The organism is Aminobacter sp. UC22_36 (assembly GCF_044056035.1).
Lineage (GTDB): Bacteria > Pseudomonadota > Alphaproteobacteria > Rhizobiales > Rhizobiaceae > Aminobacter.
Genome location: NZ_CP171996.1, coordinates 1,340,172 through 1,566,306 on the forward strand (window position 1 = coordinate 1,340,172; position 226,135 = coordinate 1,566,306).

Below are 226,135 nucleotides of genomic sequence, written 5' to 3' on the forward strand. Positions count from 1 at the left end.
GTATCCGCAGCGGACTTTCGGGCGAACTTGCCCAAGCCGTGCGTAGCCGGGACATTGACCTTGCGGTTGTTTCGGAGCCGCGCGTCCTTCCGGATGGACTGGCGTCCTTCCCTATCTGCCAGGAGCCCCTGAATGTCATCGTCCCGCATTCCATGGCCGAAGCTGCTGACGAAGATGTTCTGCGCGCTCATCCCTTCATCTGGTTCAACCGGCGAACCTGGGCGGGACAGCAGATCGAACAGCATCTTCTCGACCGCAAGATCCATGTTCAGCCGGTGATGGAGATCGATTCGATCGAAGCTGTGGAATCGCTTGTCGCGCACGGGCTCGGCATCTCGATCACGCCGACCCGAGCTTGCGCACCCGATAGCGGCAATCAATTGCGGCGCATCCCGTTCGGTACGCCGCAGAAGCATCGTTCCCTGCTCATGGTGATGCTTGAAAAAGGCCCACGCCAACGGTTGGCTGAAACCCTTCTGCGCGAACTTCAACAGCTCACTGACCAAGACAGTCAGTTTTCGAAGAACGTAGACGCCAGATGCAAGTAAGACATTGGAGAATCGCAACCTCTCAGTCGCGCTGGACCAGCGGCCACAATTCGGTTGAGCTTGGCGACGGGTTAGCGTTGATCGAAAGCCTTCATTTCGATGATCATCGTGTCGACGCTAGTCGCCAGTCCCCATTCGACCATCCCGGACAACAGACTGTTCCCGAACTCAGAATCCGGCCACGTTCGCGATGATCGGCCTCGACGCAATATCGTGTCCTTTCCCAGATATGCGGGCGGCCCATTGGGCGTTTACCGTCGCAGAGTTGCGGGGTGATCTCGGAGACCAGATTCGGCTTTGTCGTCGGCAACATGCGCTGGTAGCCAGACAGGTCTTGACATGAGCAAAAGTACAAGGAAACCAGCGTTGGCGGTCTCGCAGTCAATGTCGTCGAACGCTGACCGGGACGAGCCGGACGGTGCGTGAGCATAGGTTTTATGCGGCGCCGCAACTCCAGTCTACGATGTTGTTTAGCGGGACAGGGCTGAAATCAGTGCTTCAAAACTCGCGCAAGGAATGAACGTGCGCGATCGTTCTTAGGATTGTCGAAGAATTCGTCGGGCTTGCTGACCTCTAGTATGGTGCCTTGGTCGATATAGACAACGCGATCTGCGACTTCGCGAGCGAAGCCCATCTCGTGCGTTACGATCATCATTGTCATTCCATCGGCCGCTAGTTCGCGCATCACGTCGAGCACTTCACCGACCATCTCCGGATCCAAAGCCGACGTAGGCTCGTCGAACAGCATGAGATGGGGCTCCATGGCCAGCGAGCGTGCGATCGCAACCCGCTGCTGCTGTCCTCCGGAGAGCTGTGCCGGATACTTGTGGGCATGCGCGGACAGCCCAACCCGTTGCAGCAGCCTTGCCGCCGTCGCTTCGGCGTCCGCTTTGGACTTCTTACGCACTCGCATAGGCGCGATCGTGATGTTTTCCGTCACAGTCTTGTGGGGGAACAGATTGAAGCTCTGGAACACCATGCCGACGCCCTTGCGGATCGCCGCCAACTCGCGTTCGCCGCCGAGGAGGCGGTCTTCCTGAACGGGCATGTGGAAGCCATCCACCTTAAGCGAGCCCGTCTGGTACATTTCCAACCCGTTCACGCAGCGGATGAGGGTCGACTTTCCCGAACCGCTCGCGCCGATCACCACCACGACTTCTCCACGGGTGACCGACAGCTCGACGTTCTTGAGCACGTGATGGGCTCCGTAGAACTTGTTGAGGCCGGACATTTCAACGATGGCGTTCATCAAATGAATCCTTTGAATGTGGCTGTCAGCGGCTGCCGCGCGCGAGATGGGCTTCGAGTTTGCGGGCGAGGAACGTGATGACCGAACCGACCAGGAAGTAGGTCAGGAACAGGAAGGAGTAGACCTCGTAGGTCCGATCGCTGTAGGCCGGATTGGCGAGGATCATCTGTCCAGCACGGAGGAAATCCGTGAGACCGATGATGAAGACCAGCGGTGCCGCGTTGAAGATGTCCAGGACGTTGCCGACGAGCGCGGGGACGACAACCCGCAGAGCCTGCGGGAGGACGATCGAGCGATTGATGTCGAACTCGCTCATGCCGAGCGACCTAGCCGCTTCGACCTGGCCCTTCGGTACAGCCAGAAGACCGCTGCGAACGTACTCGGCCACATAAGCCGAATAGAACACGGTGAAGCCGATCATGCCGCGTGCGACGTCTGCCAGATTGAAGTCCGTGAGCACGGGCATCAGGATCCAGATCCAGTACACGACAAGAATCAGCGGTACCGATCGCATCACTTCGATGTAGCCCGTGCATATCTTCCTGACGCTCGTGAAGCGGCTCCGGCGACCGAACGCGAGCAGGATGCCGATGGGGAGGGTAACGATCGACGTGACGAGGGTGATCAGGATGCTGAGGAGGAGGCCTCCCCACAGACCGACACCTGGAGGAGCCATCACCGCGAAGATCGCGATCAGGCCGACACCCGCGGCCGGGATCACCAGCTTCCTTGCGGGCTCCAGCGCTGAGGTGACCAACCAGGCGCTGCCGAATGAAGCGACGGCTGCCGCCGAGAACGCTGACACGGCGTCAATCCCGAAGCCGACTAGGAGGAAAGCCGCCACCAACACGGCAAGGATCGCCGCGTGGTGCTTCCGAAACGAGAACACGCATCCCAGCCCCGCACCCAACAGTGCGGCTATGATCAGCGTCGCGACCCACGCGCGCCATATCTGATCAGCCGGAAATATTCCGATCATTAGTACGCGCAGGCTGACCGGGATGATGTCCCACTTGGCGGTCGTGAGGGACCAACGGACGGCGTCGAAGACGAACCAGATGACCGCTGGAATGACCGTCAACGAGAGCAGCGCGTCGAACGGCTTGCCGAACAGGTTGTGGCGAGACCACTTCAAGGAATACACGATCATCGGGATGCTCCCGCCGTGTTGATCCGACGATCCACCAGGCTGACCAACGCGCTGATTATCCAGCTCAGGATCAGATAGGTCAGCATGACGATGATGATGCCCTCGAGGCTGTGTCCCGTCTGGTTGGCGATCGTGCCGTAGATGTTGAAGAGATCAGGGTATCCGATAGCAATGCCCAAGGCGGTGTTCTTTGCGAGGCTGATGTACTGATTGCCAAAGGACGGCAGCACGACCCGGAAAACCTGCGGGAGGATGATGTCGTTCAGGGTGTTGCGGCGGCTCAGACCAAGCGCGGCGGAAGCCTCCCACTGACCTTTCGGGAGCGAATCTATCGTTCCGCGGACGATTTCGGCGATGTAGGACGCGCTGTTGAAGACGATGCCAAGCAGGAGCGCGGCCATTTCAGGACTGATGCTCGTACCGCCGCTGGCCTTAAATTTGTTCGTGACCGGGAGATCGACGGCGAGCGCTCCAGTCGCGATCAAGGCCACGGCTGCCAAAACGGCGACTCCGGCACAGATCAGCCGTGCACGACCCTGGTCGATGAACAGGCCTGCTACCGACACGACGAATGCCGTCAGCAGTATGAGTGGAAGGATGCGATCGTCGCCCTGCCAACCGAGCGTGGGCAGATACAATCCCTGCTGGCTGATGACGAAGCCATAGAATTTCACTGCACTTGCGATGGGCGGAAACTTCAGGACGACGGCGAAGTACCAGAAGACGATCTGGATGAGGAGCGGCGTGTTCCGGATGAACTCGACCACCCAGAAACAGAGGTTTCTGCACTGGGAACAGTATCCGGGCTTTTCAGAGGCGTTTCCCGAAATTGAGTGTGTTCAGACGACTTTCGAAATCGATGGCGACATCCATAGCTGTCCGGGCGGTGATGTTCCCTTCGATATGTTCCTCAGGGTAGTCGAGAGCGACCATAGTTCCTCAGTCATGAACAAGGCTGGAGATTTGGGGCTTGCAAACCGTGTGCGTGAAGCCAGTGAGCGGCAAAGGCAGCCTATATCGGTACGCCACGAGGCGCTTGCCGAGATTATCCGGAAGATGGAGGACAGCGTGGCAGAGCCCGTGACGCTCTCTACGTTGGCTGCGAGTAGCAACCTTTCTCGCCGTCAGATCGAAAGGCTGTTTCTAAAGCAACTGGGCTGTTCGCCAGCGCGCTACTACCTTGAGATGAGGCTGGAACGAGCTCACCTGCTACTCAGCAGCTCCCGGCTATCGGTGACCGAGATCGGCATAGCATGCGGCTTTGGCTCTTTATCTTACTTCTCAAAGACTTATCGTTACAGCCATGGCTGTACTCCGCAACAGGCACGTCAGGCCGCTCTTGAACGAAGAGCGCCTAAGCCGGGCAATGCTGCCGCGGGAGCGAGGCACAGCACCCTGTCGAGTGCGCATTCGCGACATGTGCATGTTGCTGAGAGTTTGTCGCAAGCTGGAGGTAGGTAGAGGCGCCTGCACCATGAGCAAGCGGATTTGTTTGATGCACTTCAATAGATAGCGGCTATGCGCCACGGCCTTCTTGCCGGCAAGATCGAGTACCCGTGTCGCCAGAAAATTTCTTCGTGGTACCGCGGATGACGGACGACACACCGACGAAGTCGCAACGTTCACCGACGCCGAGCGTTCGATCTTCCCGCCGTTGAACACAGCAATCTGGTCACAGAGAGAGAGAGAGAGAGAGAGAGAGAGAGAGAGAGAGAGAGAGAGGTCGCGCGTCATGTAGACGAACGTCGTCCCCCAGCTCACGGTGGATCTTCTTGATCTCAAGTTGGAGCCATTCGCGCAGTTTCTTGTCTGGCGCGCCCAGGGCTCGTCCATGAGGAGAAACGAGCATTGAACACAAGCGCGCGGCCAATGTCACCCGCTGCGGAATGTCCGCTTTAGCCTTGTGCTTTCCAACAGCAGATAGACAGCTTCCGGCCCCATGTCGATCGTTCCAGCGGCCGCGCCCGCGCAACGTTTTGGCTGCCGCCCGTCCGTCCCCGCATGGATGTTTTCTGGGGCTATCTCTTTCAAACTGCGATCTGAAGCAAATGTCGGAATCGGTAGTTGCGTGTCCCCGCAACCAGATAGCAAAACAGCCCGCCTCGTGCGGGCTGTTTTGCTATCTGGACGCTGGTGACGGCGCGATTTGAACCGCATCAGGGGCCCGCAAGGAGGCGACAGCCGACGAAGCGGGACAAAAAGCCAAATCCTGTCCAAAATGTCATAAGGATTTGGCTGGAGTGCGATCTCGGTGGCTTGCGATCCGAGCCTTGTCGATGGGCGCCTGGTTTGTCAATCAGGACCGGCACTGGTCCGAGGCCAATTCCACGTCCTAGCAAAGCCGGCTTGCTGACTGCTTCGCGTCGTGGTAACGTTCCCACGAAGTCGCTGAGGAGGAGCGTTTATGCAGCGGAGGCGTCCGACGATCATTGACGTCGCGGAAAAGGCGGGGGTGTCGAAGAGCACCGCCGGCCGAGCGCTTTCCGGTGCCTCCAACGTGACCGACGAGGCGCGCGAACGGGTGCTGGAGGCTGCCAAGGCGGTCGGCTACGAGCGCAATGATCTCGCCGTCGGCATGCGCTCCGGGCGGACCGGGCTGCTCGGCCTGGTCATTCCAGATATCACCAACCCGTTCTGGGCCGAGGTCGCCCGTGGCGCCCAGGACCGCGCCGCCGAAAACGGCGCGTCGCTGCTGGTCTTTTCCTCCGACTGGAACCATGACCGCGAGGCCAGCCATTTGCGCGCTTTGCGCCAGGCCCGCGTCGATGGCGCGATCATCAATCCGGTCGCCGACAATTTCGACGATCTCGACCGTTTCGGCCTGCCTTTCGTCCTGATCGGCTCGAGCGCCGAGCGGTTCCCCGCGACCGCGAGCGTCGGTTCCGACATCGCGCAGGCGGTGAGGTTGGGCATGGATCACCTGGTTTCCAAGGGCCATCATGCGCCGGCACTGATCCTCGGCCCGAAGTCGCGTATCGCCCGGGCGCGGTTCCTGCGCACCTTCCACGAACATTGCGTCGAGCGCGACGTCGACCCGGCAGCACTGCCGATGGAAGACGGGGAATACACCGTCGAGGGCGGGCGCATAGCGATGAAGCGCCTGCTTGCGCGTGACCGCGTCGGCCATCTCGCGGTGTTCGCCGCCAACGACCTGATGGCGCTGGGCGCCATGGTCGCGGTGCGCGAAGCCGGATTGCGCTGTCCCGAAGATGTTTCGATCCTTGGTTTCGACGGCGTGCCGGCGGGGGCGTTTTCCTGGCCGGGACTGACGACGGTCGCCAAGCCGGGCCGCGAGATGGGCGTGCGCTCGCTTGATTGCCTGCTTGATGAAATTGCCGGTCGTTCAGAGCACGGCCGGGTGTTCCTGCCGTGCCGGCTGATCGAGCGCGGGTCGCTTGCCGACCTGTCACGCAACCAGCCCAGGCGCGCGGTCGGGGGCGGGAGGTAAAAGATGATGGCCGATCACGATCAGGCGCTGCATGCGTCGCGAATTGGGAACGTTCCCAATTCGGCGGTTCGCGGCAGGCCGAAACGGACGACGGCATTGGCCAATGGCTGGCGCCGCTGGTGGCCGTTCTACGTCATGATGGCGCCGGGCCTGATGTTCTTTCTGGTCATGCATTACCTGCCGATCTGGGAAGCCCGCATCGCCTTCGAGCAGGTCAGGATCGTTCCGCCCAACATCTGGGTCGGGCTCAAGCATTTCTACGTGCTGTTTGCCTCGCCGGTGTTCTGGCAGGTGCTGGCCAACACGCTGATCATCTCGGCGATGAAGATGGCCTTCTTCCTGCCGGTGCCGATCCTGGTGGCGCTGCTGATCAATGAGGTGCGGGGCGGACGCCTGCGCAAGTTCATCCAGTCGGCGATCTATCTGCCGCACTTCCTGTCCTGGGTGGTCATTGCAGGCGTCTTCATCGCCGCATTGTCGCCGACCGACGGCGCGGTCAACAATCTGATGGGCATGGCCGGCATCGCGCCGCGCTCGTTCATGACCGACACCGGTGCCATCCGCTGGGTGCTGGTGTTCACCGAGATCTGGCGCTCGGCCGGCTGGGACAGCCTGCTTTATCTCGCCGCCATCATCGCCATCGACCAGCAGCTTTACGATGCCGCCGAAATCGACGGCGCCAACCGCTGGCAGAAGATCTGGCACGTCACGCTGCCCGGCATCGTGCCGACGATCGCCACGCTGTTCATCCTCAACGCCGGCATGTTCCTCAACGCCGACCTCAACCAGGTCATCAACTTCTCCAACGACGTGGTCCGTTCCAAGATCGATATCGTCGACACCTATGTCTACCGCATCGGCCTGCAAACCGGCGAATACTCGCTGGCGACCGCCGCCGGCCTGTTCAAGGCGGTGCTCGGCACGATGATGATCGTCACCGCCCATTTCGTGTCCAAGCGCCTGACCGGCAAGGGAGTCTGGTAATGGCCCTGTCGCGCAAGACGCCGCTCGAACGCATCGAATATGCCATCATCGTGTCGACGCTTCTGCTGCTCGTCGTCGTCACGGTGCAGCCGATCCTCAACCTGCTGGCGGTGTCGCTGTCCGAGCCGGGCAGGGTGCCGGGAATGAGCGGCCTGACCATTGTGCCGAGAGGCTTCTCGCTCGATGTGTGGAGCGTCCTGCTGCAACATCCCAATGTCCAGCGCGGCATCTTCAACTCGATCCTGATCACCTTTGTCAGCACGCTGATCGGCGTCATCGGCACCGCACTGATGGCCTGGGGCCTGTCGCGGCCGGGCCTGCCGGGGCGCAAGGCGCTGTTCATCCTGGTGCTTGTCACCATCGTCTTCGAGCCGGGCATCATTCCCGAATATTTCGTCAACAAAAGGCTCGGGCTGCTCGACAGCTATTGGTCGGTGATCCTCTACAAGGCGGTCAACGCCTGGTACCTGATCATCCTGATCCGCTTCTTCGAGGAAATCCCCAAGGAGCTGCTGGAGGCTTCCGAGCTCGACGGCGCCAACCCGTTCCAGGTGTTCTGGTATGTCGTGCTGCCGCTGGCCAAGCCAGCGCTGGCGACGATCTCGCTGTTTTACCTCGTCTTCCACTGGAACGAGTTCTTCCACGCGATGATCTATCTCAACGACCAGAGCAAATGGCCGCTGCAGGTGGTGCTGCGCCAGTTCGTCATCGACGGCGACAAGATCGCCATCGTCGGTGCCGATAATGCCAACAACAACACTGGCGCCAGCCAGATCGATCTCAGGTCGCTCAAGGCCGGCATGATTTTGCTGACCATCGTGCCGATCCTGGCGATCTACCCGCTGATCCTGAAATTCTTCACCAAAGGCACCATGAGCGGCGCGCTCAAGGGCTGATGGCGACGAGTGCCTAACCAAAAAGCCTATCCAAACGGAGGAGATGAAATGTTGAGACGTGTGTTCCTGATGACATCGACGGCCCTGGCGCTGAGCCTTGCCGTGGCTGTCCCTGCCATGGCCGAGCCGGTCAAGATCCGCATCGTGTCGAAGGATTTCGGGCCGACAAACCCCGACGACGTCAAGCACATCAAGCGCATCGAGGATGCGCTGCGTGCCCAGGGCACGGACCTTGCCATCGAACTCGTCGACCTGCCGTCGTCGGGTTATGCCGACAAGCTGTCGGTGATGCTGCTGTCGGGCGACATTCCCGACCTGATCTACTTCCAGGGCGGCGACGCCAAGATGGTCGAGCAGGGCGTGCTCGAAGACCTCACGCCTGCCATCGCCGAGTCCAAATATGTCAAGGACGCGCTGTGGCCGCACAATGTCGAGCGCCTGAAGAACTATCCCTATCTGCTTTACGTCTATCCGGTGCGCGGGCCGCAGCCGGTGATCCGCAAGGACTGGCTGGAAAAGACCGGCCTCAAGGCGCCTGAAACCGTCGAAGACTATGTCACGCTGTTCAAGGCGATCAAGGATGGCGATCTCGACGGCAACGGCGTTGCCGACACCTATGGCGTGACCACGGCCGACAACACCAACGAGCTCGACTCGATCTTCAACCAGGCCTTCGGCATCACCGGTTCGTGGATGAAGAATGCCGCCGGCGAATGGGTGCATGCCCGCATCACCAGCCAGGAGAAGGACAAGATCGCCTTCTACGCCTCGCTGCGCGAGCAGGGGCTCTACGATCCCGAATACATCACCACCAAGTTCGACGTGAAGGAAGACAAGTTCTACACCGGCAAGGCCGGCGTGATCTTCGGCTCGTCGGGCGAAGTCATCGACATCTATGGCGGCAAGATGCGCCAGGTCCATGCCGGCACCGAGCTGGTGCTGCTGTCGCCGCCCAAGGGCCCGGCCGGCCAGGGCCTGTCGGCTGTCGACGTGTCCAAGGAATCGCGCGGTTTTGCGATCTCGACCACGTCCAAGCACAAGGCCGAGGTGATGAAGCTGCTCGACTTCATGGCGAGCCCCGAAGGCCAGATGATGGACCGCCTCGGCTTCGAAGGCCAGGAATTCACCAAGGAAGGCGACAGCTACAAGGTCACCGACAAGATCTCGACCTGGTATGCCCGCTTCATGGTGGCGGCGAACTGGCAGCCGCCAGTCGTGTGGCAGTCGCAGGCCGCGCAGCAGTCGCTTGCGACGATCCAGAAATACTTCAAGCCGGACAATTCCTTCGTCTGGCCGGCCGACTATGCCGCCGACCTCGATGCCACCGAAAACGTCTATCGCTCGTGGGTCTACAAGTTCATCTCCGGCGAAGCCAAGATGGACCAGTGGGACCAGTATGTCGCCGAATGGGAAGCCGCCGGCGGCAAGCGTCTCAACGAACATGCAAGGACCGTTCTTGATGCTGCCAAGTGATGCACAAGGGCTCTCGCTGAAAGGCAGGGTCCGCGCGCTCATCCATGGCGTCGCCTTAGGCGACGCCATCGGAGCGCCGATCGAAAAGCTGTCGGCTGCCGAGATCGCTGCCCGTTACGGGCGGGTGACCTCGCTTGAAACGCAGTGGCACAAGATGTCGCTCGACGCGACGGCGCGCAACGGCCGTGTCCGCGGCAGCGGCATCGTCACCGACGACACGATGATGACGCTGTGCCTGATGGATATCTATGCCGAAACCGGCAGGCATCTCGACGCCTGGGACATGGCCGACGGCATGGTGCGCCAGATCGCCTGGATCCCGCGTTATGTGCCCGAACTGCAGCGCGAAGCGATGCTGATCGAGCGGCTGTTTTATCCCGAGAAGTGGATCTTCCAGCGTCACCAGCTGGCGTCCTGCGACCCGCGCCAGGGCGGCATCGGCAACATGGTCAATTGTGGTGCGGCGATGTATGTGGCGCCGATCGGCGTGGTCAACGCCTGCGATCCCAGGGCCGCTTATGACGAGGCGATCGCCTTTGCCTCGGGCCACCAGGAAAGCTACGGCCTGGAGGCCGCCGGCGTGTTCGCAGCGGCGGTGGCCGCGGCCTTCATCCCCGGCACCTCGATCGAAGCCGTGATCGACACGGTGCTGGCCCTTGCCAAGGACGGCACCAGGAATGCCATCGCCGACATTGTCGCGGTTACAGGCAAGCTGAAGGCATCCAGAGCCGACTACGCGAGGGTTGTTGCCGCGTTCCACAAGACCATGGCGCCCTATTCGCCGATGGGCGACGACGTCAACCACACACCAGGCAAGGTCGGACGGCTGACCAACGCCTACCAGCCGAGCCGCCTCGGCGCGATCGAGGAGCTGCCGCTGGCGCTGGGCTTTTGCCTGCTCAACGATGGTGATTTCCGCAAGTCGATCGAAGACGGCGTCAATTCGGGCCGCGATACCGACTCCATCGGCGTCATGGCTGGCGCGATCCTCGGCGCCATGCATGGCGAAAGCGTCATCTCCGAAACCGATCGCAAGCTGCTCGACAGCACCAACCGGCTCGACCTCAACGCCTCGGCCGACGCCTTCACCGAAACGGTGAAAGTCATCCTCGCCGCCGACCAGGCCGCGGCTGACGCGCGCGCGACGCGCCGTGCCGCCCTTACGCTCTAGACCATAACGAAAGACCGATGATGCCCAAGCTGACCAAAGAGACGATTTACGAAAAGATCTATGCCGGCTTCATCGGCAAGGCCATCGGCGTGCGGCTTGGCGCGCCGGTCGAGCCGACGATCTGGAGCTATGAGCGCATCCGCAAGACCTATGGCGAAGTGACCCAGTATCTGCGCGATTTCAAGAATTTCGCCGCTGACGACGACACCAACGGCCCGGTCTATTTCATCCGCGCGCTGCGCGACTACGGTTTGGGCGCCACCGCCGAGCATGTCGGCAAGACCTGGGTCAATTATGCCGCCGAAGAGCATGGCATGTATTGGTGGGGCGGTTTCGGCGTCTCGACCGAACACACCGCCTACCGCAATCTGCGTGCCGGCATCCCGGCGCCGCAGTCGGGCTCGATCGCCCAGAACGGCGCCAGCGTCGCCGAGCAGATCGGCGGGCAGATCTTCATCGACAGCTGGGGCTGGGTGAATCCGGGCGAGCCGCAAAAGGCCGCCGACGCCTCGGCACGGGCGGCCTCCGTCGCCCATGACGGCGAGGGCCTGAACGGCGCGCGCTTCTGTGCCGCAGCCATCGCCAAGGCCTTCGAGGCGACCTCGATCAACGAGATTGTCGAGGCAGCCCTGGCGACCATCGACGCGCGCTCGACCTACGCCCGCGTCGCCCATGCGGTGATCGCCTTCCACAAGGCCAACCCCGGCAACTGGCGCGCCTGCCGCGACATGCTGACGACCGACTGGGGTTATGACCGCTATCCCGGCGTCTGCCACATCATCCCCAATGCGGGCGTGACCGTGATGGCGATACTGTATGGCGAAGGCGACCTGCCGCGCACCGCCGAGATCGCCACCATGGCCGGCTGGGACACCGACTGCAACGCCGGCAATGCCGGGGCCATCGTCGGCACCTTCCAGGGCGTGCAGCCGGGCTGGGACAAATACCGCAAGCCGATCAACGATTTTGTCATCGCCTCTGGCGTCGTCGGTTCGCTCAACATCGTCGACATTCCCTCCTTTGCCCGCGAGCTGACGGTGCTTGCGCTGCAGCTGCGCGGCGACGAGGTGCCGGCACTTTGGCTGGAGGATTTCACCCGGCGCGGCGTGCGTTTCGACTTCGACCTGCCTGGCTCCACCCATGCTTTCCGGACCGCCGGCTTCAACCAGGTCAGCCTCAAGGCTTCGAGCGAACGGCATGTCGAAGGTTCGCGCGGCGCGCTCGAAATCCAGCTCGACCGGCTCGAGCGTGGCCAGGGCGGGCGCATCTTCTGGAAGCCGTTCTACCGCCGCGAGGATTTCGACGACGAGCGTTATCGGCCGATGTTCACCCCGCTGGTCGATGCCGGCCAGAGGGTGTCGTTCAAGCTCTGGCTCGATCCGTGGAACGGCGACGGCAATCTGCGCGTCGTCCCATACGTCCGCCGCGCCATGTCGGGCGCCATCGAAGAGATCGGCGGCTGGCATGTGCCCAATCATGAGGGTTGGCAGGACTATCAATTCACCGTGCCGGAGGGCCTCGAAGCCATCGACGAAATCGGCATCCAGGTCGAGTATTTCGGCCGGGTGAAGTTCCTCGGCCGGCTGTTCCTTGCCGACTTCAAGGTCGAAGGCGCCGGCCACTCTGTCATCGACCCACGCACCGAGGTGCAGGAATGGGGGGCGATCTCGCGCTTCACCTGGAACCGCGGCCACTGGACGCTGCAGAACGGCCGCATCCATGCGCATACCCACAGTGACGCCGACATGTGGGCGGGCCACTATTATGCCCGCGACGTCAAGGTTGTGGCCGACATCCAGCCGCTCGCCGGTGCATCGCAGCTGGTGACGGCGCGCGCGCAGGGCACCAGCCAGTTCTACGCCGCCGGTTTCGACGGCGACGAGGTGGTGATCCTCAAGGAGGATTTCGGGACGACGCTGCTGGCGCGGGCGCCGTTCAAGCGCCAGTTCGGCAACAACTATGCCTTCGCGTTTTCGGTCACCGGCGACACGCTGTCTTTTGCCATCGACGGCAAGACGCTGATCGAGGCCAAGGACGGCAAATACGCCTACGGCATGGCCGGCCTGCGCCTCGGCGCGCTCGGCCGCATGAGCGTGGGTACGGTCGAAATCATCGAAACGGCCTGAAAACAGTGGTTCCCGCTCCGGGCCTGGCGGCTGGAGCGGGGACCTGCGTGGGTGCCGAAAGGGAGGAATACCATGTCGGAAATCGAACTCAGGAATGTCGGCAAGAACTATGGCAGCGTGCCGGTGCTCGACGACATTTCGCTCGACATGGGCAGCGGCGAATTCGTCGTGCTGGTCGGCCCGTCCGGCTGCGGAAAGTCGACGCTGCTCAGGATGATCGCCGGGCTCGAAGACATCAGTTCCGGCGAGATCACCATCGGTGGCAAGATCGTCAACGATATGCCGGCCAAGGAGCGCGACCTGGCCATGGTGTTCCAGAATTATGCGCTTTATCCGCATATGAAGGTCGCCGACAATATGAGCTTCGCGCTCAAGCTCGCCGGCGTCTCCAAGGCCGAGATCCACAAGCGTGTCGCCGAGGCCGCCGAAATCCTCGGGCTCGAAAAGCTGCTCGACCGCCTGCCACGCGAACTTTCCGGCGGCCAGCGCCAGCGCGTGGCGATGGGACGCGCCATCGTGCGTGACCCCCGCGCCTTCCTGTTCGACGAGCCGCTGTCCAATCTCGACGCCAAGCTGCGCGTCAAGATGCGCGGCGAGATCAAGAAGCTGCATCAGCGCCTCGGCAAGACCACCATCTATGTGACCCACGACCAGACCGAGGCCATGACCATGGCCGACAAGATCGTGGTGCTGAATGGCGGCAAGATCGAGCAGATGGGCCCGCCGCTGGAGCTCTACAAGAACCCGCGCAATCTGTTCGTCGCCGGCTTCATCGGCTCGCCCGAGATCAATCTGCTGCATGGCGAGGTCGACGGACAGAGCCTGCGGCTTGCCGACCGCGCAACGCTGCCGCTGCCCGCCGGGGTCGATCTCGCGCCGGGCCGCAGGATCGTCTACGGCATCCGTCCGCAACATATCGGCCTTGCCGACAATGGAGTCGCTGCCGAGGGCGTCACTGCCGAGGTGGTGCTTGTCGAGCCGACCGGCGATGCGCAGGAGGTGCTGCTGCGTATCGGGTCGACGGACATCTCGATGGTGCTGAGCGAAGCGGCACCTTTGCAGCCGGGGCAGAAAGTGACGCTTGGCTTCGATCCGGCCAAGGTGCTCTTGTTCGACAAGGACAGCGGCGAGCGTATCCGATGACCGGGTTTTCGCACATGCACTGGGACCCGACCAAGGCCGGGCCGCTCGAGGGCATCAAGGTGCTCGACCTGTCGCGGCTCGTCGCCGGCAACATGCTGTCGCTGCAACTCGCCGATTTTGGCGCCGATGTCATCAAGATCGAGCCGCCGGTCGGCGATCCGTTGCGCGAGTGGAAAGAAGACGGCCTGTCGATCTTCTGGAAGACCTATGGCCGCAACAAGCGCTCGGTCGTGCTCAACCTGCGCGAGGCGGCCGACCGCGCAGCACTGTGGGCGCTGATCGACGGCGCCGACGTCTTGATCGAAAACTACCGGCCGGGCACGCTGGAGCAGATGGGCTTTGGTCCTGACATGCTGCTAAAGCGCAATCCCGATCTTGTCGTCGTGCGCATTTCCGGCTTTGGCCAGACCGGGCCTTATGCCGCATTCCCCGGCTTCGGCACCATCGTCGAGGGCATGAGCGGTTATGCCTATCGCACCGGGTTCCCCGATCGCGAACCGGTGCTGCCGCCGCTGGCGCTGGCCGACATGATCGCCGGCATCTACGGCATGTCGGCGACGATGACGGCCCTTTTCGCCCGCCAAAAGGGCAAGACGCGCGGGCAGGTCATCGACCTGTCGCTGCTCGAACCGATCTTCTCCGTGCTTGGGCCCGAGGCGGGCATCCATGCGCTGACCGGCAAGGTCAAGGAGCGTGTCGGCAGCGCCTCCAACACCGCAAGCCCGCGCAATGTCTATCGCTGCGCCGACGGCAAACATGTCGCCCTTTCCGGCTCGACGCCGGCTGTCGCGCGCCGCATCTTCGAGATCATCGGCCGGGCCGACATGAACACCGATCCACGCTTTGCCAGCAACAGCGAACGCCTCAAGCACCGCGAACTGGTCGACGCGGCGATCGGTGCCTGGTTCGCCACCCGCTCGCATGACGAAGCGCTGGCCATCATGCGCGACAGCGGTGCCACCGTCGGGCCGATCTACAGCATCGCCGACGCTGCCACCGACCCGCATTTCAGCGAGCGCGAAGTGATCGTTTCACTCGACGACGAGGACCATGGCGCGCTGCCGATGCACAACATCGTGCCGCGCCTGTCGGCGACGCCGGGCACCTTCCGTCGCCCGGCACCGGGACTGGGCGAACACACCGTCGAGGTGCTTGAACAAGCGGGCATTGCCTCAGAGGCCATTGCCGCCATCGTCGCCGGAGCCGGCAAATGAGATTGCGCTCCCTGCTTTATGTGCCGGCCCATGCCGAGCGCTTCATCGCCAAGGCGCATGAGCGGGGCGCCGACGCGATCATCCTCGATCTCGAGGATTCGGTACCTGACAACAGCAAGCTTGCCGCACGTGCCGGTCTGGCCGAGGCGGTGCGACATGTCGGGCAGGCCGGTGCCGTCGTTTTTGTGCGCATCAATTCCTGCGATCTTCAGTTCGAGGATGCGGCGGCGGCCTGCCGCGCCGGGGCCTACGGACTCATGGTGCCGAAGCTTTCGACATTGGCGCAGCTTGACCGCCTTGGCGCCCAGCTTGCGCCGATCAGGCGCGATCCGATGCCGCTGATCGGCCTCATCGAAGATCCGGGTGCCGTGCTCGACGCCCGTGTGCTGGCCGCGCATCCCTCTGTTATGGGGCTGGCGCTTGGCGGCGAGGATTTTGCCACTGCCATGGGTGCCGAAGCGACGCCAGAGGTGCTGCGCCTGCCCAAGCTGATGGTGCACATGGCGGCCAAGGCCGCGGGCAAGCTGTCCTTTGGCCTGCTGCGTGGTATCGCCGACTATGCCGACATCGATGCCATCCGGCTTGCTGCTGCCGAGGCGAAAGCCTTCGGCTTTGATGGCGCGACCTCAGTCCATCCAGCGACTGTTCCTGTCCTGAATGCCGGTTTTTCGCCAACAAAAGCCGAGCTCGATCGGGCAAGGCGCATCATTGCCGAAGCCGAAAGGGCAGCCAGCGCAGGCCGCGGCGCCTTCGTTTTCGAGGGCAAGATGGTCGACGCACCTGTCATCGCCCGCGCCCGGATCATTCTGGCCAAGGCCTAACCGGTTGGCCAAGGCCTAACCGGTTGGCCAAGGCCTGGCCGGTTGGCCAAAGGCCTAACCGCCGCGACGCTGGGTGCAGCGCTCAGTCGAAGACGTGGGCCTTGCCCAGGACGGTGATGCGCACGGTCGCACCGACTGTCGGCGTATCGACAAACGACCGGCGCAGGATGAGCGGATGGTTGCCGATGACCGCCGCGTCGGGCGGGTCGAGGCTGTTGAGCACGCGCAGCGCAATCGTGCTCACCGCGCCGGCGAACTCCGATTCAACGATCTCGCCGAACACCACATTGGGTGGCGGATTGGCCGCTTGTTGCGGCGAGGCTGGTTCGAGGAAAACCTGTTCCGGGCGCAGCATGATGCGGGCGACATCGCGTCGCTCCGACGTGTCGACGCCGATGTGGCCGATGGCGCATTCGGCGATGCCGCTTGAGATCCGCGCCGGCAGGATGATGGCGTCGCCGAGGAACTCGGCGATCATCCTGTCCTTGGGGTGCGCATAGAGGTCGCGCGGCGCGCCCAACTGCGAAAACAAGCCGTCGCGCATGACAGCGACCTGGTCGGCGAAGGACAAGGCTTCGGCCTGGTCGTGGGTAACCAGGATGGTGGCGATGCCGGCTTGCTCGAGCAGTTCGGCGACGGCCTTGCGCATCGAGGCGCGCAGGCCGGTGTCGAGTGCCGAGAACGGTTCGTCGAGCAGCATCAGGCGCGGCTTGCGCGCCATGGCGCGGGCGAGCGCGACGCGCTGCTGCTGGCCGCCGGAGAGCTGGTGCGGCCGGCGCTTGAGAATGGCCCTGTCGAGGCCGACGACATAGGCCAGTTCGGCGATATGCTCGTCGCGTCTGTCGGCGTTGCGGGCCATGCCGAAGCCGATGTTCTCGGCGATGCTGAGATGCGGAAACAGCGCCCCATCCTGTGCCACGACGCCAATGCCGCGGCGATGCGCCGGCACGACCTCGCCATTGCCGGCAAGTTCGGTGCCATCGAGCACGATGCTGCCGGCGTCAGGGGTTTCGAAGCCGGCAATGAGGCGCAGCAAGGTGGTCTTGCCGCAACCGGAAGGTCCGACGATCGCGGTGCGGCTGCCGGCCGCGACCTCGAGGTTGATGCCGCCGACGGCTGTGACATTGCCATAGGATTTGCGCAGGCCGCGCAGTTGAAGAAAGCTCATCGGCCGGCCATCCGTCGCGACTGTACATAAAGCAGCCAGGTCAAGGGCAGCGACATCGCCACCATGATCAGTGCGTAAGGGGCCGCGGCGGCATAGTCGAGCTCCGCGCTCATCGCAAAGAACGCCATCGCCAGCGTGCGCGTGCCATTGGGGGCCAGCATCTGGGTGGCGGTGAGTTCGTTGAGGATGCCGAGTGCGACCAGCGCCATGCCTGCGGCGGCGCCGGGCGCGGACAGCCGCACGGTTGTCGACCACAAGGCGCGCAGCGGGCCGCGGCCAAGGCTGCCGGCGGCCTGTTCGAGTTCGACTGGCGCCTGGGCGATGCTGGCGCGCAGCGACACCAGCGCGCGCGGCAAAAACATCAGCGCATAGGCGGCGAGGATGGTGACCACGGTCTGGTACAACGGCATGGCGATGCGGACCGTGACGGTGACCAGGGCAAGGGCGATGACGACGCCCGGCAGCGAGCCGACGATGTAGTTGCAGGCTTCGAGAAGGCGCGGCAGCGGGCCGGGGCGACGGATCGACAGCCAGGCCATCGGGATGGCGACGACGACGGTAATCAGCGCGCCGGCAAGCGCCAAAAGCAGCGTCTGCCACAGCGCCAGGCCAATGACGTCGAGGTTCCAGACGCTGGTGCCGCCAGCGACAAGCCAGCGGCCGACCGTCAGAAAGGGCACGCCGAGCGCCAGCAGCGCGGTGATGAGCGGCAAGGCGAGGCAAGGCAAGGTGGCGCGGCCGAGGCTGGCGCGCGTTGCCGTGCGGGCAGCACCTGAGCCGACGCGGGCGTACCGTTCGCCGCCGCGCACGATCACTTCGAGCGCCAGCAGGACCAGGCAGCAGGTGACCAGAACGCCGGCCAGCATGTTCGCCGCCGGGCCGTTGAAGGTCGACTGGAACTGGTCGACGATGGCGGTGGTGAAGGTGTCGAAGCGGATGAAGACATAAAGGCCGTATTCGGCGAGCAGATGCAGGCCGACCAGCAGCGAGCCGCCGCAGATGGCAAGCCTGAGCTGGGGCAGCACGACCCGACCGAAGACGCGCCACGGCGTGTGGCCAAGCGATGCGGCGGCGTCTTCAAGTGCGGGATCGAGCCGGCGCAGCGTTGCCGCCACGGGCAGGTAGACAAACGGAAAATAGGCGACGACCGAGATCAGGACACCGGCAGCAAGCCCGTGAAAGGCAGGAAACAGCGTGATCCAGGCGTAGGAGTGGACGAAGGCCGGGACGGCCAGCGGCGCCACCGACAGCCAGGCCCAGATGCGGGCGCCCGGCATGTCGCTGCGTTCGGTCAGCCAGGCCAGTGCCACCGACAACAGCACGGTGATCGGCACGACAAGGATGACGAGGGAAAGCGTGTTGACCAGCAGTTCGCCGACACGCGGCCGGAACACCAGTGCTGCGACTGTTGTCCAGCCGGTCTGGATCGCAACCCAGATGATGAAGCCCAACGGCAGCAGCGCAAACAGCGATACCAGCACCGCCGCAACCGCGATCCACGACGTCGGCAGCAAGCGCGACCTGGCCGCGGCCATGGACAAGGTCTGCGACCGCGAAAGACGATATCCGGCCGACGAAGGCGTCACTCCAGGCTCCGGTCAGGCATTTCGCCTCGCGGCGAGGAATAGGTGACCATCCGGTGAAGGAATTCCGCCGTCTTGGCAAGCCCTGGCGCGGGGAAATGCCCCCGCGACAATGTCGCGGGGCAGGCTCGGTCGCGGAGGCAGGCCTGGTCGCGGAGGCAGGCTTGGCGATGAGGCACCTAAAGCAGGCCGGCTGCCGTCATCAGTTCGGTGACCTTCTTGCTGTCGAGCTTCGAGGCCTCGACTTTCGGCGCCTGCAGCTCCTTGAGCGGGGTCAGCGCCGGATTGGAGTCGGCGCCGATGCCGACGGCATATTCAAACGAGGTGCCGGTCTTGAGGATGTCCTGGCCGCTCTTGCCGGTGATCCATTTGAGGAAGGCCTGGGCCTCCTTGGGGTGTTTGCTCGAAGCAAGGATGCCACCGCCAGAGATGCTGACGAAGGCGCCCGGATCCTGGTTCTTGAACAGGTGCAGCGCGACATTCTTGCTGTTTTCACCCGTCTTGGCCTGATCGCCGTAGTAATAATAATGGTAGATCACCGCACCTTCGACCTCGCCGGCATTGACCGCCTTCATGGCGGTGCTGTTGCCGCGATAGGCGGTGAAGTTTTCCTTCATGCCCTTCAGCCAGTCGGCGGTTGCCGCTTCGCCCTTGAGCTCGAGCAGCGCGCCGACGATGGCCTGGAAATCGGCACCCGAGGGCGATGCCGCCCAGCGGCCTTTCCAGCTCGGATCGGCCAGATCGAGCATCGACTTCGGCAGCTTGTCGGCGGTCAGCTTGGTCTTGTCATAGGCAAAGACGGTGCTGCGCGCAGCAATGCCGGTCCAGTGGCCGTTGGCCGGACGGAATTCCTCGGGCACCTGGGCCAGCGTATCGGCATCGACAGGCGCGAACAGCCCGGCATTGTCGACAAGCGCCATGGCTGGCGAGTTTTCGGTCAGGAAGACGTCGGCCGGCGACAGCTTGCCTTCGGCGACGATCTGGTTGCCGAACTCGGTGTCGCTGCCTTTGCGGACGGTGACCTTGATTCCGGTCTCCTTGGTGAAGGCTTCGGCCCACTCGTTGGTCAGGCTTTCATGCTGGGCGTTGTAGACGACGATGCCGTCGGCATCCTGCGCCAAAGCGGATGAGGCGAGCAGGGTCGAGAGGATGGCGGCGCTGGCAAATGCGAAATGGGGGGACTTCACGGGGGCACTCCTTGGAAGCTGAAGCTGCGCGCTGATGCCGGACAGCAGCGGCAGCAATACATGACCACGGTATTCAACATAGACGCGGATGTCGACGCCGCCAGAAACGCGCGGCGCCTTGACGACCTGGCACGCGACAGCGCAGGTGCCCAAGATCGCCGCGCCGCAAACCATCGTGCAAGTCTAGTGCCGGTGCGCCGTCAGGCAAACCAAGCGGTGGCCGAGTGGAGCTGAGTAGATCGTGCGCCTTGCCGACGCTTAGCTTTGCAATTAGTCGCGGCCTTTACCCAATTCCCCTTGGTAGCTTTTTGCCGTCGAGTTTGATGGGCCAAACAGTGCAGGGGACCAGCCTCGAGATTTCGGGCCTGGTCCGGGCTGTGCCGCGGCGTTACCTCAGCAGATTTTTTTAGTCCAGCTAGGCGCGGCGATCCCTGAGGATCATGTCCGCAGCCTTCTCGGCGATCATGATGACAGGCGAGTTGGTGTTGCCGGAGACAATTGTCGGCATGATCGAGGCGTCGACGACACGCAGGCCTTCGAGGCCATTCACCCGCAGCCGGTCGTCGACCACGGCCATGCTGTCCGACCCCATCTTGCAGGTGCCAACCGGGTGGAAGATCGTCGTGCCGATGTCGCCGGCCTTGCGCAGCAGGTCTTCGTCGCTGTCATATTGGGTGCCGGGCAGCATCTCCTCGGGCGCAAAACGTGCCACGGCCTTGGCCTTCATCAGGCGCCGGACATGGCGCAGCGAGGCGACGGCGGTGTCGCGGTCGCCGTCGGTGGAGAGGTAGTTGGGCTGGATCTTCGCCGCCTCGCGCGCGTCCGATGAAGCCATGTGCACGGTGCCACGGCTTTCGGGACGCAAATTGCAGACCGACACGGTGACGGCTGGATAGCGGTGCAGCGGCTCGCCGAGCCGGTCGGTGCTGAGCGGCTGGACATGATATTCGAGATCGGGCGTTGCGAGGCGCGGATCGCTCTTGGCGAAGATGCCGAGCTGGCTCGGCGCCATCGACAGCGGGCCGCTGCGCTTGAGCGCATATTCGAGGCCCATGGCGGCACGGCTGAACAGATTGTGGTAGCGCTGGTTGAGCGTCGCTGCACCCGTCACCTTGAACACGGTGCGGATCTGCAGATGGTCCTGCAAATTCTCGCCGACGCCTGCCAGGGCATGGCGGACTGCGATGCCGAGGGCTGAAAGCAGCTCCGGCCGGCCGACGCCGGAGAGTTCGAGCAGCTTCGGCGAGTTGATGGCGCCGGCGGCAAGGATGGTCTGGCCTGATCTGACCTGGTGGAGTTGCCCGTCCTTGCGGAAGACAAGCCCGGTGATACGACGGCCGTCGAAGGTCAGCTGTTCGGTCTCGGCGCCGGTTATGACGCGCAAATTGTGGCGGTCGGTGATGCCGCGCAGGAACGCCTTGGAGGTGTTCCAGCGCACGCCCTTCTTCTGGTTGACCTCGAAATAGCCGGAGCCCTCATTGGTGCCGGTGTTGAAATCATTGGTGCGCGGTATGCCGAGTTCTGCGGCGGCTTCGCGGAAGGCGTCGAGGATCGGCCAGGACAGGCGCTGCTTTTCGATGCGCCACTCGCCGCCCGCACCATGCATGGCGCTGGTGCCGCCGTGATGGTCCTCCGACTTCAGGAAGTAGGGCAACACGTCGTCCCAACCCCAGCCGACATTGCCGGCCTGGCGCCAGCCATCATAGTCGGCGGCCTGGCCGCGCATGTAGATCATGCCGTTGATCGACGAGCAGCCGCCCAGCACCTTGCCGCGGGGATAGTTGAGGCTGCGGCCGTTGAGGCCGGCTTCCGGCTCGGTCTTCATCAGCCAGTCGGTGCGCGGATTGCCCATGCAGTAGAGGTAGCCGATCGGGATGTTGACCCAGTGATAGCGGTCGGAACCACCGGCTTCGAGCAAAAGCACACGATTGCCGGGATCGGCGGACAGCCGGTTGGCGAGCACGCAGCCGGCGGAACCGGCACCGACGATGACGTAGTCGTAGTCGCCGAATGAGGAGGAAACTTCGGTCACGATTGCGCCTGCTCGCTGGCGATGCGTTGCCAAATCGGCGTCATCGCCTGGTTGATCTCGCCATACAGGCGATAGCGCCTGGAATAAACAGGAGCAATCGCGCCATTGGGCGCATAGTGCCGCGCTGCCGCCGTCATGGCGGTCGCGCCGGCGCTGTAGTCTTCAAAGATACCGACGCCGGTGCCGGCCGCAATCGCCGAACCAAGCGCACCGGTCTCGCGGCTGCGCGCCACGGTGACCGGAACGCCAAGCACGTCGGCGAAGATCTGCGGCCAGACGGCGCTGCGCGAGCCGCCGCCCGACAAGATGACCTCGTCGAAGACAGCGCCTGCCTTGCGCAAGGTCTCGACGTGGCGCTTGTGCTCGAAGGCCACGCCCTCGAACAGCGCGCGCAACATATGGGCGCGCGTGTGCCAGCCGGCGATGCCGTAGAAGCCGGCGCGGGCATGGCCGTTCTGCTGCGAGCCATAGAGGAAGGGATGGTAGATCGGGATGTCGCCACTGGGATCGACCGAAGCGACAAGCTCGCTGCACAGCTCGAACGGCGAGGCGCCTGTGTCGTGGCCGTGTTCGAGGAATTCGCGCACGATCCATTCGAGATTGGCAGCTGACGTCGCGCTCGATTCGATCGCCAGATAGCGGCTGGGGTCGAAGGTCGAGAGCATGAAGATCGAGGGATCGCGGATCGGCTCGTCCGTGATGACCTGGTTGACGCTCCAGGTGCCGGCGATGATCGAAGCCGCGCCGGTGCGGGTGACGCCCGAGCCGACGGCACTGGCGACGACGTCGAACAGGCCGGCGACGACGGGTGTGCCGGCGCGCAGTCCGGTCAGGGCCGCGACCTCCGCTGTGACGTGGCCGGCAATGTCGGCCGATTCCAGCACCGGCGGCAAAAGCGCCATGCAGTCGCCAAGCCCATAGGCGGCGAGCAGGTCTGCGTCGTAGCGCCTGTCGGGCATCTGCAGCAGGCCGCAGCCCGACATGTCTGAGGTGTCGGTCGAGCGCGCGCCGGTCAGCCTGTTGACGACAAAATCCTTGCACAGGAACACCGTACCGATGCGGCTGAACAGCTCCGGCGCATGGCGCTTGATCCAGGCGAGCAGGGTCGGCGTCTGTGCTGCCCACGGCTTTTGCAGGCAATGGACATAGGTGCGCTCGCCGACATTCTGTCGAGCCCATTCGTCGACGATGCCTATAGCGCGCGTGTCGAGCGACTGGATGCCGACAAGCGGTCCACCGTCACGGTCGAGCGCGTAAAGGCCGTTGCCATGGCCGGCGCAGCCGATGGCGACGATCTCGCCTGGGTCGATGCCGGCCTGGTCGATGCATTGGCCGATGACGGCAACGGCGTTGCGCCAGAGCTCGTTGAGGTCGCGCTCGACATGGCCAGGCCTGGGCATGGACGAGCGGCCGTCGCAAGCGGCGAGCGCGAGTTCGCGCCCTTGCGTGTCGAAGATGATCGCCTTGATGACGGTGTTGCCCGCATCGAGGCCGAGAATATACGTGCCCATCTGGCTCCTCCCGATGCCGCTGCTCAGGCCTGCTTGTACAGGTCGAAGGCCGTGGCACCATCCGCACCGTCGTGGATGATCGCCATCAGACCGCGCACGACCGCGCTCGGATTGGCATGCTGGTAGATATTGCGGCCATAGACCATCCCCATCGCACCTTGCGCCATCAGGGCCGCCGACTTGTCGAACACGGCACGCAGGTCCTCCTTGCCGCCGCCGCGCACCAGCACCGGGCAGCGCGCCGCCTCGACGACACGGTGGAAGTCGCTGGGATCGGTGGTCGGGTCGGCCTTGATGATGTCGGCGCCCATTTCGCGGGCGAGCCGCGTCAGGGTGACGATCTTTTCGGCGTCGCCGTCGACCATGTAGCCGCCGCTCTGGTCGACCGGCAGCATGGCCAGCGGCTCGATCATCAGCGGCAGGCCGTATTTCTCGCAGTCGGCGCGGACACGGGCGATGTTCTGGACGCACTGGCGAAACAGGTCGGGCTCGTCGGGCAGCATGAACAGATTGACCACGACGCAGGCCGCATCCATCTCGATGGCGCCGAGCAGCGGCTCGGCTTCGTTCTGCAGCACCGCCCACATCGCCCGGTGGCGGATCTTGTTGTAGGGGTTGCCCATGTCGATGCGCATGACCAGTGCCGGCTTGTCCTTGCCCGCCACCGCCTGCAGCAGGTCGGCCTGGCCATAGTTCATCTGGATGGCGTCGGGCCCGGCCTTGACCAGCTGGGCGACCACGCCGGCCATGTCTTCGAGCCCGTTGAGAAAGCTCGGCTCGTTGCAGACGCCGTGATCGATGGCGACGTCGAGGCAGCGGCCGCCTGTGAAGAGCCGGTTCATGCGGACTTTGTGGTTCACGCGCATAGGGCGCTCCTTGTGTCGTTCGTCTGGGAGAGATCGGAAAGGGTGATGCCGTGCTGGTGGGCGAGCAAGGCGAGGAAGGCGGTGCGCTCGGCTGCCGCCTGCGCGGGTGTCCAGCCCTTGCAATCGGCCAGGATGCCAAGCACGGCCTCGATGAGGGCAAGGCTGAGGCCGCCCGAAATGGCGATGGTGGTGCGGCGCAGGAAGATGTCGGCCAGGCATTCGACCTGCTCGCGCGCGACGATCAGCCGGATCTCGCCGGCGGAGTAGGTCGATCCTGCCAGCATCGGGTCGGAAGCGAGATCGGCTGCAAAATCCACCGCCGAAGTGCCGTAGCGCTCAAGCAGGACTTTGGCGCGTTCGACCGGCAGGCCATGCCTGGCGCCAAGGGCGATACACCACTTGTCCGGGTCGGCGGGGAAGTCGCGGCCGCCGCCAATGGCAAGGTCTTCGGTGCCTGATCTGCGCTTGAGGCCAAGCCGCTGCAGCGCCATGTCGGCGGCCATCTCGCCGAAGGAGCGGAAGGTCGTCCACTTGCCGCCAATCATGCACAGAGTTGCCGGCAGGCCGCCGCTTGGCTCGACAAACTCGCAGAAATGATCGCGCGGGATGCGCCCGGTGAAGCTGTCGTCGCTGGCCGGCAATGGCCGCACGCCGGCGAAGCGGAAGACGATCTCGTTGTCGGCAATGGCGATCGAAGGGAACACGAAGGCGAGCGACTGCAGGATGTAGCTACGCTCGTCGTCGTCGCAGCGGACCTGGTCGGGATCGTCGACGCGGATATCGGTCGAGCCGATCAGCACCTTGCCGAGATAAGGAAACAGGATGCAGATGCGGCCATCCTCGTTTTCGTAATAGACCATGTGGCCGCCAAGCGCGTCGTGCAGTTCGGCATTGTCGACGATCAGGTGCGACCCCTTGGTGCCGCCCATCATGCGCGGGGCGGCCGCGCCGATGGCCTTGTTGGTCAGGTCGATCCAGCCGCCGGTGGCGTTGATGATCAGTCTCGGGCGCAGCGGCAGCTTTTCGCCGGTCAGCCTGTCGGTGAGGGCGAGGCCGTCGTTTGATGCGGCAACCGCGGCATAGTTCAGGGCGCGCGCGGTTGGGCTCGAGGCCATGGCGTCGAACAGCATTTCCAGGCCGAGACGCTCGGGACGGCTGACCCAGGCGTCGTAATAGGTTGCGGAGCTGCGGATATCGGGATTGATGTCAGGCCACGCCTTGAGGGTTTCGGCACGGCCGCGGAAGCGGTGCTTCGGCATCAATCGCCGTGCTGCCGTGAACAGGTCGTACATGGTCAGTCCGGCCTTGATCACCAGCGCACCGCGTCGGCTGGGCTTACGCGTCAGGCCGAGGAAACGGACCGCACCATTGGCGATGCCGGAGAAGGTGTCGAAGATCGGCACCGTCGTTGGCAGCGGCGCGACATAATGCGGCGCGTTCTTCAACAGCCGGTCGCGCTCGACCAGCGATTCCCGCACCAGCTTGAACTCGCCGTTTTCGAGATAGCGAAGCCCGCCATGGACCATGCGCGACAGCGCAGCACTGGCGCCTGAGCAATAGTCGCCCTTGTCGACGAGCAAGACGTCGACGCCTTGCAGCGCGAGTTCCCGGAACACCGAGATGCCGTTGATGCCGCCGCCTATCACCAGCACGGCAATATCGGGCCGCTCTCGCAGAGCGGCGAGTGTGTCGTTGCGGTTCATGTGGGCTGTGCCTTTTCGCTCAGGCATCCATGGAGGTGAGATGCGTGGCGATTGCCGTGTCGATGATTGCCAGTTCGTCGGCGCCAAGCGTGATCTCGCCGGCCCGGGCATTGTCGAGCGCCTGCTCGGCAGTGCGCGCGCCGCACAGGCCGAAGGTGATGCCCGGCTGCGCCAGTGTCCAGGCGATGACGATCTGGGCCATCGACGCCTTGTGCTGTGCAGCGACCGGCGCGATGGCCTGCTTGAGCTTCGCCACCTTTTGCCTGTTGGCGGCGGAGAAGCGCGGATTGCCCTTGCGCTGGTCGTCGCCGCTGAATTCGCGCGACGGATCGATCATGCCGGTCAGCAGGCCGAGCGCCAGCGAGGAGTAGCTGAGCGTGGCGATGTCGTTGCGCTGGGTGATCGGCAGCAGGCTGGTCTCGATCTCGCGATCGATCATCGAATAGCGTTCCTGGATCGCGTCGATCTGGCCGGCGGCGACATAGTGCTCGAGGTCCTCGGCGCTGACATTGGAAGCGCCGATGGCGCGGATCTTGCCATCTGCCTTGAGCTTTTCGAGCGTCGCCATGGTTTCAGCGATCGGCGTCGTCGGGTCCTGCCAATGGGTGATGTAGAGATCGATGTAGTCGGTGCCGAGGCGGCGCAGGCTCTGCTCGATCTCATGGGCGATGCCGTCGGCGCCGAGATAGCGGTGCACCGGCTCGCCGTCCTGGTCGAAGAAGTGGTTGCCCTTGCCGGAATGCCAGTTGAGGCCGCATTTGGTGGCGATGACGACCTTGTCACGCTTGCCCCTGATCGCCTTGCCGACAATCTCTTCGCTGCGGCCGAGACCGTAGGCGGGGGCTGTGTCGATCAGGCTGATGCCTGATTCAATGGAGGCTTCAATGGCGCGGATCGAGGCCAACTCGTCGGTGCCGCCCCACATCCAGCCGCCTATCGCCCAGGTGCCGAGGCCTACGGCCGAGGCGGAGACGTCGGAGCGGCCGATGCGGCGCTGGATTTGTCGGGAGCTCATGCTGCCTCCTGTTCGGCAAGGTCGAGAATCTGGAGGCTTGTCGCCTCGTCGGTGACGATGGTGTCGAGATGACTGCCGCGCATGGCGCTGAGGATCGGCGCTGCCTTGCTCGGCCCGCTGGCGATGCCGATCGAACGCGGGATGGTGGCGAATTCGTCCAATGTCAGCGACACCAGCGAGCGGTTGAGCGCGTAGCTGCAGAGCTTGCCGTGGCTGTCGATCAGGTGGGCGAGCAGTTCGCCCGACGCGCCCGACTGCTCGATGGCGCGGCGGTCGGCGCTCGAGGACGGATGCAGGTCGTAATAGCTGGAATCGTCGGTCAGGATCGAGCCGATGCCGACCACCGCGACGTCGGCCTCGCGCGCCTTGCGGAAGACGTCGGCGACCGAGCGCACGCCCATCAGCATTTCGCGTTGTTCCGGCGTGTCGGCAAACAGCGGCGCATGGATCTGGTAGGCGCGGCCGCCGAGCTTGTCGGCCATCAGCGACGCGACGTGGTTGACGTCGGTGTAGTGCTTGCCCTGGACGAGGCCGGTGGCCGGGATGACCTCGACATCGTAGCGGCGGCCGGGCTTGAGCCCGGCAACAAGCGCGCTGACGCCCTTGCCGCCGGTGATCGAGATGGTGTCGCCGTCCTTGATGGTGTCGAGCAGCAGGCTGGCCGCCGCTTCGCCGACACGCTGCAAGGCGGTCTGCGGATTGTCCGAGACCGATGGCACGACCACGGCGCGTTCGATGCCGCCAAGTGCGACGAGGCGCGCCTCGATGTCGACGAGATGGTCGATCGGCGACTTGATCTTGATCTCGACGAGGCCGAGCTGGTGGCCACGCTTGATCAGCCGGTTGACGGTGGCGTGCGAGATGCCGAGCTCCCTGGCGATGTCGGCCTGGGTCTTGCCTTCGACATAGTGCAGCACAAGCGCCTGATGCATCTGGCGGACGGTCGATATGTCGTCGCGGGTGTTTGGGGGTGCCATGATCTGCCTCGTCCGGATGCTCAGGACTTCTTGCGGTGCAGGAAGTGGTCGATGGAAACGGCGGCCAGCAGGATGCAGCCCTTGATCATGTCTTGCCAGTAGACCGAGACGTCGAGCAGGATCAGCGAGCTGGTGACCACCGAAAGCAGCGCCATGCCCAAGATGGCGCCGAAGATGGTGCCCGAGCCGCCATTGAGCGAGGCGCCGCCGATGACAGCTGCGGCGATGATGTTGAGCTCCATGCCGGCGCCGAAGGTCGGCGTCGCAGCACCAAAGCGGGCCATGTAGATGACGCCGGCAAGGCCTGCGAGGGTCGAGCACAGCACCGTCACCCAGAACTTCACCTGCTTGGTCCTGATGCCGGAGAACTGCGCCGCCTTCTCGTTGGAGCCGGTGTAGAACACCTTGCGGAAGGCGGTGGCGCGGCGCAGCAGGAAGTCGAAGATCGCAACGACAACGACGAAGATGATGATGACATAGGGCAGACCGTGGAAGCTGCCCTGGCCGATGGCCTTGAAGGCGGGTGGCAAAGTGAACAGCGACAGCGGCGTGCCCTTGGTGATGACCAGGCACAGGCCGCGCACGATGACCATCGCCGCAAGCGAGGTGATGAAGTGGTTGAGCCCGACAACTGTCACGAAGAAGCCCATGGCGGCACCGATCAGGGCGCTGACGCCGATGCCGATCAGGCTGGCGGTCCACGGATCGAGCCCGGCGAGGAACAAGGCGCCCGACACCACCATCGAGAAACACACCACCGAGCCGACCGACAGGTCGATGCCGCCGACGATCAAAAGGATGGTCATGCCGACGACGACGATGCCCTCGATCGAGAAGCTCATCAGCATGGCGCGGAAATTGCCCCATGTCAGGAAGTGCGGCGAGGCAAAGCTCATGGCGATGCACAGCGCCAGGATGATGACGATTAGGCCGGCTTCGCGCATCGAGGCGAGGCGGGCGAAGTTGATGCGCCCGGTGCCACCGGGTGCCTTGATCTCGGCGTGCATCAGGTCCGTTTCCCTAGGCGACATTTTGGGCCTGCTTTTCTTGATTGGACGAATTCTGGACGCCCGAGGCGAGCATGATGATGGCTTCTTCGCCGAGTTCGTCGGCACCGAGTTCGCCGGCGATGCGGCCTTCGCGCACCACCATGACGCGGTCGCATAGGCCGATCAGCTCCGGCAGCTCCGATGAGATGACGACGATGCCGACGCCCTTGCCGGCAAGCTGGCGCAGCAGGCGATGGATCTCGACCTTGGCGCCGACATCGATGCCGCGCGTCGGCTCGTCCATGATGATGACCTTGGGGTCGATCGACAGCTGCTTGGCGATCGCCACCTTCTGCTGGTTGCCGCCGCTCAGCGTCGACACGGCTGCGTCGATGCCAGCCATGCGCACGCCGAGGCGCCTGGTCAGGTCGGTGGCCTGGCGGTCTTCGGCCTTGCGGTCGAGCAGGCCGAGCGAACCGGTCAGCTTGCCAAGGTCAAGGGCGGAGACGTTGGCCGCGATCGGCATGTCGAGGAACACGCCCGAACCCTTGCGGTCTTCCGAGAGGTAGACGAGGCCGGCCTTGACGGCGTCGCTGTAGTTGCGGATGCGAAGTGCCGTGCCGTCGAGCGCGACGGTTCCTGAAATCGCTAGCCTCAGGCCGCAGATGGTCTGGGCGATCTCGCTGCGGCCGGCACCGATCAGGCCGCCGATGCCGAGGATTTCGCCGGCGCGCAACTCCAGCTTCACATCTGCGAAGCGGTCGCCGTCGGACAGGTTTTCGACCGAAAGCAACAGGCGGCCGGGTTGCTCAGGCGCCAGCTTGTCGGGATAAAGCTGGGTGATCTCGCGGCCGACCATCTTGCGCACGACATCGTCGGGTGAGCTCGCGGCGATCGGGTCGGTGGCGACGTAATGGCCGTCGCGGAAGACGGTGACGCGGTCGCACAACGAGAAGATCTCGGCCATGCGATGGCTGATATAGACCACCGAAATGCCGCGATCCCTGAGACCGCGCACGATGGCAAACAGCCTTTGCGCTTCGCCTTCGGTCAGTGCCGCGGTGGGTTCGTCGAGCATCAGCACCTTGCAGTCGAGCGTCAGCGCCTTGGCGATCTCGACGAGCTGCTGGTTGGAAATGGAAAGGTCGGCGACCCTGGTGCGCACCGGAATGGGCGCAAGCAGGTCCATCACCTTCTGCGCGTCGGTGTAGAGCTTGTGGAAATTCATCAGCGGCGCGCGGCGGCCGTTGATCGCGGCCATGTAGATGTTTTCGGCGACCGTCGCATCCTGGCACAGCGCGATCTCCTGGTGGACGAGTGCGATGCCGAGGCGCTGGGCTGCCGCCGGCGAGGGGATCGAAACCGCCGCGCCGTCGATCAGGATCTCGCCGTGGTCGGGTTGCAGCACGCCGGCGATCATGTTCATCAGCGTCGACTTGCCGGCGCCGTTTTCGCCGCACAGCGCATGGATCTCGCCGCGCTTGAGCTCGAACCGCACGTCGCTGAGCGCCTTGACCGGCCCGAATGCCTTGGACAGGCCGCGTATTTCAAGAATGGGCGTCTCAGTCACGCCATGCTCCTGCGATGGGCGCCGCGAAGGGGAAGGGGACCAAGGCCCCCTTCCAGGGTTTTCTGCCGAGAGGCGAGGGGCCGAGCTTATTCCTCGATGCCCTTGGTGCCACGGCGCTTGAGATATTTGTCCCAATAGAAGTCGTCGGCGTTTTCGGCAGTGACGATGGAAAAGCCGTTGTCGACGAAAGGCACGCTCATGCCGTTGGCACCCGAACGCTTGGTGTCGTTCATCGGATCGATCAGGTCGGGGTGCTTGGCCAGCCACAACAGCATGAAGCCCGTATAGCCCTGCATGCCCTGGTTGGGGTTGACCGAGCCGTAGATCTCGCCGGCCTTGATCATGTCGAGGATCTTGGCGTTGACGTCGGCGAGCATGACCTTGATCTTGCCGCCGCCTTCCTTGGCCGCCTGGGCCGCACCGATGGCCGAGTTGGCTTCCGGCATGAACACCGCACCGAGGTCGGGATGCGCCTGGGCCAGGGAGAGCACGGCCTGATAGGCCTTGGTCGGATCCTGGTTCGAGGCAGCACGACCGACCAGCTTCATGTCGGGCCACTTGGCTTCCATGCGGGCGATGAAGGCCGAGACGCGCTTGTCGTGGTTGTCCTGGCCGGGGTTTTCCAGCACGGCATATTCGCCCTTGCCGTCCATCGCCTTGGCAACGGCGTCGGCGGCATAGGTGCCTTCGGCCAGATTGTCCGAGGTGATGAAGGAGACACGCTTGGAGTTGGGCGAGTCGGCGGCGAAGGTGACGACCGCGGTGCCCTGTTCGATGGCGCGGTTGATCGGCTCGATGAACGGATCGGAGTTCATCGGATGGACCAGGATGCCGGCCGGCTTCTGGGCCAGCGCCTGGTCGAAGGTGGCGATCTGCCTGTTGACGTCATATTCGGGCGTGCCGGTGTATTCGGTCTCGCAGCCGAACTGCTGGCCGGCCTGCTTGAACATCTCATAGACCGGGAACCAGTATTCGACGCCCGAGACCATGACGTTCATGACGTATTTCTCACCCGGCTCGCACTTGAACGGGTTGGCGGTTTCGGCAAGCGCCTGGGTCGAAGCCAAACAGGTCGACGCAGCCGCCGCGATTGCGAGCGTGCTCAAAAATTTGCGCAAGTTTCCTCCCTTGGCCGAAGCCATCCTCAATGACCGTCGCGGCCGCCCGAGGCGCCGCTATGTGGATTGATTGCCGCCGGACTTCCTCCCGAAAGCCGACGATGTGGAGATTACAGCGTCCCGACGATGAGTCAATAAAATTCACATATTGAAATATATTTCACATCTTTTGGCTTGTACAGCCGAATTGTCGGCGGGTCCGGGACGTGTTTGCGGGCGCTCAGCCCGGCAGGGGTTTGTTTCAGCCGACCTTCTCGACATAATAGCGCGGGATGCGCTTGCCTTCGCGGCCACGGTAGAATTCGATGCAGAATTCGACAAACGCCTTGAAGCGGCGCGAGACGTGGCGGCGGCGCGAGTAGATGAGATTGATCGCCGTTTCCGGCGACCGCCATTGCGGCAACACCGGAACAAGGATGCCATTCTCGCACTCGGTCTCGACGAAAAAGCCGGGCAGATAGGCCAGGCCCTCGCCGGCGACAGCGAAATATTTGAGCGTCCAGTAGTCGTTGGCGATGCAATTGGCGGCCGGCAGGATGTCGATCTCGCTTCGCCCGTTCTGCGCCAGGTACCAGGATTGCGGCCGCGTCGGCTGGCGGAAGATCAGCCCGCGATGCGCGCCCAGCTCGTCGGTCGTCTCAGGCGTGCCATGGCGGGCGAGATAGTCGGGGCTGGCATAAAGCCCGTAGGACGCCGTCGACAGGCGGCGGCTGATGTAGTCGACATCCAGGGGCTCACCCCAGTGGAAGATGCCGTCGAGAGCCTGTTCGGTCACGTCGGAGAAAGGCTGCCGCGACGTCAGGAAGACGACATCGAGATTGACCTGAGGATATTGCTGGCGGAAGGCATAAAGCAGTTCCGAGGTGATGGTCGTGCCGAACTCGCCGGTCGAGCCGACGCGCAGCGTGCCGGCCACCTCCTGGCGCATTTCGGCAAGTGCCGTTGCTGCGTCCTCGCAACTGGCCTGGATGCGCCTGGCGTGGCGCAACAGCTCCGAGCCGGCATCGGTGACGTGGAGATGATGGCCCTCGCGGACGAACAGCTCCATGCCGAACTCGTCCTCCAACTGCCGGATGCGATGGCTGAGCGTCGATTTGGGCAGCCGATGAAGCCGTGATGCCGCAGAGATCGAGCGCGCGTCGGCGACTTTCACGAAACAGTCGATGACCGAGAGGTCCATATTTCGTCCAATCCATTGGATGATCTGTCCAATAAATAGCCGACTTCGGCCAATTGTGTAAACGACATCGGCTCGAAATACTCCCCTCAACCAGGGAGGTTCGATTGACTGATATCAGGGAATTCATACGTGCGGCGTCGGGGCGGGAAGCCAAGGCGACATTGGCGGTTTGCGGCGGCAGGCTGGTCAACGTCGTGTCGGAGGAAATCTACCAGGCCGACATCGCCGTCTACGGCAACCGCATCGTCGCCGTTGGCGACATCTCCGATCATATCGGCCCCGACACCGAGATCGTCGACGCATCGGGCAAGTACCTGTGCCCGGGCATGATCGACGGCCATCTTCACGTCGAATGCTCGAAACTGTCGATCACCAGTTTCGCCAAGGCCGTCGTGCCGCTCGGCACGACCTCGATCGTCACCGGGCTCGACCAGATTATCGTGGTCGGTGGTCCGGCGGCAGCGCGGGAGTTCCTCGACGAAGCCAAGCAGACACCGCTGAAGGTGTTCTGGGGCGCGCCCTGCAAGACGCCCTACACCATGCCGCGCTCGACCGTCGGCCATTATTTCGGGCCGGCCGACCATGCCGCGACCCATCACTGGCCGGAATGCGTCGGCATCTGGGAGACGGTGCGCGAGTTCATCCAGGAAGAAGATCCCGACGTGATGAAGGCGCTCGAAATCGCCGAAAAGAGCCGGCTTCCGGTGCTCGGCTGCTGCCCGATGACGCGCGGCGCACGGCTCAACGGCTACCAGCAGGCCCGCGTGCGCGCCGACCATGAAAGCTACTCGCCCGAGGAGATGCTGGAGAAGCTGCGCGCCGGCATGCATGTGGTGGTGCGCGAGTCGTCGATTTCGCATTTCCTGTCCGACAATCTGCGCATCGTCACCGAGATGGGCGTCAAGGCGTTGCGCCGCATCAGCTTCTGCACCGACGACGTGGTGGCGAGCGACATCCTTGTCCGCGGCCATCTCGACAACATGGTGCGCATGGCGATTGCGATGGGCATCTCGCCGATGGCGGCGATCCAGATGGCGACGATCAACGGTGCCGACGCGCTCAGGATCGATGAGAAGGTCGGATCGATTTCGCCTGGCCGCGCAGCCGACATCTTGATCGTCAACGACCTGCGCGAGTTCCGCATCGAAGCGGTGATCGCCAACGGTGCGGTCGCGGCGCGGGACGGCAAGATGGCGGTCGAGCTGTCGCCGCCGCCGCGCAGCGAAGCGTTGCTGCGCTCGATCAAGGTCGCTCCGATCTCCGTCGACGACATTGTCGTTCCCTATCAGGGCGACGGCAATTCCGCCCGGGCCATGGCGATTGCGGTCACACCCGAAAAGGTCTTCGTCCGCACCAAGCGCGAGGTGACGCTTCCGGTTCGCAATGGCCGGGTGCTCGCCGATCTCGACCAGAACATCCAGTATGTCACCGTCGTCGAGCGTTATGGAAAGACGCAGCACCGGCCCGTCGCCTTCACCTCGGGCTTCGGCCTCAAGGCCGGCGCGATGGCCAGTTCGACGGCGCCCGACGACAACAACATCATCTGTGTCGGCACCAGCCCCGAAGACATGACGGTCGCCATCAACCATCTCATCGCCAACAATGGCGGGCAGGTGGTGGTCAAGGATGGAGAAATCCTCGAGTTCCTTCATCTTCCGATCGGCGGCATCGTCTCCGACATCGAGCCGCAGGAAATGGCCGCCATCGAGGGCAGGCTCGACGATGCGGCGCGCAGCCTCGGCTGCGATCTGCCGTGGCCGTTCATGTACATGTTCGTGCTGCAGATCACCGCGATACCCGACTACGCCATCACCGATCTGGGGGTGATCGACTGCGTCAAGCTGACGGTGACGTCGCCGATCCTCGAACCCAATCTCGAGCCCACCCTCGAACAAGGAAGGGCCGTGGCAGCGGAGTGAGGAACGCTGCCTTGGCAAATTAGCCGCGTCGGAACCAGACAATAAGGGGAGGAATACATGAACTACCAGCCGCAGATTTCGGCGAGTGCGGGCGTGCAGCCATCCTGGCTGCACGCCGTCCTCGACCGCCATTTTCAATTCACCAGGCTCGGCTCCACCATGCGGACCGAAATCCTGGCCGGCCTGACGACGTTTTTGGCCGCGTCCTACGTCATCGTCGTCAATCCATCGATCCTTGCCCATGCCGGCATCCCGTTTTCGGCTGGGGTGACAGCGACCGTGCTGGTCAGCTTCATCGGCAGCTGCGCGATGGGGCTTTATGCGCGCAGCCCGATCCTTGTCGCGCCGGGCATGGGCATCAACGCGCTGTTTGCCTACACGATGGTGATCGGCGCCAAGGTGCCGCTGGAAATCGCGCTCGGCTGCGTGTTGTGGGCCGGCGTGCTGTTCACCATCATGGCGGTGCTCAATCTCAGAAGCACGGTCATCGAAGCGATCCCGACCGACCTTCGTTATGGCATCGCCTGCGGCATCGGCCTGTTCATCGCGCTGATCGGCCTGGTCAATGCCAAGTTCATCGTCTCCAACCCCGACACCATTGTCGGCCTGACCACCTTCAACCCCGTCACCTTGACCTTCATTGCCGGGTTCATCGTGACGGTGGGGCTGGTCGTCCGGCGCGTGCCGGGTGCGATGATGGCCGGCATGATCCTGACGACGCTGATTTCGATCCCGATCGGCCGCTGGTGGGGCAATGGCAGCGCGTTTTCGCCTGAGACGCCCGACGTGACGACGCTGGTCAACTGGAGCGGCCTGTCGGCCGCGCCGGACTTCAGCTTCGTCTGGCAGGTCGACCTGCTCGGTGCACTTGAGGTCGCCTACATCCCGTTCATCTTTGTGTTCCTGTTCACCAATTTCGTCGAAGCGCTGTCGACCTTTCTCGGGCTGGCCGAAGCGGCCAACCTCAAGGACGAGGACGGCATGCCGCGCAACATCAAGGAATCGATGCATGTCGATGCCGTGGCGGCGCTGATCTCCGCGCCGCTCGGCACCAGCCCGGCGACCGTCTATCTGGAATCGGGCGCCGGCATCGCGCAGGGTGGCCGCTCGGGGCTGGTCGCGCTTGTCGCCGGCCTGCTGTTTTTGCCCTTCCTGTTCCTGTCGCCGCTGCTGTCGCTGGTGCCGGCGATTGCCACGGCCCCGGTTCTCATCCTGACCGGACTGTTCATGTCCGAGCCGATGGGCCGGATCCGCTGGTCGGATGCCGAAGAGGCCATTCCGGCCTTCCTCGCCATCGTGCTGATCCCGCTGACCTTTTCGATCACGCTTGGGCTGTCGCTGGCGATCATCGCCTATGTGCTGCTCAAGCTGGTCGTCGGCAAGGCCGGCGAGGTGAAGCCGATCATGTGGTTCGTCGCACTGCTGGCAGCCGCACTCGTCGCCCAGATCCAGTAGCGCCCCAGATCCAGTAGTGCCGAGGCGGGCGTTTCGGCGCCCGCCAGACGCTCGCTTTTAAGGACATCCTTCACATGCTTCTGCCTTGGTCTGAAACCGCCCCGCGACTTGTCGACGTGGCGATGGGGCGGACACCAGCCGATCTGGTGATCCGCAACGGCAAATGGGTCAACGTCTATTCCGGCGAGATCGTGCCGCACACCGACATCGCGATCTCGGCCGGGCGCTTCGCTTATGTCGGACCCGACGCCGGCCATACGATCGGCGACAAAACCACTGTCGTGAACGCCGAAGGCCGCTATCTCGTGCCGGGCCTGTGCGACGGCCACATGCATGTCGAAAGCGGCCTGGTGACGGTGACCGAATTCGCCCGCGCCGTCATTCCGCACGGCACGACGACGATGTTCATCGACCCGCATGAGATCGCCAATGTGCTTGGCCTGTTTGGCGTGCGGCTGATGAACGACGAAGCGCAAAGCCTGCCGATCAACGTTTTGGTGCAGGTGCCGAGCTGCGTGCCGAGCGCGCCGGGACTGGAAACGGCGGGAGCGCAGCTCAGCGCCGACGATGTCAGGGAGGCGCTGGCCTGGCCGAACATCATCGGTCTTGGCGAAATGATGAATTTTCCCGGCGTCGCGGCCAACGACCCCAAGATGGTGGCCGAGATCGCCGCAACCCAGGCGGCGCGTCTGACCGTCGGTGGTCACTATGCCTCGCCCGATCTCGGCCGTGCCTTCCACGCCTATGTCGCAGGTGGTCCCGCCGACGACCATGAGGGCACGACGGTGGAAGATGCCATTGCGCGTGTCCGCCAGGGCATGCGGGCGATGCTGCGGCTGGGCTCGGCCTGGTACGATGTCGCAGCACAGATCAAGGCGATCACCGAACGCGGCATCGACCCGCGCAATTTCATTCTCTGCACCGACGACAGCCATTCGGGCACGCTGGTCAATGACGGACACATGAACCGGGTGGTCCGCCACGCCATCGCGCAAGGGCTGAAACCAGTCACCGCGATCCAGATGGCGACGCTGAACACCGCCCAGCATTTCGGCATGGAACGCGAGCTGGGCTCGATCGCGCCGGGCCGGCGCGCCGACCTGATCATCAGTTCGGATTTGGCATCGTTGCCGGTCGAGATGGTCTTCGCGCGCGGCAAGCTGTTGGCCAGGGACGGTGCGCTGGCCACTGACATGCCTGCTTACGCCTATCCCGACAGCGCCAAGAACACGGTGAAGCTTGGCAAGACGCTTGTGGCCGAGGACTTCGACATCGCCGCTTCCAATGCGTCCGAAGTGAAGGTGCGGGTCATCGGCGTTGTCGAAAACCAGGCGCCGACCAAGGCATTGGTCCGGCAGCTCCCGGTCGAGCACGGCATCGTTGGCATGGACCGAACCAACGACGTCTGCCAGATCGCGCTCGTCGAACGCCACAAGGCGACCGGCGGGGTGGTCAATGCCTTCGTCTCGGGCTTCGGCTACAGCAAGGATTGCGCCATGGCCTCGACCGTTGCGCATGACAGCCACCACATCATCGTCGTTGGCACCAACAAGGCCGACATGGCGAAGGCCGCCAACCGGCTGCAGCAGGTCGGCGGCGGCATCGTCATGATCAGCGAGGGCGAGGAACTCGCGCTGGTCGAGCTGCCGGTTGCCGGCCTGATGTCGGACGAGCGCGCCGAAGTGGTCGCGGTGAAGGCCGGCAGGCTGGTCGAGGCGATGCGCGCATGCGGCTGTCAGCTCAACAACGCCTATATGCAGCACTCGCTGCTGGCGCTCGTCGTGATCCCGGAACTGCGCATCTCGGACAAGGGGCTGATCGACGTCACCAAGTTCGAGAAAACCGACGTCATCATCGCGGACTGATCGCCGCTGGAATGGACCGACAACTCGGCCAGCCAGGGAAATGGCTGGCCGAGTTACGCTTTGCGGGCCCGTGATTTTGCTCGCCTCCGCGGGGGCAGCGCCGGACAGGGCCCGATCGATCGATGCCGCGACTGCCGACAGTGCCCGGCCAATGCTCCGAAAACTTGCTGAGATCCTGTGCGATTGCGAACGCGAATTTTCCGCTTGCCAAGCAGATTAGAAAATATCACCTTCTCCATGTGATGCATCAGTTGCAAAATCCAGGACATCAAAGTCTGGCTGATCGCTCAATGGAGAGGGTTCTTATGGTTGCCGTCAATCGTCGCGGATTTCTTGTCTCAGCACTTGCGGCTGGCCTTATGGCCGGCGCGGCAGGCGGTGCGGTGGCTGAGGACAAGCCGAAGATCGAATTCCTCTATTCGCCCTTTGCCGACTACGCGCCGTTCTTCCTGGCTGAGGATCTCGGCTATTTCGACGAGTATGGCGTCGACGTGACGCTGTCGCCGAAGAGCGGCACTGCCGAGACGATCCAGATGCTGGCCTCGGGCAATGTCCAGGCAGGGGCTGCGACCTGGGGTGCCGGGTTGTTCAACTCGATCAATGCGGGCGCAACCGTCGCCATTGTCGCGACCTCGGCCAAGATGCCGAACACGGTGCCGTCGCCGTCGCCCTTCATGGTTTCGCAGGCCGCCTGGGATGCCGGTATCCGCACGGTGCAGGACCTGAAAGGCAAGCGCGTCGGCATTCCCGGGCCTGGCGGCTTCGGCATGTATTCGGTCGCCAAGGCGCTGGAAAAGGGCGGGCTGACCGTCGACGACGTCGAGGCGATCTACCTGCCGCCGCCCGCCACCGCCGCTGCCTTCGCCAATGGCGGCCTCGAGGCCGGCTGGAGCATCGAACCCTTCGCCCTGCAGCTCGAGCGCGAGGGCCTGGGTCGCCGCCTGGTCGAGGACCATACCTTCGGCACCGAACTGGGCTTCATTGCCTTCAACAAGGAGTTCGTGCAGCAAAATGAGGGTGCCGTCGTCAACTTCCTCGCCGCCTATCTCAAGGCGGCGCGCCTGCTCGACAATGGCGGCTGGAAGGATGACAAGGTGCTCGACATCGTCGCCCGCTACACCGGCACCGAAAAGTCGCTGCTGCAGGGCATTGCCTACACCATCCGTTCGGAAGACGGGTCGATCGACCTCAACTCGGTGCGCGAGCAGGAGGCGTTTTTCCGCAAGCGTGGCGACCTTGAATACAAGGGCGATGTCGACATCACCTCGGTCTATCGCAGCGACCTGTTGAAGCGCGCCAACGAACTCGTGGCCAAGAAGTGACGCAGGCCGCGTTGCCGCTGGGGGCGGGTATGATGAGCGAGACGGCGATCGAGGTGCGCAACCTCACCAAGGCCTTCTACGACGCCGACAGCGACCGCACCACGGTCGCTGCCTATGAGGTCGAGTTCGAGGTCAAGCGTGGCGAATTCGTCTGCATCGTCGGTCCCAGCGGCTGCGGCAAGACGACGGTGCTGCGCATCCTTGCCGGGCTTGAAACCAAGCTCGGCGGCAGCATCGACATGAAGAGCGACAGCCCGCCGGCGATGGTGTTCCAGGAAGCGTCGGTGCTGCCCTGGCTCACCGTGCGCGAAAATGTCGGCTTTCCGCTCTCCCTGAAGGGTGTCTCAGCAGCAAAGCGCCGTGCGCGGGTCGACGAACTGCTTGAACTGACGGGTTTGAGCGATTTCGCCGATGCGCTGCCGCACAGGCTGTCCGGCGGCATGAAGCAGCGTGTGTCGGTGGCGCGCGCGCTGGTCGACGACCGCGAGATCCTTTTGATGGACGAGCCGTTCGGCGCGCTCGACGAGCAGACGCGGCTGGTGCTGCAGCAGGAGTTGCTGCGCATCTGGGAGACGACGGGAAAGACCGTCGTGTTCATCACCCACAGCGTCGACGAGGCACTGACCTTGGCCGACCGGGTGCTGGTGATGTCGCCGCGCCCCGGCACCATCATCGCCGATCTTGCCGTGCCCTTCGACCGGCCGCGCGACGTCGTCGAGATGCGCCGCGACAAGCGTTTCTGGGACCTCACCTATGAGGTCTGGCGCCTGTTGGCCTCAACCTCGCCGGAGCATCAGGCATGAGCCTCGTCACTGCAAAACTGACCGAAGAGCAGATCCGCGAGCTCAAGACACCGGCCCAGCGCGAGCGGCTGTTCCGCTCCATTTCCTATTTCAGCCCGCTGCTGCTTTTGTTGCTGTGGGAGGTCGCCTCGCAGCTCAACGTCATCGACAGGCGCTTCTTTCCGCCACCCAGCGCCATTGCCGGCACCGCCTGGCAGATGATCATGAGCTTCGAAATCTTCGACCATATCGGCGCGACGCTGCGCCGTGTCTCGGTCGGCTACGTCATGGGCGCCATTCCAGGCATCCTGCTTGGCCTGTTCCTTGGCCTGTCGCAGCCGGCGCGGCGCGTGCTCGGGCCGATCTTTGCCGCACTCTATCCGGTGCCGAAGATCGCCATCCTGCCGCTGATCCTTCTGATCTTCGGCGTCGGCGACGCCTCGAAATTCGTCGTCATCGCCATCGGCGTGTTTTTCCTGCTGCTCTACAACACCATGGGCGGGGTGATGCAGACGCCGCAGATCTATCTCGACGTCGCCAAGAACGCCGGTGCGACGCGCTTGCAGACCTTCTTCCGCATCGCGCTGCCATCGGCACTGCCCAACATCTTCACCGGGCTCAGGCTTGCGGCCGGCTCGTCCTACATCATCATCGCGGCGGCCGAGTTCCTCGGCGCGCGCAGCGGCGTCGGCTTCTTCATCTGGGCGTCGTGGCAGACCTTCGCGGTGTCGCGCATGTTCGTCGGCATCGTGGTGATTTCGGCGCTCGGCTACTTCACCATCCTCGCGCTGGAGCTGATCGAGCGTAAGCTCGTGCCCTGGGCGAAGCATTGAGGCACTGAGGAGCACAGGCTGATGACCGTCGAGGCCGACCCCACCGCGAATGCCCCTGTCTCGGAGCGCATCTACCTGGCACTGCGCCAGGAGATCATGCGCTGCGAGATCGTGCCGGGGACGACGCTCGACGCAGCCTCCATTGCCAGCCATTACGAGGTCTCGAAGACGCCGGTGCGCGATGCCATGCAGAGGCTCGCCGCCGACGGGCTGGTGACGATCCTGCCGCGCAGCGGCTATCGCGTCGCCCCCATCACCTTCCAGGCGGTGCACGACATTCTCGACATGCGCGCCGCGATCGGGCCGCATGCGGCCAGGCAGGCGGCACGCTACGCCACGCCGGCCGAAATTGCCCTGCTGCGCCAGATCGTCAGGGAATACGCCGCGCCGATGGATATCGGCACCATGCAACAGGTGGCGCGGCGCTTTCACCTCGCTATTGCCCGCTGCAGCCGCAACAAGCGTGTCGTCACCCTCTCCGAGACCCTGTTCGACGAGCTCGAACGCCTGCTGCGCTTCGCCATCGATTTCACCGTCAAGGCCGGCGAGCACTCCGATGAGCACACCGCCCTCGTCGATGCGATCGCAGCCGGCGACGGCGAGCGGGCCGCGGCGATCGAGTTCGCCCATATCAAGCACTCCAGGGAATTCCTGATCGAACGCCTGATGACCCTGGGCTATTTGTCGGCAAGCGAGATCCAGCTTGGCGGCACAGCGCGGAGCCCGGGCGAATGATCGCGATCCCTGATGCGGCCGGCCGGCTGGCGGTGGCGCTGGGCGGCAGCGCGGCAGCAAAGCTCGCGGCTTCGGCGCTGGTCGAGGCCGATGCGCTCGGCCTGCCGCGCTTTGGCATCGCCATGCTCGATGAATGGACTGTTGATGCCACGCCTGCGCCGGCGCGCGCCGGCGCGCAGGCCATAGACTGGCTCGACTGCTCCTCCTGCTTTGCGCCGCTGGCGGTTGCCAGCGCCACACTCGATCTGGCCCAGGCTGCCAGGCAGTTCGGCGTCGCCGCCGTCTTCCTGCGCGGCGTCAGGGGTTTTGGCCGGCTCGCGCCGTTCGTTCGCCATCTCGCCGATGCCGGGCTGCTTGGCATCGCCGGCGCCGAGGGGCCGCCCTTCGTTGCGCCACATGGCGGCAGCCGTGCGGTGATCGGCACCAATCCGCTGGCGCTTGCCATCGGGCAGGGTGCTGACCGCGTCGTCATCGACGTCGCCACCAGCACGGCCACCATGGCCGATATCCGCAATGCCCGTGTCTCCGGCGCGCTTTTGCCTGACGGCATCGCGCTCGACGGCGAAGGACGGCCGACCAGCATCGCTACGGAGGTTGCGGCGTTGCTGCCGCGCGGCGGCCAGATCGGCTCGCTGCTCGGGCTGGTGGTCGAACTGATGGCCGGCGTCGCCGGCGGCGGCCGGGGCGATGCGAAAGGCCGCGGTGTGTTCATCCTCGCCTTCGATCCTGCGCGGGCCGGCGACGATGTCGACTGGCAAACAAGGCTTGCCGGGTTGAAGCGCGACTGGACCGACGGCGGCGGTCACTGGCCGCGCGGCGGCAGCCTGTCGCCGCAAGCCGAACTGGACGCCGATTTCGCCCAGCGCCTCGACGCCCATCTCGCCCGCATGACCGGCCCGTCAGGCCGATGATCACGCCGGCCACCTCCCTGCAGAGTTCCAGATGACGACAAAGCCCGTTTCCGCACCTGTCTTTTCCATCGATGCCGTCGACGGCCTGATCGACGAGCCGCGCCGGATCGTCGTCTCCGGCCTCGCGCCCGACGAACTGGTCGCCATCTCCGCCCGCACGACACGGGCGCGCGGCGTGACCTGGATGAGCCAGGCGACCTTCATGGCCGACGCGTTGGGCGTGGTCGACCTGAGCCGTGACGCGCCGGTCGGCGGCGACTATGCGGAAGTCTCAGGCATGGGGCTGATCTGGAGCCAGCAGCCGATCGACAGCGCGAGCGCCGAGCTCTTCCCGGACGATGTCATGCAGCCGCTGCAGACGACGCTGACGGCCGAAACCGCCGCTGGCATCAAGACCGAGGCCAGGCTCTGCCAGAGCTTTGCCGTGTCCGGGGTCGAGCGTCGGGACATTCGCGACGACGGGCTGGTCGGCACGCTGTTCACGCCGGCCGGGCCAGGGCCCCATCCTGTTGTGGTGGTGCTCAACGGCTCGGGTGGCGGCATCAACGAACCGCGCGCCGCCTTGCTTGCTTCCCGCGGCTACCGCGCTTTTGCGCTTGGCTATTTCAAGGCACCTGGCCTGTCACCTTTCATCACCGAAACACCGCTCGAATATCTCGAGACCGGCCTGCGCTGGGCGCGCCGGGAGCTGCAGCCGAAAGACGGCTTCGTTGCGGTCAGCGGCCAGTCGCGCGGCGGCGAGCTCGCGCTCTTGTTGGGCGCCACCTTCCCGGAGCTGGTCTCCGCCGTGATCGCATTCGTTCCCGGTGCCGTGGTCCATGGCGCCCAGGGTGCGGGCGATCCGGCGCGTGGCGGCTGGCAGGGCACCAGCTGGACCAGGGACGGCGTTGCGCTGCCGCATCTGTGGCAGGACAATGCCGCCGTGCACTGGCACCCCTGGGCCGGCGATGCCCCGCCAAACCGGCATCATTCGGTCTTTTTCGAGGGGCTCAAGGACACCGCACTTGTGGCGCAGGCGCGCATTCCGGTCGAGAATATCGCCGGCCCGGTGCTGCTGATCTCGGGCCGCGACGACCGCGCCTGGCCGTCCAGCCTGTATTCCCGCATGGTCGTCTCGACGCTCGACCGGCACGACCATCCGCATCTGGTCCGCCATCTCGACTTCGACGATGCCGGCCACGCCATCAACCTGCCGATCGTGCCGTCGACGCAGCTGAGCCGGCTGCACCCGGTCTCGAAGGTTCCCTACACCAATGGCGGCACGCCCTCCGGCAATTCCAGGGCCGACGACGGTTCCTGGCGCGGCATGCTCGCCTTCCTCGGCGAGGTCACCGGCTCAGCCGGTCAAGGCTGAGCCCACCTAACCCCGATGCACAAGCAGACAGCTGAATTCTTCGAAAGGGAGACGAACATGCCCACAAGAGAACATTTGGAAGGCCAGTGGCGTGAATGGCGCTACGCCCATGTCGCCAAGATGTTCCGCCCCTATGGCTGGACCTCGCTGGTGGCCCAGTACTGGCTGGAAGCAAACGACAAGGACCTGAGTTTCGATCTGCTTCCCGGCACCTGGTCGGTCGAGGACGGCAAGGTCATGTTCACCCCGCCGGCCTCGGGACCCAACCTTTCGGTCAATGGCAAATACCCGACCGGACCGGTCGAAATCGTCCCGGGCCGCAACCAGACCTATGGCCATGGCAAGAGCGAGCCGGTCTATTTCGGCGTCAACGAGGTCGAAGCGATCCTGCGCAGCAAGAGCAACGGCCAGTCCCTCTACGGTGTGCGGGTGCGTGACCCCAGGGTGGCGACGACAGTGGAAGAAGCTGGCGTCAGCGCCTTCGATTATGATCCCGCCTGGCGTATTGCAGGCACCTATACGCCGACCGCGCTTACCGAATACGAGGCCGAAACCGTGGAAGCCGGCGTGCGTGAATCGACGCCGCGCATCGGCACCTTCACCTTCGAGCACAAGGGCAAGAGCTACAGCATCGAGCTGATCGGCAAGGACACGCCAACAGGCGTGCAGCCGGTGGCCCATGTCCGCGACAAGACCAGCGGCCCCGTCACCTATGGCGCCGGCCGCGTCATCGAGCTGCAGTTCACCGACGCCAGCAACAGCCGCATCGACTGGATCGATTTCAACTATGCGGTGGCGCTGCCCTGCGCCTTCACCAACTTCGTCACCTGTCCGCTGGTGCCGCGCGAGAACCAGCTCGATTTCGAGGTGCTCGCCGGTGAAAAGCGCCCGGCGCAGGATGTGGTCAGGACCATGACCTACAAGGCCTGAACAAACGGCGCTGGCTGAACGGGCGTCACCGCGAGCGTCCGGCAATAGCTCCCGTCGTCGACGGGATTGTTGCTTTGATGAAATCTTTGTCAGCTGGCGGGCGAGCCCGCCGGCTGACAAAGCCTACGCCAGCCCGAGCCTTTGCTTGCGCTTGGTTGCCCAGGCGGTGATCAGCTGGTCGGCGGTCAGCCCCATGAAGGCGACGCAGAGGCCAAGCACAAGGCCCTTGCCGGCATCGTTGAAGGTCAGCGCCCGGAAGATCTCCTGGCCGATGTCCTTGGTGCCGATGAAGGCGGCGATGATGACCATGAACAGCGCGAACATGATCGTCTGGTTGATGCCGAGCATGATTTCGGGGAAGGCCAGTGGCATGCGGATGTTCCACAACAGCTGCCTGCGGGTACAGCCCGACGTGATGCCGGCCTCGACGATTTCCTGGGGCACGTTGCGCAGCCCGAAGATGGTGTAGCGGACGACCGGGATCATCGCATAGATGATGATCGCCGAAATCGCGGCCACGTCGCCGACCTTGAACAGCATGATGACAGGGATCAGGTAGATGAAGGACGGGAAGGTCTGGAAGGTGTCGCACACAAGCTTGGCGATGGCGGTGCGGCGCTCGCTATGCGAGGCCCAGATGCCGATCGGCAGGCCGATCATGATGCAGAGCAGCACCGCGACCGTCACCATATAGGCGGTGATCAGCGAGCGCTCCCAGTAGCCGGCGAAGGCGATGAACAGGACGAAGCCGGAGACGGTGAGCGCGAGGCGCAGGCCGCCGAGCGACCAGCCGGCTGCGGCCACCAGCGCCACCATCGCCGTCCAGGGAATGCTCTGGAACAGGTCGCGCACCGGGATCAGCACATAAAGCAGCATCGCGTTGCGCAGATATTGCAGCGGCTCGTAGAAGGTCAGCGTCACCCAGTCGACGAGCGCATCCCAGAACGGGGCGGTGCTGAGCGCGAGGTCGGATGGCCAGGTGTGGGCATAAAGTGTCGTTAGCGAAAGCACGAACGAACCGATGACGACCAATGCGGCGGCTGCCAAGAATGGAAAGCGCTGCAGCAAGGTGGCGTCAGGCGCGACATGCGCGGGTTCCTTGAAGGCGGCGGCCCGGCTCAGCTGGTCGAGCGTGATCGCCATCAGCACGATGGCGACGCCGCTTTCCAGCGCCTGGCCGATCTTCAGCGCCTGCAGCCGGAACAACAGGTCGTGGCCGAGGCCACGCGCGCCGACGAAGGACGCGATGACGACCATCGCCAGGCACTGCATGATGACCTGGTTGACGCCGACAAGCAGCGGCTGGCGGGCCGACGGGATCTCGACCATCCACAAGGTCTGGAAACGGCTGCAGCCGGCCATCTTGCCGGCCTCGCGGACCTCCTCAGTGACGCCTTTCAGGCCAAGGATGGTGAGCCGCGCCATCGGCGGAATGGCGAAGATGACGGTGGCGATGGTGCCGGCCTTGTGGCCGACGCCGATGAACACGGCGATCGGGATCAGGTAAGAAAAATGCGGCAGCGACTGCAGCACATTGAGCAGCGGCACGATGAGCGCTTCGAACCAAGGCTTCTTGACTGCGACAATGCCGATGCCGAAACCGATGAGACCGGCGATGGGGGCAGCGACAAGCACCACCGACAAGGTGATCATCGACAGTTCCCATTTGCCGAAGATCGCCATGTAGGCAACGCATCCGGCCGCCAGCAGCCCAAGCCGCCAGTCCCTGAGATACCAGCCGAGCACGCCCGACAATCCCGCGGTCATCACCCAGGGCATGGCGGCAACGCCGATCTTGGGAAAGCCGGTGACCAGCAGGCCCTCGACGAAGGCCAGTGGCCAGGTGATCAGCTCGGCAATGGCACGCGTCAGGTCGCGGAACGAAAACAGCCCGAAGATGGCGTCGTCACGCAGGTGGTCGAAAACGGTGTTGGCCCAGTCGACGAACGGAATGGTCCAGCCCTTGGGCACCTGCACCGCCCAGTCGGGCAGCACGGATGCAGCCAGCAGCAGGATGGCGAAGGGCAGTATGACCAGCAGCGGCTTGGTCATCGCGGCCAGCGGCTTCGGCGCCTCCATCTCTTGCGGCCGGGTCAGCGTCGCGGCGCTCATGGGCACTGTTCCTTGCCATAGAGCGCGTCGATCAGGCTGGCGCGGCTCAGCGTGCCGACAAGGGTGCCGCCATCGTCGACGACATCGACCGGACGTTCCGACAACAGCACCTGGCGGGCGACGCTGGCGAGCAGCGCCTGTACCTGGACGGCGGCCGCGTCGGGCGTGCGGGAGGATGCGGGCGCCATCACTGATCGCACCGACATCAGGCGATCATGCGCGACATTGCGGGTGAATTCGGCGACATAAGGCGTGGCCGGGCAGGTGACAAGTTCTTCCGCCGTGCCGAGCTGTTCGACGACGCCGTCCTTCATGATGGCGATGCGGTCGGCGACGCGGATCGCCTCGTCGAAGTCGTGGGTGATGAAGACGATCGTCTTGTTGAGCACCTGCTGCAGGCGCAGGAACTCGTCCTGCATCTCGCGGCGGATCAGCGGGTCGAGTGCTGAGAACGGTTCGTCGAGGAACCAGACGTCGGGGCCGACGGCGAGCGAACGGGCGATGCCGACGCGCTGCTGCTGGCCGCCGGAGAGTTCGCGCGGATAATAGCCTTCGCGGCCCTTCAGGCCGACGAGCTCGATCACCTCGCGGGCGCGGGCCTCGCGCTTGTGGCGATCGGTGCCGCGAACCTGGAGCGGGAAGGCGACATTGTCGAGCACGGTGCGGTGCGGCAGAAGCGCGAAGTGCTGGAACACCATGCCCATCTTGTGGCGCCGGAGCTCGATCAGTTCGCGCTCGGAGGCGGCGAGGATGTCGCGGCCCTCGAACATGACCTCGCCCGATGTCGGTTCGATCAACCGTGCCAGGCAGCGCAGCAGCGTCGACTTGCCGGAACCCGACAGCCCCATGACGACGAGGATTTCGCCCGGCATCACCTCGAAGGAGACGTCACGGACAGCCGGGATGTAGCCCTCGGCGCGGATGGTTTCGATCGACGGGGTGCCGCCCTGGCGGCGCAGGAAGCCGGCCGGGTCAGAGCCGTAGAGCTTCCAAAGATTACGGCATGCGATCTTTGCTTCGGTCATGTCGAGTTTGCCTCTCGCCAAGGTGGCCGATGGGTGTGCGCGGGCGAGGTGGCGCCTGCTCTGGGCAAGCGCCACGACACCACGACACGACTCTTCGATGCGGGAATTACCTGGTCGATTCAGGAATTACCTGGTCGATGCAGGAATTAGCTGGCCGAACCGAGCCAGGTCTTCCAGCGCCCTTCATTGTCGGCCAGCCATTTGTCGGCGGCCGCCTCGGGCTCCATGTTGTCGATGTCGGCAAGCTTGGCCTGAACCGCGATGTCCATGTTGGAGAAGTTGATCTTTTGCAGGATGGCGTAGGCCTTGGGCCACTTGGTCGGGAATTCCTTCCAGGCGGCGATCTTCAAATAGCCATCCTTGGGGTTGCCGCAGTCGTAGCTCAGCTCCTTGTTGGAACCCCAGGCCGGATCGTCCTTGCATTTCGGGTCGAAGGCCGGGAACTCGACAAACTTGCCGTCATAAAGTGCTTCGACGAAATTCGGCGTCCAGTTGAACAGGACGATCGGCTCCTTGCGCTTGACGGCGGATTCGAGCTCGGCCCACAGCGCTGCCGACGAGCCGGCATTGACGACTTCGAAGTTCATGGCGAGTGCTTCGACACGCTCGGAGTCATGCTTGAGCCAGTCGACGGGGCCGCCAAGGAACCGGCCTTTCGGCGCGGTCTCGGCCGTTGAGAACTTGTCGGCGCAGGCGTTCAGCGCTTCCCATGCCGGCAGGCCGGGGCAGACTTCCTCGACATAGGTCGGATACCACCACTCCTCGCGGGTCTTGGCGTCGTGGGTCGCCGCATCGACGACGCAGCCTTCCTTGACCACCTTCTGGAAGGCAACGCCGAAGGCGCCTTCCCAGACTTCATGCACCAGGCTGACGTCGCCTTCGCACAAAGCGGTGTAGACGACCTGGCTGTCGGCGGAGACATACTCGACCTTGGCGCCGCCCTTTTCGAGCAGCTTGCCGACGATGTGGGCGCCGACAATCTGGCTCGACCAGTTGTGGGTCGGGATCTTGATGACGTCGGTGGAATCCTCGGCGAATGCCGTGCCGGCCGCAAAAGCCATGATCGTGGCCATGCTCGCAGACTTCGTGAACTTGCTCATTGAAGCTCCCATTGTTTTGTGTTGCGATCGTTCCCCTGGAGTTGCGGATGCTGGCCTCTGCGGGCCGGTTCCAATTCCGCTCCAGGTCCGCAAACATAGCGGTGAGAAGTGAACCGGTGTCGGGCGGGGTGTAAAAGTCGTGGTCTGATTTGTGAAAAGATGTTAATGAAAGGCCAGGTCACGCGACGAAACGCGCGGGCTATTTTCCGGCCGCGGGCTGCAAGGCGAGCGCGGAAGCGCCATCATCTTCGCGCTTTTGTAGTCGAGGTTGCCGGACAGTCCCGGTCTTTACCTGCAACCAGGTCTTGGCTTGCAAGCGCCCGCTTCGATAGAAGAAGCTGGTTTCGGCCATTTGGTGGCATGTCTCCTTGGTGATCGCGCTATGAACCCCAGCATTCTCGTTGTCGATGACGACCCGGATATCCGCAACGTGATCGGCATTGCGCTGGAAAGGGCGGGAATGCATGTCCAGCAGGCGGCCAACGGGCGCCTGGCTTTGGAGCAGTTGCAGCGACACCATGCCGACCTGGTGGTGCTCGACATTGGAATGCCTGTCATGGACGGGGTCGAATGTTGCAAGACCATCCGCGCCAGCTCACATGTTCCGATCGTCTTCCTGACCGCGCATGACGACGAAGTCGACCGGATCGTGGGGTTCGAGCTTGGGGCGGACGACTATGTCAGCAAGCCGTTCTCGCCGCGCGAACTGCTGCTGCGGATCAAGGCCATACTGGCACGAGGCAAGCAGGCAGGTGGCATCATCAGGCACGGAGACCTCACTCTCGATAGCGGACGCCACGTCTGCCGCCTCGCCGGAAAGGATCTGCCGCTGACGGCGACGGAATTTTCGGTGCTGGAAATCCTGTCGGCCCGACCCGGGATCGTCGTCGGCCGTGGGGCCATGATCGACAAGGCCTATGGCGGGAACAACACCTTGTCGGGACGTACAGTGGACAGTCACGTGCGCAACATCCGCGCCAAGGCCGCGGCACTTGGCTACTCCGACGTGATCGAAACGGTGAGAGGGGTAGGGCTGCGGCTTGGCAATTGCGTCGCTGGGCCTGGCACCGCGTGAGCCAGATAGCCCGGAAATGGCGGCCGTCCATGCCACTGGTGGTGTTGCTTGTCTGCGCAAGCCTGCTTGCGGTGCCGATCGCAACGACGCTGGCCTTGCAGATCGGAACGAACCGGCTCGTCAACGAGACGGAGGCTTCGCTTATCAAGCAAGCGGCGATCTATGCCGGGGCCTATGTCGTCGCTTTCGAGGCCGAGTCGCCCGAAGCCGGAGGGCCGATAGCTGGATATTATCTGCCACCGCCCAAGCGCATATTCTGGAGCGCCGCGTCACGGACCTTTCGACCGCTCCTGAACCTTCGCCAGGATGTGGTCGAGCCTGTCCGCCCCGATCCCGTGCCCACCGCAGAACGGCTCGATCCGCGATATCTCCGGATTGCGCCGGGGCTGGGTGCCCTGGCTGACAATGCCAGCCGTACGACGCTTTCGACGGTCGTTTTCCTGGACCATCAAGGGATAGACATGCTCGCGCGCGAGCCGGCGAGTTTTGCCACGGTGGCGGAGGTGCAGCAGGCGCTGCAAGGCGATGTTGGGGCCGCACTGCGCTGGCGGAGTGACGCGGGCACGCGGTTTCGTCTGGCAGCACTTGGCGGCGGGACAGGTTTCAGGGTGCTGATTGCCTATCCTGTGATCAGCCAGAACCGGGTGATCGGCGCGGTCTACCTGTCCAGGACCGCTCCTGGGCTGACGGAGTATTTCGCCGGCGAGCGCATCGCCGTCATTGTCCTGGTCGCCGTGACGCTGTTAGGCGCTGCTGTCGTGGGAACGCTGCTGGTACGGACGATGCTCCGGCCGATCCGCGCCCTGCGCGACCAGTCGAGAATGGTCGCCAATGGCGGCCATTCCGAGCTTGCTCCGCTCGGCCACTACGGCATGCGGGAGATTGCCGAACTGGGCGAGGCCGTCATCACCATGGCCGGCACGCTGTCGCGGCGCAGCAAGGAAATCGGCATCTATACCAACCACGTTACCCACGAGCTCAAATCGCCGGTTACCTCGATCATGGGTGCCGCCGAGCTTCTCGAGGACGGCCACCTGTCCGATGATGCGCAGCACAGCCTCATAGGCACCATCAAGGCCCAGGGGGAGCGGATGGATGTGCTGCTCCACCAGCTCCGCGACATGACAAGGTCGCGCGAGGGCGTGCGCGGCGAGCCCGGTCAGATCAGGGATATGCTGCCCGAGATTGCCGACCTCGCTATCAGCCTGGCTCCTGTGGATGCCATCCTGCCGCTGTCGGTTGCGCATGGACAAACGGTACTGGCGCACATGGCGCAGAATGCACGCCACCATGGGGCGACCAGGCTCGAGCTGGTTTGGGCTGGACCGATCCTGCGGCTTTCAGACAACGGTACCGGGTTTGCCGACATCGACCTTGGCCGCTTGGCCGAACCGTTCTTCACCACGCGCCGGGACGAGGGCGGAACAGGCCTCGGCCTGGCCATCGTGGTTGCCATCCTCGAGCTTTATGGAGCGCGCCTGACGCCGGTCGCGAACATGGGCGGCGCCATTTTCGAGATCGAGTTCGACTAGCGCCTGTCTTGACCCTGCACCGAATCTGCACGCGCGTTGCACCACTTCGAGGTCGAAAGCGCGTCGTGCGCAAACTAGACGATTGAGGGCAAACGGGCCGGCCGGCCTCGATCCACTCAAGGGTAGACCTATGAAGTTGAAACGTCCTCTTGGCCTCGCCATTGCGCTTGGCGCCGCGATTGCCACCACCTCCGCCATGGCGTGGGATAATCCAGCCAATCGATATGCCAATGCCTACAAGCAGTACACCGGCGCAGCATGTCCGCTGGCGGCGGACAAGATCGAACATTTCGTCTATTTCAGCCGGGATCGCGATGCGATCCGCGACCATGCGTTCTTGACCAGCGATCGCTTTGTCGGTGCGCAGATCATGTATGCGTGGCGCCAGCTCGAGCCGACCGAAGGACACTACGATTTCTCGCTGATCCAGTCCGACGTCGACTATCTCGCCAAACATGGCAAGCGGCTCTTCATTCAGTTGCAGGAAGCGTCCTTCTCTCCCGAATACAAGCCGGTGCCCGACTATCTTTTGAAGGGCGACTATGACGGGGGCGTCACCGCGCAATATACCGACGGCGGCGTCGTCGAAGGCTGGGTCGCCAAGCGCTGGAACGCCAAGGTCCAGCTGCGTTTCGCGGCACTGCTTGCCGCGCTTGGCAAGCAGTTCGACGGCGTGATCGAAGGCATCAACCTGCAGGAAACGGCCATCGGCGTTTCGACGGATACGGATTCGTCCTTTACCCCGGACAAATATGTGGCAGCGCTCAAGACCAATATGCGTGCCATGAAAATGGCGTTCCCGACCTCGACCACCATGCTCTACGCGAACTTCATGCCCGGCGAATGGCTGCCTTGGGAGGACAAGGGATATCTGCGCGGGATCTATGAGTTTGGCGACAAGATCGGCGTCGGCATGGGGGCTCCCGATCTCATGTACATGAAAAAGGGTCAGCTCAACCATGCCCTGGCGATGATGCATGAAGGCAAGTTCACGGTGCCGCTTGGCATTGCGGTGCAGGACGGCAACTATGTCGGCGAGACTGGCTCGACGAATGTCGTGGCGAACCGCACCAACCTGGTGCCGGTCCTTCATGCCTTTGCGCAGGATTTCCTCAAGGTCGGCTACATGTTCTGGGTCAATCAGGAGCCATATTTCGAGGAGGACGTGCTGCCTTGCTTCTCGGCAAAGAAAGGCTGACGTGGCAGATCCCAAGCCGTGATGGCAGAGGCCGGCGTCGCCATGACAGGTGCGGTGCCGGCTTGTTTCATCAGTCAGGCAGTGCAGCACTCGCGACGTTGCTGCTTTGCCTCGGGCATGCGAGCACTGCATCCTCGTTGCCGGTGCGGGCCGACTTGTGAAATGATGTCAACAAAGTCGGGAGGACAAGATGGCATGCGGGTTCAACATCACATCGTGATCGTCGAGGACGATCCGGTCACGCGGGCCAAGCTGGCCGGCTATTTCCTGGCCGAAGGCTACAAGGTCAGCGAGGCCGGCGACGGCGAGCAGATGCGCGCCATCATGAGCCGGCACCCGGCCGACCTGCTGATGATCGACATCAACCTGCCCGGCGAAGACGGCCTCAAGCTGACCCGCGAGCAGCGTGAGCGCTCCGATGTCGGCATCATCCTGGTCACCGGCAGGACCGACACAGTCGACCGCATCGTCGGTCTCGAAATCGGCGCCGACGACTATGTCACCAAGCCGGTCGAGCACCGCGAACTGCTGGCCCGGGTCAAGGGCCTGCTGCGCCGCGTCGGCAAGGGCCGGCAGCCTGCCGTCGCCGCAGGCACGCGGCAGTTCCATGGCTGGGCGCTCGAGGTGTCGCGCCGCACATTGCAGGCAGCCGACGGCAGCTTCGTCGAGCTGACCGGCGCCGAATTCAAGCTGTTGTCGGTGCTGACGGCCAATCCCGGCCAGGTGCTGTCGCGCGAGCGTCTGCTGCACGAGATTTCGCGGCGCGAATGGGACGCCAGCGACCGCACCGTCGATGTGCTGGTCAGGCGCCTCAGGCAGAAGCTGAACGACAATCCGCGCACGCCGCGCATCATCGTCACCGCCCATGGCGAAGGCTATTTCTTCGCGCCGGACGCGCTTCAGCCGGCGCGCGCCTCGGGCTTCTGAGGGCAGTGCCTAGGCCGAATGGGCCGGATCGGCTGTGCCTTCCAGCGTCTTTTGCCCTAGCATCTCTTGCCCCAGTATCTCGAGCCATTGTCGCGAGCCTTCGGCGAAGGCCTGTTCACAGGCGTCGACGATGCGGCGCAATGCGCTTGAAGGCGCTTGTGCCGCCGCCGCTTCGAGCGCTTCCGCTGCCTTCAGCAGGCGCGGAAAGCCGAGCGAGCCGGCGGTGCTGCGGGTGGCGTGGGCGAGATCGCGCAGGGCCTCGCGATCGCCTGATTTCAGGGCGTCGCGCATCGACTGGAAGCGGCGGGGCAGGCTGTCATGGGCGATGCGGTGCAGCCGCCGCACGGTCTCCGAGCCAAGGGCATCGACGTCGGCCTGGCAGGCGGCCAGGTCAAAAGCCGCCTCGGCATGATCGGCGGAGCGGATTGGCCGGCCGCCAAGCGAGGCAACCGCATCGAGCAGTTGCGCGTGGACGATCGGCTTGGCCACGAAGGCATCGACGCCGGCATCGAGGTAACGCTCGATGTCGGTCTTGAACACATGCGCCGACATCGCCACCACAGGCAGGTCGGGCGCCGAAAGCGCTTGCCTGATGCGGTTCATCGTCTCGATGCCGTCGATGCCGGGCAGGCTGACATCCATGACGACGAGATCGGGCCTGAAATCGCCGATCGCTTCGAGCGCGAGATAGCCTGAACTCACCGCCTTCACGTGATGGCCGGCATTGGACAGGATGGTGGTCGAGACCAGCCGCGTGGCATCGTCGTCCTCGACCACCAGGATGTTGCAGGCCGACGGCATGGTCTTGCGCGCACGATGCTGCTTGTCGGCCGACAGGCCGGCGGCCTTCGCCTTGCGCAGCGGCATGTCGAGCGCGAACATGCTGCCGGCGCCCGGTTGCGAGGCGACGCTCAGTTCAGCATCCATCAGGCGGGCAAACTCGCGGCTGATGGCAAGGCCCAGCCCCGTGCCGCCGAAGCGGCGGGTGATCGAGGCGTCCATCTGGGTGAAGGGCTGGAAGACGTCCTGCTGCCGCTCCGGCGAAATGCCGATGCCGGTGTCCGACACGGCGAGGCGCAATGTCTGCATGCCCTTGCGGTTGGCCGCGACCTTGACGTCGACAAGCACGTGGCCGTGCTCGGTGAACTTGATCGCGTTGCTGACCAGATTGAACAGGATCTGGCGGATCTTGCCGGCATCCGCGTTGAAAGCAGGCGACAGCCTGGGATCGATCTCCAAGCTGAGTTCGAGCCCCTTTTCGCTCGCCATCGGCCGCATGAAGGCGACCACGCCGCTGACCAGTTTGCCCAGATCGAAGTCGACCTTGTCGATGGCGACATTGCCTGTTTCGACCTTGGAGTAGTCGAGGATGGCGTTCAAGATGCCGAGCAGGGCTTCGCCGGAACTCGCCGCGACCGACAGATGCTCGCGCTGCGTCGGGCCGAGCCTGGTCTCGGCGAGCAGGCGCATCATGCCGAGCATGCCGGTCATCGGCGTGCGGATCTCGTGGCTCATGGTGGCGAGGAAGGCCGACTTGGCGCTGTTTGCCTGTTCGGCGCGGGCCCGGGCCTCGTCGTGGTCGATCGCCTCCTGGCGCAGGCGCTTGTTGACCAGCCTGATCTGCTCGGTCTGTTCCTCGACCAGTTGCTGCAGCTCTTCGCGGTGCCGCCTGAGCTCGTCGGTGATGCGTTCGCGCTCCTGCTCCAGCTCCAGGCGCCGGCGCGAACTCGTCGCGGAACTGGTTGACCGCCACCGCCATGGTGCGCAGCTCGTCGTCGCCGGTGTCGGTCACGGTGACGTCGAGATCGCCCGCCGTCAGGCGCTGCATGGCCCGCGACAGGCCGCTGAGGCGCCGTACCAGATTGCGCTCGACATAGAACCAGACGATGGCGCCCGAGACGAGGATGGCGCCGAACAAGGTGACGACGAGCACGATGACGCCGATGCGCACGGCATTGTCGGCACGTTCGGCGGTCGTCCTGGCGAACTCGTCGGAGCGGTCGAGAATGTTCCTGGCGACCTGGTTCTGCGTCACCGCGAGGTCGCGGTTGGCCTGGGCCATGGCGTCGAGGCTGCCGGCAAGGTCGACGACATGCTGGCGGCGGCCGAAGATCGATCCCGACACCGGCGCCTCGCCCGCCGCCGCTTCGATGGCGCCGAAGAACTCCATGCCCTGCTTGCGCCGCACCGGGTCGTCGATGCTGAGGATACGCCGCCTGATGACCTTCACATGGTCCTGGAAAATGCCGCTGATCTCGTTGATTTCGGCTTTCGATTCGGCGCGGCCCAGCCGGTTGATCAGCAGGCTGACCTGGGCGCTGCGGTGACGCAGCTCGTACATCCGCTCCATCAGATAGATGTCGTGTTCGATCAGCCGGTCAAGCGCGACATAGGCGTCTTCCCGGCGCGCCGGATCGCCGATCAGGCCGTAGAGGCTTGCCGTCACCGCCGAGGCGCCGGCGGAGGCATTGGAGATCAGCGTTTCCGACAAAAGCAGGATCGATTGCGCCGCAACCGTGGCCGCTTCCGCGCCGTCGCGATAGGCCTTGTCCTCGTCCAGCCGCTGCCGCACCAGCTCGTTGTTCTGCTTGAGATTGGCCAGCATCTTTTCGACCGAGCCGGCAAACGCATCGACGAGTTCGGGGTCGATCGACAGAAGCTGGACCTCGGCCAGCGACTTGACGATCTCCTGCGACAGGCTGGTGAGTTTCGTCTGCTCGGCCTGCAATTCGGCGCGCGAGGTGACGGCGGCAAGCGCGGGTGCCGTGGCGATCAGCTTGGCGCTGAGCTCGGCGGTGCGCTGGGTGGCCGCCACCGCCGGCAGCGCCTGGGCGTTCACCACCGCTTGCGCATCGGCGATGTTGCGCAGGATCAGCCAGCTGACGATGCCGGATGTCAGCGACAGAGCCGTGATGCACAAGAAGGCGAGGAACAGCCTCCCGCCGATGCCGAACCTATGAAGCATGGCTCATATAACCATGGTTTGCGCTGCCAGCGTAAGCGCTCAACAACACTGCGCGTCCAATTGGATGGACAAAGGACGCCGTGGCATTTTGATTGCACATGATCGCCAGTGAAAATCGATTTTGATTTGAGGGGGCATGCACTAGCCTAGGGCGATGAAATCCCGCATCCGCCGCCAATGTCTGGGCCTGCTTGCCGCCGCGTTTCTGGCGCTCAATGCCGGCCATTCCGCCATGGCCGGCGAGGCGGCGACGAGCTGGAAACTCAACGCCTGGGACCCGCCTTTCGACTATTCCAGGCAGCCCACCGAGATCGACTACCAGCCCGTCGCCAGGGCTGCCAAGCCGTGGCGCATCTGCGCGTCCTACCCGCATCTCAAGGATTCCTACTGGGTCAGCGTCAACTACGGCATGGTCGAGCAGGCGCGTTCGGCCGGCGTCAAGCTGACCGTCGTCGAGGCCGGCGGCTACCCCAATCTCGACCGCCAGATCGAGCAGATCCGCACCTGCAGCGCCAATGCCGATGCGCTCATCGTCGGCACCGTGTCTTATGAGGGGCTGACGCCGACGATCAGGGAAATCGCCAGGCGCATCCCCGTCATCGCGGCGGTCAACGACATCGACGACGCCGGCATCGCGGCGAAATCAGGGGTTTCGTGGGAGGAGATGGGCCAGTCGATCGGCGCTTATCTCGCCCGCCTGCACCCGACAGGCTCGATGCCGGTCTCCGTCGCCTGGTTCCCCGGCCCCAAGGGTGCCGGCTGGGTCAAATTCGTCGAGGCAGGTTTCCGCGGCGCGCTGAAACAGAGCTCGGCAAACATCGACGCCGTCAAATGGGGCGACACCGGCGTCGAGATCCAGCTGCTGCTGATCGAGGAACTGCTCGAGGCCCAGCCCGACATCGACTACATCGTCGGCAGCGCGCCGACCGCCGACGCTGCCGTCAGCATCCTGAGGGCACAGGGGCGGGCCAACCACGTCCAGGTGCTGGCCGACTACTTCACCCACGGCACGTTCCGCGAGATCAACCGGGGCAAGGTGGTGGCGGCGCCGACTGATTCACCGCCGCTGCAAGGCCGCATCGCCATCGACCAGGCGATCCGGGCGATCGAAGGCACGCTGCACTATCGCCATGTCGGGCCGCCGGTCCAGGTGATCGACCGGACCAATGTGCAGTCGCTCGACCTCGAGCGCTCCCTGGCGCCGGCCTGGTTCAAGCCGACCTTCGAGGTCCAGTAAGACCGGCACCGTCACACTGCCAGCCCGCGTCGCCCTTCGCCCACGACGATCCGACGACGAAACGACCAAGGTCGTAACGGCTGACTTCGGCTGTGGGGTGACAGACGATCCGGCATTTGCCATCACTGAGCTTTCGGCAAGGAGGCTCAGGCGATGATGATGACGGGATCGATGTGCAGGGCGGCACGCGCCCTGGTGGAGATCAGCCGGCAAAGGCTCGCCGCAGCCTCCCAAATCGCAGAGCCTGATATCGAGGCCTTCGAACGCAAGATCAGCATCCCCAACGATGCGGCGGTCAGCGCCTTGCAAGCGGCACTGGAACATTATGGTGCCGTCTTCATCCCCGAAGACGGTGGCAATGGTGCCGGTGTCCGCCTGAAGTTCAGCCGCTCGGTGACCAGGAGGCTGTCGACGCTGGAGGGCGAGGGTGGCCCCGCGGCCAGCGACGACGTTCCCTGACAAGGTGCCGTGCGCGGCTGCGGTGGGCTTGAGGCCATCCGCCGATGTGGACTAGCTTGCGCCATGCGGTTGTTGCTGGCCCTGATGCTGTCTGTGCTCTCGTCGGCTGCGCTGGCGCGCGACTGCGTCGTGCTGCTGCACGGGCTCGCGCGCACCGACACATCCTTCCTGCTGATGGAGCAAACGCTCGGCAGGGTCGACTACGCCGTCGTCAATGATACCTACCCTTCGGTCGATGCGCCGATCGAAAGGCTGATCGCGCATGTCGATGCGTCGGTGGCCGGTTGCGGCAGCGCTGCCAGGGTCAATTTCGTCACCCATTCGATGGGCGGCATCCTGCTCAGGGCCTGGCTGATCGGCAACCGGCCGGCAAATCTCGGCCGGGTGGTCATGCTTGCGCCGCCCAACCATGGCTCCGAGGTCGTCGACACGCTCGGTGATCTCAGGCTGTTCGAGATGATCAATGGCCCAGCCGGCATGCAACTCGGCACCGGCCCCGACAGCGTTCCGAACCGCTTGGGCGCAGCCGACTTCGAACTCGGCATCATCGCCGGCGACCGCACGTTCAACCCGATCCTGTCGACCATGTTCAACGGTCCCAATGACGGCAAGGTTTCGGTGGAAAGCACGAAACTTGCAGGCATGGCCGACCACATCGTATTGCCGACGACGCACACCTTCATGATGAACAATCCGCTGGTCATCGCCCAGACGATCAACTTCCTGCGCACTGGGCGGTTCGATCATCAGCTGACGCTCGGCGACCTTGTCCGGCGCGGCCTCGGCAATTGAGCCGTCGAGCGGCGCCCGGCAAACCGGGCGAATTCCGGGCCGGGCGCATTCCAGGCCTGCCGGTTGTCGACGACAACTGGCGCCACCATGGACCTGTGACAGATCGGCCTGGCCGTCCGTTGCCACAGCCACGCATTTCCAAGAGTTCAACTGGCCCAAGAGTTCAACTGGTCCAAGAATTCAACTGGCTTCCGCGCGGAGTTGAACTCCAGCTTTCCGCCTTGAACATCGGATCTTCAAAAAATGCTGCCAAGGCAGCAAATGCCGCTCCTGTATAGTCCCGCATGGCAACTTGACTTTACCTTGGCTGCCGCTAGGTTGCCGCCGTCATGGTCTTCCGTCTTCTCGGCGGAAGCTAAGAGGGAATCCGGTGTGAAACCGGAGCTGACCCGCAACTGTAAGCGGTGAGCCGATCGTCCATATGTCACTGGCAGTCATTGCCGGGAAGACGGGCGACAAAGGCTGCGATCCGTGAGCCAGGAGACCTGCCTGACAGAGTGAGATTCCGTGGTCGGGGTGTGCCACAGGAGTGACGGTTCCAGCTCGGAAGTCCGCATGCGGCTTTCGTTTGGCCCGCATTTCCGCAGCCCCGCCATGGCAGGCAGAGGTTGGCGCGGCGATGTCGGGAAGTTCCCCGGGAATTCGAGAGTTTCAGCAGGCGCGTCTCACGTCGCCGGCTGTCATTGCCATGCTGCGCCTCGTCTCCCCGGTGTTGGCCGGGCACGGACGCGCTGACGTTCTCGAACGTTGCGCCCCCATTTCAAGCAAGGAGAGATCATGAAAATCAGTCATTGGGCCCTGTGGCTCGGCCTCGCCGTGGCGTCGGCCATCGGCCTGGCGCCGGCTGCCGCGGAAACCTTCACCGACGATGCCGGCCGCAAGGTCGAGCTGGAATTGCCGATCAAACGCGCCGTCATCTTCAACCGCTACGCGGTCGAGTTCGCCCGCGCCATCGGCGCCATCGACAAGGTCGTCGGCGTCGACGCGAGCACGATGCGCGACCCGGCCTACTGGCCGCAGTTCAAGGAAACCGACATCGTCGGCCAGGGCCAGACCCAGCCCAATTACGAGGCGATCGTGGCGCTCAAGCCCGACGTGGTGATCATTCCGCGTAATGGCGTCTACGAGGAAGCGGCGCGACAGCTCGAGGCGTTCGGCATTCCGGTGCTGGTCGTCACCGCCTGGGACACGCTGCAGCATGTCGAGAACGTGACGCTGTTCGGCAAGCTGTTCGGGCAGAAGGCAAAGGCCGACGCACTCAACGCCTATTACACCAGCTACATGGATCTGCTGGCCGAGCGCCTGAAGGGCGTCGAGCGCAGACGCGTCTATCTCGAGGAGGTCCGCGACCTGGTGACGGTGACGCCCGGCTCGGGCTGGCACGACATGATCGAGGCCGGTGGCGGCATCAACGTCTTCGGCGACATCGACGTCAAGAAGGAGCCATCCTCGCGCGGCAACGAAAACAGCTTCACCGTCGATCCTGAGGAGATCATCGCGCGCAAGCCCGATCTGGTGATCAAGCTGCAGCCGGGGTCTTACAAGACGATCCCGCAAGCGAAGTTCGTCGAAAGCTGGAAGGCCATCGTCGCCCGCGAGGAGATTTCGGGCACACCGGCTGGACAGGCAGGCAATGTGCGGCTGATCAACTACTATTTGGCCGGCGGCTCGTCCAAGGTGACGGGCGCGCTGCAGGTCGCCAAATGGCTCTATCCCGAAAAATTCGCCGACGTCGATCCTGAAGCGGCGATGAAGGAATGGATCGAGATCTATCAGGGGCTGCCGTTCCAGGGCGGCATGACCTACCAGGGCACCGCGTCCAACTGACGACCTGCACGCCGCCGCCCGAGCGGTCGCGGCGTGCGCTTCCCAACCCGGAGCCCACTGACCATGGACATCGCAACCACCACCAGCCTGGATCGCGGCTATTCCCACGGCATTTCCAGTCGCTACCGGCAGGCTGGCCACCGCAGGCTGGCGGTCATCCTGTGTTCGTTTCTTGCGCTTCTGGTGGTGGCGGGATCCGTCGCCATCGTCGGCATCGCCGAAACCGGGCTTTCGACCCTGCTTGCGATCGTTCTGCAGAAGATCACCTTCGGCCATTTCGTCGCCGAGGTCGACCCGCAGCAGGCGCGGGTTCTTGTCCATCTTCGCCTGCCGCGTGTCGTCATGGCGATGGTGGCCGGCGGTTCGCTGGCATTCGCCGGCGTGCTGATGCAGGCGATCACCCGCAACCCGCTGGTCAGCCCCTATACGATCGGCGTGTCCTCGGCGGCCGCCTTCGGCGCTTCCATCGCCATCATGTTCGGTGTCGGCTTCAGCGCCGCCGGGCTCTATTTCGTGCCGCTGACGGCCTTCCTGTTTGCACTGGGCTGCGCCGTGCTGGTGTTTTCGATGGCCTGGCTGCGCGGCATGGGCGCCCAGACCATGGTGCTGACCGGCATCGCGCTGATGTATCTGTTCTCCGCCATGACCGCGGCGGTGCAGTTCGTCGCCACCCAGGAGCAACTGGCCCGGGTCGTGCACTGGACCTTCGGCAGCCTCAACGGCATCGGCTGGGATGCTGTCGCTGTGGCCGGACTGGCCTTGCTGGTCGCCTTGCCGCTCGCCCAGTCGAAGGCATGGCAGTTCAACGCGCTGACCAGCGCCGGCGACGATGTCTCGCGCTCGCTTGGCATCAACGTCGCCTTGCTGCGCGGTCTCGCCGTCGTCCTGTCGGTGGTGGTGTCGGCGGTGGTCATCAGCTTCACCGGGGTGATCGGCTTCGTCGGGCTGATCGGGCCGCATGTCGCCCGCCTGATGATCGGCAGCGACCATCGCTACCTCATCCCCTTCTCGGCAATCTGCGGCGCCATGCTGCTGCTTCTGGCCGACGCTGTCGGGCGCATGGCGTTCAGCCCGACGGTCATCCCGGTGGGCATCGTCGTCGCCTTTGTCGGCGTGCCGCTGTTCCTTCATTTGATCCTGTCGCGACGCTCGGAGTATTTTTCATGAGCGCCTATCTTGCCATCGACAAGGTCAGCTTCGGTTATGGCAGCCGGACGGTGTTGCGCGAGGTCTCGGTCGGACTGGCAAAGGGCGACATCCTCGGCCTCATCGGGCCCAACGGTGCCGGCAAGTCGACACTGGCGCGGGCCGTCCTTGGCCTCGCCACTGTGTCTTCGGGCCGCATCGTGCTGGATGGCGTGGACATCCGCGGCATGTCGCCGAAGGCGCGTGCGCAACGGATCGCCTATGTGCCGCAATCCTCGCCCCTCAGCTTCCCGGCCACCGTCTTCGAGACCTGCCTGCTCGGCCGGACGCCGCATATGGGCGCCAGGCCCGGTGCGAACGACCTGAGGGTGGTCGAAGACCTGCTGAGGCGGCTCAGGCTGGAGAGCTTCGCCTTTCGTCCGATGTCCGAGCTGAGCGGCGGCGAGCGCCAGCGGGTGATGCTGGCCCGGGCGCTGGCACAGCAAACCGACATTCTCGTGCTCGACGAGCCGACGAGCGCGCTCGACATCGGCAACCAGCTCTTCACCTTGCGTGTCGTGGCGGAGATCGCGCGCGAAAGAGGGGTGACGGCGCTGGTGGCGATACACGACCTTTCGCTTGCCGCGCGGTTTTCCGACAGCCTGCTTTTGCTCGACAAGGGTGTGGTGGTCGGCCATGGCGACTGGCAGAGCACGCTCACCGAAAAGATCGTGCGCGACGTCTATGGCGTCGATGTCGAGATCGGCCTGCTGAGGGGCGTGCCGGTGTTTGCCCCGCACGAGCCGGCGTGATGCGGCTGGATGTTGCGGGCTTTGCCCGAGGCGGCCGAACCGAAAGCCATGAGCGGGTGCTTCACCTGTGCGAACAGGTCGAGCGCATTGGCTTCGACGGCATCTGGTTCAACGAGTTCCATTTCCAGTACCCGCCGCAAGCCTATCCGTCGACAATGATGCTGGCCTCGGCCATCCTTGCCCGGACACAGCGCCTGCGCGTCGGAACCTCCATCGTGGTGACGCCGCTCTATCACCCGTTGCTGCTGGCCGAGGACGTGGCCCAGCTTCACTGGCAAAGCGGCGGCCGCTTCGACCTCGGCATCGGCCGTGGCACGCATCCGGCGACGCTCATGGCTCTGGGCATTGCGGCAGAAAGCACGCGAGATCGTTTCGAGCAGTCCTATGGGATCATGCGTGATGCCTGGGCGACGGGTGCCAGGATCGAGGAAGGTTCGTGCTGGCCGGCGTCGGACGTTTCGGTCGGGCCGCTTTTGGCCGGCGAGACGGTGCCTGTTTATGTCGCGGGAACGTCAAGGGATACGCTTGGCTTTGCTGCCAGCGAGGGATTGCCGCTGCTGCTCAGCCTCGATCCGCCGGAAGGCGCGCAACTGGCCACCTATCATACGATCCTTGCCGAAGAGGGCCACGCCTGCCGTTTGCAGGCCTCGTCGCTGTCGCGCTACGTCTGCATTGCCGCAACGACAGCGCAGGCGATGGCCAAGCTCGACGCGTTCATCCCGCGCCTCTACGAGCGCCGCATTGCCTCGGCGCGGGCCGCCGGACGGCCCGCCGATCAGATCGTCATGCCCGACCGGCAGACGGCCATGGCCCGCCAGATCATCGCCGGCTCGCCCGACGATTGCGTGGCGCAGCTCACGACCTTGCAATCCGGCACCGGTATCAATGCTGCCCGGCTGGTGTTCAACGGCAATGGCATCGTCGACATGTCGGCGGCGATCGCCGACATGGAGCTTTTCGGACGCGCGGTGCTGCCGGCGCTGCGGGGCTGAACCGGACCCGGCTGCGCGCGCCTTACGCCGTCTCTTGCGCCGCGTCGGCGCGGTCGGCCTTGCGCGCCACCACCCAGCCGAGCAGTGCGGCGCCAAGCAGGACGACTGCCGCGAGGTAGAAGGCGAGGCCGGGGTAGGGCATCGACGTGCCGTCGCGTACGGTCCAGGCATAGACGGCGCCGAAAAACAGCGGCGAAGCGACGCCGGCGATGCTGGCCACGCTCATATTGGCGCCCTGCAGCTGGCCTTGCTCGAATTCGGAAACGCGCTGGGTCATCAGCGACTGCGTCGTTGGCATGGCAAGGCCCCAAAGCGCGTTGGGGATGATCGCCAGCGCGAACCAGAAGCCGGTGGGCGCAAGGCCCATGCAGGCGATGCCCAAGGCGCCGGCAAACAGGCCGAAGACCATGGTGGCGCGGTCGCCGAAGCGCTTGACGACGGGGCCGACGATCAGGCCCTGGACGATCATGTCGAGCACGCCGACCATCGCCAGCAACGTGCCGACCTCCCAGGCATGCCAGTTGTAGCGGTAGGCGGCGTAGAGCACGAACACCGCCGAAAAGACGTGGTGGGAGAAGTGCAGCAGGAAGGTCACCGCGGCGAGGCCGGTCAGCTCAGGGTGCGAGCGCAACAGCATCATCGCGCCGAACGGATTGGCCCGGCGCCAGGAAAACGACATGCGCTTTTCCAACGGCAGCGATTCCGGCAGGACAAAAGCGCCGTAGAGGAAGGCGAGCCCGCTCATCGCCGCCGCTACCCAGAACGGGGCGCGCGGTGAGATCTCGCCGAGGAAGCCGCCCATCAGCGGGCCAGCGACGAATCCGGCGCTGAAGGCGGCACCGATCAGGCCATAGGCGCGGGCGCGGCCCTCGGGCGGGGTGATGTCGGCCATATAGGCAAAGACGGTGGTGAAGCTCGACGAGGTGACACCGGCGACGATGCGGCCGAGCGCCAGCCACCACAGGTTGGGCGCCACAGCCATCAGCACATAGTCGGCGGCAAGGCCCGCGGTCGACAACAGGATGACGGGGCGGCGGCCGTAGCGGTCCGAAAGCGAGCCGATGATCGGCGAGCAGACGAACTGCATGAAGGCCCACAGCGCAATGAAGACGCCGTTGATCCAGCCGGCGTCGGCGTTGGAGCCGGCAAACTCCTCGATCAGCGACGGCAGCACCGGGATGATGATGCCCATGGCGATGATGTCGAGAACGGCGGTGACGAAGATGAAGGCGATCGCCGCCTGGCGACGCGAACCTGATATGGACATTGTGGTGGCCTCGATGGAGGAGCCTTATAAAAACAACCAGTCGCGCGATCCAGCCGTGGCGGGGAATATTATCCAAACCTACTGACATTGGGGCACGGGCGGCCAAGCGCTGACCCAAGCCTTCCCGCACCAAGGTTGCCGGCCTACAAATGCCGTCGGATTCAAGATACGGGCGCGCCGCGCGCCGTTCTACAACTCCGCCAACACGACAGCGCCGCGCGTCCCATGGGAGGCGCAAAGGATGCTGTAGAATTTTGAAACTGATCCTTTCCGAAAATCGATTGCGATTTTCGGGGCCATGCACCAGGGAGCCTGCCATGCTGCGCAAGACGGATTTCTTCATCGACGGAAAGTGGGTCGCGCCAACGGTCGCGAAAGAGCTCGACGTCATCAACCCGGCCGACGAGCAGCCCTTCGCGGTGATCTCGCTGGGCTCGTCCGCCGATGTCGACAAGGCGGTGGCCGCAGCGCAACGCGCCTTCCCGGCGTGGAGTGCGACCAGCCGCGAACAGCGCCTGGCGCTGCTTGAAAAGCTGCTCGCCGCCTACAACAGGCGCGTGCGCGACATGGCCCAGGCGATTTCCTGGGAGATGGGCGCGCCGATCAAGCTGGCGCTGGAATCGCAGGCAGCCAGCGGCTCGGGCCACATCGAGAGCTTCATCGAAGTGCTGAAAAATTTCGAGTTCGAGGAACCGCTCGATGCGAAGAACCCGCAGGAGCGCATCGTGCGCGAGCCGATCGGCGTATGCGGGCTGATCACGCCGTGGAACTGGCCGATGAACCAGGTGGCGCTGAAGGTCGTGCCGGCACTTGCCGCCGGCTGCACGGTGGTGCTGAAGCCGTCGGAAATCGCGCCGATGTCGTCGATCGTGTTCGCCGAGATGATGGAGGAAGCCGGCTTCCCGGCCGGCGTGTTCAACATGGTCAATGGCGACGGGCCGACCGTCGGCGAGGCGATGTCGCGCCACCCCGGCATCGACATGATGTCGTTCACCGGCTCGACGCGCGCCGGCGTCGCCGTGACCAAGGCGGCATCCGAGACGGTCAAGCGCGTCGCGCTGGAGCTGGGCGGCAAGTCGCCCAACATCGTTTTCGCCGACGCCGACCTGACCGACGCGGTGACGCGCGGGCTGGCGCATTGCTTTGAAAACACCGGCCAGTCCTGCAACGCGCCGACGCGCATGCTGGTGCAGCGTCCGGTCTACGACAAGGCCGTCGACATCGCGGCGAAATATGCCGCCACCGTCAAGGTCGGTAATCCGGCCGAGGATGGCGACCATATCGGCCCGCTGTCGTCCGACGTCCAGTTCGACAAGGTGCAAGGCATGATCGACGCCGGCATCAAGGAAGGCGCGCGCGTCGTTGCCGGCGGGCTCGGCCGGCCCGAAGGCTTCAACCGCGGCTATTATGTACGCCCGACGGTGTTTGCCGACGCCAACAACGACATGCGCATCGCCCGCGAGGAGATCTTTGGGCCGGTGGTGGCGATGATCCCGTTCGAAACGGAAGAAGAAGCGATCGCCATTGCCAACGACACGCCCTATGGCTTGTCGGCCTATGTCCAGACCGGCGACAGGGCGCGCGCCCAGCGCGTGGCGCGCAAGCTGCGCGCCGGCATGGTGCAGATCAACGGCACCGACCGGCCCTATGGCAGCCCCTTCGGCGGCTACAAGCAGTCGGGCCTCGGCCGCGAGGGCGGCAAATGGGGGCTGGAGGATTTCCTCGAGGTCAAGGCGATCAGTGGCTTCGAGGAAGGGCTGGGCTGATCCCGGCGTTTAGCCGCAAGAGCAGCGCAAGAGGCTCCCCCAGCGCAAGAGGCTCCCCCTCGGCGAAGCCGTGACGGAGAGGGGGGGCTTGCGGTGAGGGATCAGACTTGGCTCGCGCCTAGCCCTCGTTCCGTCTCAGATAGTCCCCGGCAATCTCGCGCATCCTCGTGCCGTCGATGCTGTCGGCGTGGCCGCCATGGGCGACGCGCACCGGCAGGGTCATGAGCCGGCGCATGGTGGCGCAATAGGCGGTGCGGTCGGAATCCGGCATGTCGTCGACCAGCAGCCCGCCATGGATGGCGTCGCCTGAAAACAGCGTGCCGTCCTGCTCGTCGAACAGGCCGATCGATCCCGGCGAATGGCCGGGCAGGTGCAGGACGCAAAAGCGCCTGTCGCCAAGCTCGACCACGTCGCCTTCATCCAAAAGGCGATGCAATGGCGCGGGCCTGATGGCGTAGTCGGCGGAGCTCCAGCCGGCATAAGGCAGTTCGGACACCGCGCCGGGAAAATTGCGGAACATGTGGGCGTAGGTGGCAGCGTCCGGCATGGTTTCGAAGAACGCGGCTTCGATGCGCGGCCCGGCGCGCCAGGAAAATTCGTGCAGCGAACCGACATGGTCGAGATGGACATGGGTAGCGACGACGAGAAGCGGCTTGCCCGGGTTCGTCTCGATCTCAGGCGCTAGTGGGCAGATGCCCATGCCGGTGTCGACCAGCATGTCGAGGTCGCGGCCGCGGACCAGCCAGATGTTGGCGCGGCAATAGTCTGTGACGAATGGCTCGGTCAGCATCGTCGTGGTGTCGTCGACGAGGCTTTTCGAAAACCAGCCGGGATGGGTCGTCACACGAACGGCCTGCCGATCTTGAAGCGGCCGGGTACCAGCCGCCTGAAATAGTCCATGCCCTTTTCGGACAGATGATTGACGTCAGGCAGCATGTAGTCGTCGGGCATGTGCCTGGTCTTGCCGGCGACATTGGCCAGCGGCACCAGCTTGAGCACGGTCTTGCCGCCCTCATATTTCAGTGCCACCGAACCGCCGCCCTTGTCGGCCGCATCAATGGCGAAGACGCCGGCGTCGAAGGCCTCCTGCGCGTCGACGGCATTGACCGCGCCGATATAACCGCGCGGCATGTAGCCGAGCGCATCGACACGGGCGCGCTTGCCGGGCAGGCCTTCGGCGAGCGCGTTTTCGAAGGCCCGGCTCAGATCGCTGCCCGACAGCTTGATGTTGCCATGGGCGTCGCGTTCGAGCTTGTCGGCAGGCACGATGCTCTCGACCAGCGCCTTGCCGTCGGCGGTGCTCACACCTTCGGAAACCGCAACGACGCAGCGACGATGGCGGCCGAGCGTCTCCTTCACCTCTTCGATGAAGCGCGGCACCGAAAAGGCGCGCTCCGGCACATAGATGAGGTGCGGGCCGTCGGTGTCTTCGTCGCGCCATGCGGCGGCTGCGGCGGTCAGGAAGCCGGCGTGGCGGCCCATGACGATGCCGACATAGATGCCGGGCAGGGCGCGGAAATCGAGATCGACGCTGAGGAAGGCACCGGCGACGAACTCCGCCGCCGAGATGAAGCCCGGAGTGTGGTCGTTTTCCTCGAGGTCGTTGTCGATGGTCTTGGGTGCATGCACGAAGGCGATGCTGCCCTTGGCCGCTTCGGTCAGGATCTGCTGGGTGCCGGCGGTGTCGTTGCCGCCGATATAGATGAAGGCCTGCGCGTCGGCCTTCTTCAGGCCTTCAAGCACCAGGTCGCAATAGGCGGCATCGGGCTTGTCGCGCGTGCTGCCAAGCGCTGCACCGGGGGTCGCGGCAATGCGCAGCAGCTGTTCCTCTGCGATGTCGGTCAGGTCGACATAGTCGCCGTCGCGGATGCCGCGCACGCCGTGGCGTGAACCGAGCACGCGTGCCTTGGGATGGCGCCGGCGGATTTCGAGCACCGCGCCGGCCATCGTCTGGTTGATCACCGCGGTCGGTCCGCCGCCTTGTGCAATCACGAATGTCGAGGGCATGGTCGTCCTCCCCAGGGGTGCCAAAATGGCCGCCAGCACGGCGCTGTTTTCCGGCACATTCGCCCTTCTGGCGAATGGACGCAATGGGAGAGTCAATCGGTTTGGAAGGTTTCGAAAGTCGGGACCGGAGCCGCAGCCCCGGCCACTTGCCGGTTAGCCGACGACGATCGGGGTCTTGCCGTTGACGCGGCTGTAGAGGTCGATGACGTCCTGGTTGATCATGCGCACGCAGCCTGACGACATCGCCTGGCCGATGGTCCACCATTCGGGCGAGCCATGGACGCGGTAGCCGGTGTCCTGGCCGTCCTTGTAGATGTAGAGCGCACGGGCGCCGAGCGGATTTTCGAGGCCGCCGGGCTGGCCACCAGCCCACTTCACCAGTTCCGGCTTGCGCGCGATCATCTCGCGCGGCGGCGTCCAGGTCGGCCATTTCTTGCCGTACTGGATGTTGGCGCGGCCGTTCCACAAGAAGCCGTCGCGGCCGATGCCGACACCGTAGCGGATGGCTTCTCCGCCGGGCTGGACCAGATAGAGGAAGCGTTCCTGCAGCTTGACCACGATGGTGCCGGGCGCTTCGCCGGTCGGATCGACGACGATCTGGCGGCGGAATTTCGGGTCGACCTTGGCGAACGGGATTTCCGGCAGCTGATACCCTTCGTCGGTGAAGGACGCGTACATCACATTGGGGCTGGTGACCTGCTTGTCGACGCTGATCTGCGGGCGGATCGAGCCGGTGGCCATGTTATCGAGGCCCATCGCCGGCATTTCGAAATCCATGCTGCGGCTGCAGCCGGCGACAAGGCCGGCTGCACCAAGGCCGAACAGCACGTTGCGGCGCGATGCAAGTTTCGGGAGGTCGGACTTCGGAGCAGGCGATTTCGACACGGCACAATTCCACTCAATACGCGGGGGCGGCCAGGCACCGGAGCGAACCCCGGCTGTGGATGAAATGCATTTTCACCATTCATGGTTGAAAAAGCGTGAACGCCACATGGCTTGCGTTAAGGGCTTTACATCGGCACGGCTGCGGAGCTTGATCCCTGATACAATGAGGGAGAATTGCCATGTCGTTTGAAAGCTGGGCCGCCTTTGCCGCCGCGTCCGCGGTGCTTCTGGTCATTCCGGGCCCAACCATCCTGCTTGTCGTGTCCTATGCGCTCGGCCAGGGCTGGCGTACCGCGCTGCCGATGGCCGTCGGCGTCGCATTGGGCGACTTCACCGCGATGACGCTGTCGATGCTCGGCATCGGCGCGCTGCTGGCCGCTTCGGCCACCGTCTTCACCATCCTCAAATGGATCGGTGCTGCCTATCTGATCTATCTCGGCATCAAGCTGTTCCGCGCCGGTGGTTCGCTCGACGCCAAGCCGCGCACCGATGCCGCATCGGCCGCCAAGATGATGGCGCATGCCTGGATCGTGACGGCGCTGAACCCCAAGAGCATCACCTTCTTCGTCGCCTTCCTGCCGCAGTTCCTCGACCGCAACGGCGACTTCTGGACCCAGATGCTGGTGTTCGAACTGACCTTCCTGACGCTCGCCTTCGCCAATGCCTTTGGCTACGCGCTGGTGGCGTCGCGGGCTCGCAGTGTCGTGTCCAATCCGCGCGCCATCCGCATCTTCAACCGCACCGGCGGCACGCTGCTGGTTGGCGCTGGCGTTGCCGTGGCAGTGCGCGCGGGCGCCTGAGGCGTGTCATGGTGAAGGATCGGCTCGGGCTCGCACTTTCAGGCGCCGACGAGGCAGCGGCCACGCACTACGAATGTGGCGTGAGCGAACTCCAGCGCTTCGTCGGTGATCCGGTCGGCTCGGCCGATCAGGCGATTGCCGCTGCACCCGACTTCGTCATGGCGCATGTGCTGAAGGGCTGGCTCTATGGGCTTTCAACCGACCGTGAGGCGATGGCGGTGGTGCGCGATTGCCATGCGGTCGCCGTGGGGCTTGCTGCAACGGGCCGCGAGAAAGCGCATGTCGCAGCCCTTGGCCGTCTCGTCGAGGGCCATTGGCACGCGGCCGGGCACATCCTTGAAGAGCTGAGCTCGGAGCATCCGACCGATGCGCTGGCGCTGCAGGCCGGACACCAGATCGACTTCTTCACCGGCAATGCACCGATGTTGCGCGATCGCATCGCGCGGGCGCTGCCGGCATGGAGCAAGTCGATGCCCGGCTATCATGCCATCCTTGGCATGCAGGCTTTCGGCTTCGAGGAGATGGGCGACTACATCAGGGCCGAGACGCTCGGCCGCGAGGCCGTGGCGCTCGAGCCGCGCGACGGCTGGGCCCAACATGCGGTGGCGCATGTGATGGAAATGCAGAGCCGCCAGCGCGACGGCATCGCCTGGATGCGCGGCAACACCGATGCCTGGACGAAAGAGAGTTTTCTCCAGGTCCACAACTGGTGGCACCTGGCGCTGTTCCACTACGATCTTGGCGAGACCGACGCGGTGCTCGCGCTTTATGACGGGCCGATCTACGGCGCGCAATCGACGCTGGCGCTCAACATGGTCGATGCCTCGGCAATCCTGTGGCGGCTGCATCTTGGCGGCGTCGATGTCGGCGCGCGCTGGGCCAGGCTTGCGGCGAACTGGACGCCGAAGGCTGCCGCCGGCAACTACGCCTTCAACGATGCGCATGCGATGATGGCCTTTGTCGGCGCCGGGCTCGATGCGCCGGCCAGGACGATGCTCGATGCGCAGCGCGAGGCGATCGCCCGCGACGACGACAATGCCACCTTCACCAGGGATGTCGGCCACCCTGTGACGCTGGCGATCAAGGCCTTTGGCGAGGGGCGCTATGGCGAGACCGTGCGGTTGCTCGAACCTGTCACGGCCATCGCCCACCGCTTCGGCGGCAGCCACGCCCAGCGCGACGTGATCGAGCTGACGTTGATCGAGGCGGCCTTGCGCGACGGCAATGACGCCCTGGCAGTACGGCTCGCAGCGACACGCCATCATGCGCGGCCGGCCAGTCCGCTGTCGGGCCTGTTCATCCAGCGCGCAGCCCTTCTGGCGCATGGCTGAGCCGCTCGCTCGGTTGTTGCAAGGCGTTCGATATATTTTTTGCGAGTTCCGAAATAAATGTCGACCCGACCCCGGAATGTTTGCTAATAAGCACCGTCCGTCGGAGGAACGGGCGATGGCCCTGGCCGTTTCTGCCGTTTGGCAACGAAGGCTGGCCAATGACGTGAGAGGATCGGCGCAGCCAGCGTCCGCATCGCTCATTCGGGAGGAATGGCATGTATCTCGGGCTCGATCTCGGCACGTCAGGCGTCAAGGCGCTGTTGATGGACGCCGACCAGAAGATATCAGGTTCCGGCCATGGTTCGCTCGACGTCTCCCGGCCGCATCATGGCTGGTCCGAGCAAGATCCCGCCGACTGGATTCGCGCCACCGAGGAGGCGATCGCCGAGCTCAGGGCGGCGCATCCGAGCGAACTTTCCGCCGTGCGCGGCATCGGCCTGTCGGGCCAGATGCATGGCGCGACACTGCTCGATGCCGCAGGCAAGGTGCTGCGGCCCTGCATCCTGTGGAACGACACGCGCAGCTTCGCCGAGGCCGCCAGCCTCGATGCCGACCCGCGCTTCCGCAAGATCACCGGCAACATCGTTTTCCCCGGCTTCACCGCGCCCAAGCTCGCCTGGGTGAAGGCCAATGAGCCGGATGTTTTCGCCAAGGTGGCGAAGGTGCTGTTGCCCAAGGACTATCTCCGGCTGTGGCTGGCAGGCGAATATATTTCCGAAATGTCCGACGCCGCCGGCACCGCCTGGCTCGACGTCGCGGCGCGGCGCTGGTCGCCCGAGCTTCTGGCCGCCACCGGTCTCGGCACCGAGCATATGCCGTCGCTGGTCGAAGGCACCGACCGGGCCGGGATGCTGCGCGGCGAGCTGGCCTCGCGCTGGGGCATGGCGCAAAGCGTGGTGATATCAGGCGGCGCCGGCGACAACGCCGCTTCCGCCTGTGGCATGGGCACGGTCACGCCAGGTGCTGCCTTCGTGTCGCTCGGCACTTCGGGCGTTTTGTTTGCCGCCAATGGCGCCTACCTGCCCAACCCTGAAAGTGCGGTCCACACCTTCTGCCATGCGCTGCCCAATGCCTGGCACCAGATGGGCGTGATCCTGTCGGCGACGGATTCGCTGAACTGGCTGAGCAACATCACGGGCAAGGATGCGGCGGAACTCACCGGCGAACTGGGCGACGAATTGCGCGCCCCTTCCGGCGTGACCTTCCTGCCTTATCTCTCGGGCGAACGCACCCCGCACAATGACGCGGCGATCCGCGGCTCGTTCACTGGCCTTGCCCATGAGATCGACCGGGCCGGGATGACGCAAGCGGTGCTCGAGGGCGTGGCCTTTGCCTTCCGCGACAGCCTGGAAGCGCTGGCCACGGCCGGGACCTCGCTGACGCGCGTGACCGCCATAGGGGGTGGCTCGCGCTCGCGCTACTGGCTGAAGTCGATCGCGACAGCACTTGGGCTGCCGGTCGACATTCCCGCCGACGGCGATTTTGGTGCTGCCTTCGGCGCCGCGCGGCTCGGCCTCATCGCCGCCGAAGGTGCCGACCCGCATCAGGTCTGCACGCCGCCTGATACGGCTGAAACCATCGAGCCGGTGGCAGCGCTGGCAAGCGCCTATGCCGAGGCCTACCAGCGCTATCGCAAGCTCTATCCGGCGATCCGGGGGACGATGTGAACGCCGAGCGTGCCAGATCAGCCCGGTACCTTGTCGAGGAAGCCGGTGACGGTGCTCAGGCGCCCGTCCTTGATCGTGGCGAAATCGGAACCTTCGATCACGGCCTCCGCGCCATCGGGGCCAAGGTCCCAGGAAAAGCGGATGTGGTCGCCGAAGCCGTCGGCCTTGCCCTTGAGCTTGAAGCGGAAGCCGGGGAACTGGCCGTGCACGCCTGCGATCAGCGCGTCGATGCCGTCATGGCCGTCGCCCTGCATGATCGGGTCGCGATAGGACACGCCGGAGGTGAAGGCCGCCTCGACCAGCGCCTTGCGGGCGGCCGCCTCGGTCTCGTTCCAGGCAGCGAAGTAGGCCTCGGCGATGGCGTTGTAGTCGGTCATTTCTGCTCTCCGTCAGTTGCGTCTTGGTTGACGCGACCCTTGTCGCAGCAGTGCCGACTGGAACCAATTACGCCTGAGGTAATCGAAATCGGAATTTCGACGGCCGCACTGTCCGCGGCGGTTAAGCGTACTCACTGAAAGGAGTTCTCCCATGAGCACCGGCTATTTCGGCGACATCAAGCCCGTCCGTTATGAAGGCCCCGACAGCACCAACCCGCTGGCCTATCGTCACTACAATGCCGACGAGGTGGTGCTGGGCAAGCGGCTGGAAGACCATCTGCGTTTTGCCGTCGCCTACTGGCACAGCTTTGCCTGGCCGGGCGGCGACCCGTTCGGCGGCCAGACCTTCGAGCGGCCCTGGTTTGCAAAGACGGGGTTCGGCGAAACGATGGACAATGCCAGGCTGAAGGCCGACGTCGCCTTCGAGCTGTTTTCGCTGCTTGGGGTTCCCTATTATTGCTTCCACGACGCCGACGTGCGGCCCGAAGGTGCAAACTTCGCCGAGAGCGCCAAGCGCCTCGACGAGATCGCCGACCATTTCGAAGCCAAGATGGCCAAGACCGGCGTCAAGCTTTTGTGGGGCACGGCGAACCTGTTTTCCAACCGCCGCTTCATGTCGGGGGCTGCGACCAATCCCGATCCCGACGTCTTTGCCTATGCGGCAGCGACGGTGAAGCATTGCATGGACGTCACCAGGCGGCTCAAGGGCGAGAACTATGTGCTGTGGGGCGGCCGCGAGGGCTATGAGACGCTGCTCAACACCGACATGGGCCGCGAGCTCGACCAGCTCGGTCGCTTCCTCAACCTCGTCGTCGACTACAAGCACAGAAGCGGCTTCACCGGCACGATCCTGATCGAGCCGAAGCCGCAGGAGCCGACCAAGCACCAGTATGATTACGATGTCGCCACCGTCTATGGCTTCCTCAGGAAGTACGGGCTGGAGAACGAGGTGAAGGTCAATATCGAGCAGGGCCATGCGATCCTGGCGGGCCATTCCTTCGAGCACGAGCTGGCAACCGCCAACGCGCTCGGCATCTTCGGCTCCATCGACATGAACCGCAACGACTACCAGTCGGGCTGGGACACCGACCAGTTCCCCAACAACGTGCCCGAGATGGCGCTGGCCTACTACCAGGTGCTGCTGGGCGGCGGCTTCAAATCAGGCGGCACCAATTTCGACGCCAAGCTGCGCCGCCAGTCGCTCGACCCGGAAGACCTGCTGGTCGCCCATATCGGCGGCATGGATGCCTGCGCGCGTGGCCTCAAGGCGGCGGCGAAGATGATCGAGGACAAGGCGCTGTCGGGTCCGCTCGAGGCACGCTACGCCGGCTGGAACGCGACTGAAGCCAAGGCGATGCTGGCGGGCGAGCGCACGCTCGAGCAGATCGCCGCGCGTGTGGTCACTGGCGGCATCGAGCCGCAGCCCAGGTCGGGGCGGCAGGAATATCTGGAAAACGTCGTCAACCGCTACGTCTGACGGCTTTCGCACCGCAATGAGACATGGCGCTGGCCTCCGGGCTGGCGCCATTTTTTGTCCACGCTGTCCGATGCCGGGATGCGGGGTTGCTGCTAGAGCGGCGCTTCAAGAGCAGGAGCGACAGATGGACAAGCGCAACATTTCGGTGCGACCGGCCCGGCCCGAGGATCTTGTCGCGGTCAAGGATGTGCTCGCCGATACCTTCGAGAGCACCTGGCGGCCGGAGATCACCGAAGCGGCTGGCGAACGCTATCTCTCGTCGGATGTCGGTGGCCGTTATGTCGATGAAAACGGCCTCGCCTTCTGGGTGGCCGAAGTCGACGGGCAGGTCGCTGGCATGGTCCACTGGAGCGGCGACTTCATCGAGGCGCTGCACGTCTCCGGCAGGTTCCAGCGCCTCGGCCTCGGCAGGCTGCTGCTGGCGCGGGCCGAACAGGAGATCGGCAAGGCCGGCCTGCCGAAGGTGCGGCTCGAAACCGATACGTTCAACCAGCAGAGCCAGGCCTTCTATCGTGCCATGGGCTATATCGAGACGGCGCGCTATCCCGACGAGGAGTGGGACAGCGGGCTGACCACGGTGCTGTTCGAAAAGCCGCTCGGCCTAGGGCTGAGGTGAAGGCGGGACTCGGCCTGATTGAGCCCGGCGGCGGCGCACACGCCTGCCCCCGAATTGCCTCTTTCTCGCCCTCAAGACGCCCGTCGAATCAGGGACTTAGCGCGCCATGAGACGGGAACAAAAGACTTTCAGCAGAGATACCCACGATCCGGCAATCGAAGCCTTGCTCGGCAAGGCCGGCGACGTTTCGTTCGTCGATCGCCTGATGGCGCTACCGCCTCCGCCGCTGGTGCCCGAATTGTCCGACGAGTGGAGCCGGGCAGTCGCCTCGCGCCTTGAAGCCGTGCTCGCCCAGAACATGCGCGCGCATATCGATGTCGATGGCCGCGCCGCGGCCTGATCCCGACAGCGTGGTTTGACGAACCAAGGGCGCTCCGCCATCCTCCTTGCATGATACGCGCGGTGCTGCTCGATCTCTCGGGCGTCGTCTATGATGGCGACACGCCGATACCAGGCGCGGTCGCAGCCATCGGGCGGCTGCGCGCCGAGGGCCTGCCGATCCGCTTCGTCTCCAACACGACACGCTCGCCGCACCGGGCGATCGTGTCGCAACTGGCGAGCCTCGGCGTTGCCGTCGGCGACGAAGAACTGTTCACGCCGGCGCGCGCGGCTGTCGACTGGCTCGCCCGCCAAGGCTGCGTGCCGCAGCTTCTGGTCCATCCCGACCTCATGCCCGAATTCGCCGGCAACAGCTTCGGCGACCGAAAGGCCGTGGTGGTCGGCGATGCCGCCGACGCCTTCACCTATGCGGCGATGAACGTCGCCTTCCGCCAGCTCATCGACGGTGCCGAGTTTGTCGCGCTTGCGGTCAACCGCACCTTGAGGGATGCCGATGGCGGGCTCAGCCTCGATGCCGGCGCCTTCGTCGCAGCGCTTGAATTCGCCGCTGGCAAGCAGGCGACGGTGCTGGGCAAGCCCGCGCGGGAATTCTTCCACGCCGCCCTTGCCGGGCTGGACTGTCCGCCAGGGCAGGCGGTGATGGTCGGCGACGACGCCGAAAGCGATGTCGCCGGCGCCTTGCGGGCAGGACTTGGGGGCGGGCTGCTGGTGCGGACGGGAAAATATCGCGCCGGTGACGAGAGCCGCCACGCGCCGCATCCGAGCGCTGTTGTCGATGATCTCGCGGCAGCGGTCGACTGGATCCTGGCTCATCGCCGCTGAGGCCGCTTGCTTTGATCGCATCGAGGATCACCCCCACCCCTTACCCCTCCCCACAAGGGGGAGGGGATCGGAACGCTCAGCGCCAAGCGATTTCGTCGATCGCTTGGCGCGGCGCAAAGCTTCCCTCCCCCTTGTGGGGAGGGATCGAAGGTGGGGGTATTTCTGCGTTGAGCTGAATGCGCGATCTAGCCCTTGCGCAGCCTCACCGGCGGCGTGCCGAAGGCATGCGAAAAACTGCGCGAGAAGGCTGCGGCGGAGGAAAAGCCGGTGCGCTCGGCGACTTCGGCCATGCTGACGCGCGTATCGACCACCAGCCGGCGCGCGGCGTTCAATCTGAGCCTGAGATAATAGGCACCTGGTGTTTCGCCGATTGAGGCACGGAAGATGCTTTCCAGCGTGCGTGCGGTGACCCCGGCACGTTTGGCGATCGCTGCTATGGTCAGCGGCTGGTCGACATGCGCTTCCATCAGCCGGATCGCCTGGGCGAGACGCGGGTCGTAGCCGTCGAGCCGGCCGAGCGAGACCAAAGGCTGCGCGTCGGTCGCCGCACGCGACTGGTCGTAGATGAAGACGCTGGCGACATCGAGGGCGGTGGCCATGCCAAGGCGCGAGCGCACCAGATGCAGCATCAGGTCGAAGGTGGGGGCGGCACCGCCCGAGGTGAACACCGGCCCGTCGATGATGTAGCGGTCGGGCCGGACCTCGACTTCGGGGAAGGCGGCGGCGAAATCCTCCATGTCCTCCCAATGCGTGGTGGCGGCGCGGCCTTCCAAAAGCCCGGCGCGGGCGACCAGCCAGGTGCCGGCCTCGATGCCGCCGGCGGCACGGGCCTGGCGGGCGCAGCGCCTGATGCCGCCGAGCAGCTTCGATGTCGTGTAGCCCTGGGTGCCGAAGCCGGCGATGACCATCAGCACGTCGCATGGTGCATCGGGGTCGAAGGCACCCGACACTGCCACCGGCAGGCCGCAAGTGGTGATCGCCGGTTCGCCGGTCGCGGATACCAGCCGGAAGTCGAAATGCGTCTCGCCTGAAATGCGGTTGGCGGCGCGCAGCGGGTCGATGGCCGAGGCGACGCACATGATCGATGCGCCGGAGAACACCAGCATCGTCACCTTGAGCGGCGAGCGCTCCTCGCGAAAGATTGTCGGCTTTTCGCTTTTTGCCATTTGTATTTCGTAAAACGTAAAACAAGTCGAGGCAAGCGGCGCGATGATCCCCGGAGTTGCTTACTGGGAGGAATGTGATGCCGCTTGAGATGAACCGCGAGGTTTTCATTACCTGTGCCGTGACCGGGTCCGGCGGCACGCAGGATCGCAGCCGCCTGGTGCCGCGTTCGCCCAAGGAGATCGCCGACTCGGCCATCGATGCGGCCAAGGCGGGAGCGGCCATCGTCCACTGCCATGTCCGCGACCCCGAGACGGGCAAGCCGCGCCGCGACATTCATCTCTACCGCGAGGTGACCGAGCGCATTCGCGCGGCCAATGTCGACGTGGTGCTGAACCTGACCGCCGGCATGGGCGGCGACATGGTGTTCGGCGGCGTCGAGACCCCTTTGCCGCTCAAGGAAGTTGGTACCGACATGGGCGGCGCCACCAACCGCGTCGAGCATGTGCGCCAGTGCCTGCCGGAGATTTGCACGCTTGACTGTGGCACGATGAACTTCGCCGAGGCCGACTATGTCATGACCAACACGCCGGGCATGCTGCGGGCGATGGGCGGCATGATGACTGATATGGGCGTGAAGCCCGAGATCGAGGCCTTCGACACCGGCCATCTGTGGTTTGCCAAGCAGCTGGTGGAGGAGGGCGTGCTGGCACCCGACGCGCTGGTGCAGCTGTGCATGGGCGTGCCGTGGGGCGCGCCCGACGACCTCAACACCTTCATGGCAATGGTCAACAACGTGCCGAAGAGCTGGACCTTCTCGGCCTTCTCGCTCGGCCGCAACCAGATGGCCTATGCCGCAGCCGCGGTGCTGGCCGGCGGCAATGTGCGCGTCGGCCTCGAGGACAATCTCTGGCTCGACAAGGGCGTGCTCGCCACCAATGCGCAGCTGGTCGAAAAGGCCGTGACCGTCGTCGAGACCCTGGGCGCGCGGGTGATCGGACCGGAAGAGGTGCGCAAGAAGCTCAACCTCGTCAAGCGCGCGCCGCTCGCGGCCTAGCAAGATCGCAAACATGGCATTCCTTGGCGCCCCCCTCTGTCCTGCCGACCCCCTCAAGGGGGGAGGTCGGCTGGCCGCGATGGGTTCGCCTACTGCCAGCGCCGCAAGCACAGCACGGAAATCGAAGCTGCCAATCTCCCCCCTTGTGGGGGAGATGTCCGGCAGGACAGAGGGGGGCAACGTAGAGTGCTACGCCCTCCGTGAGAGGGAGTTCACACAATGACGATTTCAAAGGCGGCCGCCATTGGCGGCGGGGTCATCGGCGCCGGCTGGGTGGCGCGGCTGCTGCTCAACGGCATCGACGTTGCGATCTTCGATCCCGATCCGGAGGCGTCGCGCAAGGTCGGCGAAGTGATGAAGGGCGCGCGCCGCGCCTACAAGCAGATGCTGCCAGGCGGCCTGCCCAAGGAGGGCAAGCTGACCTTTGCCAAGACCATCGCCGAGGCGGTGGCCGATGCCGATTTCATCCAGGAGAGCGTGCCTGAGAGACTCGACCTCAAGCACAAGGTGCTGGCCGAGATCGATTTGCATGCGCCGGCCAATGCGATCATCGGTTCGTCCACCTCGGGCATCAAGCCGTCTGACATGCAGGTGGCGATGAAGAAGCACCCTGAAAGACTGGTTGTCGGTCATCCGTTCAACCCGGTCTATCTGCTGCCCATCGTCGAGATCGTCGGTGGTATCAAGACCTTCCCTGAAGCGATCGAAGTCGCCAAGGAAATCTACGCCTCGATCGGCATGAAGCCTGTCGTCATCCGCAAGGAGATCGAGGCTTTTGTCGGCGACCGCCTGCTGGAGGCGGCATGGCGCGAGGCGCTGTGGCTGATCAAGGACGGCATCTGCTCGGTCGAGGAACTCGACGACATCATGCGCTACGGCTTCGGCCTGCGTTGGGCCCAGATGGGCATGTTCCAGGTCTATCGCGTCGCCGGCGGCGAGGCCGGCATGCGCCACTTCATGGCGCAGTTCGGGCCGTGCCTGAAATGGCCGTGGACCAAGCTGATGGATGTGCCGGAGTTCAATGACGAGCTTGTCGATCTCATCGCCACGCAGTCGGACGAGCAGTCCGACAAGTGGTCGATCCGTGAGCTCGAAAAGATCCGCGACGATAATCTCGTCGCGATCATGGATGCACTGTCGAAACAGAACAAGGGCAAGGGCTGGGGCGCCGGCGCGCTCTACAAGGACTACACGAAACAACTCGCCGCCCAGGCCAAGCCAAAGGTCTCGAAGGCCGCCGAAAAGGCCAAGGCGAGCAAGCCGGTGAAGAAGGCGGCGAAAAAGGCAGAGGCGACGAAGAAGACTGGGGCCAAGAAGAAGGGCTAGCGACATGCATTTCGGTCTGTCCGAGGAACAGCAGCTCATCGTCGAAACGACGCGCGCCTTCGTCGAAAACGAGCTTTATCCGCATGAGCTGGAGGTCGAGCGCACCGGCCATCTGCGGGGTGAGCTGATCGAGGAGATCAAGGCAAAGGCGATCGCCGCCGGGCTCTATGCCGCCAACATGCCGGCCGATGTCGGCGGCGCCGGGCTCGATACGCTGACCTGGCTGCTCTACGAAAAGGAGCTCGGCCGCGCCAACTATGCGCTGCACTGGACCTGTGTGGCGCGCCCATCGAACATCCTGCTCGCCGGGACGCCGGAGCAGCGCGAGAAGTATCTTTTCCCTTGCATCCGCGGCGAGAAGTCGGACTGCCTCGCCATGACCGAGCCGGGTGCGGGTTCCGACCTGCGCGGCATGAAGGCGTCTGCCGTCCAGGACGGCAGCGACTGGGTGCTCAACGGCACCAAGCATTTCATCTCCCATGCCGATATCGCCGATTTCGCCATCGTCTTCATGGCCTCCGGCGAGGAAGATTCACCGCGCGGCAAGCGCAAGAAGATCACCGCGTTTTTCGTCGACAAGGGCACGCCTGGATTCACCGTGCGCGACGGCTACCGCAACGTCTCGCATCGCGGCTACACCAATTCGGTGCTGGAGTTCGACGACTGCCGCCTGCCGGCAAGCCAGGTTCTTGGCGAGGTGCACAAGGGCTTCGAGGTTGCCAATAGCTGGCTCGGCGCCACCCGCCTGCAGGTCGGCGCGACCTGCCTCGGCCGCGCCGAACGCGCGCTTGGCCATGCCATCGACTATGCCGCGCAGCGTCAGCAGTTCGGCCAGCAGATCGGCAAGTTCCAGGGTGTGTCGTTCAAGCTCGCCGACATGGCGACCGAACTCAAGGCGGCCGAGCTGATGGTGATGGAGGCCGGCTGGAAATACGATCAGGGCACCGTCACCGACCAGGACATGGCGATGGCCAAGCTCAAGGCCACCGAGATGCTGGCCTTCGTCGCCGACGAGGCGATCCAGATCCATGGCGGCATGGGCCTGATGGACGACCTGCCGCTGGAACGCATCTGGCGCGACGCCCGTGTCGAACGCATCTGGGAAGGCACGTCGGAAATCCAGCGCCACATCATTTCGCGCGCGCTGCTAAGGGCGGTGGGCGGATGAGTTTGGCGCTGCGCAGGCGGCAATCCGGTTTGACCTTGCTCCTCGGGGCAAGGTGGCCCGCAGGGCCGGGTGGGGGTGGAAATGAGTAGCTCGACTTTGACCACCTCCACCCCGAAGCCTGGCGGCCGCCTCGAACGCCTGCTGCGCCCCAAATCCATTGCCGTATTCGGCGGCGCGCAGGCGGCGGCCGTGGTCAGGCAATGCCTGAAGATGGGCTTTGCCGGCGACATCTGGCCGGTGCATCCGACCAAGGACGAGGTCGAGGGCATAAGAACCTTCCGCTCGGTGGCGGAACTGCCGGCAGCCCCCGATGCCGCCTTTGTCGGCGTCAACCGCTTCCTGACCATCGAGGTGATCGCAGCGCTCGCCGAGCGTGGGGCGGGCGGGGCGATCTGCTTTGCCTCGGGTTTCCTCGAGGCCGGCAATGACGATGCCGATGGCGAACGCCTACAGGCCGAACTGGTGGCCGCTGCCGGGGCCATGCCTGTCATCGGGCCCAATTGTTATGGCCTGATCAACTATGCCGACGGTGCGCTTTTGTGGCCCGACCAGCATGGCGGCCAGCGGCTGGCGCAAGGCACGCGCGGCGTTGCCATCATCACCCAGTCGTCCAACATCGCCTGCAACCTGACCATGCAGAGGCGCGGCCTGCCGGTGGCGTTCCTGATGACCGCCGGCAACCAGGCGCAGACCGGCCTTTCCGAGATGGCGCTGGGCCTGATCGAGGACGAGCGCGTGTCCTGCCTTGGCCTGCATATCGAAGGTTTTGACACCGTCGACGGTTTCGAGAAACTGGCGGCGCGGGCACGCGAGCTCGGCAAGCCGATCGTCGCCATGAAGGTTGGCCGTTCCGAGCAGGCGCGCAAGGCGACGATCTCGCACACGGCGTCGCTGGCCGGCTCGGATGCCGCCTCCGATGCCTTCCTCAAACGCCTCGGCATTGCCCGTGTCGACACCATCCCCTCACTGCTCGAGACGCTGAAGCTGCTGCACGCCGTCGGTCCGCTGCCGGGCTTCACGCTGTCGTCGATGAGCTGCTCGGGCGGCGAGGCCTCTGTCATGGCCGACAGTGCCGAAGGCCGGCGGCTGCGTTTCCCGGCGCTTACGCCTGAGCACTATGCGCGGATAAAATCGACGCTTGGCGCCTTCGTGGCGGTCGCCAATCCGCTCGACTACCACACCTTCATCTGGAACGACGAACCGGCGATGACCGCCACCTTCTCGGCCATGGCATCAGGCGGTTTCGACCTCAACATGCTGGTGCTCGACTTCCCGCGCAACGACCGCTGCTCGGATGCCGATTGGTGGCCGACGGTGCGCGCCTTCGAGGCAGCACTCAAGGCCCATGGCGCGTCTGGTGCGGTGGTGGCGTCGATGTCGGAGAATTTGACCGAGGCGCACGCCGCCGATCTCTTCGCGCGCGGCATCGTGCCGTTGCAGGGCATTGCGGAAGCGATGGATGCGGCGGAGGCTGCGGCGTTCATCGGCGAGGCGTGGGGCAAACCTTTCACCTCCCCCTTGTGGGGAGGTCGCGCCGAAGGCGCGGGCGGGGGTGACGCCGTCAATTCCCCCCACCCCGGCGCTGCGCGCCGACCAGCCTGGGCGAGCCGCCGGTCTCGCCCGCCCTTCGGACCCCCACAGGGAGGGAGGAACCCTCGACGAAGCCGCCGCCAAATCCCTGCTGCGCGACGCCGGCCTCGCCGTGCCGGCCGGCCGCCGCGCGGCAAGCGTTGCGGAGGCCATCGCGGCGGCGGAGGCGCTGGGCTATCCCGTCGCGCTCAAGGCGCTCGGCGTCGCCCACAAGAGCGAACTCGGTGCCGTCAGGCTCAACCTGCGGACCGGCGAGGAGGTCGGCACAGCCGCTTCAGCCCTTCTGCCGCTCGGCTGTGGCCTCTATGTCGAAAGGATGGTCTTGGGCGGCGTGGCCGAACTGATCGTCGGTGTCACCAGCGATCCGCTGTTCGGGCCTGTCATGACCATCGGCACCGGCGGTGTGCTGGTCGAACTGCTGAAGGACAGTGCCACGCTGCTGCTGCCCGCCTCGCGCGGCGACATCGCGGCGGCATTGCGCGGCCTGACGATGTATCCGCTGCTCGATGGCTATCGTGGTCGCGCCAAGGCGGATGTCAGTGCCGCCATCGATGCGATCATCGCCATATCGGGCTTCGTGTCACGTCATGCCAACGCAATCGAGGAACTCGATATCAATCCGCTGATCGTCTGTGGTGAAGGGCAGGGCGCCTGGATTGCGGATGCGCTTTTGGTTACCTCTTCCACCCTCCCCCTTGTGGGGAGGGTCCGACCGCAGGTCGGGGGTGGGGGTGCCGAGGTGCCGCTTTGAGAATTACCCCGACCCCGCCCGGCTTCGCCGGTCGACCCTCCCCACAAGGGGGGAGGGTGGGCGCAATCGCCGAAGGAGAGACAAAATGTCCGATGTCGTGAAAACCCGTCGCGAGGGTGCGATCCTCGAAGTGACGCTCGACCGGCCCAAGGCCAATGCCATCGACCTCGCCACATCGAGGCTTTTGGGGCGAGACTTTCAAGGCCTTTCGCGACGATGACAGCCTGCGCGTCGCCATCGTCAAGACGGCGGGGGAGAAGTTCTTCTCGGCCGGCTGGGACCTCAAGGCGGCCGCCAGTGGCGATGCGGTCGATGGCGATTACGGCGTCGGCGGCTTCGGCGGGCTGCAGGAACTGCGCGACCTCAACAAGCCCGTCATCGCCTGCGTCAACGGCATGGCAGTCGGCGGCGGCTTCGAACTGGCGCTGTCCTGCGACCTGATCTACGCCTCCGAGCATTCGAGCTTCGCGCTGCCGGAGATCAGGGCCGGCACGCTGGCCGATGCTGCGACCATCAAGCTGCCCAAGCGCATTCCCTACCATGTGGCGATGGACCTTCTGCTCACCGGGCGCTGGATGGACGTGGCCGAGGCGCATCGCTGGGGCCTGGTCAACGAGGTGCTGCCGGCCGACAGGCTCGAGGACCGTGTCTGGGAGATCGCGCGCCTGCTCGCCGGCGGTCCGCCGCTGGTCTTCGCCGCCATCAAGGAAGTGGCGCGCGCCGCCGAAGTGATGGGTTTCCAGGAGACGATGAACCGCATCACCAAGCGGCAATTCCCAACGGTGGACGAACTCTACGCCTCGGAGGACAATCTCGAGGGCTTCAAGGCGTTCGCCGAAAAGCGTGATCCGGTGTGGAAGGGGAAGTAGGCTCGTTCGGCGGGTGCCTACCCTCCCCCTTGTGGGGAGGGTCCGACCGCAGGTCGGGGGTGGGGGGTGCCTGGGCGCGACGTAAGGACCCCCACCCCGCTCCGCTGCGCGGATCGACCCTCCCCACAAGGGGGAGGGTAAGGGAGAGCCAATGACCGACTACACAAAACTCATCGACGCCGAGACCTGGGCCTTCATCAAGCGGACCAACTCCTACTATCCGCCCGATACCATCGACTACACGATTGCCCAGCAGCGCGAGATCTACGACCGCATGTGCCGCGAGTTTTTCGCCGGCTACCCCAAGGGTGTGATGGCCGAGACGACTGCCATTGTCGCGCCCAGGGCTGCATCCGGGCGCGACGTGCCGATCCGCGTCTACCGCCTGGCTGGCGAGACACCGGAGGCCGTGGTGCTTTATTTCCACGGCGGCGGCTTCATCCTCGGCGGGCTCGACAGCCACGATGACGTCTGTGCCGAGCTGTGCGGGCGCACCGGCTACGAGGTGGTGTCGGTCGATTACAGGCTGGCGCCCGAGCACAGGCATCCGGCCGCCTTCGACGATGCCATGGCCGCCTTCGAATGGGCGATGGCGATGTACAGCCAGCCCATCGTGCTCGCCGGCGACAGCGCCGGCGGCAACATCGCGGCTGCCGTCAGCCACGCGACGCGCGGGCACGTCAGGCATCCGGTCGGCCAATTGCTGATCTATCCCGGCCTTGGCGGCGACCGCAGCCGCGGCTCCTATGTCAGCCACGCCGAGGCGCCGATGCTGACCATGCGCGACCTCGAATTCTACAAGGACATCCGCAGCGGCGGCGAGGACCGCACCGGCGACATCACGCTGTCGCCGCTTGCCGACGCCGACTTTGCCAACCTGCCGCCGACCGTCGTCATCACGGCCGAATGCGATCCGCTGTCGTCCGACGGCGAGGCCTATGGCGAACGCATCGTCGCCGCTGGCGGCAAAGCGTTCTGGCACGAAGAGCCGGGCCTGGTGCACGGCTACCTGCGCGCCCGCCACACCGTCACCCGCGCCCGCCAAAGCTTCACCCGCATCGTCGATGCGGCGACGGCACTGGGGCGAGGCGAGTGGGTGTGGTGAGCTACGTCGCGAGGCGTGCGCCGAGATCCATGCGCTGATGAAGAATGCGGATCACGTCGATGGTTTCGCCCACGATGCGATAGACGATGAAATGTGAGCCGATGCCCAATTTGTGGTAGCCGGCCCTGATTTCCGCGAGCGAGCGGCCCTTGCGTCGACCCGCTGCGAGATCGGTGCATGAGCCGTGAAGCCGCAGGACATACTGATCGGCTTGATCTACGGTCCATTTTTCGGCGGTGTAGCGCCAAATCTGCTCGAGGTCGGCTTCGGCTGCCGGAGAGAAGATCAGCCGCTTAGCGGCCATGGCCGGCGCGCATCCGGCCAAGGAAGTTCTCGATGTTTAGGGGCGCGGACGGTCCGCTCTCCTCGCCTTCAATGATGGCTGCACGCAGTTGTGCCACCTGCAGTTCATGCTCTTCGAGCAACCGCAGCCCGGCGCGGATGACCTCGCTGGCCGAGCTGTAACGGCCGTCATCAACCTGCCTGTCGACGAACTCTGAGAAATGCTGGCCGAGCGAGATGGAGGTGTTCTTGTTCATGCGGCAAGGATACCAAAAATTGGTACCCTTGCCAAATCACTCAATTCCCCGCGCTCGCCATCCGGCGGCCGCCGATCGCCTTTTCCAGCCAGCCGATCTCCATTTCCGGCACCGACGACAGCAACAGGTCGGTGTAATCGTCGAAGGGCGGCTTCAGCACCTGCGACTTCGGCCCGTAGCGCACGACTTCGCCGCGATACATGACGGCGATGGAATCGGCGATCGACTTCACCGTGGCGAGGTCGTGGGTGATGAACAGATAGGCGACGCCTTCTTCCGCCTGCAGGCCGAGCAGCAGCTTGAGGATGCCGTTGGCGACCAGCGGGTCGAGCGCGCTGGTCACCTCGTCGCAGATGATCAGTCTGGGTTTTGCGGCCAGTGCGCGGGCGATGCAGACACGCTGTTTCTGCCCGCCTGACAGCTCGGCCGGATAGCGGTCGACAAAACCGCGCCCCATTTCGATCTTGTCGAGCAGTTCGGCGACGCGTGCGTCGCGCTCACGCCCGCCCATGCCGAAATAGAACTCCAGCGGCCGGCCGATGATCGTGCCCACCGTCTGGCGCGGGTTCATCGCGACATCGGCCATCTGGTAGATCATCTGCAATTCGCGCAGGTCGTCGCGGCTGCGGTCGGCAAGGCGGTTGGCGAGCGTGCGCCCGGCAAAGGTGATGCTGCCCTGCGCGGGCGGCAACAGGCCGGTGATGGCGCGGGCCAGCGTCGACTTGCCGGAGCCGGATTCGCCGACCACGGCCAGCGTCTGCCCGGGCAGGATGTCGACCGAGACGTTGTTGAGCACCTTGACCTTGCCGCCGCCATAGGCTGCGGTGATGTTCCTGACCGACAGGAAAGGGCTGGCGCCCGGCTTCTTTTCCTCATGCGCGATCTCGTGCACCGAGACCAGTGCCGAGGTGTATTCCTGGCGGGGTTCCTTGATGATCTGGCGCGTGCCGCCCCATTCGACCAGCTTGCCGTGCCTGAGCACCATGATCTCGTCGGAGACCTGGGCGACCACGGCAAGGTCGTGGCTGATGTAGAGCGCCGCCACGCCTGTGTCGCGGATCGCCTCCTTGATGGCGGCGAGCACGTCGATCTGGGTGGTGACGTCAAGCGCTGTCGTCGGCTCGTCGAAGACGATCAGGTCGGGCTCGGAGCACAACGCCATCGCCGTCATGACGCGCTGCAGCTGGCCGCCCGAAACCTGGTGCGGAAAGCGCTGGCCGATGTTTTCGGGGTCAGGGAGGCTGAGTTTCCTGAACAGCGCCACGGCCCGCTTTTCCGCCTCGGCACGGCTCGCCACGCCGTGCAGGATCGAGGCCTCGACGACCTGGTCCATCAGCCGATGCGCCGGGTTGAAGGCGGCGGCGGCCGACTGCGCGACGTAGCAGACCTCGCGCCCGCGCAGCGCGCGGATGCCTTGGGTGCCGCCCTTGCGGATGTCGCGGCCGTTGAGGATGATCTCGCCGCCTGAAATCTTCACCCCGCCGCGGCCATAGGCCATCGACGACAGGCCGATCGTCGACTTGCCGGCCCCCGGATTCGCCGATCAGGCCGAGCACGTTGCCTTTCTGCAGCGTCAGCGAAACGTCGTGCACCAGCGTGATGGTGCGCGGCGCTTCGCCGGGCGGATAGACCTTGGCCTCGATCCTGAGGTTGCGGATGTCGAGCAGCGGGCCACTGCCATCAGCCGGTGCCTTAGCCATTGCCACGCCCTCCCTTGAGATCGGTGGTGCGGTTGAGCACCCAGTCGGCGACGAGGTTGACCGAAATCGCCAGTGCGGCGATCGCCGCCGCCGGGATCAGTGCGGCCGGAATGCCGAAGACGATGCCGTCCTTGTTTTCCTTGACCATGCCGCCCCAGTCAGCCTCCGGCGGTTGCACGCCGAGCCCGAGGAAGGACAGGGCGGAGAGGAACAGCACGGCATAGATGAAGCGCAGGCCAAGCTCCGAGATCAGCGGCGACAGCGCATTGGGCAATATCTCGCGGAAGATGATCCAGCCCATGCCCTCGCCGCGCAGCTTGGCGGCCTCGACGAAGTCCATGACGTTGATGTCGACAGCCACCGCCCGCGACAGGCGGTAGACGCGGGTGGCGTCGAGAATGCCCATGACCAGGATCAGCGTCACCAGGGTCGACGGCAGCACCGACAGGACCACCAGCGCGAAGATCAGCGTCGGGATCGCCATCAGCAGGTCGACGAAGCGCGACATGCAGGTGTCGAACCAGCCGCCGACCACGGCCGCGGTGAAGCCGAGGATCGCGCCGAGCGAGAACGACAATGCCGTCGCCATCACGGCGATGAAGATCGTCGTGCGGGCGCCGTAGATCATGCGCGAGAGCAGGTCGCGGCCGAGATTGTCGGTGCCGAGCAGGAATTGCGACGACATCGGCGCCCAGACGTCGCCGACGATCTCGCCGAGGCCGTAGGGCGCAATCAGCGGCGCGAAGATCGCCGTGATCAGGAAAAGCGTCGTCAGGATCAGGCCGATCGCTGCGCCAAGGGGAATATTTTTCAGATCAAGCATGGCGCGCCCCTCACTTCGGATGCCTGAGGCGCGGATTGGCGACGATGGCGGCAATGTCGGCGATGATGTTGAGGCCGATATAGACGGCAGCGAAGATCAGTCCGACCGCCTGCACCACCGGCACGTCGCGCTTGGCGACATGGTCGACGAGATATTGCCCCATGCCGGGATAGACGAAGATCACCTCGATGACGACGACGCCGACGATGAGGAAGGCGAGGTTGAGCATGACGACGTTGATCACAGGCGCGATCGCGTTGGGAAAGGCGTGCTTGCGGATCATCTCGAAGGGCGACAGGCCCTTGAGCTCGGCGGTCTCGATATAGGCCGACTGCATGACGTTGAGGATCGCCGCCCGGGTCATGCGCATCATGTGGGCGAGCACCACCAGTGTCAGTGCGGTTGCCGGCAGGGCGATCGCCCGCATCCGTTCGAGGAACGGCATGCCGTCATAGACGGTGGAGATGCCCGGGAAGATCTGCCATTTCACCGCGAAGAAATAGACGAGCAGGTAGCCGACGAAGAACTCCGGCAGCGAGGTCGAGGCCAGCGCCAGGCCGGAGATGGTCTTGTCGATCCAGCCATTGCGGTAACGCACGGCGAGCAGGCCGAGGATGATGGCCAGCGGGATCGACACGATGGCTGCCCAGAAGGCGAGGAACAGCGTGTTCCACAGCCGCCCGCCAATGGCATGGGCAATGTCCTGCCGGCTCGACAAGGCGGTGCCGAGGTCGCCGGTCAGGACGCCGCCGAGCCAGCGGAAGTACCTGACATAGGCAGGGGCATCGAGACCGAGTTCCTCACGCAGATTGGCCAGCGCCTGCGGCGTGGCCGACTGGCCGAGAATGGATTGGGCGACGTCGCCGGGCAGGATCTGGGTGCCGGCGAAGATCAGGACCGAAACGGCCAGGAGCAGCAGAAGGCCCAGCGCAATGCGCTGGGCTATCAGTTTCAGGATCGGATTGGACATGCGCTCGATGCCTTTGTCAGGCGTTGAGCCAGCACTTGGACAGTGCGTAGCCGCCCATCATCTCCTGGTTGCCGTCATCGACCCAGCCGCCGACCTTGGCGCTGGTGGCATCGATGAAGTCGTTGAACATCGGCGTGATGACGCCACCTTCGTCGCGGACGATCTGGCCCATGTCGGCGTAGATCTTCTTGCGCTTCTCCGGATCGAGTTCCGAACGGGCGGCAAACAGCATCTTGTCGAAGTCCTCGCGCTGGAAGCGCGTGTCGTTCCACTCGGCCTTCGAATAATAGGCGGTCGAGTACATCTGGTCCTGGGTCGGGCGTCCGCCCCCAGTAGGAGGCCGAGAAGGGCTGTTTGTTCCAGACTTCCGACCAGTAGCCGTCGCCGGGCTCGCGCTTGACCTCGAGCGTGATGCCGGCCTTGGCTGCACTTTGCTGGTAGAGCTGGGCGGCGTCGACGGCACCGGGGAAGGCAACGTCCGAGGTGCGCAGCAACACCGAGCCGGAATGGCCCGACTTCTTGTAGTGGAAGGCGGCCTTTTCCGGATCGAACTTGCGCTGTTCCATCTCGGTGAACAGCGGATAGGCCTTGTTGATCGGCGTGTCGTTGCCGACCGAGCCATAGCCCATCAGGATCTTCTGCAGCATCTCCTCGCGGTCGAGCGCATATTTCAGCGCCAGCCTGAGATCGTTGTTGTCGAAGGGGGCGGTGTTGCAATGGGCGATGAAGACGTAGTGGCCGCGGCCGGCGACGTTGCGGATGACCACGCCGGGCACACGCTTGATCAATTCGACGATCTTTGGCTCGACGCGGTTGATGATGTCGACCTGGCCGCCCTGCAATGCGGAGGTGCGGGCCGTGGCGTCGTTGATGACGATGATCTCGATCTGGTCGGCGAAGCCGCGGTCGTCGCGCCAGTAATTGGCGAACTTCTCGGCGCCGAGCCGCACGCCGGCCTCGTTGACGGTGACCTTGTAGGGGCCGGTGCCGATGCCGGCGTCGGGCTTGTCCTTGCCGCCATTGGGCTGGATCATCAGATGGTAGTCGTCGAGCAGGAACGGCAGGTCGGCGTTGGCGTCCTTGAGTTCGAAGACGACGTTCTGGCCGTCGGCCTTGACCGAGGCGATGCCGCCCATCAGGCCGAGCGCGCCGGATTTCGCCTTCTCGTCGGAATGGCGCTCGATGGTCGCCACCACGTCGGCCGGGGTCATCTCCTTGCCGTCGTGGAACTGCACGCCCTTGCGGATCTTGAAGGTCCAGGTCTTGGCATCGTCGGATGCGCCCCACTCCTCGGCGAGCGCCGGCTTGGGCTCACCTTCGGGCGAAATCTGCACCAGCTGCTCGCCCCATTGACGGCCGAAGAAATAGGGCACCTGGCTCGACCAGGACGCCGGGTCGAGGCTGTCGGTGGCAGCGCCACCTTGCATGCCGGCGCGCAAGATGCCGCCTTTGACGGGGCCTTCCGCCTTGGCGGCGCTGGCCAGCAAGGAGTTGGCAACGGTTGCCGCGACGCCCAGGGCCGCGGCGCGGCCAAGGAAATCGCGGCGGTTCAACTTGCCCGCGGCAACCCGGCGGCTCAGATATTCCAGTTCATTGGACATGGGAAAGCTCCTCACTCTGGCGGTCGTTATTGCTCGACTTCTGGTAGCAATATTGACCGTAACGTAAGGGCAGCGGCAAGGCCGAATGCGACATCATGTGGCGCAATCTCCACGTCGCATTTGGACCAAGGCGTCTCCGTGTCAGATGTGTCCGCGGGCGATGATTTCGTTGAAATCGCGTTCGAAAATCAGCTTCTCGCCGTCATAGGCCTCGATCCGGCCGGTGAGGTGGAAGTTTTGGCCGTCAGAACGCATTGTCGTGAAAGTTTCGGTCCGGATGGCCCAGTCGTTTCTCGACAAAGTCTGTGTCCAGTGGGTCTCGCCATGGGCAGATAACGGGTCGGACGGGTCGATTGTCCAGTGCTCGCGCGCGACATCGCCAATGACCAGGCCGTGGTCGGCATCGCGGATTTCGCCGAAGTCGTCGACGATGCTCAATGTCACCTTGCCGTCGGTGCGTTCGACCGTGCGGCTGTTGGAGGCGTCACGCAGCGTTTCGGTCTGCCAGGGTGTTGCAGCTTCCGGTTCGGCAAACGACCATTCGTTGCCTTCACCTGAGGGGCGCACCGGCAGCTCGATCGCGCCGTCATGGAGCGTCAGCGTCACCTCTTGCGGCGACGGCCAGACCAGCGGCCAGTAGGTCGAGGAGATGGCGACGCGCAGCCGGTTGCCCGGCAAGACGCGATAGGCGATGTCATCGAGCTTGAGCGTGATCTCGATGGTCTCGCCGGGAACGACATCTTCGGGAGAACTCGTGGCTGTTGCGATGGCACAGGTTGAGCACGCCATAGGTGATGCGCGTCGAGGCACCATCAGGCTGGACGTCGCAGAGCCGCACCGCGACCATGCCGTGCCGGCGATCGGCGGCAAGCTTCAGGCGGATGATGGGCGCGCCGACGATGTCGAGTGGGGCGTCGAGCACGGCACCGTCGAAACAGGCGGATTTTGCGTCGTCGACACGCTGGTCGCCAGGCAGTTCCGGCCCGAGCCAGATGGCGCAATATTCGCCGCCATCCATGCCGCAGTCCTGCGGCGAGTTGATCGCAAGCGGGGCTGCAAACGCTGCCGTCTCAGCCAACTCACCCGACGAACCGAGCGCCAGGCGCTTCGTTGCGATATCAGGCGAGGGCCATTGCTGCTCCGCGATCCAGCGGCCTGGACGCTCGAGATACCAGTCGCGCGGCGGCTCGGAGTCCATGACGTAGAGCCGCATCGCCGGGTCGTCCTCGACGCCGGTGTCGATGCCCTTGAGCCAGCGGTCCCACCAGCGCAAAGCTTCCTGGAGGAAGCCGATGGCCGGCTTGGGCACGGCGAAATGCGGATATTTGTGGATCCAGGGGCCGACGATGCCCTTGACCGGCGCCTGCACGCCCTGGACCAGACGAGACACCGCATTCTTGTAAGCGTCGCCCCAGCCGCCGATGGCCAGAACCGCCGCCTTGATCGCGGAGAAATCCTCGTTGACCGAGCCGCGTTTCCAGTAGGCGTCGCGGGTCTGGTGCCTGAGCCACACCGCCGGCAGGAACGGCTCGTGTTCCAGCCGGTCGAGCCACATGTCACGCCAGGCGTCGCCGACGAGTGCCGGGTCTGGCGGCCTGGAGGAGTAGGACAGCATGGTCGCGCCCCAACCCATGTTCTCGTTGAGCAAAAGGCCGCCCTTGTAATGGATGTCGTCGGCGTAGCGGTCGTCGGTCGAGCACAAGGTGATGACCGCTTTCAGCGCCTTGGGTTGTTTCGCTGCCACCTGCAGGCCGTTGAAGCCGCCCCAGGAGATGCCCATCATGCCGACCTTGCCGTTGCACCATGGCTGGGCCGCTGCCCATGCAATGACGTCGCAAGCGTCCTGCCATTCCTGCTCGGTGTATTCGTCCTCCATCAGCCCTTCGGAATCGCCATTGCCGCGCATGTCGATGCGGATGCAGGCATAGCCGTGGCCGGCGAAATAGGGATGGGTCAGGCAGTCACGCGTCGTCGTGCCGTCGCGCTTGCGGTAGGGCAGGTGCTCGAGGATAACAGGCACCGGGTCCTGGTCGGCATCGGCCGGCATCCACACCCGCGCCGACAGCCGCGTGCCGTCGGGCATGACGATGCCCATGTCGGGGAATTCGACGATGTCACGCGGAAATTCGGTGATGGTCTTCATGCTTGGTTCCCTGCGCCATCACTACAGCGCCGCGCGTCCTGAGGACGCGCAAAGGACGCTGTAGCGCTTAAGTCTGTGCATGATCCTTGGCCGAAAATCGACTTCGATTTTCGGGTTCATGCACTCGGCGACAGGTTGCCAAACGCAAAGTCCGTTGCATGAGCCAGGGAGCGGATTTCTCTGGCCTGTTCGCGTCAGTTCAGCGGGATGTCGTTGTCGGACTTGCTGGCCTGGTAGGTCTCCGACATCTCGTCGTAGCGCTTGGAGATCTTTGCCACGCGCTGCTCCAGCCGCTTGCGGTCGGCCTCGGGCAGTTCGCGCACCAGCTTGCGCAGCGAATAGCTCTTCCAGTAGGCGTTCTCGGCGTTGTAGCCGCCGGGCTCGAGCGTAAAGACCTCTTTCAGGATCTTGAGGTCATGCGGGATGGCGAAGCTGTCGCGCGAATCCTCGTGGCTGAACAGATAGTAGAAATTGTCGAAGCCGGCCCAGGTGATCGCCGACAGGCACAGCGAGCAGGGCTCGTGCGTCGATACGAAGATGAGGTCCCTGGTCTCGGGCCGATCCGCCTTGGGCATTTCGTAGAAGCGCTTCAGGCAGTGCATCTCGCCGTGCCAGAGCGGGTTTTCGAGCTCGTTGTTGGTCTCGGCTAGCACCAGCGAGCGGTCGTCCTTGGCTAGCAGGGCCGCACCGAACAGCTTGTTGCCCTTCGTCACGCCCTCGGCGGTCTTGGGCACGATGTCGTGTTCGATGACGTCGAACAGGCGTTCGATGAGCGAGAGTTCGGCCATGTGTCAGAAGCCTTCCGGAAGCACGATTTCATAAGGGTGCGAGAAGTGGAACTCTTCGAGATTGGGACCGGTGCCGCCGCGGTCGACGACGACGAAATCCTGGTTCTCGCCGATCGGGGTCAGCACGCCGTGCCAGAGGTTGCGCGGGTAGTTCACGCCCTGTCCGGGGGAGGTGATGAAAGCATGCGGCTCGCCCGGGCCGTCGCCGATGTCGTGGCAGACGACGACAAGATAGGGCCGCGGCGTGAGCGGAATGAAGGCCTGGCTGCCGAAGGGGTGGCGTTCGACCATCGCAAGCTTCAGCGGAAACGGGTAGGGCGTGCCCTTGAAGATGTTGATGATGACATGGCCGTCGGGGCCGGCGGCTTCGGCACGGGCGAGCGCATGGTAGCGCTCGCATTTGCCTGCATTGATCGGGTAGTGGCTGTCGCAGTTGGTGTCGATCACCTCGCCGAACTCGGCGAAGTTCTCCCGCGTCAGGGGCTTGGCCACGATCCGCTTCATCTCACCGGTCATGGCTGAGCCTCAGCGGCGCGAGGCGAACGGTGCGCCGAGCTTCATGTGGCGGTTGACGTCCTTGTAGAGCAGGTAACGGAACTTGCCCGGGCCGCCGGCATAGCAGGCCTGCGGGCAGAAGGCGCGCAGCCACATGAAATCGCCTGCTTCAACCTCGACCCAGTCATTGTTGAGCCGATAGACCGCCTTGCCTTCGAGCACGTAAAGGCCGTGCTCCATGACGTGGGTTTCGGGGAACGGGATGATGCCACCGGGCTCGAAGGTCACCACAGTGACATGCATGTCGTGGCGCAAATCATTGGGATCGACAAAGCGGGTCGTTGCCCATCTGCCGTCCGTATCCGGCATGGCGTTGGGCTCGATGTCGTTGTCGTTGAGGAACAGCGGTTCGGGCGCGTCGAGGCCGTCGACATATTCATAGGCCTTGCGGATCCAGTGGAAGCGCGTGGTCTCGGTGCCGGCATTGCGCACGGTCCAGCCGCTCGCCGGCGGCAGATAGGCGTAGCCGCCCGGCGTCAGCACATGGCTCTTGCCTGATATGGTCACCGTCACTTCGCCTTCGACGACGAAGAACACGCCTTCCGCGCCGGCATCCGGTTCCGGCCGCACGCTGCCACCGCCGGGCTGCACTTCCATGATGTATTGCGAGAAGGTCTCGGCAAAGCCCGAAAGCGGGCGCGCGATGACCCACAGCCGTGTTGCGTCCCAATGCGGCAGGAAGCTGGTGACGATGTCCGAAAACTCGCGCTTCGGGATCACCGCATAGGCTTCGGTGAAGACGGCGCGGTCGGTGATCAGGTCGGTCTGGGGCGGCAAGCCGCCTTTCGGAGCGTAGTAGGAGCGGTTTGCCATGGTCTCTTAGCTTGGAAGGAGGTCGTGGAGTCGGTACCAGGCGATGCGTTCCACCTGCTTGCAGGCGGTGGCGAATTCCTGGTCGCGGTTGTTGGCGATGCGGGTCTCGAACGCCTTGAGGATGCTCGCCTTGTCATTGTCGCGCACGGCGATGATGAAGGGGAAGCCGAATTTCTCGACATAGGTGGCGTTGAGTTCGGTGAAGCGGGTGCGCTCGGCATCGGTCAGCGCGTCGAGGCCGGCGGAAGCCTGCTCCTTGGTCGACTCGTCCGTCAGGCGCTTCGCCTGGGCCAGCTTGCCGGCGAGGTCGGGGTGGGCGGTCAGCACGCCGAGGCGCTCTGCCTCGCTCGCCGAGCGGAAGGGACGGCAAAGCGCGTTGTACAGGCCGCCGGCACTGTCATGGGCCGGGCCGAGCTCCAGCTCGAAGGCGCGTTCGGCGATCCATGGCGAGTGCTCGAAGATCGAGCCGAAGTGTTGCACGAACTCGTCGCGCGCCATGCGCGAAGGACGCAGCGCCTGCGGCTGGTAGGGATGGTGCTGCTGCCAGTGCTGGGCGATGTCCTGGCGGCGGGCCAGCCAGACCCTGTCGTGACCCTGCACATATTCGATGAAGCGGCGCAGCGCTTCGGCGCGGCCGGGGCGGCCGACAAGGCGGCAATGCAGGCCGATGCTCATCATGCGCGGACGGCCCTTCTGGCCCTCGGCATAAAGCGTGTCGAAGCTGTCCTTGAGGTAAGCGTAGAACTGGTCACCCGAATTGAAGCCTTGCGGGGTGGCAAAACGCATGTCGTTGGCGTCGAGCGTGTAGGGAATGACCAGCTGCGGGGGAATGGCGTTGCCGTGGCCGTCATGGTCGAGCCAATAGGGCAGCTCGTCGTCATAGGTATCGGAAATCCACTCGAAGCCGCCTTCGGCGGCGGCGAGACGGACCGAGTAGACCGAGGTGCGGCCGAGATAAAGACCCTTGGGGCGTTCGCCGACGACTTCGGTGTGCAGGCGAATCGCTTCGATCAGGTCGGCGCGTTCCGCAGCTTCGTCGTGATCGCGGTAGTCGATCCAGCGCAGGCCGTGCGATGCGATCTCCCAGTCGGCGTCCTGCATCGCCGCGACATGGTCGGGCGAGCGGGCAAGGGCAGTCGCCACGCCATAAACTGTTACCGGCACATTGGCCTCGGTGAACATGCGGTGCAGCCGCCAGAAGCCGGCGCGGGCGCCGTATTCGTAGATCGATTCCATGTTCCAGTGGCGCTTGCCGGGCCACTGGGCCGCACCGACGACCTCCGACAGGAACGCTTCCGAAGCGGCGTCGCCATGCAGGATGTTGTTTTCGCCGCCCTCTTCGTAGTTGACCACGAACTGCACGCAAACATTCGCGTTGCCTGGCCATTGCGGGTGGGGTGGGTTGGCGCCGTAGCCGCGCATATCTCTTACGTAACGCATGTTCCCTCAAAACCGGATTCTTGCCGGGCACTTGAGCAGAATAGCGAAAGGTGCGGCAGACATTCCCTCGAAAAATTTTGAAAGTCTTTTTGTAGTGCTCTGCTCGACCACACCTTATGCAATGGCCTTAAATGGCGCAAAATCTATGACGATGGCGTTCAGCGCCAATAGGGAGAGCGAATGACGAAGGCCGAAGGCGGACGCCTCACCACCCATGTCCTTGATACTGCTACCGGCAAGCCTGCAGAAGGCCTGGCGATTTCGCTGTTCCGCATCGAAGGCGACGTGCGTACGCTGCTGAAGAAGGTCGCCACCAATTCCGACGGCCGCTGCGATGCGCCGCTGCTCGCCGGCGACGAGTTCCTGACCGGCGAATACGAGCTGATCTTCGCGGCCGGCGATTATCTCCGCAGCCTGGGCACGGATCTGCCGAAGCCGGCATTCCTCGACATCGTGCCAATCCGCTTCGGCATGGCCGAGCGAACACATTATCATGTGCCGCTGTTGATCTCGCCCTTCGGCTATTCCACCTATAGGGGGAGCTGAGCCATGGCGACGGTCAAGACACGCAATCATATCCGCTTCATCCTCAATGGCGAGGATGTGACGCTGGGCAATGTCGCGCCCGACGCCACGCTGCTCGATTATCTCCGGCTCCAGCGCACGCTGCGCGGCACCAAGGAAGGCTGTGCCGAAGGCGACTGCGGCGCCTGCACGGTGCTGGTCGGCCGGCTCTCCGGCGGCAAGCTGGTCTATGAAAGCGTCAACGCCTGTATCCGCTTCATGGGTTCGCTCGACGGCTGCCATGTCGTGACGGTCGAGCATCTCGGCACCGGCAATGGCCAGTTGCACCCGGTGCAGCAGGCGATGGTCGATTTCCACGGCTCGCAATGCGGCTTCTGCACGCCGGGTTTCGTCATGTCGCTCTACGGCCTGTGGATGGAATCGCCTGAACCGTCCGATGCGCTGATCGAGAAGGCGCTGCAGGGCAATCTCTGCCGCTGCACCGGCTACGAAGCGATCATGCGTGCGGCGCGCGCCATCTCCGACTACGGCAAGGTCGCCAGGGATCCACTTCTCGTCGAACGCAAGGCGATCACCACCCGGCTCGAAGCCTTCAAGGATGGCACCCGCGTCGAAGTCGGCGCGGGCAAGCACCGCTTCGTCATCCCGGCCAGCGTCGACGATCTCGCCGATGTGCTGGAGGCCGAGCCGACTGCGACCGTCGTCGCCGGCTCGACCGATGTCGGCCTGTGGGTCACCAAGCACATGCGCGCCATTTCGCCCGCTGTCTTCATCGCCAATATCGATGGCCTGCACCAGCTTGAAGAGAACAAGGGCGTGATCTCGATCGGCGCCGGCGTCACCTACACCGAGGCCTTCGAGACGCTGTCGAAGCGCATTCCAGCACTTGGGCCACTGATCGACCGCATCGGCGGCGAGCAGGTGCGCAACATGGGCACCATTGGCGGCAACATCGCCAACGGCTCGCCGATCGGCGACACGCCGCCGCCGCTGATCGCGCTCGGCGCGACACTGACGCTGCGCAAGGGCAAGGTGCGCAGGACGATTTCGCTGCAGGACTTCTTCATCGCTTATGGCAAGCAGGACCGCGCGCCAGGCGAGTTCGTCGAGGCCGTGCATGTGCCGGTGCCAAACAAGGGCGAGCATTTTGCCGTGCACAAGATCACCAAGCGCCGCGACGAGGACATCACCGCCACGCTTGGCGCCTTCTGGCTGAAGCTTGCCAAGGACGGCACCGTCGACCAGGTCCGCATCGCCTATGGCGGCATGGCGGCGACGCCGAAGCGCGCCTCAATGGTCGAGGCAGCGCTCGTCGGCCAGCCATGGACCGAAGCAACGGTCGAGGCGGCGATGGCGAAATACGCCGAAGACTTCACGCCGCTGACCGACATGCGCGCCACCGCAGAATATCGCGCGCTGGCGGCAAAGAACCTGCTGTTGCGTTTCTACATGGAAACGACCGGCACCAAGGCACCGCTGCAGGTGTCGAGATACGAGGCCGCGTGAGATGACCCAGCACACTCCGAACCTCAAGGCCCAAAAGATTTCGGGCGGCGTCCACACCGACCAGCGCCATGATTCCGCGCACAAGCACGTCGCCGGCGAGGCGGTCTACATCGACGACATGCCCGAGCCCGCGGGCACGCTGCATGTCGGGCTCGGCCTGTCGAATATCGCGCATGGCACGCTGAAGACCGTCGACCTTTCGGCGGTGCGCGCAGCGCCCGGCGTCGTCGACGTCTTGACCTATGCCGATGTTCCCGGCGAAAACGACATCTCGCCGAGCGGCATGCATGACGACCCGGTCCTCGCCCAAGGCAAGGTGCAGTTCCACGGCCAGCCGATCTTCGCTGTCGTTGCCGAAACGCGCGAGCAGGCGCGCCGGGCTGCACGCCTGGCCAAAGTCGAGTATGACGAGCTGCCGGCCGTCATCAGCATCTGGGATCTCGATACCGAGAAGGACAAGCAGGTGACGACGCCGCTGACCCTCAAGCGCGGTGATGCGGCGGCAGCGATTGCCGCGGCTCCGCGCCGGATCAAGGGGCGGATGAAGCTCGGCGGCCAGGACCATTTCTACCTCGAAGGCCAGATTTCGCTGGCCGTGCCGGGCGAAGACGACGAGGTCATTGTCTATTGCTCGACGCAAGGGCCAAGCGAGACCCAGCACCTCGTCTCGCATGTGCTCGGCGTGCCGAGCCACGCGGTAACGGTGGAGGTGCGCCGCATGGGCGGCGGCTTCGGCGGCAAGGAAACCCAGGCCAACCAGTGCGCGGCGATTGCCGCCATCGCCGCCAAGAAGCACAAGCGCGCCGTCAAGGTCAGGCTCGACCGCGACGAGGACATGACCGCCACCGGCAAACGCCACGACTTCGCCATCGACTACGAGGTCGGCTTCGACGACGAGGGCAACATCCTCGGCGTCGACTACATGTTCGCGCTCAATGCCGGCTTTTCGGCCGACCTGTCGGGACCGGTCGGCGACCGGGCGCTGTTTCACTGCGACAACGCCTATTTCTATCCCAACGTGCACGCCAAGTCGGCACCGCTCTACACCAACACCGTGTCCAATACGGCGTTTCGTGGCTTCGGTGGACCGCAAGGCATGGTTGGCGCCGAGCGGGTCATCGACGAAGTCGCCTTCGCCGTCGGCAAGGACTCGCTCGAAATCCGCAAGCTGAATTTCTACGACCAGATGGGTTCTGTCGGCGAGCGCAACCTCACGCCCTATCACCAGAAGGTCGAGGACTGCATCATCCAGCGCATCGTCGCCGAGCTCGAAGAAAGCGCGCAATACGCACGGCGCCGGCGCGAGATCGCGGCCTTCAACGCCAACAGCCGCTTCATCAAGCGTGGGCTGGCGCTGACGCCGGTCAAGTTCGGCATCTCGTTTACCAAGACCGAGTCCAACCAGGCCGGCGCGCTGGTGCATGTCTATGCCGATGGTTCGGTGCACATGAACCATGGCGGTACCGAGATGGGCCAGGGCCTGCACCTCAAGGTGGCGCAGGTGGTGGCGGAAGAGTTCCAGATCGACCTTGAGCGGGTCAAGATCACCGCAACCACCACCGCCAAGGTGCCCAATACCGCGCCGACGGCGGCATCGTCGGGTGCCGACCTCAACGGCATGGCGGCGCTGGATGCGGCGCGCCAGATCCGCAAGCGGCTGACCGACTTCGCCGCCGAGAAATATCAGGTTCCGGTCGACCAGGTGGTGTTCCTGCCCAACCGCGTGCGCGTCGGCAACCAGGAGATTTCCTTCAACGACCTGGTCAAGCAGGCCTATCTCAACCGCATCCAGCTTTCGGCGGCCGGCCACTACAAGACGCCGAAGATCCATTGGGACCGTGCCAAGGGCAGGGGCCACGCCTTCTACTACTACGCCTATGGCGCGGCCTGCGCCGAGGTCTCGGTCGACGTTTTGACCGGCGAATATGTCGTCGAGCGCGCCGACATCCTGCACGACACCGGCCGCTCGCTGAACCGGGCGATCGATATCGGCCAGGTCGAGGGCGGCTTCATCCAGGGCATGGGCTGGCTGACCACCGAAGAGCTGTGGTGGGACGACAAGGGCCGGCTGCGCACGCACGCGCCGTCGACCTACAAGATCCCGCTGGCATCCGACCGGCCCAAGATCTTCAACGTCGCGCTGACCGACTGGTCGGAGGCCTATGAGCCGACGATCCACCGTTCGAAGGCTGTGGGCGAGCCGCCGCTGCCGCATGGCATGGCGGTGCTGCACGCGCTATCGGATGCGGTGGCAAGTGTCGCCGAGCACAAGATCTGCCCGCGTCTCGACGCCCCGGCAACGCCGGAGCGGGTGCTGATGGCGATCGAACGCCTGCGGGCCGAGGCGGCCCAGGCAAAGTGAGCACGACGGCCAAGAGCCTCAGGGCCTTCCTCGACGCAGCACCCGCGGTGGCGCTGGTCGAGGTGGCCGAGGCCAAGGGCTCGACGCCACGCGAAAAGGGTGCCTGGATGCTGGTGTCGCCGCAGCGCATCTTCGGCACCATCGGCGGCGGCCAGCTCGAATTCATGGCGATCGACACGGCGCGGGCGATGCTGGGCGCCGACGCCCCACCCTCCCCCTTGTGGGGAGGGTCGATCCGCGAAGCCGAGCGGGGTGGGGGTGAGGTCGCCTCCGAACATGCAGTGATTACCCCAGCCCCGGCGCCGCGCGCCGACCCTCCCCACAATCCCCACAAGGGGGAGGGTAAAGAAATCACCCTCGACATTCCGCTCGGGCCGGAGATCGGCCAGTGCTGCGGCGGTCGGGTCGAGGTCGCCATCAGCAATGTCGACGGGGCGATGCGCGCCGAGCTGCTGGCCAGTGCCGAAGCGTCCGATGCGGCGCGTCCGCATGTCCATGTCTTTGGCGGCGGCCATGTCGGCCATGCGCTGGCATCGGCCTTTGCGCTGTTGCCGCTCAATGTCGTCGTCGTCGAAACCCGCGCTGACGCGCTCGAAGGCATGCCCGACAATGTCGTCACGCGGCTGACGCCGATGCCCGAGGAGATGGTGCGCGAGGCACCCGCTGGCACGGCCTTCGTCGTGCTGACCCACGACCACGCGCTCGATTTCCTGATCGTCGCCGAGGCGCTCAAGCGCGACGACGCAGCCTATGTCGGCATGATCGGCTCCAAGACCAAGAAGGCGACGTTCAGGAGCTGGTTCCTCAAGACCGCAGGCGGCAGCGAGGCGCAGTATGCGCGGCTCGTCTGCCCGATCGGCGGCGACGGGGTCAAGGACAAGCGCCCCGCCGTCATCGCCGCGCTCGCCGCAGCCGAGATCATGACCGCGCTGGTTCTCAGGGCCAAGTGACCGGCGCGGCCTAGCTCCGGCTGGCGGCTATTCGCTTTCCTGGATGTGGGCTTCGAGGAACCACAGCGACTTGTCGAGCGCACGCGAATAGGCGGTGAAGATGTCAGCCGTATCGGCGTCTCCTGCCTCTCCCGCCTCGTCGATGGCCGCGCGCACGCTTTTGGCGGCGTCGGCATAGCGGTCGATCAGTGCCGCGATGTGATCCCTGGTCTTGGAGATATCGGTCGGGTAGGGCCTCAGCTTGCTGGCTTCGACGACGACCTGCGAGGTGCCGAGGGCAGCCCCGCCGAGCTGGGCGGCGCGTTCGGCGATGGTGTCGACGTGCTCGTCCAGGTCCTTGCGAAAACCGTCGAGCATCTCGTGGATGGCGATGAAATGCGGCCCCTTGACGTTCCAGTGCGCCTGCTTGGTGATCAGCGCCAGGTCGATCGCATCGGCAAGCCGTGCGTTGAGCAGTTCGATCGAAACCTTCTTGGCGTTGGAGTTGAGATCATTGCGCGTCGGATGCGAAATCATGGCCTGCTCCTTGATGGCTGGTCGCGTCACCCGATGGTTTCCAGGCGACGCACGCAGGCTACAACAGCCCCATGACAGTTCGGTTCCGGGCCGGCCCAGAGCGCTTGCGCTTTCTTCGAAGCGCGGAAACGCTCTATCTTCTTGTTTTTGCGCAATTCCGGACGGAAAACCGCTGCACAGTTTTCCTGGAATTGCGCGAGTCGAAAATCAGCCTGATGCGGCGTTGCGGGCGACCACTTCGAGATAGGCCGCCTGCAGTTCCTGGCGCACCGGAAGCCGGCGCTGCGCCGCCTCCGATAACGGCTCGCCGAGATGGTCGGTGCGCAGTTCTTCCATGAAACGCTGCCACATTTCGGGCCCGCCCTTTTCCAGCAACTCGGCGCGGATGCTGAGCTCCTCGCTGACCGGCAGCCATTTGCGGCCCCAGGCGGCGATCTGCGCGAAAACCGGCAACAGCTCGATTGCCATTTCGGTCAGCGAGTAGATCGCCTTCTGCTTGTGGCTGGGGTCGTCAGCCTTGCTGATCAGCCCGTCCTCGAGCAGCCGCCGCAGCCGGTCGGCCAGGATGTTGGAGGCGATGCCTTCCTCGGACTGGGTCAGCAATTCGCGGAAATGCCTGCGATTGCCGAACATCATGTCGCGCAGGACGATGAGGCTCCATTTGTCGCCGACCACCTCGAGGGTCAGGTTGATCGGGCAGCCCGACCGGTGATGCACGTTCATGCAATGCGTCTCCAAAAAACCAGTTGCAATATAAAATCAGTTTACCTATCTTACAACCAGTTAGTAATTGCAACCGGTTGCAAAAAAGGCCATTTGGCGAGCAGCCTTTTGATGGAGAGAACAATGACCGCAACTGCAACAGTTCAGGCCAGCTTCAGCATCGACCGTTTCTATGCGGCATCGCCCGCCGAGGTGTTCGCCGCCTTCTCCAATGCCGAGCGCAAGCGGCGCTGGTTCGCCGAGGGCGACGGCTGGGAGGTCGACGAATTCTCGGCCGATTTCCGCGTCGGCGGTTCGGAGCGCAGCCGTTTCCGCTTCCAGGGCGGCCCCGAGATTTCCAATGACACCACCTATCTCGACATCGTCACCGACCAGCGCATCGTCATCGCCTATGTCATGGCGCTTGCCGGCACCCCCTTTTCCGCTTCGCTCGCCACCATCGAGTTCAAGCCCGAGGGAGATGGCACCAGGCTGACCTATGTCGAACAGGATTCGTTCCTCGACGGACAGGACGGCTCCGCAGACCGTGAGGCCGGCTGCAGGGGCCTGCTCGAAATCCTGGCTGGCGAAGTCGAGAAGGTGGCGGTTGCCGCGTAGGGCGGCAGCGCCTGGAATTGGCGAGATGCCAGACAAGGAGGCTAACATGAGTATGTCTTCGGGGTTGGATCGTCGTACCCTGATGAAGGGATTTGCGCTGTCGGCGGCTCTTGCTGCGCCGACGGCGACCGGTGCCGAGGAGGCGCCGGCAAAGATGGCTTCGGCCACTACAGCTGCAACAGGGAGCACGGCCATGAGCGCGGGAAATTTTGCACCGGACCGGCTCGAACGGATGCGCAAGGTCATGGCCGGCCATGTCGAGCGCGGCGACGTGCCGGGTCTGGTCTGGGCGGTCAGCCGCGGCGGCGAAACCCATGTCGAGGCTGCCGGCACGCTTGCGCTCAACGGTTCGGCACCGATGCGGCGCGACAGCATCTTCCGCATCGCTTCGCTGACCAAGCCGGTCACCGCGGCCGCGGCGATGATCCTGGTCGAGGAAAGCCGTCTCAGGCTCGACGATCCTGTCGACACATGGTTGCCCGAGCTTGCCGACCGCAAGGTGCTCAGAAGCGTCGACGCCCAGCTCACCGATACGGTTTTGGCCAACCGGCCTGTCACGCTGCGCGACCTGCTCACCCTGCGTTTCGGCGTCGGCGCAATCATGGTCTACCCGTTCGCTTATCCGGTGCAGCATGCGATGACCAAGGCCGGCATCGCGCCCAGTGCCGACCTGTTCCGCGGCTCGCCCGACGCCTTCATGAAGGCCGTCGGCTCCCTGCCGCTTGCGCATCAGCCGGGCGAGGGCTGGCTCTACCACACCGGTCTCGACGTCGCCGGTGTACTGGTCGCACGCGCTGCCGGCCAGCCGCTGTCCGCCTTCATGCAGGAGCGGATCTTTGCGCCGCTCGGTATGAAGGATACCGGTTTCCACGTGCCGGCGGAGAAGGTCGACCGGCTAGCCACCGCCTATTCCCGGGATTTCCAGACCGGAAAGCTCGGCGTCTATGATGAGGCCAAAGGCGGCTTGTTTGCCAAGCCTGCCAGCTTCGAATCCGGTGGCGGCGGACTGGTCTCGACAGTCGACGACTACCTCGCTTTCCAGAAGATGCTGCTTGGCAAGGGCAAGCTCGGTGGCGAGCGCATCCTGTCGCGCGCCTCGGTCGAGCTGATGACCACCGATCAGCTCAGCGATGAACAAAAAGCGAGTGCGCAGATGTTCTTCAACGGCAATTCGGGTTGGGGCCTTGGCATGGCGGTGGCGCTCAAGCGCGACAATCTCTTTACGACACCGGGGCGCTTCGGCTGGGACGGCGGCTACGGCACATCAGCCTATGCCGATCCCGAAAACGACCTTGCCGGCGTCCTGTTGTCCCAGCGCCTGATGGATTCGCCTGAGGCGCCCAAGCACTATGTCGACTTCTGGACCTCGGCCTACCAGGCGATCGAGGGGTGAGGCGTTAGCCTCACGTCCCCGCCCGCCTCACTTGCCGGCCAATATGTCCTTGATCAGCTTGTGGCAACGGTCGGCCATGAAGTCGAGCAGCAGCCGGACCTTCGGGTCCTGCAGCTTCTTGTGCGGATAGACGGCGGCGAACTGCACTGGCGTCGGCGGCGTCTCTTTCAAGATCACCTTCAGCCGCTGATCGCGGATGAAGGGCTCGACCTCGAAGCGCGGCTTGTTGATGATGCCGCGTCCGGCCAGGGCCCAGCCGGTCAGCACGTCGCCGTCGTCCGAATCGAACGGGCCATGGACTTCGAACTTTGTCGGCCCGCCTGGCGTTTCCAGGGTCCAGAAATATTCGCGCGAGCCGGGATAACGCAACATCAGGCAATCGTGCTTCCTGCCGATCAGCTCGTTGGGGCTTTCCGGTTCGCCGCGCTTTTCAAGATATTTGGGTGCTGCGACCAGCACGCGCTCGCATTCCATGATGCCGCGCATCCTGAGGCTCGAATCCTCGATCAGCCCGAGCCGGAAGGCGACGTCGATGCCTTCCTTGAGGATGTCGACATTGTGGTCGGACAGCCGGAGCCGGACCTCGATGTCGGGGTACTTGTCATGGAATTCGGGAATGCCCGAAGCGACAAGGCGCCGCCCAAGGCCGAGCGGGGCGGTGACGCGGATGGTGCCGCGGGGCTGGCCGGAAAGCGCTGAAACGGCGGCTTCGGCCTCGGTAATCGCCTCCAGCACCTGCTTGGCGCCGGAATAAAACACGTTGCCATGTTCGGTCGGCATCAGCTGCCGGGTGGTGCGGTTGAACAGCCTGACGCCGAGGTGCTTTTCCAGCTCCTTGATGCGATTGGAGGCGACAGCCGGCGAAATGCGCATGTCGCGTCCCGCGGCGGAAAGATTGCCGAGTTCGACGACGCGTACGAAGACGGCGATGTTGTCGAGATATGCCATGCGATGCAGGGTTCCATAGCCGGCTTGTGCCGTGCCGCGCTACGCTAGTATTTTCCAGATTTTTTTGAAAGTCATCGCGAATCCTTTCACTTCCCCAATGCATCGGGCATCGTAAGATCGGCACGCTGCGAAAAAGGGACGGCGGATGTACGACTTGGCGTTTTTCATGGAGTGGGCGAGCTTCGCCGTGCGGTGGCTGCATGTCATCACCGCGATGGCCTGGATCGGCTCGTCCTTCTACTTCATCGCGCTTGACCTCGGTCTGAGGAAGCACCCCGGCCTGCCCGTCGGCGCCCATGGCGAAGAGTGGCAGGTCCATGGTGGCGGTTTCTATCACATCCAGAAATATCTGGTGGCGCCGGCGCAGATGCCGGAGCACCTGACCTGGTTCAAGTGGGAAATCCTACGCCACCTGGCTGTCGGGCTTCGCGCTTTTGTGCCTCGTCTATTATGGCGGCGCCGAACTGTTCCTGATCGACCGCAACGTGCTTGACGTGTCGGCGCCGGTGGCGATCGGCATTTCGCTCGCCTCGATCGGCATCGGCTGGCTGATCTACGACCAGCTCTGCAAGTCGAAGCTCGGCGACCACGACACGCTGCTGATGATCATCCTCTACGCCGTCGTGGTGTTCATGAGCTGGGGCTACACCCAGCTGTTCACCGGCCGCGCCGCCTTCCTGCATCTCGGCGCCTTCACGGCGACGATCATGTCGGCCAATGTCTTCATGACTATCATTCCGAACCAGAAGATCGTCGTCGCCGACCTCATCGCCGGCCGCAAGCCCGACCCGAAATACGGCAAGATCGCCAAGACGCGCTCGACCCACAACAATTACCTGACCCTGCCGGTCGTGTTCCTGATGTTGTCGAACCACTATCCGCTGGCATTCGGCACCGCATTCAACTGGGTCATCGCCTCGCTGATCTTCATCATCGGCGTGCTGATCCGCCACTACTTCAACACGCTGCACAAGCGCGAGGGCAACCCGCACTGGACATGGCTCGCCGCCGGCATCGTGTTCATCATCATCATGTGGCTGTCGACGGTGCCGAAGGTTTTGACCGGCGAAGACAAGAACGCCTCGGTGACGACAGCCCCCTTCGTCGCCTCGGCACAGTTCCCCAAGGTTCGCGACACGGTTCTCGGCCGCTGCGCCATGTGCCACGCCAACGAGCCGTCCTATGAGGGCGTCTACCATGCGCCCAAGGGCGTGGTGCTGGAGACCGACAACGCGATCGCCGAGCATGCCCGCGAGATCTACCTGCAGGCCGGCCGCAGCCATGCCATGCCGCCCGCCAACGTCACCCAGATCACGCCCGAGGAGCGGGCACTGCTGGTTGCCTGGTACGAGCAGGCGCGGAAGTAGCACACGCGCCGACACAGCAGTTTGAAAGCTCGGGGCGCGCTCGTCGCGCCCCATTCGACGCGCGGCGACAGCCGCGGTTTCGCCACGCCAGAAAGCTTGTAGAGTTCGATCATGACCACCACACTTCTTCGCGGCCGTACCTTGTCTTTCCTGCGCTGGCCCGACAGCGCCGACGACCATGCGTCCTATGCCTATGAGGAAGACGGTGCGGTGCTGATGCGCGACGGCAGGATCGCCGCGGTGGGCGCCTACGCCCAGGTCGCGGCCCAGGCCGGCGGCGCCAAGGTCATCGACCATCGCCCGCATCTGATCCTGCCCGGCTTCATCGACGCCCATGTCCACATCCCGCAGATGCAGATCATCGCCGCCTATGGCGCCGAGTTGCTGGAATGGCTGAACAAATACACCTTCCCCGAGGAAACGCGCTTCATCGACGCCCAGCATGGCCGTCGCATTGCGCGCTTGTTCCTCGACGAGATGGTGCGCCATGGCACCACGACAGTTGCCGCCTATTGTTCGGTGCACAAGCAGTCGGCCGAGGCGTTCTTTGCCGAATCGCACGACCGCAACATGCTCAACATCGCCGGCAAGGTGATGATGGACCGCAACGCCCCTGACGGTGTGCTCGACACGCCGCAGGCGAGCTACGACGACACCAAGGCGCTGATAGCGGACTGGCACGGCAAGGGCCGCCAGCATTATGCCATCACCCCGCGCTTCGCCATCACCTCCTCGCCCGAGCAGATGGAGATGGCCGGCCAGCTGGCGCGCGAGCATCCCGACCTGCACATCCAGACGCACCTGTCGGAAAACCACGCCGAGATCGCCTTCACCCAGGAGCTCTACCCCTGGTCGCGCGACTATACCGATGTCTACGAGCACTACGGCCTGCTCGGCAAACGCACGCTGCTCGGCCACTGCATCCATCTCGGCGAGCGTGAGTCCGACGCGATCTCCGACCACGGCTCGATCGCCGTGTTCTGCCCGACCTCCAACCTGTTCCTCGGCTCGGGCCTGTTCGACTACCAGCGCTACCGCCAGCGCGACAAGCCGCTGCGCATCGCCACCGCCACCGACGTCGGCGGCGGCACCAACTATTCGATGCTGCGCACCATGGACGAGGCCTACAAGGTCATCGCGCTGAATGGCGAGAAGCTCAATCCGCTGGCCTCCTACTGGCAGCTGACGCGCGGCAATGCCGAGGCGCTGTCGATCGCAGACAAGGTGGGCACGCTCGAAATCGGCACCGACGCCGATATCGTGGTGCTCGACGCCCGCGCCACGCCGGGCATGCGGCTCAGGATGGAGCGCACCGGCACGCTGGCCGAGGAGTTGTTCCTGCTGCAGACACTCGGCGACGACCGCGCCGTGGTCGAGGTTTATGTCGCCGGCAAGGCCGCCAAGTCGACCATGGACCAGGCTGCCTGACCTTGCGTCATTGGCTCGCGTCTGCCATGTGACCTCTGGCCTGGAGGAGGAGCGGACGATGGCAGCAGCCGAGGATGTGAAAAAGATCGCCGAGCAGGAAGCCCGGCTGGTCTTCGAGGGTTTCGACGAGGCGACGGCCTTCGAGATCGGCGCGGCCATCCGCGCCCGCGGGCTGGCCGAGAACTTTCCCATCATCGTCGACATCCGCCTGTGGGATCGGGCACTGTTTTACTGCGCGCTGCCAGGCTCGACCGTCCACAACGCCGACTGGGCGCGGCGCAAGATCAACGTCGTCAGGACCTTCCACCGCAGCAGCTACCGCATGGTGCTGCACAAGGCGCGGACCGACCGCACATTTGCGGTCGGCGATGCCTTGCCGATCGACGACTATGTGCTGGCCGGCGGCGGCTTCCCGATCCGCGTCAAGGGCGTCGGCGTCGTCGGCGCCATTGCTGTTTCAGGCCTGCCGGAGCGGCAGGATCATGAGGTGGTGGTCGCGGCGATCTGCGCTCACCTCGGCATTCCCAGCCAGGAACTTGCGCTCGGGCCGGCATGATTTGAACGCCGCGCCGCCCCCGGCAGGGGGATGAGGGGCGGCGCGACATGAACAAGCAAAGCGTATAGCGAGAGTCCGGATGACCACTTTTGAGCCCAGACACTTCCTCACCAAGGTCTTCGAGGCCGCTGTCGCGGCTGCCGACCCCGAGCTCACCATCCGCCGCCATCTGCCGGAAATGCCCAAGGGCCGCACCATCGTCATCGGCGCCGGCAAGGGCTCGGCGCAGATGGCGGCTGCGTTCGAAAAAGCCTGGGACGGTCCGCTGGAGGGCGTCGTCGTCACCCGCTACGGCTTTGCCGCCCCTTGCGAGCGCATCAAAATCGTCGAGGCGTCGCATCCGGTGCCCGACGCCAACGGCCTCGAGGCGGCGAAGCTTCTGCTTGAGACGGTTTCGGGCCTGAGCGCGGACGACCTTGTCGTTGCGCTGGTCTCGGGTGGCGGCTCGGCGTTGCTGCCGTCGCCGGCCGGCACACTCACCCTTGCCGACGAGATCGCCGTCAACGAGGCGCTGCTCGCTTCGGGCGCGCCGATCTCGGCGATGAACACCATCCGCAAGCACATCTCAGGCATCAAGGGCGGCAGGCTTGCCGCCGCAGCCTGGCCGGCACGTGTTGTTTCGCTTGTCGTCTCCGACATCCCTGGCGACAATCCGGCGCTGGTCGCCTCGGGTCCGACGGTGCCCGACGAGGCCTCGCGTGCCGACGCGCTCAGGCTGATCGAGACCTACCGCATCGCGCTGCCGGCCAACGTCATGGCGCATATCAACTCGGCTGCCGCCGATGCCCCTGCACCGTCCGACCCGCGCTTCGCCCGCAACGAGGTCCATGTCATCGCTTCGGCAGGGGTTTCACTCGATGCAGCCGCCGAGGCGGCGCGTGAGCTTGGCGTCGAAACGGTCATCCTGTCCGACGCCATCGAGGGCGAGGCACGCGAGGTCGGCGGCGTGCACGCCGCCATCGCCCGCGAGGTCGCGACCCGCAACCGGCCGTTCAACAAGCCGGTGCTGATCCTGTCCGGCGGCGAAACCACCGTCACCTTGCGCGCAAAAGGCAAAGGCGGGCGCAACAGCGAGTTCCTGCTCGCCTTTGCCATCGGCATCGACGGCCTCCAGGGCATCGACGCGCTGGCCGCCGACACCGACGGCATCGACGGCTCCGAGGACAATGCCGGCGCCTTCGCCGACGGCTCGACGGTTGCACGGATGCGTGCCGAAAGCGTCGATGCCAAGGCGATGCTCGCCGGTAACAACGCCTGGACGGCGTTCAATTCGGTGGGCGACCTGTTCGTGCCCGGGCCGACCGGCACCAACGTCAACGACCTGCGCGCGATCCTGGTCCGCTAGGCAGCCATCATCGCGCGCACGGCCCTGATATCCTCGGCGAAGCGGGAACGCTCGGCCGCGGCTTCCTGCGGGTCGCGGAGGCGCAGGATGTAGGATGGGTGGATCGTCGGGAACACGGCGAGGCCGTCGTTGCGCATGATGGTCTGGCCGCGCTGCCTGGTGATTGCCGCCGGCGCGTCGAGCAGCGACTGGGCGGCGGTCGCGCCGAGCGCCACCACCAGCCTCGGCTTCAGCAGCTTCAACTCCTGCGCCAGCCACCAGCGGCAGGCCTGCACCTCGCCGGCATTCGGCTTGCTGTGGATGCGGCGCTTGCCGCGCGGCTCGAACTTGAAGTGCTTGACGGCATTGGTGACGTAGACCGCCGTGCGGTCGATGCCCGCTTCGCCGAGCACCGCCTCGAAGATCTTGCCGGCAGGGCCGACGAATGGCCTGCCTTGCAGATCCTCGTGGTCGCCCGGCTGCTCGCCGACGAACACCAGTTCGGCATTGTCGGGGCCGTCGCCGAACACCGTCTGCGTCGCCTCGCTCCATAGCGGGCAGCGCCGGCACTGGCTCGCCTGCTGGCGCAGGGCGTCGATGGAGCGCGCCTCAGCCTCGACTTGATCTTTTGCCGTCGGCCAGTGCCTGGCCTGGATCGCCTGGTGATGCGGTGCGGGCATGGTCGGCATCCTTGCGATCATCTCCCTTGCAGCCCGGTCGGCGCCAGCTATCAGGCCCGGAATGAGCGAGGCCTCGGGAAGGTTCCGCCAGTACTTCTTGGGCATCTCCGATTGCATCGCCTTCACCTTGAGCCGGGCGGGATTGAAGATGCTGGCGAAATAGGTCCGCCACATCTCCTCCGACTGGTCGGCGGCAGGCGCGTCGTCCTTCGAGGCGCCGGGTCCGAGAACCAGCCTTTCGCGGTCCCATTCGGCCGAGCCATGCGGCGTCAGGATCGCCCAATGCATGCCGGTGAAGCGGCGCACGAAGAACGGCGCGGCCAGTTCGAGGATGAAGTGCTCGGGCTCGAACCAGGCGACGAAGCGCTCGTCGTTGCCGTCGCCGATCTTCCTGAAGCGGACGAAGGCATGCATCTTGTGCTCGTCGCGCCGGACCGACTTCTCCATCGCCTCGAAACGCCTGACGTCGGGGTCAGAGGCGATCCGGAGCAGATGAGGTTCGCTGCGCTGCCGCCACAACAGCCGGTAGAGCAGGGCGAAACGTTCGTTGTCAAAATGACAGGCGATGATGGCCGCGCGGTCGATGAAGTCTTTCGAGACCCTGAGTTCGACACCTGGGGTCGGCGCTGGCAGCTCGGTCGCTTCGCCGCCGACGTGCCACTCGATGTCCTCGGGCTTGACCTCGTTGAAGGCCAGCCTTCGCGCGGCATCGCGCCAGCCGTCGAAGTCGGTCGGGCCGGCGAGGTGCACGGTGTAGGCGGCCAGGGAGAAGGCGGGCTGGCTGGCCATCAGAACAGCTCGAGTTGCCGTGGCTTCGGCGCGATCGTCTCGCGCAGCCGTGCCGCATCGGTGGCAGCGCCCGGCGACCAGCCGTCGGCAACGATGAACGGGCGCACCTTGGCGATGGATTGGCATAGCCTGCCGACGTCTTCGAGTCGCAACCGCTTGAAGCGACGGGTCTCGATGACGCGTTCGACGGCGCGCGTGCCGAAGCCCGGGATGCGCAGCAGCATCTCCTTGTCGGCGCGGTTGACGTCGAGGGGAAACGAGGCGCGGTTGCGCAGCGCCCAGGCGAGCTTGGGATCGATCTCGAGATCGAGCATGCCGTCAGGCTGACCGTCGAGGATCTCGCTTTGGTCGAAGCCGTAGAAGCGCATCAGCCAGTCGGCCTGGTAGAGCCGGTGCTCGCGCATCAGCGGCGGCTTCTTCAGGGGCAAGGCGGAGGAGGCGTCGGGGATCGGGCTGAAGGCCGAGTAGTAAACGCGGCGCAGCTGGTAGCTGCCATAGAGCCGGGCGCTGGTCTTGAGGATGCCGGCATCCGGCGTGGCGTCGGCGCCGACGATCATCTGCGTCGACTGCCCACCCGGCGCGAAGCGCTCGCGCGTCTTGGTCCGCAGCGTTGGCTCGGCTTTCTCCTCGATCTTCGAGCGCAGCCTGGCCATCGAAATACGGATCGTCTCGGGGCGTTTTTCCGGCGCCAGCCGTTTCACGCCCTCGTCGGTCGGCAACTCGACATTGATCGACAACCGGTCGGCATAGAGGCCGGCCTTTTCGACCAGTTCAGCAGAGGCTTCCGGAATCGTCTTGAGGTGGATGTAACCTGCGAATTTCTCGTCGAGCCTGAGCCGCCTGGCCACCTCGACCATCTCTGTCATGGTCTCGTCGGGCGAGCGGATGACGCCTGACGACAGGAACAACCCCTCGATGTAGTTGCGCTTGTAGAAATCCATGGTCAGTCGCACCACCTCGTCGACAGTGAAGCGGGCGCGGCGGACGTTGGAGGACGAGCGGTTGATGCAGTAGCTGCAGTCGTAGATGCAGAAATTGGTCAGCAGGATCTTGAGCAGCGAGATGCAGCGGCCGTCGGGCGCGTAGGAGTGGCAGATGCCCATGCCCTCGGTCGAGCCGATGCCGCCCGACTTAAGCGAGTCGCGCCCGCCGGCACCCGACGAGGCGCAGGAAGCGTCATATTTCGCGGCGTCGGAAAGGATTGCGAGTTTGTCGCGGGTCGAAAGAACTGCCATGTGTTCATGATATGTTCTTTGAGTCGACAAGGCCAGCGACTTCGCCGCGACGTGGCGAAATGTGATCGCCTCGAAGGCGACTAGGGATCACACCTCGTGCAGATAGAGGTGGTAGTCCAGCTCGCTCACCGTGCGGGCGACGCGCAGATACTCGGCTTCCTTGATCGCCGTGAAGGTGCGGTGCAGATCGTGCCCGAGCGCCTCGCGCAGGAACTCCGAGCCCTTGGCCGCCTCGATCGCCGTGCGCCAGTCCGCGGGCATCAGGCTTTCGCTGCCCTCGGCCTGCTCATAGCCGTTGCCTGAGGTCTCCGGGCCGGGATCGAGCTGTTCATCCAGCCCCTTGGAGATGCCGGCAAGAATGGTCGCGGCCACCAGATAAGGATTGGCATCGACGCCCGAGGGGCGGTGCTCGATGCGGCGGTTCCTGGCATCGCCGGCCGGCACGCGCAGCGCCACCGAGCGGTTGTTGACGCCCCAGGTCGGCGCCACCGGTGCGTAGGACTGCGACACGAAGCGGCGCCAGGAGTTGGCGTGCGGGGCAAACACCAGCATCGATTCCGCCATGGTCGCGGCGAGACCGCCGATCGCATTGAGCAGCTTCGGCTGCCACTCGCCTTCCTTGGCCTCGGTGAAGACATTGGTGCCGTCGGCGTCGAGCAGCGAGGCATGGAAATGCATGCCCGAGCCGGCATATTTTTCGATCGGCTTGGCCATGAAGCACGCGGTCACGCCATGCCGGCGCGCCTGGATGCGGACGATGCGCTTGAGCATGATCAGATCGTCGGCCGCCTGCATCACGTCCTTGCGGTAACGCAAGGTGAGCTCGTACTGGCCCGGCGCGTATTCCGAGATGACGGTTTCGGCCGGAATGCCCTGCAGCTTGGCTGCGGCATAGATGTCGGAGAACAGCGGCTCCATGCCGTGCAGATGGTCGACCGAATAGACCTCTGTCTTGCCGGAGGCGCGGCCGTCGAGCACGGCGCGGGCCGGCTGCACCTTGCCGTCGCCGTCGCGTTCGTTGGACAGCAGGAAGAATTCAAGCTCGAAGGCGCCGGCCGGATGCAGGCCCTTGGCCGCCAGCTTGTCGACCTGGCGCTGCAGCGCCAGCCTCGGGTCCGAGGTCATCGGCGCGCCGTCGAGATGGTACATCGACATCAGCAGCTGGCCGCGGGCCGGGCTGGTGGCATGCATCGGCTTCAGCGTGCCCGGGATCGGCCAGGCCCTGAGGTCGCCGTCGCCGGAGTCCCAGATCAGGCCGGTCTCGTGCACGTCCTCGCCTGTGATGTCGAGGCCGAGGATGGAGATCGGCAAATGCCGGCCGCCTTCATACAGCCCCATCAGTTCGTGGCGGCGGATGATCTTGCCGCGGCCGACGCCATTGGCGTCCGTCAGCACGATGTCGAAGGCTTCGATGTCGGGGTTTGCGTCGAGGAAGGCTCTGGCCTCGTCGATGGTCGAGCCGGAAGGAGATGTCATGATCTTACTCAATTGTCCTGAAGCCTTGTCTCATGCGGCAAGCTTGGCGGCAATATCGCCGAAAGCCGCAACCAGCCTGTCGACCTGCCGTGTCGTGGTGACGGGCGAGACCAGCATCATATTGTGAAACGGCGCGATCAGCACGCCACGATTGACCAGCGCGACATGCACGGCTGCCTCCAGTTTTGAGGCATGCGCATGCTCGGCCTCGCCGCCGTTGCGCAGCGGTCCGGGCGCGCAGATGAATTCGACGCGGGCACCGACCCGCATCACGTGCCAGGGCAGTTTGCGTTTTCGAATGGCCTTGTCGAGCCCGGTCGCCAGCCGTTGTGCCAGCGTCTCCATGTGGGCGTAGTTCTTTTCGGTCATCACCTCTTCGAGTGTTGCCCGCATCGCCGCGAACTGCAGGGGATTGGCCGACAAGGTCGTGCCCATGCCGGAATAGCCGGGTTGCTTGGTCCTGTTGTAGTCGGCGTAGCGCGCGGCGACCTCCTCGCTCATGCCCCAGACGCTGGCCGGCACGCCACCGGCGACGGGTTTGCCGAGGACGAACAAATCGGGGTCGAGACTGTGCTTGCTGGTGTAGCCGCCCGGGCCGGTCGAGATGGTGTGGGTCTCGTCGATCAAAAGCAGCGTGCCGGCTTGCCGCGTCAGTTTGCGCACGCCTTCGAGGAAACCGGGTTCGGGCAGCACCATGCAGGAATTGGTCAGCACCGGCTCTGATATGACGCAGGCGACATCGCCATGGCTGAGCGCCTTTTCCAGTGCCGGCAGGTCGTTGAATTCGACGATGCGGGTGCGGGCGGTCAGGTCGCGAAACTCACCTGCCAGCCCGGGACGGTTGATCGGTTTGCCATCATCCAGCCGCACCATCGTCTCGTCGACGGCGCCGTGATAGCAGCCGTTGAACACCAGGATCTTGTCGCGGCCGGTAACGGCGCGGGCGACGCGCAGGGCAAAACGATTGGCGTCGGTGGCGGTGGTGGCGATCTGCCAGTGCGGCAGGCCGAAGCGCTTGGTGAGCAATAGCCCAAGCGTCAGCGAATCCTCCGACGGCAGCATGTAGGTCAGGCCGCGGCTCGCCTGCCTGCGGATGGCGCGGGCGACGGGGGCAGGTCGAGTGGCCGAACATCGAGCCGGTGTCGCCCAAGCAGAAATCGGCAAGCTTGATACCGTCGACATCGGTGATGACAGCACCGCTCGCCTTGTCGACCAGGATCGGGAAGGGCGTCGGCCAGTCGTTCATCCAGTGCATCGGGACGCCGCCGAAGAAGCCGGCCACGCCATTGCCGAGTGCGGCCTCGGATTTGGGCCGGGCGCGGCGGAAGATTTCCGCCTCCGTTGCTGCAAGCTCCGCAATGCGCGACAGCGGCACGCCGCCTTCGGTGGCATCAGGTCGTTCGATGCGGTTCATCATGGCTCCCATTGGACAGATGCGCGCCACTCTAGCCAGAGCCGATGCGAAACGGCAATTGGCCGTGCGCAAGGCGTCGATTGGCGCAGCCAGGCAGGCTCTTGACCGTGCCGGAACATCGGCGATCATGACACTGTGCTTTGGGGGTGAATACCGATGCGTGTTATGATGACGGTCATGTCGATCCTGCTGGCGGCGGGTCCGGCCGGTGCCTCTGGCGGGCTCTCATGCGGTGCCAAGGATGAGGCAGTGAAACTGACCATCGAGAGTGGCATCACCCGTGGCATGGGCAGTCCGGTGTTCAATTTTCGCGGCGACATCGAGCTAGCCGAAAAGGCGATTTCACAAGATCTGCGCAAGATGAGCTTCGAGCGCGAGCACCTCGCGCAATACTGGCTCGACGGCGAAGAGCTGCGCATGGTCGTTTATCGCGAGCGCGACAGCGACAAGCCGCACGGCTATGTCGAGGTCACGGTCAGGACCAAGTCAGGCGACGAGGGCGACTATATCGGCCAGTATTCGGTTACTATCTTCGACATGACCGACGCCAGCGGCGGCGACGGCAAGACCTACAATTTCACCGGCCGCGCCACCTGCCTGGTCGAGTAGTTCCAGCCAGCTCGTCGGCATTGGTTGCGCCGGCGACGCAGCTTACGGTCAATCGCCATGCATGGCTGATATGGCACGTCGCATCAGTGCCAGGAACGTCTGCCGTTCCTCGTCGGTGAATTCGGCCAGTGCGGCTTCGTTCTGGGCGCGGGCGGCCGCGGTTGCAGGGTCGCGCAGTGCCTTCGCCCGTGCCGTCAGGTGGATGGCCTGCGAGCGGCCATCGTCGGGATTGGCCCGCCGTTCGATCAGCCCGTCGCGTTCCATCCTGGTCAGCGTATTGGCCATCGTCGCCTGTTCGACATCGAGCCGCCGCACCAGTTCGCTCTGGGCCAGGCCATCCTCGTCCCACAAGGCCAGCAGGGTCATGAACTGCGCCGGCGCCAGCCCGAGCGGGCGGATACGCTCGTGCAGGCCCTTGGCGAAGAGGCGTGCCATCTGATTGGCGAGGAAACCGGCGGAGCGTTCTTTGTGGAAAGCCATAACCGAGAGATAGTTGTTGAATAGCATGCTATGCAATGATATATAGCTTGCTATATAAATTGGAGGTTCGACAATGAAAGCGAAACTTCATGCCGCAGCCGGTGGCGTCGCCTTGCTCACGGTCGCCTGTTTCTGGATTTCCACTGTGGCTGCCGAACTCACCGGCAACGCCGAAACCATCGCCGCGGCCAAGGCCGCGATCCTGGCCGGCATGGTGGTGCTCATCCCGGCGATGATGATTGCCGCTGCGTCGGGCTTTTCGCTCGGCAAGGGCTGGAAGAGCCCTGTCGTCCAGCACAAGAAACGCCGCATGCGCATCATTGCCGCCAACGGCCTTCTGGTGCTGCTGCCTTCGGCCTATGTGCTTGCCGGCTGGGCCGAAGCCGGCCGCTTCGACACGGCCTTCGTCGTCGTGCAGGCGCTGGAACTTGTGGCCGGTGCCATCAACATCGCGCTGCTGTCGCTCAACATGCGCGACGGCCTGGCGCTTCGGCGCAGATCAACCAGGGTTCTGCGCGCGGGCTGATGTCTTGCCGTGCGCAATTGCTGATGGAAGCGCTTCACAGTTTTCCTGGAATTGCTGACTTCTTGATGTGCGCAATTCCGGACGGAAAACCGTTTCACAGTTTTCCTGGAATTGCGCTAGCCCGCAATGTCGATGACGCCGCAGTCGCCCGCGGCACTGCCGAAGGCGATGCGGCGTTCTTCCTTGTCCCAGGCCATCGAGGTGATGGCGCCCTTGCCAGGGCGGCGCAGCAGCACTTCCTTGGCATCGGCAAAACGCACCGCCAGCACCATGCCGTCGTCATAGCCGACAGCGACGATGTCCTCGCTGGGGTGGCAGGCAACCGAAGTCACCATGGTGTTGCCGCGCGTGCCGAGTTCCAGCGGCGCCTTGCCCATCGGGCCGTCCTTGCCGCTGAAGGGCCAGACGATCGCCGCCGGCGCGCCGGAGCTTGCCAGCCACTTGCCCTTGGCGCTCCACGACAGGCTCTTCACCTTGGCGGGATAGCCGGTCATGCGCATGTGCTTGGCATCGACAAGCTTCCAGCCATGCAGGGCGTTTTCCTGCATGGTGGTGACGAGGAAGGAGCCATCCGGCGAGAACGTGACGCCGGTATGGGCACCGTCCCATTGCAGTTCGGTCGGCGTGCCGTCGGCGGCGGGGAAATGCAACGTCGCGCCATTGTAGCGGGCGACGCCGATGCGCATGCCCTTGGGCGAAAACGCGATGCCCTCGACCGAGCGCGGGTGGTTAAGTTCCTTGGTCTTGCCGTCTGCGAAGCGTACCCAGGCATTGCGGCCGCTGGCATAGGCGAGGGCACCCTGCGGTCCCGAGGCAACCGAGGTCACCCACTTCTTGCCGATGCTGGCCAGCTCCTCGGCCACGCCCGCCGAGGTCAACGACATCACCTTGCCGTCCTCGCCGCCCGAAATCATCAGGTCGTTCTTGGCGGTGGTGGTTGCCGACAGCAGCCCGTCGTGCAGCTTCAGCGACTTCTGGCCATGGTCGAGCCAGTGCACCATGCCGTCGGCAAGCGCAAAGAACGGGATGTCGTCGAGGAAGCTTGCTGTGACGCAATGTCCGTCGAGATCAAGCGGGGCGACTGTCGGCATAAGAGACTATTCCATTCGAGATTCATGCTGCCCCTCACCCTTACCCTCTCCCCGTAAACGGGGCGAGGGGGGGCGTCAGCGTTACCGCTTGTCCCTTCTCCCGTTGTCGCGGGGTCCTAAGGACGGGGCGAGACCAGTGGCTCGCCCCCGCAGTGCCGGCAGGCGGATGAAGGGCAGGGTATCCAGTAATGCTGGCGCGGTTAGGCCGCCTGGCAAGCCTCGAAGCTGCGCTTGAGACGCTCGGCGTCAAGCTCGCGGCCGATGAACACCAGCCGGCTTTCATGCTTCTCGTCGTCCTTCCAGGCGCGCTGGTGGTCGCCCTCGATGATCATGTGCACGCCCTGGATGACATAGCGGTCCGGGTCGTCCTTGATGGCGATGATGCCCTTGAGGCGCAGGATGTTGGGGCCTTCCATCTGGGTGATCTTCTCGATCCAGGGGAAGAATTTCTTGGAATCCATCTCGCCGCCGCGCAGCGAAACCGACTGCACCGTCACGTCATGGATCGGCGATACCGCGCCGTGCTCGTGATGGTCGTGATCATGATGGGCATGGTCGTGATCATGATCGTGATGATGATGGTCGTGGTCGCAGTTCGGGCCGCATTCATGATCGTGGTCATGATCATGCGCGTCGAGGAAATGCGGGTCGTCGGCCAAAACGCGCTTCAGGTCGAAGGCGCCGCGGTCGAGCACCTGGTCGAGCGCCACGCCGGCGCGGGTGGTGCGGTGGATCTTCGCCGACGGGTTGATGGCGCGGATGGCGGCTTCGACGTCGCGCAGCTCGTCAGCGGTCACCAGGTCGGTCTTGTTCGAGCACGACGACGTCGGCAAAGGCGATCTGGTCCTCGGCCTCGCGGGAATCCTTGAGGCGCAACGGCAGGTGCTTGGCGTCGACGAGGGCGACGACGGCGTCGAGCTTGGTCTTGGAGCGCACGTCATCGTCCATGAAGAAGGTCTGGGCCACCGGCACCGGGTCGGCCAAGCCGGTCGTCTCGACGACGATGGCATCGAAGCGGCCGGGACGGCGCATCAGGCCCTCGACGACGCGGATCAGGTCGCCGCGCACCGTGCAGCAGACGCAGCCATTGTTCATCTCGTAGATTTCCTCGTCGGATTCCACGATCAGGTCGTTGTCGATGCCGATCTCGCCGAATTCATTGACGATCACCGCATAACGCTTGCCGTGGTTTTCCGACAGGATGCGGTTGAGCAGCGTCGTCTTGCCGGAACCGAGATAGCCGGTCAGCACGGTCACGGGGATTTGGGTCTGGGCTTCGGTCATGGAGCGTCCTCGGGATCGGATAGAGGCTCCATATAGGATGCCAAAGAGGCTTTTGCACGTCTCAAACGTCATCACGGCCGCGCGTTGCGAACATTACGGAAGTTTCATTGGGACAGCAGACGGGGCGCACCTAGATTGATGGGTGGGCAAGGGGCTTGCCGACCCATTTCGCGGAGACAGCCAGCGATGCAGAAAGCGTCTTTTCCCAGCAGACTGAGCCGCCGCCGGGCACTTGGCCTGATCGCGGTGACGGCGGGCGGCACAGCGCTCGTGCCGGTGCAGCTGTTTGCCCAGCAGGCTTCGCCGGCATCTGATGCCGCGTTGCTGATGCCCGGCGCCGGTGTCTGCGCGATCACGCCCGAGACGACGGAAGGTCCCTATTATTTCGACCCGGCGCTGGAGCGCAGCGAGATCACCGAAGGGCGCGAGGGCGTCAAGCTTACCGTGCGCCTGCAAGTCGTCGACGAGGCCTGCATTCCGATCGAAGGCGCGCGGGTCGACATCTGGCACTGTGACGCAACGGGCCACTATTCCGGCTATCCCGGCCAGGGCGACAATCGCGACGTCGATACGTCAGGCCAGAAGTTCCTGCGCGGGTGGCAGCGCACCGACAAGGCCGGCATCGTCGCGTTCCAGACCATCTATCCCGGCTGGTATCGCGGCCGCACCACGCATATTCATTTCAAGGCTTTCCCGCGCGAGGGCTCTGAAATGACCGGGCAGATGTTCTTTCCCGACGATTTGAGCGAGCATGTCTTCTCGACCAAGGCGCCCTACAACCAGCGTGGCGGGCAACGCGACACGATGAACGCCGACGACGGCATCCTGCGCCGTGCCGGCTCCGGCGTGCAAAGTGCGGTGCGCGAAGCGGCTTCGGCCTATGAAGCCTTGATGATCATTGCCGTGAAACGGGCGGGATGACGCCACGTCGCTAAAAGATTTGCCGGCGAAGGGTCTCTGTCATCGAACTGTAACATGCGTCTGGCAATAGCGCTCCTGCGGATGGTCGGTTGCCGGCAAAGTGAGACGGCAACAATCTCCCGCGGTCGATTGCCAAGGGCCACGCAGCAACTATTCTCGGCCATTACGGCGCGGGGGCGTGGCGCAGGAGAGGCGGATGTCCAAGTCCAACAAAGGCGCGGCGATGAGCCGGCTTCATCAGGTGGCCCGGTTGGCGCGCACTTCGCTTGCCGCACGGCTTCTGGCGCACGGCTTCTATGCCGGCCAGGACCAGATCATGCTGTCACTGCACGACGACGACGGCCAGACTCCCGGCCAGCTCGCCTCGCGGCTCGGCGTACGTCCGCCGACGATCACCAAGACCATCAACCGGCTCCAGGCCCAGGGCTTCCTCGAGAAGCGTGCGTCCGAAACCGATGCCCGCCAGGCCCATATCTTCCTGACCGAAACCGGCCAGGATGCCATCCGCGCCGTCGAGAAATCGGTCAAGAAGACCGAGAAGCAGGCGCTCAAGGGGTTTGACAAGAAGGATGTGAAGCAGCTTTCCAAGCTTCTGCTGCGCATCGAGGCCAATCTGTCCGACCTGACCCTGATCGACGACGAGGCTGCGGCCGACGTCGAGGGCGGCGCCGAAGTCGAGCCGGAAGTGGAAGCCGAAGCGGCGGAATGACAGCTGCGGTCGCGACGCTCTATCCCTGTTACAGGGATAGAAAAGAGCCTGGTCCACCTCTTTTGCCTTGCCGGGCGGCGGCGATAGGCGCAATAGCCAGATATCCCAGTCATTTGCCCGGCCTGCCAGCGTGTCTCCTCCAAAACCAGCAGAATCCGCAACGCCCGCATCGGCGATCCTGCTGATATTCGCCTGCGGTCTGGTGTTTTCCTTCCTCGACACCAGCGCCAAGCATCTCGTCACATCAGGCATGGCCGCACCCTTCGTCACCTGGGTGCGCTTTGCCGTGCACGCGCTCATTGTCATCGTTTTGTTCAAGGCCTGGCAGCGCCCGGAGCGCCTGGTACCGCAGAGCCTGAAGCTGCAGATCCTGCGCGCCGTGTTCATGTTCGGCTCGACGATCTTCAATTTCCTGGCGCTGCAGACCCTGCAGCTCGCCGAAACGGTGTCGATCAACTTCGCCAGTCCAATGGTCATCACCGCACTTGCCGGACCGATGCTCGGCGAATGGGCCGGCTGGCGGCGCTGGCTCGCCGTTCTCGTCGGCTTTCTCGGCGTGCTCGTCATCACCCGGCCGGGCTTCGGCGGCTTCGACATGGGGCATGTCTTTTCGCTCTGCGCCATGCTGAGCTCGTCGCTCTACACCATCATGACCCGGCAGATGGGCAACCGCGAAACCGCCGAGAGCCTGATCCTTTATTCGGCGGTCGTGCCGGCGATCTTCATGCTGCCGGCCGTTCCGCTCGCCGGCTCGCTGCCGGTCCATCTCTATGACTGGCTGGTGCTGTTCGGGCTTGGCGTCTTTGGCGGTTTCGGTCACTGGCTGCTGATCAAGGCCTATCAGCGCGCCTCCGCCACCGCACTTGCGCCGTACCCCTATCTGCAGATGGTGTGGATGATCATTCTGGGCTGGCTGGTGTTCGACCAGCTGCCCGACCGCTGGACCCTTGCGGGTGCTGCGATCATCGTTGCCAGCGGCCTCTACATCATCCATCGCGAGCATACGCTGAGGGTCCAGAACCGTGCCGCGCCGAACGCCGAAACCGAAGAGCTGGCAAAAAAGCTTTGATTTGCCGTTGAACAATGGCATACGGCTTTAAACGGTTTAAAAGACCGTCCGTTCACGCTTGCGGATGGAGGGCCCGCTGGCTCAGAAGATCAAGCTTTCGACGATTGCCGACGCGCTTGGGGTTTCGACCGCAACCGTGTCGCTTGCGTTGCGTGACAGCCCGCTTGTTGCCGATGTCACCCGCGACCGCATCAAGCAGCATGCCCGCGAGATCGGCTACATCTACAACCGCCGTGCCGCCAGCCTGCGCACCTCGCGCTCCGGCATCGTCGGGGTCGTCGTCCACGACATCATGAACCCGTTCTACGCCGAGATTTTGCGCTCCATCGAGAGCGAACTCGACCGCAGCCGGCAGACCTTCATCCTGTCCAACCATTATGACGACCTTGAAAAGCAGCGCACCTTCGTCGACACGCTGCTGCAGCTCGGCGCCGACGGGGTGATCATGTCGCCAGCCATCGGCACGCCGGCCGAAGATATCGTCATGGCCGAGGAAAACGGCCTTCCCGCTGTGCTCATCGCCCGTTCGGTGGAAGGGGCGGAGGTTCCGGTCTTCCGCGGCGACGACGCCTATGGCACGGCACTCGCCACCAATCACCTGATCTCGCTCGGCCATAAGCGCATCGCCATGATCGGCGGCACCGACCAGACCTCGACCGGCCGCCACCGCTACCAGGGTTATCTCAACGCCATGGAAGCGGCAGGGCTCGAGGTGCTGCCGAGCTGGCGCATTGCCGGTCCGCGCACCAAGCAGGGCGGTTTCGAGGCGGCGGCGCAGTTCCTGGCGCTGAAGGACAAGCCGACCGCTGCCTGCTGCTGGAACGACCTCGTCGCCATCGGCCTGATGAACGGCATCGCGCGTGCCGGCCTCGTGCCCGGCCTCGACGTTTCGGTCACCGGTTATGACGACCTCGAGGAAGCGCAGATCGCGACACCGGCGCTGACCACGGTGTGGAACGGCCAGCGCGAGGTCGGCCGCCGCGCCGCGAGCGCGCTTCTCGACAAGCTCAACGGCCAGTCGGTGCGGCCGTCGCAGGAACTGATCAAGCCTGAGCTGCATGTCAGGCAGTCCACCGGAAAACCCAAAGAACGCACATGACCGTACCCAACATCGAAGCGCCGGTGATCCTGATCCCCGGCCAGCTGCACCCGCACGTCGCGGAGAGGCTCAAATCGGCATTTCCGCTTGTCCATCTCACTGAAAGCGATCCCGCATTGCTGACCGAAGAGATGAAGGCAAAGGTGCGCGGCATCGCCTCGATGGGCCGCGTCGATGCCGCCTTCATCGATGCCTTGCCCAATCTCGAGATCATCGCCAATTTTGGCGTCGGTTACGATGCCGTTGACGCCCGCCATGCCGGGGCGCGTGGCGTCATGGTCACCAACACGCCTGACGTTCTGACCGAGGAGGTTGCGGACACCGCTGTCGGCCTGCTCATCAACGCCGTGCGTGAGCTGCCGCGGGCCGAAGCCTGGCTGCGCGACGGCCGCTGGCAAAGCGACGGCGGCTATCGCCTGACGCCGGGCACGCTGCGTGGCCGCCGCGTCGGCATTTTCGGCATGGGCCGCATCGGCCTTGCCATTGCGCGCCGGCTTGAAGCCTTTGGGTTGCCGATCGCCTATCACAATCGCCGTCCCGTCGACGGCCTTGCTTACGACTACCATCCGACGCTGAAGGAACTGGCATCCGCCGTCGACACGCTGGTGTCGGTGGCGCCGGCCACGCCGCAGACCGAAAAGATCGTCAATGCCGAGATTTTTGCAGCCCTTGGCGCCAACGGCGTCTTCGTCAATGTCGGGCGTGGCGCCACTGTCGATGAGGCAGCGCTTGTCGAGGCACTGTCGAACGGCACGATCCTGGCCGCCGGCCTCGATGTCTTCGCCGATGAGCCGAACGTGCCGCAGGCACTGATCGACTTGGCCAACGCTTCGCTGCTGCCGCATGTCGCGTCGGCGACCGTCCATACCCGGCAGGCGATGGCCGACCTCGCTGCCGACAACATCTTCTCGTGGTTTTCCGATCAGCGCCGGGCACTGACGCCGGTGCCCGAGACCGCACATGTGAAAAGCGGGACTATGTGATAAACACGTATCTTCTGATGTTCAGCGGCATCTATCTGCTGTGCGTGTTCCTCGCGGTCGGGGCCTCGCTTGTGCTGAACTTCGAGCTGCCGTCGGCGATGGGAATCATCATCGTGATCGCTGCCATGGCGCCTGTCGTGCAGAAGTTCGTCGGCGATCACCGGCGCGTTCCGACCCTCGGTGAGCGGACGACGCTTTCGAGCGGCATCGGTGTCGCCGTCATCATCCTCAACCTTGGCCTGGCCGCGGTCTTTTTCTACGTCGCGAAGGTGTTTTTCGGCGGCGCCAACCCGTTCGCGTATTTTCAGGAGCTGCTTGATATGGCGGCCCGAGACGGGTTTTCGGCGCCCGTCGTGCTTGCCGGCCTGGCGGCGATTTCCTTCCTCAGTTGGCTCGCCGCCTTCTTCTACGTTCCGTTCGGCGCGCGCGCCGCGTTGAAGCGGCTCTCGGCTTCTTGAGCTGCGGTCCGAGGAGCACTGCCCCCCGGTAAGGGCCCCCTCGGTAAGGTTGAGCTTATTCCGCCGCCGTCCGTGCCGCCTGGCGTGCAACCGCATGGGCGCGTACGGCATCGCCGAAGGCCTTGAAGATACGCTGCGAGACGTCGTCCGACTTGACCCAATATTCCGGGTGCCACTGCACGCCGACGGCGAAGGCGCTGGAATTGCGCACCGACACCGCTTCGACAGTGCCGTCCGGCGCCACCGCCTCGACCTGCAGCTTCGGTCCGAGCCGCTCGATCGCCTGGCGGTGGACCGAGTTGACCAGGATGTTGCCGGCGCCGAACACGCCGGCAAGGCAGCTACCCGGCTTGATGGTTGCCACCTGGTGGATGGCGAAGCGTTCGTCCTGGTTGTCGCTGACGGGTGCGCGGTGATCGGCGATGCCTTCACGCTCCTGGATCTCGGTGGCGAGCGAACCGCCGAGCGCAACATTGAGCTCCTGGATGCCGCGGCAGATGGCGAGCAACGGCACACCGCGCTCGATCGCCTTGCGGATCAGCGGCATGGTCGTGGAGTCGCGGGCGAAGTCGTAAGGCCCATTCGGCTTCCGTCGCTTCCTCGCCATAGAGGCGCGGGTCGACGTTGGACTTCGAGCCGGTCAGCATCACGCCGTCGACCGAGGACAAGAGCTCGTCGAGGTCGAGCCGGTCGCCGAAATTAGGCACCAGCACCGGCAGCACGCCGGCGCCCGAGATCGCCGCCTCGAGATATTGCTGGGGTGCTGCATGCCAGGTGTAGTTCTCGAACTGCTTGACGTCTGACGACACGGCAACGAGCGGCTGGTGCATGATCGGGTTCGAATCCTTTGGAAAGCAGGCTGTTTCCTTGCCTACAAAATAGGCGATCCCGTGGCGCTTTTCCAACACAAGTTTGCATATCTCGTATGTGCCAGACGAACGGGATTAGACTATAGTTTTAGGTGCTTGGGCTGCCGCAGTGTTTTGCGCGGTCAAACTTTCGCCGGCCCATCGGGTGCGCTTTACTCATCCCCTTCGCCGTGTATTGTCGCGGTCGGCGTTAGTGGTGGGAGGCCAAATATTTCCCCAGCGTCGTATGTCTTTCGGTCCACTATGGGAGGATTTTGATGGATCGCCGTTCATTTATCAGGAAGGCCGGAACCACCGGCGTAGGTGCGGCCGCTGCCGCAGCGACGCTTGCGGCACCGGCAATTGCCCAGTCCAATCCCAAGATCACATGGCGGCTCGCGTCGTCTTTCCCGAAGTCGCTCGACACCATCTTTGGTGGCGCTGAAGTCCTGTCGAAGCACCTGTCGGAAGCCACCGACGGCAACTTCACCATCCAGGTGTTTGCAGCCGGTGAAATCGTTCCCGGCCTGCAGGCAGCCGACGCCACGACTGCCGGTACGGTCGAAGCCTGCCACACGGTGGCATATTATTACTGGGGCAAGGATCCCACGTGGGCGCTCGGTGCGGCCGTTCCGTTCGCGCTCAATGCACGCGGCATGAACGCTTGGCACTACCATGGCGGCGGCATCGACCTGTTCAACGAATTCCTGGCGACGCAGGGCCTCTACGGTCTGCCCGGCGGCAACACCGGCGTCCAGATGGGCGGCTGGTTCCGCAAGGAGATCAACACGGTTGCCGATCTGCAGGGCCTGAAGATGCGCATCGGCGGCTTCGCCGGCAAGGTCGTCGAGCGGCTCGGCGTCGTGCCGCAGCAGATCGCCGGCGGCGACATCTATCCGGCGCTGGAAAAGGGCACCATCGACGCTGCCGAATGGGTCGGCCCTTATGACGACGAGAAGCTCGGCTTCCAGAAGGTCGCGCCCTACTACTACTATCCCGGCTGGTGGGAAGGTGGCCCGACGGTCCACTTCATGTTCAACAAGGCCAAGGTCGAAGAACTGCCGGCAGCCTACAAGGCGCTGCTGCGTACGGCGGCCCAGGCGGCCGATGCGAACATGCTGCAGAAGTACGACTTCCTCAACCCGACGGCGGTCAAGAGCCTGGTTGCCAACGGCGCGCAGCTGCGTCCGTTCAGCCCGGAAATCCTCTCGGCCTGCTTCGACAAGGCCAACGAGGTCTATGCCGAGATGGAAGCCAGCAATCCCGGCTTCAAGAAGATCTGGGATTCGATCAAGGGGTTCCGCAAGGAGCACTATCTCTGGGCCCAGATCGCCGAATACAACTACGACACCTTCATGATGATCCAGCAGCGCAACGGCAAGCTCTAAGCTTCCGCCCTGCGACGTGTCAGAGGCCCGGGGCGCACATGCGCTCCGGGCCTTTTCGTTTGCAAGCTCAGGAGCAGGCGACCTCGACGAGAACGCCGCCAGGGGCATTGCAGTAGAAGGTCGTCGTCCTGGTGCCACCGCGTGTCAGCTCCTGGACGTCGCCCGTGTCGAAACCGGCCTCGACCAGTTCGACCTGTTTCGTGCGGACCGTCTCGGGGCTTTCGACGAAGAAGCCGACATGGAAGCCCGACGGGTAGGGGCCGTCGTCCCTGGACGGCTTCATCAGGTTGAGCACGAAGCCGTCAGTGCCGCGCAAAACGGCAAAGGCCTCCTTGCCGCGCATGTCGAGCTGTTCGAAGCCGAAGTGGCTGACGAAGAAACCCGACAGAGCGGCAACGTCGGTGGTGGTCAGATTGGCGTGATTGAGTTTCATGTCCGTTTTCCTGTCCTTGATGGGTTGCGGACAGGATTTGACTTGTCGAGACCGGAAAGACCGTGCGCTGAAGCTCAGCGTGTTGCCACAGACCCGCCGGCCGCGCGGCAAGTGCCATCGCAGTCCGGCCGTGGGTCCTCCCGCATAACGGTGGACAGGCTTCCCAAGGGGGAAGTGACCGGACTTACCGAACCGGTCAGGTCTTTTTCGGCGATCGCCAGATACCAGCATTGTGACGATCTGGCAAAGGCAATGTCGTCTTGATGAGTCCTGCTGTTCTTGTCTTCGCCCCATCTCTAATGAAGTTATCGCTTAACAATAGATCAAAAAATCGTTCCATCGACCTGCCTTGACCGGACCGCCGAAGGATTTGCGCTTGTCGCGAAATTATTTGGATGAATTTCGGGAATATCCCGAAGGCATGTCGAAATCCGGCAATGGCTTCCGTTCTTGGAGCATAGGCAACAACTCAACCGGTGATTTCGACATGATGTTGACGACGACGACTCTCTACGCCCTTATCCTCATCGCAATCTGGTTTGTTCTGTGGACCAGGGTCACCTCGGCCAGATCGGCGCTGAATTGTTCGATTGGCGATCGTGGCGACCTTGCGCTGCTGCAAAAGATCCGCCGGCACGGCAACTTCATCGAATGGGTGCCGTTGGTGCTGGTCCTGATGGTGCTGGCGGAGGCCCAGGGTGCCGATGCGCTGTGGCTGCATGCCGCAGGCATTCTGCTGGTTGTGGGGCGGCTTGCCCATCCGTTTGGCTTGCAGATCGACAATGCCGGCCACCCGCTGCGTTATGTCGGCAACGGCACCAACATCCTGGCGGTCCTCGTGCTCGCCATTGCCCTGGTGCGGATTGTCACCGGCCTCTGATCCCCGGCAATTTCAAAACCACGGAGCCCTTCATGATCCTGAATGTTCGGGACCTGTCAGTTCGCTTGCGCCAGCTCTGCACGCTGTTGCTGGCGGCCCTGGCTGTTACGATCGCAGCGACGTTGCCGCTGCAGGCACAAACCGCCATAACCGCAACGGAAGGAAAAAAGCCCATGCAATACATGCTGTTGATCTACGGTGACCCCAAGCTGGAACCCGCCTACGGCACGCCGGAGTTCGAAACCATGATGGGCGGTTTCTTTGCCCTCAACGAGCGGATGAAGGCGGACCAGGTGCTGATCTCAGGCGAAGGCCTGCAAGGCGTCGAGACGGCAACGTCGGTGAAGCTGCGCGGCGGCAAGGTCGAGACGATGGACGGGCCGTTTGCCGAGACGCGTGAACATCTCGGCGGCTACTATGTCATCGATGTGCCCGATCTCGACAGCGCGCTGCGCTATGCGGCGATGGTTCCCTCGGCTGCCTGGGGCACCGTCGAAGTGCGCCCGCTGATGAACTACAACCCGACAGAACAGTAACATGTCATCTGCCGCCTCCAGTGCCGTTGCCATGACCAGGGCTCTCGACAGCCTGGTCCGCAACGACCGGGGGCGGCTCATGTCCGCCCTGATCGCCCGTCTCGGCAGTTTCCAGCTCGCCGAGGACGCCTTGCAGGATGCGATGGTGTCAGCGGTTTCTCACTGGAGCCGCAATGGCGTGCCGCATTCGCCGCAGGGCTGGCTGCTGCAGACTGCCTATCGCAAGGCGGTCGACCGCATCCGGCAGAACAAATCCGAAGCGCGCAAGGTCGATGGCTTGCGGCCGCTGTTGCCGGACGAGGCCGCTGATGATCCCGACGAGATTCCGGACGAACGCCTGCGCCTGATCTTTACCTGCTGCCATCCCGCGCTCGAAACCAAGTCCCAGGTCGCCCTGACCTTGCGGACCATCGCCGGCCTGTCGACGATTGAGATCGCGCGCGCCTTTCTCGACGCCGAGACGACAATGGGGCAGCGGCTGTCGCGGGCCAAAGCCAAGATTGCCGCCGCGCGCATCCCCTATGCGGTGCCTGAGCCGGAGGAATGGGCGACGCGGCTGCAGTCGGTGCTCGCCGTCATCTACCTCATCTTCACATCAGGCTATGCCGCGGGCCCGGGCTACGGCCGCGACCTCGCCGAAGAAGCGCTGTTTTTGTGCCGGCTGCTGAACCGGCTTCACCCTGATGATCCCGAGATCGAAGGCTGCCTCGCCTTGCTGCTCATCACCCATGCGCGCTGCCCGGCACGTGTCGATGCGGATGGCGTGACGGTCGCGCTAGCCAAGCAGGACCGGACCAAATGGGACCGGGCGCAGATCGATGAAGGCCTTGGGTTGATCGACGTGGCGATGCAGCGCCGCGCACCGGGTCCTTACCAGATCAAGGCCGCCATTGCCGCCTGCCATGTCCAGGGCGATGCGTCCGACTGGCCCCAGATCGTCCTGCTTTATGACAGCCTGTTGCGCCTCGAGCCGACCGCCGTCGTGCGCCTCAACCGGGCTGTCGCGCTGTCGGAGGCAGGGTGGCTCGAGGCCGCGTCGCGCTCGCTTGACGCACTGGCGTCCGCGCTCAAGGATTATCAGCCCTATCATGCGGCGCGCGCCGAGCTGCTGTCGCGCATGGGGAATTTCAGCGAAGCGGCCGCCGCCTATGCGATTGCCATCGACCTGGCCAGCTCGGTGTCAGACGCGGCCTTCCTGCGGCGACGGGCTCAGCATTTGGCCAGACAGGCGGGATCGGCCTAGGTCAGCGGCTTGCCGGAAGCAGGTCATGTCGGGACAAAGAAAAAGGCGCCTTTCGGCGCCTTTTTTGTTCAGTTGAAGCTCGGCGGTTTCGACAGGTCGTTGGCAGGTGCCGCTGGTGCTGTGCCGGGCGCTGGTGCCGTGCCGCCGGGAGCCGGTGCTCCAAGCGGCGGCAGGCCGATTCCGCCGCCCAGTCCGGGCATGTCGGGCATCTTGATCTCGATGGTGCTCGGATCGACCGGCGTGCCCTTGTAGTGCATCACCATCTGCGGGAAGGCGATGGTAAGCCCGATCATGATGATCTGGATGCAGACGAAGGGAACAGCACCCCAGTAGATCTGCCCCGTCGTCACCGGCTCGATGTTCTTGCCGGTGACGCGGTCGAGATAGGGCACGCGGGCCGCGACCGAACGCAGGTAAAACAGCGCGAAGCCGAATGGCGGATGCATGAAGCTGGTCTGCATGTTGACGCCCAAAAGCACGCCGAACCAGATCAGGTCGATGCCGAGCTTGTCGGCGGCCGGCGCCAAAAGCGGCACGATGATGAAGGCCAGTTCGAAGAAGTCGAGGAAGAAGGCCAGCAGGAAGACCAGGATGTTGACGGCGATCAGGAAGCCGACCTCACCGCCGGGCAGCGAGACCAGCAGATGCTCGACCCAGAGATGGCCGTTGACGCCGTAGAAGGTCAGCGAAAACACCCGCGCGCCGATCAGGATGAACAGCACGAAGGACGACAGCCTCGTCGTCGAAGCCAGCGCCTGGCGGATGACGTCGAGCGAAAGCCGTCCCTTGATCGCCGCCATGATCAGCGCACCCACCGCGCCCATCGCGCCGCCTTCGGTCGGCGTGGCGATGCCGAGGAAGATGGTGCCGAGCACGAGGAAGATCAGCGCCAGCGGCGGGATCAGCACGATGATGACCTGCTGCGCCAGCCGCGACATCATGTTGAACTTGAGGCCGCGGTCGAGGATGGCCGCGATGTAGATGACGACGACACCGACACAGGCGCCGAGAATGTCGGCATTGGCGCCATGGGTTGGCGACAGATAGACATGCGCGGCATAAGCGATCACCACAGCCAGCAGCAATGCCGCAAACAGTGAGGTCACGCCGTGGCCGAGCGTACGCGCTTCGAGCGGCAGCGCCGGCATCGACTTCGGCCGAATGATCGACATCAGCAGGATGTAGGCCATGTATAGCCCGGTCAGCACCAGGCCGGGGATCAGCGCGCCCTTGTACATGTCGCCAACCGAGCGGCCGAGCTGGTCGGCGAGCACGATGAGCACGAGCGAGGGTGGGATGATCTGGGCCAGCGTTCCCGACGCGGCGATGACGCCTGAGGCAAGGCTCCGGTCATAGCCATAACGCAGCATGATCGGCAGCGAGATCAGGCCCATGGCGATGACCGAGGCGGCAACGACGCCGGTGGTTGCGGCGAGCAGCGCGCCAACGAAGATGACCGCATAAGCCAGGCCGCCGCGGATCGGTCCGAACAGCTGGCCGATGGTGTCGAGCAGGTCTTCGGCCATGCCGGAACGTTCGAGCACGATGCCCATGAAGGTGAAGAACGGGATCGCCAGCAGCGTCTCGTTCGACATCACCCCCCAGAAGCGTTCGGGCAATGCATAGAGCAGCGGCCATGACAGGTTGATGGAGTTGTTGGAGTAAGGCGCGAGTTCGACGCCGATGAAGAAGAACAGCAGGCCGTTGGCGGCGAGCGAAAAGGCGACCGGGTAGCCAAGCAGCATGAACACGATGAGCGAGAAGAACATGATCGGCGCCATGTTCTGGGCGATGAACTCGATCATGGACGCACCTCGTCGGCCAGCGCCTTGCCTTCAAGTTCGGCTTGCTCGTGAGCCGAGATGAACGGGGTCGGATCGTCCATGTCGCCGCGCATGATGGCGATCTTCTTGATGATCTCCGAAATGCCCTGGAAGCCGAGCTGTACAAAACCGCACAGCAGCAGCGCCTTGGCTGGCCACAGGATCAGGCCGCCGGAGCTGGACGACATTTCACCCGAGCGGAACGACAGGCCGACATAAGGGACGAAGTAGACGATCATCAGGATGACGAAGGGCATCAAAAACAGCAGGTGGCCGAGCAGGTCGATCCAGTGCTGCACCCGGCGCGAGAACATGCCGTAGATGATGTCGATGCGGATATGCTCGTTCTGCTTCAGCGTATAGGCGGCGGCCAGCATGAAGGCGGCGCCGAACAGGTACCACTGCAGCTCCAGCCAGGCGTTGGACGACATGTTGAATGTCTTGCGGATGACCGCGTTGCCCGCGCTGACGAGGATGGCGAGCAGGATCGCCCAGGATATGGTCTTGCCGATTGCCTCGTTGATGCGGTCAATCAATCTGGATAGAGCGAGAAGCCCTGCCATGCATTCCTCCCTGATGTGGTGGGGCAGCTGTTGTTCCCCGACGTTCTTTTTCCAGCATTCCCCGATGTTCATGGGTATGCCGGTCAAGGGTGTCGCGTCAACACGACAGCCTGACCGCGTCAACCGCTGCGAAGGTCGCAAATCTAGGGAAAAAGCTGCTGTGACGCTGCGGCATACAACCAAAGTCGCACATGGAAAGCGCCGCTTCAGACCGCGCTGGGTGCGTCCTTGCGGTCACCGGCCAAGACCAGCATCGCCGCGAGCAGGCCATACATCCAGGCGTCGCGCCATTCGATCGGAAAATAGCCGGCCCACAATGACTCGGCGATGCCAAAGGCGGCGGCACCAAGGGCGGCGCGAGCGGGGGCGTAATAACCGCCGACCGCGGTGATGAACAGGATCTTCAGGCCATAGACGAGGCCGGCGCCGAAACCGAGATTGCCATAATAAAGTGCCGCCAGCACGCCGGCCAAACCGGCGCACAGACCGCCCAGCAGCAGGGCGCGATGGAATACGTGTGTCGTGTCGATGCCGCAGAGTTTTGCGGCGAACGGATCGTCGGCGACGGCCCGCCAGTGCTGGCCGAAGTTTGACCGTGCCAGCAAGATCGCACCCCAGACGATGACGACTGCCGCCACAGCCGTGTTGATCAACTGGATCACCGTCAACGTCGCGACGAAAGTGCTGCCCGAGGCAAAGACGACAGGCGTCGAAAGCATCGGCGGCAGCCAGTAGTCATGGGTGTCGGCGGCGATCCGGCTCAGTTCCATCAGCACCAGCATGACACCGAGCGTCGCGGCAACGATCGCGTTGGGCGAACGGCTGACGAGCGGGGCGAAGACCCACTGCGACAAGACCCGGCTGAGGAAGGCGGCATAAGCGAGTGCGACGACGATACCGAAGGCGATGGTCACGGGCAGCGTCAGCCACAGCGCCTGCCAGCCATAGACGGCGGCCAGGATCATGGTCTGGCCGCAAAAGGCGAAGATGCCGCCATAAGCGAGGTTGGTGCGCTTGAGCAGGCCGTTGCCGAGCGCGTAGCCAAAAGCCAGCAGGCCGTAGATCGCCGCCGAATGCACGCCGTTGAGAAGCTGTTGCAGGAAATAGAGCATGCACGACCCGGCACGGCGGGCACATCCCGCTGCGTGCCGAAATTGCGCTTTGGAATCTAACTTGTCAAATTACGTTTACCAGTTAGATTTGAGGCATGGCAGTTTCCTGGATCCAGCATCGCTTTTCCGGCGGCGCACTCGCGCTCGACACCACCAACACGGTTGTGCTTCGAGGTGATGCGGAACGCAGCTTTGACCGCTTCGATGATCCGGTGGAGATCGGTCGCTTCGCCGAGGCCGCCAGCGGCTTTCGCGCCGACGAGCTCAAGGGCCGGACCCTTGCCGCGCCCGACCCGCATGCGATCGCTGGCAAGGTGATCGCGATCCGGGAAGCCACCGATCGGCTGATGCGGCGCTCCGTTGTCGATGGCGTGCTGGCAGCAGCCGACATGCCAGGCCTTCTCAACGCCTGTGCCGACGGGCTTGCCGGTTCACGCGAAAGCCTGAGTGCCGCCGCACCCTTCGGTGCCGCGCCGGAACCGTTGGCGTTCGAGGCCGCACTCGCCGTTTCAGCGCTATCGCTGTTGTCTGCCGACACCATGTCGCGGCTGCGGATCTGCCCGAACTGCAACTGGCTGTTCGTCGACCGCAGCCGCAATGGCAGCCGGCTGTGGTGCGACATGGCCGTCTGCGGCAATCGCCAGAAGGCGAGGCGCCACTACAGCAGGCGCAAGCAGGAGGTGGCGAATGCCTGAGCGGAGATTTTTGCGCGCGGCCTTTGCCCTTTCGGTGCTTGCTTTGCTGGCATTGGCCGGCTGCCGTGAAAGCAGCGGCGGGGGCGACTATTTCGAGCTGTCCGGCCGGCTGTTCGTCTTCAACTACCGGGTTGCAACAGTGCAATATCTGGTGACACTCAGACCGCTGAAACCGGTCGGCCAGGGCGAGGTTGCAATCGCGACGTTCGAGAACCCTGCCGGTGGCGAGGCGCTTGTCGTGCGCCAGAAGATATGGCCGCTCAACGACAAGGTGACGATCCACAGCCCGCCGCTCGAATGCGTGGTCAAGGACAGGGCCTACAAGGTGTCGATCCGCATCGAGGATGCCAAGGGCGCCGTAATGCAGGCGCTGGAGACGACGATGACTTCGTCGCAGGATCAGTCGGTGCTGCCCGACAAGCCGCTTGTCGTCGGCCCGCTCTACGACCCGAACCCTGAGCTGAAGGGTCATCCCGACGGGCATCTGCCCGGCGGCCGCGGCGTGCCCTGTCCACCTGCTGCCTGAGCTTTCCGGCTAACGGAAATTTTCATGCGCGTCGACGTCATTTGCTTGTGCATTCGTGCGTGGCCGGCGGCCATACATGCGTTCGATTGCTCATTTCCCCCTGCAAAGAAATTCGTTTGACGCGACAGCCGCGCCCGGAAAAGCTATCGCTAGGCTACCCAAGGTCAGTCGCCCGAATCGAGGGCGGTTGGGGCACAGGAAATGCTGATGACGCTTCACGACGTCGCTCTCGATGACAAGTTCGATCTGGGCAAGGAGCGGATCTTCCTCTCCGGCGCCCAGGCCGTCATCCGCATGCTGTTGATGCAGCGCGAGCGCGACCGGCTTGCCGGCCTGAATACGGCGGGCTTCGTCTCTGGCTATCGCGGCTCGCCGCTCGGCGGTCTCGACCTGCAGCTGTGGAAAGCCAAGACGCAGCTGGCGCAATCCAGCATCGTCTTCCAGCCCGGCCTCAACGAGGAGCTGGCCGCCACCGCCTGCTGGGGTTCGCAACAGGCCGAGCTGATGGGCGAAGGCAAGCACGACGGCGTGTTTTCGGTCTGGTACGGCAAGGGCCCCGGCGTCGATCGCTCCGGCGATGTCTTCCGCCATGCCAACCTTGCCGGCTCGTCGAAGAAGGGTGGCGTGCTGGCGCTGATGGGCGACGACCATACCGCTGAATCCTCGACCAATGCGCATGCCACCGAGTTCCTGTTCGTCGACACGATGATCCCGATCCTCAATCCGGGCGGGGTGCAGGAACTGATCGACTACGGCCTGTACGGTTTTGCCCTGTCGCGCTTCGCCGGCACTTGGGCGGCGATCAAATGCGTCAAGGACAACATCGAATCGACAGCGTCCGTCGACGCCTCGCTCGGCCGGCTCAACATCGTCATCCCCGAATTCGACATGCCACCAGGCGGGCTCAACATCCGCCACGAACTCGATCAGCTCGGCCAGGAAGCGCGGCTGCATGAATACAAGCGCGCCGCTGCTTCTGCCTTCATCCGCGCCAACAACATCAACCGCATCGTCTATTCCGGCGGCCGCAAGCCAAAGATCGGCATCATCACCGTCGGCAAGAGTTTCCTCGACGTGCGCCAGGCGCTCGACGATCTCGGCATCGACGAACAACGCGCCAACCAGCTCGGCATCCGCCTGTTCAAGGTCGGCTGCCCGTGGCCGCTCGACATCGAGCACATCAGGGACTTTGCCCGCGACCTCGAGATGATCGTCGTTGTCGAAGAAAAGCGCTCGCTGCTCGAGGTGCAGGTGCGCGAGGAGCTTTACGGAACAGCGATGCAGCCGAAGGTCGTCGGCAAGAAGGACGAGCGCGGCGACTGGCTGTTCCCGGCCAAGGGCGCGCTCGACCCCAACGACATCGCCATCGCCATCGGCGAGCGCGTGCTCAAGGTCATCGGCCCGTCGGAGGAGATCGCCGCCCGTGTCAGCCGGTTGCGCCAATATCAGGCGATGCTGGCCGATACCAAGGACGTGGCCTCGCGCACGCCGTTCTTCTGCTCCGGCTGCCCGCACAATTCCTCGACCAAGGTGCCGGAGGGCTCGATCGCCGGTGCCGGCATCGGCTGCCACTTCATGTCCTTGTGGATGGACCGCAGCACCGTTGGCTTCACCGCCATGGGCGGCGAGGGCGCCCAATGGGTCGGACAGGCGCCGTTCACCACGCGCGAGCACATCTTCCAGAATCTCGGCGACGGCACCTACAACCACTCAGGCACGCTGGCGCTGCGCTTCGCGCTCGCCTCCGACGCCAACATTACCTACAAGATTCTCTACAACGACGCGGTTGCGATGACCGGCGGCCAGCCGCACGAGGGCAGCCTGACCGTCGACATGATCGCCCGCCAGGTCCGGGCGGAAGGTGTCGAGCGCATTGCCGTCGTCACCGACGAGCCGGACAAATATGGCAGTCGTACGCAGTTTCCCTTGGGCACGACGTTCCATCACCGCGACGATCTCGACCTCGTCCAGCGCGAGCTGCGCGACATCAAGGGCGTCACCGTCCTGCTCTACGACCAGACCTGTGCTGCCGAAAAACGCCGCCGTCGCAAGCGTGGCACCTTCCCCGATCCCGACAAGCGCGTCTTCATCAACGAGCTCGTCTGCGAGGGCTGCGGCGACTGTGGCGTCAAATCGAACTGCGTTTCGATCCAGCCGGTCGAAACCGAATTTGGCCGCAAGCGCAAGATCGACCAGTCGAGCTGCAACAAGGACTTTTCCTGCGTCAACGGCTTCTGCCCGTCCTTCGTGACGGTGCATGGCGCCAAGATCCGCAAGGCCGAGGGCATTGCCGGCACCAGCGACGCGTTGCAGGGCGTGCCGGAGCCAAGGCAATTCCCGCTCGACCACGATGGCTGGGCCGCGATCATCGATGGCGTTGGCGGCACCGGTGTCGTCACCGTCGGTGCGGTGCTCGGCATGGCCGCCCATCTCGAAGGCAAGGGCTGCGGCATGATCGACATGGCCGGCCTCGCCCAGAAGGGCGGCTCGGTGTTCACCCATGTCCGCATCGCCCGTTCGCCTGACGACATCAACGCCATCCGCGTCTCGGCGGGAAAGGCCGACCTGATCCTTGGCTGCGACCTTGTCGTGTCGGGCGCCAAGAAGGTGCTGGCGGCGGTGCGCGAGAACCACACCATCTTCGTTGCCAACACCGCCGAGATCATGCCTGGCGAGTTCACCCGTTCGGCGGATTTTTCGCTGCCGACTGAGCGGCTGAAAAAGACCATCCGCGAGGCGGCGGGCGAGGCGAACGCGCATTTCTTCGATGCGACCCGCACAGCGTCAGCCTTGTTTGGCAATTCGCTCGGCGCCAACATGTTCATGCTCGGTTTTGCCTTCCAGCATGGCGGCCTGCCACTGTCGGCCGAGGCGGTCGAAAAAGCGATTGCGCTCAATGGCGAGGCTGTGGCGATGAATATCGCTGCCTTCCGCTGGGGCCGCCGGGCTGCGCATGAGCCGGATTTCGTCCGTGTCATGATTGGTCGGACCAGCCGCGGCGACGAGCCTGCTCTGGCTGAGACGCTGGACGAGATGATCGCCCGCCGCGCCGCGTTTCTGAAAGCCTACCAGAACGCCGCCTATGCCGAGCGTTACATCGGCCGCATCGCCTCGATCCGGGCCGCTGAGCAAAAGGCGAAGCCGGGCTCGACTGACGTCACCGAAGCCTCAGCGCGCTCTTTGTTCAAGCTGATGGCGATCAAGGACGAATATGAGGTCGCACGGCTTTACACCGACGGCTCGTTCCAGCGCGAACTTGAAAAGCAGTTCCAAGGCTACGACCGGCTGGAGTTTCATCTCGCGCCGCCGATCCTCGGTCGCAAGGGTGGGGATGGTACGCCGCGCAAGTCGAGCTTCGGCCCTTGGATGATGAAGGGCTTCAAGCTGCTTGCGGCGATGAAGGGCCTGCGCGGCGGGGCCCTCGACGTCTTCGGCTACACCGCCGAGCGCCGCATGGAGCGCCAGTTGCTCGACCGCTACGAGGCCGATCTCGAGCTGATCCGTGGCGCATTGACGAGCGACAACATCGAAGCGGCGGCAGCGCTGGCATCGGTGCCTCAGCTGATCCGCGGCTATGGTCACGTCAAGCACGCGAGCGTCGACAAGGCTTCGGGGGAACGGCAGCGCCTGGTAAAGAGAATGAACATCGTGCCTGCCGGTCAAGCACTCCAGGCTGCCGAATAGCTGATACGACTTGTTTACCTGAACCTAAATTAGAAGTTGTGGCGGGCGATTGTGTCGCCTGCTGTCAACATAAGAGCGCGCTTTCTAAGCCTTTCTTAAGGTGGATGTGGCAGTCCTTGGCCTCCTAGGCAGGCCTCGGATGCGCAGAAGAAACAACGAGATACCGGTCGACGTCTATATTCCCTTCGTGGAAACGCTTTTCCGCGATGGCTCGACGTTGGCTGTCGGCATCATCGCGCAGACGTTTCTGATCGGCGTTGTCTGGTGGAAGACCGCCCATCCGCTCTATCTGGTCGTTGCGATCTGCATGCTGCTGGTTGGCACGCTGCGCATGCGAAATTTCAGCAAATACAATAACATGCCGTCGGCCTCGACGTGGGAGGAAGCGCACCAGCGCGAGAACGACTACATCCTCTATGGCACGTTGCATGGCGCCGCCTTGGGTGCGTTCTGCCTCGCCGGCATCTACTTCGCACATGATCCGTTCGCCGAGATCGCGGCGGTTTGCGTCACATTGGCATCGGCAACGTCGATTGCCGGGCGCAACTATGGGTCGCCGCGCATGGTGATGATCTTCATCATCACCACAACATGGCCGATTTCCCTCGGCTTCCTGCTGCGCGGCGATTTCTATCATGTCTTTCTCGGCCTGTTGTCGGCGCCATTCCTGTTTGCGATCCGCAAATTCGCCGACACAGTGCGCGATGTTCTGTTCACTGCGGTGTCGGAAGAAAAGAAGGCCAACCGTCTCGCCCAGCGCTTCAATCGCGCGCTCAACACCATGTCGCATGGTCTGGTCATGCTCGGGCCTGACGGGCGCGTAGCGGTCGCCAATGCGGAAGCCGCGCATCTGATGTCGGTCAAGTCACCCGAAGCACTGCTCGGCCGCTCGATCCACGGCCTGTTGATGCGTGGTGTCGCCGGCGGCCAGCTGGCGCTCAAGGACTGCCGCTACATCGAGGCACAACTGACCCGCGCGCTGCGCGAGGGCAGGGACCGCAAGGTCCTGGTTTCGCTTGCCAACGGTCAGTGCCTGGAGTTTTCGGCACGTGAAGGCAGCCAGGAGCTTGGCGTCATCACCTTCGAGGACGTCACGGCCCGTGTCGCGGCCGAGGAAAAGATCCGCTTCATGGCACGCTATGACAGCCTGACCGGGCTGCCCAATCGCGCCTATTTCCATGAAACGGTTGCCGAGTGCATCCATTCGGGTGAACGCGACCGGCTTTGCGCACTTGCCGTGCTCGATCTCGACGACTTCAAGAGCGTCAATGACACGCTCGGCCACCCGGTCGGCGACGGGCTCATCTATGCGGTCGCCGAACGTCTGGCGGTGTTTGCCAGTGACACGGTCAAGATCAGTCGCTTTGGCGGCGATGAGTTCATGATCTATTTCGACAATGTCGACGACGAGAGCCACCTCAGGGTGATGCTTGAGCGCATCTTCGCCGACATGCAAGGCGATGTCGACGTCGCCGGCCATGTGCTGCGTATCCAGGCAAGCGGCGGCGCGGTGCTGGGGCGAGCCCGTGAATCCGATGTCGACACGATGATCGTCAAGGCCGACCTGGCGCTCTACAAGGCCAAGGAGTCGGGCAAGAACAGCTGGCATCTGTTCGAGGCGGTGATGGATGCTGCCTTCCGCAATCGCCAGCTGATGAAGGCCGATCTGCGCAATGCGGTGGAGGCGCGTGCCTTGCGCGTCGTCTACCAGCCGATCGTTTCGATGAGCACGATGCGCATTGCCAGCTGCGAGGCGCTGTGCCGCTGGGACCATCCCGAACTTGGCCCGGTCTCGCCTGCGACCTTCATCCCGCTCGCCGAAGAGATGGGCATCATTTCCGACATCAGCACCTTCGTGCTGCAGGCCGCTTGTGCCGAATGCGCCAAATGGCCGGCGCAGATCTGCGTGTCGGTCAATCTTTCGGCCAAGGACTTCCGCAATCGTGATGTCATCGACAAGGTCAGGGATGCACTTGCGGCATCGGGCCTTGCGCCGCATCGCCTCGAGATCGAGGTCACCGAAACAGCGCTGCTTGACGACAAGTCGCTGACGCGCAGCTACATCGAGGAACTCAAGTCGATCGGCGTGCACATCGCGCTCGACGATTTCGGCACCGGTTATTCGAGCTTGAGCTATCTGCACAAGCTGCCGCTCGACAAGGTCAAGATCGACCGCAGCTTCCTCGCCGACGTGGCGCAGAACCCGCGCTCGCTGCAACTGCTCAAGGGTATCGTCGACCTGTCGCGCCCGCTTGGGCTGACAGTGACGGTGGAGGGCGTCGAGACCTTCGAACAGCTCAAGATCCTGGCCGTCGAGGTTCATCCCGATCTGGTCCAGGGCTTCCTGTTTGGTTCGGCGCTGTCGTCTTCGGGCATCGAAACCATGTCGAATACCGTGTGGCCGTTTGTCGAAGATATCCGCTCTGCCAGGTTGGCCGTTCGCCGCTAGCAGGTATCAGCAAATGCTGTTTGGATGTTTCGGCGCCACTTCAAGTCATTAACCTTAACAATAGGTAAACGCTAAGTTTCGCATTTTTAGGTTTTGAAGTTGTCCATGCTGCCGTAGTGTCTCCGATCAGGCGGGCTACGGGGAATATGATGGACCTTCGCGTAAATGCGTATCGTGAACAGTCGAGTGACCAGGGAAGTGCGCCGACAGAGGAAATGTCGAGCTTCGCCCGCCACGTCTATGCGCTGTTGGAACGAACTGAGTACCGGCGATGTGAGTCGGGCGAAGACTTCGAAAACATCTACAGGCTTCGCTACAACTCATACCGGATGAATTCGCTGGTGCCTGAAAGTGCATCCCGGATGGTGCATGATCACTTCGACGAGCTTCCCAACTGTCATACCTTCGGCATCTATGTCGACGACAGGCTGGTCAGTACGCTTCGTCTGCATAATGTCTCGGCCGAGATGCCGATGTCGCCCGCACTCAGCGTCTATCAGGATTTGCTGACGCCGCGTTTGGCCGCTGGCGAAGTCTTCATCGATCCCAGCCGATTTGCTGTCGATGTCGAATGGTCGCGCGTCTACCCGCCGATCCCCTACATCACCCTGCGCCTGGCTGGCATGGCGTGTTTTCACTTCAACGCGCCTTTCTGCATATCGATGATCCGCGAGGATCATGCGGCGTTCTACAAGCGCATCTATCGTGCCCGAGCGATTGGAGACGCCCGGCCTTATGGCGGCGTCATCAACTGTTTTGCATTGCTCTACCAGGCAGATGTGCTTGCGATCAAAAACGAGACATATGCGCGCTTCCCGTTCTTCAAGTCGACGCCGATGGAGCAGCGGCTGATGTTCGGCAAGCCGCCGAAGGGCGAGCTCGCACCGCTGACGATCCTGCCAACGGCAAAATACTATCGCGAAGCCGCCTGAGCTTCGCGTAAGGTCGGCGGCGCTGTAATCCGGACCCTGCGGAAACAATGACGACGCCTGTGACCAAGTACCTTTTGCGGGCAGCATTGCTGCTCGGGCTGATCTTGCCCGCGCCCGCGCGCGCCGAAGACACCATCGCCATCGCCAACATGACGTTCCGCACCGGCCCGTTCGCTGCTGCCGGCACGCCGCTGATGGATGGCCAGCGCGACTACATGCTGATGCTCAACGAGCGCGACGGCGGCATCAACGGCATCAGGCTGAACTACGACGAGTGCGAGACCGGCTTCAGCGTCGACAAGGCTGTCGAATGCTACGACAGGGCCAGGGCATCGAGCCTCGTCACCCAGCCCTGGTCGCCCGCCATCACCCTTGAACTGCTACCGAAGGCCGGTGTCGACAAGGTCCCGATCCTGGCGTCGGGCTACGGCTTTTCGGCGATGGCCGACGGCAAGCGCTTCCCATGGGCCTTCAACCCGCCCGTCACCTATTGGGACGGCGCCTCGATGATGCTCAAGAGCATATCAGGCGGTGACCTCGACAGCCTGAGGGGCAAGAAGATCGTGCTCCTGCATCTCGACGGGGCTTATGGCGAGGAGCCGATCCCGCTGCTCCAGGCCTATGCCGACAGCTTCGACTTCACGCTTGTGCCCGTGCCGGTCGCGGCAAAGGAGATGCAGAACCAGTCGGCGCAGTGGGCGAAGATCAGAAACGAGCGCCCGGACTTCGTGCTGCTGTGGGGCTGGGGGGCGATGAACGCCGGTGCTCTCGCCGAGGCGGTGAAATCAGGCTTTGCGATGGACCGGCTCGTCGGCATCTGGTGGTCGGCCCTCGACGACGATCTCAAGCTGGCCGGCGAAGCCGCCAAGGGCTATCGCGCCCTGTCATGGAACTTGCCCGAACCGAATGCCGAGGCGATGCAGGACATCCGCAAATATGTGGTCGACGCCGGCAAGTCGCAGACGCCGGCGGAAGTGCTCGACCAGCTGTTTTACCAGCGCGGCGTACTGATCTCGATGTTCACGGCGGAGGCGATCAAGGCAGCGCAGGCGCATTTCGACACCAGGCTGATCAATGGCGAGCAGATGCGCTGGGGGCTGGAGAACCTCAAGCTCGACGACGCCAGGCTGGCATCGCTTGGCATGACCGGCATGATCGCCCCGTTCTCGACCTCCTGCGCCAGCCATGCCGGCCATGGCGGCGCCTGGATGCTGGAATGGGACGGCGCCAAGTTCGTCAAGGCATCCGGGCTATTGAGCGCCGATGCCGAGATGATCACGCCGCTGGTCGAGCTGGAGGCCGGCAAATTCGCCGAGGCGCACGCGCCTTGGCCGCTCAACGAAACATGCAAGAACTAGCGCCTTCGTCGTTGGGCGTCGTCCAGTCCTGACCTCTGTGTTGCCTTGTCAACCATTGCCCGCGATATCAGCCATCGCAATTGGCACAAACAGTTGCCATTTGATCAAATGAGCATTCACTTCCCCGTTGGGGATTGATAATCTTGTCGCAGCCACAGGGGCAATCTTTCCATTGCCCTGCGGCGCGCATTTAGGTATGTGCCCTTGAACTCGTTTTCCGGAGGGGACTCTCATGGCTGACAAAACGCCGACCGGCCCGATCGAACTTGGCGCGCAGATGGACTACGCCGAGCACGAGAAAACCTATTCGATGTTCATTATGCTGTCCAAATACGGCACGCTTGGCTGCGTAGCGCTGATGATCGCCATGGCCTTCGGGTTCTTCACCCCCGCCGGGTTCTTCTCCAGCGTCGTGCTGTTCCTGGTCCTCTGCGGCGTTGGCGGCTATCTGCTGCGCGACGTGCCGACTCATATTCGCTGACAAATTTCTGCGCGGCCGCGGGTTTCCGCGCCGGTTCGTGTTGCGGCCAATTTCCGGCCGAAGCTGAACGGGCAATCTTCGTTCGAAGAGCGTGACCAAAAGCGGCTGCAAGCAATAACCTTGCCGGCGAAGCGCCCGGCAAGGCGTGGTCCTGATAAGATTTTGGTGCGGGTGCGTCGGCGGTTTCTTCGTCACTACCCATTTTAGATTTCGTTGGTAAGGCGCCGACGCGTCTGTGTGCGTCCGGCACTTTACGTTTGGTAAGGTTCCAACCGAAAGGACGTGACGGTGGGCCAGACGATATTCATACCCAGAGAGCTTGATGCGATTGAGACCCGTGTTGGGGCTTCGCCGGACACGGTGAAACGCCTTGTCGGGCTTGGTTTCGAGGTGGTTGTCGAGACCGGGGCAGGGACCTTGTCGCGCATTCCCGACGCCGATTTTGCGGCGGTCGGTGGCCGGATCGGCAAGGCGTCGGATGCGGCCAAGGCCGATGTCGTGCTGAAAGTGCGCCGTCCCTCGGAGGCCGAGGTCAAGGGCTACAAGCCAGGTGCTGCGGTGCTCGCCACCATGGACCCTTATGGCAACGACGCTGCGGTCGCAGCGATGGCCAAGGCGGGTGTGACGGCGTTTGCCATGGAGTTCATGCCGCGCATCACCCGGGCCCAGGTGATGGACGTGTTGTCGTCGCAGGCCAATTTGGCCGGCTACCAGGCGGTCATCGACGGTGCCGCCGAATATGACCGCGCCTTGCCGATGATGATGACCGCGGCCGGCACGGTGCCGGCAGCCAAGGTGTTCATCATGGGTGTCGGCGTTGCCGGCCTGCAGGCGATCGCCACGGCACGCCGCATGGGTGCGATCGTCACCGCCACCGACGTGCGTCCGGCGGTCAAGGAACAGGTCGCCTCGCTTGGCGCCAAATTCCTCGCCGTCGAGGACGAGGAGTTCAAGGCCGCCGAAACCGCCGGCGGCTACGCCAAGGAGATGTCCAGGGAATACCAGGCCAAGCAGGCGGCATTGACCGCCGAGCACATCGCCAAGCAAGACATCGTCATCACCACCGCTTTGATCCCGGGCCGTCCGGCGCCGAAGCTGGTGTCGGCCCAGATGGTCGCTTCGATGAAGCCGGGTTCGGTGCTTGTCGATCTCGCCGTCGAGCGCGGCGGCAATGTCGAGGGCGCGCAAGCCGGCAAGGTGGTGACCACCGCCAACGGGGTCAAGATCGTCGGCCATCTCAACGTGCCGGGCCGGGTCGCGGCGTCGGCCTCGCTGCTTTATGCCAGGAACCTGTTCGCCTTCCTCGAGACCATGGTCGACAAGGCCTCCAAGCAGATCGCCATCAACCGCGACGACGAGCTGGTCAAGGCAACGATGCTGACCGACGCTGGCCGCGTGGTGCACCCCAACTTCGCCAATGCGGCTGCAGCGGCTGCCGTGGAAAAGCCCAAGCCGATCGTTGCGGGCCACAACCGCGGCGACGACCCGGCAAGCGACGGTGCCGCCAAGGCCGCGCCGAAGAAGGCCGCCAAGGCTGACAAACCGGCGGCTGCCAAATCGGAAAAACCAGCCGCTGCCAAGAAGCCGGCCGCCCAGCCGAAGAAGTCATCTCAGGGAGACGCGTGATGGAAGGTCTTCAAAAAGCCCTCGACCAGCTCGACCAGGCGGTCGCCGCCGTCCGGCTCGGCGTCCAGGATCTCGCCACCAGCCAGGGTGCTGCGGAAGCCGCCGGCAATGCCGCGCATGCGGTTACGGGTGGAGCGATCGACCCGTTCGTGTTCCGCTTCGCCATCTTCGTTCTGGCGATCTTCGTCGGTTATTACGTCGTGTGGTCGGTGACTCCGGCCCTGCACACGCCGTTGATGGCGGTGACCAACGCGATCTCTTCGGTGATCGTTGTCGGTGCGCTGCTGGCCGTCGGCATCGCCGCTTCCGGGCTTGCCACCGGCTTCGGCTTCGTTGCCCTGGTGCTCGCCTCGGTCAACATCTTCGGCGGCTTCCTCGTCACCCAGCGCATGCTGGCGATGTACAAGAAGAAGGACAAGTGACGTGACCATTAACCTCGCTTCCTTCCTCTACCTGGTCTCCGGCATCCTGTTCATCCTGGCGCTGCGCGGCCTGTCGCATCCGACCACGTCCCGCAAGGGCAATACCTACGGCATGATCGGCATGGGCATTGCCATTGTCACCACGCTGGCGCTGGCCAAGCCGTCGGTGACGGGCCTCGGCCTGATCGTGCTTGGCCTGGCCATTGGCGGTGGTGTCGGTGCGGTCACCGCACGGCGCATCGCCATGACCTCGATGCCGCAGCTGGTCGCTGCCTTCCACAGTCTCGTCGGCATGGCCGCGGTGATGGTCGCAGCAGCCGCCGTCTATGCGCCGGAAAGTTTTGGCATCGGCACCGTCGGTGCCATCCACGGCCAGGCGCTTGTCGAGATGAGCCTGGGTGTTGCCATCGGCGCCATCACCTTCACCGGCTCGGTCATCGCCTTCCTCAAGCTCGACGGCCGCATGTCGGGCAAGCCGATCATGCTGCCCGGCCGCCACGTCATCAACGCGGCCCTTGGCATCGCCCTTGTCGTGCTCATCGTCATGCTGGTGACGACCCAGTCGACGACGGTGTTCTGGCTGATCGTGGCGGTGTCCTTGGTGCTCGGCGTGCTGCTGATCGTGCCGATCGGCGGCGCCGACATGCCGGTGGTGGTGTCGATGCTCAACTCCTATTCGGGTTGGGCGGCAGCGGCTCTCGGCTTCACGCTCGGCAACCTGGCGCTGATCATCACCGGCGCTTTGGTCGGCTCCTCGGGTGCGATCTTGTCTTACATCATGTGCAAGGGCATGAACCGTTCGTTCATCTCGGTCATCCTCGGCGGCTTCGGCGGCGAGACGACTGCCGCGGTCGACGACGGCATCCAGCGCACGGTCAAGACAGGCGCCGCCGACGACGCCGCCTATCTGATGATGAACGCCCAGAAGGTCATCATCGTGCCGGGCTACGGCATGGCGGTGGCGCAGGCCCAGCATGCGCTGCGCGAGATGGTCGACAAGCTCAAGGCCAATGGCGTCGAGGTCAAATACGCCATCCATCCGGTCGCCGGCCGCATGCCCGGCCACATGAACGTGCTGCTCGCCGAGGCCAACGTGCCTTATGACGAGGTGTTCGAGCTCGAAGACATCAACTCCGAGTTCGCCCAGGCCGACGTCGCTTACGTCATCGGCGCCAACGACGTCACCAACCCGTCGGCGCGCGACGACAAGAACAGCCCGATCTACGGCATGCCGATCCTCGACGTCGACAAGGCGCGCACCTGCCTGTTCGTCAAGCGCTCGCTCGGATCGGGTTATGCCGGCATCGACAACACGCTGTTTTACAAGGACGGCACCATGATGCTGCTCGGCGATGCCAAGAAGATGACCGAAGAGATCGTCAAGGCCATGGATCACTGAGCCAAGGAGCTCAGCCAACCACCACCACGACAAACAAAAGCCCGGTGCAAACCGGGCTTTTTTGTTGCCGTGAACTGGCATACCTTGCCGTCGCTTGCTGAATAGTCTTCGCTCTTGTCAGGGGGATTTGCGAATGAACGTCAGCCCTGCGCCAAGTCGGCCATCGGCGAAAGATAATCCGCGCCAGGCCGTCGTCATCGTCCATGGCATGGGCGAGCAGCGTCCGATGGACACCATCCGTGGCTTCGTCGCCGCTGTCTGGAGTTCCGATCTCAGCCGGACCGAGGGCAGGTTTTGGGCGCGCAAGCCGAACCCTGACGGCGAGGGCGTGATCAACAAGAGCTGGGTTCACCCCGACCGGCGCGCGCGCTCATATGAGCTGCGCCGCATCACAACGCCCGACGACGTCAACAGCCGACGAACCGAATTCTACGAGCTCTACTGGTCCGACATCACCCAGGGCACCACCGTCCAGCGCCTTGTGGCTTGGGTGAAGGGCCTGCTGTTTCGGAAATGGTCGGACGTTCCCAGCGATGCGCGACGGCTCTACATCGCCGCCTGGGTGGTGACAGTGGTGATTGCTGCACTGCTGGTCGTGCCCAACCTGATCGAGTGGTTCGGGCTCGGCACATGGCTCGCGCCGGGCTGGGTCTGGAGCCTTGCCGCCGTCGTCGTCGGCTGGCTGGTAAGCCAGTTTCTGCTGCCCTATTTCGGCGACGTCGCCATCTATGTCAGGGCCGAGCCCGACACCATCGCCAAACGCACCGAAGTCAGGGAGCGGGGGCTTGCACTGTTGCGCGGGCTGAATGACGACCCCGCCTATGACCGTATCGTGGTGGTCGCCCACAGCCTCGGCACCATCGTTGCCTATGACATCCTGCAACTGCTGTGGGCCGAACGCGCGCCAAGCGGCCGCAACAACCGCACCGAGCCGGAATTGCTCAAGGCATTCCGCGCCGTCGGCAAGAAGGCGCTGCCGATCGACAGGGTGGAGCGGGCAACGGTCACGATGGACGCGGCCCAGCTGGCTGAATTTCGTGGGCTGCAGTGGCAGCTTTACCGGCAGCTGCGCAGCGCACCGTCTGATAAGCTCGACAGCTGGAAGGTCAGCGACTTCGTCACCTTTGGCAGCCCGCTCACCCATGCCGAGTTCCTGGTCACGCACAATGCCGCCGACTTCGCCAAGGCGGTCGACGAGCGCCTGCTGTCGACCTGCCCGCCGGTGGCCGAAACCGGGAAGTCAGGTATCCTCTATCCGCTGAGGTCGCCTAGATATCCGCACCATGCCGCGGTCTTCGCGGCGACGCGCTGGACCAACATCCACGACAAGGGCAATGGTTGGCTGACCGGCGACCCGATCTCCGGACCGTTGAGCGAAAATTTCGGTCCCGGCGTGCTCAACATCCAGGTCAGCCTGAACTGGGCGCTTGGCCGCATCTTCACCCATACCAACTATTGGTCGAGTGCCGCCCAAGGCTGGGAGGTTTTGCCATCGGGCGAGCGCGGCCCGCGCAGCCATCTCGATGTCCTGCGCGACGCCGTCGACCTCGGTCGCAAGGCCGACCCGCTGCCGCCAGCGCCAAGGCTTGCCGTGCGCCGGCGCAGGCCTGCCGGACCAACTGCCTAGCGCTGCGCCTCGGTTGCCATCTTCACGGCCAGCCCGGCCAGCACGGTGCCCATCAGCCAACGCTGCATCGTCACCCAGCCGGGGTTGCTGGCGAGGAAGGCCGAGATCGAGCCAGCGGAGATGGCGATGATGGCATTGACGGTGATGCTGATCGAAATCTGGATCGAGCCGAGCACGAGCAGCTGCATAAGCACGCTGCCGTCGGTCGGGTCGATGAATTGCGGCAGCAGTGAGAGGTAGAGGACCGCCACCTTGGGGTTCAAAAGATTGGTGAGAAAGCCCATGGCGAACAGCTTGCGCGGCGTGTCCGTTGGCAGCTGCCGCACCTGGAAGGGTGAGCGTCCACCCGGGCGCAGGGCCTGCCAGGCGAGCCACAGCAGATACGCGGCACCGGCGAAACGTATGGCGTCATAGGCGTAGGGCACGGCGAGCACGAGTGCCGTGATGCCGAAGGCCGCGCAAAGCATGTAGACGACGAAGCCGAGAGCCACCCCGCCGAGCGAGATCAGGCCGGCCTTGGGACCCTGGCTGAGCGAACGCGACACCAGGTAAATCATGTTGGGACCGGGCGTCAGCACCATGCCGAGCGCGATCGCCGCGAAGGCAATGAGATTTGCTGTCTCGGGCATGCTGTTCCCCTCGCCGTGCGATGATATCGAGGGGAACTTCTATCGCCTCCGTGGAGGCTGTGACAGGGGCAGGTCGGAGCAAGCCATTGCGGCAGCCCCGACCGCCAGCATGTTTACTTGAGTGGCGCCGTCAACTGCAGCGCGCCGATCGCTACAGCGGCGTTGAGGCCGGTCTGGTTGGTCAAACTGACAGGTTGCAGGGCGATCGAGCGGCTTGATCCGCCAACCAGCACGTTGGCGCCAAGGCCGACGGCGACCGTCGCTTCAGCCGTTGCGCCGAGATAGTTGCCGGCGAGCCCGCCCGGATCATAGACGTCGCGGCTCGGCGCCAGCACCAGCCATTCCAGCGCGCCGCCGGTCGTGGTGCCGATGTCGACGCCATATTTGTTGATGCGGCCGGAGTAGATCTCCTGGGCGCGGTTGCCGAAGGCCGGCGTGAAGGTGCACTGCATGTCCTTGCTCGAGCCGATGACGAAGCCGGTGCCGCCGTTGACGATGCAGCTGAGCATGCCGAGCTTGGCGCCGAACTGCGCGTGGGCAGGTGCCGCAAACGGCACGAGGGCAAGGGCGAGGATGGCAAGCTTTTTCATAGGAGAATCCTTTCAGGCATGAAGCGATATCAACCGCATAGCCGCTGAAAGGTTCCCGTTGGGAGCGGGTGCGGCTAGGCGATCTCACGCAATTGCCGGCGAATCGCGTCGGCAAAACGCATGACGCGCTCGGGCTGAGGCTTTTCTGCGGCGTAAAAGGACAGCATGGCAAAGCTGGCCTTCGGCGCGCAGGCCTTGAACAAACCCCACTTCAGGATACGGCGCACAGGCCGGCGCATGACCAGCCGGTCGACCCACCACGGGCTGCCGAGCGTGGTGATTGCCACGGCATGGCGGAGCTTGCCAAGCAGGGGCCTGATCGGGCCGAAGTCGCTGCCGTGGTCGAAGGCGATGCCGGGGGCGAAGACCCGGTCGACCCAGCCCTTCAGCATTGCCGGCAGGCCGAACCACCAGGTCGGAAATACCAGCACCAGCATTTCGGCGTCGCGCAACGCCTGGGCGTGCGCTTCAAGGGCGCTGTCGTCGAAGCGCTCGCCATAATAGGAGCCGCGCTCGGCGGGGGTGAGGCGCGGGTCGAAGCCGCTGGCATGGAGGTCAAGCAGCGTGACGGTGTGGCCGGCGCCGGTGAGTGCGGCGACTGCCGTGTCGGCGAAATGCCGGTTCAGGCTTTCGGGCAGCGGATGCGACAGGACGACGAGGCAGTTCACGGCAATGCCTCGCCGGGAAAGATCAGGCGCCGCGCGTGCGGGCGAGGCCGTCGACCGCCGGCTTGTAGTTGGGGTCGAGCCGGACCGCCTCGGAATAAGCCTTGGCGGCCTTGGCCTTGTCGCCACGGCGCTCATAGATCAGCGCCTGGTTGGCCCAGCTCTCGGCGATCTTGCCGTCGAGCTTGATTGCCATGTTGAAGTCGGCGAAGGCGTTTTCCTCGTCATTGGTGGCGAGGTAGGACAGGCCACGGCCGTTATAGGGCTCGGCGGCATCGGGAGAGAGCGAAATCGCCTTGGAGAAATCCTCGATGGCAAAGGCGTGCTGGCCCTGGCTCTGATAGATCAGGCCGCGATTGTGGTAGGCGCGCGGGTCGGTGGTGTCGAGCTCGATCGCCTTCTGGAAGTCGGCGAAGGCGTCCTGGGTACGGCCCGCCTTGCGGTAGAGATTGCCGCGGCCGATATAGGCGGCGTCGTAGGACGCATTGAGCTGGATGGCCTTGTTGTAGTCGGCCAGGGCTGCCGCCTGATCGCCCATGAAGCGGTGGATCAGCGCCCGGTTCGAATAAGCCTGGTGGAAATTCGGGTTGAGCTGCAGCGCCCGGTCGAAGTCCTGCAGGGCCTCGCGATATTTGCCACCGCGGCCATAGGCCGAGCCGCGGACATTGTAGGCTTCGGGATCGTTGGGATTGCTCGCGATGACGGCGCTTAGCGACGAGATGTTCTCGCTCGAGCCTTGCATGGTGTCGATGCGCGTCAGCTCGCCCGCCGGGCCGCCAGACTGGCAGCCGGCAACGGCCATGGCGACCAGCACGAGAGCTGTCATGGCGCCGCCGCGCAGCAGGGAGTTGCGGTTGCTCATGACTGCATTCATCGCTGCGTGTCCCTCGCTTGCGCCTCTATGAATTGAGCGCCGCGTCCGGAGCAATCCGGACAAAACAAAAAGGTGGCGGCGATTTTTGGTCGCCCCACCTTGTCGTTATCCTTCGAAAAGGACCAAAGATTGGCAGATCAACGTGCCGGACGTGCGCCAGCACCTGCACCAGCAGCAGCTGCCGGGCGCGGCGTGCTGGGCAGCAGGCCTTCGCGCTGAGCGCGCTTGCGGGCCAGCTTGCGGGCGCGGCGAACGGCTTCAGCCTTTTCGCGAGCACGCTTTTCCGAAGGCTTCTCGTAGTGACCGCGCATCTTCATTTCACGGAAGATGCCTTCGCGCTGCATTTTCTTCTTCAGCGCGCGAAGCGCCTGGTCAACATTGTTATCGCGGACGAGTACCTGCACGTGTGATCCTGTCTTTCGGGTTCGAAATCCTAAGGCTAGCGGCAATAGCCACGATGCCTCCGCGATGGGTTGCACCGCGAATTGTGGGCGGCTGATAGCAGAATCAGGTCCGCTTGTCCACCACAAAGGCCGCATTTCCTGCGCTCTGTGCGAAAGGCGATCGCGGGCCGTGCCCACTTCCACCGCAATCCAAGCTGACCAAGCCTCTCCCACTTTCGAATCCCATATGCAAGGTTTTCATGCGTTCACTGGTTTTCGCCCTGGCGCTCGCCGCAGCCATCCCGCAGGCCCATGCCGCCGATCTCATCGGCTTCTGGGACAAGCCGCAGCATGGCGGCAACAGCTTCAACCCGCTGCCGCCAGACCAGGCCTATTTCGACGCCCTGCGTGGCTATGGTGAGCCGATCGCCAAGCGCCTGTCGGCTGGCAAGTAAGCGTCTTTTGGCGCAATTCCCAAGGGAAAACCGCGGCACAGTTTTCCTGGAATGGCGCTAGGCCAGGAACCTCAGCCCGTTGACGACCTTGTCAATGAGCTTGCGTTCGCCATGCAGACCGAGCCCGACAATGTCGAGCTCGGCGGCTGGCGTCGCCGCCACCGAGGCGCGGTTGTCGGCGTCGTTGCTGGTCGCAAACAGCGGCCGCGTGTAGATCGAAAACGCCATCCCACGCGAGCGCGCTCGCTCATAGGTGCGCCTGATTGTCAGGGCATCGGCGCCATAGACGAATACCGGCTCGCGGATCATCGCGAGATAAAAGTTGTCGTCATTGTCGCGATAGGGCTCGCCGGCCATATCAGGATAGCCGTGCATCAGCCCGCCGGTCAGGAAGGCCGATATGTTGACCTTCAGCCAGGCGGCGAGATCGTCGATGAGGATGAGGGCGGTCTTTGTCGGGTACATCATGCCGCGAGGCTAGCCCCCGCTTCCGACAGGGTCTTGAACGTTTGTGCAAGGGCCCCGACATTGCAGCCCTAGGCACCGCGGACCTGCTTGATGACTGAAGACTTCATCGCCACCGACGAACCGGCCCAGGGTCTGCAGCGCCTCGTCGCGCGCTTCGGCGGCCATGCCTACGACCCGCACCGGCACGAAACCTACGCCGTCGGCCACACGCTGTCGGGGGCGCAGGCCTTCCGCTATCGCGGCAGCGACAGGGTCAGCATTCAGGACGAATGCATGGTGCTGCATCCCGACGAGGTCCATGACGGCCATGCCGGCGCGCCCGAAGGCTTCACCTACCGCATGCTCTACATCGAGCCGTGGCTGATCTGCCGTGCGCTCGGCCGCGACCGCCTGCTGCCCTTCGTGCCGGGCGTCGTCGAGCGTGATGCCGAACTGGCCGCGCTGATCGACGAGGCCTTCGCCGATTTCCCCAATGCCATGGAGCCGCTGCAGGTCGACGCATTACTCTCGGGCGTCGCCGAGCATCTCGCCCGGCGCAGCGACGATGTGAAGCCGCAGCGCGCGGCACCGCTTGCTCTGGACAAGGTGGCAGCAGCGCGCTCGTTCCTGGTCGAAGAGTTCGACCGGCCGATCGTGTCAGGCGACCTCGAACGCGTTACGGGACTCGACCGCTTCGAGCTGGCACGGGCCTTCCGCCGTCTTGTTGGCACCTCGCCGCACCGTTATCTTCTGGGTCGCAGGCTTGCCGCCGCCCGCGCCCGCATGGCTGCGGGCGAGGGGCTGGCCGAGGCTGCGGCTGCCTCGGGTTTCGCCGACCAGAGCCACATGACGCGTCATTTCCGCGCCCGCTACGGCATCACGCCGGGGCGCTTCGCGGCCTTGGCGGGTGCCATCAGGGACTGACAACTGGACCGTACAGTACCGCAGCGTGCACCATGAAAGCCGCGGCCTCCGGGTCTATGTCAGCCTGTCCCTTGAAATGCGCCCGGAGTTTTTGCCGTGACCGATACCGCCATACCCGCCCGATCGTCGTCCGCCGATGGCACGGTGCTGGCAATTCTTCTCGCGGTCAGCTTCAGCCATTTCCTCAACGACGTCATGCAGTCGCTGATCTCGTCGCTCTACCCGATGCTGAAGAACGACTACAAGCTCGACTTCTGGCAGATCGGCTTGCTGACCACGACCTTCCAGGTAACCGCGTCGCTGCTGCAGCCGGTCATCGGCATGTACACCGACAAGAAGCCGCTGCCGTTCTCGCTGCCGGTCGGCATGTGCCTGACGCTGATTGGCCTTTTGACGCTGGCCTTCGCCCACAGCTACGAAATGCTGCTCGTAGGCTCGGCCTTTGTCGGCCTCGGCTCGGCGATCTTCCATCCCGAATCCTCGCGCGTCGCGCGCCTCGCTTCCGGCGGCCGTTTCGGTCTTGCCCAGTCGCTTTTCCAGGTCGGCGGCAATTTCGGTTCAGCACTCGGCCCGCTGCTTGCCGCCTTCATCGTCGTGCCATTGGGGCAGGGCGGCATCGCCTGGTTCTCGATCGCCGCCATGGTCGGCATCGTCGTTCTGATCCGCGTCAGCGTCTGGTACAGTCGCCACATCGTCAGCGCCGCCAAGCGCGCGACACCAACGCTGTTCAACCCGCTGCCGCGCAACAAGGTCATCTCGGCGCTGGTCGTGCTCGCCATCCTGGTCTGCTCCAAGCAGGCCTATACGGCCAGCCTGTCGAGCTACTACACCTTCTATGTCATCGAGCGCTTCGGCGTGTCGGTGCAGGAATCGCAGTATCTGCTGTTCCTGTTCCTCGGCGCGGCAGCACTCGGCACCTTCCTCGGCGGCCCGATCGGCGACCGCTTCGGCGCCAAGACGGTGATCTGGTTCTCGATCCTCGGCGTGCTGCCGTTCACCATCATGCTGCCTTATGCCGACCTGTTCTGGACCAAGGTGCTGACCGTGCTCATCGGCCTGATCCTGGCCTCGGCCTTCTCGGCCATCGTCGTCTTCGCGCAGGAATTGGTGCCGGGCCGCGTCGGCCTCATCGCCGGCATCTTTTTCGGCTTCGCCTTCGGCATTGGCGGCATTGCTGCCGCCGTGCTCGGCGTGGTGGCCGATGCGCGCGGCATCGAATATGTCTTCAAGCTCTGCTCGTTCCTGCCGATGCTCGGCCTTTTGACGGTCTTCCTGCCCAACATGAAGGCCGCGCGTCTCGGCGCGGCCTGACACCGATCGCGTCAGGAGCATGATCCCGAGCCGGCGGCCCGCGCAGCGGGGACCGGCCTTCGCTCATGCTCCGGCGGCTGTTCCCCGGCGACCGACCTCCAGCACGTTGCGCAGCTTGTCGGGATTGCGCGTCACATAGATCGCGACAACCTTTCCTTGCTCGACATTCAAGGCTGTCGTCTGGACCGTCGTTTCCTCTTCGATGGTGATGAAACCCGGCAAGCCGTCGATCATCGCATAGCGGATCAGCTGCGAGGGACGCACGGCAAACAGACGCGCCAGGCCGGCATGGCGCGTCATGACGGCTTCGATCCCGACCCATGGCTGGGACGGCGCCGGAACCTGGCCGCCGCCATCGGCATAGGTGACGACATCCTCGGCGAGCATCGTGCGCAACGCCGCGAGATCGCCGGTTCTCGATGCACTGAAGAAAGCGGCGGCGAAGCGCAGACCTTCTTCTTTCGGCACAGCGAAGCGCTGCCTGGCGTCGTGGATATGCGTGCGTGCCCGGCTGGCGAGCTTGCGGCAGGTGGCGGCCTCGCGCCCGATCGCCTCGGCCACCGCCTCGAATTTCAACCCGAACACGTCGTGCAACAGGAACGCCGCACGCTCCAAGGGCGACAGGCGCTCCAGCGCGATCATCAAGGGAAGCGTGATGTCATCTGCCGCGTCCTCGTCTTCGGGGTCAAAAATCGGGTCCGGCAGCCAGGGGCCGATATAGGTCTCGCGCAGTCGTCGCGTCGACTTCAGTTCGTTGAGGCACAGGCGGGTGACGATCGTGCGCAGATAGGCGACCGGCTCGTCCACCATGCTGCGATCGGCGGCGAGCCAGCGCAGCCAGGCGTCATGAACGACATCCTCCGCATCGGCGATTGATCCCAACATCCGATAGGCGAGCCGGACAAGGCCCGGACGCTGATCGGAGAAGGCTGTGGTCAACGGAATCTCGGTCATCTGCGCTCCAGACTAAGCTGATGCCGAAACGACGTCACGCCCACGCGCAAACTGCAGTGCGGCATGGGCGACCCGCTTTCCCAGGTGGCGGGCGGTGGCGAGATCGGATTCGGGCGGTGCCGTTTCAGGGCCTTCGTCGGTGTTGGACTGCGCACCGGCGCCCAGCCAGAAACCCAGCCTGTTCAGGTCGGCTTCCGAACCTGACGAAGAGCTGTTTGACGGAGGCAGGTCGAGATTGATCCAGTGCATGCCGTGCTGTGCCGCAAACAGCGCGAACTGGATCAATGTGGCGAGCTTGTCGCCGGAGCGCGCGCCCGAATTGGTAAAGCCTGCCGCGAGCTTGTCTTTCCACAGATAGCCCTTGGCCATCACCGTCCTGGAGGTCGCTTCGGAGAAAGTTTTGAATGGCGCGGAAGCAGCGCCCATATAGGTCGGGGCGCCAAAGATGATGGCTTGCGCGCTATTGAGGTCGTCCCAATGCCGGTCGACGATCTCGACCGGCAGCAGAAATGCCTCGACCCCGGCGACGTCATGGATGCCGGCTTCGACGGCCTCTGCCTGACGCCGCGTGTGGCCGTAGCCGCTATGAAAGACGATCGCGATGCGCGTCGCGCCGCGGGCGGCCGCAATGTTGTCCATGGTCATGTCCTGTGCTGATGCAGTTACAGAAGTCATGACAAGCCAGCATCGCAAAATGTGACATGCGCGGTTGACTCTCCTAAGGCCACGCCTGCCGGCGCGGCCTTAGGAGCGGTTGCTCAGAGCCGGTTGATCGAGACGCCGCCATCGGCAAGCAAGGCCGTACCGGTGGTGAAGCTCGAGGCTTCCGAGGCGAGATAGAGCGCCGAACGCGCGATCTCCTCGGGCCGGGCAATACGCTTGAGCGCGTGCAGCCCCTCGACGAAGGCGCGCTCGTCGGCGGTCTTGAACGTCGCCATCGGCGTGTTGGTGCCGCCCGGCAGCAGCGCGTTGACGCGAATGCCCTGTGGCCCGTACTCGGCGGCGAGCACCTGCGTCAGGCCGATCAGCCCGGCTTTGCCGGAGGCATAGGCGGCCATACCCGGCATGCCGACGGTATGGCCGACAAAGGTCGAGGTGAAGATCAGCGAACCAGCCCCGCGCTTCAGCATCGCCGGGATCTGGTACTTGGCGCCGAGAAAGGCGCTGGTCAGGTTGGTCTCCAGCGCATCGGTCCAGTTCTCCAGCGAAATCCCGGTGATCGGCCCCATCTCGCCGACCATGCCGACATTGTTGAAAGCGATGTCGAGGCCGCCAAATGCGTCGACCGCCAGTTCGACCAGCGAACGGGCGAAAGCTTCGTCCTTGACGTCGCCGGCCAGCGTCCGTACCTCGCCGCCCGCGGCGGCAATCTCGCTCGCGGCAAGGTCCAGTTCCGCTGGCCGGCGCGCGGCGAGCACGACGCTTGCGCCTTGTGCGGCGAACAGCCTGGCCGTCGCCTTGCCAATGCCCGAGCTCGCTCCGGTGACGATCGCGACCTTTCCGTTCAAATCAAACATCGTTCATGCTCCTGTATGAGTGCGGCTGGCTGTTGCCGGTCGCGTTCGTACAGGTCGCAATTCGCGCGGCGCCCGGCCACCCGATACACGCGGCACAAACGGGCGGCGCAAAACGGCAGGCGCCGTCGCAAACAGTGCAAGGCTGGTCGTGAGATTTCGCTAGTGCTACACCTCGCGCTCTTAAGCTTCCGGCATCTGCGAGGCCCTGAAAAAATGCGGAAATATTCGGTTTTTGCCATAGCCCGTGAGGCGATGCGCGGCCACAAGGGCTGGGAGGAACAGTGGTCCTCGCCCGAGCCGAAGAGCGAATACGACGTCATCATCGTCGGCGCTGGCGGCCACGGCCTCGCCACCGCCTACTATCTCGCCAAGGAGCACGGCATCACCAATGTCGCGGTGCTGGAAAAGGGCTGGCTCGGTGGCGGCAACACCGGCCGCAACACCACCATCATCCGCTCCAATTATCTCTATGACGAATCGGCCGGCATCTACGACCACGCCCTGAAGCTGTGGGACGGTCTCAGCCAGGACCTCAATTACAACGTCATGTATTCGGCGCGCGGCGTCATGATGCTGGCGCACAACGTCCACGACGTGCAGGTGCTGAAGCGCCATGTTCATGCCAATCGTCTCAACGGCATCGACAATGAGTGGCTGACGCCGGAACAGGCCAGGGAGTTCTGCCCGCCGCTCAACATCTCGGCCTCGGCGCGCTACCCGGTCGTCGGCGCTTCGCTGCAGCGTCGCGGCGGCACCGCCCGCCACGATGCGGTTGCCTGGGGTTATGCCCGTGGCGCCTCCGATCGCGGCGTCCACATCATCCAGAATTGCGAAGTCACAGGCGTGCGGCGCACGCCGGACGGCCGCGTCTCGGGCGTCGAAACCTCGAAGGGTTTCATCGGTGCCAAGAAGGTCGGCGTCGTTGCCGCCGGCCACACCTCGGTCATCATGAACATGGCCGGCGTGCGCATGCCGCTCGAAAGCTATCCGCTGCAGGCGCTGGTGTCGGAGCCGGTCAAGCCGGTCTTCCCCTGCGTGGTGATGTCCAACACCGTGCACGCCTACATCTCGCAATCCGACAAGGGCGAGCTGGTCATTGGTGCCGGCACCGACCAGTACATCTCTTATTCGCAGACCGGCGGCCTGCACATCATCAATCACACGCTCGACGCCATCTGCGAGATGTTCCCGATGTTCACGCGCATGAAGATGCTGCGGTCGTGGGGCGGCATCGTCGACGTCACGCCTGATCGCTCGCCGATCCTGGCCAAGACGCCGGTGCCGGGGCTCTACGTCAATTGCGGCTGGGGCACGGGCGGCTTCAAGGCGACACCGGGTTCGGGCAACGTCTTTGCCCACACCATTGCCCGCGACGAACCGCATCCGATCAACGCGCCCTTCACCATCGAGCGCTTCCGCACCGGCCGCCTCATCGACGAGGCGGCAGCCGCGGCCGTGGCGCACTGAACCATGACCCGCCGAGCAAATCGTTTCTTTGTGATCATGGGGGTTGCGGGTTTCGGCACGTTGGTGGGCCTAATAGTGTTGTCTAATTATGGTTACAAGGAAGAAGTAATCAGACCATTCTTGCTCGATCATGTGGGGTACTTGTTGTTCCCATCTTTCTTTTCCCTTCTCTGGTTTGGGCTGATGCCGAGAGCAGGGACATGGATGTATCTGCAGGGTGGCTTTGACCATCCGCGTCGTAACTACATGTTCGAATTGGCGCTGTATCGTTTCCTTTTCCTAATCACTGATGATCCACGGGTTGTAGCAAGAAGGCGAGGTCAAAATTGACGTTGCCAATCTTCCATGCCCCTGGGCCTGCAAATAGAAGCTACCGTACCGGCTGCACAGCCGAAGAAGCGGCTTTCGTGGTGGAGGTGCGCCTATGACAACGCTCGCCGCCACCATAGCGGCAGTGGCCGCGCCGTTCGTCCTGGCCGACGAGAAGGGCATGTTCCATTTGCCCGACGCCAGCGAGGTCCGGCTGCAGGCGATCAGCCGCAACGGCAACGAGGCCGAGTGGCCGTTCTCGGTCGCTTCGGGCCTGCTCGCCTGCGTCTGGAGCGGCGGGCGCAGGGTCGTCTCCTTCATCGAGCAGCCCGAAGACCCCGATGACGAGCATGACGCCCCGCCCGGGCGCCACGTCATCGTCTCGGCCAATCCGTTCGAACTGAGCTTCCTCAACATCTCAAGCCGTGACCTCTTCTTGCCGGCGGACAACGTGGAAACGCTGATCAGGCGTGTCGCCCCGTTCGAGGCATTGGGGCAAAGGCTCTGCGACCAGCCGCAAGGCACCACAATCGGCCCCGGCGAACTCTAGGGATCATCCAGATGCTTCTCATTCACTGCCCCTATTGCGAGGAAGAGCGCCCCGAGCTCGAGTTCCGCAACGCCGGCGAGGCGCATATCGCGCGCTCGACCAACATCGCGGCCGAAAGCGACGAGGATTTCGAGAAGTTCTTCTTCATCCGCTCGAATCCCAAGGGCGTCATCTTTGAACGCTGGCGCCACATCCATGGCTGCGCGCGCTTCTTCAACGCCGCGCGCGACACCATCACCGACCGCTTCCTTTTGACCTACAAGGCGGGTGAGCCCAAGCCCGACCTGGCGAAACTTGCCATCGATGGCGGTCCCGCCGCCTGGGCCAACCGTCCGCCGGACCAGCTCAACGAAAAGCCCAAGGCAAAACGCTCGACCAAGGGAGAGGCATGATGGCCGGTACGTACCGCATTTCCGGCCAGGGCCGCCTGACGCCGGCCAAGACCGCACGCTTCACCTTCGACGGCAAGCCGATGACCGGCCTCGCCGGCGACACCGTTGCCTCGGCGCTGCTCGCCAATGGCGTGCATCTTGTCGGCCGCTCGTTCAAGTATCATCGCCCGCGCGGCATCCTGTCGGCCGGCGCCGAGGAGCCCAATGCGCTGGTGACGGTCGAGCGCGATGCCGCCCGCAAGACGCCCAACGTGCGGGCCACCGTGCAGGAGCTCTATGACGGTCTGACCGTCAACTCGCAGAACCGCTGGCCCTCGCTGTCCTTCGACGTAGGTGCCGTCAACGATCTGGCGTCGCCGATGTTTTCGGCCGGCTTCTATTACAAGACCTTCATGTGGCCGAAGGCTGCCTGGCACAAATTCTACGAACCCAACATCCGCGCGGCCGCCGGCTTGGGCATAGCACCCGACCAGCCCGATCCCGACCATTACTCGGCCCGCTACGCCCATTGCGAAGTGCTGGTGCTCGGCGGCGGTGCTGCCGGCCTTGCTGCGGCACTGGCCGCAGCGGAGACCGGCGTGCGCGTCATCCTCTGTGACGAGCAGGCCGATTTCGGTGGCGCGCTGCGCTACGAAAAGGGCGCTGTCATCGACGGCCAGGACGGCTGGAGCTGGGCCCAGGCGACGGTGGCGAAACTCGCCGCCATGGACAATGTGACGGTGCTGTCGCGCACCACGGCCTTCGGCTATTACGCGCAGAACTTTGTCGGCCTCGTCGAGCGGGTCACCGACCATCTCTCGCGTCCAGGCCGCGACGAGCCGCGCGAGCGGCTGTGGCAGGTCCGCGCCAGGCGCGTCGTCATCGCCACCGGTGCCATCGAGCGCCACATGGTGTTCGCCAATAATGACCGCCCCGGCGTCATGCTGGCCTCGGCCGCGCGCACCTTCCTCAACCATTACGGCGTCGTCGTCGGCAAAAATGTCGGCGTCTACACCGCCAATGACAGCGCCTATGCCGCCGCGATCGATCTCAAGAAGGCCGGCGTCGGCATCGCTGCCATCGTCGACCTGCGCGACAACCCGACCGGCCCGCTGGTCGACGAGGCGCGCGCGCTCGGCATCGAGGTCAACCACGGCCGCGCCGTCACCAGCGCCAATGGCAGCCAGCGCATCAAGTCGATGACCGTGCAGGCCAAGGCCGGCGGCGCCGAGCGTACCATCGCTGTCGACGCGCTTTTGATGTCGGCGGGCTGGACGCCGTCGGTGCACATGTTCTCGCAGTCGCGCGGCAAGGTCGCCTTCGACGATGCCACCAAGCGCTTCCTGCCCGGCACCTACGCCCAGGATTGCGTTTCGGTCGGCGCCTGCAACGGTTCCGACTCGCTGGAGGATACCGTCGCGCAGGCGCTCGCCGCCGGCGCCGATGCCGCCAGGTCTGCTGGCGCCAAGGCGTCCAGGGGAACGGCGCTCAAGGTCGAGGCGTCCGAGGGCTGGACCGGCGGCATGCTGGGTTCCGGTCCAGGTGCCGGTGCCGGTACCACCGTCAAGGCCTTCGTCGATTTCCAGAACGACGTCACCGCCAAGGACATCCGCCAGGCGGTGCATGAAGGCATGCGCTCGATCGAGCACGTCAAGCGCTTCACCACCAACGGCATGGCCACCGACCAGGGCAAGACGTCCAACATGCACGGCCTCGCCATCGCCGCCGAAGCACTCGGCAAGGACATCCCGCAGGTCGGCCTCACCACCTTCCGCGCGCCCTACACGCCGGTGACCTTTGGTGCCATCGTCAACCATGCCCGCCACGGCCTGTTCGACCCGACGCGCAAGACCGCGACCCACAGCTGGGCCGAAAGCCATGGTGCGGTGTTCGAGGATGTCGGCCAGTGGAAACGCGCCTGGTATTTTCCGCGCGCCGGCGAAGACATGCACGCCGCCGTCGACCGCGAATGCGTCACGGTGCGAAAAGCCGCCGGCCTGTTCGACGCCTCGACCCTCGGCAAGATCGAGGTCGTTGGCCCGGACGCGGCGAAATTCATGGAACTGCTCTACACCAACCCGTGGGAGAAGCTCGAAGTCGGCCGCTGCCGCTATGGCATCATGCTGCGCGAGGACGGCTTCATCTATGACGACGGTGTCGTCGGCCGCCTTGCCACCGACCGCTTCCATGTCACCACGACGACCGGTGGTGCGGCGCGCGTCATGAACCACATGGAGGACTACCTCCAGACCGAGTTCCCCAATCTCGACGTCTGGCTGACGTCGATCTCCGAGCAATGGGCGGTCATCGCCGTCCAGGGCCCCAACTCGCGCGACATCATCGCGCCGCTGGTCGAGGGCATCGACATATCAGACGAGGCCATGCCGCACATGTCGGTGCGCGAGGGCAAAATCTGTGGCGTGCCGACAAGGCTGTTCCGCATGTCGTTCACCGGCGATCGCGGCTTCGAGGTCAACGTGCCGGCCGACTATGGCCGCGCCGTCTGGGAAGCGCTGTGGGCCGAAGGCCAAAAGCATGGCGCGGCCGCCTACGGCACCGAGGCGATGCACGTGCTGCGCGCCGAGAAGGGCTACATCATCGTCGGCCAGGACACCGACGGCACCGTCACCCCCAACGACGCTGGCCTCGATTGGGCCGTCGGCAAGAAGAAGACCGACTTCGTCGGTATTCGCGGCCTGACGCGCCCCGACCTTCTGGCCAAGGGCCGCAAGCAGCTTGTCGGCCTCAGGACCAAGGATCCGCGCACGGTGCTCGAAGAGGGCGCGCAGATCGTCGAGAACCCCAAGCAGGCGATCCCGATGAAGATGATCGGCCATGTCACGTCGAGCTACTGGTCGGCCAATTGCGACCGCTCGATCGCCATGGGCCTTGTGCTGGGCGGGCGCGACCGCATCGGCGAGACGCTCTACGTGCCGATGCCCGACGGCGTCATCGAGGTGGAAGTCACCGGAACCGTGTTCTTCGACGAGAAGGGAGACCGCCTCAATGGCTAAGCTCGCAACCGCCACCCGCAACCCCGCTTTGTCAGGCCACAGTGTTGGCGGCCATGGCGTTTCGCTCAAGGTCCTGGCGCCGGCCAGCCGCATGTCGTTGCGGGCGCGCCCGGCTGCCGTTGCCGCTTTGTCGAAGGCGCTCGGCTTGAGCCTGCCCGACAAGGCCAAGACCTCGGCCGCCAAAGGTGGCCGCACCGTGCTCTGGCTCGGCCCCGACGAATGGCTTGTCATCGACGAGGCCGGCGGCGACCCCATCGCCGATTGTGCCCAGGTCAAGGGCCTGCACTCGGCGGTCGACGTCTCGCACCGCAACGTCGCCATCGCCGTCACTGGCCCCAATGCGGCTGCCACCATCAATGCCGGCTGCCCACAGGACCTGTCGCTTCAGGCTTTCCCGGTCGGTGCTGCCTCGCGCACCGTGCTCGGCAAGGTCGAGATGGTTCTGTTGCGCACCGGCGAGGACGCCTTCCGTCTGGAATGCTGGCGCTCGTTCTCCGACTATGTCTACGGCTTCCTGTCGGAGGCCGCGCGCGACGGCTAGTCCAGGCGCGGAGTTTCAGGCCAGGCAGAAGATGCGCCATGCCACGGAACCTCGGGGCAGGGCAGGCGTTTTCATCCCCGACATTTGCGCGGTGGATAAACGCGATGCCCTTCAGTTCCGAATCCGGCCTTAGGTTCATGCTTCCAAAGCGCGAGAGACGTGCCCGGCGCAGCGACGATCGGCCGAAGGACCAGCAGGTGCTGCAAGAGGAGCTCGACGAGGGTCTGGAAGACAGTTTCCCGGCCAGCGACCCCGTGTCGGTGACCTCGACGACCATCTCAGGCGCGCCAACCGGCGATGCCAAGGGCAGGAAGCACTAGGCCATCCCGCGAGCAGTCCGGGACAGCTTGACCCGGGATCCATGCCGTGACGTTCGAACTGTGGCGCCGGTCCAAGCAGAGCCTGTAACCCTCAGCGACGACCCGGATGACGCCTGCTGCGTGCCGGACAAGCACAGCCGCCGAGAAACGAAAAAGCCGCCCTGGGATGGGCGGCTTTTCTGGAGGTACTGAGAGAACACTCAGTTGAAGCTCGGCACGATCCACGGGTTGATGTCGATGCCGACGCGCGGCTTTTCCGCGCCGATCGAGTTGGTCGTCTGCGGGCCCTTGTCAGCCTTGATGGAGCCGGTCGAACCACAGTCGAGCTTCTTGCCGGATACGGTTTGGCTGCACAGGGTGGGCTCGTGCGTCGTCTTGTGGGTGTCGTTTGCCATTGCAAAGCCGCTCGTCGCGGCGAGAGCCGCGAGCGCCAGAATAGTCCGTCGCATTGTCATCTCCGTAAATTTTTGCCGTACGTGTACGGTACAACTTACAGATACGGCCGCACCTTGCGTTTTGCAAGGGGTAAGCCGTACGCGTACGAATTTATTTTGGATGCACTGACTGCACTGCTACCCAGGACACATGCCGGGTTCGTCGGTGAGCGGCGGCGTCTCGCTTGCGGCAAGGCCTGCCATGGCGAGGTCGCCCATCCGCATCACATAGGTCTTCGGATCGCCGAAGGGGTAAAAAGGGAAGGTGATCAGCAGCGAAACCGAGCCGTGCGCGACCGTCCACAGCGCGGTTGCGATGGCGCGGGCATCACCCTTCAGCACACCGGCGGCGAGGCACGCCTGCACCCGCTCGATGATGATCTGGAAAGCCGGGTTCTCGCGCTCCATCTGCGCGAACGTCTCTTCGGGCGGGTGCTTCTGCTTCTCGGTCATGAACACGGTGCGGTATTCGTTCGGATTGCCGAGCCCGAATTCGGCATATTCGGTGAGTGCCGCGCGCATCGCCGCGATAGGGTCTTCCGGCTGGTTTTGCCGCATCCGCCGCGCCAGGTCGGCAAAGGCATCCTCGGCCAGCGCCATCAGGATTTCCTGCTTGTCGGCAAAATAGGAATAGACCGACATCGGCGCATAGCCGACCCTTGTCGCCAGCTTGCGGATGGTCAGGCCGTCATAACCTTCCTCCCGTACAAGCGCGTGGGCCGCCGCAACCAGCTCGGCCCTCAGTTCGGCCTTCTGGAGTTCGCGTCGTTGTGCTGCACTGCTGGACAAGAAACCGCCCTACTGCTTTGCCTTGATCGGATCAAGCGAGTCTATACACCGAGCCGTGACGCGGCAAGGCGAGCGACGACGTAGCTCATCGGGACTAGCGCAATTCCAGGAAAACTGTGCAGCGGTTTTCCGTCCCGAATTGCGCAGCAACACGAAGACGGGGGGGTCAGGCGGTTTCGCGCTTGGGCTCGACGAAAGTCATGGTCAGCCAGCGCGCGGTGAGCGCCGGCTTCTTCTGATCCTCGATCTCGATCGTCACGTCGTGGGTGGCCTGGATCCAGCCGGACGGGCGGATCTTCAGCCCGGAGAGCACGAAGCGGGTGCGGATGCGTGAGCCGGTCTTGACCGGAGCGACGAATTTCAGTTCCTCGAAGCCCTGGTTGATGCCCATGCTGCCGCCTTCGACCGAAGGCAGCGTGTCGAAGGTCATCGCCGAAAGCAGCGACAGTGTCAGGAAGCCATGCGCGATGGTGCCGCCAAAAGGCGTCTCGGCTGCGGCGCGGTCGGGATCGCAATGGATGAACTGGTGGTCGTCGGTGGCGTCGGCAAACTGGTCGATCATCAGCTGGGTGACGGTGCGCCACGGCGACACGCCAACCTCCTTGCCGAGGTTGGCCTGAAGTTCGTCGAGAGTGATCGATTTCAGGCTCATTGCATCCTGTCCTGCATAAGAAAAAGTCATGCGGCGCTGTAACTGCGAGGACTGATACAGAATCAGACACGCCATGTCATCGCTTGCGGCGGCAAATCGGTCGCAGATTGGCCAGTATCGGCAGATGATGTTGCTATTCCGCCGGTTCGACGCCGGTATAGGCGGCTTCCTCGAGTTCGCGCTTGAGGCGGCTCTCCTCGGCGACCTTGGGCGTGATGAAGCGGCCGAGCAGCAGATAGGCAACCGGGGTCAGGAACAGCGTCGAGATCGTGGCCAGGCCGAGGCCGCCGACGATCACCCAGCCAAGCGCGATGCGGGCCTCCGCACCGGCACCTTGCGCCAGCACCAAGGGCAGGCCGCCGAGCACGGTACAGATCATCGTCATCATCACCGGGCGCAGGCGGATCGTTGCGGCTTCCTCGATCGCCTGGCGCACGCCCATGCCGCGGTCGCGCAGCTGGTTGGCGAACTCGACCACCAGGATGCCGTTCTTGGCCATCACGCCGACAAGCAGCACCAGCCCGATCTGGCTGTAGGCATTGAGCGAGGTTCCGGTCAAAATCAGCGCGAAGACGGCGCAGGCGAGGCCGAGCGGCACGGTCGCCATGATGATGATTGCCGAAACGAAGCTTTCGAACTGTGCCGCCAGCACCAGCAGGATGATGACGATGGCGAAGCCGAAGATCGTCAGCATGGAGCCGCTGGTCTCGTTCAGCGTCGCTGCCTCGGCAAGCGGCAACAGGCGGCTGCCTGCCGGCAGCACGGGGGCTGCGATCTGCTCGACTTCCTTCAGTGCATCGCCAAGCGCGAAGTCGTCGGCGAGGCCGGCGGTGATCGCCACCGAGCGTTGCTGCTGTTCGCGCGACAGCGACGGCGGCACGGCGCGTTCGGAAAGTGTGGCGATGGTCGACACCGGCACGAAGCGGCCGTCTGTCGTCCTGATGAAGATGTTTTCGAGGTCGGTCGAATCGTTGATCGGATTGGTGGTCGAGACCAGCTTCACGTCGTAGCTGCGGTCCTCGATGAACACGCTGGTGATCTTGCGGCCGTCGAGCATCGCCTGCAGCGCCGGCGACAGCCCCTTGATGTCGATGCCAAGGTCGGAGGCGCGCTCGCGGTCGACGGTGACGAACAGCTGCGGCTGGTTGGCGTCGGTGCTCAGGCGCGGCTGGCGAAAGCGCGGATCCTTCTCCATTTCGGCCAGCACCTTGGTGGCGGCAGTGCCGAGGTCGGCGTAGCTGTTGCCGATCAGCGCGAATTGCAGGCCGTTGCCGGCGCCACGAATGCCGAGGCTGTTGGGCTGGCCGACGGTGGTGCGCACGCCCGGCACCTGGCTGGTGCGGGACAGGATGTCGGCGGCGATCTCCTGCTGGGTGCGGCTGCGCTCGCTCCACGGCGCCAGTGACAGCACCATGAAGCCGCTATTGTTGTTGTTGCCCATGCCGGCGCTGACGAAGGTGCTTTCGATCTCGCCCGATTTGCGCAGCGGCTCGATCAGCCCCTCGATGCGGCGCAGCTGCGAGGCAGTGTAGTCGAGGCTGACGCCTTGCGGGGCGGAGACACGCAGCATCACCAGCGAACGGTCCTCGGTCGGCGTCAGTTCCTGGCGCACGCTGCCGAAGGCGATGTAGGCAGCGCCGGCAAACAGCAGCGACACCAGGATGACGATGGCGGGCGCATTGAGGCAGGCATGCAGGCAACGCCTGTACAGTGCTGCGAGCTTGGTGCCGAGCTTGCCGAGCGCGCCGCCATGGCTGTGCTCGATGCTTTTTTCGGTCAGCATGCGCGAGGCCAGCATCGGGCACAGCGACAGCGCCACGATCGACGACAGCAGCACCGAGATCGCCAGCACGAAACCGAATTCGCGGAACAGGCCGCCGGTCTGGCCGGGCAGGAACGAGATCGGGATGAACACCGCGGCAAGCGTTGCGGTCGTTGCCACCACGGCGAAAAACACCTCCTGGGTGCCGAGCACGGCGGCGGCGCGCGGGCCCATGCCTTCGTTGCGACGGCGCACGATGTTTTCGAGCACGACGATGGCGTCGTCGACGACGAGACCCGTCGCCAGCACCAGCGCCAGAAGCGTCAGGATGTTGACCGAGAAGCCGGCGAGATAGATGCCGGCGATGGTGCCGATCATTGCCACCGGCATGGCGAAGCCGGGGATCAGCGTCGCGCGCCAGTCCTGCAGGAAGGCGTAGATGACGATCAAGACGATCGTCACCGACAGGATCAGCGCGATCTCGACCTCGTGGATGGCGCCCTGGACGAAGGTCGCGTCATCGGATGTGACGCGAATGGTCATGCCGGCGGGCAAGGTGGTCTGGATCTTTTCGGCTGCCGCGCGCACGCCCTTGGAAATGTCGAGCGTGCTCGACTGGGCCTGGCGCACGATGCCGATGCCGATGCCGGTCTTGCCGTCGGAGCGCAGCGAGGTCGAGCCGGGGTCACCGCCGAGCGTGACGGTGGCGACGTCGCCGAGCTTGGTCCTGCCGTTGATGATGATGCTTTCAAAGGCCTCGGGCGTCGTCACGGCGGCACTGGCGCGGACGATCAGGTCCTGGTTGCCGACGGTCAGCGAACCGGCCGGCGCGTCGAAGGAGACGCTCGCCAGCGCGTTGGAGATGTCGGCCAGCGTCAGGCCGAGGCTCGCCACCTTGGCCTGGTCGATGTCGACCCGGAACACCTTGGCGCGGTCGCCATAGGTCTGCACGTCGGCGACGCCGTCGACGGCGGCCAGCGTGTCGACGATCTGGTCCTCGACGAGGATCGTCATGTCCTCGACCGGCATGGTGTCGGAAGTGACTGCCAGGCGCATCACCGCGTCGGCATTGGCGTCGGCCTTGACGATGCGCGGTGCGTCGGCGTCGTCGGGCAGCGAATTGGTCACCCGGCCGACGGCGTCGCGCATGTCGGAGGCAGCGACATTGAGGTCGACGCCGTCATTAAATTCCACCGTCACCCGGCTGTTGCCGTAGGACGAACTCGACGAGATCGACTTGACGCCGGTGACACGCGCCACCGCACCTTCGACCACCGCCGTCACCTCGCGGTCGACGATCTCGGCCGCGGCATCGGAATAGCTCGTCGACACGGTGATGACCGGTCGATCGACATCGGGCAATTCGCGCACCTCGACGCCGTAGAAGGCGGCGAGGCCGGCAACGACAATCAGCGTATTGATGACGAAGGCCAGCACCGGCCGGCGCACGAAAAGTGCCGTGATGCCTTTTTCGGCGTTGTCGTTTTGCATGGTGCTCATGTCAGCGCTCCCGCTCAGGAGCCGCTGCCGGCGGGCTCGCGGCCGGCAATCAAAAGCTCAGCCCCTTCGCGCACCGTGTGGATGCCTTCGGTCACGACCTTGTCGCCTGCGGTCAGTGCCGCCTGGACCAGCACGCTGTCGGTGTTGCGCTGGATGATGCGCACCGGCACGCGCTTGGCCTTGCCGTTGTCGAGCGCCCAGACGAAGGCACCGTCGCCGCCCCACTGGATCGCCAGGGGATCGACCGACGGATAGGTATCGCCGGGGAAGTGCATGGCAACCTGGAACGACATGCCGGCGCGCAACGCGTCGTCGTCATTGTCGAGGCGGGCCTGGATGCGCAGCGTGCGGCTCTGCTCGTCGAGCCGGTTGTCGACAGCACTGACCTCGCCTTCGAACACCTGGCCGGGACGGGCGACCGAACTTGCCGTCAGCGGTGCGCCGACTGAAATCAGCCCGGTGAAACGCTCGGGCACCCAGATGTCGACGATGATCCTGGAACGGTCATCGATGGTGGCGATGGTGGTCTGGCTGGTGACGTAGTTGCCGGCTTCGACGGGCAGGATGCCAACGATGCCGGCGATCGGTGCCGTGATGGTGCGGCGGTTAAGCGCCAGTGCGGCATCGCGCACGCCAAGGCGCGCATTGTCGAGGGCGAGCTCGGCTTCCCTGAGCTGCACAGCGCTTGCGGTATTGGTGGCGCGCAGCGCCTTGATGCGCTCCAGCGCCGCCTCGGCATCGCCCTGGGCGATGCGGGCGCGTTCGAGCGCGATCTCTTCCGAATCCGAATCGAGTTTGGCTATGACGGTGCCGGCTTCGATCTTTTCGCCGGCGCTGACCGTAATTTCGGTAAGCCGCCCGGAGGCATAGGGGTTGATGACGACCGAGTTCCGCGCCCGGCCGGTGCCGATCGCCGACAGCCGGTCGTTGATCGTGCCCGTTGCCACCGCCTGGGTGACGACCGGCGTCTGCGGCTGGCCGCCGCGATTGCCGCCCTGGCGGTTGCCGCCGCCGCGCGCCGTCTGCGGCTGTTCGGTCTTGGCCTGGGCCCAGTCGATGCCCCAGCTGGCGAGAACCGTGCGCGAGCTCGGCACCAGCAGCACCCATCCGGCGGCTGCCGCAAGTACAATGGCAATTGCCAAGACAATCTGCTTCCAGGCGGCCATGCGTACTCCGGTCTGCTGCGTTTTCGTTCCGCTCGGGAACACGTGGCTTCTCATCGCTGGCAAGGCACTGCGCCGTCGCCGCACCTTGCCAAGGGATCGTTCGTCGGCAACCGGACGCAAGCCCGCACGGGCGCGCCAGTATAGCCTAGTTCGTCAGCGGAGGATTAGGGCAATTCTCGGCGCGTAGCACATTAAATCTGCGTAATATTTGCAGGATTGGCTTTGCGTTCAGCGCAGATCCTCGATCGCACGGATGCGCTTTGCGCCCTCGCTTTCGAGCTGGCGCGTCAACGCGCCGATCACCGCTTCGGCGGCGACGAACAGCGCGGCCGAGGAGTCCCAGGCCGAAGGCACGGCGGTGCGCCCGGCGATGACGTGGCGGGCGAAACGCGCGATCGGCGACAGCCACTGGTCGGTGAACAGGATGATCGTCGCGCCCCTGTTATGCGCCTTTTCGGCGAAGCGGATCAGGCTGCCCTGGTAGCGGCGGATGTCGAAGATCAGCAGCGTGTCGCGCTTGCCCATGTCGATCAGCCGGTCGCGCCACAGGCTTTCCTGGCCGACGAGATGGGTGACGTTGGGCCGGATCAGGTTGAGATGGGCTGCCATGTAGCGTGCCAGCGGATCGGTGAAGCGGCCGCCGACGAGATAGACATGGGCCTTCGGGCTGGCGAGCTGGGTTACGATATCGGCGAGCTGACGCTCGGAAATATGCCTAAACGTCTCGCGGATGTTTTCGAGCACCGCTTCCAGGATCGGCGCCGTCGACGCGGGCAGGAGCGATGGCGTGGTGTTGGTGCGCGATGCTGGCGACTGCAGCTGTGCTGCCAGCTCGTCCTGCAGCGCCGACTGGAACTCGGGATAGTTCTGGAAGCCGAGCCTGGCGACGAAACGCAGGATGGTGGGCGAGGAAACGCCGGCCTGCTGCGAGAATTCGGCCACCGTCTTCAGGCCGATCAGCGGGTAGGAGGCGATCAGCGTCTGCGCTGCCCGGCGTTCGCCGGCAGGCATGGTGTCGATCTTTTCGGTGATCAGTTCGGCAACGCTCGAAACCATCTATATCCCCTGCCTTATCGGTTGCCGCCCTGGCCCAGCGCTCAGTCTGGTTTAGGCCTGAAATGACATTTGACAAACTCGTCCAAAGTGTATGAAATCATCCATAGGGGCGCAATGAACAAAAATACGTAACATACGATACGGCCCCGGGGATGACTGAATGGGATCGGGCCAGGCCGCTGCGCGTGCAATGTCGAATGCCGTCCGGGTGACAAACCGGGCCGGGCGCAGCCCCTTTGTCATCCTGTGCGATCACGCCTCCAATCATCTGCCAGCAAGCTACGGCACCCTTGGCCTCGACGCCGCCGAGATGTTGCGCCACATCGCCTGGGATCCCGGCGCCTTGCCAGTTGCCCAGCGCCTGGCCGAGGGCCTCGACGCGACGCTTGTCGAATCCTGCGTGTCGCGTCTCGCCATCGACTGCAACCGTCCGCTCGGCGCCCACGACCTGATCCCGGAGATCAGCGAGACCACCGCCATCCCTGGAAACGCGGCACTCTCGGCCACTCAGCGCGAGGCGCGAATCGCGCTATCATGGCGCCCGTTCCACGAGGCGATCGACGAGGTCGTTGCGGAACGGCTCCGCGAAGGGCGGGAGACGAGACTGGTGTCTGTCCATTCCTTCACTCCTGTCTACAAGGGCGTTTTCGCGCCCCTGGCACATTGGCATCATCCATGACGAGGATGCCCGGCTTGCCGCACCGCTGATCGCAGCACTGCAGGGGCTCGACGGCATTACCGTCGGCGTCAACGAGCCATATGCGCCGGCCGACCGCGTCTACTTCACCTTGGAACACCACGGCAGGTCGCGCGGCCTGCCGTGCGCGATGATCGAAATCCGCAACGACGAAATCTCGGCGCAGACCGGGCAGCGGAAATGGGCGGATCTGCTCACGGGCATCTTTGCAGAGCTCGAACCGGAAGCGGGCGAGGCAGCCCCATTCCAGACGGGCAACGGACGCGCAGCTCAATCGAAGGCATAACAATAAGGGGACACTGAAATGACAGCGCCTGGTTATTCCGACAAAGACAAGAGTGAGGACGTCCAGGTCCTCCACAGTATGGGCTACGCCCAGGAACTCGAACGGCGAATGAGCCAGTTCTCGAATTTCGCGGTTTCGTTCTCCATCATCTGCATCCTGTCAGGCGGCATCAATTCGCTGGCGCAGGCAACGTCGGGCGCAGGCGGTGCCGCCATCGGCATCGGCTGGCCGCTCGGCTGCTTCGTGTCGCTGGTGTTCGCCGTGGCCATGGCGCAGATCAGCTCGGCCTATCCGACGGCCGGCGGCCTCTATCACTGGGGTTCGATCCTCGGCAACCGCTTCACCGGCTGGCTGACCGCCTGGTTCAACCTGCTCGGCCTCGTCACCGTGCTCGGCGCCATCAATGTCGGCACCTACTACTTCTTCATGGGCGCCTTCGGCACGAGCTATCTCGGGCTCGAAGACACCACCACCACCCGCATCGTCTTCCTGGCCGTCATCACCGGGTTGCAGGCGCTGGTGAACCACATGGGCATCGGCCTCACCGCCAAGCTCACCGACTTCTCCGGCTATCTCATCTTCGCAACGGCAATTGCCCTGGCGGTCGTCTGCCTGGCAGCTGCCGACAGCTACGAGATCTCCAGGCTGTTCACCTTCTCGAATTACTCGGGTGAGGCTGGCGGCAACGTGTGGCCGGCCAACTCGTCGATGTGGGTGTTCCTGCTCGGCCTGTTGCTGCCGATCTACACCATCACCGGCTACGACGCCTCGGCGCATACCTCGGAAGAAACGCTGAAGGCGGCGCATTCGGTGCCGCGCGCCATGATCGGTTCGGTGCTGTGGTCGGCCCTGTTCGGCTACATCATGCTGTGCGCTTTCGTGCTCATGCTGCCGAGCATGGACGAAGCCGCCAAGCAGGGCTGGAACGTGTTCTTCTGGGGCATGGAGCAGCAGGTCAATCCTGTCGTGAAGGACATCCTCTACCTCGCCATCTTCGTCGCCCAGTGGCTCTGCGGCCTGGCGACCGTGACGTCGGTCTCGCGCATGATCTTCGCCTTCTCGCGTGACGGCGGCCTGCCGGGCTCCAAGGCACTCGCCAAGGTCAGCCCGACCTATCGTACCCCTGTGGCTGCGATCTGGACCGGTTCGATCCTGGCTGTCCTGTTCGTCTGGGGTTCGTCGCTGGTCTCCATCGGCGAGACGCCTGTCTACACCATCGTCGTCGCCTGCACGGTCATCTTCCTGTTCTTCTCCTTCACCATTCCGATCGCGCTTGGCCTGATGGCCTGGGGCACCTCGAAGTGGGACAAGATGGGTCCGTTCAATCTCGGCGAAGGTGTGTTCAAGCTGTTTGCGGTGCTGTCGATCATCGCCATGATCCTGATCTTCGTGATCGGCATCCAGCCGCCGAACGACTGGGCGCTCTACATCACCGTCGGCTTCCTGATCGTCACCGGCATCGTCTGGTTCGGCTTCGAAGCCAGGCGCTTCCAGGGTCCGCCGATCGGCGACCAGGTGGCCAAGCGTGCCGCCGAGATCGCAGCGGCTGAACGTGCCGTCGGCGAAACCGGACACTGACAGTTCTCTAAATGGCCGTGGCCGGCCAGGTGCCGGCCACGTCTTGTTTCAACCCTCAGAACGATCTTCCAAAACCTGAAAGTGGCATTGCCCGGAGCGGAACAAAAATGGCTGGAAATCTCTCATTCGATCAGTTGAAGAAGGCAGTCGCCTCAGGCGAGATCGACACGGTCCTCGCCTGTGCCGTCGACATGCAGGGCCGTCTGGTCGGCAAGCGGTTTTTGGCCAAGTACTTCGTTGAGTCCGCCTACGATGAGACCCATGGCTGCAACTATTTGCTGGCCAACGACATCGATATGGAGCCGGTGCCCGGCTACAAGGCGGCAAGCTGGTCGAAAGGCTATGGCGACTTCGTCATGAAGCCCGACCTTGACACCATCCGAAACGTACCCTGGCTCGAAAAGACGGCGCTGCTGCTCTGCGACCTCAAGGATCATCACACGCATGAGGATCTGGCGCATTCGCCGCGCGGCATCCTGCGCAAGCAGGCCAAGCGGCTGCAGGATCGCGGCTATCTCGCCTATTTCGCCTCCGAGCTCGAATTCTACCTGTTCTCCGAAACCTACGATTCAGCACGCGCCAAGCACTGGCAGAACCTCGACACCGCATCGCCCTATATCGGCGACTATTTGATCGGCATTACCACCAAGGAAGAAGGCGTCATGCGCCGGCTTCGCAACGAGATGGAAGCCGCCGGCATTCCGATCGAAAACTCCAAGGGCGAGTGGGGCCCGGGCCAGGAAGAGATCAACGTCCGCTACGCCGAAGTGCTTGAAATGGCTGATCGCCATGTCATCCTGAAGAACGGCGCCAAGGAGATCGCAGCCAGCGAAGGCAAGGCGATCTCGTTCATGTCCAAGTACAATTACGGCCTCGCCGGCAACTCCAGCCACATCCACAATTCGCTGTGGAGCGCCGACGGCAAGACGCCGCTGTTTTATGACAAGGGTGCCGAGTGGACCCTGTCCAAGCTCGGCCAGCAATGGTCGGCCGGTCAGCTCAAATACGCCAAGGAGTTCACCTGGTTCCTGGCGCCCTACATCAACTCCTACAAGCGCTTCCAGTCCGGCACGTTTGCGCCGACCAAGATCATGTGGAGCGAAGACAACCGCACCGCCGGCTTCCGCCTTTGCGGCGAGGGCACCAAGGGCATCCGCATGGAGTGCCGCATCGGCGGCGCCGACCTCAATCCGTATCTCGCCTTTGCCGCGCTGATCGCCGCCGGCCTCGCCGGCATCGACGAGAAGCTCGAGCTGCAGAAGCCGTTCGTCGGCGACGCCTACCAGGCGGCCAGCCTGCCCGAAATTCCGAAGACTCTGCGCGATGCCACCGAGACCCTGGCATCGTCGAAGATGCTGAGGGAAGCGCTCGGCGAGGAGGTCGTCGACCACTACGTCCACACCGCGCGCTGGGAGCAGTTCGAATACGACCGCCGCATCACCGACTGGGAGCTGCACAGAGGCTTCGAGCGGTACTAAAGTCACCATCATTGCGTGACCCTCCTTTGGCCTGCCGGCCAGGGGAGGGTGTTGAACTTGGAAGGACAATAGACATGACCGAGACGGTCAAACTCAAATCCCCCATCGATGGCTCGATCTTTGTCGAGCGGCCGGTCGCTTCCGACCAGGCGGTCAATGCCGCGGTCGAACGCGCGCGCACCGCGCAGGCCGACTGGGCCAGGGTGCCGATCGCCGAGCGTGCCAACTACATGCTCAAGATGCTCGAGGCACTGGTTGCCATGAGCGACGAGATCGTGCCAGAGCTGGCCTGGCAGATGGGCCGGCCGACCCGCTATGGCGGTGAGTTCGGCGGCGTCAAGGAACGCACCAACTACATGGTCGAGATCGCCGAGCGCGCGCTCGCGCCCGTGCTCGCCTCCAATCCCAAGGACGGTTTCGTCCGCTACGTGAAGAAGGATCCGCTCGGCGTGGTGATGGTCATCGCGCCGTGGAACTATCCTTATCTCACCGCCGTCAATACCATCGTTCCAGCACTGATCGCCGGCTCGACCGTCATCCTCAAGCATGCCGCCCAGACGCTGCTCGTCGGTGAACGCTTCGCCAAGGCCTTCGAGGTCGCCGGCCTGCCGAAATACGTCTTCCAGAACCTGGTGCTCAACCACGCCCAGACCGAGAAGCTGCTCGCCTCGGGCAAGATCGACCATGTCAATTTCACCGGCTCGGTCGCCGGCGGCCGCGCCATCGAGAAGGCGGCTGCAGGCACCTTCATGACGCTCGGCCTCGAGCTCGGCGGCAAGGACCCGGCCTATGTGCTGCCTGACGCCAAGCTCGACCATGCGGTTGCCAATCTGGTCGAGGGCGCGTTTTTCAATTCGGGCCAATGCTGCTGCGGTATCGAGCGCGTCTATGTCCACGAGAAGATCTACGACCAGTTCGTCGAGGGCTTCATCGCCGAGACCAAGAGCTACGTGCTCGGCAACCCGCTCGAGCAGGCAACGACGATGGGGCCGATGGCCCAGGCGCGCTTCGCCGATTTCATCCGCGAGCAGAAGGCCGAAGCCCTGCGCAAGGGTGCCGTTGCGCACATGAACACCAAGGACGACCAGGACAAGGCCGGCTCGCCTTACCTGCCGGCCGAGGTGCTGACCAGCGTCGACCACCAGATGTCGGTGATGCGCGACGAAAGCTTTGGCCCCATCGTCGGCATCATGAAGGTGCGCAACGACGACGAGGCGATCGCGCTGATGAACGACAGCCCCTACGGCCTGACCGCCTCGATCTGGACCGCTGATACCGAGCACGCCATTTCGGTCGGCGACCGCGTCGAGACCGGCACCGTGTTCATGAACCGCTGCGACTATCTCGATCCGGCACTGGTGTGGACCGGCGTCAAGGACACCGGCAAGGGGGCTGCGCTGTCGCAGATCGGCTACGACAATCTGACCCGGCCGAAGTCGTATCACCTGCGTGAGAAGATCTAGGGAGCACAGCTGACAACAGGATGACCATCGCCCAGCCCCCCGCAGCCGAAGACGAACCCAAAGGTCTGGGGGGCTGGCTGATTCTCGTTATCGCCATTCTGGTGATCTCACCGGCTTTTGGCTTGCTGGAGCTGAGCAAGTACGAATTCGTGGTGCGGAACTTCGCATACTTGAGCGGTCAGCAGATGGTTCTGGTGGCAGTGGAGCTTGCAGACTTGCTGCTTCTGGATGTGCTGGCAGCGCCAATCATTCTCTATCTGATGGTGAAGCGACTGGATTTGTTTCCAGGGGTTTTCATCATCTGGCTCGTCGCATCTGTAGCGGTCATCTTCATCTACATTGTGTTCAGCTATCTCCTGTTCAGCGACAGTCTGGTGGCGCAAGGCCTGGAGTTTTTAGCCCCGCCTTCAGGCGGAGAGCTTTCACGGCGGTCGCCTATGCGCTGATCTGGATTCCCTACATGTATAACTCGAACCGGGTTCTAAACACCTTCGTCAACAAGCAGCCGGTCTGACGGCATAGAGAGTAGAATAGATGTCCAAACTCGTTTCCAAGTGGAATTACCCGACCACAGTTCGTTTCGGCGCCGGCCGCATCTCCGAGCTGCCCGACGTGCTCGCCGCCACCGGCATCAAGAAGCCGCTGTTCGTCACCGATCCGGGCCTGGCCAAGCTGCCGGTCGTCGCCTCGACGCTGAAGATCCTCGGCGACGCCAAGGTGCCTTACGGCGTCTTCTCCGACGTCAAGCCGAACCCGGTTGAATCGAACCTCACGGCCGGCATCGCCGTGTTCAAGAAGGGCAAGCATGACGGCGTCATCGCCTTCGGCGGCGGTTCGGCGCTCGACCTTGGCAAGCTGATCGCCTTCCAGGCCGGCCAGACCTTGCCGGTGTGGGACTTCGAGGATGTCGGCGACTGGTGGACCCGTGCCAATTCCGACGCCATCGCCCCGATCATCGCCGTGCCGACCACCGCCGGTACCGGCTCCGAAGTCGGTCGCGCCGGTGTCATCACCAATGAAGAGACCCACACCAAGAAAGTCATCTTCCATCCCAAGCTTTTGCCGGCGATCGTCATCGCCGATCCGGAGCTTTCGGTCGGCATGCCGTCCTTCATCACCGCCGGCACCGGCATGGACGCCTTCGCCCATTGCCTCGAAGCCTATTGCGCGCCGGGCTACCACCCGATGGCCGACGGCATCGCGGTCGAAGGCATCCGTCTGGTGTTCGAAAACCTGCCCAAGGCCTATGCCAATGGCAAGGACCTGACCGCCCGCGCCCACATGATGAGTGCTGCCGCCATGGGTGCCGCCGCCTTCCAGAAGGGCCTCGGCGCGATCCACTCACTGTCGCATCCGATCGGCGCGCTCTACGACACCCATCATGGCATGACCAACGCCGTGTTCATGCCCTATGTGCTCGCCTTCAACCGTGACGCCATCGAGGAGCGCATCGCGCGCCTGTCCGCTTATTGCGGCATCAAGGGCGGCTTCGACGGTTTTGCCAAGGCGGTCATCAAGCTGCGCAAGGAGCTCAAGGTGCCACATGCGCTGCCCGGCCTGATCAAGGGCCTCGACATGGACAAGAAGCGCAAAGCGCTGATCGCCGACATGGCGGTCGTCGATCCGACCGCCGGCGGCAACCCGGTCAAGCTCACCAAGAAGGCGGCACTCGGCTTGCTTGAAAACGCCATCGAAGGGACGGTTTGAGACCAGTGCGGGAAGGCAAAGCCGACTTGTATAGTCGGCAAAACAAAGGGGAGGGGCTTGGGAGGTATCCGGAATTTAATTAGCCGGTAAACAACGGCGACGATTGCGACAACCGATTAAAAGTAGTTAACTTTTTTCCACTGCGGGCGCCGGCTTCATGGAACTTTCATGTGACTGTCACATGAAGTCGATACCGCATCGCAGGCGTCTCATGGCGTCAGTTCAACGGAGAGAACAACATGTTCAAGTTTGCAGGGAAAGTGCTTTCCCTAAGCGCGGCGTCACTGATGGTGACGACGGCTTTTGTGTCGGCTCAGGATATGGCCGCGCTCGAAGCCGCCGCGAAGGCGGAGGGCCAGCTGACCACGATCGCGCTGCCGCATGACTGGTGCGGTTATGGCGCCGTCATCGAAGGCTTCAAGAAGAAGTACCCCGAGATCACCGTCAACGAACTGAACCCCGACGCGGGCTCCAGCGACGAGATCGAGGCCATCAAGGCCAACAAGGACAACAAGGGCCCGCAGGCGCCTGACGTCATCGACGTCGGTCTCTCCTATGGTCCGCAGGCCAAGGCCGACGGCCTGATCCAGCCCTACAAGGTCGCGACCTGGGACTCGATCCCCGACACCGCCAAGGACGCTGACGGCTTCTGGTACGGCGACTATTACGGCGTGCTGTCCTTCGAAGTGAACAAGGACCTCGTCAAGAACGCACCGGCCGACTGGGCCGACCTGCTCAAGGACGAATACAAGAACTCGGTTGCGCTCGCCGGCGATCCGCGCGCGTCCAACCAGGCGATCCAGGGCGTTTATGCCGCCGGTCTCGGCTCGGGTGCCACCGATGCCGCTTCGGCTGCCGAAAAGGGCCTCGCCTTCTTCAAGGAGCTGAACGCCAAGGGCAACTTCGTGCCGGTCATCGGCAAGTCGGCCACCCTTGCACAGGGCCAGACCCCGATCCTGATCACCTGGGACTACAACGCCCTTGCTGGTCGCGACACGCTGAACGGCAACCCGCCCGTCGACGTCGTCGTCCCGGCCACCGGCGTCGTTGCCGGCGTCTATGTCCAGGCGATCAGCGCCTATGCGCCGCACCCGAACGCTGCCAAGCTGTGGATGGAGTATCTCTATTCCGACGAAGGTCAGCTCGGCTGGCTCAAGGGCTACTGCCACCCGATCCGCTTCAACGATCTCGCCAAGAACGGCAAGATCCCGCAGGACATGCTCGACAAGCTGCCGCCGGCCGCTGCCTATGAAAAGGCCGTGTTCCCGACGCTTGACGACCAGGCCAAGGGCAAGGAAGCGATCACCAAGCAGTGGGATGCCGTTGTCGGCGCCAACGTTCAGTAACTGAGCATCTGCTATCGCGGGCGGCTTCGCAGCCGCCCGCATTTTCTCTCAAGACGGCGCCCCGATGACCCAAGCCAGCATATCCGACCCGGCCATCGCCACACGCTCCGCCCCGCCGGACGCGCGCAGCGGTTTCCGCTTGCCGACCCATTGGCTCGGCGTCGCGCCGTTCTTCATCTTCGCCCTGATGTTCTTGATCCTGCCGACGCTCTATCTCGTCATCGGCGCGTTCCAGAACGACCAGGGCCAGTACACGCTCGACAACATCCGCCAGCTCTTCATCGACAAATCGATCCGCGACGCCTACTGGGTGTCGATAAAGATCAGCTTCTGGTCGGCCACCATCGGCGCCTTCATCGGCCTTGCCATGGCGATCGCCATCGTGCGCGGCGGCCTGCCGGCCTGGGTGCGCTCGTCGACGATGACCTTTTCGGGCGTCGCCTCCAATTTCGCCGGCGTGCCGCTGGCCTTTGCCTTTCTCGCCACGCTTGGCCGTCTCGGCCTGGTCACCGTGCTGCTGCGCAATCTCGGCATCGATATCTACGCGATGGGCTTCAACGTCTTGACGTCGTTCGGGCTGATCATCGTCTATCTGTTCTTCCAGATCCCGCTGATGATCGTCATCATCACGCCGGCGATCGACGGCCTCAAGCGCGAGTGGGGCGAGGCGGCTGCCACCCTTGGCGCCACCACCTGGCAGTACTGGCGCATGGTCGTCATTCCGGTGCTGTGGCCAAGCTTCCTCGGCACTGTCATCTTGCTGTTTGCCAATTCCTTCGGCGCCATCGCCACGGCCTACGCCTTCACCGGCTCGTCGCTGAACATCGTGCCGATCAAGCTCTATGCCCAGATCCGCGGCGACGTGCTGCACAACCCGCATCTCGGCTATGCGCTGGCCTTCGGCATGATCGTCGTCACCGGCCTCGCCAACATCTTCTACATCTGGTTCCGCACTCGCAGCGAGAGGTGGCTCAAATGAAGACCAGTCGCTTCTGGGCCTGGCTCGTCTTTATCGTCGGCGCCGCCTATTTCTTCATCCCGCTGATCGCCACCTTCGAATTTTCGCTGCGCATGCGGCGCGGCGCCTACTCCTTCGACGCCTACCGCGTCGTGCTCGGCGATGCACGTTTCCAGGAAACATTCGCCTATTCGGTGACGGTGGCCGTGTTCACCATCCTGCTCGGCGTGTTCCTCGTCGTGCCGACCGCCTACTGGATCAGGCTGCGCATGCCGCAGCTGAGGCCGGTCGTCGAGTTCATCACGCTTTTGCCGCTGGTCATCCCGGCGATCGTCATCGTCTTCGGCTATATCAGGATGTACGGCTCGAACTCGCCGCTGCCCTTCCTCGGTTCGGCGCGCGGCACAGACGCGCTTTTGGTCATCGGTTATGCCACGCTGGCGCTGCCTTACATGTACCGCGCCGTCGACACCGGCCTGCGCACCATCGACGTGCGCACACTGACCGAAGCAGCACAGATTCTCGGCGCCGGCTGGACCACCATCATCGCCCGCGTCATCCTGCCCAATGTGCTGATCGCGGTGCTGTCGGGCGCCTTCCTGACCTTCGCCATCGTCATCGGCGAGTTCACGCTGGCGAGCCTGCTCAACCGTCCGGCCTTCGGGCCTTACCTGCAGAACATCGGCGCTAACCGCGCCTATGAGCCGGCGGCACTGGCGGTCATCGCCTTCGCCATCACCTGGGGCTGCATGTCGGTGATCCAGATCCTTGCACGTTTCGCGCCGAAGTCGGCAAACCGCCCGAACTGAACAAGAAGAGCACAAGCCAATGGCCGATCCCTTCCTTTCCATCCAGAGCGTCAAGAAGTCCTTTGGCAACGTCGCCGTGGTCAAGGACTTCAACCTCGACGTCGGCGCCGGCGAGTTCGTCTCCTTCCTCGGACCATCGGGCTGCGGCAAGACCACCATGCTGCGCATCGTTGCTGGCTTCGAGGAGCCCTCGGCCGGCAAGGTGCTGATCGGCGGCAAGGACGTCACCGGCCTCAAGCCGAACCAGCGCAACATCGGCATGGTGTTCCAGGCCTATGCGCTGTTTCCCAATCTGACGGTGGCGCAGAACATCGGCTTCGGCCTCAAGGTCGCCGGCATGCCGAAAGCCGAGGCTCAAGCGCGCATCGACGAGATGCTCAGCATCATCAAGCTGCCCGACTTCGGCGACCGCTACCCCTACCAGCTCTCCGGTGGCCAGCAGCAGCGCATCGCGCTGGCGCGTGCCCTTGCGCCCAAGCCCAAGCTGTTGCTGCTCGACGAGCCGCTCTCGGCGCTCGACGCCAAGGTGCGCATCTCGCTGCGCGAGGAAATCCGCTCGATCCAGAAGAAGCTCGGCATCACCACCATCTTCGTCACCCACGACCAGGAAGAGGCGCTGTCGATGTCCGACCGCATCGTGGTCATGAACGAAGGCCGCGCCGACCAGACCGGCACGCCGTTCGAGATCTACAACCGCCCGTCGACCAAGTTCGTTGCCAATTTCGTCGGCACGCTCAACGTGCTCGAAGGCACGATCAGCGACGCCGCGTCCGGCACGGTCAAGATCAATGCCGAAGAGATCGGCCTCAAGGGCAAGCTCAACGGCTCCAAGTCGGGCGACACGCTGTCGCTGGCGCTCAGGCCGGAAGCGATCTCGCTTGGCCGCAAGGCCGGCAACGACTCCAACCTGACCGGCCAGATCGCCGACGTGCATTTCTTGGGTTCGGTCATCCGCGTCCGTGTCGGCGTCGGCCAGAACGTCGTGTCGCTCGACACCTTCAACAGCCCGAGCAGCCCGCCGCCGGTCGTCGGCCAGAAGACCGAAATCAGCTTCTCCTCCGGCGACGTGCTGGTGCTGCACTAGCGGGCTTTGTATCGAACAAATCCTAAGCAAAGCGGGGAAGGCTTTCCCCGCTTTTTGCTTTTTTGGCAGGCGCTGCCTTGGGCTTTCGCCGCGGCCCGGCAGTTTCGGCGCAGATCGCCATGCGCCTCGTTCCTTCGCACCCCCCTCTGGCCTGCCGGCCATCTCGATTAGTCTCGTCGCTGGCGGCGCTCATCCTGGAACATCGTAGGGATTAGCCTAGCGATGTTGGCGATTGGCCGAGAGGTTGATGACGGCGTGATCTCCCTCCTTGTGGGGGAGATGGCCGGCAGGCCAGAGGGGGGCGAAGGATCGCAACGCGGAAGATTTGCCTCGTAAGGCATAAGCGCCTGTTACCACCTGTCACCAACCAGCGTGGATAGCCACGCCCGTTTCTCCGCGCCCTCCGAAACCTCCCGTATCATTCCCTCGCGATCTCCCACTGGACCTCGGTGCGCACCAGCGGGGGACGCCGGGCCGGCAGGGGGTCGGTTCTCCTGCTGGGTGATGAGCCCCCAAGTCCGGGTCTCGCTTGCCTCGCCCCCGATGACGGCTACGCGGTGTCCGGCCCCGAGCATCCACCCCCTTCCCAAATCCCCCACCGCCCTGTTTAGTCCAGCCATGGCCTTCACGCTTCGCCAGCTCCAGTTCTTCGTCGCCGTCGCCGAGCAGGGCACGATTTCGCGCGCGGCGCAGAACCTGTCGATCTCGCAATCATCGGTCACCGAGGCGATCAAGGAACTGGAGGGCGACCTTGGCGTCGAGCTGTTCGAGCGCCATCCGCGCGGCCTCAACATCACCCACAAGGGCCACCAGTTCCTGCGCCATGCGACCAAGATCCTCGCCGACGTGTCGGACGCGCGGCGCACCTTCTTCGGCGGCCAGGCCACCGCCACCGGCCAACTCAAGCTCGGCGTCACCTCGCTGGTCGCCGGCTATGTGCTCTCCGATCTTCTGGCGCGTTACCGCCGCGCCCATCCGGCGGTCGAGATATCGGCGATCGAGGACAATGGCGACTATCTCGAACACCTGCTTGTCGGCGGCAAGCTCGACCTCGCCGTCATGGTCACCTCCAATTTGCGCGACCGTATGGCGCTGCAATCGGAGATCCTCGAGGTCTCGGCCTACCGGCTGTGGCTGCCGCTCGGCCATCCGCTCGCCTCGGCCGAGATCATCAGCGTCGACGACATCGCGTCGGAGCCGCTGATCATGTTGTCGGTCGACGAGATCGAGGAGAACACCGGCAAGCTGCTCGCAGCCATCGGCGCCAAGCCGCATGTTGCCTTTCGCACGCGTTCGGTGGAAGCCGTGCGCTCGCTGGTGGCGACCGGGGCAGGGGTGGCACTGCTGCCCGACCTCGTCTACCGGCCGTGGTCGCTTGAAGGTGACCGCATCGAGTCGCGCGACGTCTCCGGTTCGCTGCCTGTGGTGCAGGTCGGCATGGTGTGGCGGCGCGGTTCGTCGCTGCCGGCGGCGGCGCGCGATTTCATCGGCATCGCCCAGGCGCAACGCACCGTCCGCCAGAAGCTTTGACATAGCCGGCCTGAAAATCGGTGTCGGAAAGCACGATGCGCAGCTTCAAAATGCCAAAGCGTCCTTGGCGCGTCCGACCGGACGCGCGGCGCTCTGGGTATCGGAAAAACCGATATCACCCTTCTTTCGAATGAATTTGCGAAACCTGCGCTTTCACAGCACCTTTCGTTTCAGGGCAATGCCGCCGATCGAGAGCGGCTCCTGCAAATGGGAGGATCGAGATGAAGGCATTTCTGAAGTCCTGCACGGCAATCGCCTTGGCTTGCAGCTTTTCCGGCCAGGCGGTGGCGCAGGTCAAGGAAATCGGCGCCGGCGAAGGCCAGGTCAACATCATCGCCTGGCCGGGCTATATCGAGCGCGGCGAGACCGACAAGAATTACGACTGGGTGACGGAGTTCGAAAAGGCGTCGGGCTGCAAGGTCAACGTCAAGACCGCCGCCACCTCTGATGAAATGGTGGCGCTGATGAACGAGGGTGGCTTCGACCTCGTCACCGCCTCGGGCGATGCCTCGCTGCGCCTCGTCGCCGGCAAGCGCGTCCAGCCGATCAATACGGATCTCGTCAAGAGCTGGTCGACCGTCGACGAGCGCCTCAAGGATGCGCCGTGGTTCACCGTCGATGGCCAGCATTACGGCGTGCCCTATCAGTGGGGCCCGAACGTGCTGATGTACAACACCAGCGTCTTCAAGGAAGCCCCAAAGAGCTGGAACGTCGTATTCGAGCCGATGGACCTGCCCGACGGCAAGCCCAACAAGGGCCGCGTCCAGGCCTATGATGGCGCGATCCATATTGCTGATGCCGCCAACTATCTGATGGCGCACAAGGCCGAACTCGGCATCAAGGACCCCTACGAGCTCAACGAGGATCAGTACAAGGCAGCGCTCGATCTGCTGCGCGTCCAGCGCACGCTTGTCGGCCGCTACTGGCACGACGCCATGATCCAGGTCGACGACTTCAAGAACGAAGGTGTCGTCGCCTCCGGCTCGTGGCCGTTCCAGGTCAATCTGCTCGGCTCCGAAAAGCAGCCGGTCGCTTCGACCATCCCGGAAGAAGGCGCCACGGGCTGGGCCGACACGACGATGATGCATGTCGATGCTGCCAATCCGAACTGCGCCTATATGTGGCTCGAGCACTCGCTGAACCCCAAGCTGCAGGGCGATCTTGCCGCCTGGTTCGGCTCGAACCCCGTCGTGCCAGCTGCTTGCAAGGGCAACGAACTGCTCACCGACGCAGGCTGCAAGGCCAACGGCTTCGAGGACTTCGCCAAGATCAAGTTCTGGAAGACGCCAGTGTCGAAATGCGCCAGCCAGAACGACCAGTGCGTGCCCTATTATCGCTGGGTGTCGGACTATATCGGTGTGATCGGCGGCCGCTGAACTCGGCAACGATGCCCCCCTCGCCAGACCGCGTTGCGGTCGCCCTCTCCCTCAGGGGAGAGGGGGCGGAGGGCATCAACCGACCCTTTGAGACGACCGCCTGACAGTGCGGCATGAAGGCATCGGCGGCCGCGGCTCGGCCGGATGCGCAGCCATGGTCCAGACAGATGGACCAGACATCGGAAGCTTGAGCGATGACCCCTGCAGTCGCCTTTCAAAAGACCTCCCGCCACTTCGGCGCGGTGCGCGCGGTCGATGCCGTCGACCTCGAGATCAAGCCGGGCGAGTTCTTCGCCATGCTGGGCCCATCGGGCTCGGGCAAGACCACCTGCCTCAGGCTGATCGCCGGCTTCGAGCAGCCGACCTCGGGCAGCATCTCGATCTTCGGTGAACGCGCCGAGGGCGTGCCGCCTTACCGGCGCAACGTCAACACCGTGTTCCAGGACTACGCGCTGTTTCCGCATCTCAACGTGCTCGACAACGTCGCTTACGGTCTGATGGTCAAGGGCGTGAGCAAGGACGAACGCCATCGCGCAGCCGAGGATGCGCTCAAGCTGGTGCAACTGCCTGGTTATGGCAGCCGCAAACCGGGCCAGTTGTCCGGCGGCCAGAGGCAGCGCGTGGCGCTGGCGCGTGCGCTGGTCAACAAACCCAAAGTGCTGCTGCTTGACGAGCCGCTCGGCGCGCTCGACCTCAAGCTGCGCGAAAGCATGCAGGAAGAGCTCAAGCAGTTGCAGAAGGCGCTCGGCATCACCTTCGTCTTCGTCACCCATGACCAGGGCGAGGCGCTGTCGATGGCGGACCGGGTTGCGGTGTTCAACGACGGCCGCATCATGCAGGTCGGCGCGCCGGAGGATATCTACCAGCGCCCGGCATCGCGCTTCGTCGCCGATTTCGTCGGCTCGTCCAACGTGCTGCCGCCTGACTTCGTCCAGCGCTATGCCGGCGAGCGACGCTGGGGCAGCCTCAGGCCGGAGCAGATCCGCGTTCGCCGTGACACCTCAGGCGACGGCGTCGCCGCGCGCGTCGTTTCGCGCCACTATCTGGGGGCAGCGACCAAGCTGTCGCTCGACGCCGACGGCCTCAGGCTGCATGCGACGGTGCCGTCGGGCGCTGCCGTCCCCGAAGATGGCGCCCATGTCATGTTGACCTTCAACCGCGACCAGCTCCATTTGATGGAGGAGCAGGCATGAGCGTTCAGGCTGTGTCAGGCGCGTCCGACGTGGCCGCCGCGATCCTGCCCAGGCGTGGCGGCTTCGCCGGTTCGCTGTCGGACCTGTTGTGGCGCAAGCCGGGGCTGCTGCTGTTCCTGATGCTGGCGCCGCCGCTGCTGTGGCTCGGCGTCGTCTATATCGGCTCGCTGATTGCGCTCTTGGCGCAGAGTTTCTTTTCGATCGACGAGTTCTCCGGTCTGATCAGCCGCGAGCTGACGCTCAAAACCTATGGCGACCTGTTCCAGCCGGCCAATCTCGACATCATCGTGCGTACCGTGACGATGGCCGCACTGGTGACGCTCGCCTCGGCGGTCGTCGCCTTTCCCATCGCCTACTACGCGGCGCGTTATGCCCGCGGCACATGGAAGGCGCTGTTTTACCTCGGCGTCATGCTGCCGCTGTGGTCGAGCTACCTCGTCAAGATCTATGCCTGGAAGCTGATCCTCGCCAAGGAAGGCATCCTGACCTGGCTGTTTGCCAAGCTGCATCTGTCGTGGCTGCTCGACAGCTGGCTGTCTTTGCCCGTCGTCGGCGGCAACTCGCTGTCGGTCTCGTTCACCGGCACCTTCATCGTCTTCGTCTATGTCTGGCTGCCGTTCATGATCCTGCCGATCCAGGCGGCACTCGAGCGTGTGCCCGGCAATCTGGTCGAGGCCTCATCCGACCTCGGCGCATCGCCGGGCCAGACCTTCCGCAACGTGCTGTTCCCGCTGGCGTTGCCGGGCATTGTCGCCGGCTCGATCTTCACTTTTTCGCTGACGCTCGGCGACTACATCATCCCGCAGATCATCGGCACGTCCAGGCTGTTCATCGGACAGGCCGTCTATGCCCAGCAGGGCACCGCCGGCAACATCCCGCTCGCCGCCGCCTTCACCGTGGTGCCGGTCGTCATCATGGGCTTCTATCTCTGGGGTGCCAAACGCATGGGAGCCTTCGATGCGCTCTGACCGCTCGCAATCAGCGCCCCTCGGCATCAAGGTCGCGGCTGCCGTGGGCCTGGCCTTCCTGCACCTGCCGATCCTGTTGATCTTCGTCTACGCCTTCACGACGGAAGAGAAGAGCTACCAGTGGCCGCCACCCGGCCTGACGACGCAGTGGTTCGCCGCCACCTGGGCGCGGCCCGATGTCTGGCAGGCGCTTGGTCTTTCGGTACAGGTCGCGGCGATTTCGACGGCGATTGCACTGGTACTCGGCACACTTTGTGCCGCCGCCGTCAGCCAGACCCGGTTCTTCGGTCGCGAGGCGATTTCGCTTCTGGTCATCCTGCCGATCGCATTGCCCGGTATCATCACCGGCATAGCCCTGCGCTCGGCCTTCAGCCTGGCCGAGATCCCGTTTTCGTTCTGGACGATCGTGCTCGGCCACGCGACCTTCTGCGTCGTGGTCGTCTACAACAATGCGGTGGCGCGGTTCCGCCGTACCTCGGGCTCGCTGATCGAGGCGTCGATGGACCTTGGTGCCGACGGCTTCCAGACGTTCAGGCATGTGATCCTGCCCAATATCGGAACGGCGCTCCTGGCTGGCGGCATGCTGGCGTTTGCGCTGTCGTTCGACGAGGTCATCGTCACCACCTTCACCGCCGGACAGCAGCAGACGCTGCCGATCTGGATGCTCGAGGAGCTGGTGCGGCCGCGCCAGCGCCCGGTCACCAATGTCGTCGCCATGGTCGTGGTTCTCGCGACCCTGCTGCCCATCCTCGCCGCCTATTACCTGACCCGCGAAGGCGACCAGATCGCCGGCGCCGGCAAATAAGACTTCGAAAGGGAGAAGTCATGGACACCCAGATGCTGATCGGCTCGACGTTCGAAAAAGGAACCGAGACGGAGGAGGCGATCCTCAACCCGCGCACCGGCGAGACGATCATCAGCCTGCCCGAGGCATCGCAGGCGCAGATCGAGGCAGCGGTAGCTGCTGCCGAAAGGGCCTTCGTGACCTGGTCCAAGACCACGCCGGCGCAGCGTTCGGGCTATTTGCTCAAGATCGCCGACCGCATCGAGGCCGAGGCGGAAGGCTTCGCCAGGCTTGAGGCGCTCAACTGCGGCAAGCCGATCAATGCCGTGCTCAATGACGAGATCCCGGCCATCGTCGACTGCTACCGCTTCTTTGCCGGTGCGGTACGTTCGATGCCGGGGCTGGTGGCGGGCGAATACCTGCCCGGACATACCTCGATGATCAGGCGCGACCCGATCGGCATCGTCGCCTCGATCGCGCCGTGGAACTATCCGCTGATGATGATGGCGTGGAAGCTGGCCCCTGCTGTCGCCGGTGGCAATACGGTGGTTTTCAAGCCCTCCGAGCAGACGCCGCTGACAGCACTCAAGCTGGCAAGGATCCTTGCCGACGTGCTGCCGGAAGGCGTGGTCAATGTCGTGCTCGGCCGCGGCGAAAGCGTGGGCAACACGCTGATCAACCATGCCAAGGTCAACATGATCTCGATCACCGGCGACGTCGCCACCGGCAAGAAGGTGCTGCAAGCGGCAGCCAAGTCGGTCAAGCGCACGCATCTGGAACTCGGCGGCAAGGCGCCGGTCATCGTCTTCGACGATGCCGACATCGATGCCGTGGTCAGCGGTTTGCGCGCCTTCGGCTACTACAATGCCGGCCAGGATTGCACAGCGGCCTGCCGCATCTATGCCGGCAAGAAGGTTTACGACAAGCTTGTCGCCGACCTGTCCTCGGCGGTGTCGACCATTCGTTTCGGCCAGGCCGACGACACCGAAAACGAGATCGGGCCACTCATCTCCAGGCGCCAGCGCGACCGCGTCGCCTCGTTCGTCGAGCGCGCTTCGGAGCTCAAGCACATCGAGATCACCACCGGCGGCAAGCCGGGCGAGGGCGGCGGTTTCTATTACCAGCCGACAGTTGTCGCCGGGGCGTTGCAGGAAGACGAGATCGTGCGCCGCGAGGTGTTCGGCCCGGTGGTTTCGGTGACGCGCTTCTCCGACGTCGACGAGGCCGTCAACTGGGCCAATGACAGCGACTACGGCCTGGCGTCGTCGGTGTGGACCAAGGACATCTCGCGCGGCATGTCGACGGCTGCGCGGCTGCAGTATGGCTGCACCTGGATCAACACGCACTTCATGCTGACCAACGAGATGCCGCATGGCGGCCTCAAGCAGTCCGGCTATGGCAAGGACATGTCGGTCTATGCGCTGGAGGACTACACCGCCGTGCGCCACGTCATGATCGCGCATGGGTGAGCGGCCGGTTTCGCACGTTGCGCGAAAGCCATGATGCCGGTGGCATCATGGCAAGCCAGCGAACGCCGGGACGCTGCCGCAGGCAGCGGGGACCCGGCGGGACGGGCAGGCAGAATAGGGGCTGAGCCAGACTCGCAGACTGTAACGCTGCCCCTCATCCGTCACTTCGTGACACCTTCTCCCCGTGAACGGGGGGAAGGAAAAAAGGGAGGAACAGACATGCATCGCCGCCAGTTTCTCACATCCGCAGCCGTTGCTGCATTGCTCGCCACGATCCCGGCCATCGGCCCGGCTTTGGCGCAGGACACGCCGCAGGCTGTCGTCGAGGCCTATCTCGCCGCCTGGAATGCCCATGACTCGGCCAAGGCGGCCGAGCACTTCGCCGACAACGTCGTCTACTACGACGCTTCGGTCGGCAAACCGGTCGAAGGCAAGGAGGCCGCCAAGACCGGCGTCATCGACAATTTCCTCAAGGCCGTGCCCGACGCCGTCTGGACGATGAAGGGCAAGCCGGTGACCCAGGACGACCGCGTGTCGTTCGAGTGGGAGTTCTCCGGCACCAACAGCGGAGACTGGGCCGACGGCACCAAGGCGACCGGCAAGAAGTTCGCTTTCACTGGCGCTTCGATGTTCTCGATCAAGGACGGCAAGATCGCCAGCCAGAGCGACTATTATGACGCGCTCGGCTTCTACAAGCAGCTTGGGCTGATGTAGCCGTTCAGCCGATGCCGTATTGCGTCATCAATGCCGTCATGCGCTCGGTGGCAAGGTCCGGCTTGTCCAGCACATTGGCCTTGTCGGCGAGGCGGAAGACGTCAGCGTAGTGCACTGCACCGCGCGCGGACTGCATGCCGGCAGGCATGGTGAAATGGCTTTGGTGGCCGTTGAGCCAGGCGAGGAAGACGACACCGGCCTTGTAGAACTGCGTCGGCGCCTCGAAGATCTTGCGCGACAGCGGCACCGTCGGCTCGATGGTGCCGCGGAAGGTGGCGAGGTCGCCTTTCGCCAATGCCGCCAGCGCCTTTGATGCCTGCGGCGCAACCGCATCGAAGATGCCGAGCAGCGCATGGCTGTGGTGCGTGCCGTCACCCTCGATCAGGGCGGCGTAGTTGAAGTCGTCGCCGGTGAAGCAGATCACGCCGTCGGGCAGGCGTCGGCGCAACTCGATTTCATAGGCCTGGTCGAGCAGCGAGATCTTGATGCCTTCGACCTTGTCCCGGTGGTCGGCGATGATGGCGAGCACCGTTTCCAGCGTATCCTCGAAGCGCTCGCTGCCCCAATAGCCCCTGAGTTCGGGATCGAACATGTCGCCGAGCCAGTGCAGCACCACCTTGTCCCTGGCCTGGCCGAGGATGCGGCCATAGACCTTGCGGTAATCGTCGGGGGATTTCGCGACATGGGCAAGCGCGCGGCTCGCCATCATGATGGCGCGGCCACCGTGCTTCTCGATGAAGCTGAACTGTTCCTCGTAAGCCGTGATCACGTCGTCGAGCGCGTGTGCATCACGCTTGTCCAGCTGGTCAGTCCCTGCTCCGCAGGCAAGGTCGGCGCCGGGAACCGAGCGCGCTTCGGCGAGCGAGCGGCGGATCAGCTGCTGCGCGCCGCCCCAGTCGAGCCCCATGCCGCGCTGCGAGGTATCCATTGCCTCGGCGATCCTGAAGCCGAGCGACCAGAGATGATGGCGGAAGGCCATGGTCGCATCCCAGTCGATGGCCGGGTTGTTCCAAGGAGTCGCGTCGGCCCACGGATCGGACACGACATGGGCGGCGGCATAGGCGATGCGGTTGAAAACGGGGGCAGTTGAGAGGCGTTCGGTGGGCGTCCCGACCAGCGCGTAGGTCTCAACGCTGCGGTCCGCCCGCGGAAGTTTTACTGCCTTGGCCATGGGTTCCTCCCCTGATCGGCTGAATCTCGTAATTTAGATCGTTCCAAATTTCAAGTTGGAATTTCGCGTCATCATACGATGGCACCGTTGGGCTTTCCGGCGACAGGTGGTGTGGGCGCTTAGGGCGCTGCGAAGTGTCGTAAACCGTTTGAAATGCCGTGTTGTGTACAATTATAGCATTTCCGATGCCGTACATCCCTGGGTGCATCCGTCGTGAAATCCGTGATGTCCGAGTTCTTCCTTGCTTGACAGTTTGGAACGATCCAATTATTTGACTCGGAAAAGGGAGCCAAAGACGCTTCCTCGGGAGGATCGTTTTGAAGCAGCCGAAGGTGACAGTTGTCGATGTTGCGCGCGCCGCCGGCGTGTCGAAGTCGACTGTCTCGCTGGTGCTCCAGGGCAGCTCGCTGGTGAACGAGGCGACACGGGCCAAGGTTGGTGTCGTCATTCGCGAGCTTGGCTATGTCTACAACAGGGGGGCCGCCAATCTCCGGCAGTCGAAATCGAAGATCGTCGGCATCGTTGTCAACGACCTGACCAACAGCTTCTTTGCCGAACTCGCTGTCGGCATGGACATGGTGGTGCAGTCGGCCGGCTACATCCAGTTCATGGCCAACACCTCGGAGAATGCCGACCGCCAGGGCGAGGTGATCGCCTCGATGCGCGAACACGGCATGGCCGGGCTGATCCTGTCGCCGGCGCGCGGCACGACAGCCGCCGACCTTCGGCCGCTTGTCGATAGCGGCATCCCCGTCGTGCTGGTGGCGCGCAACGTGCCGGGGCTCAAGGTTTCATCAGTCGTATCCGATGGGCATGCAGGTGCTGCCGCTGCCGTGCGCCACCTCATCGATCTCGGCCATCGCCGCATCGCCTTCCTTGGCGGCTTCAACGACACGGCTGTCTTCGACGAGCGCATGCGTGGCTTTCGCGATGCGCTGCTCGAGGCCGGTCTCGACGCCTCGGATGAGCTGGTGATCAGTTCGGCGCCATCCCGCGCCGGCGGTGTGGCGGCGGTCGAGCGCATGCTGGCCATGCGCGATCGCCCGACTGCTGCTTTGTGCTTCAACGACGCGGTTGCCTTCGGCGCCTGCGACGGCTTGCGCAGCGCCCGCATCGAGCCAGGTATCGATTTTGGCGTCATCGGCTTCGACGACGTGATCGAGGCCAAGACCGCAGTGCCGGCGTTGACCACTGTCTCGGTCGATCCGCAGGGTATGGGCCGGCGGGCGGCGCAATTGCTGCTCAAGCAGATCAATGCCGGCGATTTTGACGCCGAGGCGATGGTGGCCACGGTTCGGCTGGTGGTGCGCGAAAGCTGCGGTGCGCCGCAACGGGTCAAGGAGCTTACGGCATGACGCGCTGGGGTTTGATCGGGGCGAGCACAATCGCCAGAGAATGGGTGATCGGCGCGATCCGGGCAACCGGCGGCGAGACCGTTTCGGTGATGAGCAGCAATGCCGAGCGCGGCCGTGCCTATGCCGAGGCGAACGGCATTGCGACCTCGGTGACGTCGCTCGAGGACATCACAGGCGATGCCGGCATCGACGCTGTCTACATCTCGACCACAAACGAGCTGCACCTTGAGCAGGCGATTGCTGCGGCAAAGGCCGGCAAGCACGTGCTGTGCGAGAAGCCACTGGCGCTGGCGCTCGACGATGGGCTGGCCATGGTCAAGGCAGCGCGCGAGGCCGGCGTCGTGCTTGCGACGAACCATCATCTGCGCAATGCAGCAAGCCACCGGGCGATGCGCCAGGCGATTGCGGCAGGCAAGATCGGCAAGCCGCTGGCGGCGCGCGTATTCCACGCTGTCTATCTGCCGCCGCATCTGCAGGGCTGGCGGCTCGACAAGCCACAGGCCGGCGGTGGCGTCATCCTCGACATCACCGTGCACGACGCCGATACACTGCGCTTCGTGCTCAACGACGACCCGGTCGAAGCCATGGCCTTCAGCCAGAGCGGAGGCATGGGCATGCGCGGGCTGGAAGACGGCGTGATGGGTGTGCTGCGCTTCAAGTCGGGCGTCATCGCCCAGTTCCACGATGCCTTCACCACCAAATACGCCGAGACCGGTTTCGAGGTGCACGGCACCGAGGGCTCGCTGATCGCGCGCAATGTGATGACGCAGAAACCGGTCGGCTCGGTCGTGTTGCGCAATGCCGACGGCGAGCAAGCGCTCGAGCTTGGCCAGCACAATCTCTACGAGGCGGCGCTCCAGGCGTTTCATGACGCTGTTGCCGGCAAGGGTTCCCCTTCGGCCACTGGCGAGGACGGCGTGTGGTCGCTGGCCACGGGCCTGGCCGTCGCCAGGTCGGCCGCCACGGGGGCTGCCGTTGCAATCGAGCCGGGGCTCTAGGCCATGGGCAAGCACATTACCCCCGATCAGGCGGCAGCGCTCATTGCCGATGGTGCTGTCGTTTCGGTGTCGTCGTCGAGCGGCCTCGGCTGCCCTGACCTGATGCTGAAGGCGATCGGCGAGCGCTTCGAGGCATCAGGTCATCCGCGCGAGCTGACGACTTTGCACCCGATCGCTGCCGGTGACATGAGCGGCATCAAGGGTGTCGACCACATCGCCAAAAAGGGCCTGCTCAAGAAGATCATCGGCGGCTCCTATCCCTCGGGTCCGTCAAGTGCCGAGCCGCCGCTGATCTGGCAGATGATCGGCAATGAGGAGGTCGCCGCCTACAACGTGCCGTCGGGCATCATGTTCGACATGCACCGCGAAGCGGCGGCCAAGCGGCCGGGCGTGCTGACCAAGGTCGGGCTCGACACCTTTGTCGACCCAACGCGCCAGGGCTGCGCCATGAACGCCCGCGCTGCCGCCGAGCCGCTGGTCAAGAAGGTCAGCTTCGAGGGCGAGGACTGGCTGTTTTTCCCCGCGATCAAGCCTGATGTGGCGATCATCCGGGCGACGACATCAGACGAACGTGGCAACCTGACCTACGAGCATGAGGGTGCTTATCTCGGTGGGCTCGACCAGGCGCTGGCCGCGCGCAACAATGGCGGCATCGTCATCGCCCAGGTCAAGCGCATCACCAAGGACGGCTCGCTCAGGCCGCATGACGTGCGCGTGCCTGGCATGCTGGTCGACTACATCGTCGTCGACCCCGAGCAGAAGCAGACGACGCAGACGGCCTACGACCCGGCGATATCGGGCGAGATCATGCGCCCGCTCGACAGCTTCCGCGTGCCTGAGTTCAACATCCAGAAGGTGATTGCGCGCCGCGTGGCGCAGGAGCTTGAGGCGGGCAGCGCGGTCAATCTCGGCTTCGGCATCTCCGCCAACGTGCCGCGCATCCTGTTGGAGGAAGGCCTTCATGGCGAGGTCACCTGGGTGATCGAGCAAGGTGCCGTTGGCGGCGTGCCGCTGCTCGACTTTGCCTTCGGCTGTGCGTCGAACGCGGACGCCTTCATGCCGTCGCCCTACCAGTTCACCTATTTCCAGGGCGCGGGTTTCGACGCCTCGCTGCTGTCGTTCCTCGAGATCGACCGCAGCGGCTCGGTCAATGTCTCCAAGCTCAGCTTCCGGCCGCATGTGACGGCGGGTGCCGGCGGCTTCGTCGACATCACGGCGCGGGCCAGGAAGATCGTATTCTCCGGTATGTTCAACGCCGGTGCCAAGCTCGACATATCAGGTGGCAAGCTGGTCATCGACAAAGAGGGCAAGCTCAAGAAGCTGGTCAACGAGGTCGAGCATGTCACCTTCTCGGGCCGACGCGGCGTCGAGCAGGGCCAGGACATCACCTATGTCACCGAGCGCTGCGTGATGAAGCTTATGCCTCAAGGCATCGTTGTGACCGAGATCGCGCCTGGCGTCGAATTGCAGGCGCATATCCTCGACCAGTCGGAATTCCCGCTGATCGTTTCCGACAAGCTCAAGCAGATGGATGCTGCCCTGTTTGCCGCAGCACCCATCGGCCTCAAGCTGCCGCGCAAGCTGGTGCGAAAGCTGGAGGGCGCCCATGGCTGACCAGCGCATCAAGGTCGAATTCTCAGGCCAGATCGCCGTCATCACGGCGGCCCGGCCCGACAAGCTCAACGCCTTCGACATCGACATGCTGAAGGCGTTGTCGGCGGCCTGTGACGAGGTCGAGGCCAATGCCGAGGTTCGCGCAGCCATCCTGACCGGCGAGGGCAAGGCGTTTTCGGCCGGCGGCGACATCAAGGCCTGGGGCGGCATGACGCCGAATGAGTTCGGCCACGCCTGGGTGCGTTTCGGCCACCGTGTGTTCGAGCGGCTGGCGACACTGCGCGTGCCGCTGATCGCAGCGATCAACGGCCACGCGCTGGGCGGCGGTCTGGAGCTGGCGATTGCCGCCGATATTCGCATCGCCGAACGCCATGTGAAGATCGGCCTGCCGGAAACCGGGCTCGGCATGGTGCCGGGCTGGTCGGGCACGCAGCGGCTGGTGCGGCGTGCCGGTGCGCAGGTGGTGCGGCGCATGGCGCTGGGCGGCGAGGTCTTTTCCGCCGACGAAGCAGCTGTGCTCGGGCTGGTCGACAAGGTTGTTGAAACCGGCGAGGCGGTCACCGCGGCGCGCGACTATGCCGCCCGGATCGCGGCGCGCGGCCCGGCGGCAGTCGAGGTCGCAAAACTGATGATCGCGACCGCGAGCGGCGAAGACAATGGCACCGCCGTCGAGGCGCTGGGCTCGATTCTCGTCGCCAAGACCGGGGACCTCAAGGAGGGGCTTGCGGCCTTCAGCGAGAAGCGGGCCGCCAAATTTGCAGGAGAATGGTGATGACGGTCCTGATGCGCCCCAAGCCGCTCGACGGCTTCAAGGTCCGCGAGTTCAAGATGCTGATCGACGGCAAATGGACCGCCGGCGCCGAAGGCAAGACGATCGAGCGGACAAGCCCCGGCCATGGTGCGGTGGTCAGCCGCTATCAGGCAGCGACCGCGGTTGACGCCGAGCGTGCCATTGCATCGGCGCGCAAGGCCTTCGACGACGGCCGCTGGCCGCGGATGACCGGTGCCGAGCGCTCGCTGATCCTGTTGCGTTGTGCCGACATGATCGCCGCAAGGGCCGACGAACTCGCCTTCCTCGACTGCATCGAGTCAGGCAAGCCGATCTCGCAGGCCAAGGGCGAACTGGCTGGCGCTGCCGACATCTGGCGGTATGCGGCGGCGTTGGCGCGCGACCTGCATGGCGAGAGCTACAACACGCTGGGCGACGGCACGCTGGGGGTGGTGCTGCGCGAGGCGGTGGGTGTCGTTTCGATCATCACGCCGTGGAACTTCCCGTTCCTGATCGTCAGCCAGAAGCTGCCCTTCGCGCTCGCCGCCGGCTGCACGGCCGTGGTCAAGCCGTCGGAGCTGACCTCTGGCTCGACGCTAGTGCTGGGTGAAATCCTGGAGGCCGCCGGCGTACCTCAAGGCGTGGTCAACATCATCGTCGGCACCGGTCCGGAAGCCGGCGCGCCGCTGACCAGCCACCCCGATATCGACATGGTGTCGTTCACCGGTTCGACCGGCATCGGCCGGCTGACCATGGCGAATGCCGCGCAGACACTGAAGAAGGTGTCGCTCGAACTCGGCGGCAAGAATCCGCAGATCGTCTTCCCCGACGCCAATCTCGACGACTTCATCGATGCGGCGGTGTTCGGCGCCTATTTCAACGCCGGTGAATGCTGCAATGCCGGCTCACGCCTGATCGTGCATCGCGACATTCTGGACGAGGTGACGGCCCGCGTCGCGGCACTTGCGGCCAAGGTCAAGGTTGGCGATCCGCTCGACCCCTCGACGCAGGTTGGTGCTATCATCACGCCGCAGCATCTTGCGAAGATCGTCACTTACGTGAAAGGTGCGAGCGACAGCGGCGCGAGTGTCGCCATCGGTGGATCTGCCGCCGATCTCGGCCTCGGCCAGTTCATGGAACCGACGATCCTGTCGTCGGTCGCCCCCGACATGGCGGTGGCGCGCGAGGAGGTGTTCGGACCGGTGCTTTCGGTGCTTGCCTTCGAGACCACTGACGAGGCGATCCGCATCGCCAATTCGATCGACTATGGCCTGTCGGCAGGTGTGTGGAGCCGCGACTTCGACACCTGCCTGACGGTGGGCCGCCGCGTCCGCGCCGGCACCATCTGGATGAACACCTTCATGGACGGTGCTTCGGAACTGCCGTTCGGCGGCTACCGCCAGTCGGGCATCGGCCGCGAGCTCGGCCGCCATGCGGTGGAGGACTACACCGAAACCAAGACGCTCAACATGCATATCGGACCGCGCACCGGCCACTGGATGCCGAAGGAGGCGCGGGCCTGAGGAGGAATTCCCCGAGGCGGGGCCAAGGGGAACTTATGTCACGCAATGATGCGTGAGGAACTTGCAACCCGGGAGGAACTGGAATGCGTAAGTTTTTGATGAGTACGGCAGCTGTGGCGGCACTGTTTGCCGCGCCGATGCCGCTGGCACATGCCGAAGACAGCGTCGAAGTGCTGCACTGGTGGACGTCGGGCGGTGAAGCAGCCGCACTCGACGTGCTGAAGAAGAACCTGGAAGGCCAGGGCGTGACCTGGAAAGACATGCCGGTTGCCGGCGGCGGCGGCGAAGCGGCGATGACCGCGCTGCGCGCCCGCGTCACCGCAGGCGATCCGCCCACCGCCGTGCAGGCGCTCGGCTTCGACATCACCGACTGGGCCAACCAGGGCGTCGTCGGCGATCTCGGCGAAGTCGCCGACAAGGAAGGCTGGGACAAGGTCATTCCAGCAGCACTGCAGGGCTTTGCCAAGCATGACGGCAAGTGGATCGCCGCACCTGTCAACGTGCACTCGACCAACTGGGTCTGGATCTCCAAGAAGGCGCTCGATGCTGCTGGCGGCAAGGCACCGGAGACCTGGGACGAACTGGTCGCGGTTCTCGACAAGATGCAGGCCAACGGCATCACCCCGCTCGGCCATGGCGGCCAGGCCTGGCAGGACGCGACCATCTTCGACGCAGTCGTGCTTTCGCTCGGCACCGACTTCTACAAGTCGTCGATGATCGATCTCGACCCGGCAGCACTGGGCGGCGACAAGATGGTCGAAGCCTTCGACCGCATGGCCAAGCTCAAGACCTATGTCGACAAGGACTTCTCCGGCCGCGACTGGAACCTTGCTTCGGCGATGGTCATCGAGGGCAAGGCCGGCATGCAGATGATGGGCGACTGGGCCAAGGGCGAGTTCCTCAAGGCCGGCCAGAAGCCGGGCACCGACTTCGTGTGCATCCGCTTCCCCGGCACGCAGGGTGCGGTGACCTTCAACTCCGACATGTTCATGATGTTCAAGGTCGGCGACGACAAGAAGAAGGCCCAGATGCAGATGGCCACCGATATCGAGGATCCGGCGTTCCAGTCCTCGTTCAACGTGGTCAAGGGTTCGGTCCCGGCGCGCACCGACGTGCCTGATACCGCCTTCGACGATTGCGGCAAAAAGGGCATCAAGGACCTGGCGGAAGCCAGCACCAGCGGCAAGCTGTTCGGTTCGATGGCCCATGGCTATGCCGCGCCGGCGGCCGTGAAGAACGCGCTCTATGACGTGGTGACACGTCACTTCAACGGCGAGATCGACTCCAAGGCCGCCGCCAAGGCGCTGGTCGAGGCAGTCGCTGCCGCCAAGGGGTGAGACGCCGGTTTGCGCAGCAAATCCATCGTGCCGGTGGCACGATGGAAGGCGGCGAACGCCGGGGAGCTGCATAGCAGGGGGGCCACGGCAGGCCCTTCACTGAACATCGTGCCCCGGCTCCGGCCGGGGCACCCCGTTACCTGACAACCCCAGAGGCTGAACACATGGCCGACCTCACGACGACCGCACCCCGCGCGGTAACGAACCCGCGCGCGACGCTGCAGGACCTTCTGCCGAAGCTCGTGCTGGCGCCGAGCTTCGCGGTGATCCTCATCTTCGTTTACGGCTTCATCATCTTCACGGCCTTCCTGTCGTTTTCCGGCTCGAAGCTGTTGCCCGATTTTTCGACCTGGGTCGGCTTCGGCAACTATGTCAGGCTGTTCAATCATCCCAACTGGATCACCGCGCTGAAGAACCTCGCGATCTTCTCGGTGCTCTACATCGTCATCTGCAGTTTCATCGGCCTGGCGCTGGCGATCTTCCTCGACCAGAAGATCCGCGGCGAGGGCGTGCTGCGGCCGATCTATCTCTACCCGATGGCGCTGTCCTTCATCGTCACCGGCGTCGCCTGGAAATGGTTCCTCGATCCCGGCATCGGCCTCGAGCATGTGATGCAGTCCTGGGGATGGGGGAGCTTCTCGTTCCGCTGGATCAAGGAAGGCCAGATGGCGATCTACACCATCGTGATTGCCGCGGTCTGGCAGTCGTCGGGCTTCGTCATGGCGATGTTTCTCGCCGGCCTGCGCGGCGTCGACAACGAGATCATCAAGGCGGCCCAGATCGACGGCGCCTCGACGCTGACGATCTATCGCCGGATCATCATCCCGCTGATGCGCCCGGTGTTCCTGTCGGCCTTCGTCGTGCTCGCCCACCTTGCCATCAAGTCCTACGACCTTGTCGTGGCGATGACCGACGGCGGGCCTGGCACCGCGACCTGGACGCCGGCGCTGTTCATGCAGAAATTCACCTTCGGCCGCAACGAAATGGGCATGGGCGCCGCCTCGGCGATCATCATGATGATGATGATCTTCACCATCATCGTGCCTTATCTCTACTCCGAGCTCGGGGGGAAGAAGAAATGAGCTCCCAGGACGTCGCCACCCGCAACAGCATCTTCACCCGCGCCATCATCTATGTCGTGCTGATCCTGTTTGCGATCTACTACCTGCTGCCGCTCTACGTCATGGTGGTCAATTCGCTGAAGCCGCTCGACGAGATCCGCCAAGGCAACATGCTGGCGCTGCCGCAGCAATGGACGATAGCGCCATGGCTGTCGGCCTGGTCGACGGCGCAGATCGGCGTGCAGCCGGTTGGGCTGAAGCCCTACTTCATCAATTCGATGATGATGGTGGTGCCCGCGGTCGCCATTTCGACCATGCTCGGCGCGCTCAACGGCTATGTGCTGACCAAGTGGCGCTTCAAGGGCGACAGCATCGTCTTCGGCCTGATGCTGCTGGCCTGCTTCATCCCGTTCCAGATCGTGCTGATCCCATCGGCGCGCATCCTCGGCATGACCGGACTTGCCGGAACCATCACCGGCCTGGTGCTGATCCACGCCATCTATGGCCTTGGCTTCACCACGCTGTTCTTCCGCAACTATTACGAGGCGTTCCCGACCGAACTGATCCGGGCAGCGCAGATCGACGGCGCCAGCTTCTTCCAGATCTTCCGGCGTATCCTGTTGCCGTCGTCGGGGCCGATCATCGTCGTCACCGTCATCTGGCAGTTCACCAATATCTGGAACGACTTCCTGTTCGGCTCGTCGTTTTCGGGCTTCAATTCGATCCCGCTGACGGTGGCGCTGAACAACCTCGTCAACTCGTCGACCGGCGTGAAGGAATACAACGTGCATTTCGCCGGCGCGATCCTCGCCGCGCTGCCCACCCTCATCGTCTACATCGTCTCCGGACGCTATTTCGTGCGCGGCCTGATGGCCGGCGCGGTCAAGGGGTAAGCCCATGTCGTTTCTCAAGATCAGCAATCTCTACAAGAACTACGGCCAGGTGGAGATCCTCAAGGACATCAACATCGAGATCGACAAGGGCGGTTTCCTGGTGCTCGTCGGCCCGTCGGGCTGTGGCAAGTCCACGCTGCTCAACACCATAGCCGGGCTTGAGCCGATCACCTCGGGCGAGATCTCCATCAACGGCAATTCGGTGGCCGGGCTGCATCCGTCCAAGCGCGACATCGCCATGGTGTTCCAGTCCTACGCGCTGTACCCGAATATGACGGTGGCCGGGAACATTGCGTTTGGCATGGAAATCCGCGGCGTGCCCAAGGACGAGCGCGAAAAGGCGATCAAGCAGGTGTCCGACATCCTGCAGATCGGCCACCTGCTCGACCGCAAGCCGAGCCAGCTATCCGGCGGCCAGCGCCAGCGTGTTGCCATGGGCCGGGCGCTGGTGCGCAATCCGCAGGTCTTCTTGTTCGACGAGCCGCTGTCCAACCTCGACGCCAAGCTGCGCGTCGACATGCGCACCGAGATCAAGCGCCTGCACCAGCGCATGAAGACGACCATCGTCTATGTCACCCACGACCAGATCGAAGCGATGACGCTGGCCTCCAAGATCGCCGTGCTCAAGGATGGCATCCTGCAGCAGTTCGGCACGCCGGCCGAGATCTACAACAGCCCGGCCAACATGTTCGTCGCCGACTTCATGGGCTCGCCGGCGATGAACCTGTTGACCGCGCGTCTCGAAAGCGGCGAAGGCGGGCTCAACGTCGTGCTCGAAAGGCCGGGCGAGAAGCCGCTGGCGCTGCCGATCAAGAATGCCAACGGTGCACTCGGTGTCTATTCGGGCAAGGAGATCATCTTCGGTGTCCGTCCCGAAGCACTGACCGACCCGGATGGTGCCGACCGCAACGCCAAGTCGATCGCCGAGGGCGAATGCCTGATCGAGGTGGTCGAGCCGGCGGGGTCCGACACCTTCGCGGTGACCAAGCTCGGCGGCAAGGAAGTGGTGGCGCGGCTGCGGGCCGACGCGGCCATCCATGCCGGACAGAAGACGAAGCTTGCCTTCAATCTCGACAAGGCGGTGTTCTTCGATCCCAAGAGCCAGCTGCGTATCGCCTGACATGCCCGAACAGCCTGACATCGTCATCATCGGTTCGGGTGTCGGCGGCGCGACCGTCGCTGCCGGCCTAGCTGCGACCGGTGCTGAAATCCTGATCCTGGAGACAGGCGGCCATATCGAGGACCGACCTGAAAATCGCGACCAGCGCGCCATCTTCCAGCGCGGCCATTTCCGGCCTGACGAGACCTGGTACGAGGCCGACGGCACCGGCTTCAACCCGGGCAATTATTACAATGTCGGCGGCAACTCCAAATTCTATGGCGCGGTGCTGACGCGCTATCGCCGCGAGGATTTTGCCGAGATGCAGCATCTCGACGGCGTGTCGCCGGCATGGCCGATTGCCTATGACGAACTGGAGCCGTGGTACGGGCTTGCCGAGGAGCTCTACCAGGTGCGTGGCGCGCTGGGCGAAGACCCGACCGAGCCGGCGCATTCGAAGCCTTATGGCTTGAAGCCGGTGGCCGATGAGCCGGCGATCGCGAAAGTGCGGATGCGGCTCAAGGCCAAGGGCGTGCATCCTTTTTCGCTGCCGCTGGGGGTCGACATCGAGCGCTGGCTGGCCAAGGGCAAGACGCCGTGGGATGCGCACCCCAACAGCTTCGACGGCAAGATGGACGCCGAGACGGCAGCACTTGCGGCGGCGCTCAGGCATGGCAACGTCAAGCTGCAGACCGGTTCGCGCGTGACGCGGCTGGAGACCGGCGCGGACGGCCGCACCATCGTTGCGGTACACTATGTCAGCAACGGCGAGGCTGCAGTGCTGAAGCCGAAGCTGGTGATCCTGTCGGCGGGCGCGGTGCAGTCGGCGGTGCTTCTGCTGCGCTCGGCCAATGACAGCAATCCCAACGGCCTCGCCAACAGCTCCGACCAGGTCGGCCGCAACTTCATGAACCACAACTCGACGGCGGTCATCGCCATGAGCCCATGGTTCCGCAACGACTCGGTCTACCAGAAGACATTCGGCTTCAACGATTTCTACCTTGACGATGGTGAAGGTGGCCCGCCGCTCGGCAACGTGCAACTGCTCGGGCGCATCTCGGGAACCATCCTGAAGGGTGCTATGCCTTCGGTGCCGGAATGGCTGCTCAACCTGACGACGGCGCATTCGATCGATTTCTATGCGATGAGCGAAGACCTGCCGTCGCCGGAAAGCCGCGTCATGGTCGACGGCGAGCGCATCGTGCTGAAGTGGGTGCGCAGCAACTGGCAGGCGCATCAGCGGCTGGTGGCCAAGCTCAAGCAGGTGCTGCGCAGCGCTGGGTTTCCGCTGGTGGTGTCGCGCGCGTTCGACAAGCGCACGCCCTCGCACCAGTGCGGCACGGTGCGGATGGGCAACGACCCCAAGGAGGCGCCGCTCGACCTCTGGTGCCGGGCCTTCGATCATCCCAACCTGTTCGTCGTCGACGCCTCCTTCCTGCCGACCTCGGCTGCGGTCAACCCGGCGCTGACCATCGCGGCGCAGGCGCTGCGGGTCGCTCACCACATCGCGAACAAGGATCTGGCGGCATGAACGGGCAGGCGAAACCCGTGGCGCTGGTAACCGGCGCGCGCCGCGGCATCGGCCTTGCGGTGGCCGAGGCGCTGGCCAGGGCTGGCTTCGACCTTGCGATCACAGACCGGGAAGCAGACGCGTCCTCGGATGAAGCGGTCTCGGGCCTGGAAAAACATGGCGCGCGCGTGCTGTTCGTTGCCGCCGACCTTGCCGATCTCGACGGCCACGCCGCAACGGTCGAGACGATCGTCGGGCACTTCGGGCGGATCGACTGCTTGGTCAACAATGCCGGCATCGCTTCCAAGGTGCGTGGCGACTTCCTCGAGCTCACGCCCGAGAATTTCAATGCCATCATGGCGGTCAATCTGCGCGGCACCGTGTTCTTCACTCAGGCTGTCTTGCGCGCCATGCTGGTCATGAAGCCGACGTTGCATCCGCGCTCGGTGATCAACATTACCTCGATCTCGGCCGAGATGAGCTCGCCCGACCGGCTCGACTACTGCATGTCAAAAGCGGGGCTTGCCGCCTTTACGCAAGGGCTGACGCTACGACTCGCCGGCACCGGCATCGACGTGTTCGAGATCCGGCCCGGCATCATCCGTTCCGACATGACAGCGAAAGTTTCGGAAAAATACGACCGGCTGATCGCCGAGGGGCTTGTGCCGGTCAGGCGCTGGGGCGAGCCCGACGACATCGGCCGCATCGCAGCGGCACTTGCCGGCGGCAGCTTCGGCTTTGCCACCGGTTCCATCATCAGGGCTGACGGCGCGCTGTCGGTCGCGCGACTTTGAGATCAGAGATGACCTACGACTACATCATCACAGGTGCGGGGCCGGCCGGTTGCGTGCTCGCCAACCGGCTGAGCGAGGATTCGGATGTCCGCGTGCTTTTGCTCGAAGCCGGCGGCGGCGACTGGAACCCGCTGTTCCACATGCCGGCCGGCTTTGCCAAGATGACCAAGGGCGTGGCGAGCTGGGGCTGGGAAACCGTGCCGCAGAAGCACATGAAGAACCGGGTGCTGCGCTACACCCAGGCCAAGGTGATCGGCGGCGGCTCGAGCATCAATGCCCAGCTCTACACGCGCGGCAATGCCGCCGACTACGACCTGTGGGCGAGCGAAGACGGCTGCACTGGCTGGGACTACCGTTCGGTGCTGCCCTATTTCAAGCGCTCGGAGGATAACCAGCGTTTCGCCGATGACTACCACGGTTATGGCGGGCCGCTGGGTGTCTCCATGCCATCGGCGGCGTTGCCGATCTGCGACGCCTATATCCGTGCCGGCCAGGAACTGGGCATTCCCTACAACCACGACTTCAACGGCAAGCAGCAGGCCGGCGTCGGCTTCTACCAGCTGACCCAGCGCAACAAGCGCCGCTCGTCGGCCTCGATGGCCTATCTCGCGCCAATCAGGGACCGGCGCAACCTGACCGTCCGCCTGGGCGCGCGGGTGACCCGCATCGTCGTCGAAAAGGGCAGGGCGGTCGGTGTCGAGATCGCCAGCGGCAATGGCACCGAGATGATCCGCGCCGAGCGCGAAGTGCTTGTCACCTCGGGCGCGATCGGTTCGCCCAAGCTGCTGCTGCAGTCGGGCATCGGCGCGGCCGACCATCTGAAGAGCGTCGGCGTGCCTGTCGTCCACGACCTCAAGGGCGTCGGAGAAAACATGCAGGATCATCTCGACCTGTTCGTGATTTCCGAATGCACCGGCGATCACACCTACGACAATGTCGCCAAGCTGCACCGGACCCTGTGGGCTGGCCTGCAATATGTGCTGTTCCGCACCGGGCCGGTGACGTCGAGCCTCTTTGAGACAGGCGGCTTCTGGTATGCCGATCCAGATGCGCGCTCGCCCGACATCCAGTTCCATCTCGGGCTCGGCTCCGGCATCGAGGCTGGGGTCGCCAGGTTGAAGAATGCCGGCGTGACGCTGAATTCAGCCTATCTGCATCCACGCTCGCGCGGCACGGTGCGGCTCGCCTCCAGCGATCCGGCGGCGGCACCGCTGATCGACCCGAACTACTGGGCCGATCCGCACGACCGCAAGATGTCGATCGAAGGCCTGAGGATCGCGCGCGAGATCATGCAGCAGGCAGCGCTCAAGCCCTTCGTGCTGGCCGAGCGCTTGCCGGGCCCAAGCAAGATCTCGGACGACGACCTGTTCGACTATGGCTGCGCCAACGCCAAGACCGACCATCACCCTGTCGGCACCTGCAAGATGGGCAGCGACGAGATGGCGGTGGTCGGGCTCGACCTCAAGGTGCACGGCATCGAGCGCCTGCGTGTCTGCGACAGTTCGGTGATGCCGCGCGTGCCTTCCTGCAATACCAACGGTCCGACGATCATGATGGGCGAAAAGGGCGCCGACATCATCCGCAACCGCGAGCCGCTGCCGCCCGCGATCTTCACCCACGAGCGCAACGATATCAGGCCAAGGGCGCGCGCCGAGGTGAGTTAGCCGGGCAAACGAAAGGCCACGGGCGCATGGCGCGCCCGTGGCCTGAACTATTTTGAGAGGCAATCCGTTATGGATTGACGAGGACGCTCGACACCTTGGTGCTGTCGCTCTTGTCCATCTCAATCGTAACCTTGGCGCCAGGCTTCACCTCAGGCGGAACCGCGAGATCGGTGGGAATGGTGAAGCTGGTGCCATCTTCAAGCATGAGGACATGCGTTTCCGCGTTGTATTCCTTGACGACGCCTTCGGCAGCGAAGGCGGGGAACAGCATGAAGCTTGCGGCGGCTACGGCGAGAATGAATCTTTTCATCAAAGTGCTCCTTGGCGTTTGGCAAAATGCCCAGTTTCTGCAGGGATTTGCTCCACCCCAGGGTAGCTAAACCCCCGGCGCGAGGATCGGTTCCGGTAACAGCTGCGAATTCATCGTGCCTGCGATTGATCGGGTCACCGTTGCCTTAGACCGCGAAAGTCGTTGTCGAATGTTCACAGAGCCTTTGACGCCTGCCCGGCGCCACTGCCGAAGTGTGTTGAAACATATGATGCTCTCCAGGCAGGCGTGCTCGTCAGTCCGCCGCCGCGTGACAAGCGACGTTGGCACCGCTGGCCGAACGCTTCAGTTCCGGCCGCACCTTGGAGCAGATGTCCATCGCCAGCGGGCAGCGCGGATGGAAGGTGCAGCCGCTCGGCGGATTGAGCGGGCTCGGAATGTCGCCGCCCAGAGGTGCGCGGTCGCGCTTCGGCGCTTCGAGGTCGGGCACGGTTTCGAGCAGCAGCCTGGTGTAGGGATGCTGCGGGTTTTCGAGGATGACCTCGCCTGGTCCTTCCTCGACGAGGCGGCCGAGATACATCACGCCGATGCGGTCGGTGAGGAAACGCACCACCGACAGATTGTGGCTGATGAACAGGTAGGTCAGACCCAGCTTCTGCTGCAGGTCCTTGAGCAGGTTGAGCACCTGCGCCTGCACCGACACGTCGAGTGCCGAGGTCGGTTCGTCGAGCAGCAGCAATTCGGCTTCGGCGGCAAGCGCGCGGGCAATGGAAATACGCTGCCTTTGGCCGCCTGAGAATTCGTGCGGATATTTGTCGGCGTCGACGGGCGATAGCCCGACAGTGACCAGCAACTCGGCGATGCGCTTGCGCCGCTCGGCACGGGTGAGCTTCTGCGCCATCGGCTCGGCGATGCTCTGGCCGATGCGCCAACGCGGGTTGAGACTACCGACCGGGTCCTGGAACACCATCTGCAGCCGGACACGCTTGCCATCCGGCTTGCGGATCTCGACCGACCCGCCGGTGGGTTTTTCCAGCCCGGCAACAAGGCGCGCCACCGTCGACTTGCCGCAGCCGGATTCGCCGACCAGCGAGAAGGTGGTGCCGGGGCGGATGGCGAAACTGACCCCGTCGACCGCCTTGACACTGCGGCGCGGTGCCCCGGTCACCAGCCGCTGCAGGAACGGTGCGGAGACGTCGAAGGTGCGGCCGAGATTGGCAACCTTGAGCAGGGGCAGTTCGGCAACGATTGCGTTCATGCTTCGCCACCGTCGATCCACGTCCCGTCACTCGCAACGATCCGGCCGCGCTTGACGACAAGTGCGCGCTTGGGCCGGTCGACGACGATCTGCGCCAGGTTCTCGCCTTCGATCAGCACCAGGCTGCCGTCGCAGCCGACGTCCAGACCATGGCCGTCGAGGTCAAGCAGGTCGGCGCCGCGCCTGGTGCCCATGTCGAGGGCAGCGGTCAGCTCGGCGTCGGTGCGGCAGTTGCTGCGCCACGACAAAAGCCAGCAGCGTTCGAGCATGTCGCCATTGCCGTGCGGGTTCCAGGTGTCGCGCAGCGAGTCGGAGGCGACCGCGCAGCGGACGCCATGTTCGGCGAGCTCGAACATCGGCGGGAAGGGGATGTCGCCCGGAACCGCCGAGATGATGCCGATGCCGGCTTCGGCGAGCAGGTCCATCATGCGGGCGAGCTCGTCGCGCGACGCCGTGCCGAGGCAGAAGGCGTGGCTGACGATGACCTTGTCCTGCATGCCAAGCGCCTTGGCGCGTTCGGCGATCAGGCCGAGCTCGTAAAGGCCGAGTTCGCCACGCTCATGCAGATGGATGTCGATCTTGGCCTGCTTGCGGTGGGCAATGTCGAAGATGGTGTCGAGATGACCCTTGGCATCGCCGTCGACACTGGCGGGATCGATGCCGCCGATAACAGAGGCACCTTCGTCGAGGGCGGCTTCCATCAGCTCGGCCGTGCCCGGCTCGATCAGCATCCCGAGCTGCGGGAAGGCGACGATCTCGAGGTCGACGGCGTGTTTGGTCTTTTCCCAGGCCGCCAGCACGCCATGCAGATTGTCGAGCTTGTATTCGGGCGAAATGTCGACATGGCTGCGGATATGGGTCGAGCCGTTGGCGACGCATTGGCGCATCAGGTTGCCGGCGCGCTCGGTGACCGACCAGGGCAAGCTGCGGCGGATCTCGACCTCGTTGTCGATCATCGCACGCAGCGAGTCGGGCACGTTGATGCCGTGCCAGGGCAGGCCCCACAGGATCTTGTCGAGGTGGACATGCGCTTCGACAAACGGTGCAATGGCGATCGCGCCCTTGCCGTCGACGACCTTGATGCCGTCGCGGGCGACGACATCGCTGCCGATGGCCGCGATGCGGCCATTCTCGATCAGGATGTTGCCGGCAGCCCCGGCGTCGGGGCGGACATTGGTGAGCAGAAGATCGGTCATGATGCGGTTCCGTGGTCTTAGCGGAGGCGAGGATTGAGGACGTCGCGAAGCCAGTCGCCGACGATGTTGACGGCCAGCACCAGAAGCACCAGTGCGGCACCGGGGAACAGCGAGATCCACCATTCGCCCGACAAGAGCAGGTCGTTGCCGGCGCGGATCAGGGTTCCGAGCGACGGCTGCGATGGCGGCATGCCGAGACCGAGGAAGGACAGGATCGCTTCGGTGAGAATGGCGACGCCGAGGCCAAGGGTGGCCAGCACCAGCACCGGGCCGATGGTGTTGGGCAGGATATGGGTGAGCAGGATGCGGACGCCGCCGACCTCGCTGATGCGGGCGGCCGCGACATAGTCCTTGCGGCGCTCGATCATGGTGGCGGCGCGCACGGTGCGGGCGAACTGCACCCAGTCGGCGACGCCGATGGCGAGGATGACGACGTAAAAGCGCATCTCCTCGCGCATGCCGATCGGCATGACGATCTTGGCGACGCCGTCGATGAAGAAGGCGATCATGATGGTCGGGAAGCTGAGCTGGATGTCGCCGAGCCGCATGATGACGGTGTCGACCCAGCCGCCGAGATAGCCGGCGATCAGGCCGAGTGCTACGCCGATGGTCATCGAGAAGGCGACGGCGGCGATGCCGACAAGGATCGACACCCGCATGCCGTAGAAGATGGTGGAGAGGATGTCGCGGCCCTGCTCGTCGGTGCCGAGCAGATAGGTCGAGGTGCCACCGTCGATCCACACCGGCGGCAGGCGGGCATCCATGATGTTGAGCGTTGCCGGGTCGAACGGATTGTGCGGGGCGATCAGGCTGGCGGCCGCGGCGCAGAACACCAGCACGACCAGCACGATCGCGGCGAAGATGACCGGCGGCGAGTTCCTGAATCGCCAGGCCAGCTCGCTGTTGCCGAAGGCTTTGAGTCTGAGGACAAGCTGGCTCATTTTGCACGCAACCTTGGATCAACCGCGAGATAGATCAAGTCGACGATCAGGTTGATCGTGACGAAGCTGAAGCCGACGAAGGCGAGATAGGCCGCCATGACAGGGAAGTCGGCGAATTCGATGGCTTGCAGGATCAGCATGCCCATGCCGGGCCACTGGAACACCGCCTCGACGACGATGGCGAAGGCGATCAGCGAGCCGATCTGCAGGCCGGTGATGGTGATGACCGGCAGCAGGCTGTTGCGCAGCGCGTGCGTCAGGTAGACGGCGCGGTCAGAGAGGCCGCGGGCGCGGGCGAACTTGACGAAATCGGTGCGCACCACCTCGAGCATCTCGCCGCGCACCAGCCGCATGATCATCGACACCTGGAACACGGCGAGCGTGATCGTCGGCATGATCAGCGCCTTGATGCCGGTTGCCGTGAGCAGGCCGGTCGTCCACCAGCCCAGGGTGACGACGTCGCCGCGGCCGAAGGCGGAGAGCCAGCGCAGTTCGACGGAAAAAACCAGGATCAGCAGCATGCCGATCAGGAACTGCGGCATCGAGATGCCGAGCAGCGACCCGAACTGCAGGCTGCGGCTAACAAGGCCGCGCGGCTTGAGCGCGGTGTAGACGCCCATCGGGATACCGACGGCAAGGGCGATGATGGTGGCGCAAAAGACCAGCTCCAGAGTCGCCGGCAGGCGGGCGAGGATCAGGTCGACGACAGGCTGGCGGTTGCGGTAGGAGACGCCGAAATCGCCGACCACGGCGCGTTCGACGAAGCGCCAGAACTGAACGAATGTCGACTGGTCGAGACCCAGTGCGACCCGCAGCTCCTCACGCTGGGCAAGCGTGGCGTTGACGCCGAGAATATTGTTCACCGGGTCGCCGAGGAAGTTGAAGATCGAAAACGAAAGGGCCGACACCACCAGCATCACGAGGATGACGCTGGTCAGTCGCGTGGCGAGCAAGGAAATCATCTCAGCCTCTGAAATGGAGAAGAGGCCGGGCGCTGATGCGCCCAGCCTCCGATCAATCGTCAGTCCATCGTGTAGTACCAGAACCGCGTATATTCGTCGGCCGGTACGATGGCGTGGACCTTGTCGCTCATGCCCCAGGTCAGGAACTGCTGGTGCAGCATGATCTTGCCGACCTCGTCGCGATGCAGCTTCATCACCTCCGAGATCATCTCCTGGCGCTTTTCCGCATCGTATTCGGTGCCGATCTGCGGGATCAGCTCATCGACCCGGGCGTTGGAATAACCCTTCGGGTTCCAGGCGCCGAGGTCGCCGGTTGGCGTATGGAAGGTCGCCGAGATGATGTTGTAGGCGTCGAGTGTCGGCAGGCCGGCCCAGCCGAGCATGTAGAAGGAATATTTGCCGGCCGGCAGTTCGGTGTCGAACTGCACGGGTGGGTGCATCGTCAGCTGCGCCTTGATGCCAACCTTGGCCAGCATGCCGACCGTTGCCTGGCAGATCTGCTCGTCATTGATGAACGAACCGGCCGGGCAATCCATCGGCAAGGTGAAGCCGTCGGCGTAGCCCGCTTCCTTGAGCAGCGCCTTTGACGCCTCGATATCAAAGGGGAAGCGAACGTCGAGGCTGGCGTCGTAGAATGGCAGCTGCGGCGCCATCATGATCGCCGACGGGCGGCTGTTGTCGCGCATGATCGAGCGCTTGATGCCGTCGATGTCGATGGCCTGGTAGATCGCCTTGCGCACGCGGACGTCGGCGAGCGGGTTGGAATCAAGGCCAGGCAAGGTCTTGGACTGCTGGTCCATGCCGTAGAAAATGTTGCGCAGATGCGGGGCGCGCATGATCTGCATGCCAGGCGTCGCTTCGATGCGCGCGACGTCCTGGGGCGGTGCGTTGCGGATGAAGTCGACTTCGCCGGAGAGCAGGGCTGCGACGCGCGTCGCATTGTTGGCGATCGGCGTGTAGACGATCTCGTCGATATTGTGCTCACGCTTGTCCCACCATTTGTCGTTGGCGACAAAGACGGTCTTCACGTCGGGCTCGCGGCTGGCGACCTTGAACGGCCCGGTGCCGATCCCTTGCGTGATCATGGCGCCGCCGGTGTTGGTCGACAGATCGAGCGGCTTTTGGGCACCGATCGATTCCTGGAACTCCTTGTCGAGGATGTACCAGCCGGCGAAATCATTGAGCAGCAGCGCGTATTTGCGCTTGAGCGTGATGTCGATGGTGTGGTCGTCGACCTTGGCGATCTCGGCGATCGGCTCGAGCAGGCCGGCGAAGGGCGAGCCAGGCGAGCCGGCGCGTTCGTAGGAGAATATCACATCGTCGGCGGTGAACGGGTTGCCGTTGTGGAACTCGACGCCCTTGCGCAGGTGGAAGCGCCATTTTGTGTCGGACAGCGTTTCCCAGCTTTCGGCCAATGCCGGCTCGATCTTGAGCTCCTTGTTCCAGCGGACAAGGCCTTCATAGACGTTGCCGATCAGGCTGAGCGTGAAGTCCTCGCGCGCCGCGTGAGGGTCCATCGAACTGATTTCCTGCGATTCAGCGAACCGCAGCGTCTTGGCTTCAGCCGTGCTGACGGCGAGGCCGGCGCACGAGGCGAGGAGAAGTAGTTTCAGATAACGGTTCATCGGCTGTTCCCACACAGTTCTTGATTGTTGGACGTTCGTTGTCTCGTTCAGGCGTCGGCAAGCCGATGGCCAGGGCGTCGGGCTTGCCGAAAGGCGCCGCGTCCATCGGGGTCGTGTGCTGGTTCAACAGGGCTGCGTGGCCGGCGTGCCAATTTCGAAACCGCGATCCTCTCATCCCCCGAGGTTCGGGGAATGCCCATTTCGATCCGTTCTGATCTCGAGCGTTTGTCACTGGAACCCAGCCTGTTGAGAGCCGACAGGAGGGATGATTTCACATCGAATACGCTTCGTCTACAGCGTTGTATGCGTAATATGGCATCAATTGTATACATAATGTGCCTGCAAAATGGGCAGTCACGCCAGGCCGGGTCGGGAGCATGGACAAGGCAGGACGAACGGCATTCGCCGCTGGCGAAGCCGGTTCGGGGGATCGCCGGCAAGGCGTCCACGCCCCACTGCGTAACGACAGCAACCACGTCGCCGCCGTGGCGGCTAAATCGCCGTGCCGCCCTGGTGGATGAAGCAGGCGGCGGATGTGCCGCCCGCATCGGCAAGCCTTGGCAGTTCGCTGCGGCAGCGATCACCGGCCCTGGGGCAGCGCGGATTGAAGGCGCAGCCATCCGGCCAGCTGCCGAGGCGCGGCATCGAACCGTCGATCTGGGCGAGGCGATCCGCCTTGCGGTTGAGCGAGGGGATCGAGGCCATCAGTCCCGCTGTATAGGGATGGCGCGGACGGTGGATGACCTCGTCGACCGGGCCGATTTCGACGACACGGCCGGCATACATCACTGCCACCCGGTCGGCGGTCTCGGCGATGACACCCATGTCGTGGGTGACAAGCATGATCGCCGTGCCGCGTGTTGCGGCAAGCCGTTTCAAAAGCCCGATGATCTGGGCCTGAACCGAGACGTCGAGTGCCGTTGTCGGCTCATCGGCGATGATCAGCTCAGGCTCGCCGGCGAGCGCCAGCGCGATGACGATGCGCTGGCGCATGCCACCCGAGAACTGGTGCGGATACTGGCCGAAACGGTTCTCCGGATCGGCGATGCCGACTTCGCGCAGCAGCTGCAGCGCTTTTGCGCGTGCCGTTTCGGCATTGCCGGGATGATGCGCGCGGATGGTTTCGGTGAGCTGGCGCCCGACGGTGAACAGCGGGTCGAGGCTGGTCAGCGGGTCCTGGAAGATCGCGCCGATATGGCGGCCGCGCAGCTTGCGCTGCTCGGACTGCGGCAGGTCGTCGATGCGCTGGCCGGAGAGATGGACAGTGCCAGCTGATATCCGGCCCGGCGGCTGCAAAAGCCCGATCAGGGCGCTGCCGGTCAGCGACTTGCCGGCGCCGGATTCGCCGACGACGCCGAGGATTTCGCCCTGGCCGATGCTGAAGGAGACATCGTCGACCGCGACAAGCGAACGGTGGCGCAGCGGAAACTCGATGCGCAGATTGTGTACATCCAGAACGGCTCCTGATAGCGCCGTCGGCCTGGGTTCACGAGCCAGTCCAGTCATTGCAACGCCGCCGTTCGTTCAAGGGTTGTGCCAAAGGAAAAGGCATGTTCCAAGCGGGAACCGTAGAGGATAGAATACATACCAAGTCCTCCCTATGCCCAATTCACCAGGATCGTGACATGCTACGCGAGCCCCGCGCTTCGAAGACCGCCGTTTCGCCGAGCCAGAGCGCCAAGACCAAGAAGCGCGGCGGCCCGACCGACGAGCATATTCACGGCGAAATCTATTCGGCGATCATCAATCACCAGATCCGGCCGGCAACGCCTTTGCAGGAGGACGCGCTGGCGACCGCCTTTGGCGTCAGCCGCACCATCATCCGCAAGGTGCTGCAGCGGCTGTCGCACGAGAAGCTGGTCGACCTGATCCCCAACAAGGGCGCCTTCGTCGCCAAGCCCTCGATCGAGGAGGCGCGGCAGGTGTTCGAGGCGCGGCGCGGGGTGGAATGTATCCTCGCGGAAAAGCTCGCCTCGACGATCACCAGGGAAGACGTCGATCGGCTGACGGCCATGGTGAGCGCCGAGGCGGAGGCAGTCGAGCAAGACAGCAAACAAAGGCGGCTGCAGCTCTCCGGGGATTTTCATCGTCAACTCGCCTCGCTTGCCGGAAACGAGGTGCTGCGCGACTTCGTCCACGAGCTGGTGTCGCGCACGTCTTTGATCATCGCGCTGTACTGAGTCGCCAGGTGCGGTGCCGTGCTCGTACAGCGAGCACAAGGAGATCGTGGACGCCCTGAAGCGGCGGGACGGCAAGAAAGCTGCGCAGTACATGGACCACCATCTCCGTCATATAGAGGCTCAGATCGACCTGTCCGACCACCCCGTGCGCGTCGACTTCAAGACGCTGTTCAAACCCTTGGGCTAACTGACCTTTCTCGTCATTTCGTCGCTTGCGAGACGCGTATCGGGCGCATAGCCGGCGAGCTTGCCGCGATAGGTCTTGGGCAGCGGATAGGCGAGGTCGCCGCGCTTGGACGTCTTCAGGCCCATGCCGACGATGGCCTCGGCAAATTTGACGCCGGCCACGACGCCGTCGATGACAGGCACCTGCAGCCGGTCTTCCAGATAATGCGCGAGATCAGCCATGCCGGCGCAGCCGAGCACGATGGCCTCCGAACGGTCTTCGGACAGCGCCCGTTCACACTCGGCCAGGATGATTGCGCGCGCATTCGATTCCGGCTTTTCAAGCTCGAGCACCGGCACATCGGTGGCGCGCACACGGCGGCAATGGTGCTGCATGCCGTAGTTGCGGACGAGCTGCTCGGCGATGATGCGGGTGCGTTCGAGCGTCGTCACCACCGAAAAGCCGGTGGCAACGAAGCTTGCCGCGTGCATCGCCGCCTCGGCAATGCCGAACACCGGCGCAGCGGTGATCTCGCGCGCCGCAAGCAGGCCGGGATCGCCAAAGCAGGCGATGATGTAGGCGTCGGCCGCCGGACCGTCCATGATCTCGTCGACCAGGCCGATGATGCTCATCGCCTCGTCGTAATGGCCTTCGATCGAGGCGGCCCCCGAGCGCGAGGTCACGGCCAGGATCTCGGTTCCCGGTGCTGCAACTGCCCGCGCCGCGTTGCCGATGAGGTCGGTCATCGACTGCGTGGTGTTGGGATTGATGAGCTTAATTCTCATGCGATCCTCTGAAGCCGGTGGCTCACCGTAGCGTGGGTAATCCCTAGCCTTAAATTGTATACTATCATATATTCGTATTGGATGTAATTCGCTGTTGTCAACACGGCATTCTGCGATTTTGCGGGACAGGCGATATCGAGCGCCGGCTATGGACTGACCCGATGGCGGCAGTTTGTGCGCCGATCAGCAAAATGCCGCGGTCGATGGGACAAGCATTTGAAGGATTTGGGATTTGCTGCGCTGCAGCGGGCTGCGGCCCAAGCCCAAGCAATGCACGGCTTTTCGGGGCAGCTAGCGCATCAAGAAGTCACGATAATTGTATACAGGTCTGGTTTCCCAGCTTCTGCCGAGAATAGGCTCAGAAACCACAGGCCAGGCATTCGAGGCCGTTCCTGTAGCGATATTCGGCTTTCCAGTAGTGCGGGTCGTTGACCGCAGCGTATTCGACCTCGGCCACTACAGCGTATTTCTTCTTGAACGGGCGCGCCAGCATGACGAACAGGCGGCAGTGCGGCGGCCAGTCGCCGACGGAGAGAATGCTGTTTCCCCTTGATAGCTCCGACATCAGGATTGCTTGCAATGGCGGCGCCATCTTGGGCAATTCGGGCATCATTGCGCTCCTGAGATGCGAGAGGAGGATGGCGGATATGTGCAATGCCCGACCGTAGAGGCCATTCGGAGGGCGGCCAAGCGCTTGATGCAGAGCATGACGGGCTTCAAGCTACTGCCGCGCAATCCATTGCCGCCCAATCTACTGCCGAAGCGCGCGGCCTCTCCTCGTCTCGCGGGGGAGTTCACCGAATTCATGCCGATACTCGGCGGCGAAGCGGCCGAAATGGCTAAAGCCCCATTTCAGCGCGACATCGGTGACGCTGGCTTCACTTGCCAGCAGATCGAAGCGGGCACGGCGCATGCGCTCGCGTGTCAGCGCGCGGATGGGCGAGATGCCGAAGGCGTTCCTGTAGGCCAGTTGCAGCGTCCTGGGGGCGACGCCGGCGGCTTCCGCGATCTCATGCAACCCGATGGGGGCCGCGACATTGGCGCGGATGAACTCCTCGGCGCGTTTCAGGTGACGCGGGGCTGCACCCGGCCTCTGCTCGTTGAAGAACAGGCTCATATTGTTGGGCTGGTAACGCAGGAACAGCTCCAGCAGGTGCTGCTCGTGCAGCACATTGTGCAAGCCCGAACCGGGCAAGGGCGTCCTGATTTCGGCGGCCCGGAACAGCGAGTTGGCCAGGCGGCGCCACGCCAACATCTCGGGCCTGGAAAAATCGATCAGCGGGTCGAAGATCAGCGGCCCCGATATGTCGCGGTCGAGCAGGCGCATGGCGAAGGCATGCAGCGGCGCCTTGCGGACCTGGACGAGCAGCTGGGCGCAGCCCTGCCACCATTTCATCCTTGTCGCCAGATCGGCATTGAGGACGGAGGCGATGCTGCGGTCGGTCAGGAATTCGTGCGTGCCGTTGCGGATGGTGGCCGCGCCCGAGATCGGCATCTGGATCAGGTAGAAGTCGCCAAGTTCGCCCGGATCGATCAGCACATCGGCGCCATAGCTGATGTAGTTCAGCGAGATCATCTCGCCGGGCACATGATTGTGCGTGACGCGAAAAGGTTTCCGATCACCGATGATATCAAGTCGGTGATTGCAAAACTTCTGGGCGACCCGCTCCCTGGCGCAGTCGAGATCGTTCGACTGAAACAAGACATGGTCTGAAAGCGGGACCCTTCGAACGGACGCCTCTTCCATCAGCATCCTGGCAGACTAGCATCGATCTACCTGCTGCCAATGAAAATGAGCGGCAGTACCTCTTGTCTGCAGCATTTTTGCGCTTTCTGGATAGTCATCGCGCATTCCGGCTAGTGCTTTGGCAATGTCCGCAGCAGTCTTTGCGGTGGAACAAATGAAAGGGTCGCCTCCGGCAGGCCCTTCGAAACAAAGGGAGCATCACATGAGCAATGAACTCGCCAAGGGCATCACGCGCCAAGGCACCGGCTATGCCGGCAAGACGTGGAACATCCTTGGGCAGGTCTATTTCCCGAAGGCGGTGTGCGATGCCACCTTCGCCTTCGAGACCAACAGCGAGCCGGGCCAGTTCGTGCCCGTGCACATCCATCCCAACCAGGAAGAGTTCATCCTGGTGCAGGAAGGCGAACTCGACCTCAAGCTCGACGGCGAATGGGTCAAGGCCAAGGCAGGCGACCTGGTGCGCATGCCCAGAGGCATTCCGCATGGCTACTTCAACAAGTCGGACAAGCCGACCAAGGCGCTGTTCTGGGTGTCGCCGGCAGGCATGCTCGAAGAGCTGTTCAACAAGCTCGACAACCTCGCCGATCCGGCTGAGGTGGTGAAGGTCTCGGCCCAGCACGAGGTCAACTTCCTGCCGCCGGAAGCCAACGACTAGCCTGCCAGCTACCACGTCGGAATCCACCTGACGCACGCGACATCGGTCGCGTGCGAAGGAAGGCCCGCGTCCTGGCAAACCAAGCCTATGTCCTGGCAAACAAGGAACAGCACAATGGTCGACAAGAAGAAAGTCTGCGTCATTGGCGCCGGCGTGAGCGGGCTTGCCGCAGCGCATGCCTTCAGGCAGCGCGGCCACGAGGTGGAAATCGTCGAACGCAGCAGCGATCTGGGCGGGGTCTGGGAACCAGCCCGTTCCTATCCCGATGTGCAGACGCAAAGCCCGAAGGATCTCTATCGCTACACTTCGATGGCTATGCCGGACGACTATCCGGAATGGCCGAAAAGGCACGCAGGTCCATGCCTATCTCAGGGCCTATGCCGAGCGGAACGGGCTTGCGCCGCTCATCCGCTACGGCACCAAGGTTGTTGCCATGCGGAGACGAGAGGGGGCGAAGGGGTGGAGCGTCGAGCTTGCCGATGGTGCGGGAAATACCGTCAGCCAGGACTTTGATTTCGTTGCCGTCTGCACCGGCAACTTCAGCGAAAAACGCGAACTCGTGCATCCGGGCCAGGATGATTTCACCGCCACCGGTGGCCAGGTGCTCCACTCGTCGGAATACACCGATCCCGCGACCGTGCGCGGCAAGCGCGTCGTCGTGCTCGGCTTTTCGAAGTCGGCGACCGACATCGCGGTCAACGCCGTCAATTCGGGCGCGGCCGCCGTCACCATCGTCTATCTCGAGCCGGTCTGGCGCATTCCCTATTTCATCGGCGGCCTGATCAATTTCAAGCGCATCCTCTATGTCCGCGCCCAGGAGGTGATGTTCCCGAACTGGGACCAGCCAGTGCTGGTGCGGCTCGGCCATGCGCTGGCCAAGCCGTTCGTCTGGGCCAACTGGCGGGCGCTGGAAAGCCTGCTGTCGCTCCAGCTCAAGCTCAAGAAGACCGGGCTGAGGCCAAAGGTGCCGATCGAGACCAGCATCAATTGCTCGGTGCCGATCGTCACGCCGGGGTTCTTCGACATGGTCGCCGACGGGCGCATCAAGGCGATCCAGGGCACCATCGCCGCCTACGAGCAGGGCACGGTGATCCTGTCGGGCGGCGAGCGGGTGGCGGCCGACATGGCCATTCTCGCGGTTGGCTGGAAGTCCGGCGTGCCGTTCCTGCCGCAGGAATACCAGCGCAAGCTTGTCGAGCCCGACGGGCAGTACCGGCTCTATCGCGTCATCGCCAATCCTGATTTGCCCGACATGGGTTTCGTCGGCTTCAACTCGTCATTCTGCACGGTGCTGAGTGCCGAGCTCGCCGCCAACTGGCTGGTGCGTTATGCCGACGGCAAGCTGGGGCGCCAGCCGACGCGCCAGGAGATGACTGACAACATCGAGATGATGCTGCGCTGGAAGCGCACCGAGCGCCCCGCCGCCGGCGTCTATGGCGGGCTGTGCGTCGCGCCCTATCATTTCAAGCATTTCGACGAGCTTTTGGCCGACATCGGGGCAACGAAACGGCGACGCAATCCCTTAGCCGAGAATTTCGCGCCGCCAAATGCCGATGCCTATGCGGGCTATCTCAACAGCGCGCCTGACTATCGCGCGGCGTGAGGCCAGGCGGCGACAAGAACCACGACGTGCCCGGTGTTCGTTGGGCGCCGACGGATTTTGTCTTGCGATATCAGGGAGTTCGGATGGTGGGCGTGACAGGGATTGAACCTGTGACCCCTGCAATGTCAATGCAGTGCTCTCCCGCTGAGCTACACGCCCATCCGATGGGGGCGGATACACCATTTTTGATCCGGCGCGTCAATAGCGTGTTTGGCGGAAAAATGCGCCGGATCATCAATTCCCTTGGCGGCGCCATGAATTCCCTTGGCGACGCTAGGTAACGCCTATGCGGCGTGGAGCATCTTCTCGACCTCATTGACGAGATCGCGCAGATGGAAGGGTTTCGACAGCACTTTCGCGTCGCGTGGTGCCTTCGAATCAGGGTTCAGCGCCACCGCCGCAAAGCCGGTGATGAACATCACCTTGAGATCGGGGTCGATCTCGGTGGCGCGGCGCGCCAGCTCGATGCCGTCCATCTCCGGCATGACGATGTCGGTCAGGAGCAGCGAAAAAGGTTCCTCGCGCAGACGCTCGTAAGCGCTTGCGCCATTGTCGAAGTCGCTTACCTGGTACCCGGCGCGTTCCAGCGCCTTGACCAGGAAGCGGCGCATATCGTCGTCGTCTTCTGCCAGAAGAATGCGTGCCATCAGTATCCCGTCCGAATCAGCGGTCGAAGCCGCCCCCCAGCAGGGGCTTCGTTAACCATCTTGTATATGAGTCCGCGACGGTAAACATCAAGTGAATGCCGGACCCGCCACGTGAGGCAAAGGCACGGCAATGGCCGATTTTCCACAGTGCGAACTGCTGGACAGCGGCGGCGGCAGGTGGCACTTATCTGCTGATGAGTGAGTGCATTTCGCAGGTCCATCAGCAAAGATGACGCCAGCCGAAGATTTCTCGGAGCTGCCGCCGTTCGAAGTCCGAACGAGTGCCGAGCAGCGTGTGCCGTTCGTGTTCAATTCACCGCATAGCGGACGCCGCTACCCTGACCGCTTCCTGGCCATGTCCAGGCTCGATGCCACGGCCATCAGGCGTTCCGAGGACTGCTACGTCGACGAGTTGTTCGGTGCGGCGGTGGCCCTTGGCGCGCCGATGCTGGCGGCAAATTTTCCGCGCGCCTATCTCGACGTCAACCGCGAACCATGGGAGCTCGATCCCCGGATGTTCGCCGAGCCGGTGCCGCCTTTCGCCAATGTGCGCTCGGCGCGGGTGGCCGGTGGGCTCGGCACAGTGCCCAAGCTGGTGGGCGAGGGCCTCGACATCTATCCCGGCCGGCTACCGCTGTCGGAGGCGATCGGGCGTATCGAATGTGTCTACAAGCCTTATCACGAAACGCTGAAGCGGCTGATCACGCGCACCCATGCGCGTTTCGGTTATGCCGTGCTTGTCGACTGCCATTCGATGCCGGCGTCGGTCCGCCTCGGCGACAACGGGGTGCGGCCCGATTTCATCGTCGGCGATCGCTTCGGTACCTCTGCTGCATCTGCTCTGTCCGACCGGGCGATCGGGCTGCTGGCAGCCATGGGTTATACCGTGGCGCACAATAAACCCTACGCCGGGGGCTTCATCACCGAGCATTACGGCCGGCCGACACGCAAGCTGCATGCGCTGCAGATCGAGATCAATCGCGGGCTCTACATGGACGAACGCACGTTCAAGAAATCGGCGGGCTTTTATGCACTTGCGGACGATCTGGCCCGGTTTTCCGCGGATTTGATGGCGATTCCGGACTATCATTTCCTCGACCTGCCTTTGGCTGCGGAGTAGTCGCGGGCAACAAGCAGCCAAAAAAAGACCGCTCCGGAGAGCGGTCCAAGTCTAGGGAGGAAACGCCCAAGGAGGGCATGGACAGGAGAACCTGTCCGAAGTCGAGATTATTGTGCGCTGCACAAAAGTCAAGGCGCTTTGGGATTTCTTAAATCAATGTGATGTGGTTATTGCCGACAAGGGCCGCGGCGTGTCATCCACGCAACAGTCGGAGATGGGGTGAATGATGGTCAATGCCGAATTCATGCGACGGATCGCAAGCGCAGCCGCAGCCGAGACCCTGCCGCGCTTTCGCCGCCAAGGCGCGGTGGCAAACAAGCTGGCCGGCGGCTTTGACCCGGTCACCGAGGCCGACCAGGAGGCCGAGCGGGCCATTCGCGCACTGATCAATGCCGAATTCCCCGATCACGGCATTCTCGGCGAGGAGCATGGCAGCGAAAACACCTCCAACAGCCATGTCTGGGTGATCGATCCGATCGACGGCACCCGCGCCTTCATCTCGGGCCTGCCGGTCTGGGGCACGCTGGTCGGGCTCACCGTCCATGGCGACGCTGTGGCCGGGCTGATGTCGCAACCCTTCACCGGCGAGTTGTTCTACGCTGACGGCCATGGCTCGCATTACGAAGGACCGGGCGGGCCGCGCAAGCTTGCCGTGCGCAAGACGACGGCGCTTGCCGATGCGACGATGTTCACGACCACGCCGGCGCTGTTCAAGGGCGAGATGCGCAAGCGCTACGACCATCTCGAGACGCAGGTCCAGCTCGCGCGTTACGGCACCGACTGTTATGCCTTCGCCATGGTTGCGGCGGGGCAGGTCGACATCGTCGTCGACCCGGGGCTCAAGCCCTACGACATCGTGGCGCTGATCCCAATCATCGAGCAGGCCGGCGGCATCGTCACCACCTTCGAAGGCGGTCCGGCGGAAAATGGCGGCGACATCATCGCTGCGGCAACGCCCGAGCTGCATGCCGCGGCTTTGAAGGTGCTGATGGGCTGAGCCTATTCCACCGTCGCTGGCGTGCCCGGCACGAAGGCGCTGAAGGCAGCCAGCAGCTGCTCGCGGTAGATGTCGACTTCCTGCAGGATCTCGTGGCGGGCGCCGTCGATGGTCAGCTGCGAGGCGACGCGGCAGCGGTGGACATATTGCTCGACGTCGCGGGTCGACACCACCTGGTCGGCGCCGGCGGTGACGACCAGCATCGGCACCTTGAGCGACGCCATGAAGGCGGGGTCGCGTACGGCTTCCGATGCCGTGGCCGCTGCCCGCAGCCAGGCGATCGTCGGCCCGCCGACAGACAGTTCGGGATAGGTCTCGTAGAGCAGGATGTTGCGGCGATAGCGGCGTTCGTCGCTGGTCAGCTTGTTGACGGCGAAGGGCGTGCCTTCGCGCGGTCGTGGGCCCCAGGCGGCATAGAGCCCGCCGAGGCCGAGCCAGCACATCACGGTTGTGATGCGCCTGATCGCCTTCATCGACAGCGGAACGCCGATGACCGACATGAACGGCGCCACCAGCACCATGCGCTGGACGCGATTGATCATAGCGGGGGCGGCAAGGAGCGCGATCAGCGCACCGCTCGAATGGGCAAGGATGAAGAAGGGGCCGCGGCAGTCGGGCAAAACGATCTGCTCGAAGAAGGCTTCGAGATCCTTGACGTAGTGGTCGAAACTCTTGACGTAGCCGCGATGGCGGTCGCGCAGCAGGCGCTCGGAAGCGCCCTGGCCGCGCCAGTCGAAGGTGGCAACCGCATGGCCGCGCACCGACAGATCGCGAATGGTCTCGAAATACTTCTCGATGCACTCGTTGCGGCCCGGCAGCAGGATCACCGTGCCCTTGAACGGATGCGAGGTCGCGGGAAACAGCCCATAGCGCAGCCGCTTGCCGTCATGCGCGGTGAAGCTGCCGGCGGTTGCCCGCTCCGGAACCGGATT

Annotated in this window: 196 protein-coding genes, 1 tRNA gene, 12 pseudogenes and 1 riboswitch (2 of these 210 only partly in view); of the genes and pseudogenes, 126 read left to right on the forward strand and 83 right to left on the reverse strand. The window is 64.0% G+C overall.

Features of this window, described 5'->3' with window-relative positions; translation table 11 throughout:
* Positions 1 to 548: the 3' portion of a LysR family transcriptional regulator gene (locus ACHMW7_RS09805; protein WP_395450063.1), read on the forward strand. 361 nt of this gene lie to the left of the window's left edge; only the last 548 of its 909 coding nucleotides appear in the window; the start codon falls outside the window, past its left edge; it ends in the stop codon at positions 546 to 548.
* A gap of 490 nt (positions 549 to 1,038) precedes the next feature.
* On the opposite strand, the gene ACHMW7_RS09810 is transcribed toward ACHMW7_RS09805, so the two are convergent.
* Genes ACHMW7_RS09810 through ACHMW7_RS09820 form a run of 3 tightly spaced genes read right to left on the reverse strand, consistent with a single transcriptional unit; the run spans position 1,039 to position 3,714 of the window.
* The gene (locus ACHMW7_RS09810; protein ID WP_395450064.1) at positions 1,039 to 1,797 is read right to left on the reverse strand and encodes an amino acid ABC transporter ATP-binding protein; all 759 of its coding nucleotides are present in this window, start codon (positions 1,795 to 1,797) and stop codon (positions 1,039 to 1,041) included.
* Positions 1,798 to 1,822: 25 nt separating this feature from the next.
* Positions 1,823 to 2,947 (reverse strand): amino acid ABC transporter permease, encoded by a 1,125-nt coding sequence (locus ACHMW7_RS09815; RefSeq protein WP_395450065.1) that lies wholly within the window; start codon positions 2,945 to 2,947, stop codon positions 1,823 to 1,825.
* Positions 2,944 to 3,714 (reverse strand): ABC transporter permease subunit, encoded by a 771-nt coding sequence (locus ACHMW7_RS09820; protein ID WP_395450066.1) that lies wholly within the window; start codon positions 3,712 to 3,714, stop codon positions 2,944 to 2,946. The genes ACHMW7_RS09815 and ACHMW7_RS09820 overlap by 4 nt, the downstream gene beginning before the upstream one ends.
* Here ACHMW7_RS09820 and ACHMW7_RS09825 point away from each other — a divergent pair.
* From ACHMW7_RS09825 to ACHMW7_RS09870, 10 genes are all read left to right on the forward strand, one after another.
* Complete coding sequence (locus tag ACHMW7_RS09825; RefSeq protein ID WP_395450067.1) at positions 3,701 to 4,408, forward strand: GlxA family transcriptional regulator; 708 nt, start codon at positions 3,701 to 3,703, stop codon at positions 4,406 to 4,408. The genes ACHMW7_RS09820 and ACHMW7_RS09825 overlap by 14 nt on opposite strands.
* 943 nt (positions 4,409 to 5,351) lie before the next feature.
* Entirely contained in the window at positions 5,352 to 6,395 is a 1,044-nt protein-coding gene (locus tag ACHMW7_RS09830; protein WP_395450068.1) for a LacI family DNA-binding transcriptional regulator, read from the forward strand.
* Between the two features lie 3 nt (positions 6,396 to 6,398).
* Complete coding sequence (locus ACHMW7_RS09835) at positions 6,399 to 7,379, forward strand: ABC transporter permease (protein WP_395450069.1); 981 nt, start codon at positions 6,399 to 6,401, stop codon at positions 7,377 to 7,379.
* On the forward strand, positions 7,379 to 8,275 hold the full coding sequence (locus ACHMW7_RS09840) for a carbohydrate ABC transporter permease (protein WP_395450070.1): 897 nt from the start codon (positions 7,379 to 7,381) through the stop codon (positions 8,273 to 8,275). Before ACHMW7_RS09835 ends, ACHMW7_RS09840 begins: the two co-directional genes overlap by 1 nt.
* A gap of 48 nt (positions 8,276 to 8,323) precedes the next feature.
* Complete coding sequence (locus ACHMW7_RS09845; protein ID WP_395450071.1) at positions 8,324 to 9,748, forward strand: extracellular solute-binding protein; 1,425 nt, start codon at positions 8,324 to 8,326, stop codon at positions 9,746 to 9,748.
* Positions 9,735 to 10,919: an ADP-ribosylglycohydrolase family protein gene (locus tag ACHMW7_RS09850; protein ID WP_395450072.1), complete on the forward strand. Its 1,185-nt coding sequence runs from the start codon at positions 9,735 to 9,737 to the stop codon at positions 10,917 to 10,919. Before ACHMW7_RS09845 ends, ACHMW7_RS09850 begins: the two co-directional genes overlap by 14 nt.
* A 17-nt stretch (positions 10,920 to 10,936) precedes the next feature.
* Entirely contained in the window at positions 10,937 to 13,045 is a 2,109-nt protein-coding gene (locus ACHMW7_RS09855; protein WP_395450073.1) for an ADP-ribosylglycohydrolase family protein, read from the forward strand.
* Positions 13,046 to 13,117: 72 nt separating this feature from the next.
* Positions 13,118 to 14,188: an ABC transporter ATP-binding protein gene (locus tag ACHMW7_RS09860; protein WP_395450074.1), complete on the forward strand. Its 1,071-nt coding sequence runs from the start codon at positions 13,118 to 13,120 to the stop codon at positions 14,186 to 14,188.
* Positions 14,185 to 15,402, forward strand: a complete 1,218-nt coding sequence (locus ACHMW7_RS09865; protein WP_395450075.1) for a CaiB/BaiF CoA transferase family protein — start codon at positions 14,185 to 14,187, stop codon at positions 15,400 to 15,402. The genes ACHMW7_RS09860 and ACHMW7_RS09865 overlap by 4 nt, the downstream gene beginning before the upstream one ends.
* The gene (locus ACHMW7_RS09870) at positions 15,399 to 16,223 is read left to right on the forward strand and encodes an HpcH/HpaI aldolase/citrate lyase family protein (protein ID WP_395450076.1); all 825 of its coding nucleotides are present in this window, start codon (positions 15,399 to 15,401) and stop codon (positions 16,221 to 16,223) included. Before ACHMW7_RS09865 ends, ACHMW7_RS09870 begins: the two co-directional genes overlap by 4 nt.
* Before the next feature lie 82 nt (positions 16,224 to 16,305).
* Here ACHMW7_RS09870 and ACHMW7_RS09875 read toward each other — a convergent pair whose 3' ends face one another.
* The 3 genes from ACHMW7_RS09875 to ACHMW7_RS09885 form a co-directional block, all read right to left on the reverse strand.
* Positions 16,306 to 17,391: an ABC transporter ATP-binding protein gene (locus ACHMW7_RS09875; RefSeq protein WP_395450077.1), complete on the reverse strand. Its 1,086-nt coding sequence runs from the start codon at positions 17,389 to 17,391 to the stop codon at positions 16,306 to 16,308.
* Positions 17,388 to 18,926, reverse strand: coding sequence for an ABC transporter permease (locus ACHMW7_RS09880; protein ID WP_395450078.1), 1,539 nt, complete (start codon positions 18,924 to 18,926; stop codon positions 17,388 to 17,390). The genes ACHMW7_RS09875 and ACHMW7_RS09880 overlap by 4 nt, the downstream gene beginning before the upstream one ends.
* A 227-nt stretch (positions 18,927 to 19,153) precedes the next feature.
* Complete coding sequence (locus tag ACHMW7_RS09885) at positions 19,154 to 20,161, reverse strand: iron ABC transporter substrate-binding protein (RefSeq protein ID WP_395450079.1); 1,008 nt, start codon at positions 20,159 to 20,161, stop codon at positions 19,154 to 19,156.
* A 60-nt stretch (positions 20,162 to 20,221) separates the two neighbouring features.
* On the opposite strand from ACHMW7_RS09885, the gene ACHMW7_RS09890 reads away from it, so the two are divergent.
* Entirely contained in the window at positions 20,222 to 20,395 is a 174-nt protein-coding gene (locus ACHMW7_RS09890; RefSeq protein ID WP_395450080.1) for a hypothetical protein, read from the forward strand.
* Between the two features lie 181 nt (positions 20,396 to 20,576).
* Here the strand turns inward: ACHMW7_RS09890 and ACHMW7_RS09895 are convergent, their stop codons facing one another.
* The 10 genes from ACHMW7_RS09895 to ACHMW7_RS09940 all read right to left on the reverse strand — a co-directional run bounded on the left by ACHMW7_RS09895 (position 20,577) and on the right by ACHMW7_RS09940 (position 33,122).
* On the reverse strand, positions 20,577 to 22,193 hold the full coding sequence (locus tag ACHMW7_RS09895) for a GMC family oxidoreductase (protein WP_395450081.1): 1,617 nt from the start codon (positions 22,191 to 22,193) through the stop codon (positions 20,577 to 20,579).
* A complete protein-coding gene (locus tag ACHMW7_RS09900; RefSeq protein WP_395450082.1) occupies positions 22,190 to 23,704 on the reverse strand; it encodes an FGGY-family carbohydrate kinase in 1,515 nt (504 codons plus the stop codon). The genes ACHMW7_RS09895 and ACHMW7_RS09900 overlap by 4 nt, the downstream gene beginning before the upstream one ends.
* Before the next feature lie 23 nt (positions 23,705 to 23,727).
* Complete coding sequence (locus ACHMW7_RS09905) at positions 23,728 to 24,546, reverse strand: class I fructose-bisphosphate aldolase (RefSeq protein ID WP_395451303.1); 819 nt, start codon at positions 24,544 to 24,546, stop codon at positions 23,728 to 23,730.
* Positions 24,547 to 24,560: 14 nt separating this feature from the next.
* Positions 24,561 to 26,273 (reverse strand): glycerol-3-phosphate dehydrogenase/oxidase, encoded by a 1,713-nt coding sequence (locus ACHMW7_RS09910; protein ID WP_395450083.1) that lies wholly within the window; start codon positions 26,271 to 26,273, stop codon positions 24,561 to 24,563.
* A gap of 19 nt (positions 26,274 to 26,292) precedes the next feature.
* On the reverse strand, positions 26,293 to 27,288 hold the full coding sequence (locus ACHMW7_RS09915; protein WP_395450084.1) for an aldo/keto reductase: 996 nt from the start codon (positions 27,286 to 27,288) through the stop codon (positions 26,293 to 26,295).
* Entirely contained in the window at positions 27,285 to 28,265 is a 981-nt protein-coding gene (locus ACHMW7_RS09920) for a sugar-binding transcriptional regulator (protein WP_395450085.1), read from the reverse strand. Before ACHMW7_RS09920 ends, ACHMW7_RS09915 begins: the two co-directional genes overlap by 4 nt.
* 20 nt (positions 28,266 to 28,285) lie before the next feature.
* Complete coding sequence (locus ACHMW7_RS09925; protein WP_395451304.1) at positions 28,286 to 29,272, reverse strand: ABC transporter permease; 987 nt, start codon at positions 29,270 to 29,272, stop codon at positions 28,286 to 28,288.
* Positions 29,273 to 29,285: 13 nt separating this feature from the next.
* Positions 29,286 to 30,824 (reverse strand): sugar ABC transporter ATP-binding protein, encoded by a 1,539-nt coding sequence (locus ACHMW7_RS09930; RefSeq protein WP_395450086.1) that lies wholly within the window; start codon positions 30,822 to 30,824, stop codon positions 29,286 to 29,288.
* Positions 30,825 to 30,910: 86 nt separating this feature from the next.
* Positions 30,911 to 31,942 carry a substrate-binding domain-containing protein gene (locus tag ACHMW7_RS09935; RefSeq protein ID WP_395450087.1) on the reverse strand — a complete coding sequence of 344 codons (1,032 nt, stop codon included), beginning with the start codon at positions 31,940 to 31,942 and terminating at the stop codon, positions 30,911 to 30,913.
* A gap of 241 nt (positions 31,943 to 32,183) precedes the next feature.
* Positions 32,184 to 33,122 (reverse strand): LysR substrate-binding domain-containing protein, encoded by a 939-nt coding sequence (locus tag ACHMW7_RS09940; protein WP_395450088.1) that lies wholly within the window; start codon positions 33,120 to 33,122, stop codon positions 32,184 to 32,186.
* Positions 33,123 to 33,226: 104 nt separating this feature from the next.
* Between ACHMW7_RS09940 and ACHMW7_RS09945 the strand changes: the two genes are divergently transcribed.
* The 10 genes from ACHMW7_RS09945 to ACHMW7_RS09990 all read left to right on the forward strand — a co-directional run bounded on the left by ACHMW7_RS09945 (position 33,227) and on the right by ACHMW7_RS09990 (position 45,228).
* Positions 33,227 to 35,041: an adenine deaminase gene (locus tag ACHMW7_RS09945; protein ID WP_395450089.1), complete on the forward strand. Its 1,815-nt coding sequence runs from the start codon at positions 33,227 to 33,229 to the stop codon at positions 35,039 to 35,041.
* A gap of 57 nt (positions 35,042 to 35,098) precedes the next feature.
* Positions 35,099 to 36,496: an NCS2 family permease gene (locus tag ACHMW7_RS09950; protein WP_395450090.1), complete on the forward strand. Its 1,398-nt coding sequence runs from the start codon at positions 35,099 to 35,101 to the stop codon at positions 36,494 to 36,496.
* Between the two features lie 74 nt (positions 36,497 to 36,570).
* A complete protein-coding gene (gene ade, locus ACHMW7_RS09955; RefSeq protein ID WP_395450091.1) occupies positions 36,571 to 38,361 on the forward strand; it encodes an adenine deaminase in 1,791 nt (596 codons plus the stop codon).
* Between the two features lie 305 nt (positions 38,362 to 38,666).
* Complete coding sequence (locus ACHMW7_RS09960) at positions 38,667 to 39,683, forward strand: ABC transporter substrate-binding protein (RefSeq protein WP_395450092.1); 1,017 nt, start codon at positions 38,667 to 38,669, stop codon at positions 39,681 to 39,683.
* 32 nt (positions 39,684 to 39,715) lie between these two features.
* On the forward strand, positions 39,716 to 40,486 hold the full coding sequence (locus ACHMW7_RS09965) for an ABC transporter ATP-binding protein (protein WP_395450093.1): 771 nt from the start codon (positions 39,716 to 39,718) through the stop codon (positions 40,484 to 40,486).
* The gene (locus ACHMW7_RS09970; protein ID WP_395450094.1) at positions 40,483 to 41,298 is read left to right on the forward strand and encodes an ABC transporter permease; all 816 of its coding nucleotides are present in this window, start codon (positions 40,483 to 40,485) and stop codon (positions 41,296 to 41,298) included. Before ACHMW7_RS09965 ends, ACHMW7_RS09970 begins: the two co-directional genes overlap by 4 nt.
* A 21-nt stretch (positions 41,299 to 41,319) precedes the next feature.
* Complete coding sequence (locus ACHMW7_RS09975; RefSeq protein WP_395450095.1) at positions 41,320 to 42,033, forward strand: GntR family transcriptional regulator; 714 nt, start codon at positions 41,320 to 41,322, stop codon at positions 42,031 to 42,033.
* A complete protein-coding gene (locus ACHMW7_RS09980; protein ID WP_395450096.1) occupies positions 42,030 to 42,944 on the forward strand; it encodes an Ldh family oxidoreductase in 915 nt (304 codons plus the stop codon). The genes ACHMW7_RS09975 and ACHMW7_RS09980 overlap by 4 nt, the downstream gene beginning before the upstream one ends.
* 31 nt (positions 42,945 to 42,975) lie before the next feature.
* Entirely contained in the window at positions 42,976 to 44,298 is a 1,323-nt protein-coding gene (locus tag ACHMW7_RS09985) for an acyl-CoA thioesterase/BAAT N-terminal domain-containing protein (protein WP_395450097.1), read from the forward strand.
* Between the two features lie 57 nt (positions 44,299 to 44,355).
* Positions 44,356 to 45,228: a DUF1684 domain-containing protein gene (locus tag ACHMW7_RS09990; RefSeq protein ID WP_395450098.1), complete on the forward strand. Its 873-nt coding sequence runs from the start codon at positions 44,356 to 44,358 to the stop codon at positions 45,226 to 45,228.
* A gap of 123 nt (positions 45,229 to 45,351) precedes the next feature.
* On the opposite strand, the gene ACHMW7_RS09995 is transcribed toward ACHMW7_RS09990, so the two are convergent.
* From ACHMW7_RS09995 to ACHMW7_RS10010, 4 genes are all read right to left on the reverse strand, one after another.
* Entirely contained in the window at positions 45,352 to 47,340 is a 1,989-nt protein-coding gene (locus ACHMW7_RS09995; protein WP_395450099.1) for an ABC transporter permease, read from the reverse strand.
* Positions 47,337 to 48,365, reverse strand: coding sequence for a glycine betaine/L-proline ABC transporter ATP-binding protein (locus tag ACHMW7_RS10000; RefSeq protein ID WP_395450100.1), 1,029 nt, complete (start codon positions 48,363 to 48,365; stop codon positions 47,337 to 47,339). The genes ACHMW7_RS09995 and ACHMW7_RS10000 overlap by 4 nt, the downstream gene beginning before the upstream one ends.
* A gap of 146 nt (positions 48,366 to 48,511) precedes the next feature.
* A complete protein-coding gene (locus ACHMW7_RS10005) occupies positions 48,512 to 49,465 on the reverse strand; it encodes an ABC transporter substrate-binding protein (protein WP_395450101.1) in 954 nt (317 codons plus the stop codon).
* 199 nt (positions 49,466 to 49,664) lie between these two features.
* Complete coding sequence (locus tag ACHMW7_RS10010; protein ID WP_395450102.1) at positions 49,665 to 49,817, reverse strand: hypothetical protein; 153 nt, start codon at positions 49,815 to 49,817, stop codon at positions 49,665 to 49,667.
* 30 nt (positions 49,818 to 49,847) lie between these two features.
* On the opposite strand from ACHMW7_RS10010, the gene ACHMW7_RS10015 reads away from it, so the two are divergent.
* From ACHMW7_RS10015 to torR, 4 genes are all read left to right on the forward strand, one after another.
* The gene (locus ACHMW7_RS10015; protein ID WP_395450103.1) at positions 49,848 to 50,540 is read left to right on the forward strand and encodes a response regulator transcription factor; all 693 of its coding nucleotides are present in this window, start codon (positions 49,848 to 49,850) and stop codon (positions 50,538 to 50,540) included.
* Positions 50,541 to 50,569: 29 nt separating this feature from the next.
* Positions 50,570 to 52,072, forward strand: coding sequence for a histidine kinase dimerization/phospho-acceptor domain-containing protein (locus ACHMW7_RS10020; protein WP_395450104.1), 1,503 nt, complete (start codon positions 50,570 to 50,572; stop codon positions 52,070 to 52,072).
* Positions 52,073 to 52,202: 130 nt separating this feature from the next.
* On the forward strand, positions 52,203 to 53,270 hold the full coding sequence (locus tag ACHMW7_RS10025) for a hypothetical protein (RefSeq protein WP_395450105.1): 1,068 nt from the start codon (positions 52,203 to 52,205) through the stop codon (positions 53,268 to 53,270).
* 195 nt (positions 53,271 to 53,465) lie between these two features.
* The gene (gene torR / locus ACHMW7_RS10030; RefSeq protein ID WP_395450106.1) at positions 53,466 to 54,197 is read left to right on the forward strand and encodes a two-component system response regulator TorR; all 732 of its coding nucleotides are present in this window, start codon (positions 53,466 to 53,468) and stop codon (positions 54,195 to 54,197) included.
* Between the two features lie 9 nt (positions 54,198 to 54,206).
* Here the strand turns inward: torR and ACHMW7_RS10035 are convergent, their stop codons facing one another.
* Together ACHMW7_RS10035 and ACHMW7_RS10040 are read right to left on the reverse strand one after the other, a co-directional pair.
* Positions 54,207 to 55,712: an ATP-binding protein gene (locus ACHMW7_RS10035; RefSeq protein WP_395450107.1), complete on the reverse strand. Its 1,506-nt coding sequence runs from the start codon at positions 55,710 to 55,712 to the stop codon at positions 54,207 to 54,209.
* Between the two features lie 271 nt (positions 55,713 to 55,983).
* Positions 55,984 to 57,162, reverse strand: a pseudogene (locus tag ACHMW7_RS10040) (hypothetical protein); the annotation flags it as partial.
* Positions 57,163 to 57,316: 154 nt separating this feature from the next.
* Between ACHMW7_RS10040 and torT the strand changes: the two are divergent.
* The 7 genes from torT (at position 57,317) to ACHMW7_RS10075 (ending at position 64,406) form a co-directional block, all read left to right on the forward strand.
* Positions 57,317 to 58,399 (forward strand): TMAO reductase system periplasmic protein TorT, encoded by a 1,083-nt coding sequence (gene torT, locus ACHMW7_RS10045; RefSeq protein WP_395450108.1) that lies wholly within the window; start codon positions 57,317 to 57,319, stop codon positions 58,397 to 58,399.
* Between the two features lie 153 nt (positions 58,400 to 58,552).
* Positions 58,553 to 58,858 carry an XRE family transcriptional regulator gene (locus ACHMW7_RS10050; protein ID WP_395450109.1) on the forward strand — a complete coding sequence of 102 codons (306 nt, stop codon included), beginning with the start codon at positions 58,553 to 58,555 and terminating at the stop codon, positions 58,856 to 58,858.
* A gap of 63 nt (positions 58,859 to 58,921) precedes the next feature.
* Positions 58,922 to 59,650 (forward strand): esterase/lipase family protein, encoded by a 729-nt coding sequence (locus ACHMW7_RS10055; protein ID WP_395450110.1) that lies wholly within the window; start codon positions 58,922 to 58,924, stop codon positions 59,648 to 59,650.
* A 313-nt stretch (positions 59,651 to 59,963) separates the two neighbouring features.
* Positions 59,964 to 60,158: riboswitch (cobalamin riboswitch) on the forward strand.
* A gap of 269 nt (positions 60,159 to 60,427) precedes the next feature.
* Positions 60,428 to 61,477, forward strand: a complete 1,050-nt coding sequence (locus tag ACHMW7_RS10060) for an ABC transporter substrate-binding protein (RefSeq protein WP_395450111.1) — start codon at positions 60,428 to 60,430, stop codon at positions 61,475 to 61,477.
* 63 nt (positions 61,478 to 61,540) lie between these two features.
* Entirely contained in the window at positions 61,541 to 62,644 is a 1,104-nt protein-coding gene (locus tag ACHMW7_RS10065; RefSeq protein ID WP_395450112.1) for a FecCD family ABC transporter permease, read from the forward strand.
* Complete coding sequence (locus ACHMW7_RS10070) at positions 62,641 to 63,414, forward strand: ABC transporter ATP-binding protein (RefSeq protein ID WP_395450113.1); 774 nt, start codon at positions 62,641 to 62,643, stop codon at positions 63,412 to 63,414. The genes ACHMW7_RS10065 and ACHMW7_RS10070 overlap by 4 nt, the downstream gene beginning before the upstream one ends.
* Positions 63,414 to 64,406, forward strand: coding sequence for an LLM class flavin-dependent oxidoreductase (locus ACHMW7_RS10075; RefSeq protein WP_395450114.1), 993 nt, complete (start codon positions 63,414 to 63,416; stop codon positions 64,404 to 64,406). Before ACHMW7_RS10070 ends, ACHMW7_RS10075 begins: the two co-directional genes overlap by 1 nt.
* Positions 64,407 to 64,428: 22 nt before the next feature.
* Here the strand turns inward: ACHMW7_RS10075 and ACHMW7_RS10080 are convergent, their stop codons facing one another.
* Positions 64,429 to 65,673, reverse strand: coding sequence for a TCR/Tet family MFS transporter (locus ACHMW7_RS10080; protein ID WP_395450115.1), 1,245 nt, complete (start codon positions 65,671 to 65,673; stop codon positions 64,429 to 64,431).
* Positions 65,674 to 65,990: 317 nt separating this feature from the next.
* Between ACHMW7_RS10080 and ACHMW7_RS10085 the strand changes: the two genes are divergently transcribed.
* Positions 65,991 to 67,439 carry an aldehyde dehydrogenase family protein gene (locus ACHMW7_RS10085; RefSeq protein ID WP_395450116.1) on the forward strand — a complete coding sequence of 483 codons (1,449 nt, stop codon included), beginning with the start codon at positions 65,991 to 65,993 and terminating at the stop codon, positions 67,437 to 67,439.
* Between the two features lie 118 nt (positions 67,440 to 67,557).
* On the opposite strand, the gene ACHMW7_RS10090 is transcribed toward ACHMW7_RS10085, so the two are convergent.
* The 3 genes from ACHMW7_RS10090 to ACHMW7_RS10100 all read right to left on the reverse strand — a co-directional run bounded on the left by ACHMW7_RS10090 (position 67,558) and on the right by ACHMW7_RS10100 (position 70,331).
* Positions 67,558 to 68,229, reverse strand: a complete 672-nt coding sequence (locus ACHMW7_RS10090) for an MBL fold metallo-hydrolase (protein ID WP_395451305.1) — start codon at positions 68,227 to 68,229, stop codon at positions 67,558 to 67,560.
* Positions 68,230 to 68,279: 50 nt separating this feature from the next.
* A complete protein-coding gene (locus ACHMW7_RS10095) occupies positions 68,280 to 69,446 on the reverse strand; it encodes a diphosphate--fructose-6-phosphate 1-phosphotransferase (protein WP_395450117.1) in 1,167 nt (388 codons plus the stop codon).
* A gap of 153 nt (positions 69,447 to 69,599) precedes the next feature.
* Positions 69,600 to 70,331: a L,D-transpeptidase gene (locus ACHMW7_RS10100; protein WP_395450118.1), complete on the reverse strand. Its 732-nt coding sequence runs from the start codon at positions 70,329 to 70,331 to the stop codon at positions 69,600 to 69,602.
* A gap of 179 nt (positions 70,332 to 70,510) precedes the next feature.
* On the opposite strand from ACHMW7_RS10100, the gene ACHMW7_RS10105 reads away from it, so the two are divergent.
* The 3 genes from ACHMW7_RS10105 (at position 70,511) to xylB (ending at position 74,129) form a co-directional block, all read left to right on the forward strand.
* Positions 70,511 to 71,131 (forward strand): LysE family translocator, encoded by a 621-nt coding sequence (locus ACHMW7_RS10105; protein WP_395450119.1) that lies wholly within the window; start codon positions 70,511 to 70,513, stop codon positions 71,129 to 71,131.
* A gap of 8 nt (positions 71,132 to 71,139) precedes the next feature.
* Positions 71,140 to 72,462: a tetratricopeptide repeat protein gene (locus ACHMW7_RS10110; protein WP_395450120.1), complete on the forward strand. Its 1,323-nt coding sequence runs from the start codon at positions 71,140 to 71,142 to the stop codon at positions 72,460 to 72,462.
* A 215-nt stretch (positions 72,463 to 72,677) separates the two neighbouring features.
* Positions 72,678 to 74,129, forward strand: a complete 1,452-nt coding sequence (xylB, locus tag ACHMW7_RS10115; protein ID WP_395450121.1) for a xylulokinase — start codon at positions 72,678 to 72,680, stop codon at positions 74,127 to 74,129.
* A 17-nt stretch (positions 74,130 to 74,146) separates the two neighbouring features.
* Here xylB and ACHMW7_RS10120 read toward each other — a convergent pair whose 3' ends face one another.
* Positions 74,147 to 74,506: a nuclear transport factor 2 family protein gene (locus tag ACHMW7_RS10120; RefSeq protein ID WP_395450122.1), complete on the reverse strand. Its 360-nt coding sequence runs from the start codon at positions 74,504 to 74,506 to the stop codon at positions 74,147 to 74,149.
* 151 nt (positions 74,507 to 74,657) lie between these two features.
* Here ACHMW7_RS10120 and xylA point away from each other — a divergent pair, with 151 nt between their 5' ends.
* From xylA to ACHMW7_RS10140, 4 genes are all read left to right on the forward strand, one after another.
* Positions 74,658 to 75,983, forward strand: a complete 1,326-nt coding sequence (gene xylA, locus ACHMW7_RS10125) for a xylose isomerase (RefSeq protein ID WP_395450123.1) — start codon at positions 74,658 to 74,660, stop codon at positions 75,981 to 75,983.
* A 124-nt stretch (positions 75,984 to 76,107) separates the two neighbouring features.
* Positions 76,108 to 76,599 carry a GNAT family N-acetyltransferase gene (locus ACHMW7_RS10130; protein WP_395450124.1) on the forward strand — a complete coding sequence of 164 codons (492 nt, stop codon included), beginning with the start codon at positions 76,108 to 76,110 and terminating at the stop codon, positions 76,597 to 76,599.
* A gap of 106 nt (positions 76,600 to 76,705) precedes the next feature.
* Complete coding sequence (locus tag ACHMW7_RS10135) at positions 76,706 to 76,939, forward strand: hypothetical protein (protein ID WP_395450125.1); 234 nt, start codon at positions 76,706 to 76,708, stop codon at positions 76,937 to 76,939.
* A 62-nt stretch (positions 76,940 to 77,001) separates the two neighbouring features.
* The gene (locus tag ACHMW7_RS10140; protein ID WP_395450126.1) at positions 77,002 to 77,760 is read left to right on the forward strand and encodes a TIGR01458 family HAD-type hydrolase; all 759 of its coding nucleotides are present in this window, start codon (positions 77,002 to 77,004) and stop codon (positions 77,758 to 77,760) included.
* A 185-nt stretch (positions 77,761 to 77,945) separates the two neighbouring features.
* Here ACHMW7_RS10140 and ACHMW7_RS10145 read toward each other — a convergent pair whose 3' ends face one another.
* Complete coding sequence (locus ACHMW7_RS10145; RefSeq protein ID WP_395450127.1) at positions 77,946 to 78,926, reverse strand: GlxA family transcriptional regulator; 981 nt, start codon at positions 78,924 to 78,926, stop codon at positions 77,946 to 77,948.
* A 77-nt stretch (positions 78,927 to 79,003) separates the two neighbouring features.
* Between ACHMW7_RS10145 and ACHMW7_RS10150 the strand changes: the two genes are divergently transcribed.
* The 6 genes and pseudogenes from ACHMW7_RS10150 (at position 79,004) to ACHMW7_RS10175 (ending at position 86,730) form a co-directional block, all read left to right on the forward strand.
* A complete protein-coding gene (locus tag ACHMW7_RS10150) occupies positions 79,004 to 79,921 on the forward strand; it encodes a 3-keto-5-aminohexanoate cleavage protein (RefSeq protein ID WP_395450128.1) in 918 nt (305 codons plus the stop codon).
* Positions 79,922 to 80,140: 219 nt separating this feature from the next.
* Entirely contained in the window at positions 80,141 to 81,247 is a 1,107-nt protein-coding gene (locus tag ACHMW7_RS10155; RefSeq protein ID WP_395450129.1) for a carnitine 3-dehydrogenase, read from the forward strand.
* Positions 81,248 to 81,251: 4 nt separating this feature from the next.
* Positions 81,252 to 82,415: an acyl-CoA dehydrogenase family protein gene (locus ACHMW7_RS10160; RefSeq protein ID WP_395450130.1), complete on the forward strand. Its 1,164-nt coding sequence runs from the start codon at positions 81,252 to 81,254 to the stop codon at positions 82,413 to 82,415.
* An 81-nt stretch (positions 82,416 to 82,496) separates the two neighbouring features.
* A pseudogene (locus ACHMW7_RS10165) lies at positions 82,497 to 84,756 on the forward strand (acetate--CoA ligase family protein).
* 85 nt (positions 84,757 to 84,841) lie between these two features.
* Positions 84,842 to 85,625: pseudogene (locus tag ACHMW7_RS10170) on the forward strand (carnitinyl-CoA dehydratase).
* 151 nt (positions 85,626 to 85,776) lie between these two features.
* Positions 85,777 to 86,730, forward strand: a complete 954-nt coding sequence (locus ACHMW7_RS10175; protein WP_395450131.1) for an alpha/beta hydrolase — start codon at positions 85,777 to 85,779, stop codon at positions 86,728 to 86,730.
* A 1-nt stretch (position 86,731) separates the two neighbouring features.
* Here ACHMW7_RS10175 and ACHMW7_RS10180 read toward each other — a convergent pair whose 3' ends face one another.
* From ACHMW7_RS10180 to puuE, 11 genes and pseudogenes are all read right to left on the reverse strand, one after another.
* A complete protein-coding gene (locus ACHMW7_RS10180) occupies positions 86,732 to 87,034 on the reverse strand; it encodes a type II toxin-antitoxin system RelE/ParE family toxin (protein ID WP_395450132.1) in 303 nt (100 codons plus the stop codon).
* Entirely contained in the window at positions 87,024 to 87,269 is a 246-nt protein-coding gene (locus tag ACHMW7_RS10185; RefSeq protein ID WP_395450133.1) for a type II toxin-antitoxin system ParD family antitoxin, read from the reverse strand. Before ACHMW7_RS10185 ends, ACHMW7_RS10180 begins: the two co-directional genes overlap by 11 nt.
* Before the next feature lie 40 nt (positions 87,270 to 87,309).
* Positions 87,310 to 88,969 (reverse strand): annotated as a pseudogene (locus ACHMW7_RS10190) (ABC transporter ATP-binding protein).
* A complete protein-coding gene (locus ACHMW7_RS10195) occupies positions 88,962 to 89,792 on the reverse strand; it encodes an ABC transporter permease (RefSeq protein ID WP_395450134.1) in 831 nt (276 codons plus the stop codon). The pseudogene ACHMW7_RS10190 and the gene ACHMW7_RS10195 overlap by 8 nt, the downstream one beginning before the upstream one ends.
* 10 nt (positions 89,793 to 89,802) lie before the next feature.
* A complete protein-coding gene (locus ACHMW7_RS10200) occupies positions 89,803 to 90,762 on the reverse strand; it encodes an ABC transporter permease (RefSeq protein WP_395450135.1) in 960 nt (319 codons plus the stop codon).
* Positions 90,763 to 90,778: 16 nt separating this feature from the next.
* Positions 90,779 to 92,363, reverse strand: a pseudogene (locus ACHMW7_RS10205) (ABC transporter substrate-binding protein).
* Positions 92,364 to 92,504: 141 nt separating this feature from the next.
* Positions 92,505 to 94,506, reverse strand: a pseudogene (locus tag ACHMW7_RS10210) (CocE/NonD family hydrolase).
* Positions 94,507 to 94,700: 194 nt separating this feature from the next.
* Positions 94,701 to 95,294, reverse strand: a complete 594-nt coding sequence (locus tag ACHMW7_RS10215) for a nucleoside deaminase (protein WP_395450136.1) — start codon at positions 95,292 to 95,294, stop codon at positions 94,701 to 94,703.
* Positions 95,295 to 95,297: 3 nt separating this feature from the next.
* On the reverse strand, positions 95,298 to 95,798 hold the full coding sequence (locus ACHMW7_RS10220; protein WP_395451306.1) for an ureidoglycolate lyase: 501 nt from the start codon (positions 95,796 to 95,798) through the stop codon (positions 95,298 to 95,300).
* Positions 95,799 to 95,819: 21 nt separating this feature from the next.
* Complete coding sequence (locus ACHMW7_RS10225) at positions 95,820 to 96,662, reverse strand: bifunctional allantoicase/(S)-ureidoglycine aminohydrolase (RefSeq protein ID WP_395450137.1); 843 nt, start codon at positions 96,660 to 96,662, stop codon at positions 95,820 to 95,822.
* A gap of 6 nt (positions 96,663 to 96,668) precedes the next feature.
* Entirely contained in the window at positions 96,669 to 98,102 is a 1,434-nt protein-coding gene (gene puuE / locus ACHMW7_RS10230) for an allantoinase PuuE (RefSeq protein WP_395450138.1), read from the reverse strand.
* Positions 98,103 to 98,282: 180 nt separating this feature from the next.
* On the opposite strand from puuE, the gene uraH reads away from it, so the two are divergent.
* From uraH to xdhC, 4 genes are read left to right on the forward strand one after another with little or no spacing between them, the layout of a single operon-like run.
* Positions 98,283 to 98,648, forward strand: coding sequence for a hydroxyisourate hydrolase (gene uraH / locus ACHMW7_RS10235; RefSeq protein ID WP_395450139.1), 366 nt, complete (start codon positions 98,283 to 98,285; stop codon positions 98,646 to 98,648).
* 3 nt (positions 98,649 to 98,651) lie between these two features.
* Entirely contained in the window at positions 98,652 to 100,133 is a 1,482-nt protein-coding gene (xdhA, locus tag ACHMW7_RS10240; RefSeq protein ID WP_395450140.1) for a xanthine dehydrogenase small subunit, read from the forward strand.
* A 1-nt stretch (position 100,134) separates the two neighbouring features.
* Positions 100,135 to 102,495: a xanthine dehydrogenase molybdopterin binding subunit gene (gene xdhB / locus ACHMW7_RS10245; protein WP_395450141.1), complete on the forward strand. Its 2,361-nt coding sequence runs from the start codon at positions 100,135 to 100,137 to the stop codon at positions 102,493 to 102,495.
* Positions 102,492 to 103,445: a xanthine dehydrogenase accessory protein XdhC gene (gene xdhC / locus ACHMW7_RS10250; RefSeq protein ID WP_395450142.1), complete on the forward strand. Its 954-nt coding sequence runs from the start codon at positions 102,492 to 102,494 to the stop codon at positions 103,443 to 103,445. The genes xdhB and xdhC overlap by 4 nt, the downstream gene beginning before the upstream one ends.
* Before the next feature lie 27 nt (positions 103,446 to 103,472).
* Here the strand turns inward: xdhC and dps are convergent, their stop codons facing one another.
* Entirely contained in the window at positions 103,473 to 103,961 is a 489-nt protein-coding gene (gene dps / locus ACHMW7_RS10255) for a DNA starvation/stationary phase protection protein Dps (RefSeq protein ID WP_395450143.1), read from the reverse strand.
* A gap of 207 nt (positions 103,962 to 104,168) precedes the next feature.
* Positions 104,169 to 104,684 carry a winged helix-turn-helix transcriptional regulator gene (locus ACHMW7_RS10260; protein ID WP_395450144.1) on the reverse strand — a complete coding sequence of 172 codons (516 nt, stop codon included), beginning with the start codon at positions 104,682 to 104,684 and terminating at the stop codon, positions 104,169 to 104,171.
* A 123-nt stretch (positions 104,685 to 104,807) separates the two neighbouring features.
* Here ACHMW7_RS10260 and ACHMW7_RS10265 point away from each other — a divergent pair, with 123 nt between their 5' ends.
* Positions 104,808 to 105,281 carry an SRPBCC family protein gene (locus ACHMW7_RS10265; RefSeq protein ID WP_395450145.1) on the forward strand — a complete coding sequence of 158 codons (474 nt, stop codon included), beginning with the start codon at positions 104,808 to 104,810 and terminating at the stop codon, positions 105,279 to 105,281.
* 46 nt (positions 105,282 to 105,327) lie between these two features.
* A complete protein-coding gene (locus ACHMW7_RS10270) occupies positions 105,328 to 106,674 on the forward strand; it encodes a serine hydrolase domain-containing protein (RefSeq protein ID WP_395450146.1) in 1,347 nt (448 codons plus the stop codon).
* Between the two features lie 27 nt (positions 106,675 to 106,701).
* On the opposite strand, the gene ACHMW7_RS10275 is transcribed toward ACHMW7_RS10270, so the two are convergent.
* Positions 106,702 to 107,622, reverse strand: coding sequence for a LysR family transcriptional regulator (locus tag ACHMW7_RS10275; protein ID WP_395450147.1), 921 nt, complete (start codon positions 107,620 to 107,622; stop codon positions 106,702 to 106,704).
* Between the two features lie 145 nt (positions 107,623 to 107,767).
* Here ACHMW7_RS10275 and ACHMW7_RS10280 point away from each other — a divergent pair.
* From ACHMW7_RS10280 to ACHMW7_RS10295, 4 genes and pseudogenes are all read left to right on the forward strand, one after another.
* Positions 107,768 to 108,989, forward strand: a pseudogene (locus tag ACHMW7_RS10280) (urate hydroxylase PuuD).
* Positions 108,990 to 109,100: 111 nt separating this feature from the next.
* Entirely contained in the window at positions 109,101 to 110,417 is a 1,317-nt protein-coding gene (guaD, locus tag ACHMW7_RS10285; RefSeq protein WP_395450148.1) for a guanine deaminase, read from the forward strand.
* Positions 110,418 to 110,475: 58 nt separating this feature from the next.
* Entirely contained in the window at positions 110,476 to 110,973 is a 498-nt protein-coding gene (locus ACHMW7_RS10290) for a heme-degrading domain-containing protein (protein WP_395450149.1), read from the forward strand.
* Between the two features lie 79 nt (positions 110,974 to 111,052).
* Entirely contained in the window at positions 111,053 to 112,318 is a 1,266-nt protein-coding gene (locus ACHMW7_RS10295; RefSeq protein ID WP_395450150.1) for a glycerate kinase, read from the forward strand.
* Here ACHMW7_RS10295 and ACHMW7_RS10300 read toward each other — a convergent pair.
* From ACHMW7_RS10300 to ACHMW7_RS10315, 4 genes and pseudogenes are all read right to left on the reverse strand, one after another.
* Positions 112,315 to 113,766, reverse strand: a complete 1,452-nt coding sequence (locus ACHMW7_RS10300; protein ID WP_395450151.1) for a UdgX family uracil-DNA binding protein — start codon at positions 113,764 to 113,766, stop codon at positions 112,315 to 112,317. The two genes, ACHMW7_RS10295 and ACHMW7_RS10300, sit on opposite strands and share 4 nt — an antisense overlap.
* Positions 113,766 to 115,001 carry a putative DNA modification/repair radical SAM protein gene (locus ACHMW7_RS10305; protein ID WP_395450152.1) on the reverse strand — a complete coding sequence of 412 codons (1,236 nt, stop codon included), beginning with the start codon at positions 114,999 to 115,001 and terminating at the stop codon, positions 113,766 to 113,768. The genes ACHMW7_RS10300 and ACHMW7_RS10305 overlap by 1 nt, the downstream gene beginning before the upstream one ends.
* An 87-nt stretch (positions 115,002 to 115,088) precedes the next feature.
* Positions 115,089 to 116,477 carry a glutamine synthetase family protein gene (locus tag ACHMW7_RS10310; RefSeq protein WP_395450153.1) on the reverse strand — a complete coding sequence of 463 codons (1,389 nt, stop codon included), beginning with the start codon at positions 116,475 to 116,477 and terminating at the stop codon, positions 115,089 to 115,091.
* A 30-nt stretch (positions 116,478 to 116,507) separates the two neighbouring features.
* A pseudogene (locus ACHMW7_RS10315) lies at positions 116,508 to 117,894 on the reverse strand (aspartate aminotransferase family protein).
* 153 nt (positions 117,895 to 118,047) lie between these two features.
* On the opposite strand from ACHMW7_RS10315, the gene ACHMW7_RS10320 reads away from it, so the two are divergent.
* The gene (locus tag ACHMW7_RS10320; RefSeq protein WP_395450154.1) at positions 118,048 to 118,500 is read left to right on the forward strand and encodes a hypothetical protein; all 453 of its coding nucleotides are present in this window, start codon (positions 118,048 to 118,050) and stop codon (positions 118,498 to 118,500) included.
* A gap of 48 nt (positions 118,501 to 118,548) precedes the next feature.
* Here the strand turns inward: ACHMW7_RS10320 and ACHMW7_RS10325 are convergent, their stop codons facing one another.
* Positions 118,549 to 118,980, reverse strand: a complete 432-nt coding sequence (locus ACHMW7_RS10325; protein WP_395451307.1) for a MarR family winged helix-turn-helix transcriptional regulator — start codon at positions 118,978 to 118,980, stop codon at positions 118,549 to 118,551.
* A gap of 73 nt (positions 118,981 to 119,053) precedes the next feature.
* Here ACHMW7_RS10325 and ACHMW7_RS10330 point away from each other — a divergent pair, with 73 nt between their 5' ends.
* Entirely contained in the window at positions 119,054 to 119,506 is a 453-nt protein-coding gene (locus ACHMW7_RS10330) for a hypothetical protein (RefSeq protein WP_395450155.1), read from the forward strand.
* Between the two features lie 116 nt (positions 119,507 to 119,622).
* On the opposite strand, the gene ACHMW7_RS10335 is transcribed toward ACHMW7_RS10330, so the two are convergent.
* The gene (locus ACHMW7_RS10335) at positions 119,623 to 120,597 is read right to left on the reverse strand and encodes a WD40 repeat domain-containing protein (protein WP_395450156.1); all 975 of its coding nucleotides are present in this window, start codon (positions 120,595 to 120,597) and stop codon (positions 119,623 to 119,625) included.
* Positions 120,598 to 120,797: 200 nt separating this feature from the next.
* Positions 120,798 to 121,881 (reverse strand): annotated as a pseudogene (locus ACHMW7_RS10340) (CobW family GTP-binding protein).
* Between the two features lie 186 nt (positions 121,882 to 122,067).
* On the opposite strand from ACHMW7_RS10340, the gene ACHMW7_RS10345 reads away from it, so the two are divergent.
* The 6 genes from ACHMW7_RS10345 (at position 122,068) to ACHMW7_RS10370 (ending at position 127,120) form a co-directional block, all read left to right on the forward strand.
* Positions 122,068 to 122,802, forward strand: coding sequence for an intradiol ring-cleavage dioxygenase (locus ACHMW7_RS10345; RefSeq protein ID WP_395450157.1), 735 nt, complete (start codon positions 122,068 to 122,070; stop codon positions 122,800 to 122,802).
* 196 nt (positions 122,803 to 122,998) lie between these two features.
* Entirely contained in the window at positions 122,999 to 123,511 is a 513-nt protein-coding gene (locus tag ACHMW7_RS10350) for a MarR family winged helix-turn-helix transcriptional regulator (protein ID WP_395450158.1), read from the forward strand.
* 130 nt (positions 123,512 to 123,641) lie between these two features.
* The gene (locus ACHMW7_RS10355; RefSeq protein WP_395450159.1) at positions 123,642 to 124,580 is read left to right on the forward strand and encodes a DMT family transporter; all 939 of its coding nucleotides are present in this window, start codon (positions 123,642 to 123,644) and stop codon (positions 124,578 to 124,580) included.
* A gap of 64 nt (positions 124,581 to 124,644) precedes the next feature.
* Positions 124,645 to 125,679: a LacI family DNA-binding transcriptional regulator gene (locus ACHMW7_RS10360; protein WP_395450160.1), complete on the forward strand. Its 1,035-nt coding sequence runs from the start codon at positions 124,645 to 124,647 to the stop codon at positions 125,677 to 125,679.
* Complete coding sequence (locus tag ACHMW7_RS10365) at positions 125,676 to 126,662, forward strand: 2-hydroxyacid dehydrogenase (protein ID WP_395450161.1); 987 nt, start codon at positions 125,676 to 125,678, stop codon at positions 126,660 to 126,662. The genes ACHMW7_RS10360 and ACHMW7_RS10365 overlap by 4 nt, the downstream gene beginning before the upstream one ends.
* 17 nt (positions 126,663 to 126,679) lie before the next feature.
* Positions 126,680 to 127,120 carry an ABZJ_00895 family protein gene (locus ACHMW7_RS10370; RefSeq protein WP_395450162.1) on the forward strand — a complete coding sequence of 147 codons (441 nt, stop codon included), beginning with the start codon at positions 126,680 to 126,682 and terminating at the stop codon, positions 127,118 to 127,120.
* Between the two features lie 55 nt (positions 127,121 to 127,175).
* On the opposite strand, the pseudogene ACHMW7_RS10375 reads toward ACHMW7_RS10370, so the two are convergent.
* Positions 127,176 to 127,950: pseudogene (locus tag ACHMW7_RS10375) on the reverse strand (gamma-glutamyl-gamma-aminobutyrate hydrolase family protein).
* Positions 127,951 to 128,246: 296 nt separating this feature from the next.
* On the opposite strand from ACHMW7_RS10375, the gene ACHMW7_RS10380 reads away from it, so the two are divergent.
* Positions 128,247 to 129,356, forward strand: a complete 1,110-nt coding sequence (locus ACHMW7_RS10380) for a TRAP transporter substrate-binding protein (RefSeq protein ID WP_395450163.1) — start codon at positions 128,247 to 128,249, stop codon at positions 129,354 to 129,356.
* 67 nt (positions 129,357 to 129,423) lie between these two features.
* On the opposite strand, the gene ACHMW7_RS10385 is transcribed toward ACHMW7_RS10380, so the two are convergent.
* Positions 129,424 to 129,789, reverse strand: coding sequence for a VOC family protein (locus tag ACHMW7_RS10385; protein WP_395450164.1), 366 nt, complete (start codon positions 129,787 to 129,789; stop codon positions 129,424 to 129,426).
* Between the two features lie 349 nt (positions 129,790 to 130,138).
* On the opposite strand from ACHMW7_RS10385, the gene ACHMW7_RS10390 reads away from it, so the two are divergent.
* The 3 genes from ACHMW7_RS10390 to ACHMW7_RS10400 are packed head-to-tail and all read left to right on the forward strand — an operon-like array spanning position 130,139 to position 132,448.
* Positions 130,139 to 130,669 carry an MAPEG family protein gene (locus ACHMW7_RS10390; RefSeq protein WP_395450165.1) on the forward strand — a complete coding sequence of 177 codons (531 nt, stop codon included), beginning with the start codon at positions 130,139 to 130,141 and terminating at the stop codon, positions 130,667 to 130,669.
* A gap of 32 nt (positions 130,670 to 130,701) precedes the next feature.
* Entirely contained in the window at positions 130,702 to 131,205 is a 504-nt protein-coding gene (locus ACHMW7_RS10395; RefSeq protein ID WP_395450166.1) for a YciI family protein, read from the forward strand.
* 1 nt (position 131,206) lies between these two features.
* Positions 131,207 to 132,448 (forward strand): RNA polymerase sigma factor, encoded by a 1,242-nt coding sequence (locus ACHMW7_RS10400; protein WP_395450167.1) that lies wholly within the window; start codon positions 131,207 to 131,209, stop codon positions 132,446 to 132,448.
* Positions 132,449 to 132,516: 68 nt separating this feature from the next.
* Here the strand turns inward: ACHMW7_RS10400 and ACHMW7_RS10405 are convergent, their stop codons facing one another.
* From ACHMW7_RS10405 to ACHMW7_RS10415, 3 genes are all read right to left on the reverse strand, one after another.
* Entirely contained in the window at positions 132,517 to 134,253 is a 1,737-nt protein-coding gene (locus ACHMW7_RS10405; protein ID WP_395450168.1) for a TRAP transporter large permease subunit, read from the reverse strand.
* Positions 134,250 to 134,834, reverse strand: a complete 585-nt coding sequence (locus ACHMW7_RS10410; protein WP_395450169.1) for a TRAP transporter small permease subunit — start codon at positions 134,832 to 134,834, stop codon at positions 134,250 to 134,252. Before ACHMW7_RS10410 ends, ACHMW7_RS10405 begins: the two co-directional genes overlap by 4 nt.
* Before the next feature lie 206 nt (positions 134,835 to 135,040).
* On the reverse strand, positions 135,041 to 135,946 hold the full coding sequence (locus tag ACHMW7_RS10415; RefSeq protein WP_395450170.1) for a branched-chain amino acid ABC transporter permease: 906 nt from the start codon (positions 135,944 to 135,946) through the stop codon (positions 135,041 to 135,043).
* Between the two features lie 95 nt (positions 135,947 to 136,041).
* On the opposite strand from ACHMW7_RS10415, the gene ACHMW7_RS10420 reads away from it, so the two are divergent.
* From ACHMW7_RS10420 to ACHMW7_RS10470, 11 genes are all read left to right on the forward strand, one after another.
* Positions 136,042 to 136,641, forward strand: coding sequence for a CGNR zinc finger domain-containing protein (locus ACHMW7_RS10420; protein ID WP_395450171.1), 600 nt, complete (start codon positions 136,042 to 136,044; stop codon positions 136,639 to 136,641).
* Positions 136,634 to 137,167: a hypothetical protein gene (locus tag ACHMW7_RS10425; RefSeq protein ID WP_395450172.1), complete on the forward strand. Its 534-nt coding sequence runs from the start codon at positions 136,634 to 136,636 to the stop codon at positions 137,165 to 137,167. The genes ACHMW7_RS10420 and ACHMW7_RS10425 overlap by 8 nt, the downstream gene beginning before the upstream one ends.
* Positions 137,168 to 137,374: 207 nt before the next feature.
* The gene (locus ACHMW7_RS10430; RefSeq protein WP_395450173.1) at positions 137,375 to 140,851 is read left to right on the forward strand and encodes an indolepyruvate ferredoxin oxidoreductase family protein; all 3,477 of its coding nucleotides are present in this window, start codon (positions 137,375 to 137,377) and stop codon (positions 140,849 to 140,851) included.
* Positions 140,852 to 140,990: 139 nt separating this feature from the next.
* On the forward strand, positions 140,991 to 143,300 hold the full coding sequence (locus ACHMW7_RS10435) for a putative bifunctional diguanylate cyclase/phosphodiesterase (protein ID WP_395450174.1): 2,310 nt from the start codon (positions 140,991 to 140,993) through the stop codon (positions 143,298 to 143,300).
* 149 nt (positions 143,301 to 143,449) lie between these two features.
* Positions 143,450 to 144,232 (forward strand): N-acyl amino acid synthase FeeM domain-containing protein, encoded by a 783-nt coding sequence (locus ACHMW7_RS10440; protein ID WP_395450175.1) that lies wholly within the window; start codon positions 143,450 to 143,452, stop codon positions 144,230 to 144,232.
* A gap of 47 nt (positions 144,233 to 144,279) precedes the next feature.
* A complete protein-coding gene (locus tag ACHMW7_RS10445; protein WP_395450176.1) occupies positions 144,280 to 145,590 on the forward strand; it encodes an ABC transporter substrate-binding protein in 1,311 nt (436 codons plus the stop codon).
* Positions 145,591 to 145,822: 232 nt separating this feature from the next.
* Complete coding sequence (locus tag ACHMW7_RS10450) at positions 145,823 to 146,071, forward strand: aa3-type cytochrome c oxidase subunit IV (protein WP_395450177.1); 249 nt, start codon at positions 145,823 to 145,825, stop codon at positions 146,069 to 146,071.
* Between the two features lie 288 nt (positions 146,072 to 146,359).
* Positions 146,360 to 147,697: a Re/Si-specific NAD(P)(+) transhydrogenase subunit alpha gene (locus ACHMW7_RS10455; RefSeq protein WP_395450178.1), complete on the forward strand. Its 1,338-nt coding sequence runs from the start codon at positions 146,360 to 146,362 to the stop codon at positions 147,695 to 147,697.
* Positions 147,697 to 148,119, forward strand: a complete 423-nt coding sequence (locus tag ACHMW7_RS10460; protein WP_395446645.1) for an NAD(P) transhydrogenase subunit alpha — start codon at positions 147,697 to 147,699, stop codon at positions 148,117 to 148,119. Before ACHMW7_RS10455 ends, ACHMW7_RS10460 begins: the two co-directional genes overlap by 1 nt.
* Position 148,120: 1 nt before the next feature.
* A complete protein-coding gene (locus ACHMW7_RS10465) occupies positions 148,121 to 149,518 on the forward strand; it encodes an NAD(P)(+) transhydrogenase (Re/Si-specific) subunit beta (RefSeq protein ID WP_395446644.1) in 1,398 nt (465 codons plus the stop codon).
* A gap of 133 nt (positions 149,519 to 149,651) precedes the next feature.
* On the forward strand, positions 149,652 to 151,145 hold the full coding sequence (locus tag ACHMW7_RS10470) for a hypothetical protein (RefSeq protein ID WP_395450179.1): 1,494 nt from the start codon (positions 149,652 to 149,654) through the stop codon (positions 151,143 to 151,145).
* Here the strand turns inward: ACHMW7_RS10470 and ACHMW7_RS10475 are convergent.
* From ACHMW7_RS10475 to rpsU, 5 genes are all read right to left on the reverse strand, one after another.
* Positions 151,142 to 151,774 carry a LysE family translocator gene (locus tag ACHMW7_RS10475; protein ID WP_395450180.1) on the reverse strand — a complete coding sequence of 211 codons (633 nt, stop codon included), beginning with the start codon at positions 151,772 to 151,774 and terminating at the stop codon, positions 151,142 to 151,144. The genes ACHMW7_RS10470 and ACHMW7_RS10475 overlap by 4 nt on opposite strands.
* A 113-nt stretch (positions 151,775 to 151,887) precedes the next feature.
* Positions 151,888 to 152,364 carry a DUF992 domain-containing protein gene (locus ACHMW7_RS10480; protein WP_395450181.1) on the reverse strand — a complete coding sequence of 159 codons (477 nt, stop codon included), beginning with the start codon at positions 152,362 to 152,364 and terminating at the stop codon, positions 151,888 to 151,890.
* Positions 152,365 to 152,438: 74 nt separating this feature from the next.
* Positions 152,439 to 153,032 (reverse strand): NAD(P)H-dependent oxidoreductase, encoded by a 594-nt coding sequence (locus ACHMW7_RS10485; protein WP_395450182.1) that lies wholly within the window; start codon positions 153,030 to 153,032, stop codon positions 152,439 to 152,441.
* A gap of 22 nt (positions 153,033 to 153,054) precedes the next feature.
* The gene (locus ACHMW7_RS10490; protein ID WP_395450183.1) at positions 153,055 to 153,891 is read right to left on the reverse strand and encodes a tetratricopeptide repeat protein; all 837 of its coding nucleotides are present in this window, start codon (positions 153,889 to 153,891) and stop codon (positions 153,055 to 153,057) included.
* A 149-nt stretch (positions 153,892 to 154,040) separates the two neighbouring features.
* Positions 154,041 to 154,307: a 30S ribosomal protein S21 gene (gene rpsU, locus ACHMW7_RS10495; protein ID WP_067958156.1), complete on the reverse strand. Its 267-nt coding sequence runs from the start codon at positions 154,305 to 154,307 to the stop codon at positions 154,041 to 154,043.
* Between the two features lie 239 nt (positions 154,308 to 154,546).
* On the opposite strand from rpsU, the gene ACHMW7_RS10500 reads away from it, so the two are divergent.
* Entirely contained in the window at positions 154,547 to 154,741 is a 195-nt protein-coding gene (locus ACHMW7_RS10500) for a hypothetical protein (RefSeq protein WP_395450184.1), read from the forward strand.
* 57 nt (positions 154,742 to 154,798) lie between these two features.
* Here ACHMW7_RS10500 and ACHMW7_RS10505 read toward each other — a convergent pair whose 3' ends face one another.
* A complete protein-coding gene (locus ACHMW7_RS10505) occupies positions 154,799 to 155,209 on the reverse strand; it encodes a DUF2000 family protein (RefSeq protein ID WP_395450185.1) in 411 nt (136 codons plus the stop codon).
* Positions 155,210 to 155,299: 90 nt separating this feature from the next.
* On the opposite strand from ACHMW7_RS10505, the gene ACHMW7_RS10510 reads away from it, so the two are divergent.
* Both ACHMW7_RS10510 and ACHMW7_RS10515 read left to right on the forward strand, forming a co-directional pair.
* The gene (locus ACHMW7_RS10510; protein WP_395450186.1) at positions 155,300 to 156,112 is read left to right on the forward strand and encodes an AraC family transcriptional regulator; all 813 of its coding nucleotides are present in this window, start codon (positions 155,300 to 155,302) and stop codon (positions 156,110 to 156,112) included.
* 96 nt (positions 156,113 to 156,208) lie between these two features.
* Positions 156,209 to 157,423, forward strand: coding sequence for an MFS transporter (locus ACHMW7_RS10515; protein WP_395450187.1), 1,215 nt, complete (start codon positions 156,209 to 156,211; stop codon positions 157,421 to 157,423).
* 63 nt (positions 157,424 to 157,486) lie between these two features.
* Here ACHMW7_RS10515 and ACHMW7_RS10520 read toward each other — a convergent pair whose 3' ends face one another.
* The 3 genes from ACHMW7_RS10520 to ACHMW7_RS10530 form a co-directional block, all read right to left on the reverse strand.
* Positions 157,487 to 158,377: a sigma-70 family RNA polymerase sigma factor gene (locus ACHMW7_RS10520; RefSeq protein WP_395450188.1), complete on the reverse strand. Its 891-nt coding sequence runs from the start codon at positions 158,375 to 158,377 to the stop codon at positions 157,487 to 157,489.
* 12 nt (positions 158,378 to 158,389) lie between these two features.
* Positions 158,390 to 159,016, reverse strand: coding sequence for a flavodoxin family protein (locus ACHMW7_RS10525; protein ID WP_395450189.1), 627 nt, complete (start codon positions 159,014 to 159,016; stop codon positions 158,390 to 158,392).
* Positions 159,017 to 159,135: 119 nt separating this feature from the next.
* Positions 159,136 to 159,894 carry an SDR family oxidoreductase gene (locus ACHMW7_RS10530; protein ID WP_395450190.1) on the reverse strand — a complete coding sequence of 253 codons (759 nt, stop codon included), beginning with the start codon at positions 159,892 to 159,894 and terminating at the stop codon, positions 159,136 to 159,138.
* A 213-nt stretch (positions 159,895 to 160,107) separates the two neighbouring features.
* On the opposite strand from ACHMW7_RS10530, the gene ACHMW7_RS10535 reads away from it, so the two are divergent.
* The 7 genes from ACHMW7_RS10535 to ACHMW7_RS10565 all read left to right on the forward strand — a co-directional run bounded on the left by ACHMW7_RS10535 (position 160,108) and on the right by ACHMW7_RS10565 (position 166,466).
* Positions 160,108 to 161,361, forward strand: a complete 1,254-nt coding sequence (locus ACHMW7_RS10535) for a sarcosine oxidase subunit beta (protein WP_055979858.1) — start codon at positions 160,108 to 160,110, stop codon at positions 161,359 to 161,361.
* Positions 161,362 to 161,364: 3 nt separating this feature from the next.
* Positions 161,365 to 161,691 carry a hypothetical protein gene (locus ACHMW7_RS10540; RefSeq protein WP_395450191.1) on the forward strand — a complete coding sequence of 109 codons (327 nt, stop codon included), beginning with the start codon at positions 161,365 to 161,367 and terminating at the stop codon, positions 161,689 to 161,691.
* A 94-nt stretch (positions 161,692 to 161,785) separates the two neighbouring features.
* On the forward strand, positions 161,786 to 162,220 hold the full coding sequence (locus ACHMW7_RS10545; RefSeq protein ID WP_395450192.1) for a hypothetical protein: 435 nt from the start codon (positions 161,786 to 161,788) through the stop codon (positions 162,218 to 162,220).
* Between the two features lie 11 nt (positions 162,221 to 162,231).
* Complete coding sequence (locus ACHMW7_RS10550; protein ID WP_395450193.1) at positions 162,232 to 162,612, forward strand: sarcosine oxidase subunit delta; 381 nt, start codon at positions 162,232 to 162,234, stop codon at positions 162,610 to 162,612.
* Positions 162,612 to 165,605, forward strand: coding sequence for a sarcosine oxidase subunit alpha (locus ACHMW7_RS10555; protein WP_395451308.1), 2,994 nt, complete (start codon positions 162,612 to 162,614; stop codon positions 165,603 to 165,605). The genes ACHMW7_RS10550 and ACHMW7_RS10555 overlap by 1 nt, the downstream gene beginning before the upstream one ends.
* A complete protein-coding gene (locus tag ACHMW7_RS10560) occupies positions 165,598 to 166,146 on the forward strand; it encodes a sarcosine oxidase subunit gamma (RefSeq protein WP_395450194.1) in 549 nt (182 codons plus the stop codon). Before ACHMW7_RS10555 ends, ACHMW7_RS10560 begins: the two co-directional genes overlap by 8 nt.
* Before the next feature lie 104 nt (positions 166,147 to 166,250).
* A complete protein-coding gene (locus tag ACHMW7_RS10565; RefSeq protein WP_395450195.1) occupies positions 166,251 to 166,466 on the forward strand; it encodes a hypothetical protein in 216 nt (71 codons plus the stop codon).
* Between the two features lie 200 nt (positions 166,467 to 166,666).
* Here ACHMW7_RS10565 and ACHMW7_RS10570 read toward each other — a convergent pair whose 3' ends face one another.
* The 6 genes from ACHMW7_RS10570 to ACHMW7_RS10595 form a co-directional block, all read right to left on the reverse strand.
* Entirely contained in the window at positions 166,667 to 166,915 is a 249-nt protein-coding gene (locus ACHMW7_RS10570; RefSeq protein WP_395450196.1) for a DUF680 domain-containing protein, read from the reverse strand.
* A 123-nt stretch (positions 166,916 to 167,038) separates the two neighbouring features.
* Positions 167,039 to 167,689, reverse strand: coding sequence for a TetR/AcrR family transcriptional regulator (locus ACHMW7_RS10575; protein ID WP_395450197.1), 651 nt, complete (start codon positions 167,687 to 167,689; stop codon positions 167,039 to 167,041).
* 166 nt (positions 167,690 to 167,855) lie between these two features.
* A complete protein-coding gene (locus ACHMW7_RS10580; RefSeq protein ID WP_275945181.1) occupies positions 167,856 to 168,341 on the reverse strand; it encodes a MaoC family dehydratase in 486 nt (161 codons plus the stop codon).
* A 133-nt stretch (positions 168,342 to 168,474) separates the two neighbouring features.
* Positions 168,475 to 171,603: an efflux RND transporter permease subunit gene (locus ACHMW7_RS10585; protein ID WP_395450198.1), complete on the reverse strand. Its 3,129-nt coding sequence runs from the start codon at positions 171,601 to 171,603 to the stop codon at positions 168,475 to 168,477.
* Between the two features lie 14 nt (positions 171,604 to 171,617).
* Positions 171,618 to 172,769 carry an efflux RND transporter periplasmic adaptor subunit gene (locus ACHMW7_RS10590; protein ID WP_395450199.1) on the reverse strand — a complete coding sequence of 384 codons (1,152 nt, stop codon included), beginning with the start codon at positions 172,767 to 172,769 and terminating at the stop codon, positions 171,618 to 171,620.
* 228 nt (positions 172,770 to 172,997) lie between these two features.
* Complete coding sequence (locus ACHMW7_RS10595) at positions 172,998 to 173,825, reverse strand: MurR/RpiR family transcriptional regulator (protein WP_395450200.1); 828 nt, start codon at positions 173,823 to 173,825, stop codon at positions 172,998 to 173,000.
* Positions 173,826 to 174,015: 190 nt separating this feature from the next.
* Here ACHMW7_RS10595 and ACHMW7_RS10600 point away from each other — a divergent pair.
* The 18 genes and pseudogenes from ACHMW7_RS10600 to ACHMW7_RS10685 all read left to right on the forward strand — a co-directional run.
* Positions 174,016 to 174,616: pseudogene (locus ACHMW7_RS10600) on the forward strand (N-formylglutamate amidohydrolase); the annotation flags it as partial.
* A gap of 36 nt (positions 174,617 to 174,652) precedes the next feature.
* On the forward strand, positions 174,653 to 174,808 hold the full coding sequence (locus ACHMW7_RS10605; protein WP_395451493.1) for a hypothetical protein: 156 nt from the start codon (positions 174,653 to 174,655) through the stop codon (positions 174,806 to 174,808).
* Between the two features lie 18 nt (positions 174,809 to 174,826).
* Positions 174,827 to 176,386, forward strand: a complete 1,560-nt coding sequence (locus ACHMW7_RS10610) for an amino acid permease (protein WP_395450201.1) — start codon at positions 174,827 to 174,829, stop codon at positions 176,384 to 176,386.
* A 107-nt stretch (positions 176,387 to 176,493) separates the two neighbouring features.
* Entirely contained in the window at positions 176,494 to 177,864 is a 1,371-nt protein-coding gene (locus tag ACHMW7_RS10615; protein ID WP_395450202.1) for a glutamine synthetase family protein, read from the forward strand.
* Between the two features lie 74 nt (positions 177,865 to 177,938).
* The gene (locus tag ACHMW7_RS10620; RefSeq protein ID WP_395450203.1) at positions 177,939 to 179,327 is read left to right on the forward strand and encodes an aldehyde dehydrogenase family protein; all 1,389 of its coding nucleotides are present in this window, start codon (positions 177,939 to 177,941) and stop codon (positions 179,325 to 179,327) included.
* Between the two features lie 20 nt (positions 179,328 to 179,347).
* Positions 179,348 to 179,773, forward strand: a complete 426-nt coding sequence (locus ACHMW7_RS10625; RefSeq protein ID WP_395450204.1) for a DUF2569 family protein — start codon at positions 179,348 to 179,350, stop codon at positions 179,771 to 179,773.
* 88 nt (positions 179,774 to 179,861) lie between these two features.
* A complete protein-coding gene (locus ACHMW7_RS10630; RefSeq protein WP_395450205.1) occupies positions 179,862 to 181,034 on the forward strand; it encodes an iron-containing alcohol dehydrogenase in 1,173 nt (390 codons plus the stop codon).
* A 239-nt stretch (positions 181,035 to 181,273) separates the two neighbouring features.
* Positions 181,274 to 182,380, forward strand: a complete 1,107-nt coding sequence (locus tag ACHMW7_RS10635) for an ABC transporter substrate-binding protein (protein WP_395450206.1) — start codon at positions 181,274 to 181,276, stop codon at positions 182,378 to 182,380.
* A gap of 64 nt (positions 182,381 to 182,444) precedes the next feature.
* Positions 182,445 to 183,359: an ABC transporter permease gene (locus ACHMW7_RS10640; protein ID WP_395450207.1), complete on the forward strand. Its 915-nt coding sequence runs from the start codon at positions 182,445 to 182,447 to the stop codon at positions 183,357 to 183,359.
* Entirely contained in the window at positions 183,356 to 184,147 is a 792-nt protein-coding gene (locus ACHMW7_RS10645) for an ABC transporter permease (protein WP_395450208.1), read from the forward strand. The genes ACHMW7_RS10640 and ACHMW7_RS10645 overlap by 4 nt, the downstream gene beginning before the upstream one ends.
* A gap of 19 nt (positions 184,148 to 184,166) precedes the next feature.
* The gene (locus ACHMW7_RS10650) at positions 184,167 to 185,231 is read left to right on the forward strand and encodes an ABC transporter ATP-binding protein (protein WP_395450209.1); all 1,065 of its coding nucleotides are present in this window, start codon (positions 184,167 to 184,169) and stop codon (positions 185,229 to 185,231) included.
* A gap of 618 nt (positions 185,232 to 185,849) precedes the next feature.
* On the forward strand, positions 185,850 to 186,761 hold the full coding sequence (locus ACHMW7_RS10655) for a LysR substrate-binding domain-containing protein (protein ID WP_395450210.1): 912 nt from the start codon (positions 185,850 to 185,852) through the stop codon (positions 186,759 to 186,761).
* A 221-nt stretch (positions 186,762 to 186,982) separates the two neighbouring features.
* Complete coding sequence (locus ACHMW7_RS10660; protein ID WP_395450211.1) at positions 186,983 to 188,137, forward strand: ABC transporter substrate-binding protein; 1,155 nt, start codon at positions 186,983 to 186,985, stop codon at positions 188,135 to 188,137.
* A gap of 194 nt (positions 188,138 to 188,331) precedes the next feature.
* The gene (locus tag ACHMW7_RS10665) at positions 188,332 to 189,330 is read left to right on the forward strand and encodes an ABC transporter ATP-binding protein (protein WP_395450212.1); all 999 of its coding nucleotides are present in this window, start codon (positions 188,332 to 188,334) and stop codon (positions 189,328 to 189,330) included.
* On the forward strand, positions 189,327 to 190,298 hold the full coding sequence (locus ACHMW7_RS10670; protein ID WP_395450213.1) for an ABC transporter permease: 972 nt from the start codon (positions 189,327 to 189,329) through the stop codon (positions 190,296 to 190,298). Before ACHMW7_RS10665 ends, ACHMW7_RS10670 begins: the two co-directional genes overlap by 4 nt.
* A complete protein-coding gene (locus ACHMW7_RS10675) occupies positions 190,288 to 191,103 on the forward strand; it encodes an ABC transporter permease (protein ID WP_395450214.1) in 816 nt (271 codons plus the stop codon). Before ACHMW7_RS10670 ends, ACHMW7_RS10675 begins: the two co-directional genes overlap by 11 nt.
* A gap of 20 nt (positions 191,104 to 191,123) precedes the next feature.
* Entirely contained in the window at positions 191,124 to 192,551 is a 1,428-nt protein-coding gene (locus ACHMW7_RS10680; protein ID WP_395450215.1) for a gamma-aminobutyraldehyde dehydrogenase, read from the forward strand.
* Positions 192,552 to 192,770: 219 nt separating this feature from the next.
* A complete protein-coding gene (locus ACHMW7_RS10685; protein WP_395450216.1) occupies positions 192,771 to 193,265 on the forward strand; it encodes an ester cyclase in 495 nt (164 codons plus the stop codon).
* 4 nt (positions 193,266 to 193,269) lie between these two features.
* Here ACHMW7_RS10685 and ACHMW7_RS10690 read toward each other — a convergent pair whose 3' ends face one another.
* The gene (locus tag ACHMW7_RS10690) at positions 193,270 to 194,436 is read right to left on the reverse strand and encodes a dihydrodipicolinate synthase family protein (RefSeq protein WP_395450217.1); all 1,167 of its coding nucleotides are present in this window, start codon (positions 194,434 to 194,436) and stop codon (positions 193,270 to 193,272) included.
* 317 nt (positions 194,437 to 194,753) lie between these two features.
* On the opposite strand from ACHMW7_RS10690, the gene ACHMW7_RS10695 reads away from it, so the two are divergent.
* The 12 genes from ACHMW7_RS10695 (at position 194,754) to ACHMW7_RS10750 (ending at position 209,053) form a co-directional block, all read left to right on the forward strand.
* On the forward strand, positions 194,754 to 195,791 hold the full coding sequence (locus ACHMW7_RS10695; RefSeq protein ID WP_395450218.1) for a LacI family DNA-binding transcriptional regulator: 1,038 nt from the start codon (positions 194,754 to 194,756) through the stop codon (positions 195,789 to 195,791).
* Positions 195,788 to 196,789, forward strand: coding sequence for a Gfo/Idh/MocA family protein (locus ACHMW7_RS10700; protein WP_395450219.1), 1,002 nt, complete (start codon positions 195,788 to 195,790; stop codon positions 196,787 to 196,789). The genes ACHMW7_RS10695 and ACHMW7_RS10700 overlap by 4 nt, the downstream gene beginning before the upstream one ends.
* Positions 196,790 to 196,792: 3 nt before the next feature.
* The gene (locus tag ACHMW7_RS10705; RefSeq protein WP_395450220.1) at positions 196,793 to 198,403 is read left to right on the forward strand and encodes an acyl CoA:acetate/3-ketoacid CoA transferase; all 1,611 of its coding nucleotides are present in this window, start codon (positions 196,793 to 196,795) and stop codon (positions 198,401 to 198,403) included.
* Complete coding sequence (locus tag ACHMW7_RS10710) at positions 198,396 to 199,175, forward strand: enoyl-CoA hydratase/isomerase family protein (RefSeq protein ID WP_395450221.1); 780 nt, start codon at positions 198,396 to 198,398, stop codon at positions 199,173 to 199,175. Before ACHMW7_RS10705 ends, ACHMW7_RS10710 begins: the two co-directional genes overlap by 8 nt.
* Positions 199,175 to 200,695 (forward strand): aldehyde dehydrogenase family protein, encoded by a 1,521-nt coding sequence (locus tag ACHMW7_RS10715; RefSeq protein WP_395450222.1) that lies wholly within the window; start codon positions 199,175 to 199,177, stop codon positions 200,693 to 200,695. Before ACHMW7_RS10710 ends, ACHMW7_RS10715 begins: the two co-directional genes overlap by 1 nt.
* A gap of 83 nt (positions 200,696 to 200,778) precedes the next feature.
* Positions 200,779 to 202,032, forward strand: coding sequence for an ABC transporter substrate-binding protein (locus ACHMW7_RS10720; RefSeq protein ID WP_395450223.1), 1,254 nt, complete (start codon positions 200,779 to 200,781; stop codon positions 202,030 to 202,032).
* 164 nt (positions 202,033 to 202,196) lie between these two features.
* Entirely contained in the window at positions 202,197 to 203,114 is a 918-nt protein-coding gene (locus ACHMW7_RS10725; protein ID WP_395450224.1) for a carbohydrate ABC transporter permease, read from the forward strand.
* Positions 203,111 to 203,986: a carbohydrate ABC transporter permease gene (locus ACHMW7_RS10730; protein ID WP_395450225.1), complete on the forward strand. Its 876-nt coding sequence runs from the start codon at positions 203,111 to 203,113 to the stop codon at positions 203,984 to 203,986. The genes ACHMW7_RS10725 and ACHMW7_RS10730 overlap by 4 nt, the downstream gene beginning before the upstream one ends.
* Positions 203,987 to 203,990: 4 nt before the next feature.
* Positions 203,991 to 205,106: an ABC transporter ATP-binding protein gene (locus tag ACHMW7_RS10735; RefSeq protein ID WP_395450226.1), complete on the forward strand. Its 1,116-nt coding sequence runs from the start codon at positions 203,991 to 203,993 to the stop codon at positions 205,104 to 205,106.
* A gap of 1 nt (position 205,107) precedes the next feature.
* Complete coding sequence (locus tag ACHMW7_RS10740) at positions 205,108 to 206,616, forward strand: GMC oxidoreductase (RefSeq protein WP_395450227.1); 1,509 nt, start codon at positions 205,108 to 205,110, stop codon at positions 206,614 to 206,616.
* The gene (locus ACHMW7_RS10745; protein ID WP_395450228.1) at positions 206,613 to 207,389 is read left to right on the forward strand and encodes a 3-ketoacyl-ACP reductase; all 777 of its coding nucleotides are present in this window, start codon (positions 206,613 to 206,615) and stop codon (positions 207,387 to 207,389) included. Before ACHMW7_RS10740 ends, ACHMW7_RS10745 begins: the two co-directional genes overlap by 4 nt.
* Positions 207,390 to 207,397: 8 nt before the next feature.
* Positions 207,398 to 209,053, forward strand: coding sequence for a GMC family oxidoreductase (locus tag ACHMW7_RS10750; protein WP_395450229.1), 1,656 nt, complete (start codon positions 207,398 to 207,400; stop codon positions 209,051 to 209,053).
* 67 nt (positions 209,054 to 209,120) lie between these two features.
* Here ACHMW7_RS10750 and ACHMW7_RS10755 read toward each other — a convergent pair whose 3' ends face one another.
* From ACHMW7_RS10755 to ACHMW7_RS10785, 7 genes are all read right to left on the reverse strand, one after another.
* Positions 209,121 to 209,363, reverse strand: a complete 243-nt coding sequence (locus ACHMW7_RS10755; protein WP_395450230.1) for a DUF1344 domain-containing protein — start codon at positions 209,361 to 209,363, stop codon at positions 209,121 to 209,123.
* A gap of 253 nt (positions 209,364 to 209,616) precedes the next feature.
* The gene (locus tag ACHMW7_RS10760) at positions 209,617 to 210,579 is read right to left on the reverse strand and encodes an ABC transporter ATP-binding protein (protein WP_395450231.1); all 963 of its coding nucleotides are present in this window, start codon (positions 210,577 to 210,579) and stop codon (positions 209,617 to 209,619) included.
* The gene (locus tag ACHMW7_RS10765; protein WP_395450232.1) at positions 210,576 to 211,775 is read right to left on the reverse strand and encodes an amidohydrolase family protein; all 1,200 of its coding nucleotides are present in this window, start codon (positions 211,773 to 211,775) and stop codon (positions 210,576 to 210,578) included. The genes ACHMW7_RS10760 and ACHMW7_RS10765 overlap by 4 nt, the downstream gene beginning before the upstream one ends.
* Before the next feature lie 17 nt (positions 211,776 to 211,792).
* Positions 211,793 to 212,716, reverse strand: coding sequence for an ABC transporter permease (locus tag ACHMW7_RS10770; RefSeq protein WP_395450233.1), 924 nt, complete (start codon positions 212,714 to 212,716; stop codon positions 211,793 to 211,795).
* Positions 212,713 to 213,678, reverse strand: a complete 966-nt coding sequence (locus tag ACHMW7_RS10775; RefSeq protein ID WP_395450234.1) for an ABC transporter permease — start codon at positions 213,676 to 213,678, stop codon at positions 212,713 to 212,715. Before ACHMW7_RS10775 ends, ACHMW7_RS10770 begins: the two co-directional genes overlap by 4 nt.
* Positions 213,679 to 213,737: 59 nt before the next feature.
* Complete coding sequence (locus tag ACHMW7_RS10780; RefSeq protein WP_395450235.1) at positions 213,738 to 215,303, reverse strand: ABC transporter substrate-binding protein; 1,566 nt, start codon at positions 215,301 to 215,303, stop codon at positions 213,738 to 213,740.
* A gap of 492 nt (positions 215,304 to 215,795) precedes the next feature.
* Positions 215,796 to 216,809: an ABC transporter ATP-binding protein gene (locus ACHMW7_RS10785; RefSeq protein ID WP_395450236.1), complete on the reverse strand. Its 1,014-nt coding sequence runs from the start codon at positions 216,807 to 216,809 to the stop codon at positions 215,796 to 215,798.
* A 119-nt stretch (positions 216,810 to 216,928) separates the two neighbouring features.
* Between ACHMW7_RS10785 and ACHMW7_RS10790 the strand changes: the two genes are divergently transcribed.
* Positions 216,929 to 217,483 (forward strand): GntR family transcriptional regulator, encoded by a 555-nt coding sequence (locus tag ACHMW7_RS10790; RefSeq protein WP_395450237.1) that lies wholly within the window; start codon positions 216,929 to 216,931, stop codon positions 217,481 to 217,483.
* A gap of 46 nt (positions 217,484 to 217,529) precedes the next feature.
* Complete coding sequence (locus ACHMW7_RS10795) at positions 217,530 to 217,670, forward strand: hypothetical protein (protein WP_395450238.1); 141 nt, start codon at positions 217,530 to 217,532, stop codon at positions 217,668 to 217,670.
* Here the strand turns inward: ACHMW7_RS10795 and ACHMW7_RS10800 are convergent.
* The 3 genes from ACHMW7_RS10800 to ACHMW7_RS10810 form a co-directional block, all read right to left on the reverse strand.
* Positions 217,667 to 218,434, reverse strand: coding sequence for an aspartate/glutamate racemase family protein (locus ACHMW7_RS10800; RefSeq protein ID WP_395450239.1), 768 nt, complete (start codon positions 218,432 to 218,434; stop codon positions 217,667 to 217,669). The two genes, ACHMW7_RS10795 and ACHMW7_RS10800, sit on opposite strands and share 4 nt — an antisense overlap.
* A 358-nt stretch (positions 218,435 to 218,792) precedes the next feature.
* Positions 218,793 to 219,044 (reverse strand): hypothetical protein, encoded by a 252-nt coding sequence (locus ACHMW7_RS10805; RefSeq protein WP_395450240.1) that lies wholly within the window; start codon positions 219,042 to 219,044, stop codon positions 218,793 to 218,795.
* A 141-nt stretch (positions 219,045 to 219,185) separates the two neighbouring features.
* Positions 219,186 to 220,187, reverse strand: coding sequence for an AraC family transcriptional regulator (locus tag ACHMW7_RS10810; RefSeq protein WP_395450241.1), 1,002 nt, complete (start codon positions 220,185 to 220,187; stop codon positions 219,186 to 219,188).
* A gap of 196 nt (positions 220,188 to 220,383) precedes the next feature.
* On the opposite strand from ACHMW7_RS10810, the gene ACHMW7_RS10815 reads away from it, so the two are divergent.
* Both ACHMW7_RS10815 and ACHMW7_RS10820 read left to right on the forward strand, forming a co-directional pair.
* Complete coding sequence (locus ACHMW7_RS10815; protein ID WP_395450242.1) at positions 220,384 to 220,836, forward strand: cupin domain-containing protein; 453 nt, start codon at positions 220,384 to 220,386, stop codon at positions 220,834 to 220,836.
* A 114-nt stretch (positions 220,837 to 220,950) separates the two neighbouring features.
* Positions 220,951 to 222,439 (forward strand): annotated as a pseudogene (locus tag ACHMW7_RS10820) (flavin-containing monooxygenase).
* A gap of 84 nt (positions 222,440 to 222,523) precedes the next feature.
* Here ACHMW7_RS10820 and ACHMW7_RS10825 read toward each other — a convergent pair.
* Together ACHMW7_RS10825 and cpdR are read right to left on the reverse strand one after the other, a co-directional pair.
* Positions 222,524 to 222,598, reverse strand: a tRNA-Val gene (locus ACHMW7_RS10825).
* A gap of 125 nt (positions 222,599 to 222,723) precedes the next feature.
* Positions 222,724 to 223,086: a cell cycle two-component system response regulator CpdR gene (gene cpdR / locus ACHMW7_RS10830; RefSeq protein ID WP_018429348.1), complete on the reverse strand. Its 363-nt coding sequence runs from the start codon at positions 223,084 to 223,086 to the stop codon at positions 222,724 to 222,726.
* A gap of 229 nt (positions 223,087 to 223,315) precedes the next feature.
* Between cpdR and ACHMW7_RS10835 the strand changes: the two genes are divergently transcribed.
* Together ACHMW7_RS10835 and hisN are read left to right on the forward strand one after the other, a co-directional pair.
* Positions 223,316 to 224,206: an N-formylglutamate amidohydrolase gene (locus ACHMW7_RS10835; RefSeq protein ID WP_395450243.1), complete on the forward strand. Its 891-nt coding sequence runs from the start codon at positions 223,316 to 223,318 to the stop codon at positions 224,204 to 224,206.
* 223 nt (positions 224,207 to 224,429) lie between these two features.
* Positions 224,430 to 225,203 carry a histidinol-phosphatase gene (gene hisN, locus ACHMW7_RS10840; protein WP_395450244.1) on the forward strand — a complete coding sequence of 258 codons (774 nt, stop codon included), beginning with the start codon at positions 224,430 to 224,432 and terminating at the stop codon, positions 225,201 to 225,203.
* Between the two features lie 2 nt (positions 225,204 to 225,205).
* Here hisN and ACHMW7_RS10845 read toward each other — a convergent pair whose 3' ends face one another.
* Positions 225,206 to 226,135: the 3' portion of an alpha/beta fold hydrolase gene (locus tag ACHMW7_RS10845; RefSeq protein ID WP_395451309.1), read on the reverse strand. The gene runs 30 nt beyond the window's last position; 930 of the gene's 960 nt are visible here — the last part of the coding sequence; its start codon lies beyond the right edge, outside the window; it ends in the stop codon at positions 225,206 to 225,208.

What these genes read in the sequence shown, in the direction of transcription:
- ACHMW7_RS10035 (WP_395450107.1), bottom strand. Translation starts at nt 55,712, where the DNA reads ATGAGCCACGAGATCCGCACGCCGATGACCGGCATGCTCGGCATGATG.
- ACHMW7_RS10805 (WP_395450240.1), bottom strand. Translation starts at nt 219,044, where the DNA reads ATGCCCGAATTGCCCAAGATGGCGCCGCCATTGCAAGCAATCCTGATG.
- torT (WP_395450108.1), top strand. Translation starts at nt 57,317, where the DNA reads ATGAAATCCCGCATCCGCCGCCAATGTCTGGGCCTGCTTGCCGCCGCG.
- ACHMW7_RS10640 (WP_395450207.1), top strand. Translation starts at nt 182,445, where the DNA reads ATGACCCAAGCCAGCATATCCGACCCGGCCATCGCCACACGCTCCGCC.
- ACHMW7_RS10610 (WP_395450201.1), top strand. Translation starts at nt 174,827, where the DNA reads ATGACAGCGCCTGGTTATTCCGACAAAGACAAGAGTGAGGACGTCCAG.
- ACHMW7_RS10320 (WP_395450154.1), top strand. Translation starts at nt 118,048, where the DNA reads ATGCGTGTTATGATGACGGTCATGTCGATCCTGCTGGCGGCGGGTCCG.
- ACHMW7_RS10075 (WP_395450114.1), top strand. Translation starts at nt 63,414, where the DNA reads ATGCGGCTGGATGTTGCGGGCTTTGCCCGAGGCGGCCGAACCGAAAGC.
- xdhA (WP_395450140.1), top strand. Translation starts at nt 98,652, where the DNA reads ATGGCGACGGTCAAGACACGCAATCATATCCGCTTCATCCTCAATGGC.
- ACHMW7_RS10400 (WP_395450167.1), top strand. Translation starts at nt 131,207, where the DNA reads ATGTCATCTGCCGCCTCCAGTGCCGTTGCCATGACCAGGGCTCTCGAC.
- ACHMW7_RS09985 (WP_395450097.1), top strand. Translation starts at nt 42,976, where the DNA reads ATGACGACAAAGCCCGTTTCCGCACCTGTCTTTTCCATCGATGCCGTC.
- ACHMW7_RS10670 (WP_395450213.1), top strand. Translation starts at nt 189,327, where the DNA reads ATGAGCGTTCAGGCTGTGTCAGGCGCGTCCGACGTGGCCGCCGCGATC.
- ACHMW7_RS10415 (WP_395450170.1), bottom strand. Translation starts at nt 135,946, where the DNA reads ATGCTCTATTTCCTGCAACAGCTTCTCAACGGCGTGCATTCGGCGGCG.
- ACHMW7_RS10025 (WP_395450105.1), top strand. Translation starts at nt 52,203, where the DNA reads ATGAAGTTGAAACGTCCTCTTGGCCTCGCCATTGCGCTTGGCGCCGCG.
- ACHMW7_RS10010 (WP_395450102.1), bottom strand. Translation starts at nt 49,817, where the DNA reads ATGGCCGAAACCAGCTTCTTCTATCGAAGCGGGCGCTTGCAAGCCAAG.
- ACHMW7_RS10000 (WP_395450100.1), bottom strand. Translation starts at nt 48,365, where the DNA reads ATGACCGAAGCAAAGATCGCATGCCGTAATCTTTGGAAGCTCTACGGC.
- ACHMW7_RS10130 (WP_395450124.1), top strand. Translation starts at nt 76,108, where the DNA reads ATGGACAAGCGCAACATTTCGGTGCGACCGGCCCGGCCCGAGGATCTT.
- ACHMW7_RS10085 (WP_395450116.1), top strand. Translation starts at nt 65,991, where the DNA reads ATGCTGCGCAAGACGGATTTCTTCATCGACGGAAAGTGGGTCGCGCCA.
- ACHMW7_RS10185 (WP_395450133.1), bottom strand. Translation starts at nt 87,269, where the DNA reads ATGAACAAGAACACCTCCATCTCGCTCGGCCAGCATTTCTCAGAGTTC.
- ACHMW7_RS10050 (WP_395450109.1), top strand. Translation starts at nt 58,553, where the DNA reads ATGATGATGACGGGATCGATGTGCAGGGCGGCACGCGCCCTGGTGGAG.
- ACHMW7_RS09835 (WP_395450069.1), top strand. Translation starts at nt 6,399, where the DNA reads ATGATGGCCGATCACGATCAGGCGCTGCATGCGTCGCGAATTGGGAAC.
- dps (WP_395450143.1), bottom strand. Translation starts at nt 103,961, where the DNA reads ATGATTTCGCATCCGACGCGCAATGATCTCAACTCCAACGCCAAGAAG.
- ACHMW7_RS10065 (WP_395450112.1), top strand. Translation starts at nt 61,541, where the DNA reads ATGGACATCGCAACCACCACCAGCCTGGATCGCGGCTATTCCCACGGC.
- ade (WP_395450091.1), top strand. Translation starts at nt 36,571, where the DNA reads ATGCTTCTGCCTTGGTCTGAAACCGCCCCGCGACTTGTCGACGTGGCG.
- ACHMW7_RS10440 (WP_395450175.1), top strand. Translation starts at nt 143,450, where the DNA reads ATGGACCTTCGCGTAAATGCGTATCGTGAACAGTCGAGTGACCAGGGA.
- ACHMW7_RS10815 (WP_395450242.1), top strand. Translation starts at nt 220,384, where the DNA reads ATGAGCAATGAACTCGCCAAGGGCATCACGCGCCAAGGCACCGGCTAT.
- ACHMW7_RS10095 (WP_395450117.1), bottom strand. Translation starts at nt 69,446, where the DNA reads ATGCCCTCGACATTCGTGATTGCACAAGGCGGCGGACCGACCGCGGTG.
- ACHMW7_RS10560 (WP_395450194.1), top strand. Translation starts at nt 165,598, where the DNA reads ATGGCTAAGCTCGCAACCGCCACCCGCAACCCCGCTTTGTCAGGCCAC.
- ACHMW7_RS10490 (WP_395450183.1), bottom strand. Translation starts at nt 153,891, where the DNA reads ATGAGCAACCGCAACTCCCTGCTGCGCGGCGGCGCCATGACAGCTCTC.
- ACHMW7_RS10655 (WP_395450210.1), top strand. Translation starts at nt 185,850, where the DNA reads ATGGCCTTCACGCTTCGCCAGCTCCAGTTCTTCGTCGCCGTCGCCGAG.
- ACHMW7_RS10020 (WP_395450104.1), top strand. Translation starts at nt 50,570, where the DNA reads ATGCCACTGGTGGTGTTGCTTGTCTGCGCAAGCCTGCTTGCGGTGCCG.
- ACHMW7_RS10380 (WP_395450163.1), top strand. Translation starts at nt 128,247, where the DNA reads ATGGATCGCCGTTCATTTATCAGGAAGGCCGGAACCACCGGCGTAGGT.
- ACHMW7_RS10580 (WP_275945181.1), bottom strand. Translation starts at nt 168,341, where the DNA reads ATGAGCCTGAAATCGATCACTCTCGACGAACTTCAGGCCAACCTCGGC.
- ACHMW7_RS10720 (WP_395450223.1), top strand. Translation starts at nt 200,779, where the DNA reads ATGCGTAAGTTTTTGATGAGTACGGCAGCTGTGGCGGCACTGTTTGCC.
- ACHMW7_RS09890 (WP_395450080.1), top strand. Translation starts at nt 20,222, where the DNA reads ATGACCACGGTATTCAACATAGACGCGGATGTCGACGCCGCCAGAAAC.
- ACHMW7_RS10475 (WP_395450180.1), bottom strand. Translation starts at nt 151,774, where the DNA reads ATGCCCGAGACAGCAAATCTCATTGCCTTCGCGGCGATCGCGCTCGGC.
- ACHMW7_RS10290 (WP_395450149.1), top strand. Translation starts at nt 110,476, where the DNA reads ATGGCAGCAGCCGAGGATGTGAAAAAGATCGCCGAGCAGGAAGCCCGG.
- ACHMW7_RS10570 (WP_395450196.1), bottom strand. Translation starts at nt 166,915, where the DNA reads ATGCGACGGACTATTCTGGCGCTCGCGGCTCTCGCCGCGACGAGCGGC.
- guaD (WP_395450148.1), top strand. Translation starts at nt 109,101, where the DNA reads ATGACCACCACACTTCTTCGCGGCCGTACCTTGTCTTTCCTGCGCTGG.
- ACHMW7_RS10545 (WP_395450192.1), top strand. Translation starts at nt 161,786, where the DNA reads ATGACAACGCTCGCCGCCACCATAGCGGCAGTGGCCGCGCCGTTCGTC.
- ACHMW7_RS09970 (WP_395450094.1), top strand. Translation starts at nt 40,483, where the DNA reads ATGAGCCTCGTCACTGCAAAACTGACCGAAGAGCAGATCCGCGAGCTC.
- ACHMW7_RS10730 (WP_395450225.1), top strand. Translation starts at nt 203,111, where the DNA reads ATGAGCTCCCAGGACGTCGCCACCCGCAACAGCATCTTCACCCGCGCC.
- ACHMW7_RS10565 (WP_395450195.1), top strand. Translation starts at nt 166,251, where the DNA reads ATGCCCTTCAGTTCCGAATCCGGCCTTAGGTTCATGCTTCCAAAGCGC.
- ACHMW7_RS10800 (WP_395450239.1), bottom strand. Translation starts at nt 218,434, where the DNA reads ATGAGAATTAAGCTCATCAATCCCAACACCACGCAGTCGATGACCGAC.
- ACHMW7_RS10145 (WP_395450127.1), bottom strand. Translation starts at nt 78,926, where the DNA reads ATGGCAAAAAGCGAAAAGCCGACAATCTTTCGCGAGGAGCGCTCGCCG.
- ACHMW7_RS10660 (WP_395450211.1), top strand. Translation starts at nt 186,983, where the DNA reads ATGAAGGCATTTCTGAAGTCCTGCACGGCAATCGCCTTGGCTTGCAGC.
- ACHMW7_RS10715 (WP_395450222.1), top strand. Translation starts at nt 199,175, where the DNA reads ATGACGGTCCTGATGCGCCCCAAGCCGCTCGACGGCTTCAAGGTCCGC.
- ACHMW7_RS10070 (WP_395450113.1), top strand. Translation starts at nt 62,641, where the DNA reads ATGAGCGCCTATCTTGCCATCGACAAGGTCAGCTTCGGTTATGGCAGC.
- ACHMW7_RS09840 (WP_395450070.1), top strand. Translation starts at nt 7,379, where the DNA reads ATGGCCCTGTCGCGCAAGACGCCGCTCGAACGCATCGAATATGCCATC.
- ACHMW7_RS10080 (WP_395450115.1), bottom strand. Translation starts at nt 65,673, where the DNA reads ATGTCCATATCAGGTTCGCGTCGCCAGGCGGCGATCGCCTTCATCTTC.
- ACHMW7_RS09880 (WP_395450078.1), bottom strand. Translation starts at nt 18,926, where the DNA reads ATGGCCGCGGCCAGGTCGCGCTTGCTGCCGACGTCGTGGATCGCGGTT.
- ACHMW7_RS10445 (WP_395450176.1), top strand. Translation starts at nt 144,280, where the DNA reads ATGACGACGCCTGTGACCAAGTACCTTTTGCGGGCAGCATTGCTGCTC.
- ACHMW7_RS10690 (WP_395450217.1), bottom strand. Translation starts at nt 194,436, where the DNA reads ATGGCCAAGGCAGTAAAACTTCCGCGGGCGGACCGCAGCGTTGAGACC.
- ACHMW7_RS10325 (WP_395451307.1), bottom strand. Translation starts at nt 118,980, where the DNA reads ATGGCTTTCCACAAAGAACGCTCCGCCGGTTTCCTCGCCAATCAGATG.
- ACHMW7_RS09810 (WP_395450064.1), bottom strand. Translation starts at nt 1,797, where the DNA reads ATGAACGCCATCGTTGAAATGTCCGGCCTCAACAAGTTCTACGGAGCC.
- ACHMW7_RS10450 (WP_395450177.1), top strand. Translation starts at nt 145,823, where the DNA reads ATGGCTGACAAAACGCCGACCGGCCCGATCGAACTTGGCGCGCAGATG.
- ACHMW7_RS10780 (WP_395450235.1), bottom strand. Translation starts at nt 215,303, where the DNA reads ATGAACCGTTATCTGAAACTACTTCTCCTCGCCTCGTGCGCCGGCCTC.
- torR (WP_395450106.1), top strand. Translation starts at nt 53,466, where the DNA reads ATGCGGGTTCAACATCACATCGTGATCGTCGAGGACGATCCGGTCACG.
- ACHMW7_RS10480 (WP_395450181.1), bottom strand. Translation starts at nt 152,364, where the DNA reads ATGAAAAAGCTTGCCATCCTCGCCCTTGCCCTCGTGCCGTTTGCGGCA.
- ACHMW7_RS10675 (WP_395450214.1), top strand. Translation starts at nt 190,288, where the DNA reads ATGCGCTCTGACCGCTCGCAATCAGCGCCCCTCGGCATCAAGGTCGCG.
- ACHMW7_RS10160 (WP_395450130.1), top strand. Translation starts at nt 81,252, where the DNA reads ATGCATTTCGGTCTGTCCGAGGAACAGCAGCTCATCGTCGAAACGACG.
- ACHMW7_RS10090 (WP_395451305.1), bottom strand. Translation starts at nt 68,229, where the DNA reads ATGCTGACCGAGCCATTCGTCACAGACTATTGCCGCGCCAACATCTGG.
- ACHMW7_RS10175 (WP_395450131.1), top strand. Translation starts at nt 85,777, where the DNA reads ATGACCGACTACACAAAACTCATCGACGCCGAGACCTGGGCCTTCATC.
- ACHMW7_RS10060 (WP_395450111.1), top strand. Translation starts at nt 60,428, where the DNA reads ATGAAAATCAGTCATTGGGCCCTGTGGCTCGGCCTCGCCGTGGCGTCG.
- ACHMW7_RS10105 (WP_395450119.1), top strand. Translation starts at nt 70,511, where the DNA reads ATGTCGTTTGAAAGCTGGGCCGCCTTTGCCGCCGCGTCCGCGGTGCTT.
- ACHMW7_RS10505 (WP_395450185.1), bottom strand. Translation starts at nt 155,209, where the DNA reads ATGATGTACCCGACAAAGACCGCCCTCATCCTCATCGACGATCTCGCC.
- ACHMW7_RS10585 (WP_395450198.1), bottom strand. Translation starts at nt 171,603, where the DNA reads ATGAGCACCATGCAAAACGACAACGCCGAAAAAGGCATCACGGCACTT.
- ACHMW7_RS10705 (WP_395450220.1), top strand. Translation starts at nt 196,793, where the DNA reads ATGGGCAAGCACATTACCCCCGATCAGGCGGCAGCGCTCATTGCCGAT.
- ACHMW7_RS10265 (WP_395450145.1), top strand. Translation starts at nt 104,808, where the DNA reads ATGACCGCAACTGCAACAGTTCAGGCCAGCTTCAGCATCGACCGTTTC.
- ACHMW7_RS10595 (WP_395450200.1), bottom strand. Translation starts at nt 173,825, where the DNA reads ATGGTTTCGAGCGTTGCCGAACTGATCACCGAAAAGATCGACACCATG.
- ACHMW7_RS09870 (WP_395450076.1), top strand. Translation starts at nt 15,399, where the DNA reads ATGAGATTGCGCTCCCTGCTTTATGTGCCGGCCCATGCCGAGCGCTTC.
- ACHMW7_RS09865 (WP_395450075.1), top strand. Translation starts at nt 14,185, where the DNA reads ATGACCGGGTTTTCGCACATGCACTGGGACCCGACCAAGGCCGGGCCG.
- ACHMW7_RS10005 (WP_395450101.1), bottom strand. Translation starts at nt 49,465, where the DNA reads ATGAGCAAGTTCACGAAGTCTGCGAGCATGGCCACGATCATGGCTTTT.
- ACHMW7_RS10430 (WP_395450173.1), top strand. Translation starts at nt 137,375, where the DNA reads ATGACGCTTCACGACGTCGCTCTCGATGACAAGTTCGATCTGGGCAAG.
- ACHMW7_RS10330 (WP_395450155.1), top strand. Translation starts at nt 119,054, where the DNA reads ATGAAAGCGAAACTTCATGCCGCAGCCGGTGGCGTCGCCTTGCTCACG.
- ACHMW7_RS10680 (WP_395450215.1), top strand. Translation starts at nt 191,124, where the DNA reads ATGGACACCCAGATGCTGATCGGCTCGACGTTCGAAAAAGGAACCGAG.
- ACHMW7_RS09830 (WP_395450068.1), top strand. Translation starts at nt 5,352, where the DNA reads ATGCAGCGGAGGCGTCCGACGATCATTGACGTCGCGGAAAAGGCGGGG.
- ACHMW7_RS10470 (WP_395450179.1), top strand. Translation starts at nt 149,652, where the DNA reads ATGAACGTCAGCCCTGCGCCAAGTCGGCCATCGGCGAAAGATAATCCG.
- ACHMW7_RS10135 (WP_395450125.1), top strand. Translation starts at nt 76,706, where the DNA reads ATGAGACGGGAACAAAAGACTTTCAGCAGAGATACCCACGATCCGGCA.
- ACHMW7_RS10460 (WP_395446645.1), top strand. Translation starts at nt 147,697, where the DNA reads ATGGAAGGTCTTCAAAAAGCCCTCGACCAGCTCGACCAGGCGGTCGCC.
- hisN (WP_395450244.1), top strand. Translation starts at nt 224,430, where the DNA reads ATGATGGTCAATGCCGAATTCATGCGACGGATCGCAAGCGCAGCCGCA.
- ACHMW7_RS10335 (WP_395450156.1), bottom strand. Translation starts at nt 120,597, where the DNA reads ATGCCGACAGTCGCCCCGCTTGATCTCGACGGACATTGCGTCACAGCA.
- ACHMW7_RS09965 (WP_395450093.1), top strand. Translation starts at nt 39,716, where the DNA reads ATGAGCGAGACGGCGATCGAGGTGCGCAACCTCACCAAGGCCTTCTAC.
- ACHMW7_RS10650 (WP_395450209.1), top strand. Translation starts at nt 184,167, where the DNA reads ATGGCCGATCCCTTCCTTTCCATCCAGAGCGTCAAGAAGTCCTTTGGC.
- ACHMW7_RS10420 (WP_395450171.1), top strand. Translation starts at nt 136,042, where the DNA reads ATGGCAGTTTCCTGGATCCAGCATCGCTTTTCCGGCGGCGCACTCGCG.
- ACHMW7_RS10620 (WP_395450203.1), top strand. Translation starts at nt 177,939, where the DNA reads ATGACCGAGACGGTCAAACTCAAATCCCCCATCGATGGCTCGATCTTT.
- puuE (WP_395450138.1), bottom strand. Translation starts at nt 98,102, where the DNA reads ATGCGTTACGTAAGAGATATGCGCGGCTACGGCGCCAACCCACCCCAC.
- ACHMW7_RS10615 (WP_395450202.1), top strand. Translation starts at nt 176,494, where the DNA reads ATGGCTGGAAATCTCTCATTCGATCAGTTGAAGAAGGCAGTCGCCTCA.
- ACHMW7_RS10120 (WP_395450122.1), bottom strand. Translation starts at nt 74,506, where the DNA reads ATGACCGACTACAACGCCATCGCCGAGGCCTACTTCGCTGCCTGGAAC.
- xylB (WP_395450121.1), top strand. Translation starts at nt 72,678, where the DNA reads ATGTATCTCGGGCTCGATCTCGGCACGTCAGGCGTCAAGGCGCTGTTG.
- ACHMW7_RS10510 (WP_395450186.1), top strand. Translation starts at nt 155,300, where the DNA reads ATGACTGAAGACTTCATCGCCACCGACGAACCGGCCCAGGGTCTGCAG.
- ACHMW7_RS10790 (WP_395450237.1), top strand. Translation starts at nt 216,929, where the DNA reads ATGCTACGCGAGCCCCGCGCTTCGAAGACCGCCGTTTCGCCGAGCCAG.
- ACHMW7_RS10360 (WP_395450160.1), top strand. Translation starts at nt 124,645, where the DNA reads ATGGAGGGCCCGCTGGCTCAGAAGATCAAGCTTTCGACGATTGCCGAC.
- ACHMW7_RS10725 (WP_395450224.1), top strand. Translation starts at nt 202,197, where the DNA reads ATGGCCGACCTCACGACGACCGCACCCCGCGCGGTAACGAACCCGCGC.
- ACHMW7_RS09815 (WP_395450065.1), bottom strand. Translation starts at nt 2,947, where the DNA reads ATGATCGTGTATTCCTTGAAGTGGTCTCGCCACAACCTGTTCGGCAAG.
- ACHMW7_RS10635 (WP_395450206.1), top strand. Translation starts at nt 181,274, where the DNA reads ATGTTCAAGTTTGCAGGGAAAGTGCTTTCCCTAAGCGCGGCGTCACTG.
- ACHMW7_RS09920 (WP_395450085.1), bottom strand. Translation starts at nt 28,265, where the DNA reads ATGGCACCCCCAAACACCCGCGACGACATATCGACCGTCCGCCAGATG.
- ACHMW7_RS10015 (WP_395450103.1), top strand. Translation starts at nt 49,848, where the DNA reads ATGAACCCCAGCATTCTCGTTGTCGATGACGACCCGGATATCCGCAAC.
- ACHMW7_RS10195 (WP_395450134.1), bottom strand. Translation starts at nt 89,792, where the DNA reads ATGCTTGATCTGAAAAATATTCCCCTTGGCGCAGCGATCGGCCTGATC.
- ACHMW7_RS10310 (WP_395450153.1), bottom strand. Translation starts at nt 116,477, where the DNA reads ATGACATCTCCTTCCGGCTCGACCATCGACGAGGCCAGAGCCTTCCTC.
- ACHMW7_RS10555 (WP_395451308.1), top strand. Translation starts at nt 162,612, where the DNA reads ATGGCCGGTACGTACCGCATTTCCGGCCAGGGCCGCCTGACGCCGGCC.
- ACHMW7_RS09995 (WP_395450099.1), bottom strand. Translation starts at nt 47,340, where the DNA reads ATGAGCGCCGCGACGCTGACCCGGCCGCAAGAGATGGAGGCGCCGAAG.
- cpdR (WP_018429348.1), bottom strand. Translation starts at nt 223,086, where the DNA reads ATGGCACGCATTCTTCTGGCAGAAGACGACGACGATATGCGCCGCTTC.
- ACHMW7_RS10530 (WP_395450190.1), bottom strand. Translation starts at nt 159,894, where the DNA reads ATGTTTGATTTGAACGGAAAGGTCGCGATCGTCACCGGAGCGAGCTCG.
- ACHMW7_RS09905 (WP_395451303.1), bottom strand. Translation starts at nt 24,546, where the DNA reads ATGAACCGGCTCTTCACAGGCGGCCGCTGCCTCGACGTCGCCATCGAT.
- ACHMW7_RS10055 (WP_395450110.1), top strand. Translation starts at nt 58,922, where the DNA reads ATGCGGTTGTTGCTGGCCCTGATGCTGTCTGTGCTCTCGTCGGCTGCG.
- ACHMW7_RS10305 (WP_395450152.1), bottom strand. Translation starts at nt 115,001, where the DNA reads ATGGCAGTTCTTTCGACCCGCGACAAACTCGCAATCCTTTCCGACGCC.
- ACHMW7_RS10745 (WP_395450228.1), top strand. Translation starts at nt 206,613, where the DNA reads ATGAACGGGCAGGCGAAACCCGTGGCGCTGGTAACCGGCGCGCGCCGC.
- ACHMW7_RS10435 (WP_395450174.1), top strand. Translation starts at nt 140,991, where the DNA reads ATGCGCAGAAGAAACAACGAGATACCGGTCGACGTCTATATTCCCTTC.
- ACHMW7_RS09925 (WP_395451304.1), bottom strand. Translation starts at nt 29,272, where the DNA reads ATGCACGCCGAGATCAAGGCACCCGGTGGCACCGGGCGCATCAACTTC.
- ACHMW7_RS09950 (WP_395450090.1), top strand. Translation starts at nt 35,099, where the DNA reads ATGAACTACCAGCCGCAGATTTCGGCGAGTGCGGGCGTGCAGCCATCC.
- ACHMW7_RS10760 (WP_395450231.1), bottom strand. Translation starts at nt 210,579, where the DNA reads ATGAACGCAATCGTTGCCGAACTGCCCCTGCTCAAGGTTGCCAATCTC.
- ACHMW7_RS10295 (WP_395450150.1), top strand. Translation starts at nt 111,053, where the DNA reads ATGACCACTTTTGAGCCCAGACACTTCCTCACCAAGGTCTTCGAGGCC.
- ACHMW7_RS10350 (WP_395450158.1), top strand. Translation starts at nt 122,999, where the DNA reads ATGTCCAAGTCCAACAAAGGCGCGGCGATGAGCCGGCTTCATCAGGTG.
- ACHMW7_RS10665 (WP_395450212.1), top strand. Translation starts at nt 188,332, where the DNA reads ATGACCCCTGCAGTCGCCTTTCAAAAGACCTCCCGCCACTTCGGCGCG.
- ACHMW7_RS09845 (WP_395450071.1), top strand. Translation starts at nt 8,324, where the DNA reads ATGTTGAGACGTGTGTTCCTGATGACATCGACGGCCCTGGCGCTGAGC.
- ACHMW7_RS10410 (WP_395450169.1), bottom strand. Translation starts at nt 134,834, where the DNA reads ATGGCAGGGCTTCTCGCTCTATCCAGATTGATTGACCGCATCAACGAG.
- ACHMW7_RS09980 (WP_395450096.1), top strand. Translation starts at nt 42,030, where the DNA reads ATGATCGCGATCCCTGATGCGGCCGGCCGGCTGGCGGTGGCGCTGGGC.
- ACHMW7_RS09855 (WP_395450073.1), top strand. Translation starts at nt 10,937, where the DNA reads ATGATGCCCAAGCTGACCAAAGAGACGATTTACGAAAAGATCTATGCC.
- ACHMW7_RS10180 (WP_395450132.1), bottom strand. Translation starts at nt 87,034, where the DNA reads ATGGCCGCTAAGCGGCTGATCTTCTCTCCGGCAGCCGAAGCCGACCTC.
- ACHMW7_RS10605 (WP_395451493.1), top strand. Translation starts at nt 174,653, where the DNA reads ATGATCGAAATCCGCAACGACGAAATCTCGGCGCAGACCGGGCAGCGG.
- ACHMW7_RS10370 (WP_395450162.1), top strand. Translation starts at nt 126,680, where the DNA reads ATGTTCAGCGGCATCTATCTGCTGTGCGTGTTCCTCGCGGTCGGGGCC.
- ACHMW7_RS09960 (WP_395450092.1), top strand. Translation starts at nt 38,667, where the DNA reads ATGGTTGCCGTCAATCGTCGCGGATTTCTTGTCTCAGCACTTGCGGCT.
- ACHMW7_RS10785 (WP_395450236.1), bottom strand. Translation starts at nt 216,809, where the DNA reads ATGACTGGACTGGCTCGTGAACCCAGGCCGACGGCGCTATCAGGAGCC.
- ACHMW7_RS10755 (WP_395450230.1), bottom strand. Translation starts at nt 209,363, where the DNA reads ATGAAAAGATTCATTCTCGCCGTAGCCGCCGCAAGCTTCATGCTGTTC.
- ACHMW7_RS10275 (WP_395450147.1), bottom strand. Translation starts at nt 107,622, where the DNA reads ATGGCATATCTCGACAACATCGCCGTCTTCGTACGCGTCGTCGAACTC.
- ACHMW7_RS10525 (WP_395450189.1), bottom strand. Translation starts at nt 159,016, where the DNA reads ATGGACAACATTGCGGCCGCCCGCGGCGCGACGCGCATCGCGATCGTC.
- ACHMW7_RS10750 (WP_395450229.1), top strand. Translation starts at nt 207,398, where the DNA reads ATGACCTACGACTACATCATCACAGGTGCGGGGCCGGCCGGTTGCGTG.
- ACHMW7_RS10225 (WP_395450137.1), bottom strand. Translation starts at nt 96,662, where the DNA reads ATGGCAAACCGCTCCTACTACGCTCCGAAAGGCGGCTTGCCGCCCCAG.
- ACHMW7_RS10735 (WP_395450226.1), top strand. Translation starts at nt 203,991, where the DNA reads ATGTCGTTTCTCAAGATCAGCAATCTCTACAAGAACTACGGCCAGGTG.
- ACHMW7_RS09910 (WP_395450083.1), bottom strand. Translation starts at nt 26,273, where the DNA reads ATGAACCGCAACGACACACTCGCCGCTCTGCGAGAGCGGCCCGATATT.
- ACHMW7_RS10395 (WP_395450166.1), top strand. Translation starts at nt 130,702, where the DNA reads ATGATCCTGAATGTTCGGGACCTGTCAGTTCGCTTGCGCCAGCTCTGC.
- ACHMW7_RS10150 (WP_395450128.1), top strand. Translation starts at nt 79,004, where the DNA reads ATGCCGCTTGAGATGAACCGCGAGGTTTTCATTACCTGTGCCGTGACC.
- ACHMW7_RS10425 (WP_395450172.1), top strand. Translation starts at nt 136,634, where the DNA reads ATGCCTGAGCGGAGATTTTTGCGCGCGGCCTTTGCCCTTTCGGTGCTT.
- ACHMW7_RS10385 (WP_395450164.1), bottom strand. Translation starts at nt 129,789, where the DNA reads ATGAAACTCAATCACGCCAATCTGACCACCACCGACGTTGCCGCTCTG.
- ACHMW7_RS09850 (WP_395450072.1), top strand. Translation starts at nt 9,735, where the DNA reads ATGCTGCCAAGTGATGCACAAGGGCTCTCGCTGAAAGGCAGGGTCCGC.
- ACHMW7_RS10625 (WP_395450204.1), top strand. Translation starts at nt 179,348, where the DNA reads ATGACCATCGCCCAGCCCCCCGCAGCCGAAGACGAACCCAAAGGTCTG.
- xylA (WP_395450123.1), top strand. Translation starts at nt 74,658, where the DNA reads ATGAGCACCGGCTATTTCGGCGACATCAAGCCCGTCCGTTATGAAGGC.
- ACHMW7_RS09940 (WP_395450088.1), bottom strand. Translation starts at nt 33,122, where the DNA reads ATGGACCTCTCGGTCATCGACTGTTTCGTGAAAGTCGCCGACGCGCGC.
- ACHMW7_RS09975 (WP_395450095.1), top strand. Translation starts at nt 41,320, where the DNA reads ATGACCGTCGAGGCCGACCCCACCGCGAATGCCCCTGTCTCGGAGCGC.
- ACHMW7_RS10700 (WP_395450219.1), top strand. Translation starts at nt 195,788, where the DNA reads ATGACGCGCTGGGGTTTGATCGGGGCGAGCACAATCGCCAGAGAATGG.
- ACHMW7_RS10765 (WP_395450232.1), bottom strand. Translation starts at nt 211,775, where the DNA reads ATGACCGATCTTCTGCTCACCAATGTCCGCCCCGACGCCGGGGCTGCC.
- ACHMW7_RS10500 (WP_395450184.1), top strand. Translation starts at nt 154,547, where the DNA reads ATGCGTTCACTGGTTTTCGCCCTGGCGCTCGCCGCAGCCATCCCGCAG.
- ACHMW7_RS10405 (WP_395450168.1), bottom strand. Translation starts at nt 134,253, where the DNA reads ATGATCGAGTTCATCGCCCAGAACATGGCGCCGATCATGTTCTTCTCG.
- ACHMW7_RS10540 (WP_395450191.1), top strand. Translation starts at nt 161,365, where the DNA reads ATGACCCGCCGAGCAAATCGTTTCTTTGTGATCATGGGGGTTGCGGGT.
- ACHMW7_RS09915 (WP_395450084.1), bottom strand. Translation starts at nt 27,288, where the DNA reads ATGAGCTCCCGACAAATCCAGCGCCGCATCGGCCGCTCCGACGTCTCC.
- ACHMW7_RS10110 (WP_395450120.1), top strand. Translation starts at nt 71,140, where the DNA reads ATGGTGAAGGATCGGCTCGGGCTCGCACTTTCAGGCGCCGACGAGGCA.
- uraH (WP_395450139.1), top strand. Translation starts at nt 98,283, where the DNA reads ATGACGAAGGCCGAAGGCGGACGCCTCACCACCCATGTCCTTGATACT.
- ACHMW7_RS10710 (WP_395450221.1), top strand. Translation starts at nt 198,396, where the DNA reads ATGGCTGACCAGCGCATCAAGGTCGAATTCTCAGGCCAGATCGCCGTC.
- ACHMW7_RS10535 (WP_055979858.1), top strand. Translation starts at nt 160,108, where the DNA reads ATGCGGAAATATTCGGTTTTTGCCATAGCCCGTGAGGCGATGCGCGGC.
- xdhB (WP_395450141.1), top strand. Translation starts at nt 100,135, where the DNA reads ATGACCCAGCACACTCCGAACCTCAAGGCCCAAAAGATTTCGGGCGGC.
- ACHMW7_RS10550 (WP_395450193.1), top strand. Translation starts at nt 162,232, where the DNA reads ATGCTTCTCATTCACTGCCCCTATTGCGAGGAAGAGCGCCCCGAGCTC.
- ACHMW7_RS10775 (WP_395450234.1), bottom strand. Translation starts at nt 213,678, where the DNA reads ATGATTTCCTTGCTCGCCACGCGACTGACCAGCGTCATCCTCGTGATG.
- ACHMW7_RS09900 (WP_395450082.1), bottom strand. Translation starts at nt 23,704, where the DNA reads ATGGGCACGTATATTCTCGGCCTCGATGCGGGCAACACCGTCATCAAG.
- ACHMW7_RS10270 (WP_395450146.1), top strand. Translation starts at nt 105,328, where the DNA reads ATGAGTATGTCTTCGGGGTTGGATCGTCGTACCCTGATGAAGGGATTT.
- ACHMW7_RS10200 (WP_395450135.1), bottom strand. Translation starts at nt 90,762, where the DNA reads ATGTCCAATCCGATCCTGAAACTGATAGCCCAGCGCATTGCGCTGGGC.
- ACHMW7_RS10300 (WP_395450151.1), bottom strand. Translation starts at nt 113,766, where the DNA reads ATGGCCAGCCAGCCCGCCTTCTCCCTGGCCGCCTACACCGTGCACCTC.
- ACHMW7_RS10770 (WP_395450233.1), bottom strand. Translation starts at nt 212,716, where the DNA reads ATGAGCCAGCTTGTCCTCAGACTCAAAGCCTTCGGCAACAGCGAGCTG.
- ACHMW7_RS10215 (WP_395450136.1), bottom strand. Translation starts at nt 95,294, where the DNA reads ATGGCCGAACTCTCGCTCATCGAACGCCTGTTCGACGTCATCGAACAC.
- ACHMW7_RS10520 (WP_395450188.1), bottom strand. Translation starts at nt 158,377, where the DNA reads ATGACCGAGATTCCGTTGACCACAGCCTTCTCCGATCAGCGTCCGGGC.
- ACHMW7_RS10685 (WP_395450216.1), top strand. Translation starts at nt 192,771, where the DNA reads ATGCATCGCCGCCAGTTTCTCACATCCGCAGCCGTTGCTGCATTGCTC.
- ACHMW7_RS10630 (WP_395450205.1), top strand. Translation starts at nt 179,862, where the DNA reads ATGTCCAAACTCGTTTCCAAGTGGAATTACCCGACCACAGTTCGTTTC.
- ACHMW7_RS10740 (WP_395450227.1), top strand. Translation starts at nt 205,108, where the DNA reads ATGCCCGAACAGCCTGACATCGTCATCATCGGTTCGGGTGTCGGCGGC.
- ACHMW7_RS10810 (WP_395450241.1), bottom strand. Translation starts at nt 220,187, where the DNA reads ATGCTGATGGAAGAGGCGTCCGTTCGAAGGGTCCCGCTTTCAGACCAT.
- ACHMW7_RS09990 (WP_395450098.1), top strand. Translation starts at nt 44,356, where the DNA reads ATGCCCACAAGAGAACATTTGGAAGGCCAGTGGCGTGAATGGCGCTAC.
- ACHMW7_RS09875 (WP_395450077.1), bottom strand. Translation starts at nt 17,391, where the DNA reads ATGAGCTTTCTTCAACTGCGCGGCCTGCGCAAATCCTATGGCAATGTC.
- ACHMW7_RS09860 (WP_395450074.1), top strand. Translation starts at nt 13,118, where the DNA reads ATGTCGGAAATCGAACTCAGGAATGTCGGCAAGAACTATGGCAGCGTG.
- ACHMW7_RS09825 (WP_395450067.1), top strand. Translation starts at nt 3,701, where the DNA reads ATGAACTCGACCACCCAGAAACAGAGGTTTCTGCACTGGGAACAGTAT.
- ACHMW7_RS10260 (WP_395450144.1), bottom strand. Translation starts at nt 104,684, where the DNA reads ATGAACGTGCATCACCGGTCGGGCTGCCCGATCAACCTGACCCTCGAG.
- ACHMW7_RS10835 (WP_395450243.1), top strand. Translation starts at nt 223,316, where the DNA reads ATGACGCCAGCCGAAGATTTCTCGGAGCTGCCGCCGTTCGAAGTCCGA.
- ACHMW7_RS10645 (WP_395450208.1), top strand. Translation starts at nt 183,356, where the DNA reads ATGAAGACCAGTCGCTTCTGGGCCTGGCTCGTCTTTATCGTCGGCGCC.
- ACHMW7_RS10155 (WP_395450129.1), top strand. Translation starts at nt 80,141, where the DNA reads ATGACGATTTCAAAGGCGGCCGCCATTGGCGGCGGGGTCATCGGCGCC.
- ACHMW7_RS10590 (WP_395450199.1), bottom strand. Translation starts at nt 172,769, where the DNA reads ATGGCCGCCTGGAAGCAGATTGTCTTGGCAATTGCCATTGTACTTGCG.
- ACHMW7_RS10220 (WP_395451306.1), bottom strand. Translation starts at nt 95,798, where the DNA reads ATGAAGCGGATCGTGGCCAAGCCCCTGACGCGGGAGAACTTCGCCGAG.
- ACHMW7_RS10365 (WP_395450161.1), top strand. Translation starts at nt 125,676, where the DNA reads ATGACCGTACCCAACATCGAAGCGCCGGTGATCCTGATCCCCGGCCAG.
- ACHMW7_RS10345 (WP_395450157.1), top strand. Translation starts at nt 122,068, where the DNA reads ATGCAGAAAGCGTCTTTTCCCAGCAGACTGAGCCGCCGCCGGGCACTT.